Here is a 176,551-nt window from a genome sequence, read left to right as displayed (position 1 = left end):
CTCTGGTCGACCGTCGGGCTCATCCAGCCGCTGCCGGCGCTGATCCACTGGTGGTGCGACAGCGCGACGTCACCGTCCGGCGCCGCCGGAGCGACATCCACCGCCGTGAACGTCTCCTGACGCAGCCGGCTCTTGCCGATCACCGTGTACGACGTGGTGGCGGTCAGCGCGGTACCGCCGGGATCGGCAGTTGCCGGCAGGGTCACCGTGAAGGCGAAGGTCGCGGAGTGGTGGGAGCGCAGCAGATCGGGCGCCTTGCCGATCGGACTGGCCGTCCAGCCGGCGGGCACCGCCGGCTCCACCCGCGGTGCGAGGACCGGCTGCGCACTGTCGTTGCGGACGGTGACCTCGACCCGGGCCTGGTCTCCGGCGGCCATCAGCGGGGCGGTACCGGCGGGCACCGCGTCGCCGTCGACCTGCGTCACCTGCGGCGGGCCGGCGACGACCTGCGCCACTCCGGCCGTCCACGTGGCCGCCCCGTACTGATAGGCGCCGGCGCTGGGCGCCGGGTCCGTGTACCCGTCGGTGGCCGGCGGGCGGACCAGCGCGTAGTTGCGGGCGGGCGACGTCGGTTCGAGGGTGAAGTCGTGCTCCGCCGGGTTCGTGAACTCGGGGCCCGCCGCCTGGGGAAGATTGTGGGTGGAGGACACTCCGTCCATGGTGTCGGCGTCACCGATGTTGTTGGCCACCTCGGTGTCCGCGTACGTGCCCGGGAAGAGGCTGACCGACTTGCGGTCGGTGCCACTGGTGTTGTTGTAGACCCGGTTGCCGGAGGTGCTGCCCCCGTTGGGGTTGATCAGCACGACACCGTAGGTGGTGCGGTTCCACGCCACGTTGTCGTACACGGTCGCGTTGTGGGTGGAAAGGTCCAGGTACACGCCCGGCGCGGGTGCGCTGGCCGAGAAGGGTGCCGCGTCGTGCAGGTGGTTGTGGTGGATCTCCGTCCCCGCGAGGTCGACCTGGCAGCAGACGTAGATCGCGCCGACGTCGACGACGAGGTTCCCGTAGTCCGACAGGTCGTTGTAGGCGATCTCGTGGCCGGAGGCCGTCGTCCCGGCGACCTTGTTGTCGATGTTGATGTCGCTGCGGCCGCTGTTGGTGACGGTGTTGTGCGTGATGGTCTGGTCGCTGCCGAGCACATTGATCCCCGCGGCGTAGCTGCCGCGGTAGTCGACGCGCGTGATGAGGGTGTTGGTCACCGTGTTGCCGGAGCCGGAGACCAGGACCCCGTTGCCGGCGCTGTAGTCGATCCTGCTGTTGCGCAGGGTGTTCGCGGTGCCCCGCAGGAGGATGCCGCTGGTGGTCTCACCGGCCGTCAGTACGTCGCAGGCGTCGGTCGCCGTGACCTTGCCCGGGTCGGCCTCCAGGTCCATGTAGTGGGAGACGTACCTGGCGTCGATGTCGTCGAGCACGTCGTGGGCCGAGGAGGCGGAGGTCTGGGCCGTGGCCGCGCGGATGCCGATGCCGACGACCGAGATGTAGGAGCGTCCCGACAGATCGATGGCGACGTTGCGCTGCTTGGCCTCGATCACATGGGTGGCCGGGCTGCCGCTGTCGGCCATCCATAGGTACAGCCTGTGCGTGGCGTCGTCGTAGAACCACTGGCCGGAGTGGCTGAAGGCCTGCAGCTTTCCGGTGAGTGAGTAGAGGTTCTGCTGGTTGGGGCTGAGGCCGACACAGGCGGGCAGTCCGGACGCCGTCACGGAGCCGACGCCGGAACCGGTGACCGTGCCGGTCTCGCTGACGAACCAGTTGTGGGAGGTGAGTCTTGCCCCGTCCCAGTACCCGGCGGGCTGGGTCAGCGCGGAGTCGTAGAGGGTGTCCGTCGTGCCCGAGTCCGCCGAGTTGTAGTGCGGGCGGGTCGGCTCGGTGCCGGGGTAGGGCCACTGGGCCTCGCCGAGCATGCGGCCGTCGACGAAGAGTTGATTGCCGGGGAGCTCCGGGTTCAGCGTCACACCGGTCCGGTAGATCTTGCCCGCGGCGGCGGCCGTGGAGAAGTCCGAGCCGTCCAGCGTCGGGTCGGCCGCCTGGAGCTCGTTCAGGTCCGAGGCGGTCACCGCCGACCATCGGGTGACCTTGTCGCTCCCGTCGATGACGACGTCCGCTCCCGGCGCGGCCCGGTAGGTGATCCGGGCGGAGGCGGTGCCACTGCGGGCGGGAGTGACGGTCTCCCGGTAGGTACCGGACGCGATCACACACGTGTCGCCGGCGACCGCGGTCGCCGCGCACTTCTGCACCGTACGGAAGGGGGACTTCGCGGTGCCGCGGTTCGCGTCGGAACCCGTGGTGCTCACGTAGCGGGTGGTACCCGCAGGCTGGGCCGATGCCGGCGCGGTCATCAACGCGGCCAGTGCCGACGCTGCGGCACCGAGGACGAGCACGCGACGTTTCCAGTCCATCTTGCTCCCATCGCCTATCGATAATCGGGATTCGCTGCCTCACTATAGGGCGTTGTTCGATCGCCGCGTAGGTGTTGCCGATCAATCGCCCGTCGGGGCGGGCTCGTTCGGCCGGGTCCCCCGTAAAGCCCGCCGCACCGGGTGCGGGACCCCGGGCACCGGGAGGTGCTGCGAAGATGCCGGCACGGAGTTCGACGACCCGGCCGACGTGAGCCGCGTGTGCACCGAGCGGCTCGGCGAGACGTCCGGCCGTCGGTTCGCCGCCATGGCGCGCCGCGGCTTCCGGCTGGTCCGCGCGACGGGCGACGCCCGGGCCACCGGGCGGTGCCGGCTCGGCGGGACCGCCCTGCTCGAGCCCGGCACACCGTGGCCCGCACACCACGGGATTCCCCTGTCCCTGCACGCCGTGCGGGACACGGATGCCCTCGCCGGGTGGCTGGGGGACGAACTGCCCGTACGGCCGGGCCTGCTGAACTTCTTCCATCCCGATCCGGATCTGCCGTACGACGCGTTCCGCGCACGGGACCTCTCCGGACCCGGCGCCGGCCGCGTGCTCCCCGCCGACCCGGCACGGGCGGTCGCGACGACCGCACCCGAACCGGCGAGAAGCTACCCCGCCGTGCCCCTCCACGCGGCCGGGGTGAGCATGCTCCCCGACTGCTGGGACGTCGAGGACGGCGACGTGGAGTTCGACAGGGACCGGCATTGGGGCGCGGCATCGCTCGTCCTCGACGCGATGGGCGATCTCGACGGCAACACCGCCGGCAGTCACCGCGCCTTCGGATGGCCGGACACCTCGTACACCATGAGGGTCACCTCCCGGGACGCCGACGGCCCCGCGGTCCACCTCCTCCAGCTCGCGGAGGAGGCGGACCTCGGATGGGGCAGGGGGGACGCGGGCACTTTGTACTTCACGATCCCGGTCGAGGCATGGCGGGCAGGGGCCTTCGGAAAGGCCGTGGCGCAGGTCCAGTGCTGCTGAGTGCCGCTCAGCGCCAGTCCTGCCCGCGCCCGGGCATACGGCCCGCGGCCAGCCGAAGCAGGACCAGCGCGTACGCGCAGAGCACGGCGACCCCGGCCCAGCCGGGAAGCGGGAAGTAGCCCGCCGACGGCGCGTAGTGCATGACGACCTGCGGGTACGCGACGGCGGTCTGCTGGACGGCGAAACCGGCGGCAGGTGTGAGCCGAAGGAGCCACTGCGCGAGCGCGTCGGGCAGCAGCGGGAAGGCGGTCACGCCGTAGGGCACCGCGACCAGCAGCAGGGCCGCGAGGATCGCCGCCCAGCCCCGGCGCAGCAGTACGCCGAGTGCGAAGGCGAGGATCGCGCAGAGGGCCAGGACCACGGCGGTGCCGGCCACCAGGCGGACTCCCGTGAGCACCGGGACCGGCTGCACCTGGATGCCGTTGCCGTGCAGGATCGCGCCGCCGGCAGGGACCACCGTGCCGACCGCGATCAGCCCGGTGACGAACACCGCCGCGGCGACGACCGCGGCCCGGGCGGCGAGGACACCCCGGGGCACCGTGTCCCGGCCGGCGCGGGCACCGTGACGGGCCGCGACGATCAGGACGACGAGCAGCGCGATGAACAGGCCCGCGGGCAGCATCCGTTCGACGGTGACCGCGCCGTCGGTCGGGCTCGGTCCGATGTCGCCGGTGCCGCTCACCGTGATGACACCGTCCCGCTCCGTGGAGCCGGAGGCGTGGTGGTACTTCTCCCAGTCGGTGTGGTTCATCCCGCCCACCGCGTCGCTGCGCCACGCGCCCCCGGCGGCGCCGGTCAGGTCGACGTGGTCGAAGACGCCCGTCGCCTGCGTGAAGCGGACCTCCTCGATGGCGCCGCCGAGGCCGACTTCGCGCAGCGTGAGGTCACCGGGGGACGTGGCGAAGAGCCCCACCTGCACGGTGTCCGGCAGTCCGTCGAGCCTCGCCGTCCCGACCGTGTGCCACCGCTTGCCGTCGGTCGACTCCTGGCCGGTGATGGTGTCGCCCGCCCGGGTCAGGCGGAGCCAGCGCGGGGCCTCCGCGGAGACACCGCCCGGGCCGCCGGCGATGTCGTGCCGGTAGGCGTACTGCATGTGCACGCCGTGCGTGCCGGTCATCATGAGCGCCGCATAGGAGGAGCCCCGCCGGACGCCGTCCTTGACGATGATCCCGGCCTTCGCCCAGGGGACAAGTCCGGGGACGATCTCGTCGTGGTCGGGCGGTGGATAGGTGATCGTCCCGTGCATGGAGGTCATCCGGACCGTGAGGCTGCCCTGCGGCCCCAGGTCCCGGTGCCGGAACCAGAACTGGTCGCTGACGGCCGTGCCGTCCGCGGCGACCGGACCGGACGGGCACGGCCCGTCGCACGAGGCGCGGTTGCCCGCGGCGTAGAGCAGGCCGAGGGCGATCACGGCGAGGGCCGCGGTCGCGAGCGCGACCAGGCGTGCGGGGCGGCGGAACGCGGTCCACTCGCGTCGGAGGAGTGTGTGGGCTGACATGCCGTCGGTTGTACGGAGCGGGGCGTGACACGGCCCGAACCTCCCCTGTCATGCCGCTGTTAGGTGCCGGGCGGCATGCTGGGGGCATGACCCTGCTGCGCACCGGCACCGTCGGTCTCCGGTTCACGATCCTGTACGCCGCCGCTTTCCTGGCCTCGGGCACCGGGCTGCTCGCGCTGACCTTCCTGCTGTCCGGCGGCAGGGTCACCCGCGCCGCCCCCGGCAACGACCCGGCGGCCCCGGACAGCCTCGCCGTCGCGCAGCAGCACATCCGCGCGCTCCAGGGCCAGCTCGCCGAGGGCAACGCTCAGCACTCCCGTCAGCTGCTGGTCGGCTCGCTGCTCGCGCTGGTCGTGATGGCGCTGGTCTCGCTGCTGATCGGCCGCACACTGGCGAGACGGGTGCTGCGGCCGCTGCGGTTGATCACCGCCGCCACCCGGCGGATCTCGGCGGACAACCTGGACCGGCGGCTGGCCGTGACCGGCCCGGCGGACGAGGTCAGGGATCTCGCCGAGACCATCGACGACCTGCTGGAGCGGCTGGAGGCGTCGTTCGCCGCCCAGCGCCGCTTCGTCGCGAACGCCTCGCACGAGCTGCGCACGCCGCTGACGACGATGCGGGCGTCGCTGGATGTCGCCGTGGCCAAGCCGGAGCCCGCCGCGTCGACCGTGGCTCTCGCGGGGCGGCTGCGGGGGCAGTTGGACCGGGTGGACCACCTGCTCGACGGGTTCCTCGTGCTGGCCCGGGCGCAGCACGGGGCGCTCGCCGGCGGCGTCGCGGTCGAACTGTCCGGCCTCGTCGGGCAGGCCGTCGCGGAGAGGGCCGCCGAGGCGGAGGCGAAGCGGCTGCGCGTGACGGTCGAGGCGCGCCCGGAGACGTGGACGCGGGGCAACCCGGCGATGCTCGCGCGGCTCGTGGGCAATGTCGTGGACAACGCCGTCGTGCACAACGAGGACGGCGGCTGGATACGCGTCCTCGTGTCCGGTGGGGAGGACGAGGGCGGGGCCGTCCGGTTCGTGGTGGAGTCCGGTGGTCCCGTGCTCGACCAGCGGGAAGTGGACCGGCTGGACCGGCCGTTCGAGCGCCTGGGCGCCGAGCGGACAGGGTCGTCCGGGCTCGGGCTGTCCATCGTGGCCGCCGTCGCGGAGGCGCACGGCGGGCGGCTCGACCTGCGGGCCCGCACGGAGGGCGGCCTGCGGGTGGCCGTGGCGCTGCCGGGCGCGGGGGCGGAGGTCCGGGCATGAGAGTGCTGGTCGTGGAGGACGCCCCGGACCTCGCCGAGGTCGTCGCCGAGGGGCTGCGCGATCAGGGGATGGCCGTCGACGTCGCGCACGACGGCCTGGCCGCCACCGAGAAGCTCGACGTGACGGCGTACGACGTGGTGCTCCTGGACCGGGACCTGCCGCGCATCCATGGCGACGTGCTCTGCCGGATGATCACCGAGCGGGTGGATCGCCCGATGGTGCTCATGCTCACCGCGGCCGACGCCCCCGGCGACCGGGTCAGCGGGCTGACGCTCGGCGCTGACGACTATCTGGCCAAGCCCTTCCACTTCCCGGAGCTGGTCCTCCGGGTCCGGGCGCTGGCCCGCCGCAAGCCGGACGCACGGCCGCTGATCGTGCGGGCGGCCGGGATCGAGCTGGACCCGGTACGCCGCACCGCTGTCCGCGACGGGCGCCGACTCGTGCTCTCGGTGAAGGAGTTCGCGGTCCTGGAGGCTCTGCTGCGGGCGAGTCCCGGGTTCCTGAGCGCCGAGGCGCTGCTCGAACAGGTCTGGGACGAGAACGCGGATCCCGTCACCAACACGGTGACGGTGACCGTCGGACGGCTGCGCCGCAAGCTCGGCGGGCCGCCGGTGGTCGTCACGACTCCCGGCGTCGGCTACCGCATCGCGTGAGGCAGGCCGACGAGCAGGTGGCCGCAGGCCGAACCCGGCACCCGAGGTTCGCCGATCGGCATGCTGTGCTCCAGGTCGAGCCGCCGGCCCCGGGGCGGGGTCGACGGCCGCTGCGGAAGGGCCCCTCGAAGAACGCCCGGATGTGTGCTTCGACACCCTCCGCACCCGTCAGCGCCGCACCGCTCATCCCGTGATGATCTCAGACGCGAGAGCATTGACAGGTATGCGTCAGTAAGGTTTCCTTTCAATCCGGTGGCCACCCCTGTCCCACACGTTCGGACGTTCTCCAACGATCGGAAGAGGTGACCCATGACGCGTACTCGCTTTCGCCTGGGCCTCGCGGCCCTCGGCGTCGCCGCGGCCACGCTGACCGCGACGGTCGGCATCGGCGCGACCGCATCGAACGCCGCCGGAGCCACGCAGGCCGTGGCGGCCGCGGGGCCGACCGCGTCCCAGCTGCTGGCCAAGGCGCAGAGCTGTACACCGGCCTCGAACGGCAAATACGCGACCGACGACGGCGAAGCGGCGACCGTGCAGATCTGCAAGAACGGTTCCGCGTACACCTGGACGTCGGACATGGACATCGACTGCGACGGTGTGGGCACGACGCACTGCAATGCCGCCACTGACCCGTGGTACCAGCCGCAGACGTCCTTCGAGACCTCCACCGGACAGCCCTTCACCTCCGAGACGACGCACTACTACGTCATTCCGCTGCCGAGCAGCCGCTTCAACTACCAGTCCGCCGGCATCTCCCCGGGCAGCGTGGCGGCCGTGGTCTACAACGGCAAGGTGGTGTACGCCACCTTCGCCGACGAGGGCCCGGACAACATCATCGGTGAGGGCTCGTACGCGCTGGCCACCGCGCTCGGCATCGACCCCAACCCCGCCACCGGAGGCACCGAGGGCCCGGTCACGTTCATCGTCTTCCCGGGCAAGGTGGCCAGCCCGATCGAGAGCAACACCGCCATCGACAACGTCGGGGCGTCCGCGGCCACCACCTGGGTCGGCGGCACCACCACGCCCCCCGGCGGCACGGGGCCGATCCGCTCCGGGTACGCCGGCAAGTGCGTGGACATCGCCGGAGGGGCCACCACCAACGGCACCGCGGTCCAGCTCTACGACTGCAACGGCACCGACGCCCAGAAGTGGACCGTCGGCAGCGACGGCACCCTGCGGGCACTCGGCAAGTGCATGGACGTCGTCGCCGCCGGTACCGCCAACGGCACCAAGGTGGACCTGTACGACTGCAACGGCACCGGTTCGCAGGTCTGGCAGAAGTCCGGCAGCACGCTGGTCAACCCGCAGTCCGGCAAGTGCCTGGACGCCACCGGGCCGAGCTCGGCCAACGGCACCCGGCTGCAGATCTGGACCTGCGCCGGCTCCACCAACCAGCAGTGGACGCTGCCTTCCTGACATCCCGCCAGATTCCGTCGGGCACGCGTGACAGCGGGGCCTCCCGTACAGCTCGGGGTCGTCGGGACCGTCGAGCACCCGGGAGGCCCTGTCCGCGCGGGCGGCCGCCGGCGCGTGCGCGGTGGCCCACGTCACACGGCCCACGCCGTCCCGACCGGGAAAACGGACCCAGCGGGTAAACTCGCGGGGAGCAGCGCCGTCGCCCGGGCGCCGGCGCCCGGCGCCGGCACGCACGACGCACCTGGCCCCGCACCGAAGGTGCGGGGCCGCCCGCTGCTGATCACTGTCTTGTCTTCGGCTCGTTCTGGCGACTTTCCGGCCGCACCGCTCCACCGGGAATCCCTCGATGCGTGCCCCGTCGAGGAAGGTTCCGCATGAACCGTTCGCCCCGTAACGACCACCGCTCGGGCGGCAAGGGCCGCCCCACGGCACCACAGGGCGAATTCGCGGCACCCCGGACGGTCACCCCCGGCCTCCCGCCGGTCACGGCGTTCGCCGAGCTGGAGCTGCCGTCGCCCCTGCTCAGGACCCTGACCGAGCTCGGAGTGGACGAGCCGTTCCCCATCCAGGCGGCCACGCTGCCGAACGCGCTGGCCGGCCGGGACGTCCTGGGCCGGGGGCGCACCGGCTCGGGCAAGACCCTGGCCTTCGGCCTGGCGCTGCTGGCCCGTACCGCCGGGCAGCGTGCCGAGCCCAAGCGGCCCCGGGCCCTGGTCCTGGTGCCCACGCGGGAACTGGCCCAGCAGGTCACGGAGGCCCTCACCCCGTACGCCCGGTCGCTGGACCTCAGGCTCGCGACCGTGGTCGGCGGCCTGTCGATCGGCCGGCAGGTCGGGGCGATCCGCGCCGGGGCGGAGGTCGTCGTCGCCACGCCCGGGCGGCTGAGCGACCTCGTCGCGCGCCGCGACTGCCATCTGGACCACGTGCGGATCACGGTCCTCGACGAGGCCGACCAGATGGCCGACCTGGGCTTCATGCCGCAGGTGACCGAGCTCCTGGACCAGGTGCGCCACGGTGGCCAGCGGATGCTGTTCTCCGCGACCCTCGACCGCAACATCGACGCCCTGGTCGACCGCTACCTGACCGATCCGGTGGTGCACTCGGTCGATCCCGCGGCCGCGACCGTCGTCGCCATGGAACACCACGTGCTGTACGTCCACGCCGCGGACAAGTTCGCGACCGCCACGGAGATCGCCGCACGGGACGGCCGGGTGATCATGTTCCTGGACACCAAGCACGCGGTGGACCAGTTCACCCGGCACCTGGAGGGTTCGGGGGTACCGGCGGCGGGGCTGCACAGCGGGAAGTCCCAGCCGCAGCGCACCCGGACGCTGGCCCGGTTCAAGGCCGGCGAGCTGACGACCCTGGTGGCGACCGACGTCGCCGCCCGCGGCATCCACATCGACGACCTGGACCTCGTGGTCAACGTCGATCCCCCCGCCGACGCCAAGGACTACCTCCACCGGGGCGGCCGGACCGCCCGGGCCGGCCGGTCCGGCACGGTGGTGACCCTGGTCACCTCCCACCAGCGCGGCGCCATGACCCGGCTGATGTCCGACGCGGGCATCCGCCCCACGATCACGCAGGTGCGCTCCGGCGAGGCGGCGCTGAGCCGGATCACCGGGGCTCAGGCCCCGTCCGGTGTCCCCGTCGCCGGCGCGGCACCCGTGAGCACGCCGGCACGCGGCAATGCCCCGTTCCGCGGCCTGGGTTCGCGCTCCGGGCGGGAGTCCCGCAAGGCGGCCGAGGCCCGCCAGATGGCCGCGGCCCGCGAGGCCGCCCGGATCCGCCGGGGCAAGTGACCGCGGGCGCACGGTGACACGCGCGTCACGGCCGGCGCGCTGACGACGACTCCCTGAGGACGGTGCGGTCTTGGCCTCGGACGCACGGCGCGATACGGTTTGGCGGATACGACGACGGCATGGCGGAAGCCGGTGAGAACCCGGCACGGTCGCGCCACTGTGAACCAGGCAGCCCCCAGAGGCAGGACGCCCGGTGAGTCAGACCCGCAGCCGACGTCCTGTGCACCACCGAGATGGGACGCGAACTCCCGAGGAGGACCTGCCATGGCGCAGCCTGTCGCCCAGCCGCCTGTCACCACCCCCGTCATCCCGGCCAAGCTGCCGCTGAAGGACATCGCCCCCTGGGCCGTCTTCATCGGCGTCCTCATGCTGATCCTCCTGTACTTCGTCGGCGCCGAGCAGGGCGCCACCTCCGTGGTCAACGGCGCGGACGTCCACGAGTGGGTGCACGACGCCCGTCACCTGCTCGGCTTCCCCTGCCACTGACGAGGACTCAGCACTCCCATGAACTCCGCAACCGTGAGGAACCTCCTCGTCCGCGGCATGCTCGCCGGCCTCGCCGCCGGTGTGTTCGCCCTGCTCGTCGCCTACTTCCTCGGTGAGCCCAGCGTCGACAACGCCATCGGCTTCGAAGAGGCGCACGCCCCGGCGCACGAGCACGAGGTCGAACTCGTCAGCCGCCACCTCCAGTCCACCGCCGGCCTGGCCACCGGCGTCCTCCTCTACGGCGTCGCCTTCGGCGGGATCGCCGCGCTGGCCTACTGCTTCGCGCTCGGCCGGGTCGGCCGCTTCTCTGCCCGTGCGACCGCGCTGCTGCTGTCGGGCTGCGCGCTGCTGGCGGTGTACGTCGTGCCGTTCCTCAAGTACCCGGCGAACCCGCCCTCGGTGGGCGACCCCGACACCATCGGCAAGCGCACCACCTTGTACTTCCTGATGATGCTGCTCAGTGTCCTGCTGGCGATCGGCGCCGTGATCCTCGGCAAGCGGCTCGCGCCCCGCGTGGGCAACTGGTACGCCACCGTGGTCGCCGTGGCGGCATTCGTCGTCGCCATCGGGCTGGCCTACGCCTTTCTCCCCGTCATCAACGAGGTGCCCGCGGACTTCCCGGCCGCCCTGCTGTGGCGGTTCCGGCTGTCCGCCCTCGCCATCCAGGTGACGCTGTGGGGCGGCTTCGGACTCCTCTTCGGCGAACTGGCACACCGCCTGCTGTCGCCCCGTCCCGCTCCGTCCCCGTCGGGCCGGACGGTCCCGGCGGCGAACTGAGGCACGACCGGTGAAGAGGGCCCGCGGAACCGTCCGCGGGCCCTCCCGCGTTTCCGCGGCCCGGCCGGGGCGGCCGGGAGGGACGCGGTGCGCGCCCTCCCGGCCGTCCCCGCGTTCAGGACGAGGAGAGTTCCGAGCGCACCGTACGGGCCGCCGCGACCAGGTTCTCCAGGGAGGCGCGCGTCTCGGCCCAGCCGCGCGTCTTCAGGCCGCAGTCGGGGTTGACCCACAACCGCTCGGCGGGGATGGCCTCGAGCCCCCTCCTCAGCAGGGCGGCCGCCTCGTCCACGCCGGGCACGCGCGGCGAGTGGATGTCGTAGACACCGGGCCCGGCCTCGCGCGGGTAGCCGTGCGAGGCGAGCTCGCGGGCGACCTGCATGTGGGACCGGGCGGCCTCCAGGCTGATGACGTCGGCGTCGAGGTCGTCGATCGCCGACACGATGTCACCGAACTCGGCATAGCACATGTGGGTGTGGATCTGGGTGTCGGGACGTACGCCACCAGTGGTCAGCCGGAACGCCTCGGTGGCCCACGCCAGGTACGCGGCGCGGTCGGCGGACCGGAGCGGCAGCGTCTCTCGCAGAGCGGGCTCGTCGACCTGGATCACCGAGGTCCCGGCCGCCTCCAGGTCGTCGACCTCGTCGCGCAGCGCCAGGGCGACCTGGCGGGCCGTGTCACCGAGGGGCTGGTCGTCGCGGACGAAGGACCAGGCGAGCATGGTGACCGGGCCGGTGAGCATGCCCTTGACCGGGCGGTCGGTGAGCGACCGCGCGTAGGTCGTCCACCGCACGGCCATGGGCTCCGGACGGGAGACGTCCCCGGCGAGGATCGGCGGGCGGACGTAGCGGGTGCCGTAGGACTGCACCCAGCCGTGCTGGGTGGCGAGGTAGCCGGTGAGCTGCTCGGCGAAGTACTGGACCATGTCGTTGCGTTCGGACTCGCCGTGCACGAGGACGTCGAGCCCCGTCTTCTCCTGGAAGGCGATGACCTCGGCGATCTCGGTCTTGATGCGCTCCTCGTACGCCGCCTCGCCGATCCGGCCGGCCCTCAGATCGGCCCGTGCCGTGCGGAGTTCCGCGGTCTGCGGGAAGGACCCGATGGTGGTGGTCGGCAGCAGCGGCAGGCCGAGGTGGGCGCGCTGGGCGGCCGCCCGCTCGGTGTACGGCTGGGAGCGGCGGGCGTCGGCGACGCCGACCGCCGCGGCCCGGGCCCGTACGGCGGGGTCGTGGGTGATGGGCGACGAAGCGCGGGATGCCAGGGCGGCGCGGTTGGCGGCGAGTTCCCCGGCGATGGCGTCGGTGCCCTGCCCCAGCCCCTTGGCGAGGGCCACGACCTCGGCCGTCTTCTGCCGCGCGAAGGCCAGCCAGCGCAGGATCTGCGGCTCGATGTCGCGCTCGGCCGCGGCGTCCAGCGGGACGTGGAGCAGCGAGCACGACGCGGCCACGTCGACCCGGTCCGCCAGCCCCAGCAGCGTGCCGAGGGTGGCGAGGGACTTCTCCAGGTCGTCGACCCAGATGTTGCGTCCGTTCACGACACCGGCCACCAGGCGCTTGCCGGGCAGTCCGCCGACCGCGGCGAGCCCTTCCAGGTTGGCGGCGGCCGTCTCGGTGAAATCGAGCGCGAGTCCCTCCACGGGTGCCTTGGCGAGCACCGGCAGCGCCTCGCCGAGCCGGTCGAAGTACGAGGCCACGAGGAGCTTCGGCCGGTCCTCCAGGGCGCCGAGGCGCCCGTAGGCGCGCTCCGCGGCGCCGAGTTCGAAGGCGGTGCGGTCCTGCACGAGGGCCGGCTCGTCGAGCTGGACCCAGCCGGCGCCCGCCGCGCGCAGGTCGGCGAGGAGCTCCGCGTACACCGGCAGCAGCCGCTCGAGGAGGGAGATCGGCTCGAAGTCCGCGGGCGCGTCCGGCGCGGGCTTGGCGAGCAGGAGGTAGGTCACCGGGCCGACGAGGACCGGCCGGGGGGTGAGCCCGAGGGCGAGCGCCTCCTTGACCTCCGCGACCTGCTTCGACGAGTCGGCGGTGAACACGGTGTCCGGGCCGAGCTCGGGAACGAGGTAGTGGTAGTTGGTGTCGAACCACTTGGTCATCTCGAGCGGCGCGGTGTCCCGGGTGCCGCGCGCCATCGCGAAGTAGCCGTCGAGCGCGTCCGCCGACACGGCCTCACGGTGCCGTGCGGGGACGGCGCCGACCATCACCGTGGTGTCCAGGACGTGGTCGTAGTACGAGAAGTCGCCGGTGGGCACCTCGTGGACGCCGGCTTGGGCGAGCTGCTGCCAGTTCGCGCGGCGCAGTTCGGCCGCGGTGTCCCGGAGGGCGTCGGCGGTGATGCGGCCCTTCCAGTACCCCTCGACGGCCTTCTTCAGTTCCCGGCCACCGCCCTGGCGGGGGTAGCCGTACACGGTGGCCCGTGCTGCCGCGGCTGCGGACGTCGTTGTCACGGATATCTCCTTCGCGAGATGACTCCCTGAGGTCCCGGGGACGGGGTGGGGGCGCGAAGGGAATACACACCGGTGAAAGCAGCACGCGCGGCGAGGCGCGTTCGTCCACCGGATATGTACGCCGACCCGCCCTCGAGGTCACCGGGATGTCCGCGCGCGTTCGGACGTGCGCGGGCAACGGGCAGGTCTTCGGACTCGCGGGCACGCCTGCCGGGGCAGACACCTACTGGCCGTCGCTTCCCAGACCCGGACGGGCCCAGTGCGTATGACGGCGGTCGTTCCCACTCACCGCTGCGGGGCAGTCCCGGACTCCCACCGGGTTCCCTCTTACGACGCATCCCGCCTGGCGGACGGGGCGAACCAGCTGCGCGTGCCAGCCTACGGGTCCTCACGTCCTCATGGGCGGCGGCGCTCACATTCCGGAACGGTGCGTCGGGGCGTGCGCGCCGCGCCAGGAGGCACCGTCGCGCTCCACGGCGCGGAGCAGGCGGCCGCCCGGGCTCGCGCCCCCTCAAGAGGACTCTTCAGCAGGGTCACTGGTGAACCGGGTGACGCCTGCGCAACACCCGTTCTGCCAGCAGGACATTGACGACAGCGGCGCACATCAGCGCCACCACGTTCAGCGTCGCACTGCCCGTGCTCAGCCAGGCGGCCTCCTCGCCGTCCGGCGCGGCGACGGGGAACCAGATCCCACCGACCGCCGAGATCAGCGCGTAACCCCCGTACATCACCGGCAGCGCGACGGCACCCGAGGGCAGGGTCAGCGCCACCGCCACCAGGTAGTAGGCCGCTTGCTCGTGGGCCGCCCCCGCAATGGCGAGGCCACCGATCAGCACCACGTACGCCGCTGCCGCGAATCTCCCGACCATGCGCTTCATCGTCCGCCCCCACCGTCTGCGCCTCTGCCCCGCACCATGGTAGAGCGGGCACGGCGCTTCCGGTCGTGCCGTCGCATCGCATCACGCCTCGACCGCCGGGTCCCGCCGCCCTCTCGGCACGGCGCCGGAATCCGGGAGGGGACGGAAAGGATCCGTCCGCCTCCTCGCACACGGGCCAGGGCCGGCCGTCGCGCCATGGGCCCGCAGGGAAGGACGAACAGCCAGTGGGCAACCACGACCTCCCCCGGGGCAGCGCACGGTCCAGGGCTGGCCCGTCCCGCACTACGGCCCCGTCCCCAGGTTCCGGCCCGAGCGCTGGAACCTGAAGGTCTTCGGCGCCACCGCCGGCGGCGAGGTGCGCACTCTGGACTTCGAGGAGTTCACCACCCTCCCCCGCACCTCGGTCACGGCCGATCTGCACTGCGCGTCGGGAACCACCTCCACCGGCCACGAATGGTTCGGAGTGGCCGCCGGCACGCTGCTGGAGCTGGCGCCATCGGCGCGGGACGCCACGCATGTCATGGCGTGGGCGGAGTACGGCTACAGCGCCAACCTCCGGCTCGCGGACTTCACCTCCGCCCGGACCGTCCTGGCCACGCACCGCAACGGGTACCAGCTCACCGCCGAGCACGGGTTCCCGGTCCACCTGGTCGTACCGCACCTGTACAGCTGGAAGGGTCCCAAGTGGCTCCGCGGCATCGAGTACATGACCGCCGACCGCCGCGGCATCTGGGAGGAGCGGGGCTACCACAACCTCGCCGACCCCTGGAGGGAGCAGCGCCACTCCTACCAGGAGGAGGACGGCGACGGTCCGCCCCTGTGAGCCGCGCCGGCGACACGGCAGGGTGACGTCAACGTCCGCGCACCGGGCGACAGGGACGCGTCATCGGAGGCCTCCGGTGCACCCTGGGGAGCACCAACGGTGACATGATGGCTACGCGGTGCCCGGATGCGCTGGTCACCGCCCCTGGCGACCTCCCCGGGCAGGGGCCGGGGAGAACGGTCCTGCCCCGGGGACGGAAAGGCTCGTGGTGCGGGAAAGTCGTGGGATGCGGCAGGCGGCGGTCCTCGATGTCGGCTGCCACAGCGCTCTGTTGACGGTGGTGCGGCGGTCGGAGGACGGCGAGCTGGAGCCGGTGCTCTCCCGCAAGGTGCGGTTGGGACTGCACCAGAGCCTCGGCCCGGAGGGCCGGTTGCGGCGGTCGGGCGTCAGGACCGTGGAGGAGGCCGTGGCCGAGGTGGTCGCCGCCTACCCCCGGCTCAGGCTCCCGGAGGTCTTCGCGTTCGCCACCTCCGTCATCCGGGACGCGCCCAACTGCGAGGACGTCATCGACCGGGTGGCGGACAGCACCGGTGTACGGCTGCGGGTGCTGTCCGGTGAGGAGGAGGCGCGGCTCGCCTATGCGGCGGCCCGCCGCTGGGCGGGTCCCGGCGACGGCCCGCTGCTCGTGCTGGACGTCGGCGGCGGCACCGTGGAGATCGCCTCCGGCACCGGCACCCGTCCCCGCACGGTGCACTCGCTGCCGCTGGGCGCCCGCACCGTCACCCGGAAGCACCTGCCCGGCGGCACCGCGCCTTCCGAGGGGCATCTGGCCGAGGTGCGGAAGGAACTGCGCCGGTACCTGGGCACGGTGCCCGGGCTGCCCCGCGCCGAGCCGGGCGGCCGGGTCCTGGCCTGCTCCAAGACCTTCACCCAGCTCGCCCGGCTCGCCGCCGCCCGGAACGGGCCCGCGCGCACCGCGGGGCGCCTGACCCTGCCCGCGCTGCGGGACGCCATCACCCTGCTGGCCGCCGCGAGCCCTCAAGGCCGCGACAAACTCCCCGGCATCTCCGCGCACCGCGCCGAGCAGTCCCTGGCCGGGGCACTCGTGGCCGAGGCCCTGATGGAGGCCTGCGAGGCGGACAGCGTGACGATCTGCCCCTGGTCCACCCGCGAGGGGCTCCTGCTCGAACGCCTCGGCAACCCCTCCACCAGGCGTTCATGACCCCACCAGCTCGGCCGGCACCGCATCGGGATGGGCGAGTCCGAGGTGGTCGCGCAGCGTGCTGCCCTCGTAGTCGGCGCGGAAGACGCCCCGTTCCTGGAGCCGCGGGACGACGGTGCCGGCGAAGGCGTCCAGGCCCCCGGGGTGATGCGCGGGACGAGGATGAAGCCGTCGGCGGCGTCCGCCCGCACGAAGTCGTCGATGGTCGCGGCGACCGTCGCGGGCAGCCCACGAAGGACCACCGGTTGCCGGTCTCGACAACCAGGTCGGCGATCGACCTTTTGCCGGCGGCGCCGGCTCCCGCCATTCGTGCGCGGTGGTCAGGGGGTCCCGGTACATGGGCACTTGTGCCCGCCCGCGGGCGACAGTGAGCCCTCTGCGACCGGTGGACCGGACGTGTCGTCAGCAACCGCACTCCCGACATCTTCCGCGACCTCGCGGGCCGTCCCGGCGACGCCGCACGCGGTCCCGTGCCCGCGACGCGCGCCGCGGCGCAAGGCGCCGCCGCCCCGCCGCCGGCCGACCGCGCCAAGGCGCTGGAGGGGCTGCGGGCCGCGCCCCGTACGAGCGCCTCCTTGCCTAGGTGCGCCATCTCGCGCACCAGCACGCGGCCTTCAGGCCTCCTCGGCCGGAAGGGCGTACAGCCCTGGAAGGTTGACCACGATCGCCTCCTGGGTGCTGCGGGCGATGACGACCACGGCCTCGTCCGCGGGGTCGGGGTTCTCCTCCCGGTGCGGCACGTACGGCGGGACGAAGATGTAGTCGCCCGGTGAGGTGCGCAGCCGCACCTCACCGGGCTCCTCGCCGGAGTCGTCGAGGAAGACGAACTCGGGGTGCCCGCTCACCACGTAGATGGCGGTCTCGGACTCGCCGTGGTGGTGGTCGGAGGACGACGTCGCGGGGGCCACATGGGTCTGGCCCATCCACAGCTTCTCGGACCCCACCGTCCGCCCGCTGACGGCGGCGAATCTGCGCATCCCGCCGGTCTGCGCCGTCCCGTCGTCCAGGGAGTCCGCGCGGACGTGGTGGAGCCGGGTGCGCAGGGGTGTCGCCCCGTGCCCGGAGGTGTCGTGGAGATGGGGGTGGAAGCCCTCACCGGGGGTTGTCGACGGCTCGCTCATGGCCGGGACGGTAGGGCCGTCGCGAAAAGGCTGTCAAGAAGTGTCCATTGGCCTTCACCTGCGGCAATACTCCCGCAATGTGGTGAGGGAGCCGCCGGGGCCCCGGCGGGCGCCGACCGGTCGGGCATGATGGGGGCATGCATATCTCCGCGAAGGCGGACTACGCCGCGCGGGCCCTCCTGGAGCTCGCCCGTGAACCCGCCCGCCCCCTGACGTGCGAATCGATCGCCTCCTCGCAGCAGATCCCGTTCCGGTTCCTGAAGTCCGTCGTGGGCGAGTTGCGCAAGGCCGGGCTGGTACGCAGTCAGCGCGGTTGCGAGGGCGGCTACTGGCTCGGCCGTCCCGCCGGGGAGATCACCCTCCTGGACGTCGCGCTCGCCGTCGACGGCGAGTTGATCACCTTGCGGGGCGAGCCGCCGGCCGGGCTCGACTATCCCGGCGCCGCCTCGGGGCTGCCCGGAGTGTGGCGCCAGGTGGAGGCGAGCGCGGCGGCGATACTCGGCGGCGTGACCCTGCTGTCGCTGCTGCCGGCGGGCGCCGGGGACGTGCCGGCGCGAAGGGGAGCCGCGTGACGGCCGAACCGCCCCCGCCCGCGCTGGAGGTGGTCGAGTACACCGATCCGCTGTGCCCGTGGGCCTGGGGTTCCGAGCCCGTCTTCCGCAGGCTGCGGGCGGCGCTGGCCGGGCGGGTCCGGTGGCGCCGGGTGTACTGCCTGCTGTTCGACCTCGACGACGACCCGGCGCCCGACTCCGCCGCGGAGACCGCCTGGTACGCGGGCTACGTCGAGGGGATCGGCACGCACACCCGGGCGCCGCGGGCACTCCGGCTGAGCCGTGTGGCGGCGAGTTCCTGGCCGTCCTCGCTGACGGCCAAGGCCGCCGAACTCCAGGGACCCGAGGTGGCCGAACGAGTACTGCGCCGACTGCGGGAGACCGTCTTCGTCCTGGGGGAACCGGCGGACACGCCCGCTCTCGCGCTGTCCGCCGCAGGCGGCGTGCCGGGTCTGGACCTGGAGCGGCTGTCGGCCGACGCGGCGTCCGCCGGGGTGCTGGAGCGGTTGCGCGCCGACCGTGCCGAGGCGCGTCGCCCGCTGCCCGAGGTGCTGTCGCCGGCGGGCCGGTCGCCGCACCCCGGCGCCGCCAAGGAGACGGGCGACGGCGGGTACCGCTACGCGCTGCCGACGCTGCTGGTCCACGCCCCGGCCGGACATCGCGTGGTGCCGGGGTGGCGGTCCTACGAGGAGTACGCCGCGGCCGTCGACGCGTTGTGCCCCGGGGCGGCCGCCGGCCGGGCGCCGCTGTCGCCGTCGCGCGCGCTGCGGCACTACCGGAGCCTGACCGATCCGGAGCGGGAACTGCTGGCGGAAGGATCCTGGCCCCCGCGGGAGGCGGTCCGGGTGGACACCGGGAACGGCCCCTTGTGGCTGCATCCCGAGGAGGCCGCAGTGCACCCGGCGACCCGCGGCGGCGCACACGGCGCGTCCTGACCGTCCCTGACGGAGGCTCACGTTTTCGTCCCGCCCAATGAGACACCAATTGGTGTCTATTGACAGCCGTTCGCGGCGCTCGCCAGGATGTGCAGCATGCTCACGACGCACCCCGGTGTGGTGTGCCGCTACGTGGACCTGCGGCGCACCTCCAGCGCTCTCTGTCGCTGACCGACCGCCGCCCACGGGCCACAGGCGCCTGACCGTTCCCGTCAGCGCGGGCCCTCCCGCCGCACGGCCGTCACGGGCGCCCGCCGCCCGCGCCACCGCCTTCGCGCTCCGCCGCCTCCCCTCGTCCTCCTCCAGGTGAGCCCCCGCGTACCCGCCGACGCCCTGCCCTGAGCGCGGCGTGCCCGACGTGTGCATCCGAGCCCGCGTCGGCACGTCCGTACGGGCACGGGCCGGCGTCCGGCGCGGGTGCGAACCACGCCCGCCGCCGCGCTCCCGCCCGCCCTGAGACGGGCCGGGGCCCCTCGCAGAAAGCCGTGACATGACCGGACCACTCACGCCCCGCCGCCGCCCAGGACCCGCTCAGCGAACCCCCCGGGTACCGGGCCGGCTGCGTGCCGCCGCCCTCAGCACCGCCCTCGTCTGCGTGCTCGCCCCCGGCCTCAGCGCGTGCGGCGACGGCGCGGGCGCCGCGACCGGCGGCGCCACGCTGAAGTGGGCCTCCTCCTACTTCCCCGCGCACTGGGACCCGGTGGTCTCCGGCAGCGGTGCCCAGTTCCGCGAACTCGCCCTCGTCTACGCCTCGTTGACACGCACGGACGAGAACGGCGAGGCCGTCCCGGACCTCGCCAGGAGCTGGGAGTACAACGACAAGGGCGACGAGATCACCTTCCATCTGCGCCCCGGCCTGACGTTCAGCGACGGCGAGCCGGTCGACGCCGCCGCGGTCAAGGCGGCCGTCGAGCGGGCGCAGAAGCAGCAGAACTCGGCGCTCTTCGGCGACCTGACCTCGATCGGGTCGGTGGACGCCGAGGGACTGGACGCGGTCGTCCACCTCACCCAGGTCGACTACCAGATACCCCAGTTGCTCGGTCAGCGCGTCCTGCAGATCGCCAGCCCCAAGGCGGCCGCGCATCCGGAGAAGCTGGACCAGGATCCGGTCGGCGCGGGGCCGTTCGTCGTCGAGCGGCTGATCCCCGGCACCAAGGTCCTGCTCAGGAAGAACCCGGACTACTGGGACGCGAAGAACATCCACATCGACGACGTGGAGCTGGTCTCGGCCCCCGACGCGTCGACGGTCGTCTCCGGACTGCAGACCGGCGTCTACAACTTCGCCGACATCAAACCGAGTCAGGCGGACGCCGCCAAGAAGGCCGGCCTCGACGTCTTCGTCCAGCCCGGCTTCAACGCGTCCAACATCAGCCTCAACATCAACAAGCCGCCGTTCGACGACGACAAGGTCGTCGACGCCGTCCGCTACGCCATCGACCGCAAGGAGTTCGTGGACAAGCTGACCTTCGGCTACGGCGAGGCGACCGACCAGCCCTTCCCGAAGGGCTACGTGGCCTACGACCCGCGGTCGGAGAACACCTACCCGTACGACCCAGCGAAGGCGAAGCGGTTGCTCGCCGAGGCGGGTCACCGGCCAGGCGACATCAAGCTCGACCTGGTCATCCCGGCGGAGGACCCGCAGGCCGAGATCGTGCAGTCGCAGCTGGCCGCCGTCGGCATCACCGTCACCATCAGGATCGACAAGAACTGGGCCACCCCGTTCTTCGCCAAGGACCTGACGTTCTCGCTCTACGGCACCACCGGACGGGACTCCGCCGCGCAGACCCTCACCGCCCACTTCGGCCCCGACGGTCCGCTCAACCTCAGCTCGCCCTACGAGCCGGCCGGCTTCGAGGCGGCCGTCGCCAAGGTCCGCCGGACCCCGCTGGACGCGCCGGACTACGCGGAGACGCTCCAGGCGGCGACCCGGGCGGGCCTTCGGACCAAGGCGCTGGTCTTCACCTACTCGTCCCCGAACCTCTTCGCCAAGAGCAGGTCGATATCCGACCTGCCGAAGAACCCGGCCCACCTCGACTGGACCGGCGTGACCATCTCCGGCCGCGGCTGACCTCCGTCCACCACATGAAGGGGGCAACCTCATGACGACGACCGCGGTACCGGTCACCTCTGCCCGCCGTCGCGGCGTGGCCGCGATCAGGGTGCGGCAGGCCGTGAGCCGCAGCCTGACGGCCCTCGCCCGCTCGATCGCGATCTTCGTGCCCGTGTTCCTGGTCGCGACGTTCGTGACGTTCGCGCTGCGGTCGCTGAGCGGCCTCAGCCCGGCGCGGATCCAGCTGGGCGAGGAGGCGACGCCCGAGGCGATCGCCAGGGTCGAGGCCCACTGGGGGCTGAACCGGCCGTTCCTCGTGCAGTACTGGGACTGGTTCACCGGCATCCTGCACGGCCGGCTCGGCACCAGCTGGACCAATGGCGCCGACATCTCCACCCTCATCGGGCTCGGCCTCGGCGTCAGCCTCTCGGTCGCCACGTTCGCTCTGATCATCGGCGTGACCGTGGGCTTCACCCTCGGCACGGTCGCGGCGCTGCGCAGCACCACCTGGATCGACCGCGCCATCACGGGCTTCGTCACGGTGATCTCGGTGATGCCCGCCTTCGTGGTGGGCATCGTGCTGGTCTCCGTCCTCGCCGTCGGACTGCACCTGTTCCCCTCCGCCGGGTACGTCCCGGCGGAGCAGGGCATCGGCCCGTGGCTCGCCCACATCACCCTCCCCGCCGTCGCGTTGAGCTTCGACGTCGTCGCCGACGTCGCCCGCCAACTGCGCGCCGGCCTGATCGCCGCCTACCGCGAGAACTACGTCACCGGCGCGGTGGTGCGGGGCCTGGGCCCACGGCGGGTCTTCTTCGGCCACGTGCTGCGCAACGGCATCGGACCGGCGCTCGCCACCCTCGGCCTGAAGTTCCCGGCGCTGGTCGGTGCCTCCGTCGTCACGGAGTGGATCTTCGGCCTGCAGGGCTTCGGCAGGTTCGCCAACGACTCCGCCCAGGCGGGCGACGTGCCCGCCGTGCAGGGGGTCCTCGTGGTGTCGATCGTCCTGGTCGTCGCCTTCAACCTGATCGTCAACCTGGTGCTGGCCCGTGTGACGCCGGCCGCCCAGCGGGGGGTGTGATGTGACCATGGTGCGCCGCGTCCTCGCCCTCACCTCCGGCCGGATCGCCGTGACCGTCCTCGCCGTGATCGCGCTGCTGGCGGTCCTCGGTCCGGTCCTGGCTCCCGACGATCCCCTGGCCACCAGCGACAACACGCTCGCGGGCGCCTCGTTCGCCCACTGGCTGGGCACCGACTACCTCGGCCGTGACGTGCTGAGCCGGCTCCTCGCCGGCTCCCGCGTCAGCGTCCTCGGTTCGCTGGAGGTCGCGCTCACCGCCCTGGTGGCCGGTGCGATCCCCGGCATCCTGTCGGTGCACCTCGGCCGGGTCTTCGAGTGGACCACCCTCCGCCTGGCCGACACCCTGGTCGCCCTGCCGTTCCTGCTGTTCGCCGTCGCCGTGATCGCCCTCCTGGGCAACGGCATCACCCAGGCCATGCTGGTGACAGGCGCTCTGGTGTCGCCGCTGTTCTACCGGGTGGCCCGCGCCGCCACCCTCGCCGTGGCCCGCTCGCCCTACGTGGAGGCGGCGCTGATCTCCGGTGCCTCCGTCGGCTGGATCGTCCGCCGGCACGTCTGGGTCAAGGTCCTCCCGCCCCTCGCGGTCGCGCTCGCCCAGACCGTCGGCCTCGGATTCGTCATCGTGTCGAGCCTGACGTTCCTCGGCATCGGCGTCCAGCCACCCGCGCCGACCTGGGGCGGACTGCTCGCCTACGACCTGGGCTACCTCAGTCACCAGCCGTGGGCGCCCCTGGCACCCGCCCTGCTGATCATGGTCGCCGTCTGGGCCGGCAACCAGCTCGCCGACGCGATCCGCGACGTCTCCGGCGAGGCGGGGCGCGCACTGGTCAACGACCGCAAGGCCCGCGCCAATCGCCTGGGCGCCACCGGAGGTGCGCGATGACGACTGTGTCCGAGAACGTCGTTCCCGACCGGGCCAGGAGTGCCGCGCCCGGTGACACGGCAGAGGAAGCGGCCGCCCCGGCGTCGCCGGTGCTGTCCGTCCGCGACGTGCGCATCAGGGACCAGGCCGGCGACCGCGAGATCGTCCGCGGAGTGAGCTTCGAGCTCACCCCCGGCAGGGCGGTCGGCATCGTCGGCGAGTCCGGCAGCGGAAAGACCCTCACCTGCCGTGCCGCGCTGGGCATCCTGCCCCCGCACTTCGAGGTGACCGGCGGATCGATCGAGATCCTCGGCACCGACATCGCGACCCTGGCACCCCCGCAGTGGACGGCCCTGCGGGGTGCCACGATCAGCGCGGTCTTCCAGGACCCCGCCTCCTATCTCAACCCGTCGATCCGGGTCGGTCCGCAGATCGCCGAGGTGGTCCGGGCCAAGAAGGGGCTGAAGCGGCGCGAGGCGCGCCACCGTGCCGTCGAACTGCTGCGGGCGGTGCGACTGCGCGACCCGGAACTCGTGTACAGCCAGTACGCCCACGAGCTCTCCGGAGGCATGCTCCAGCGCGTCCTGATCGCGGCCGCGATCGCCGCGGACCCGCGGATCCTCATCGCCGACGAGGCGACGACCGCCCTCGACGTCACCGTCCAGGCCGAGATCCTCGACCTCCTCGCCGAACTGCGGGAACGGACCGGACTGGCCCTCGTCCTGGTCTCCCACGACCTGGCCGTCGTCGCCCAGCTGTGCGACGAGGTACTGGTCCTGCGCGACGGCCGGGTCGTCGAGCAGGGCCCGACGCACACGGTGCTCCACGACCCGCGGCACGACTACACCCGGCTGCTCGTCGCCGAGCACCGGCAGTACGGCCTCGACACGTTCCTCACGCCCGAGGAGGACGCATGACCACAGCAGCCGGCGACGGCGCGAACCCCGTCCTTGAGGTCACCGGACTCCAGGTCCACTACGGCCTGCGCCGCGGGCGCCGACGGGCCCTGCACGACATCTCGTTGAGTGTCGCGCCCGGCGAGACCGTCGGTGTCATCGGCGAGACCGGATCGGGCAAGACCACCCTCGCCCGGGCCGTGCTCGGCCTGGTGCACGCCTCGGCGGGCTCCGTCGTCGTCGACGGCGAGGACGTCAGGACCCACGGCCGGCGGCAATGGCGCGACCTGCGCCGCCGGGGCGTCGTCCAGTACGTCTTCCAGGACCCGCTGCGCAGCCTCGACCCGGACGTCACCATCGAGGACTCCCTGGCCGAACCACTGCTCCTGCAAGGGGTCCCCCGCTACGCCGCGGCCGAGCGGGTGCGCGCCTTCCTGCCCCGTGTGCGCCTGGACGAGGAGTTGCTGGACCGGCTGCCCGGCGAGCTCTCCGGCGGCCAGCGCCAGCGGGTGGCGATCGCCCGCGCCCTGGTCACCGGCCCGCGCCTGGTCATCCTGGACGAGCCGGTCAGCGCCCTGGACTCGGCCAACCGCGTGCAGATCCTGGAGATCCTGAAGGAACTGCGCGCCTCCGGCGTGGCCCTGGTCTTCATCTCCCACGACCTCGGCTCCGTGGCCGGCGTCTGCGACCGCGTCGCCGTGCTCCACCAGGGCGAACTGGTCGAGGTCGGCACGGCCCGCGACGTCATCGGCCGCCCTCGGCACCCCTACACGCGCCTGCTCGTCGGCTCCGCGCCCACACTGCGCTCCTCCCCGACGGACCGCGCCGAACGCGAAGCCCTGCGCGCCCTCCTCAACGCCTGAGCCCACGACAGACAGGAAGAAACCACCATGTCCCGCAGGATCCACCTCGCACTGCACCCCTACGGCGTCGGCGGCCCCGGCCAGCACGGCCTGTGGAGGGACGCGCGCGTCGCCAAGAACGCCAGCATCGACATCAACTACTACATCGCACAGGCCAAGGCGGCGGAACACGCCCTCTTCGACGCGCTGTTCATCGTCGACAGCCAGTTCATCAACGCCACCTACCCGGCCCACTACCTCAACCGGCTGGAACCGCTCACCCTGCTGTCGGCGGTCGCCACGCACACCCGCCGCATCGGCCTGGTCGGCACCGCGAGCTCGACGTACAACTCCCCGTTCAACCTCGCCCGCCGCTTCGCCTCCCTCGACCACATCAGCGGCGGCCGCGCCGGCTGGAACGTCGTGACCAGCTTCGACACCGGCACCTCCCGGAACTTCGGGTTCGACGAGCACCTCGACTACGCCACCCGGTACGGCCGCGCTCTGGAGTTCGTCCAGGTGGCCCGCGGTCTGTGGGACTCGTACGAGGACGACGCCTTCCCGGCGGACGTGGACCGCGACCTCTTCCTCGACCCGGCCAAGCTGCACGCGCTCGACCACGTCGGCGAGCACTTCAAGGTCGCCGGCCCCCTCAACCTGTCCCGGTCGCCCCAGGGCCAGCCCGTGATCTTCCAGGCCGGGGTCTCCGAGGAGGGGCGCGACCTGGCCGCGCAGGTGGCCGAGGGCATCTACGCGCCCGGCGGCTCACTGGAGCAGGCCCACGACTACTACACCGACATCAAGCGGCGCACGGCGTCGTACGGCCGCGACCCCGACCACATCAAGATCTTCATCCACGGCAGCCCGGTCGTCGCCGCCACCGACGGGGCCGCCCGGCGCCGCGAACGGGAGATCTTCGAGGAGGACAACGACTTCGACCGCAACCTCGCGCTGCTCGGCCGCTCCTTCGGCGCGTACGACTTCAGCGCGCACGACCTCGACGCGCCCTTCCCGGACGTGGCCCACCTCGCCGAGAAGGGCGGCAGGACCGGCGCCGCCCGGATCATCGAACGGGCCAGGACCGAGAACCTCACCCTGCGCCAAGTCGCCGACTCCGTGAACGAGTTCCGCGCCACGCCCTTCGTCGGCGACCCGCGGACCGTCGCCGACACCGTCGAGCGGTGGTTCCGGGCGGGCACCTTCGACGGCATCAACCTGGCCTTCCGCACCACCGACGAACTCGAGCTCTTCGTCGACGGCGTCGTCCCGGTCCTGCAGCAGCGCGGCCTGTTCCGCACCGAGTACGAGGCCGACACCCTGCGCGGCAACCTCGGCCTGCCGGTCCCGGCCAACCGCCACACCGCGGAAGGCCGGCTCGCGGGCGGCCTCCTCGACGACCTCGTCACCTCCTGAGGGCCGGCCCATGACCTCCGCGACACCGCGCTTCCGGCTCGGCTTCCTCACCCACGTCCAAAGCCGCGACGACAACCCCGCACGGACCTACCGCAACGCCCAGGAACTCTTCGTCGCCGCCGACGAACTCGGCTTCGACGTCGGCTGGGTGGCCCAGCACCACGTGCCCGCCGGCGGGGGCGGCCTGTCCTCGCCGTGGACCTTCCTCGCCCACGCCGCGGCCAGGACCACCCGGATCCGGCTCGGCACCGCCATCACCGTCCTCCCCCTGGAGGACCCGGTGCGCCTCGCCGAGGACGTCGCCACGGTCGACACGCTCAGCGGCGGCCGTGTCGAGATCGGCGTGGGCAGCGGGTACGACGCCCTGGAGTACGCAGCGTTCGGCAAGGACCTCGCCCGCAAGCGCGAACTGACCAGCGAACACCTCGACATCCTGCGCCGGGCCCTGGCCGGCGAGGAGGTACGGGCGCCCGGATTCCGGGTGCAGCCGGCCGCGGGCGACTTCACCGACCGCCTCTGGCAGGGCGTCTTCAGCACCCAGGGAGCCGGGTACGCCGCGGCCGCCGGATCGAACCTGCTGCTGAACCGGGCCGCATACGGTTTCGACGCCCCGACCGACACTGTGCAGCGCCCCTGGGCGGACGCCTACCTGGCCGCCTGGGACCGGCCGCGCCGCCCGCGGATCGGCCTGTCCCGGTTCGTGTTCCCGGCGAAGGACAAGCGCACCGCGCTCCGGCAGATCGGCGACGACGTCCATCGCGCGGCGTCGCGTATGGCGGACGGCGGCGCCTTTCCCAGGGGCCTGGACGTGGACGAGGCCCTGCGGCGCTTCCACGCGTTCCACGGCGCTCCCGAGGAGATCGTCGCCGCGCTGCGGCAGGAACGCGTCCTGCCGGTCGCGACCGATCTGATCACCCAGTTCAACCCCGCCGTCCCCGACCACGACGCGGCGCTGCGCGCCCTGGAACTCATCGCGACCGAGATCGCGCCCGCGCTGGGGTGGCGAAGCGCGCCCCGGACCGAGCCGCAACCCGCGGGAGTCTGACATGACCCAGTACACCGACCACCACGCCCCCGAAGGCCTGCGCACGCGCGGCACGGTCGTCGTGGTGCCCGGCCGCGGGGAGACACCGGCGACCTACGCCCGGTTCGCCGGGCGCCTGGCCACCGACGCCTATCGCGTCCGTGTGACCGGCACCCCGGCCGTCGACGCCGGCGACCCGACGGGCCCAGGCGCCGCGTTCGGCAGGCTCCTCACCGATGCCGTCGAGGGCACCGCCGCCGAGGACGGTGTCGTGCGGCCCCTCGTCCTGGTGGGGGCCGACTCGGGCGCCGTCGCGATCGCCGCGTTCCTCGGCCGGGCCGAACGGGCGGACGCCCCGCGGCCGGACGCCGTTGTCCTGGCGGGGCTACCGGGCCGGGCCGCCGGCGCGCCCGGCACCTGGGAGGACGAGCTGGACGTCCGTACCTCCTGCCCCGCACACCGGGTCACGCTCACGCGGGATCCGCAGGTGCGCCGGGGCTCGCTCGGCGACGCGCTACCGGAGGCCCTGCTCACGGCGGCGTACGAGAACGAGGCCGGCGTCCCGGCGCTGCTCCTCGTCGGCGACGCCGATCCGCTCGCGGACCGCGACGCCCTCGAACGGGCCGCCAAGTCCCTGCCGCTGGCCCGTCTTGCGGTGGTGCGCGGCGCCCACCACGACGTCCTCAACGACCTCCAGCACCGCTCGGTCGCGGCCGAGGTCGTCGTGTTCCTCGAAGCGCTCCGCGACGACCTGACCCCCGTGGTCACGGTGCGGTCGAGCGCCTGGTGAACACCGCCGGCGCAACTCCCCCCGCCCAAAGGCGTCGTGGAGGCCGGCCGCCCCAACCCGCCGGCGACGTGCCCGTCACCCGGTGCGTCACCACCCCGAACCCGGAAGGTCCGCATGGCCGTCATCCTGTCCGTCTCCGGAAGCCCCTCCCCCACCTCCCGCACCGCGCGCCTGCTCCGCCACCTGGACGACCGGTTGCGGCTCCAGGGCCACGACGTGGTCTCCCTGGAGGTGCGCTCCCTGCCGGCCGACGCGCTACTCGGCGCCGACTTCCGGCACCCCGCCATCACCGGTGCCGCGGCCCTGTTCCAGCAGGCCGACGGCGTGGTGATCGGCACCCCCGTCTACAAGGCCGCCTATTCGGGACTGCTCAAGTCGCTGCTCGACCTGCTCCCGCAGTACGCGCTCACCGACAAGACGGTGCTCCCGCTGGCCACGGGCGGCACCACGGCCCACGTCCTGGCCATCGACTACGCGCTGCGCCCGGTGCTGAGCTCCATGGGCGCCACGCACATCGTGCCGGGGTGGTTCACGCTCGACAAGGACATCACCGTCGGCGACGACGGCGCGCTCACCGTCGCACCGGCCGCCGCCGAGGCCCTGGTCCAGGTCACCGACCGGTTCTCCGCCGCGCTGGGGGGACGTACGACGGTCCTCGCGCCCACGGGGTGACCACCGGGCGGCGGGCGGGCCCCGCCCGCCGCCCGGTCCTGCCGCCGCGTCCTACCGCCGGGTGCGCAGCAGCAGCCGCAGGAACCACCGGTCCTTCGGGGTCGGGCCGGCCCCAGCGCCCCCGGTGGGGGTAGCGGCCGAACTCCACGAGATCTCGCGCGGTCAGACCGCCCGGCGTGGGGCGCCCCTGGGTCAGCAGCGCCACCCGGCGGTAGAACTCACGGACCGTCAGGGCGAGCCCGTCGGTGGCGTTCCCGTCCGCCGTTCCGATCGTCGACGTGACGCTGCGGGCCCGCTGGAGGCGTGCCACCGTGCGCAGAAGCGTCGACTTCCCGCTGCCGTTGGGACCCACGGGGGCGGTCACCTCACCCGGGCGGAGCCTGATCGCCGCGTTGAGGCCGTGGTCGTCTCTTCACCAGAACACACGAACAAAGGTCAGCCTAGCCTCACCAATACCCCGCACCACCTCCCGGCGACTCAGTAAACTTAGGCTAACCTTCCTTCATGGCGAAGATCCCACGGCAGATGCCCCAGAACCCCCGAATGTTCCGCGCCGAGGTGGTCCGCACCCAGCGGATCTCCCCGTCCATGCACCGGGTGACCGTGACGGGCGCGGATCTCGCCGAGTTCCCGTGGATGGGCTACGACCACTGGTTCCGCCTCTTCATGCAACTGCCCCACCAATCGGTCCTGCGGCTGCCGGAGTTCACCGGCGACCGGTGGTGGCACGCCTACCTCGCCATCCCCGAGGACGAGCGGCCGCACTGCGCGAACTACACCGTGGCCGGTTTCCGCCCGGAAGCCGCCGAGATGGACATCGACTTCGTCGTCCACCGCGGCCCCACCGGCGAGGTCGAGGGCCGCGCCGCGATCTGGGCATGCGCCGCCCGCCCCGGAGACGAACTGGCCATGCTGGACCAGGGCATCACCTTCGACTGCCCGCCCGACGCCTCCGAGGTCATCGTGGTGGCCGACGAGAGCGGTCTGCCCGCCACCACCGGCATCCTGCGCTCACTCCCCCGCGACACCGTCGGCCGGGTGATCCAGGAGATCCCCGCCGAGGGCGACCGGCGCGACCTGGACGCCCCGATCGCCATGAACATCACCTGGGTCGTCCGCGACAACGCCCACACCGTCCCGGGGCGTGCCGCACTCCACGAACTCCGCCGGCTCAGCACCGTCGACACCACCGCCTACGCCTTCGTCGTCGGCGAGTCCGGCCTCTCCACCAAGGGCCGCAGACACCTGCACCGCGCCGGCCTCCCCAAGGACCGCATCACCTTCTCGGGCTTCTGGAAGCACGAGGGGCACCAGCCCGCCTGACGCGCACCCGTTGAGGTGGTGTTTCAAGCGGAAGGCTGAGGGCAGGGGTCGGAACGAGGGGGGTTCCCGGAGTTGCAAGGGAGTCCGGCCCCATGTCGACAGGGACACTTCTGGCGATCATCATCCCCATCGTGGTGGTGCTGGCCATCATCGCGGTGGCGGCAGCACTGATCGTGCGGCGCCGACGTCTGCGCCGGCAGTTCGGCCCGGAGTACGAACGGACCGTCGAGGGCACCGGCAGCCGGCGGGAAGCCGAACGGGACCTCAACGCCCGTGCGAAGCGCCATGACTCGCTGGACATCAAGCCGCTGCAGAGCGGCGTCCGCGACCGCTACGCGCGGGACTGGACCAGCGTCCAGGAGGAGTTCGTGGACCGCCCGGAGGATGCCGTGCACGACGCGGACAGCCTGGTGACCTCGCTCATGCACGAGCGCGGCTACCCGACCGAGGACTTCGACCAGCAGATCAGGGACCTCTCGGTGGAGCACGGCCACACGCTGGAGCACTACCGGGAGGCCCACGAGGTCAACGCCCTCAGCTCCCGGCACCAGGCCACGACCGAGCAACTGCGCGGTGCCATGGTGCACTACCGCGCCCTGTTCGACGACCTCCTCACCGACGGCGGCGAATCCCGCCACGTCCGGGCCTGACCCGGGTTCCGGTCCACGACGCCGCCACCACGACAAGAGGCGGAGGAAATATGGAACGCGACCGCGCACGACCCTCCCGCGAGACCGCTTTGACCACCGAGGAACTCGCCCAGCCACGCGAGCGCTTCGACGCTCCCCCCGAGCGGCCGGACACGGCGAGCCGGGCCCCCGCCTACCCCGGCGAGGGCACCGAATCGGTCCGCAAGCCGTCCGAGCCCCCGGCGGAGATGCCCGGAGCACCCGCCGAGAACACCTCCGTGGACCAGGCTCCGCAGTTGCTGACCTCGCAGGACGAGGAGAGCTTCCGCGCCCGCTGGCAGGAGATCCAGAGCGAGTTCGTCGACGACCCCCGCGACGCCGTGCACACCGCCGACGCCCTGGTGGCCGACGTGATGCAGAAGCTCGCGGCGACGTTCGCCCACCACAAGCAGGAACTGGAGGGGCAGTGGGACCGCGGGGAGCAGGTGGACACCGAGGACCTGCGTACGGCCCTGCGCCAGTACCGGTCGTTCTTCAACCGCCTGCTGACCACCTGAACCTTCCGGGTCCCGCGCACGGAGTGCGCGGGACCCCTTGCCGCCCGGTGCCGGGCGGCCGGCGTCACGGCGGAGGATCTTCCGCGCGAACGGTGACCGTCCCGGACCCCTCGCCCTCCTCGTGTGGGCGACGCGCCCGGTTCTGCACACCGTTGATCAGCAGCCATGCGTAGCGAGTCCGTGTGTCGGGATTCAGCACGGCCTCGGCGGTCACGGCCAGCCGGAACCACATGAGGGCCGAGCGGCTCGTCAGCCCGATCGAGATCAACCGCAGCCATCGCATCAGGCCGGTGTTCTCCCCCACTTCGGAGGGGAGAACACCGAACAGCCCGACGGCATCGCCCTCCCGCAGCAGCCGCAGCCCCGTCGCGGCGGCCTCGGTGGGCGTCTGCTCCTCGCCCGCGCGATAGGCGCTGAACAGGGCGATGGCGACGACGGCTCGCACGCTTCGCAAAAAGGCCGCGAACTCCCAGCCCCATGCGGAGCTGCTCCGCATCAGTCGCCGGTGGTACGCCGCGTCCCGCAGGCACTCCCCGAGGATGTCCCCCGCCTCCTGCTCACACCTGGCAAACGTGACCACGCCCGGCCCCCCGCCTTCACTCGTCGGTGTCCACGATGCCCCCGATCGTCGCCGTCCGGTACGGGGAGCGGCTCACAAGCTTTGGTAACAGCTGTTACCATCCAGGCATGGCCAAGACACAGCTCGGAGCACGCGTCGACGACGAGGTCGCGGAGATCGCCCGGAAGCGGGCCGCCGACCGCGGTCTGTCCATCGGCGACTACCTCGCCCAGCTCGTCCTGGAGGACGCCAGCGGGCTGCGGGCCCGCGCCATGGGCGCCGCGGAGCGGTTCCTGGCCGAGCACCAGGCGGCCTTCGACGAGGCCGAGCAGGGCCAGGGCGGGGCAGGAGCACACGCCGCGTAATGGATCTGCACATCGATGTCCCCTGGATCCTGCAGGTGGCCGAACTGGCCGGGGCCGGTGATCCGGCTCCCGACGACTACGGCGTCCCCGTGGCGGCGTGCGCGCGGCACCAGGCCGAGCTGATGGAGCAGCCCGTCTACGACGGCCCGTACGCGCGGGCCGGTGCCCTGGTGCACACCCTGGGCCGGTGCCGCTGGCTGGAGCGCTCCAACCTCGCCGTCGCCGCCGCCACCGGCGTGATGTACCTGGAGGCCTCGGGCATCTCCGTCAAACCCTCGCACCAGGACGCCGTCGCCCTCCGCGACCTCCTCCTCGACCCCACCTGCACCGCGGGCAGGATCGCCGCCGTCCTGCGGACCTGGCCCGCCTCGTGAGCTCCGCCGGGCGGAGCGTGTGAGTCACCGAGCGCGGAAGGTTCCCACGGCTACCCGGTGACGCGGGCGACAAGGAGCGCGATGTCGTCGGTGCCGGGGGTGGTCCGCAGGGCGTGGTCCACGAGGTCGTCGGCGAGGTCGGCCAGGCTCTGGTCGCCGGCCGGCGCGAGGTGGTGCGCGAGTTCGGCGGTGCTGTGGCCGATGTCGACTCCCGGGACCTCGACCAGGCCGTCGGTGTACAGGACCAGCACCGTTCCCGCCGAGAGCGGGATCTGGACCATGGGGTAGTCGCCGCCCGGGGCGACCCCGAGCAGGAGGCCGGGGGCCATGTTCAGGACCTCGGTGTGTCCGTCGGGGTGGCGGACCAGCGGCGGGAGATGTCCCGCGGTGGCCAGGCGCGCGCGGTGGCGGCCGAGGTCGAGGTGCGCGTACAGGCAGCTGGTGAACAGTCCCGGGTTGAGGTCGATCAGCAGCCGGTTGGTGCGGGTGAGGGCCTTGCTGGGGGAGGCGTGGGCGGTGGCGTGGGCATGGACGGCCGTGCGGACCTGCCCCATGAGGGCGGCGGCCTGCACGTTGTGGCCCTGGACGTCGCCGATGGCCGCGGCGGCGCAGGTGGAGCCGCAGTGGATGAGGTCGTAGAAGTCCCCTCCGGTGTCCTGCCCGTGGCCGGCGGGGAGGTAGCGGGCGGCGACCTCGAGGCCGGGGACAGGGGGAAGTTCCTTGGGGAGCAGGCCGGTCTGCAGGGTGCGGGCGAGGTGGCGTGTGGCGTCGTAGAGGTGGGCGCGGTCCAGCGCCTGTGCGATCAGCCCGGCCAGTGAGGTGAGGATGGCGCGTTCCGCCAGGGGGAAGGGGCGCGGGCGGTCGTAGGACAGGGCGAGGAGTCCGACGGGCCGGCCGGAGGCGATCAGGGGCAGGAAGGCCCAGGCGTCCCGGTCGCCGTAGCGAGGGGCTTCGGGATAGGCGCGCCGGAACTCGCTGAAGCTGCCGAAGAACCTGGGGGTCCCCGTGGCCAGGGCCTGGGTGGGCGGGGTGGGGGCGCTCAGCGGGATGCCGTTGAACCGGGACATGAACTCGGCCGTGTACCCGCGGTGAGCGGCGACGCGCAGGCGCCCCTCCTCGGCCGTCAGCAGGGCCAGGCCCTGGGCCTCGAAGGCGGGGACGAGCTGGTCCGCGACCTGGTCGACGACGTCCTTGACGCCGACGGCCTCGCTCAACGTCGCGGCCAGGTGCATCAGTTGGTAGAGGGTCGACGCGCCCATCGGGCCCTGGCCGCGCGCCGGTTCCACCCGGCGCTCCCTGGTTCTCGCCTCGGTGACCGGTGCGATCCGGACGCTGATGCCGGTGCCGGCGGGCTGCAGTTGGAAGGACAGCTGCCGGTCCGGTGGCCGCGAGGCGATGAACGCGGTCGGCTGGCGGCTGATCACGGCGGCCCGGTAGCGGTCCTCGAAGGTGGGGTCGTCGAGCCACGGCAGCCGGTCCCAGGGCCGGGTTCCGAGCAGGTCGGCGGTCCCGGCCCCCAGGAGGTCGGCGGCAGCGCTGTTGAGGAAGGTGATCCTGCCGTCCAGGTCCAGCGACGCGCATCCGGTCGGCAGGCGCTCGGCGAAGTCGTACGCGGCCAGCGCCTCGGCCGGGTCGGGGGTGCGGGGGCGAACGGTCGGCAGCACCAGGGGCTCGGCGCCGGGCAGCAGCGGCTGACCGCGGCGGGCCGCCTGCTCCAGCAGCCGGCCGGCCCGCCGGCAGAAGGTGCCGATCGCCTCGCGCTCGCCGGGATCCAGCTGCGGTGGGTGCCAGACCGGCCACACCATGCAGAGGGCGCCCCATGTCGCCTGCTCGGTGGTGAGGGGCGCGGCGCCCAGGAGGATGTCGTACGGGGCCATGAGCCCCACCCGGGGGAAGCGGCGGGCCAGCTCGGTCGGATTGTTCACCCACACCAGGCGCCGCTCGCGTACCGCCTCGGCCACCGGCGCCTGGTCGTCCACCCCGACCCGCACCCAGGGGGCGGCGATCCGCCGGGACGTTCCCGACATGGCCAGCAGTTGCAGCACCCGCTCCCCCGGCGGCAGGACGTAGAGCATGCCCACCGACACGTCGGTGTCCCGCCCCAGGCGGCCGAAGAGCCCGACCAGGGGCCCCATGCCCGTGGCGATGCGTACGTCGTCGCGGTGCACCAGGGATCACCCACCGCACCGCGTCGGAGCGGCTGCCCGGGCGTGCCACGCCTGATCACGCCGCCTGTCACCCATAAACGGACCATACGTCCGACAGGACACAACGGCACCCACACCGGGAGCGCGGGCACGGCTGAGGGAACGAGTGGCCGGGGAGGAACAGGGCCGCAATAAAAAATGGACGACCATTCATTATGATGGGCGGCATGCAGAACACACCCAGCCGCACCGCGCGGCACGTCGCGCTCTTCCGGGCCCTGGAGTCCGTGCGCCGGGGACCGCGCCTGTTCGCCGACCCCTACGCGGCGTCCTCCCTCGGCCCCGGCTACCGCGCGGCCGTCGCGCTCGCCCGGTACTCCGGGCTGACGAACGTCCTGGAGCGCCGGATCGACCGCTCCTGGCCCGCCGGTCCCCGCGCGTCGGCCGTGGTCCGCACCCGGCTGATCGACGACCTGGTGCGGGACGCCCTCGACGGCGACGTCCGGCAGTTGGTGCTGCTGGGCGCGGGGTACGACAGCCGCGCGTTCCGGCTCGAGGCGGCGCGGACCGCCACCGTGTTCGAGGTCGACCACCCGGCGACCCAGGCGGCCAAACGCGCGCTGGTCGCCTCGTGGAACCGGAACGGGACCGGCCGCCCCCACGACGACATCCGCTTCGTGCCCGCCGACCTGATGCGCCAGGACCTCGGCGAGGCCCTGCGTGACGCCGGTCTGCGGGACGAGCCCGCGGTGGTGGTGTGGGAGGGCGTGACGAACTACCTCGACGCGTCCTCGGTCCACACCACGCTCACCGCACTCGCCACCACGACGGCCCCCGGCAGCAGGATCGTCTTCACCTACATGGACCGGCGCGCCCTGGACGGCACGGGCGGCTTCGCCGGAGTGGAGGCCTGGGCGGAAGGCGTGCGCGCCGCGGGCGAACCGTTCACCTTCGGATTCCTCCCGGACGAACTCCCCGGCTACCTCGGGGCGCGGGGCCTCGCGCTCACCCTGGACCTCTCGGCGCGGGACGCCGCCGTCCGCTACCTCGAGCCCCTGGGCCGCCATGAGCCGGCCGCCCCCTTCTACCGGATCGCCCAGGCGGAGGTGAAGTGATGCCCAAGGTCAGCGAGGAACACCTCCGCGCGCGGCGCGCCGACATCCTCGACGCCGCCGCCCGCTGTTTCGCCCGTGCGGGCTTCCACCGCACCACCATCCAGGACATCGCGAAGGAATCCGGTTTCAGCGCGGGCCTGATCTACCGCTACTTCGCCGACAAGGACGACATGGTCGTCGCCATCTCCGACCAGTGGCACGAACGCCAGACCCGGCAACTGCACTTGGACGACCCCGGCGACCGCACGCCCGACGCCTTCGGCCGTGTCGCCTCCGGATACCTGGACCTGCTGCGCTCGCTCGCCGCCCCGGCCGAACGGCAACGCGTGCAACTCGGCGTCCAGATCTGGGCGGAGGCGCTGCGCGCCCCGGAGGTCCACGCGGTGGCCCGCAGGGGCGTGGACCTGCCCCGCGCGGTCATCACCGGCCTCGTCCGGGCCGCGCAGGAACGCGGGGACCTGCCGCGGGTCCTGCCGGCCGACGGCCTCGCCCGCGTCTTCATCGCCGTCTACCAGGGCCTGGCCCTGCAGACCGCCTGGGACCCCGAACTCGACAACGCGGCCTGCGTCGAAGCCGTCCGGGCACTCCTGGACGCGCTCAGCTGATTCGCCACCGCGCCGGACGCCCGCCGCACGGCCCCGGGCGCGCGCTCCCGGCGATCCCGCAGTGCGCGCCCAGGAAGCCGATCACCGATCCCGTACGATCCGCCCATGCATGTTCTGAGACGATTTCGGATGCATTGGGGCCTCTACGGCCGGCGCGACCCGGTGCTCCTGTCTCCCGTGGCCCTGACCGTGGTGATCGGCCTCCTGGCCGTGTTCACCCCGCAGGACGTCCCCTTCAGCAGGCTCCTGCCGGCGGCGCCCGCGCTCGCCGCGTCGGTCTGGTCGGTCAGGGCGACCCTCACCCTCGGGGTCGTCTGTCTGCTCCCGGTCATCGGCTTCGCCCTCGCCTTCTCCGACGCTTCCGCCCTGTACACCGCGGGCGCGATCGGTGCCGTCACTCTCGCGGCCGCCTACGCCAGCCACCTGCGCCTCCAGCGCGAACACACCCTCGCCCAGGTCCGGGCCGTCGCCGACGCCACCCAGGAGGTCCTCCTGCGGCCCGTGCCCGGCCGCGTCCGGAACCTGGAGATCGCGACCCTCTACCTCGCGGCAGCGCCCCAGGCCCGCATCGGGGGCGACTTCTACGCCGCCGCGGACACCGCGCACGGCCTGCGCCTCATCCTCGGCGACGTCCGCGGGAAGGGCCTGCCCGCGGTCGGCGTCTCGGCCGCCGTCCTCGGCTCCTTCCACGAAGCCGCCTACGACGCCCCCGACCTGGGCCGGCTGGCGCGCCGGCTGGACACCTCGCTCGCGCGCTACAACGTCGACGTGCCCGCCCCCGACGGCTCCGAGCGCTTCGCCACGGCCGTCATCGTCGAGATCCCGCCCACCGGAGCCCAGGTCTCCGTGCTCAGCTGCGGGCACCCCCCGGCCGTGCTCGTCCACCGGAACACCACCCGGAGCATCGAGGCCGCCGCCGCGTCGCCGCCGATCAACCTCGCCGAGCTCATCGGCTCCGACTACCACGTCGAACGGATCCCCTTCGCCCCCGGCGACCTGCTGCTGCTCTACACCGACGGCGTCACCGAGACCCGCGACGACAAAGGCGACTTCTTCCCCCTCACCGCCTGGACCCGCGGGACCGACACCACCTCGCCCCCCGCGGTCCTCGAACTGCTCCACCAGGCCCTCCTCCGGCACAGCAACGGCCGGCTCACCGACGACATCGCCTGCGTCGCCATCCGCAACGCCCCGCAGTAGCAGCCTTGGTGACGCTTCCGTGCTCGTCAGTGGGGCCGTCGTGGGCCAGAATCAGCGATGTGACCGACGACATCGCCCCCGCGGCGGGCTCCGGCGTACCCCTTGGGCCACCCGCGCCCGGACGGCACGCACCGTCATCCGACTGGCCCAGACGGCTCATTGCCGCCGCCGTCGTCATCACCGGAATCTTCCGCATGTCGGCCAAGCAGCACATGACGTGGTTCGACACCGCCCTCGTCGTCGTCGGCTGCACCGCCCTGGGATTCGCCGGCCTCCAAGAAGCGCGGCGCGTCGTCAAGGAGCGGCGAACCCGGAGCCGTACGACCTGAGGGCCCCCGCTCCCCCACGGGCAGCCGCCCTTCGACCGATCGGAGGCAGCGCTTGGATGCCGAGCAGACCAACAGCGCCGCATGGACGGTGTACGGCGACCATCACCTCCGCAGGGACACCGGTGTACCCGATACCGACCGGCTGACATGGGGGTTCTGGCCGACCGGACCCGGCGCCGAGATCCTGGGCGATCTCGTCGGCCGCCGGGTCCTGGACCTCGGCTCGGGCATCGGCAGGCACGCGGCGTACCTCGCCCGCGGACGAGGCGCCCTGGTCGACGCCGTCGACGCCTCGCCCTCACAGCACCGGCGGGCCGTCGAGCGGTACGGCCACCAGCCGGGCCTGAACCTGATCCTCGCCGACGCCGTCGAGCACCTCCGGCGGGCCGAGCCGTACGACGTCATCTACTCGATCCACGGGTTCGCCTACATCGACCCCCTTCGTCTCGTGCCGGCCCTCGCCGCGGCGCTCGCGCCGGGCGGCCGCCTGGCCTTCTCCGTCCTGCACACCAACTCGCAGGGCCACGGGCCCTCCACGACCGTCACCCCGCGGCCCGAGATCCTGCCATTGACGGGCGGCGACCGGCTCACCGTCCGGATGTGGGTGCTCGACCCGGCTGTCTGGGCGGGCCTGTTCGCCCGGCACGGACTCGTCGTCGAGCAGACGGACATCCTCAGGGCCCCGGAGGAGGACAACCCGCTCGCCTGCTCCCTCTTCCGCGTCCGCCGCCGCGTCCGCGTCCGGGCCACCAGCCGGCCTCGCACCGGCCGGCCCCCCGAACCGAACGCGGCCGTCGGCGTGGGCGCCGTCCTCCACGGCCCGCGCGGCGTGCTCCTCGGCCTCCACCACAGGGGCACACGAGAGCTGCCCGGCGGCAAGCTCGATCCGGGCGAGTCGCTGCCGCGGGCCGTCGTGCGGGAACTCGCCGAGGAGACAGGCTGCATCGCCCGCGAGGAGGACGTGGTCCTCCTGGGCACCCTCGTCGACCGCGTCGGCGACGTGCCCCGGGTGACCATCGGCGCGGTCGTCACCGCCTGGGAGGGCGAGCCCGCGGACCAGCCGGGCGAGTCGGTGGGCGACTGGCAGTGGTTCCCGCTCGACCGGCTCCCCGACGGCCTCTTCCTCCCCAGCGCCCACGTACTGACAGCATGGCGTCCCGGCCTGCCGATCGAGCACCCGCCCGCCCACTGCACACCGTTCGCGCCACCCGGTCGGCACTGACACCGCAGGCCACTGGCAGCGCAGGCCACTGGCAGCGCAAAAGAGAAATACGGAATTCCGGTCCGCTTGCACGGAGAGTCATTACCGGACTCTCCGGTGGGGTGATTTCCACGTCCCGGTGAGCAGGAAAAGAAGTCCAGGACGGCAATTCCGGTGAATACCACCGCGCTTCCCGCCACAGACCGGCCTCATACCCGCCGTCAACCCCGTGGCGCCGGGCCGGGATTCAGGTGATGAGCGCCCCGACACCCGGCATGGTGCGACCTGTCACACCTGGTGCCGGTACCTCCACAGCGACTCTCCGGATTCCGGACACATTCGTGCCGCAGTCACCGCAGAGCGCAAATCCGCGGCCGCTTTGGGCGTTTACAGCGTTGACATGAACACAAGATCTCTCCACTAATGGACTCCCGGCGACCGCGGATGATCGCCCGTTGCACCTTCATGAGTCGACGTTTCATGTGATGACTGGGGAGTCGAACGTTGCGCGCACCACACATATCCGGTCCACCCCTGCGGAGACCGGTGTCCACCGTGCTGGCGGTTCTCAGCGCGGCCGCGATGGCCGTCCTGGGTGTGCAGACACCGTCCCAGGCCGCGGCGCCCACCGCCGCCGCCAGGACGACGCCGGCCGCCGCGGGCGGCCGTGTGCCCTACGAGGCCGCCTGCGACGCCGCGAAGAAGGGCGAGGCCACCTGCTACGCCCTGCGCCGCACCGATGTCTCCGCGGGCAAGGGTCTGCGGACCGCGGCGGCTCCGGGCGGGTTCGGGCCGGACGACCTGCGTTCGGCCTACAACCTCCCGGCGGGCGGCGGCGCGGGGCAGACCGTCGCCATCGTCGACGCCTTCGACGACCCGACCGCCGAAGAGGACCTGGCGGTCTACCGCGAGCAGTACGGCCTGCCGGCCTGCACCACGGACAACGGCTGCTTCACGAAGGTCGACCAGCGCGGCGGCACCGACTACCCGCAGCCCGATCCGGGTTGGGCCGGGGAGATCTCCCTCGACCTCGACATGGTCTCCGCGATCGCCCCCGACGCGCACATCCTCCTGGTCGAGGCCGACACCCCGAGCTTCGACGACCTCGGCGCCTCCGTCGACCAGGCGGTCGCGACGGGTGCCAAGTTCGTCTCCAACTCCTACGGCACCGACTACCGTTTCGGCAGTGGCGAGGACCCTTCCGGAACGGTGGGACTGGACGTCCACTACAACCACCCCGGCGTCGCGGTGGTCGCCTCGTCCGGTGACTACGGGTACGGCGTGTCCTACCCGGCCGCCTCACCGTACGTGACCGCGGTGGGCGGCACTTCCCTCACCGCCGACGGCGCCGGTGGCCGCGGCTGGTCCGAGACCGCCTGGGACGGCGCCGGGTCGGGCTGCTCGCTCTACGAGCCCAAGCCCGCGTTCCAGACGGACACCGGCTGCGCGAACCGGTCCGTCGCCGACGTCTCGGCCGTGGCCGACCCCGCCACGCCGGTCGCCGTGTACCAGACCTACGGCGGCGGCGGATGGGCGCAGTTCGGCGGCACCAGCGCCGGCTCCCCCATCATCGCCGCGGTCTACGCCAACGCCGGCGCCCCCGTCGCGGGCACCTACCCCAACGCGTACCCCTACGCCGCGGGCGGGGGCCTCTACGACGTGACCGGGGGCAGTAATGGCACCTGTGACCCGGCCTACCTGTGCACCGGCGCCGCCGGCTACGACGGCCCGACCGGTCTGGGCACGCCCAACGGCCTGCGGGCCTTCCGCACCGGCCCGCACGGGACGCTGTCCGGCACCGTCACCGACCGGGCCACCGGCAAGCCCCTCGCCGGCGCCACCGTCGGCGCGGGCACCGACAACGTCACACACAGCGGGGCGGACGGCCGCTACTCCCTCGGCCTCCCGGTGGACACCTACGACGTCACGGTCGACGCCTACGGATACGCCACCGGCACCGCCAAGGACGTGAACGTCACCGAGGACGGCGCCCTCACCCGGGACTTCGCGCTGGACCCCGTCCCCAGCCAGACCGTCGCCGGCAAGGTCACCGACGGCTCCGGCCACGGCTGGCCGCTGTACGCCAGGATCACCGCTGACGGGGTCCCCGGCGGACCGGTGTGGACCGATCCCGCCACCGGCGCCTTCACCCTCTCCCTCCCCCAGGGCCGCGACTACAGGCTGCACATCGACGCCGCGCTGCCCGGCTACACGTCCGCCACCAAGGCCGTCACCGTCGCGGATGCCCCGCAGACGCTGAAGGTGTCGCTGCCTGCCGACGCCTGGAAGGCGACCGCACCCGGCTACGCCGTGCACCCGACCGGCCCCACCGAGCACTTCGCGGCCACCGACTCGGCGCCCCAGGGCTGGCGCGTCGTCAGCGCCGAGGGCACCCAGGGCGGCTGGGCCTTCGACGACCCGGCCGGGCGCGGCAACCAGACCGGCGGCGACGGCGCCTTCGCCATCGCGGACAACCCCACGATCGGGGAGTCGCTCGACTCCCGGCTGATCAGCCCCGCCTTCGACCTCACCGACGCCACCGACCCCGAACTCGCCTTCGACGCCATGTACTTCGCGTTCGGCGACAACGCGGTCGAGGTCGACGCCAGTTCCGACGACGGCGCCACCTGGAAGTCGCTGTGGACGGCGACGGCGGGCTTCGCCGACCACGCGAAGGTCGAGATCCCGCTCACCGGCTTCGCCGGCAAGCGGGACGTCCGGGTGCGCTTCCACTTCGTCACCGAGTTCGCCTGGTGGTGGGGCGTCGACGACGTGTTCGTCGGCAACCGCGACTACACGCCCGTCCCCGGCGGCCTGGTCACCGGCACGGTGACCGACGCCAACACGGGCAAGGGCCTGGTCGGCGCCGACGTCACCGCCGAGGACGACCCGGCGGTGACCGCGACCACCGTGGCCACTCCCGAGGACCCCGCCCTCGGCGACGGCCTCTACCTGATGTTCTCGCCCCACCTCGGCAAGCACGACCTCACGGCGGCCAGGCCGCGCTACACGGAACTGGCCAAGACGGTCGACGTCGCGACCGACAGCGCCGTATCGGCCTCCTACAAGCTCAAGGCCGGGCAGCTGACCGTGACTCCGGACCCCGTGGCCGCCTCGGTCGGCTGGGGCGGCTCGGCCACCCGGAACCTGACGGTCAAGAACACCGGCGGCGCGCCCACCACCGTCGATCTGGGCGAGCGGGCCGGCGGCTTCCACATCGAGGCGCGGGGCAGCGGCGCACCGCTGCAGACCGTCAAGGGGCACTTCTCCCCCCACGCGAGCAAGACCGGCCGGCCCGCGCTCGCGCCGAAGCGCGCGGCCGCCGCGCCGTCGGGCGACGCCTGGCAGACCGCCCCCAGCCTCCCTGAGGCGGCCCTCGGAAACGCGGTGGGCACCTACCAGGGCAAGGTCTACTCCGGCTTCGGCTTCACCGGACTCGACGTCACCAACGCGATGTACGTCCTGGACCCGGTCGTCGGCGGCTGGACCCGCGCCGCCGACGCGGCCGACCGCCGCGAGGCCCCGTCGGCCCAGTTCGTCGACGGCCGCTTCTACGTCGTCGGCGGATGGACGCCCGACAACACCACGGACCCCAAGCTGGAGATCTACGACCCCGTCACCGACACCTGGACCACCGGCGCACCGGCCCCCGTGCCGTACGCGGGCCAGGGCAACGCGGCTCTCGACGGCACGTTCTACACGGTCGGCGGCTGCAACGACCGTTGCGGCACCGCCGAGGCGTACGCCTACGACCCCGACGCCGACAGCTGGTCGCGTATCGCGGACTACCCGGAGAAGACCTCCTGGGAGTCGTGCGCCGGCGTCAACGGCAAGCTGTACTGCGCCGGAGGCGACGCCGACTCCCTCGGGGAGAGCAAGCACGCGTACGTCTACGACCCCGTCACCAACGCCTGGGCGTCGCTTCCCGACCTGCCCGTCCCGCTGTGGGGCTCGTCCTACACCGCGGCCAACGACCAGCTCGTGATCTCGAGCGGTATCACCGGCAACGCCATCACCAACCGGGGCTTCGCCTACGACCCGGAGGCCGGCAGCTGGTCCGCGCTGCCCAACGCCGACGTCGCGACCTACCGCGGCGGCGCGGGCCTCGGTGTGTACAAGGTCGGTGGCGGCAGTGAGCCCTACACCCCCAGCACCACCGTGGAGCTCCTGCCCGGATACGACCAGGGCGGCTCGACCGACGTCACCTGGCTGCGGACGAGCACCCGGCACTTCACCCTGCAGCCCGGGGCGAGCACCACCGTCACGGTCACCCTGGACGCGTCGGTGCCCGAGATCGCGCAGCCGGGTGACTTCACCGCCCAGTTGGCGCTGGACAACGACAGCCCGTACGGGATGCGGAAGGTCGCGGTGTCCCTGCACGTCGACCCGCCGAAGACCTGGGGCAAGATCACCGGAACCATCCGGGGCGTCCAGAGCGACGGCACGACCAAGGTGCTGGCCGGCGCCACCGTCGAGATCGACAGCTGGGCGGCGAGCTACTCGCTGCGGACGGCCGCGGACGGCACGTACTCCCTGTGGCTCGACTCCCGCAACAACCCGCTCGGCGTCATCGTCGCCAAGGACGGCTACCGGCCGGTGGCCACCACGGTCAAGATCAGGAAGGGGGCCACCGTCACCGGCGACTTCACGCTCAAGAAGCAGTAGCCGCCGATCGGCGGAAGCGGGGCGGACGGGCCGGTCCTTCGGGACCGGCCCGTGCCGGTCAGACGAGCTCCAGGCCTCCGTCGACCGTGACGACCTGACCGGTGACGTGCGTGACGGCGGGATCGGCGACCCGCAGGATCCACTCCGCGATGTCCCGGGGATCGGCGAGGCGGCCCGCCGGAATGCGGTCGCGCTCGTACGCGAGCATCGAGTTGACCGCCTCCGGGGCGAGTCCCGCCGCGACCAGGACGTCCGTCGCGGTGGGCCCGGGGGCGACGGCGTTCACCCGCACCCCTTCCGCCGCGACTTCGAGGGCCCAGCTCCGCGTGAGCTGTTCCACGGCGCTCTTGGTCGCGGCATAGTGGGCTCCGCCCGCCAGGGGGCGGTGGCCGTAGGTGCTCGAGACGTTGACGACGGAGCCCGACGACTCGCGCAGGTACGGGAGTGCCGCGTGGGCGAGCATGCTCGGCGCCGTCACGTTGAGCTCGAACAGCTCGGTGATCACCGAACGGTCCGTCTCCGCCAGCGGCATGACGGCCGTGGCGCCCGCGTTGTTCACAAGGACGTCGAGCCGCCCCCACCGTTCCACGGCCGTGTCGACGATCGTCTCCGCGGCGCCGTCCTCACGGATGTCGAGCGGCAGGATCGCGATACGGGAGTGGGCGCGAGCGGTCTCCTCCAGCGCCTCCTTGCGACGCCCGACGCCGAGCACGTGCGCCCCCGATTCCGCCAGGGCGACGGCCGTGGCACGGCCGATGCCCGATCCCGCGCCCGTGACGATCGCGACGCGACCGGAGAAGGGCAGGCCGGTCGAGTCGGTAGCAGCGTTGGTCATGAGAGGTCCTTCGTTCGATGTTCGCCGTTCATCGAACATAACAGGAGAACGCCGGACCCTTCCTGTGGCTCTGCACACGTGCCCGCACGAGGTGGCGGATCGTCACCGCGGAAGCGCCGCTCAGGCCGCCACGGCAGCCAGCTTCGACGGGTTCATCATCCACATCAGCCGGTCGATGCCGTCCGGGGTGACGCGCACCGACAGGACGGCGAACACCACTCCGTCGCGGGACAGACGCACCCCGGCCCGGCCGTTGACCTCGACCGGCTCCACCGTGACGCCGACCCAGAAACGACTGGCGAAGGCGTGGTAGTACTTCGCCACACGCCGGCGGCCCACGACGGGGAACTTCGACGCCCGGACGACTCCTCCGCCGTCGGAGTACGAAATGACGTCGGCCGCGAACAACTCCTCCAGCACGGCCACGTTCCCGGACTGCGCGGCCGCGACGAACGCCGTCAGGAAGCGGCGGTGCTCGGACGTCTCGACACTCGCCCGCTTCTCCGCCGCGAGGTGCTTCCGCGCCCGGCTCACCAACTGCCGCACGTTGGCCTGCGTCTGGTCGATGATCTCCGCGATCTTCCCGTAGGGGTAGTCGAAGGCCTCGCGCAGCACGTACGCGGCGCGTTCCGTGGGCGTCAGCTTCTCCAGCAGCATCAGCGCCGCCACCTCCAGCGCCTCCCCGTTCACGGCGCCCAGTTCCGGATCATTGCTGGTGTCGACCGGCTCCGGCAGCCAGGGTCCCACGTACGTCTCGCGGCGAACCCTGGCGGACTGCAACACGTTGATCGCGAGCCTGGTGACGGTCGTCGCGAGAAATGCCTGCGGGTTCTCCACCTTCGACCGGTCGTAGGTCTGCCAGCGGATCCAGGCCTCCTGGACCACGTCCTCCGCGTCGCCGGCACTGCCGAGAATCCGGTACGCGATGCCGAACATACAGCCGCGGGCGGCACGGAACGCGTCCGCCGCCTCCTGAAGACTTCGGGAGTCGTCCGCTGGATTGCTCTTCGACGGCATTCCTTGCCTTGCCTTGCCTTGCCTATCCTCGTTGCTCAGCGAGACCGCCGCGCGGGGCGGCGGCATCTCGCCGATCCGTACAGACCGCCGCCGGACACGGCGGCCGGCTCAGGCCCGGGACAGCCAGTCGGTGTAATGGGTGGGGGCGATGCGGGCTCCGGCGGGGGCGATGAGGGCGTCGCCCTCGACGACGGCGAACATGCCGGCGGTGTCGTCGGTCACGACCGAGCGCCCGTCGCCCTTGGCGGTGACCGTCAGCCGGCCGATCTCGTCGAGCGTGTAGACGTCCGGACCCGCCACGTTGAGAACACCGCCGAGCGGGCTGCCGACGGCGACGTCGGCGACGGCACCCGCGACCTCCGCGGCGGCGATCGGCTGAATCGGCGTACTCGGCAGCCGGACGGTGTCCCCCTCGGCCGTCCACGACATGGTCGCGTCCATGAACTCCATGAACTGCGTGGCGCGGACGATGGAGTACGGGACCGGGCCGGCCTTGAGGATGTCCTCCTGGAGCACCTTCGCGCGGTAGTAGTCCAGGGCGGGCACCTGGTCCACGCCGACGATGGAGAGGATGACGAAGTGCCCGACACCGGCGCGCTCGCTCGCGGCGACGAGGTTGTCCATCGACGTACGGAAGAAGCCCGCCGAGGCCTCGTCGAAGGTCGGCGAGTTCGTCAGGTTGATCACGACGTCCGCGCCGGTCACGGCCTCGTCGACGCCCTTGCCGCTCAGCAGGTCCACACCGGTGGACAGCGAGTGCGGGACGGCTTCGTGACCGGCCTCGTTGAGCTTCCCGACGACCTGCGACCCGATCAGTCCGGTACCACCGACAACCGCGAGCTTCATGGCACGACCCATCTTTCGTTAGTGATGTCCGGCATGCCCTTATGGCACCGAAGTTACCCCCGGAGAAGTCGGCGCGCCTGGGCAGCATCCGTTGACTAACCTGGACGCTACATATCCTGGATGTTTAGTGTCAAGATTGCATCGCCGGGCCGGTCATGCCCCGGCGGGACGCGGGGCGCGCAGGTGGGTGCGCTGCGCCAGCTCCTCCGGGTCGACCAGCGTGAGCATCGGCCGGCCCGGCGCACAGAGCATGGTCACGACGAAGCGCGTCCGCGCGTCCGTGAGGGCATTGCCGTCCTGGTAGTGGATGACGTCACCGCCCGGCTCCCAGAAGGTCTCACCGGCCCTGACCACGCGTTCCGGCTCGCCCTCCAGCTCGAAACGCACCGCGCCCTCGATCACGTACCCGAAGGCCGGGCCCGTGTGGCGGTGCGGAGGAGTCCCCGGGTCCCCGGGCGGCCACTCGACGAGGATGGTCATCCCCGAGGCTTCCTCCGGGATGTGGGGCGGAGTGACGTCCTGAAGCATCGTGATCGCCGTCTGCCACGTCCCGGACTGCGCCTGCTCACCGGCGTTCCCCGCTGCGTCCTTGTCCGACATTGCGCTGCACCTCCGTAGATCGCTTCCGCCTCAGGCTTGCATGACTGCACCACAGGTACGACCGGGGACACACCGCCTTTGTGACAGCTGCCGGCGACGACCGCCCGCGCAGCCCGGTGTCACACACGGTGGTCGTACTCGGTCTGGCATGCGGGGGCGGGCCCGCACACGCCCCCTCCACGCATCGTTGCGCCGAGCACACGTAGGGGATGGTGTACATGTCGTATCCGCGGCAGGTGTATTTCGGAGAAGCCGGCGAGGTCAGCGCGCGGTTCCGGCCGGAGAGCAACGGACCGGACCTCGGCGAGGCAGGCAAGGACGCCTTCCACTACCTGGCGACCACGGCCACCACACGGGGCGAGTTCGGGCTCTACCGGGTCGAGATGAGTCCGAGGGCGGGCGGCCCCAAGACGCATTTCCACCGCTCCATCTCGGAGTCCTTCTTCATCCTCGACGGCACCGTTCGCCTGTTCAACGGCGAGGAGTGGGTCGACGCGCGGAAGGGCGACTTCCTGCACGTACCGCAGGGCGGGCTCCACGCCTACCGCAACGACTCCGACGCGCCGGCCCAGATGCTGCTGCTGTTCGCACCGGGCGCACCGCGCGAGAAGTACTTCGAGGGACTGTCCCATCTGGCCCACGCCACGGACGAGGAGCGCGCCAGGTTCCTCGACGAGCACGACTCGTACTTCGTGGAATAGCCGGCCGATCCCCCCGGAGCCGCCGGGTGCCGCCCCAACACGGCGGCGCCCGGCGGCTCCTCGCCGGCGCGCCGGTCGCCGTGCGTCCATGCGAGAAATCGCGACATCGAGAATCGAGGAACAACGTGTCCCCTGAGAACACCTTCGTGATCGTCGGAGGCGGCCTGGCCGCGGGCAGGGCGGCGGAGGCGCTGCGGGAGCACGGCCACACCGGCCGGCTCGTCGTCATCGGCGACGAACCGGAGCGGCCCTACACCCGCCCGCCGCTCTCCAAGGGCTACCTGCTCGGCACGGAGACCCGGGAATCGATACACGTGCATCCCAAGGACTGGTACGCCGAGCACGACGTCGAGCTCCTCCTGGACACCTCCGTCACGGCGCTCGACTGGCGGGCCCGTGCGGTGGAGCTCGACGGTGGGCACCGGATCTCCTACGCCAAGCTGCTCCTGGCCACCGGCTCGTCACCGCGCCGCCTGTCCGTTCCCGGTGCGGAACTGGACAACGTCCTGTACTTGCGCCGTGTGGGTGACAGCGACCGGCTCAAGGCCGCCTTCACCCCGGGCGCCAGGATCGTCGTGATCGGCGCCGGGTGGATCGGCCTGGAGACCGCGGCGGCCGCCCGGACCGCCGGGGCGGAGGTGACGGTGCTGGAGCACTCGGAGCTGCCGCTTCTGAAGGTGCTCGGGCGTGAGGCGGCCGAGGTGTTCGCCGGTCTCCACGTCGACCACGGCGTCGATCTGCGCCCGAACGCTCAGGTGGAGCGGATCACCGGGACACAGGGCCGGGTGGACGGGGTCCTGCTCGCCGACGGCACTCACATCGCCGCGGACGCGGTGGTCGTGGGCATCGGCATCACGCCCAATGTGCACCTCGCGCAGGACGCCGGCCTGGAGGTGCGCAACGGCGTCGTCACCGACGCGCACCTGCGGACCTCGGTGCCCGACGTGTACGCCGCGGGTGATGTCGCCAACGCCCACCACCCGTTCCTCGACCGCCACATCCGCGTCGAGCACTGGGCCAACGCGCTGCACCAGCCGTACACGGCCGCGCTGGGCATGCTCGGTGCCGACGCCGTCCACGACCGGCTGCCGTACTTCTACACCGATCAGTACGACCTCGGCATGGAGTACACGGGGTACACCGAGCCCGGCGGCTACGACCGCGTCGTCTTCCGGGGGGACGTGGCCGAGCGGCGGTTCATCGCCTTCTGGACGGCCGGGAACCGCGTGCTGGCCGGCATGAGCGTCAACGTGTGGGACGTCATGGATCCGATCCGGTCCCTGATCACTTCCCGGTCGGACGTGGACCCGGCGCTCCTGGCCGACCCCGACGTGCCCTTGGACCAGGCCGTTTCCTGACGGCCCGTCGCCACCGGGGGTGTCACAGATGACCCGATCCCCTGGTCCTAGCTGACAACAACCAAGGCAATCGGAGCAGACCGTGGCTATCACCGAACGACGTCTTTCCACCATGGTGCTGGTGATCGGTACCGGAGGAGCCGGACTGCGAGCGGCAATCGAACTGGCCGAGGCCGGTGTCGACGTCCTCGCCGTCGGCAAGCGGCCCAAGGAGGACGCCCACACGGCACTCGCCGCCGGAGGCATCAACGCGGCGCTGGCCACGATGGACCCCGAGGACAGCTGGCAGCAGCACGCCGCCGACACCCTCAAGGAGAGCTATCTGCTCGCCGATCCCCGCACCGTGCGGACCGTCACCCAGGGTGCCGCTCTGGGCATCGACGACCTCGAGCGGTACGGCATGGCGTTCGCCAGGGAGGAGGACGGGCGGATCTCCCAACGGTTCTTCGGCGCGCACAAGTTCCGGCGCACCGCCTTCGCCGGCGACTACACCGGTCTGGAGATCCAGCGCACCCTGATCAGGCGGGCGGAGCAGCTCGACGTCCCGCTGCTCGACGGTGTCTACATCACCCGGCTCCTGGTGCACGACGGCGCCGTCTTCGGTGCGTACGGCTTCGACGTCGCGAACGGGACGCGCTACCTCATCCATGCCGACGCCGTCATCCTCGCGGCGGGTGGACACACGCGTATCTGGCGGCGCACGTCCTCACGGCGCGACGAGAACACCGGTGACTCGTTCCGCCTGGCCGTGGACGCCGGCGCCCGCCTGCGGGACGCCGAACTGGTGCAGTTCCACCCGTCCGGCATCATCGAGCCGGAGAACGCGGCCGGCACGCTCGTCAGCGAGGCCGCGCGCGGTGAGGGCGGCGTCCTCCGCAACGCGCTCGGCGAGCGCTTCATGACCCGCTACGACCCCGAGCGCATGGAGCTGTCCACGCGCGACCGCGTGGCGCTGGCCTCGTACACCGAGATCAAGGAAGGCCGCGGCACCCCCAAGGGCGGTGTGTGGCTCGACGTCTCGCACCTGCCGCGGCAGACGATCATGACGCGGCTCCCCCGGGTCTACCAGACCCTCCTGGACCTGCAGATGCTCGACATCACCCGCGAACCGATCGAGATCGCGCCCACCGCGCACTACTCGATGGGCGGTGTCTGGGTGCGGCCCGAGGACCACAGCACGGACGTCCGCGGCCTGTACGCCATCGGCGAGGCCTCCAGCGGGCTGCACGGGGCCAACCGGCTCGGCGGCAACAGCCTCATCGAGTTGCTGGTCTTCGGCCGCCTCACGGGCCAGGCGGCGGCCGCCTACTCCCGGGAGCTGACCTCGCAGCCGCGCTCGGCCTCCGCCGTGGCGCAGGCCCGCGCCGAGATCGACGACCTCCTCGCGGCGGACGGCCCCGAGAACGTCCGCGCCCTCCAGCGGGCCATCCGCAACACCATGACCGAGCACGCCGGAGTCGTCCGCGACGACCAGGGACTGCGCACCGGGCTGGAGGAACTCTCGGCCGTCGAGAAGCGGATGGAGAACGTCGGTGTCCACCCCGACATCGCCGGCTTCCAGGACCTCGCCCACGCCTTCGACCTCAAGGGCGCGGCCCTGGCGGCGCGGGCCACGCTCGAATCGGCGCTCGAACGCCGTGAGACCCGTGGCTGCCACAACCGCAGCGACTACCCGGACCAGGATCCCGCGCTGCAGGTGAATCTCGTCTGGTCCCCGACGACGGGGATCACCCACGAGAGCATCCCGGCCATTCCCGAGGCGATCGCCTCCCTGATGGAGGACGTCCCGACCGAGGGAAAGCTCGCCGAGTGACGCCCCGGCCCGCGCGCGTTCCCGCGCGGGCCCGCCGGACCCCTGTCACACACGGGGTCACCGCCCGGTCTGTCCTTGTACGTACAGAATTCAGTGAAAGGATCCCTCATGAAGGTCGTAGTCATCGGCGGTACCGGGCTCATCGGCTCGAAGCTGGTCGGCAAGCTGCAGGAGCACGGCCACGAGGCGGTCGTGGCCGCGCCCAGCACCGGCGTGGACACCCTGACGGGCACGGGCCTGGCCGAGGTCCTGCAGGGTGCCTCGGTGGTGGTCGACGTGTCCAACTCGCCCTCGTTCGAGGACGAGCCCGTCATGCACTTCTTCCGCACCTCCACCTCCAACCTCCTCCAGGAGGAGGCGAAGGCCGGCGTCGGGCACCACGTGGCCCTCTCCGTGGTCGGCACCGACCGGCTCCAGGAGAGCGGGTACTTCCGCGCCAAGCAGGTCCAGGAAGAGCTGATCAGCGGATCCGGGATTCCGTACTCCATCGTCCACGCCACGCAGTTCTTCGAGTTCATGAAGGGCATCGCGGACGCGGCCACCGAGGGCGACACCGTACGTCTGGCACCCGTCAAGATCCGGCCCATCCACTCCGACGACGTGGCCGCGGCCGTCGGCCGCGCCGCGGTCGGCACGCCGGTCAACGGCGTGGTCGAGGTCGCCGGGCCCGACGAGTTCCAGCTCGACGAGGTCATCCGCAAGGGACTCGCCGCCCGGAACGACCCCCGCACGGTCGTCACGGACCCGCACGCCCGGTACTTCGGGGCCGAACTGAAGGAGACCACGCTCGTGCCGGGCCCCGACGCCCAGTTCGCCGGGACCCGGCTGGCCGACTGGCAGGCGCGGCAGCAGTGACGTCCGCGGGTGGCCCCTGCCCGTCGGGGGGCAGGGGCCACCGGCATGTTGGGGGACGTGGGTGCGTCCCGCCGCAACCGAACGCCGCTACCGGCCGCTGCGGGCGGTACGTCGACCGAGCGTCCTCGGCACGAAGGAGCCGGCTCGCGATGCCCAGGACTTTCATGGAGACCGCCCTGACGGGCGACGGCCCCCGTGACGCACTGACCGGCGTCTACCTCCTCGACCCCTTGAAGACCACGATCGGCTTCTCCGTCCGGCGCGCGATGGTCGCGCACGTGCGCGGGAGGTTCACCGACCTGGAGGGGCTCCTGCAGCTCGACGGACGCCGTCCCACCCGGTCCAGGGCGTTCCTGACCGTCCGGACCGGCAGCCTGCGCACGGGTCTGCCCGAGCGGGACGCCCGCCTGACCGGACCCGGCTACCTCGACACGGCGACGTTCCCCCTCATGGGCTTTCGTTCCACCGGCATCGTCCACATCGGTGAGGACCGGTTCCGCATGTCCGGCAGCCTGCGGATCAAGGACGTCGACCTGCCCCTGCACATCGACCTCGCGTCGGGCAGGGTCCGCCGGGACTCCTACGGCACGTACCGCGTGGGCTTCAAGGGCACGGCCGTCCTGCGGCGTTCCGACTGGGGACTCAATTGGAACACGCCACCCAGCGCGCGGGACGTCCTGGTCGGCGACACGGTGAAGCTGGTGTTCGACATCTCGGCGGTGCGGCCCGGGCAGCCGGACCTCCCCTGACGAGGAGCACCGCCGCCCGGCACGCCGCGGACATTCGACGGCATTTGACCGTGTTGCCCGCCGGCCCGGTTGCTGTCATGCCCTCCCGTCGACGCGCTGAGCAGAGCGATCGGGTTAGTCTGTCCGTCGTACCGGACACGGGGTGCCCCATCGAGGGCTGAGATCACACCCGTCGAACCTGAACCAGTTCGTACTGGCGGAGGGATGTCTTTCATGCCTTGGACGCATGTATCCGGCGGGCTGCCCGCCGACGGCCGGCAGACCGTCTTCGACGGGCGCATGCCGGCGGCCCCCGGCGATCTCCGCATCGAAGCGCACGGCATCCAACCGGTCCCCGAGAGCAACCGCTACGGCGGCCCGGGGCGGCTGTTCACCGTGTGGTTCGCCCCCAACCTCACCATGACCGGCGTCTTCACCGGCACCATCGGCATCGCGCTCGGCCTGGACTTCGCCACCGCGCTCGCGGCCGTCGTCCTCGGCACCGTCATCGGCGCGATACCGACCGCCTACCTGGGCACCTGGGGAAGCCGGACCGGCGCGGGGCAGCTGCCGCTGGCCCGGCTCGCCTTCGGCCGCGCGGTCGCGCTGCCGGGCGTCCTGCAATGGCTGTCGTCGGTCGCCTGGGACGCGCTGATCGGGCTGTTCGGCGGGGACGCGCTGGCCCGGCTGTGCGGCGTGCCCTTCTGGCTCGGTGTCCTGATCATGATGCTCGCCCAGGGCGCTCTCGGCGTCCTCGGCTACGAGGCCATCCACCGGCTCCAGATCGTCATGACCTTCGTGCTCGCCGCCGCGTTCGCGCTGATCGCCTGGAAGTTGCTCGACGGCGTCCACCCCGCGACCACCGGCTCCGCCCACGGCGCCGACCGGGGCGGGGCGTTCGTCCTGACCAGCACCATCGCGCTGAGCCTGTCCCTGTCCTGGGCCCCCTACGCCAGCGACTTCAGCCGCTACCTGCCACGGGCCACCTCGCGCTCGCGCATGTTCTGGTTCACCCTGACCGGCCTGGTGGTGTCCTTCGTGGCCGTCCAGGTGCTCGGACTGTGGGGCGCGTCCGTCCTCACCGACCAGACCGCCGCGGGTGTGGCGGACCTGCTCGGCGGCGGGCCGCTGGGGGCGTTCGGACTGCTCGCCGTGGCCCTGGCGGCGCTGTGCAGCAATGCCATGAACGACTACAGCGGATCCCTGGCCCTGCAGACCGCGGGAGTGCGCGTCCCGCGCCCGGTGGCGGCCGCGTTCGCCGCCGCCCTCGGCTTCCCCCTGGTGCTGTGGATGCACGCCGCCGACACCACGGCCCGCTTCCAGAACGTGCTGCTGTTCGTCGGTTACTGGATTCCCGGCTTCGTGGCGATCGTCGTCGTGGACTGGCTGGCGCGGGCACGGGCCCGCGGAGGTGCCGCGATCGACCTCGCCGCGGAGACCGGCCGGCCCCAGCCCGGCCTGCCCGCCGTGCTCGCGTTCGCCGCCGCCTTCGCCGCGGCCGTGCCGTTCATGGACACCAGCCTCTACGTGGGGCCGGTGGCGTCCACCCTGCACGGCGCGGACCTCTCGTACTACGTGGCGTTCCTCGTGGCACTCGCGGTGTACGCCCCGCTGCGGCTGCGCCGGCGGCCCTGAGCACCGCGCCCGGACACCGTCCACATCCGAAGGAGCGACACCGATGCCCCCGACATCCGCCGACCACACCGCCTTCGCCGCGCAGGCGCTCGCACGCGTACGGGCCGACTCCCCGCTGGTGCAGTGCCTGACCAACGCGGTGGTCACCGGGTTCACCGCCAACGTCCTGCTGGCGCTGGGCGCCGCACCCGCCATGGTCGACATCCCGGAGGAGGCCGGCCCGTTCGCCCGGATCGCCTCGGGCGTCCTGGTCAATCTCGGCACCCCGCACGCCGAGCAGCGCACCGCCATGGTCGAGGCCGCGCGGGCGGCCGCCTCCGCCGGCACGCCGTGGGTGCTCGACCCCGTGGCCGTCGGCGCACTGCCGGTGCGCACCGCGCTGGCGCACGAGCTCCTGGAACTGCGCCCGGCGATCGTCCGGGGCAACGCCTCGGAGATCATCGCGCTCGCGGGAGCCGGTGACGGCGGCCGCGGAGTGGACTCCTCCCACGGTGTCGAGGCCGCGCAGGAGACGGCGCACCGGCTGGCGCGGGAGACCGGCGGCGTGGTCGCCGTCTCCGGGCCCGTGGACTTCCTCACCGACGGGGAGCGCACGGCCCGCGTCGCCAACGGCGACATTCTGCTGACCCGGGTGACGGGCGGGGGCTGCGCGCTGGGCGCCGTGATGGCCGCCTTCGCGGCGGTGGACGAGGACCGGTTCGCCTCGACGGTGGCGGCCGTCACCGTCTACACGGTCGCCGCCGAGCTGGCCGCGAAGTCGTCCTCCGGGCCCGGCAGCTTCGCCGTGGCGTTCCTGGACGCGCTCGCCGCGGTGCGGGAGTCCGACCTCGCCGAGCGGGCGGCCGTGTCGTGACGCAGGCACCGGTCGATCTGTCGGTCTACCTGGTCACGGACGCGGCCCAGTGCCGGGCCCGGGGCCGCGGCGTGGCCGAGACCGTCGTCGCGGCGGTGGCGGGGGGCGTCACCGCGGTGCAGATCCGTGAGAAGCACACCGACGGCGGGGATTTCCTGCGCACGGTCGCGGCGGTGGCCGCCGTCCTCCCCGAACGCGTGGCGCTGATCGTCAACGACCGGGTGGACGTGTTCCTGGCCGCTCGCTCCGCCGGCGTGCGCGTGACGGGCGTCCACGTCGGCCAGTCGGACCTGCCTGCGGCCGCCGTCCGTGAACTGATCGGGCAGGACGCGGTGCTGGGCCTCAGCGCCGCCACCCCCGGCGAACTGCGTGCGGCCGCCGAGGACCCGGCGGGCGTCCACCACGTCGGCATCGGCGCGCTGCACGCGACCCGGACCAAGCAGGACGCCCCGCCCTCGCTCGGCCATGACGGCTTCGCCCGTCTCGTCCGGCTCAGCGCGCTGCCCGCCGTGGCCATCGGCGGCGTCACCCCGGCCGACCTGCCGCTGCTGCGGGAGGCCGGGGCGGCCGGGGCGGCCGTCGTGTCCGGCATCTGCGCCGCCGAGGACCCCCGCGCCTCGGCACGCGCGTACGCCCTCGCCTGGGGCCGGTCGCCCGTCTAGTCGGCGATCTCCTCGTGCTCGCGCACGACGGGCTTGGGGATCTGCGTGCCCTCGCCGTACAGGCCCTCGCTGAGCCTGGCCCGCAACCGCTGGGTGCGGTCCGTCCTGTCGACGCCGATCGGCAGGTACTGCTCGTGCTCCGTCAGGGCGCGGAGCCGTTCCGGGCTGAGGGCCTGGTGGACCTCGACGTACTCGCCGTTCGGCATGCGCTTGATGACACCGGTCTCGCGACCGTGCAGCACCTTGTCGCGGTCGCGGAGTTGGAGGCCGAGCGCCCAGCGCTTGGTGACCGCGAAGACGACGAGCGGCATGACGAACAGCCCGATGCGGACGGCCCAGGTCACCGCGTTGACCGAGACGTGGAAGCGGGTCGCGATCACGTCGTTGGCCGCGCCGAGCAGCGCCACGGCGTAGACGCTGATCCACGCCGCGCCCAGTGCCGTGCGCACCGGACGGTTCCGTGGCCGGTCCAGGAGGTGGTGGTCCCGGTCGTCGTCGGTGACCCAGGCCTCGATGAAGGGATAGGCGCCCATCACCAGGAAGAGGCCGACGCCCACCCCCAGCGGGATCAGGTTGTCGAGGGCGAGGGTGTGTCCCCACAGGACGACCTCCCAGCCCGGCATGACCCGCAGGAGCCCGTCGGCCACGCCCATGTACCAGTCGGGCTGCGATCCCGCCGTGACCTGGTCGGGGCGGTAGGGACCGTACAGCCACACGGGGTTGATCTGCGCGATCGAGGCGATGATCAGGATGACCCCGGTGACCAGGGAGAAGTACCCGGCCGCCCGCACGGCGTACGACCGCAGGGGGATGCCGACGACGTTCCTCTCCGTACGCCCGGGTCCCGGGTACTGCGCGCGATTGTGACGGAACGTCAGGTAGACGAGGCCGGCGAACAGCGCCGTCATCAGCGCGGGGAGGACCACGACGTGGATCGTGTTGAAGCGCGAGACCAGGTCGTTCCCGGGGAACTCGCCGCCGAAGAGGAACATCGACAGGTACGTGCCGACGATCGGTACCGACAGGATGGTGCCGTTGACGACCATGAGCCCGGTTCCGGAGAGCAGGTCGTCCGGGAGGTCGTATCCGGTCAGTCCCTCGAACATGCCGAGCACCAGCAGCAGGAATCCGAGCACCCAGCTGAGCTCCCGCGGTTTGCGGAACGCGCCGGTGAAGAACATCCGCATCATGTGGGCGAGCAGGCTGGCGACGAAGATCAGCGCCGCCCAGTGGTGGGCCTGCCGGATCAGCAGTCCGCCGCGGACGTCGAAGGAGATGTGCAGGGTCGAGTTGAACGCCTCCGACACCGTCTGCCCCCGCAACGGCGCGTAGCTCCCGTGGTATTGGACCTGCTCCATCGACGGGTGGAAGTAGAACGTCAGGTACACGCCCGTGAGGACGAGCACGAGGAAGCTGTAGAGGGATATCTCCCCCAGCATGAAGGACCAGTGGTCCGGGAACACCCTGCGTCTGCTGTCCCGGACCGGGCCGCTGATCCCCAGCCGCCCGCGGGCCCAGGCGGCGAAAATGTTCCCCCTGGGATCTCGTCCCGACTGTCCGTCCGGCCGACTGCCGCTGTCCATTGTCGCACCACCATCTTCCGAGACGCTGACTTCACCCCTAGGACCGAAAAAACGGTGCAGATGTGACATCAGCAGGTGGGAGCGGGCGGACGAGCGGCGTGTCACAAGATCCATGCCTGCCCGGTCTCATGTCCAGAGCCGAAGAGTGCGAGCAAGTGCGCCGTTGACTTGTGAGCAGACCTCCTGCACTTCGACGAGGTCGAGCCTGCGGCCGCACTGTGTGGTGCCGTTGCTCGAGGGAGGATGCGGTATGGACTACGCCGGTGACGCGGTGTCGATCGCGGAGCTGCTCGACGAGCGCCGGCAGCTGCTCGACGTCGCCTGCCGGATGGTGGGCAGCGGCGCCGAGGCGGAGGGCGTCGTCGACGAGACCTACCGCCGGTGGTACGCGCTGTCCGACACGGCGCGTGCGGACATCGTGGCCCCTCGTTCCTGGCTCGTGACGACCGCCACGGGCATCTGTCTGGCCCGGCCGGTACTCCCCGACCGGGGTGAGGACCCCGCCGAGCGGGCGCCCGTCACCCACAGCGAAGTCCTCGGGACGGCGCCCGCCGCGGTCCCGCGCGCCATGGGGCCGGCGGAGCCGGGGTACGGCGCACTCGCCTCCCGCGCGCGGCGGTGGCTTCGCGCGCGGCGTTCCCGTCCGGGGACGCTCGTACGGCACGACGCGCTCGCCCGTGCCGTGCGCGCGGCCTGCGCGGCGGAGGACCTCGGGCGGCTGATGTCCCTGCTGTCCCCCGATGCCACGGCGGTCTTCGACGGTGGCGGCAAGATCCGGGCGATGATGCGCCCGGTACACGGGAGTGAGCAGGTCGCGCGCCACTTGCTCGTACTCCTGGCGAGACGGCCGCGCACCACGCTGCGGGCCCAGTCCGTGAACGGCCGGACCGGTGTCGTGGTGCGCCACGACCACCAGGTCGTCGCGATCATCAGTCTCGGCGTCACGGGCGATCGGGTCGGACACGTCTGGGTCGTCCTCAATCCCGACAAGCTGCGTCTCTGGAACCGGCCGCCGACCTCTGGCTGGTGAACAGGACCGCCGGGTCAGGCCCGGCGGAGGCGTGAGTCGAGGAACGTGGCGATCTTGCCCGGGTTCCACACCCACATCAGTGTGTGGATGCCGTCGGACGAAGCGGCGATCGCCAGAAGCGTGGCCGGCGTGCCGTCCCGGTGGAGCATCACTCCGGTGCGGCCATTGGCCTCGACGCGCCGCGGGTCGGCGTCCCGCCAGAAATTCGGGCGCCCCATCGCGAGGTTCGCCACGCGCGTCCGGCCGAGGACGGGAACACGCGCGGCACCGCGGACACCGTTGCCGTCGGACAGGCTGATGGCATCCGGGGTCAGGAGGGCCTCGAGAGACGTGACGTCACCCGTCCGTGCCGCCGAGACGAAGGCCTCGACAAGGCGTCGGTGCTCAGCCCTGTCCACGGTGTCCCGCCGCTCGGCCAGGAGATGCCCGCGGGCGCGGCTCACGATCTTCCGCACGTTGACGACGCTGAGTTGCAGGATCCCGGCGATCTCCGGATAGCCGTAGTCGAATGCCTCGCGCAGGACATAGGCCGCGCGCTCGGTGGGCCCCAGCTTCTCCAGCACCAGCAGCAGCGCCAGCTCCACGGCTTCCGCGCGCTGCGCGCCCACCTCGGGGTCCACGCTGGTGTCGACGGGCTCGGGCAGCCACGGACCGATGTACGTCTCGCGGCGCACGCGGGCGGACTGCGCGACGTTGATGGCCAGCCGGGTCGTCGTGGTCGCGAGGAAGCCGGCCGGGCTGACCACCGCGGAGCGGTCGGTCCGCTGCCAGCGCAGCCACACCTCCTGGAGCACGTCCTCGGCCTCGACCGCGCTGCCCAGCACGCGGTACGCGATGCCGAAGAGGCGGGGCCGCAGCTCCACGAAGACGGAAACCGCCTGGTCGAGGTCGTTTGCCGCAGGACACGGCTCGAAATGCATGAGTGGGGGGTCTCCGATCCTCCGTCCGGATGTCCGTACCGGGCATGTGCCGTCCGCCGTGCCGGCCCGGGAGCGCCCCGGGCCGGGTCCGGACCGGACGGCTCAGACGCCGGTACGATCGCCCGCCGGGCGCCCCTCGGGGTGCCGGGTCCTGCCGCCCGCGACGAACGCGTCCCGCGGGTGCTGCACGGAGGCGAGGGAGACGAGATCCCGGCCGAACACGGCCGCGGTGAGCCAGACGGTGAGCACCCGGACCTTCCGCTCCCACGTCGGCACGGCCAGTACGTGGTAACCCCGGTGCATCAGCCAGGCGAGGAACCCCTTGATGACGATGCCCTTGTACTGGAAGATGCCCCGGCCCAGACCGAGCGTGGCCACCACTCCCAGGCTGCTGTGCCGGTAGTCCCGGACCGTGCCCCCGCGCAGGGCGGCGCGGATGTTCTTCGCCAGGCGCCTGCCCTGCCGCACCGCGTGCTGGGCGTTGGGGACCGTCCGGGCACCCGGCACGGGCGACGCCAGATCGGGTACGGCAGCGTCGTCGCCCGCCGCCCAGACGTCGGGCACCGGGTCGCCGTCCGTGCCCACCACCCGCAGGTCGGCGCGGACGACGAGCAGGCCGCGCTCGTCGACCGGCAGGTCCGTGTGGTTGTGCACGACGGGGTTGGAGGCGTTGCCGGCGGTCCAGACGATCAGTTCGGAGTCGAACTCCTCCCCGCTGGACAGCACGACGTGCCCGTCCTTGGCGGAGGTGAGCTGCGTGTTCAGGTGCACGTGCGCACCGCGGCGTTCCAGGGAACGCACGACCCATGCGCCGGGCTTGGCGGTCACCTCGGGCAGGATGCGGTCCCGGGCCTCGACCAGGTGGAAGGACAGCTCCTCGAAGCTCAGCTCCGGATAGGACCTGAGCATCGCGGTGGCCAGTGAGAGCAGTTCGCCGAAGCCCTCGACACCGGAGAACCCGCCGCCGACGAACGTGACGGTCAGCAGCTTCCGCCGCTCGGGACCGGGGGGCAGGGACGCGGCCTGGTCGAACGCGGTCAGCAGCCGGTCGCGGATGGCGACCGCCTCCTCCACGTGCTTCAGGCCGATCGCGTGCTCTGCCAGGCCCGGTATGGGGAAGGTGCGGGTCACGGCGCCTGCGGTGACCACCAGGACGTCGTAGCGCAGTTCGTGGTCGGCCCCGTTCACCGGCCGGACGGTCACGGTCCGGTCCGCACTGCGGATCTCGGTCACGCTCCCCGCGATCAGCCGGCTCTTGCGCAGGTGCCGGCGCAGCGACACGGCCGCGTGACGGGCCTCGACCGAGCCGGCCGTCACTTCCGGCAGGAACGGCTGGTAGGTCATGTACGGGCGCGGGTCGACAACCGTGATCCTCGCTTCCCCGGCGCGCAACGACTTCTCAAGGCCCCAGGCGGTGTAAAAGCCCGCATAGCCACCACCGACGATCAGGATCTCACGCATGGTTCCCTCTGTTTTTGGTCCGTCACCAGGAAGACCGGACAGAGTGGAACGGTGTGACAGGCGGACGCCTCTCAGTTGTCGTCGTGGCGGTCGGGGCGCACTTCGATGTGGTCGGGTTCGAGGTCGAGCAGGACCCGGTGCCGGATGTCGAGGGCGGTGGTGAAGTCCCGGGGCAGCTGGAGACGGCCGGCGCGGTCGACGGTGGCGTACTCGCGGGCGTGGGTGGTGGTGTTGCCCTGGTCGTCGACGGTGGTGTGGCGCAGGACCTCGGAGGCGGTGCGGCCGTCGCGGATGGCGACGGTGCGGTCGACGGCCTGCGCGACGGCCTGGTCGTGGGTGACGATCACGACGGTGGTGCCCAGTTCCTGGTTGACGGCGCGGAAGGCGCCGAAGACCTGGTCGGCGGTGGCGGAGTCGAGTTGCCCGGTGGGCTCGTCGGCCAGGACGAGCGCGGGGTGGTTGGCCAGCGCGACGGCGATGGCGGTGCGCTGCTGCTCGCCGCCGGACATCTGCTCGGGGCGGCGGTCGGAGCAGTGCGCGACACCGACCAGCTCCAGGAGTTCGCCGGCGCGGGTTGCGCGTTCCTTGCGTCCCTTGACGCCTCCGGCCAGACGCATGGGCAGGACGACGTTCTGCAGGGCGGTGAGGTAGGGCAGCAGGTTGCGGGAGGTCTGCTGCCAGACAAAGCCGACGACCTCGCGCTGGTAGCGCAGGCGGGTGCGGCCGTCCAGGTCGAGCAGGTCGAAGCCCGCGACGGTGGCCGCTCCGGCGGTGGGCGTGTCCAGGCCGGCCAGGATGTTCAGCAGCGTGGACTTGCCGGAGCCGGACGCGCCGACCAGGGCCATGAGTTCGCCGCGGGCGACCAGCAGGTCCAGTCCTTGCAGGGCCTGGACCTCGACGCCCTGGGCGGTGAAGATGCGCACCAGGCGGTCGCAGGCGATGAGTGCGTCCTGGCCGTAGGCGGGACGGTCGCGGTGCGCGGTGGCGCGCCGTTCGAGTTCCGCGAGGGACACGCCGCCCCCGGCGCCGCCGCCCGCCACCGCGCTCGTGCCGGCCTGGGTCGTGTTGTCGGTCATGCTCGGTCCCCGATCCGCAGTTCCGTTCCTTCGCCGCGTCGTCCGGTGGCCCATGCCTGTACTGCCAGGACCGCGCAGGCCAGCACGACGAGCGCGGCCGACGGCAGGAGCAGGGAGGCGGGGTCGGTGCGCAGCACCGCTGCCGAGACGTCGGTGGCGGGTGTGCTGGTGCTGAAGGCCAGTGCCGTCAGGTCGACGCCCGGCCGCAGCAGCGGCACGGTGGCGACGCTGACCAGGATGCCGCCGACCGCGCCGAGCAGGACCTGCGGCAGCATCTCCAGCACCGCGAGGGTCTGCTGCTGCCGGCCGGTCATGCCCATGGTGCGCAGCCGGGCGAGCAGGGCCCGCCGCTGCGGCGCGTTGTGCATCAAGGAGAGCAGCAACGCCAGCGCGCTGTACCCGGCACCGGCCGCCACCGCCGCCAGGTACACGCCGCGCGCACCGGACTGCAGCGCCGTCGTGCTGCCGTACGCGGCCCGCTCCTCCGAGCGGAGCAGGACCTGGACGTCGCGTGCCCCGCCATCGCGGACGGCCGCGCGCAGGGCCTTACCGTCGATGTGTTCGCCGCTGATCAGGAGGGTCAGTGGCCGTGTGGCCGAGGACACCGCCCCCGGGTGCGCGCGGTGCACGGACGCCTCGGAGACGATGACGAACTCACGGCCCGCGACGGCCGGTGTCTCCGGCACGGTGGCCGCCACACGCACGTCGAGGGCGCTCGCCGCGGTGTAGACGGTCGTCGTGCCGTGCCCGATCTGCCGGGCGAGTCGTGGTGAGGCGATGACCGGGGCCGGGCCGCGGCCCGGGTCGGCCAGTGCCGCGGCCGGGAACGAGGTTCCCACGCCGGTGTGCCGGATGAGGCGTGCGTAGCGTTCGGGATCGACGATCAGGACGTCGTACCGGGTATTCGTCGCCTGGAGTATCTGACCCGTCTCGACGCGGGCGCCCAAGGTGTCGCGCACGCCGGGGACTCGGCGGACGCGCGCGTCCAGCCCCTTCGGGAGAGCCAGGCCCACGGTGGACTGCACCCGCGCGTCCGCTCCCACCTTGACCACCGCCGCGTGGTCGCGTCCGCTGTCGACGCCGGCGAGGACCGAGCCCCCGAAGGACGTCACCGTCAGGGCGATCAGCACGGCCAGCAGCGGCAGTGCCGCGGTCGAGGGGGCACGGCCCGCGCGGGCCACACCGATCTGCAGCACCGCACCGTTCAGGCGGGCGGCGGGGCGGCCCAGGAGCCGAACGGGCAGCGGGTACACACGCAGCAGCACCAGCGCGGCGATCAGCGCCACCAGGACCGGTGCCGCGGCCGTGAGCACATCCGCACCGCCCTCGGCGGTGCCGTGCTGGCGCAGTGCGACCACCGCGCCTGTCACGATGACGGCGACCGTCAGCTCGGCCACGGTCCTGCGCCGCGACGGCCGGACCGCGATCAGGTCCTCGCGCTGTTCCAGCCGCGGCCTGCGGGCCGCGGCCAGGGCCCGCAGCGGCAGGGCGAAGGTGGCCACGAGCACGACGGTGGCGGCCGAGACGAGGGACACCGTGGAGCGCTCGACCGGGAACAGCAGCAGCGCGAGTCCCAGTCCGAGGGCCGCCGACGGGACCGCGATCAGGGCGCTCTCGCCGATCAGCCGAGCGGCCAGACCCGGCAGGGCAATGCCCCGGGCGCGCAGGAGCGTCAACTCCGCCCGGCGACGCGCCACCTGAAGGCCGGCGGCCATCAGAAGCACGACGGCGGCGACCGTACCGACGCCGACCGCGGCCACCAGGATCAGCGGCTGGGACGCGGCACGCTCGCGCAGGAAGGGCGTCAGCAGGTCGGCCAGGCCCTCCTCCTCGACGGTCAGACCACGCTGCTGGGTCAGCCCCTGCAACCGTGCGGCGTCGGGGCCCGCGTTGAGCGCGGAGATCCGGTCACGGGCCGCGGGGACGTCACTCGCGGTGAGCGCACCGATGTCGGCCGGATGGTGCCAGTACACCTGCGCGCCGTCGTGGAGACCGAGCAGGGCGGCCGTGGCGTCCGGGGAGATCAGCGCGGTGAAGTGCCAGTAGTACTTCGGGTCGGCGGCGGGGCTCGGGCGCACGGTGATCAACGTCGGCGCACGCAGGTCGGGTTCAGCGCTCCAGTAGGCGGTCTCCGGGGACCGGGGCGACACGATTCCGGTGACCCGGGCGGTCAGCTCGGAGCCGATCGAGTCCCGGAGGTGGATGGCCGAACCCGGGTGCAGCCGCATGACCTTGGCAGTGCGGTCGGTGACGGCCGCCTCGACGGCGCCAATGTCCTTGCCGGGCCGGGGCAGCCGTCCCGAGACGATCCGGGTACGGCCAGCGAGGTCCGCCTGGGCGAACAGCGTGGCCTGCGGGGCCAGGCTCTTGCTGGGACGGGGCAGACCGGGGTCGACGGCCGGGGTGGCGTCGGCGCTGCGCACACCGTAGACGGTCTGGCTCTTGTCCAGCGCGAGCGGCTTCCGCACGACCCGCTGGAACGCCCCCTCGGTCCTGGCGACCGACCGCGGGGTGAGCAGCGTCTCGGCGCCGTACGGAACGGACAGCCGCGACACACCCAGCGACATCGTCACGCTGCGGTCGGCCAGCGGCGCCTGCCGGAGCGTGTCACGCAGGGCGTCGTTCTCGTACCCGTCCACGGCCCGCGGCAGCACGGCCGCCAGGAACGCCGTCACCAGCACCAACGCGGCCAGGGCTGCGGTCCCGCCGGGGGCGGCCCGCAACCGGGCTCGGATCCAGGACACGTCGCCGTGACCGCGAGGACTCAGCGGTTCGGTCATGTCATTCCCCTCCTTGACGACGCAGTGCCTGGACCGGGTCGGTCGACCGCAGCGCCATCAACGCCACCACCAGCAGAGGCACCACGGCCACGATGGCCAGCAGTTGAAGGACCGACCCGGACGGCAACTCCACCCGCACCGCCGGCACCGGGCTGTCGGCGCCGGAGGTCAGGACGATCAGTGGCACCACCAGCCGGGTCAGTACCGCGCCCAGCACCGCTCCCACCGCGACGGCGACCACCACCAGCAGTCCCTGCTCGACGGCCACCACGCGGGCCAGCGATCGCCGCGACGCACCCAGCGCCACCAGGATCGCGGTTTCCTCGGCCCGTTCCCGCATCGCACCGGCCGCCGCCACCGCGAAGCCGACGGCCGCCAGGACCGCCGCCGTCACCACGGCGGCCGGCAGCGCCGACAGCGGACCGGCGCCGAGCGGGTCGCTCTGCAACTCCGCCCGCTCCTCGTCACGGGCCAGGACCGACGTGATGTCGCCACGGGCCCTCAGCTCGGACGCCACCCGCGTTCCGGCGCCGGGAACGGTCGTGATCCACCACTCCCCCGGCAGCCACTCGCCCTCGTCCAGCCCGGCCAGCGCGCGGTTCATCGTCCTCAGGTCGAACAGGAGCGCGCCGTCGTCGGTGTCGGCCGACTCCGCGCCGGTGGTGGGCAGCGCCCGTACCGCTCCAGCGATGCGGACGGTCAGCTTCGCACCGCGCACGTCGATGCTGACCGCGTCGCCCACGTGTGCGTCGACCGCCCACAGAAAGGCGTCGGTGACCACCGCGGGCACAGGGCCCGTGAACGCGTTACCGGCACGCAGAGCCACCGTGGCCCCGTTGGAGCCGTTCGGACTGTCTTCCGCGAAACGTATTTCCCCGGTGTTGTAGCGCACGGTCAAGGGAGTGCCGTGATCGGAACGCGGCGCCTTCGCCGATGCCACGGCGAGGCCCGCCTGCTTCTGCATCTCCGCGGATGCCTCGATCCGTGTGCGGGCACTCCAAGTGGCGCCGTCGGGCACGGGCACCGCCTTCGTGGTTCCGTCCGCGGTCACGGCGGTCAGTGCCGTCAAGGAGAGCCGGTGGTGCTCGTCCTGGCCAGGGACCAGGAAATCGGCCTTGAGCCCGTTGAGCCGGAGCGGTCCGGCCGGTCCGGCGCCGGGCGCCCGGCCCACCTCGCCGGCGAAATCCGCTTCCAGCACATGCCGCCGGCCGTCGGCGGGCAGGTCGCCCAGGAGGAAGGTGTACGGCACTCCGTAGCGGTCGGCAAAAGTCGCCGACATCCGGTCGGTGACGGTGCTGGTGACCGCCCGGTCCTGGGCGCCGATAGCTTCCAGGCTCATGGTCAGTCGCAGTCGGGCCACGTGGTCCGGCAGCACGAACCCGTCCTCCCTGGCAGGGACGCCGTTCCCGGGCCGCAGGTCCGTCAGCATCCTCGACAGGGGTTCGTCGGCCAGGTCCCCACGCAACCGCATCACACCGGCCGCGGTCCCGGCGTCCACAGCGAGCACGGTCGCCTCCCGGTCGCCGGGAAGCGGCACCGACGAACGGCCCACGGGCGTGACAGCGGTGACACCGCGTATACCGTCGTACACGCCGCCCTGTCCGAAGGACGGGGTGGACGTCCCGGTCACACGGACGTCCGCCCCCACGGCGAAGTCCGCCTGGTCGCTCTGTGAACGCGTCCAGCTCGCGCTCTCCCCGATAGCGAAGATGCTGATCGACATCGCGAAGACCAGCAGCAGCGCGGGCGTGGTCCCGCGCCCGGCCCGCCGTGAGAGCTGCCAGCCGGCCAGCGCCGCCGCCAGGCCACGGACCCGTGCCGCGCGCCGCTCGCCGACCCGGGCGGCCAGCGGGAGCAGGCGCAGGGTCAGCACCGCGCCCGCCAGCAGGCACAGCGCCGGTGCGACCACCAGCACCGGATCCACACCGGGGGCGCCACCGCTGTCCGCGGTGAGCACGCCCGATCCGCCGCCGCGGCGCGAGAGTTGCCAGAACGCCAGGACCGCCACGACCAACAGGCCGATGTCGGCCCCTGCCCGCACGGCACCGGGCAGAGCTCCCCGGCCGGCGCCCGCCCCCTGCTCGCTCACGTACGTCCCGGGGCGCCGCAGTGCGGGGGCCAGCACGATGAAGGCGCAGACCACCGCGGTCAGGGCCGCCACCCACCAAGCGGTGGAAGCGGGCGCCCCCAGCGGCACCCCGGCGCGGGCCAGTGCCCCGTGCGCGGCCAGTTGGCGCACCAGCGGTCCGGCCAGCAGAGGCGCCACCACAGCGGCGGGCAGCGCGAGGAGGAGTGCCTCGGTCGCCGCGAGCCCCGCCACACGCGTGCGGGAGCCTCCGCGGGCACGCAGCCACGCGGTCTCCCCGGAGCGTTCGGCCGCCAGCAGCCCGGAGACCAGGAACAGCGCAAGCGCGGCCAGCAGCCCCAGTTGCGACGCGACGACGAGCAACGTGGAACGGGTGACGAACAGCGTCCGGTCCAGTTCGTCCAGCAGATCCGGCAACTCGCTGGTCGCCACGACCACGCCGTCCGGCCCCAGACGGTCGATGCGCGTCACTGCCTGCCGGACACCCCGGCCGAGTCCGTCCATGCGGGCCGTGGTGATGGTCGCGCAATCCGCGCGTCCTTGCCAGACGGCCTCGGCCGCCGGGACACGGCCCGGTGCGAAGGCGGCCGGGTCGACGAGCATCGGCCCGTAGGTGGTGAACGACAGCGTCTGCGTCCCGCGACCGCCCAGCGGGTCCAGCCGCCAGTAGGAGGACGCCGGGTCGGTCGGCCGGTACGTACCGGTAAGGCGTACCTTCACGGTCCCGCCGCCGAACCGGTCGGCCAGTGCGACCTGGTCACCCGGGCGCAGCTTCAGCGCGGCGGCCGCCGACTCGGGTAGGGCCACCGGAACGGGCCCCTCCCCCGCCGGTGGTCCGGGCAGGGCACCGGAGACGACCGTCACCCGCGACGGATCGAGCGTGGCGAGCACGGTCAGGTCCGGGTTGTCCGAGTCGGGCGCGCCCGGTGGGCGCAGGCTCAGCGGCAGCCCGTAGGGGCCGGAACGGGTACTGGTGGCAACCGTCACCGGCAGCCCGCCGAACGCGCCGGTCACGGCCTTGCGTACCGCGTCGTCCACGCCCGGGCGGTCATCGCCCTTGACGTCCCTGGTCACCTCGACGAGCGTCCGGCCGGACGACGGGTCCTGCAGCGCGCGCCGCAGTCCCGCGTCCCCCACCGACGCGCCGAAGGCCGCGAGCGCCGCCACCGTGCACGTCGTCAGCACGATCGACAGCAAGGCGGCGCCCAGGAGCAGTCGGTGGGCGCGCAGCCGCAGCAGTACAAACCTCGGCAACTGTCCCCAACCCTTGTCTTCCGCAACCGCGGAAGCGACTTCGGCTCCGTTCACTGCGCCGGCAGTGTGGTTGCTGCGGAGATCCGGACGGTACAGCCACGAGTCGCAGTGCGGGTGACGAGCGACACCGCCGCAGTCCGTTCGAACGCGGGGTGATCATTTCATCGGAGTGCACTCTTGCCAATGATTGCCGCGAAATCCCACTGTGCCCATCATCACGTTGCCATATGCAGTCACGCCGTAGCTGCACTTGAGGGCTCTTATTAGGGTGGCCGCCATGAGTAGCGGACTGCTGGACCGACAGGGAGAGCCGGCCGGGGGTGACGCGGTTTCCGACGCGATGGTCGTCGTCGAGGACCTGGTGCGCACCTACGGCAGCGGGGACACGGCCGTACAGGCGGTGCGGGGTGTGTCCTTCAGCGTGGCACGTGGCGAACTCGTCGCCCTGAAGGGACGTTCGGGGTCCGGCAAGACGACGCTGCTCAACCTCATCGGCGGGCTGGACCGGCCCGACTCCGGCATCGTCCGTGTCGACGGCACCGAACTCGCCGGGCTCGGCGAGCGTGAACTGCTCGCCCTGCGCCGGGACCGCATCGGCTTCGTCTTCCAGTCCTTCGGCCTGCTCCCGATCCTCACCGCCGCCGAGAACGTCGGTGTCCCGCTGCGGCTGCGCAAGGCCGCCCGCGCCGAGCGCGAGGAACGCGTCGGCCTCCTGCTCACCCTCGTCGGCCTGGACGGGCACGCCGCCCAGCGCCCCGGGGAGCTCTCCGGCGGCCAGCAGCAGCGCGTGGCCATCGCCCGCGCCCTGGCCAACCGTCCGGCCCTGATCATCGCCGACGAACCGACGGGCCAGCTCGACGCCGACACCGGCCGCGCCGTCATGGAACTCCTGCGCGCCGTCGTGCACAGCGAGGGCGTCACCGCCCTCGTCGCCACCCACGACCCCCAACTCCTCGCCCTCGCCGACCGCGTCATCGAACTGCGCGACGGCTCCCTCCTGGACGGCGCACCGGCCGGTGAGGACACCTCGGCCTGATCCCGGGGCGTGACCGGTGCGGGCCGCCGCACCTCATCGGCCACCGGTGTCACGATCTCCCCGCCTGCCCTGTCAACGGTACGTGCCCCCGCTTTCCCTGCTCCGGGTCACGTCCGCGCCGAACCGTCAGGAAGGGCAACCATGTTCCGAAAGAGCGAAGACACCTCTCGCGTGCAGGTGGCCGTCATGTCCTTGACCGCGGAGGCCCAGTTCCTCGAGGTGCGCATCCGCCACCTGCGCGAGGAGATCGCCGAGGCCCACATGCAACTCGACGCGATCAGTGAGTCACTTCGCGGACTCCTGGCCTCCGCACGCTCGAACGCCGGACCCGACTCGGCGACCCGGGGCGGCCCCGGCGCCTGAGCCGAGAGCAGGCCCTTTCCCCGGCGTGCGCGCGCCGAGCCGTGACACACCTTGGGGAAAGTGTGAACGCCTCCGGGAACCGGCCCTTCCCGATGTCACGAACGGCAGTGCCACCCGGTCTACAGAACGAAAGAACAATTCGGACAATCTCGACACCTGGGGGGGGCTTCATCACCCCGGCGCGGTCGCCGGAATCCAGAAGGGAGATGAGAGGCCATGCTGCTCGAGATGACCAGATGCGACCCCCGGGAGATCTTCACGCTGAGCCCCGACGGCGAGGCGGGACCCCGTACCCCGCGCTCCGTCCCCGGTGAGGGCCGTTCCCCCCACGCGGACCGCATCAAGGCCCGCGCACCCGCCGTCGACCACGACATGTGGCTCGTGGGACTGCGGACCCGAGCCGCGGGCCAGCGCGACGTCTGGCTGTTCTACATCGTGGACCAGGCATACGACGCCGACCACGCCGTGCACCTGGCGCTGGCCCGCGCGAACAGCGCACCGGAGCGTGCCGCCCGGGCGGGGGCCTTGGTCAAAGGAGGCCACGTGGAGGTGCACCAGATCCACCGGGACGAGCTGGGGCGCCTTTCCCTGGTGCGGTACATCTGACCCCCACCCGCCGACCCCCCAACCCCCCGAACCCCCACAGCCCCCGGCACCCCGCGCCGGGGGCTGTGGCACGTCCAGAGCGCACGTCCCACCACCTCCGACAACTTCCTCATCCTTGACAATTATTTTTGTCGGTCGCATCCTGGAGCGGTGCCGGACGCCGGCACCCGCACCTGCCGCCGGACACGGAGGAAGACCTCTCATGCGCACGCTCATCAGCACGGCTTTCATCTCGCTCGACGGAGTCATGGAAGCGCCGGGCGGCGAACCGGGCTACCGGAACTCCGGATGGACCTTCAAGGAGGTCGAGTTCGTTCCCGAGGCGTTCGAGATCAAGGGACGGGAACAGCAGGAGTCCACCGCGATGCTGATGGGCCGGGTCAGCTACGAGGCGTTCAGCCCGGTGTGGCCGGACATGGCGGAGTTCGCGCACTACAAGACACTGCCGAAGTACGTCGTCTCCACGACCCTCACCGAGGGCCAACTGGTCTCCGGCTGGGGCCGGACCACCATCCTGCGCTCGCTCGACGAGGTCGCCGCCCTCAAGGAGACCGACGGCGGCCCGATCATCGTCCACGGCAGTGCCTCACTGAACCACGCCCTCTCGGACGCGGGCCTGATCGACCGCTACCACCTGCTCGTCTACCCGTTGCTGCTCGGCGCCGGCAAGCGCCTGTTCAGCACCACCGACAAGGACACGCAGAAGCTGCGGCCGGTCGAGCACGAGGTCTACGGCAACGGCGTGCAGAAGCAGGTCTTCGACGTCGTCCGCTGACCACGCCCCGCCGCGGGGGAATGGCGTCGGGGCGAGCGATGCGTGCGAACCCCCGTGGTGTGGCGGCCATCACGGGACAGGTCGTCCCTGGTTGCCGATCATGCGTCCCTGTTTCCTGAGGTGTATGAACGACTCGACCCCACACCCCATCCCCACTCCCGCCCACTGGATCAACGGACGTGCCGTGCCCACGGACGGACCGTTCCTCGACGTGCTGAACCCCGCCACCGGCGCCGTCGTCGCGGCCGTCCCGCAGGGCACGTCCGAGGACGTCGACCGCGCGGTGGAGGCCGCCACGGCGGCCTTCCCCGGATGGGCGGCCACCGCGCCCGGAGAACGCGCGGCGGTGCTCAAGCGCGTGGTGGACGGCATGCAGGCGCGCACCGAGGAGATCGCGACGACGATCACGGCCGAGATCGGCGTTCCGATCTCGTTCTCGCGCATGGCGCAGGCCGCCTTCCCGGTCCTCGCGACCACCGCGAGCATCACCGTCGCCGAGGACTTCCCCTGGACGGAGGAGATCGCCAACTCGCTGGTCGTGCGCGAGCCGATCGGTGTCGTGGGCGCGATCACTCCCTGGAACTTCCCGCTGCAGCAGCTGGTGACCAAGGTGGTCCCCGCGCTGCTGGCGGGCAACAGCGTGGTGCTGAAGCCCTCCGAGATCGCGCCGCTGACGGCCATGATCTTCGCGGAGATCGCCGCCGGGGCCGGCCTTCCCCCGGGCGTCCTGAACGTCGTGCACGGCACGGGCCCGGTCGTCGGTGAGGCCATCGCCTCGCACCCCGGTATCGACATGGTGTCCTTCACCGGCTCGACCGCCGCCGGCAAGCGCGTGTCGGCCCTCGCCTCGGGAACCGTCAAGCGCGTCGCCCTGGAGCTCGGCGGGAAGGCCGCCCACATCATCCTTCCGGACGCCGACGTCAAGGGCGCCGTCCTCCGCGGGCTGGGCTACGCCTGGAGCAACGCGGGCCAGGCGTGCGGCGCCTGGACGCGCATGCTCGTGCCGGCCGAACTGCACGACGAGGTGGTCGACATACTGCGCGAGGCCGCCCCGGCCTACACGGTCGGCGACCCCGCCGACGAGAGCACCCGGATCGGCCCGCTGGCCTCCGAACTCCAGCGGCAGCGCGTGGACGCCTACATCGAGCGCGGCATCGCCGACGGTGCCACGCTGGTCTACGGCGGGCCGGGCCGCCCCGAGGGCCTGGACACCGGCGCCTATGTCAGGCCGACCGTCTTCGGGAACGTCGACCCGGACGCCGTCATCGCGCAGGAGGAGATCTTCGGCCCGGTCCTTGTCGTCATCCCGTATACCGACGACGAGCACGCCGTGGCGATCGCCAACAGCACCGTCTACGGCCTCAGCGCCTCGGTCGCCGGGGAGCCCGCGCACGCGCTGGCCGTCGCCCACCGGATCCGTGCGGGCCAGGTGGACGTCAACGGCGCGCAGCACAACTTCCTGGCACCCTTCGGCGGCTACAAGCAGTCCGGCAACGGACGGGAGATGGGCCGCGCCGGACTCGAGGAGTTCCTGGAGACCAAGGCCATCACCCGCTGACGGCCGTGTGATCCCCGCCCCGTGTCGCGGTGTCACGACACCGCGACACGGGGCGGCTTTCGTTCAGCACGCGGGGGCAATGGGTTCCGCAATAAACTTAGGCTAGCCTTCCCTCATGGCGAAGATCCCCCGGCTCCCACCGAAGAACCCCCGCCTGTTCCGCGCCGAGGTGGTCCGCGCCGAACGGGTCTCCCCCTCCATCCGGCGCGTGACCGTGACCGGCGCGGATCTCGCCGAGTTCCCGTGGATGGGCTACGACCACTGGTTCCGCCTCTTCATGACGCTGCCCCACCAATCGGTCCTGCGGATGCCGGAGTTCACCGGCGCCCGGTGGTGGTACCCCTACCTCGCCATCCCCGAGATCGAACGGCCGCACTGCGCGAACTACACCGTGGCCGGTTTCCGCCCGGAAGCCGCCGAGATGGACATCGACTTCGTCGTCCACCGCCGCCAGACCGGCGAGGTCGAGGGCCGCGCCGCGATCTGGGCATGCGCCGCCCGCCCCGGAGACGAACTGGCCATGCTGGACCAGGGCATCACCTTCGACTGCCCGCCCGACGCCTCCGAGGTCATCGTGGTGGCCGACGAGAGCGGTCTGCCCGCCACCACCGGCATCCTGCGCTCACTCCCCCGCGACACCGTCGGCCGGGTGATCCAGGAGATCCCCGCCGAGGGCGACCGGCGCGACCTGGACGCCCCGATCGCCATGGACATCACCTGGGTCGTCCGCGACAACGCCCACACCGTCCCGGGGCGTGCCGCACTCCACGAACTCCGCCGGCTCAGCACCGTCGACACCACCGCCTACGCCTTCGTCGTCGGCGAGTCCGGCCTCTCCACCAAGGGCCGCAGACACCTGCACCGCGCCGGCCTCCCCAAGGACCGCATCACCTTCTCGGGCTTCTGGAAGCACGAGGGGGCCGTTCCGGGCCACTCGGATGAGCCGACCGGCGCACCGGACGCGGCGCCTGTCACTCGGGCCTGACGGAGCGTGGGGGCAGGGCGGGCGTGGCCCGCCGGCGCGCCGCGGCCTGCCCCGCGTCGGTCACGTAGGACGCGCGGAACCCAAAGTCGCCACCCTCACACCAGTTGGCCCACCGTTCACAAGGCACACGTCTGACGGACGGCACCTGTTCGGTCCCCGTCGGAAGCCTCACTCCGGCCTGTCAGAACGACCCCAGGACGGACTTCGTGATCGCATCACGTACGCCCCGGCGACGCCGCAACCTGCGCCGCCTTCTCGTCGGCCTCGCCGGCCCGGCGATGGTGGCCGGCACTCTGGTCGCCTCCCCGGCCCACGCGGCCCCGGCCGACGACATCCGGATCAACGAGGTCGTGACCACCGGAGACGTCAACGACTCGATCGAGCTGTACAACAAGGGCACCGGCCCCGTCGACATCTCGGGCTGGATCCTCAAGGACGACAACAAGAGCTCGAAGTACCAGATCGCCTCCGGGACGACGCTGGCCCCCGGCGGGTTCCGGGCCTTCGCCGTGCACAACGCGTTCGGCCTGGGCTCCGACGACCAGGCGCGCCTGTACCTCGCCGACGGCAGCACCCTGGTCGACAGCTTCAGCTGGGACGACCACTCCGACCCGTCGTGGTCGCGCTGCCCCGACGGCACCGGCGCGTTCGGTGAGGCCGAGCTGACCCTCGGTGCCGCGAACGACTGCGGCACGAGTGGTGGGGGCGGCACCTCGCCGGTCGCGTGGCCGGGCAGCGGCTCGGTGGCGACCGCCGACGCCTCGAACGTCTTCGGTTCCGACCTCAGCGGTCTGTACCAGGAAGGCGGCGTCCTGTGGGGTGCCCAGAACTCCGGGAAGCTGTGGCGACTGCTCCCGAACGGCTCCGGCGGCTGGAAGCCCGACACCGCGAACGGCTGGACCTCCGGCAAGAAGCTGCGCTTCCCGGGCGGCTCCGGCACCCCTGACAGCGAGGGCGTCACGGTCACCGGCGCCGGTTCCGCCGGCGGTGTGTTCGTGGCGAGCGAGCGCAACGGCGACGCGTCCGGCACGAGCCGCCTCTCCGTCCTCCGGTACGACGTGAGCGGGACGGCCACCACGCTGACCGCCACGAAGGAGTGGAATCTGACCTCCGCTCTGCCCTCCGTCGGCTCCAACCTCGGCTTCGAGGCGGTCACCTGGGTCCCGGACGCCACCTTGGCGGCGGCCGGCTTCAAGGACGAGTCGACCGGCGCGGCCTACGACCCGAACCGCTACGCCGCGCACTCGGGCGGAGTGTTCTTCGTCGGCGTCGAGGGCACCGGCATGATCTACGGCTACGTCCTCCAGGACGCGGGCACCTTCACCCGCGTGGCGTCCGTCAGCAGCGGCATGGCCGGCGTCATGGAGCTGCAGTGGGAGCCGCAGGCCTCGCGCCTGTGGGTCGTCTGCGACGACACCTGCGACGGCCAGCACCGGACCATGCGGGTCGACGCGTCCGGCGCCCTCGCCACCACGGCGGTCTACAACCGCCCCAGCGGCATGGCCGACATCAACAACGAAGGCTTCTCGGTGGCCCCCGCCGGTGAGTGCGTCTCCGGTTCCAAGCCCGTCTACTGGGCCGACGACAGCAACACCAGCGGGCACGCGCTCCGCAAGGGCACCGTCACCTGCTGACACCGCCGGACGCGCTGTACGACCGCGGGCCCTGTCCACCCGGGACAGGGCCCGCCCCTTCTCAGCCGAACACCACCGACCACGGGCGGGGCGGCCCGTCCGGCGGCTCCGCGGCGTCGTTCCGGCGAGCGCCCGAACGGTCCACCGCCAGCACACCGGCGGCGAGTTCGGCGAAGCGGGCGGCCGACGGGTGCGCCGAGGGGCCGACCGGCCAGGCGCCGCCGATCCGGCGGACGAGGGGGCGGCCGGCCAGGGGGCGCCAGGCCACACGGGGCTCCTTGCGTGCCGCGTGCCCCTGGTCGAAGGCGACGCCGTGACCGGCCGCCACCAGGGCCAGCAGGAACTCGGGGCTCGAGGCGTGCCGCACCTCGCCCGGGACGAAGCCCGCGGCGCGGCAGCTCTCCAGCAGCCGGTCGTACCAGCCGGGCGCGTCGGCCCGGGGGAACAGCAGCAGGTCCAGCCCGGACAGCTCGGCGAGCGTCACCTCCGCATGCCGGGCCCGCGGTGAGGTGCGGGGCAGTACGACGCCCAGGTCGAAGGCGGTCTCCGGTCCGAACCGCAGTCCCGCCCCGTCCACCGGCCGGTGCACGAGACCGACGTCGAGGCCGCCCGAGGCGAGAGATCGCAGCTGTTCCCCGGTGGTGGCCTCGCGCAGATCGACCCGCAGAGGCGGGGAGTCGGCCGCGCAGGCGGCGAGCAGCGCGGAGATCACCGCCGCGCTGGTGCCGGGCGGCAGGCCGGCCCGCAGGGTGCCGAGGCCGCCGTCGGCCGCACGGCGCGCGACTGCCCGCAGCCGGTCCTCCCGGGCCAGGAGTTCCCTCGCCTCGTCCAGCAGCACCGTGCCCGCCGCGGTGAGCGCGGTCCGGCGGCGCGAGCGGTCGAACAGCTCGGTGCCGAGCTCTTTCTCCAGCCCGCGCACCGCCTGACTGACCGGCGGCTGGGCCGTGCCCAGCCGTTCCGCGGCCCGGCCGAAGTGCAGTTCCTCCGCGACGGCGACGAAAATACGCAGGTGTCGCAAGAGATCCACGGGCAAGGACCCTACGCGAGGGAGCTGTTGATGGTCGAGCGGGAGATCCGGGAGGTCTTCGTGGCAGCGGGCGCCGAAGGTCTCCTGCATGCCGTCCCCGTCGGCGCGGGGCGGGGCCATGCGCCAGAGGCGGAGGTCGCGGTGGGCGCGGACGAGTCCGTGGTCATCGCTTCCGTCCTGAAGATCCTCGTGGTGCTGGAGTTCGCCCGGCAGGCCGCGGCCGGCCAGCTCGACCCCCGTGAGCGGGTTCGGGTGACCACGGCCGACCGGCTGGGCGGCTGGGGAACCGCAGGATGCGCGGACGACGTCGAGCTCTCGCTGCGCGATCTCGCGTACTTCGCCATGGCGGTCAGCGACAACACCGCCGCGGATCTGCTGCTGGCCCGGATCGGCCTGGACACCGTGCGGTTGCTGGCCGAGGAGCTCGGTCTCCCCGGGATCCGGGTCGTGGGCGGCCCCCGGGACGTGCTGGAGTCGATGCTCGCCGACGTCGGGGCACGCACCGAGGCGGAGTTCGCGGCCTGCTGGCCCACGCTGCCGGACGAGCGCAAGCGGCGACTGGCCGTACTGGACCCGGAGCGGTCCAACGCCGGTACTCCGCGGGACATCACGCGCCTGCTGCGCCTCATCTGGCGGGACGAGGCGGGACCGGCCCAAGCGTGCCACCAGGTACGGGAACTGATGGGCCGACAGGTCTTCCGGCACCGGTTGGTGTCCGGGTTCCCGGACGAGGTGGCGGTGGCGGCCAAGACCGGCACCCTGCCGGGTCTGCATGCGGAGGCGGGAGTGGTCCGCCACCCCGACGGAGCCTGCTACGCGGTGGCGGTCTTCGCCCGTACCCGGGAACTGACGGCCTCACGCCCTGCCGTGGACACGGCGATCGGCGCCGCCGCGCGGATCGCCGTCGACTTCCTCCGAACCAAGGGAGTCTGACCTGCCCTCATATCCGATCGCGGATGGCCTGTGCGGGATTTTGGTCTTGGACGCGGCTGATCTCGTCCTGGTCTTCTGAGCCCATGAGCGACGACAGTGACGCACGACGGCAGCAGCGGTTCAGGCGGCGCACGATGCTGCGCGGGGCCGCCGTCTCCGCGACCGCGCCGCTGGTGCCCGGTACGGTCCCCTCCACCCGGCACCAAGCGCCGCCGCATGCCACCGCGGCATCGTTCCGCTGGCTGGGCACCGCCGGATGGCGCATCGACGTGGGCGGCCGGACCGTGCTGTTCGACCCGTACCTCACCCGGTTCCCGACCGGTCTCTTCACCGGCGCCTTCGACCCGGGGACCCGGCTGCGGACTGATGAGGACGTGGTGCGGACGCACATCGGCCGCCCCGAACTCGTCCTGGTCAGCCACGCGCACTGGGACCATCTCGCCGACGTGCCCCACATCGCCAGGTCCACCGGGGCCCGCGTCGTCGGCACGGAGACGACGTACCACCTGCTGGTCGCGCTCGGCGTCGACGCGGCACAGATCTCCGTGGTCAAGGGCGGGGAGGTGCTGGATTTCGACGGCATCACGGTCGAGGTGGTCGCGAGCCTGCACAGCCGCAACCAGCAGCACGCGTACTTCGCCCCCGGCACCCTCGATGCCCCGCCCGCGGCGCCCCCGAGGACCATCGCCGACCTCCCGGAAGGGGACACCCTCGCCTTCCAGGTGACGGCCGGGAGCGGTGGGCCGTCCGCGTTCCTCATGGGCGCGAGCGACTTCAGCGAGCGCGCGGCCGACGGGCTCCGCCCGGATCTGGCGATGATCGCGGTACCGACCAGCGCCTCGACGTACCGCTACCTCCCCCGGCTGCTGGGGGCACTCGGCGCCCCGGGCGTCGTCGTACCCGTGCACTGGGACAACTTCGAGCGGCCGCTGAGCGGGTCCCCGCTCCGCGACCCGGCTGCGGACGTCGACGCCTTCGTCGCCCAGGTGCGCCACGAGTCCCCGGCGACGCGGGTCGTCGTCCCCGACTACCGGTCCGCGTACGGCGCCGGGCGGTGACGCACGCGGCCCCGGGCACGCCCGCCCGGCGATGGCAGGATGCTTGCGACAGAGGTCATCCACGTCATGGGGAAAGGAGGCCCGATGAGCCGCAGGAACCACCGCGTCGCCGTGCTCGTGCTCGACGGGGCGAAGCCGCTCGACGTCGGCATCCCCGCGCAGGTGTTCTCCAACCGGCCGAGCATGCCGTACGAGGTGCGGGTGTGCGGCGCGACGCCCGGGCCGGTGACCGGCGGCGACGGCCTGTCGTACCACGTGGCCGAGGGCCTCGAGGCCCTGGCGCACGCCGACACGGTGTTCATCCCCGGCTACCGGGAGCCGGCGACCACCCACCCGCCGGCCGCCGTCGTCGACGCGCTCATGGCCGCCCACGAGCACGGGACCCGGCTCGCGGCGATCTCGACCGGGGCGTTCGCGCTGGCGGCGACCGGCCTGCTCGACGGCAAGCGGGCGACGACCCACTGGCACTACACGAAGACCCTCGCCGAGCGGCACCCGCGCGTGCGGGTCGACGAGAACGTGCTCTTCGTGGACGAGGGCGATGTGCTCACGTCGGCGGGCGCGGCATCGGGCATCGACCTGTGCCTGCATCTGGTGCGGCGCGATCACGGGGTCGCCCTCTCCAACCACGTGGCCAGACGGCTGGTGGCGGCGCCGTACCGCAGCGGAGGGCAGGCCCAGTACGTCCCCCGCAGCGTGCCGGAACCGCTCGGCGACCTGTTCGCGAGCACCCGTGAGTGGGCGCTCGGGCACCTCGCCGAGCCGCTCACCATCGAGACGCTCGCCCGCAACGCGCGGGTGTCGGCGCGCACCTTCTCGCGCCGGTTCGTGGAGGACACCGGCTACACGCCCATGCAGTGGGTGCTCAGGGCGCGGGTGGACCTGGCACGCGAGCTGCTGGAACGCACCGATCTGGGAGTGGAGCAGATCGCCGGCCGCGTCGGGCTCGGCACCGGCGCGAACCTGCGGCTGCACTTCCAGCGCATCCTCGGTACCTCCCCGACCGAGTACCGGCACACCTTCTCGGCCTGACCCGCCCCGAGGTCGCGCGAACGTCCGGCACGGGTGGCGGGATCCTTGCGCACGGTGTCATTCGGGCCACTGTCGGTCCGGCTCCCGGATCCCGACGATGGAGGCGACAGGACGACACGAAAGGCACCTTCATGACCCGCATCGCCGTCAACGGATTCGGCCGCATCGGACGCAACACCCTCCGCGCCCTGCTGGAGCGCGAGACCGACCTCGAGGTCGTCGCCATCAACGACCTCACCGCCCCCGACACGCTCGCGCACCTGCTCGCGTTCGACAGCGCCCTCGGCCGTTTCGGCCGCTCGGTCGAGGTGGACGGGACCGACCTCCTGGTCGACGGCCGCCGCATCAAGGTGCTCGCCGAACGTGAGCCCGCCAAGCTGCCGTGGGCCGAACTCGGCGTCGACATCGTGCTCGAGTCCACGGGCCGCTTCACCAAGGCGGAGGCCGCCCGCGCCCACATCGACGCCGGCGCCCGGCGCGTGCTGGTCAGCGCCCCCTCCGACGGCGCCGACGTCACGCTCGCCTACGGCGTGAACACCGAGGTCTACGACCCCGCCGCGCACGTGGTCGTCTCCAACGCCTCGTGCACGACGAACGCCCTGGCCCCGCTGGCATCCGTGCTGGACGACCTGGCCGGTATCGAGCACGGCTTCATGACCACGGTGCACGCCTACACCCAGGAGCAGAACCTCCAGGACGGCCCCCACCGCGACCTGCGCCGCGCCCGTGCCGCCGGCGTGAACATCGTTCCCACCACCACGGGGGCCGCCAAGGCCATCGGCCTGGTGCTGCCGAACCTCGCGGGCAAGCTGTCGGGCGACTCCATCCGCGTGCCGGTCCCGGTGGGCTCGATCGTGGAGCTGAACACCACGGTCGCCCGAGAGGTCACCCGCGACGACGTGCTCGCGGCCTACCGCACGGCCGCCGAGGGCAAGCTCAAGGGCATCCTCGACTACACCGACCAGCCGCTGGTCTCCAGCGACATCACCGGCCAGCCGGCGTCGGCCATCTTCGACTCCGCCCTCACCCGCGTCGACGGCAAGCACGTCAAGGTGGTGGCCTGGTACGACAACGAGTGGGGCTTCTCCAACCGCGTCGTCGACACGCTCGAACTGCTCGCGCGGGGCTGAGCGCGAACCGCACGCCCGCCGACCGCGTCCGACCATCCGTCAGGGGCCGGAAACAGCCCGGCCCCTGACCATCCGCGGACGACACGAGGCCGGCGTGGCTATTGCCGCGGCACCGACACCGCGGGCGCCAGGGAGCCGGACCCCTGCGGGTTGACGATCAGCGTGGGTTCGCCCGGCGCGGGCGTAGGAGCCACGGTGTCCGCCGGGTTGACGGTCGGACTGGCGGTCGTCTGGTCCACGACCTGGGGGAAGTTCACCAGCCCGGTCTTCTCCATCACCGTGATGTGGTCCAGCACGGTGTCATTGGCCTGATCGGCCAGTTGCCGGACCAGGCTGTTCATGGTGGTCGAGCGGACCTTCGCGATCGTGTTGAAGATCTGGCCGTGGGTCAGTCGCAGCAGGTTGGCGAACGTCGCGTCGAAGCCCGTGCCGTTGGCGCCGGAGAGCGTGGCGAGGAACCCCTGCTGCTGCGGCGTCGGCTGATTGGGCAGCACGATCCCGAGCTGGGTGGCGACGGTGCGGTCGGCGCTGTCCAGCGCGGTGTGGCCGTCGATCAGGTGCTGGCCCGCCGTCTTGACCGCTTGCGTCGTGCCCTTCTGCAGTGCGATCTGCCCCGCCGGGAACTCCCAGAGCCCTGCCAGGCGCACCTTGACGACGAACTCCCGGTCGAGCGCGGTCATGGGTCCGTAGGGGGTGGACACCGCACCCACGTAGGACGACGACGCCGCCGCGTTCACCCCGGACATCGCCGGGTAGACGAGCGCGGCGGCGGTGCACACCAGCGCGCCGACGACCAGTGCGGTGCCGGCCGTGAACCGGTTGGGAACCATGACGCCTCCAGTTCGGAATTCGTACGCGGATCCGGACGCTAGCGCGCATCCTCCTGGGGATCGCGTGATTCCAGGGGCGCTTGCGGTTCCCGGGACGCCAGGGGAGCGGTGTTGGTAGTGTGCAAACCTTCCCCTGTGCAAGGACCGCTCGCGAAGTCAACGCCCCTCGCCTCAAGGACTGTTGAGGACGTCCGGCACAATCCGGCGGCATCTCCTCGCGGCCGGGCGGTAGAAATGAGCCATGGCCGCCAGCACCCCCGCTTCCGACGCCGACGCCGAGGCTGTGGTGAGCGCGCTGCTGACCGCGTCACGCCTCCTGTTCGCGGTCTCCGCCCGCTCGCTCGCCGCGGTCGAGGAAGCCCTGACCCTGCCCCAGTTCCGGATGCTGGTCGTCCTCGACACCCGGGGAACGCTGAGCCTGACCCAGCTCGCCACGGAACTCGGCGTCCAGCCGTCGACTGCCATGCGCATGCTCGACCGGCTGGAGTCCGCCGACATGGTGACCCGCGGCGCCTCTCCCACCGACCGCCGCCTGAGCGTCGTCTCGCTCACCACGACAGGGGAACGGACCGTGCACGAGGCCACCGAGCGGCGCCGGGCCGAGATCGCGCGCATCGTCGAGGTCATGCCCGCGGGCCGGCGCCGCCACCTCGTCCACGCGCTGCAGGCCTTCACCGAGGCCGGGGGCGAGCCCGCCGTCGCCCTGGGCACGCCGCTGCACGTCGGCTGGTAGGCGATAGGCCAACCGGGTGCGGTCGTGTGCGGTGTTCGCGGTACATACCGACATTCCGCGGTGGTGGTGAGGCCTTCCGCCGGTCGCATTGGTCTATGTGTAGCCAAGCGTGATCGAGGCCGCTCGCTCCCCCGCCCAGGGCACGGCCCTCAGGCGGAGGAGACGGTCGATGAGCGGTGACGGACAGCCCCCGGCCCCCGGCCAGGCCAGGGGACCCGGGCCTTCGAAGCGCGGCAGGAAGCACCCGGCGCAGGACCTGCGGCGGGCCGCCGCCGACGCGCGCGACCGGGCTCGCGCCCGTGCCCGGACTCTGGCACGGCGCGCCCAGGACGCGCCCCCGCCGCCGGGGCCCTTCCGGCCCGGGTTCTGGCGCAGCCCGATCCGCGGGCCGTGGCTGACGTCGGTGTTCGGTCTGGTGCTGCTCTTCGGCATCCCGGTCCTGTTCGTGACCGGCGCGCTGTCCTACGCCGCGTACAACCCGGACCTGGGCCCGCTCAACGACCAGACCCCCGGCAAGGGCCTGCTCGGCTTCTACCTGTTCGACTGGCCCACCCACCCGTACTGGCTCTACCGGCTGACCCAGGGCGTCCACGTGACCCTCGGCGTGGTCCTGCTGCCCGTCCTGCTGGCCAAACTGTGGTCGGTCATCCCGAAACTGTTCTCGTGGCCGCCCCTGCGGTCGCTCGCGCACGGACTCGAGCGGCTGTCCCTGCTCCTTCTGGTGGGCGGAGCCGTCTTCGAGTTCGTCACCGGGCTCTTCAACATCCAGCTCTTCTACATTTTTCCCGGCTCCTTCTACACCCTGCACTTCTACGGCGCGTGGGTGTTCATCGCCGCCTTCGTCGTCCATGTGTGCCTGAAGTTCGGCCGCATGAGACACGCGCTGCGCTCCCGCGGGATCCTGGCCGAACTGCGCACCGACCGCTCGGGCACACGTCCCGAGCCGCCCGACCCGGACGGACTGGTGCCGGTCGCACCGGCGGCCGCCACGATGTCGCGGCGCGGGGCCGTGGGCATGGTCGGAGCCGGGTCACTGGTCCTGCTGGTCGTCACCGCCGGGCAGAGCATCGGCGGCGCGCTGCGCGGCACCGCCCTGCTCGCCCCGCACAACCGAAGTCCGGGGAGCGGCCCCAACGGCTTCCAGATCAACAAGACGGCCGCCTCCGTCGGCGTCACCCCGGCCCTCGTCGGCCCCGCCTGGCGGCTGGAGATCCACGGCCGGGGGCCGGCCCTGGTCCTCACCCGTGAGCAGCTGCTCTCGATGCGCCAACGCGCGGCGGCGCTGCCGATCGCGTGCGTCGAGGGCTGGTCCACCGAGGACCAGCACTGGAGCGGTCTGCGGCTCGCCGAGCTCGCCGCCATGGCGGGACTTCCCGGCGCCGGGAGCGTGCTGGTGGAATCGGTCCAACCGCCGGGCCCCTACAGCTCGGTGGTGCTGCGCGGCAACCAGATCCACGACCCGCGTGCCCTGCTCGCCCTGCGCGTCAACGGGGCGGACCTCTCGCTCGACCACGGCTACCCGGCGCGCATCATCGTCCCGGCCAACCCCGGTGTGAACAACACCAAGTGGGTGCACCGGCTCACCTTCAGGACGTGACCATGGCACGCGCCCTGCGCTGGTACGGCGCCAACCCCCTGCACCTGCTGGTGCTGCTCTGCTCCTTCGCGCTCACCGCGTACGCCTGCGTGCGGCTGTTCGCGGTGCGACCGGTCGAAGTGGCGATCTGGCTGGTGGGTGCGGCGATCCTCCACGACCTGATCCTGCTGCCCCTGTACTCCCTCGCCGACCTGTCGGCCCTCTCCGTACTGCGGCACCGCCGGAACACCGTGCCGACGGCGCCGTGGATCAACCACCTGCGCGTACCGGCCTTCCTGTCCGGCCTGCTCCTGCTGGTGTGGTTCCCCCTCGTCCTCGGCATCTCCCGCCCCTACCCGGACGCGACGGCGCTCACCCTGGACGTCTACCTCCCCCGCTGGCTGATCATCACCGCGGTCCTGTTCGGCGTCTCCGCAGCGGCCTTCGCTCTCAAGCTGCGCCGCCTCCGCAAAGCGGCCCGCGCCGAGGAGGAGCGGCGACCGCCGCCCCGACGGGGTGCCAGGGGGTGATCACCGGCGGGCGGGGACCACTACGGTGTGAGGCCGCACAGGTCCGCACATGCGGATGACGGCTCTTGCGGAGGTGCCATGACGCTGCCGATGAGGCTCACGGCGGTCACACTCGACTGCGCCGATCCCGAGGCGCTCGCCGCGTTCTACCAGCGGGCCACCGGGTTCGAGCTCCACCCCGCGTCCGACCGCGACTTCGCCGGCCTCACCCGGGAGGACGGGTTCTTCATCGGCTTCCAGCGGGTCGACGACTACCGGGCGCCCGGCTGGCCCGGCCGGTCCGTGCCCCAGCAGGCGCACTTCGACTTCGCGGTCGACGACATCGCGGAAGCCGAGGCCGTGCTCCTGGAGCTGGGCGCGACCGCGCCGGAACACCAGCCGGGCGGCGCCCGGTGGCGGGTGCTCCTCGATCCGGCCGGGCATCCCTTCTGCCTGGCCAGGAAGTGACGTACCGCGCGCCTGCGCGGGGACGGACGCGTCCCCGCGCAGGCGGGTGGGATCAGGCGTCGGCGATCGGGCCGGTGCCCAGGCGGACGTTGTCGACGGCCCAGAACCAGTTGTTGCCGGCGTTGAAGATACGGAAGTTCACCTTGACCGAGGTCGCCCCGGACGGGACGGCGACGGGCAGGTCGACCAGGCGGTTCTGCTGGTCCTGCCCGCGGTTGGTGTTCCCCGACGTGGCGCTGGAGTAGTACAGCACGCGGGACTTCTGGCCGGTGTCGAACTCGACGGTGACCTCGGCCTCCTGCGGGCTCTCCTGGCGGTAGTGGGAGTCGAAGCCGAGGTGCAGCGTCGAGGTACCCGCCGGGATGGCGACCGCGGGGGTGGTCAGCGTCGAGTCGAACCGTCCCTTGCCGGACGGGGCGCCGGTGTCGTCCCAGTCGTCGGGGTCGACGACGGCGACGATGCCCAGCCCGCGGGTGAAGTTGGTGCGGTCCTGCGCGGCCGGGAACCAGAACTGCTTGGAGAGGAACGACCAGCCCTGGAGCTCCCGGGTGCCCTGGGGCATGCCCGGGGCGTTGGTGATCGTCCACCCCTCGGGCGTGGTCCGGGTCCAGCCCACCAGGCCCGGCCGGCTGAGGTCGGCGGCCGGAGCCAGGGCCGGGGCGACGGATTCGAAGTCCTCGGCCAGCAGCAGACCGGTCATGACGGGCCCGACCTTCGCGGCCAGCGACGCGGTCTGCTCCTTGGTCCGGCCGGCCAGGACGGCCGTGACGGTCGCCTGGAGCGTGGCGGAGGCCCGCGCCGCCGCGGCCGGGGCCACGACGTCCCAGGTGAGCGCGACCGACGAACGCGCCGGGACCGAGGTCGGCGCACCGGCCGCCGGGGTGGCCTTCCAGCCGTTCGGCAGGGCGAGCGAGGACGCCAGGCCGGTCAGCGGGGTGCCCCCGGCGTTGGTGACGGTCGCGGTGACGGTGAGCGGCTTGTCCGGGGACAGCACGCTGCCGTCGGTCTTCGGCGAGGTGGCGGGAGCGGTCAGAGCCACGCTCATCGCGGGCGCGACCTTGGTCCTGACGCGCGCGTCGGCGACCTTCAGCAGTCCGCTGCCGTCGGCGTGGGCGGCGACGACCAGACTGCCCGCCGTGGCGTCGGCGGCCGGGGTGACGGTGAAGCGGACCTCGGCGGAGGCTCCGGCGGCGAGCGACGTCGGCGCCGATCCCGACTGCTGGAGGGTCCAGTCGGCGGGGGCGAGCAGCGAGACCCCGAGGCCGGTCAGCGTGACCGCGCCCTGGTTGGTCACGCTGACGACGACCTCGGCCGGACTGCCCTGCGCGAGCGGGGTGTCCAGGGAGGGCAGCGGCGCGGGGAGGGTGATCGCCGCGCTCAGCGCCGGGACCGTTCCGGTGGCCGGGTCGGTGACACCGTCCTTGCCGTCGGCCTGGTGGCCGGTCATGCGGCGCAGGAAGCGCGGGTCGTCCAGGTCGACGACCACGATGTCGAACCAGCCGTGGTGGGACGGGTGGACCGACACGGTCCGCGTCCGCCCGGGGGCGAGGGTCACGCTCTCGATCTCGTCATTGGCGTTGCGCGGGTAGACCGACTCGCCCACGAGCAGCGTGCGGGTCGTCGAGGAGGGGTTGCTGCACTCGACCAGGACCGGGCCGCCGCCGGTTCCGTCCACCACGCACGCCTCGGCGCCCACGCCCGCGCCGCGCAGCTCCCACAGGGCCCAGCCGGGACCGCGCACCTGCAGGTCGTAGCCGTCGGTGCCGTAGGCCACCGTGCCGGCGGCGGTCGCGCCGTCGGCCACCGTCCAGGTCTGCGGCGCCGCACCGTCGCCGGGGTAGGCGGTGATGGTGGCGGGCCTGCTGCCGGTGTTCCCGAGGCTGAGCCGCACCTGGTCACCGGCGACGTCGGCGCGCAGCGACAGGCGGTACGGCGAGGGGCGGGTGGGCCGGGTGCCCTCCTCCTGCTCGGGGAGCGCCTGCTCCTTCGGCGGGACGGGGTTCCAGCGGCCGATCGGCGCCGGCACCGCGCCGGGCTGCTCCACATCGGGCTGGTTGCGTCCGTGGCTGAAGTCGAAGGCGGAGGTGAGGTCGCCGAAGACGCTGCGGCGCCAGGCGCTGATGTTGGGCTCCTGCACTCCGGTCCAGCGCTCGAGGAAGCGGATCACGGAGGTGTGGTCGAACGCCTCGGAGCAGACGAAGCCGCCCGTCGTCCACGGCGAGACCACGGTCATCGGCACACGCGGGCCGGGGCCGACCGGGCGGCCGCCGAACCAGTCGTCGCTGTTGCCGGACTCCGGCTTGGGCGCGACGGGGGCGGGCACGTGGTCGAAGTAGCCGTCGTTCTCGTCGAAGTTGATGAACACCGCCGTCTTCGACCAGGTCTCGCGGTCGCTCGCGATGGCGTCGAGCAGGTCGTAGATGAGGTTGGCGCTGCCGACCGGGGTGGAGGAGCCGGGGTGCTCGGAGAGCGCCGCCGTGGGCACGATCCAACTCACCTTGGGTAGCGTGCCGTTGCGGATGTCGTCCTTCATCCGGGTGATCAGGGTGTCCGGCTCGGAGCGGTAGGCGCCGCGCAGGAAGAGTCGGCGCTCGGCCTCGTTGAGCGCGTCGACGCCCTGCTGGAACTGGGCGAGGGCCGCCTGGCGGTCCGCGGGGGTCCGGTTCCAGAGGCTGTCGTAGAACTGCTCGGTGGTGGCGAACTGTCCGCCGACCTTGGTGAGGATCTTGTGACCGATCTCCTTCCACGGCCGGAAGTACTCGACAGCGTTGTCGGTGAAGTTGTCCCACTCCTGGTAGATCTGCCAGGAGATCCCGGCCGCCTCCAGGCGCTCGGGGTAGGTCGTCCAGTCGTAGCCGCCGTGGTTGTAGTCGTAAGCGGCGTTGGTGACGGCTCTGTTGACGCCGTCGGGCTCGTAGCCCGTGGTGCCGGTCCACAGGTAGTTGCGGTTGGGGTTGGTCGAGCCGTACACGGAGCAGAAGTAGGAGTCGCAAATAGTGAAGCGGTCGGCCAGCTCGTACTGGAGGGGGATGTCCCGCCGATCGTAGTGGGCCATGGTGCTCTGCCCCTTGGCGGCGACCCAGTCGTTCCACCAGCCGTTCGCCCGGGCCTGGTTGGCGTCGGAGAAGCCGTGCGGGAGCGAGCCGAGGTACTGGATGTCGCTCTCGGGACGGCCCGCGTCGCGCGCGGCCTGCCGGGCGGAGAACGGCAGGACGGCGCCACCCGCGGCCCGGGGCTGCTCGAAGACGGTGGCACCGCCGGGCAGACGCAGCGGCGTACGGTCGCCGAAGCCGCGAACACCCTTGAGGGCACCGTAGTAGTTGTCGAAGGAACGGTTCTCCTGCATCAGCACGATGACGTGCTCGATCGCGTCCATGCCGCCCGGCGCCATCGGCGCGGCCATGGCCTGGAGAAGTGACGGGGGCAGGAAGGAGAGCGCGGTACCACCGGCGAGAGCGCCGAGGAGCTTGCGGCGGGAGATGTCGGACATAGTGGGGAGGCTAAATTGCAGGCAGTGCGGCCGGTAAGCCTCCGCGACAGAGCTTCGTCCGCCGTTCACGAGGGAACGCCGGGCGTTCAACTGTTCGCATCACGTGATCATTCGGGACATGGCGGCGGCAGCGGGCGCCGCGTCAGGTGACGATCCGTCAAAGTGTTGCCGGGTCACGGCGTCCGCCCGCTCAGACGGGGACCGACGCGGGCGTCTCGCTCTCGGAGGATTCACCGGCGCCCTTCACCCGCGGGCCGCGGCCCAGGAAGGCGTAGGCCGCCCCGACCAGCAGGCCGCCGCCGACGAGGTTGCCCAGGCCCACCAGGAGCAGATTGCGGGCGAAGGCGGCCGCGTTCGCGCCGGGCACGTGCTCGAAGAGGCCGAGCGCGTAGTATGTCATGTTCGCCACGACGTGCTCGAAGCCCGAGCCGACGAACGCCAGCAGGCACCAGAAGATCACGGTCAGTTTGGCGCCCTCGGACCGGGTCCGCGCCGCCATCCACACGGCCAGGCAGACCAGGAAGTTGCAGAGCACTCCGCGGAAGAACAGCGTCGCTCCCGACTCGGCCGCCTTCGCCTTGACCAGGCTCGCCAGCAGGGCGAAGGCCGGGGCGGTGTGCCCTGGGGCGCCACCGGAGGTGATCACACCGCTGCCGTGGACGAGCCAGGCGAACAGCACCGACCCGACGAGGTTTCCGACGAACGCTCCGAGGATCAGCGCCGCCGCGTCGGCCGCGGTGATGCGCCGGACGATCGCCCCTTGAACCGCGGTCATCATGTTGCCGGTGGTCAGTTCGGCACCGGCGAAGACCACCAGGGTCAGCCCTATGCCGAAGACCAGGCCCTCGACGAGTTTCGTGTACGGCGACGAAGCGGCCAGCATGGGCCCTGCGACCGCGAGCAGCAGTACCGCCGCGACCCCGATGAATGCCCCGGCCAGCATCGAGCCGACCAGGAAGCGGCCCGGCCTGCGGAGACCCGCGGCCTTGTCGGCAGCCGCCTGCCCCTGCTCTTCGAGGGCCTGGGACACGGAAACGGGCATGCTGTCACCTCGAACTGGCTATAACGGGAATAACGCCTCACTTTTCTCGATGCTATGCCGCTCGGAACACTTCCCGGAAAAGGGTGTCAGACATCACATAGCCGGACCTGTCGCCCGATAAAAGGCGCGGTCATGGTGAATTTCGGAATCGGCAAAATCACGGCATGGGGGAGGACGCGAAGAAGGTGTCCCCCACCCCATCACCCAGCGTTGCCTGCGCCGCCTGCTCCCGGCCCGTCCCGGACAGCGTGACCAGGTGGTCGAGGCGCCGCACCTCCCAGTGCTCCAGTGCGACGGCGGGCAGCGGCTGCGCCGGGGTCCACCCGAGCAGGGCGGTGGCCAGGGCCGCGGCGTCACCGAACGCCTTGGACGTCCCGCCGGGGACTGGGGCCTGACCGTACCCGCCGCATCGCCGATGAGTGCCGCGTGGTCGGCCACCATGCGCCACGGGGGGAGGTCGAGGACCGGCTGCATGAAGAGATCCGACAGCCTCGCCAATTCCGCGAAGGCCGGCGGGAGCGAGGCCTCCGCCTGCCGGAGCACCCGCTCGACGGTCTCCGGCAGCGCTTCGCCCGGCGGCAGGAAGTGCGCGAAACGTTTTCCGGAGCGGCCCGTCAGGAGTCCGGGCAGGTCCTGCTCGGCGACGTTGACGTACCAGACCCAGTTGACGCGCCGGGAGCCCTTCTCCAGCTCACCGCCGGGTCCCGGGACCAGGGAGCAGAGCATCTGCATCCCACTGGACGTGAAGAGCGTGAGACGGCCCGCGAAAAGGTCCAGGAGTTCACCGGAAAGCCGGGACTCGGGTTCCAGCCCGCGCCAGGCGACGTAGCCGGCGTAGGCGGGGCGGGAAGAGGGGTCGAGCAGCCTGCGGGTCGCCGACCCGATGCCGTCCGCGCCCACCAGGAAGTTGCCGTGCGCGGTGTGTCCGTCGGAGAACTCGGCGGTGACCTCGTGGCCCTCCACCTGCACCCGCCTGAGTGAGCCGTCCAGGCGGTGGCACACGTCGGCGAGGGGTTCGCGCAGCGCGCGGTAGAGGGCGTCCCACGCCGTCATCAGCTGCGGCGCCTCATGACGCGTGGCCGTGCCCCGCACATCGAGTTCCTGGCGCTCGTGCAGTTCGACGCCGATCGCCTCCGCGGGCACGGCCAGCCGGTTGAGCAACGCCTCGATCTCCGGCTGTACGACGACGCCGGCGCCGCGTGCCGGCGTCCGGCCCACCGACCGCTCGTAGACAGCGACGTCCGCCCCGACGGCCCGCAGTTCGTGTGCGGCCGCCAAGCCGCCGAGCGATCCACCGACGACCAGTGCCGCGAAGTCGTTCGTCTCCGGAATGGCGCACCTCCACAGGGTCCGTTCCGGCCGAAATGCGCTCCGGGACGAAGGAGCGTAAACACACGCTCCGGACGTCCGCAACTCGCGCGTGTCCACGGGGATTCACGTCATCAGCCGTCTGCGGGAGCCGGGTTGCGGCCGCACGGGCGCACACATAACGTGACACAAGGTCACATGACGCACCTCAAGAATTCGGCCCTCTTGGTCGCCGCAGGAAATGCACGGATCGGCCCAAGGAGATCTGTCGTGCCTGAAATTCCCCACTGGCATTCCCGGCGGAAGGTGCTCCTCGCCTCGGCCGCCGCGATGACCGCGGCGACCACAGGGGCCTTCGGCCTGCTCTCCGGGAAGCCGGTCGCCAAGAAGACCGGCGCGAGCGGGAGCACGAGCGTCCGCCCCTTCCACATCGACATTCCGGAACGGGACCTCGACGAACTCCGCCGGCGCATCGTCGCCACCCGGTGGCCCGATCGCGAGACCGTCCACGACCAGTCCCAGGGTGTCCAGCTCGCGACGATGCAGGAACTCACCCGCTACTGGGGAAGCTCCTACAACTGGCGGAAGATCGAGGCGAAGCTCAATTCCCTGCCGCAGTTCCTCACGGAGATCGACGGGCTCGACATCCACTTCCTGCACATCCGCTCGCGCCACGCGAACGCGCTGCCGATGATCCTGACCCACGGCTGGCCGGGATCCGTCCTGGAATTCCTCAAGGTGATCGCCCCGCTCAGCGACCCGACGGCCCACGGGGGACGCGCGGAGGACGCCTTTCATCTCGTCATCCCGTCCATGCCCGGTTACGGATTCTCCGAGAGGCCGACGACCACGGGCTGGGGCCCCGACCGCATCGCCCGCGCCTGGGCCGTACTGATGGAGCGCCTGGGATACCGGCACTACGTTTCGCAAGGCGGCGACTGGGGCGCGGTGATCTCGGACCGGATGGCGGTGCAGCGACCCGCGGGACTACTCGGCATTCACGTCAACTTCCCGGCCACGGTCCCGCCGGACATCGCGAAGACACTCGCCTGCGGCGACCCGGCCCCGGCCGGTCTGTCGGTGGACGAGAGGACCGCGTTCGACGAACTCGCCGCCTTCTACAAAACGGGCTCGGGCTACTCCGCCATGATGGTCACCCGCCCTCAGACCGAGGGATACGGGCTGACGGACTCGCCGGCCGGACTGGCAGCCTGGATGTACGACAAGTTCGCCGCGTGGACGGACAGCGGCGGCCACCCCGAACGTGAGCTGACCAGGGACGAGATGCTGGACGACATCACGCTCTATTGGGTCACCAACACCGCGGTCTCCTCCGCCCGCCTCTACTGGGAGAACAACGCCAACAACTTCAACGCGGTGTCGGTCTCACTGCCGGCCGCCATCACGGTGTTCCCGGGCGAGATCTACCGGGCGCCACTGAGCTGGGCAAAGCAGGCCTACCACGATCTCATGTATTTCAACAAGGCTCCCAAAGGCGGTCACTTCGCCGCATGGGAAGTACCGGACATCTTCAGCAGGGAGCTGCGCGCCGCGTTCGAGTCGCTGCGTCACCCGGGAGCCGCCGGAAAGTGAGGCCGCGCCGCGGCCCACACCCCGGCAGGGGGCACCCGTCCGGATTCGCGCAACGCGCCGATGTTGCGCTTCTTGGGTAGCGTGGACGAGCCGACGTGCTCAATGCGATCGCTTCCGGATGTCCCCGGCACGTCCGCTGCCGGTCGCGCGATCGGAAGGAGCCGTGCCGTGCCTTTCATCACGACAGAAGACGGAACCGAGATCTTCTACAAGGACTGGGGAACGGGGCAGCCGGTCGTGTTCAGCCACGGCTGGCCGCTGACCGCCGACGCATGGGATCCCCAGCTGAATTTCATGGCGGACAACGGCTTCCGCGCCATCGCCCATGACCGTCGCGGGGGCGGGCGCTCCGGGCAGCCCTGGGCGGGGAACGACCTGGACACCTACGCGGACGACCTGGCGTCGCTGGTCGAATCGCTGGACCTGCGGGACGCGATTCTCGTCGGCCATTCCACCGGCGGCGGTGAGGTGGCGCGCTACATCGGCCGCCACGGCACCGGACGGGTCGCGAAGGCCGTCCTGCTCAGCGCGATCCCGCCGCTGATGCTCAAGACCGAGGCGAACCCCGAGGGCCTGCCCATCGAGGTCTTCGACGAGATCCGGGCCGGCGTGGCGAAGGACCGCTCGCAGTTCTACGAGGACCTCAGCGCGGCCTTCTACGGCGCCAACCGCGAGGGCTCGACGGTCTCCCAGGGCACACGCGACGAGTTCTGGCTGTGGTCGATGCAGGTCGGCATCAAGAGCGCGTACGACTGCGTCAAGGCGTTCTCCGAGACCGACCTGACCGAGGACCTCAAGAAGTTCGACGTCCCGACCCTGATCGTGCACGGCGACGACGACCAGATCGTGCCGATCGTCGCAGCGGGCAACAAATCCTCGAAACTGGTCAAGAATTCGACGTTCAAGGTCTACCCGGGCGCTCCGCACGGACTGGCGATGGTCCCCGAGTACGCCGACCGGTTCAACGCCGACCTCCTGGAATTCGCCCGCGGCTGATCCGCCGCCGCGACCGTTCCACCACGGCCGCCCGACCATCCCCCGGGATGTCGGGCGGCCGTCGCGTGAACTCCCCTATTGAGAAGCTTTGTTGGCGCAATCGGCGGAATGGGTTCCGGTACGGACCCGAAGGACCGGGGATCGCGATTTTTCCGATGCAAAGCCGGATCACTATGCAACCTTGATCGAGTGTGGTTCCCTCATCCCTCGTGACCAAGGACTAGGTCCGGAGTTCGAACTGAGCGGGGCGTCCGACGTCCCCGTCGCAGGGCTGCCCCGGCCCTGTTCCCGGGTGCCCGGAAACCGCCGGGTGCCCCACTGTCCGCCGCCCGTGTTACAGGTCTCCCGGGCGGCCAAGGGTAGTCGTAGATGCGAATACAAGCCCGATGGGCCTTGATCCCCGCGCTGGCCGGCCTCCTCGCGGGCGCCGTACCCGGCGCCGCACAGGCATCACAGAGCCCCGCCGCGGCCGCACCCGCCGTCGGCACGGCGTCGGCCGGGGTCAAGACGATCCGGACCGTCACGCTGATCACCGGTGACAAGGTGACCGTCGTCCAAGGCGCCAGCGGCGTACCCGCGGTGAGCGTGCAGCGTGGCCCCGGCCGCACCGGCATCGGTTTCCAGGTGTCGCACGAGTGGCACGGAACCGAGCACCACATCTCGGTCGTTCCGTCGGACGCGCAGGCCCTGCTGGCCGGCGGAAGGCTCGACGCCCGCCTGTTCGACGTCACCGAGCAGTTGAACGCCGGCTACGACGACGCCCGGACGAGCACCTTCCCGCTGATCTACTCGAGCCGCAGCGGCGCGTACGCCACCGCCCGTGCCGCGGTCCAGCAGCACGGCGCCCGGATCACCCGCACCCTGGACGTGCTGGGCGGCGGCAGCTTCGCCCCGGCCAAGCGGGACGCCGCCGCGTTCTGGAAGTTCGTCACCGGTACGCAGGGGCTGCGCGGCCCGCTGCACGAACTGTGGCTCAACGGCCGCAGCCGGGTCGCCCTCGCCGAGAGCACGGGCATCATCGGCGCTCCCAAGGTCTGGGACAGCGTCGACTCCCACGGTGTGCACATCACCGGCAAGGGTGTCACCGTCGCCGACCTCGACACCGGCTGGGACCCCACCCACCCGGACCTCAAGGACAAGGCCGGCGCGGACCAGACCATGGACTTCACGGGTTCCGGGTCCGCGGTGGACGGGCACGGCCACGGCACCCACACCGCGTCCATCATCTCGGGCACCGGTGCCGCCTCCAACGGCACGTACAAGGGCGTCGCCCCCGACGCCAAGCTCCTGGTGGGCAAGGTCTGCGACAACGACGGCTCCTGCCCCGACGACGCCGTCATCAACGGCATGACCTGGGCGTCGGAGGCCGGCGCGAAGGCCGTCAACCTCAGCCTGGGCTCGCCCCCGTACGCGCAGACGGACCCGCTCACCGAGGCGGTCGAGAAGCTGACCGCCGAGAACGGCACGCTGTTCGTCATCGCGGCGGGCAACGAGGGCGCCCCCGCGGCCGACTACTTCGGCGGCACGGTGGGCAGCCCCGGCATCGCCGACTCCGCGCTCACCGTGGGCAGCACCACCAAGCAGGACGCCCTCAGCGACTTCTCCAGCCGCGGCCCGCGCATCGGCGACTTCGCCGTGAAGCCCGACATCGTCGCCCCCGGCTCGGACATCACCGCGGCCCGCGCCGCGGGCACCACGCTGGGCGACCCGGTCGGCACCATGTACGTCACCGCGTCCGGCACCTCGATGGCGACCCCGCACGTCACCGGCGCGGTGGCGCTGCTCGCCCAGGAGCACCCGGACTGGAAGGCGGCCGACTTCAAGTCCGCACTGACCAGCGCCGCCAAGGGCCTGCCCGGACTGACCGCGTACGACCAGGGCACCGGCCGGCTGGACGTCGCCCGCGCCGCCACCCAGACCGTGCGCGCCACCTCCGGCAGCATCAGTCTCGGCAAGGCCGACTGGCCGCACCAGGGCGTCACGCGGACCGGCACCGTCACCTGGACCAACGACGGCGCCACCGACGTGCGACTGCACCTGTCCGTCGACGCGAACGGGCCCAGGGGCCGGGCCGTGCCCGCCGGGGCCTTCGCCCTGTCGGCCGACACCGTGACCGTCCCGGCGCACGGAACCGCGTCCGCCACGCTCACCGCCACCGTCGACGCCACGATGGCGGGCGCCTACGGCGGTTCGATCGTCGCCACCTCGGACGACGGCGCCACCACGGTCCGCGACGCCTTCGGCGTCTACGCCGAACCGCTCACCCACGCGCTGTCGTTCACCGTCCTCGGCCTCGACGGCAAGCCGGTCGGCGAGGGCACGTACGTCAACGCCTTCGACGTCCGGACCGGCCTGCAGTACAGCGTCATCACCGACGCCGACGGCAAGGCGTCGATGCAGCTGCCGGCGAGCGAGTACGACATCTCCGCGAACAAGTTCGACCCCGTGGGTCACACCTCGGTGCTGTTCTCCAGGCCGGGTGTCCACCTCGACGGCGACACCTCGCTGAACCTCGACGGCCGCACCGCCCGGCAGGTCGACCTCACCGTCGACAAGAGCCAGGCCGAGAACGAGGGCATCTTCGCCAGCGTCACGTCCGTCAGCGCGGACGGGCGCTACGGCACGCAGAAGTTCGTGATGGGCTTCCCCGGCGACCGCATCTACGCCACGCCGACCACCAAGGTCACCAGCCACGCGTTCTGGTTCCTCACCAGCCAGCGGTGGACCGGCACGATCCCGGCGACCCGCACCGGCCCGGCGTCGAGCTACGCCTACAACCTCGCCGTCAACACCAAGGGGGCCATCCCCTCCACCCTGACCCGCAGGCTCTCGGACCACTCGCTCGGCCGGGTCGAGGAGACCTACGCCGGCCAGGGCGGCACGCCGCTCGGCGTCCGGATCGACACCCCGGTCCCGACCTACGGCGCGGTCGCCTTCGTGGACGGCAACCAGATCCCGGTCCCCGGCAAGCAGACCCGCTACTACAGCGACGACGACGCGATCGTCTGGGACCGCACGCTCGGCATGCGCGCCCAGGGCACCGCCGGCTTCGACGAGATCCAGTTCGCGGACACCACCCGGTTCCGGCCGGACGCGACCTACACCCGGCTGTGGAACCAGGCCCCGCTGCGCGCGAGGTCGCTGGACGCCCTGCGCCTCGAGGACCGGCTCTACCTCACCCCCGGCCTGTTCTCCTCGGCCGCCGCGGACACGGCGACCTACTCCGGCGAGGCACGGGGCACCACGGGCTCCTCGACCCTGTACCGCAACGGGGTGGAGGTCGCGTCGCTGGACTCCCTGGGCCAGCTGCAGACCTCCGTTCCGTACGAGAAGTCCACCTACACCCTGAAGTCCTCCGGCAGCCGCTCGGTGGGCTGGTCGACCCTGGGCAGCAGGGCCTCGGCCACCTGGACCTTCACCTCCCAGCGGCCGACCACCACGACGATGACCCAGCAGCAGCTGATCAACGCCCGGCTCAACGGCCCGTTGAACACCTCCGGCGGCGTCGTCGGCGGCCGCACCTACGTCTACGTCGTCACCGCCGAACGCGGCGGCAAGGCGGCCACCACGTCCCTGGGCGTGCGGGTCTCCTTCGACGACGGCAAGACCTGGAAGACCCTCCCGGTCACGCGGCTGGGCGACTTCGGCCTGGTCACCCTGACCACCCCCAAGGCCGGTGGCTACGCGTCCGTCCGCCTCACCGCCAAGGACACGGCGGGCAACGCGGTCGACGAGACCGTCATCCGCTCCTTCCCGGTGACCCGCAAGAAGTAGCGGGACCCCGCGGCGGTTCAGCGGCCCCCGCCGACGGCTTCCCAGCCGTCGGCGGGGGCCGCCGGGCGTTCAGGGCAGGACCGTGGCCGCGGTGCCGGTACGGCCGTGCAGGTGGGCGGCGTCCTGGCTGGGCGGTACGCCGAACCGGCGGCGGTACTCACGGCTGAACTGCGAGGGGCTGTCGTAGCCGACGCGGTGGCCCACCCCGGTGATGTCGTGGGGGTGGGCGGCCAGCAGCAGACGGGCCTCCTGGAGCCTGATCTGCTTCTGGAACTGAATGGGGCTCATCGCGGCCACCGACTGGAAGTTGCGGTAGAAGGCCGAGGTGCTCATACCGGTCCGCCGGGCCAGGTCCTCGACGCGGAACGGCTCCGCGTAGTGCTCGCGGATCCACCGCACGGCGCGCGCGATGTGGCTGAGACTGCTGTCGGCCAGGCCGAGTTGGCGCACGACGCCCCCCTGGTCCGCGGTGATCAGCCGCCACAGGATCTCGCGGGTGACGAGCGGGGCCAGTACCCCCCGGTCCCGCGGCCGGTCGAGCAGCCGCACCAGCCGGATCAGGGCGTCGAGCAGCTCCGGGGACATCTCCCCCACGGCGATGCCGGGCGGGGCGGCCGGGGCCGGGCGCGGGAGGTCGCCGGGGCCGGCGCGCAGGAGGAGTTCGGCGATGGCGGTCGGTTCGAGGGCGAGGGCGAGTCCCAGAGCCGGGTGGTCGGGGCCGATCTCGGTGAAGTGGCCGGTGACGGGGAGGTCGACCGAGGCGACGAAGTACGTGCCGGGACGGTACTCGTACAGCCGGTCCCCCAGCGCCAGGCGTTTGGCGCCCTGCGCCAGGACCGCGAGCACCGTGCCGGACATCGACGTCGTCGGCGGCCCGACGCGGTCGGCCCTCGCGATGTGCAGACCGGCGATGTCGGTGGTGGCGTCCTCGCGCACATGCCGGGCCAGCAGGGCACGGAGCTCATCGAATCCCATGGCCCCCATTGCAGCACAGTCACCCGTCAAGAATTCCTGTGAACGGGAGGATCAGGCAAGCACGGGGGAACTTCTTTCTACCGTTACCGCACGTCGTCGCGGTGAAATGGGATCAGTGACTCCCCGGCGGAAGAGTGCGGAATCTCCCGTCAGGAGAGGAACAGACATGCACGCACCCTGTCGAAAGAGGAGCACCGCCATGACCGTCGGCTACGGATTCAACGCCACGCTGACCGCCCGGCCCGCGATGGGTGACCGGCTGGTCGACCTGCTGCTGACCGCGCTGGAGGAGGGCAACCCCGCCGCGAGCGAACACTGCCTGGTGTACCTCGTCTGCCGTTCGGCCTCCGACCGCGACGTCGTCCACGTCACCGAGGGCTGGACGAGCGAGGACGACCACCACCGGGTCTTCGCCGGCGTGGCCGCGCGGGCCATCGTGGCGCAGGTCCAGGAACTGGTGGCGGAGGGATCGCCGTACACCGACTACGTCCCGGTCGGCGGCAAGGCCGCCTTCTGAGCCCGCGAGTCCCGCAGACCGTCCCGCCGTCACTCGCCCCCCGCTCACCGAAAGGACCCGACCATGTCCCCCGCACGCCCCGGCCTCGACCCCGAGCTGCGCACCCTCCTCGCCCCGCTGCCGCTCGTCACGGAGCTGACGCCGGAACTCCTCGCGCAACTGCGCGAGATGCCGTCGCCTCCGGTCGAATCCCTGCTCGCCGGCCATGCGCTCACCCGGCGTGACGTGGCCGTCCCCGGCCCCGACGGCGCGCGGATCCCGCTGTCCGTGCTCACCCCCGCGGCCACCGACCGCACCACTCCGGCGCCGTGCGTGTTCTGGATGCACGGCGGAGGAATGATCATGGGCGACCGGTTCGCGCAGATCGACATCCCGCTGGAGTGGCTCGACCGGTTCGGGGCCGTCGTGGTCTCCGTCGACTACCGGCTCGCACCGGAGTCCACCGGCACCACCGCGGTCGACGACTGCTACCACGGGCTGCTGTGGGTGGCCGAACACGCCGACGAACTGGGCATCGCCCCCGACCGCATCGTCATCGCGGGCGCCAGTGCCGGCGGCGGGCTCACCGCCGCGCTCGCCCTCCTGGCACGCGACCGCGGCACCCCCGCCGTCGCCGCCCAGATCCTGATCTGCCCCATGCTCGACCACCGCAACACCACCGTCTCGAGCCACCAGTACTCCGGCGAACCGGGCGTGTGGACGCGCGAGACCAATGCGTTCGCCTGGCAGTCCGTCCTCGGTGACCTCGCCGGCGACGACGTCCCCGCGTACGTCTCCCCCGCCCTGGCCGACGACCTGTCCGGCCTGCCGGCCGCCTACATCGACGCCGGCTCCGCCGAGGTCTTCCGCGACGAGGCCGTCGGTCACGCCTCCCGCATCTGGGCGGCGGGCGGCCAGGCCGAACTGCACGTCTGGGCCGGTGGCTTCCACGGATTCGACGCGCTGTTCCCCGACGCGCGGCTCTCGGCCGGCGCGCGCCGCACCCGTACCGACTGGCTGGGCCGCGTCCTCACACCCGCGCCGGACCCGGCGCCGTAGTCCCCGGGCCCGCGGGCGTCACATGCGGTCGACGTCCCGCACCGCCCGCGCGAAGGCCGCGGGGGCTTCCTGCGGGACGTTGTGACCGATGCCGTCCAGGGTGCGGTGCGCGTACGGGCCGGTGAACTTCGCGCGGTAGGAGGAGCCGTTGCCCGGCGGTGTGAAGGGATCCACGGCGCCGTCGAGGGTGACGGTGGGGACGGTGATCAGGGGTGCGCGCGCCAGCCGCGCCTCGAGTGCGTCGTACCGTGGATCGCCCTCGACCAGGCCGAGCCGCCAGCGGTAGTTGCCGATCACCATGGCGACGTAGTCCGGATTGTCGAAGGCCGCCGCGGTGCGCTCGAAGGTGGCGTCGTCGAAGGCCCAGGTCGGGGAGTTGAACGTCCACACCAGCCGGGCGAGGTCCCGCCGGTCGCGTTCCAGTCCGAGCCGGCCGCGCTCCGTGGCGAAGTAGTACTGGTACCACCACGCCCATTCGCTTTTCGGCGGCAGCGGCTGCTGATTGGCCTTCCGGTTGGTGATCAGGTACCCGGTCACGGAGACCAGTCCCTTGACCCGTTCCGGCCACAGCGCCGCGATGATGTCGGCGGTCCTCGACCCCCAGTCGTAGCCGCCGAGGATCGCCCTCTTGATCCCCAGGGCGTCCATCAGCGCGACGATGTCCAGGGCGAACGCCGACTGCTGCGGCGCGCGCGGGGTGGAAGGGTCGAGGAACCGCGTCGTCCCGTGCCCCCGCAGGTAGGGCACGACGACCCGGTAGCCCTTCGCCGCCAGCAGGGGGGCGACGCCCACGTAGCTGTGGATGTCGTACGGCCAGCCGTGCAGAAGGATGACGGCAGGGCCATCGGCCGGCCCGTCCTCGGCGTAGCCGATACTCAGCACACCCGCGGTGATCTGCTTCAACGGGCCGAACGAGGCCGCGGTGCCGGGGGATTCCTTGCCGCCCGCGGGGGCGGGCGGCGGGGCCTTGCTCGCGGCGGACCGGGGGGTCGAGCACGCGGTCGACAGACCGGCCAGGACCACGCCTGCCGTTCCCGAACCGGCGATTCTGCCGAAGCTGCGCCTGTCGATCATCCTCGGCCTTCCCGGGGTGCCGGCGGTGGAACCACGCGGGGGTTCATGCCCGGTGGAGCACGGTCCGTGGCGCCGAACGCGGGAAGGTCAGCCCCTCGGCCCAACCCGCGGCCGGTGCGGCGGCCTCGGGGGGAGGTCGCGCCTCACTCGGCCCAGGGCTGGAAACCGGTGTCGAGGACGGCTTCGAGGGACGCACGCAATCGGGCGGCCTCCTCGACCCCGAACGTCGCCTCGAACCGGTCCTGCACGGCCCGCCAGAGGGGCAGCGCCGCCTTCAGGCGGGACACACCGTCCGCCGTGATCGTGACGACGCGGACGCGTCGGTCGGCCTGCGAGGTCTCGACGGTCACCAGTCCCTCCCGCGCGAGCGGCTTGAGGTTGGAGGCCATGGTCGTGCGGTCCATGGCGATCATGTCGGCGAGACGGGTGATCGTCGTCTCCCCGTGCGCGCTGAGCTTCTGCAGGATGGTGAGCTGCGTCCCGCGAAGACCGACCGGGGCCAGGGCCTTGTCGTACGTCGCACCCAGGTACCGGGACGCCTTGCGCAGTGCCAGGTTGTTGCACGGGTCACCGAGGTTCTTCCACGCAGGGATCATGACGTCCTCCAATGCCGCCCCACCATGATACGCGCATGTGCTCGCACATGCGCGGGAGGGGGCGCCACGGGCGGCCGGTGAGACGCGCGTCACATTCGGGCCGCTGTCACATTCCGCCCCGCTGTGCGGTCAGAGCTGCGTATCCCGTTCGCACGGCACAGGAGAGCAGTATGGAAGCGCGCCTCAATTTCTTCGGTAACCCGACCGCGGGCAAGTTCCTCAAGCACATCAACTCGGCCGGCATGGTGGCGGCGGACTCCGCGCTGCCGCACGCGACGCAGGAACTGGTGAAGATCCGCGCCAGCCAGATCAACGGCTGCGGTTTCTGCACCGACATGCACACCAAGGAGGCCACCGCCGCGGGCGAGACCTCCGTGCGCCTCAACCTGGTCGCCGCCTGGCGCGAGGCCACCGTCTTCACCGACGCCGAGCGCGCCGCGCTCGAGGTCACCGAGCAGGCCACCCGCATCGCCGACGCGGCCGGCGGCGTCAGCGACGAGGCGTGGGCCAACGCCACCAAGTACTACGACGAGGACCAGCTCGTCGCCCTGATCGGGCTGATCGCGGTCATCAACGCCTACAACCGCATCAACGTCATCAACCAGCAGCCCGCCGGCGACTACAAGCCGGGCATGTTCGGCTGATCACCCAGCTCCGCCCCACGGGGCGGAACGTCCGTCTTCGGGCCATTCCCCCGGCCATGGCCCGGAGACGGACAGGCGGATCCTCCCTGAGCGCGCCCGTGTTCACTCCGGGCGCCGCGGCGCGGGAAGCTCGCCGGAGCCCCGGGCCACGAGACGCGTCTCGACCATGATCGTACGGGCGCGGGAGCGGTCGCCCTCCAGACGTTCAACGGCGGTGGCACCCGCCACCTCCCCCATCGCCACGGGGTTCTGCGCCACGACGGTGAGCGCGGGTTCGAGGATCGCGGCCATGGGAACGTCGTCGAAGGCGACGACGGCGACGTCCTTGCGGCGGCTGCGCGAGAGTTCGACCATGACCCCGATGGTCATGACGTTGTTGCCGGACAGCACCGCCGTGGGCGGGTCGGGCAGCGAGAGCAGCCGGGCCGTCGCCTCGGCCGCGCCCGACGGGTCGTGGGCGTCGGCGACCAGGGCGCGGTCGTACGGCAGGCCCGCTTCCGTGAGCGCCGCGCGGTAGCCGGCGAGCCGTTCGCGGCGCGTGTAGAGCCGGGCCGGCAGGTCGCCGATGAAGCCGATCCTGCGGTGGCCTCGGGCGATCAGATGCGCCACACCCTCCTGCGTGCCCGAGCGGTTGGAGCTGACGACCGTGTCGGCGGTGAGGCCGTTCCCGGGCCGGTCGAGGAAGACGATGGGCATGCCGCCGGACCGCTGCGCCTTGAGGTAGCTGTGGTCGGCCCCGACGGCGGGAGCCACCATGAGCACGCTCACCCGGCGGGCCAGGAACGTCTGGATCAGGGCGAGTTCGCGCTCCGGGTCGTCGTCGGAGGACCCCATGAGCAGGGTCAGCCCGCGGGTGTGCACGGCGTCCTCGATGCCGCCCGCCACGGCCCCGAAGAAGGGGTTGCCCACGTCCGGCACCACCAGGCCCACGGTGGTGTCCGGTCCGCCGACCCGGATGCTCCTGGCCATCAGGTTGGGCTGGAAACCGAGTTTGGCGACGGCCTCCAGTACCCGCTTCCTGGTCTCCGCGGAACTGGGGCCGTCCTCGTTGAGGACCCGGGAGACCGTCTTGGCGCTCACGCCCACCTCGCGGGCCACATCGGCGAGGGTCGGTCTGCGGGTCGCTGCCATAAACCACCTTCTTCGTGGATGTCGGTCCCGTGGATGCCGGAACCGCGGTCAGCTCCCCCGCACCCCGGCTGCCGAGGCCGCGTCGCTGTCCGTCACGACCGTACCCCCGTCCGCCCGCACGCTGAGCGCGCCGGTCATGATGGCCACCACCTCGGCCATGGAGTAGTCCGACGGCTTGATCACCGCCTCCCTCCTGCCGAGCCGGTGCACGTGGATCCGGTCGGCGATCTCGAAGACGTGCGGCATGTTGTGGCTGATGAGGATCACCGGGATGCCCTTGTCCCGGACCCGCCGGATCAGGTCGAGGACCTGGCCCGACTCCTTGACGCCCAGGGCGGCGGTCGGCTCGTCCATCACCACGACGCTGCGGGCCCAGGCCGCCGCGCGCGCCACCGCCACGGCTTGCCGCTGACCGCCGGAGAGGGTCTCCACCGACTGCGAGAGCGAGCCGACGCCCACCTTGAGGGCGGCCATGTGCGCCGCGGCCTCGCGGCGCATGGCCTTCTTGTCGAGCATGCGGAACACCGAGCCGAGCACGCCCGGGCGGCGGATCTCGCGGCCGAGGAACATGTTCGACGCGATGTCCAGGGACGCCGCGACGGCGAGGTCCTGGTAGACGGTCTCGATTCCGTGGGCCCGGGCGTCCTGGGGCCCGCCGAACCTGATCGGCCTGCCGTGCAGCCGGATCTCGCCGGCGTCCGGCACCAGGGCGCCGGTGAGCGCCTTGATCAGGCTGGTCTTTCCGGCGCCGTTGTCGCCGATGACGGCCAGGACCTCGCCGGGCATGAGGTCGAAGTCGGCCTCGTCGATCGCCGTGACGTGCCCGTAGCGCTTGACCAGTCCGCGTGCGCTGAGGACGGGCTCCGGAGCGTCGCCGGGCGCGGGCTCGGCCAAAGGGGACGCCGCGGAGTCCGGTGCCGTCCGCGCCGGCTCGTGGGAGGGGGCCGGGCCGGTCATCGGGTGCCCTTTCGTGAGAGCTGGTCGACGGTCACCGCGAGGATGACGAGGACGCCGGTGACCAGCGTCTGGTAGACGGAGGAGACGCCCATCAGCTGGAGGCCGTTGCGGAAGACACCGACGATCAGGACGCCCACGAAGGTGCCGAGCACCGTGCCGCGCCCGCCGAACAGACTCGTCCCGCCGAGCACGACCGCGGTGATGCTGTCGAGGTTGTCGGTCTGGCCGGCCTGGGGATCACCGACGCCGGTCCGCGACACCAGCAGCAGGGCCGCGATGCCGTAGACCAGGCCGGCCACCGCGTAGACGCCGACGGTGAGCCGGGAGACCCGGATGCCGCTGAGGCGGGCGCTTTCCGCGCTGTTGCCGAGGGCGTAGACGTGACGGCCCCAGGCGGTACTGCTGAGCGCGTAGGCGAAGCCGAGGAACAGGGCGACCGTGACCAGGGACCCGTAGGTGACGTCGGTCCGGCCGAGGGGGAAGGTCTTGCCGAGCACGGTCAGCGGTCCGGGCAGGCCCGTGACCGTCTGCTCGGCGGAGTAGATGTGGGTCAGGGCGAAGGCGACGTTCAGCATGCCGAGCGTCACGATGAACGGCGGCAGCGGCACGGCGCGGACCAGCAGTCCGTTGACGAGTCCGAAGGCACCGCAGACCAGGATGCCGATCGCGATGGCGAGCACCGGCGGCAGCGGCCCCTGGACGGCGAGCTTGGCGATCAGAATGCCCCCGAAGGCCATCACCGCGCCGCAGGACAGGTCGATGCCGGCGGTGAGGATGATGAGCGTCTGCCCGATGGCGAGCGTGCCCACCACCATGACCTGCTGGAGGATCAGCGAGAAGTTGCCGCCGGACAGGAACTGGTCGGTCGACACCGAGAAGAACACCGAGGCGATGACGAGGGCCGCGAAGGGGCCCGCCGCGGGCGCGGTCAGCAACCGACGCAGTGCGGTCGACTCGCCCGCGCCCACGGGCAGTGAGGTGGAGGTGGTCACCGTGCTCAGCCCCAGCAGTTCTCGAGGCCGAAGGCGGTGTCCTTGGCGTCCGCGCCGGCCTGCGGCTTGTCGGTGATCAGGGTGACTCCGGTGTCGGTGTAACCGCTGGTCTTCGTGCCGTCCTTGGCGAACGCGGCGACCGCCTTGACGCCGTCGGCGGCCATCTTGAGCGGGTACTGCTGCGACGTGGCGGCGATCTTGCCGTCCTTGACGGCCTGGACGCCGGTGCAGCCGCCGTCGATCGCGACGATCATGACGTCCTTCTCGCGGCCCTTGGCCTTGATGGCCGTGTACGCGCCGAGGGCGGCGGGCTCGTTGATCGCGTAGACGAGGTTGATGTCCGGCGCCTTCTGCAGGCAGTTCTCCATGGCGGTCTGGCCCTTGGCCTGGTCACCGCCGGTGTCCTGGGAGCAGACGATCGAAGGGTCGGAGGCGTCGATGCCGAAGCCCTTCACGAACCCCTCGTGGCGCTGCACGCCGACGGACACACCGGGGGCGAGGTCCAGGGTGGCGATCTTCACCGGCTTGCCGGACATCGCGGCCTTGGCGTACGCGCCGATCAGCTCGCCCGCCTTCACGTTGTCGGTGGCGAACAGCGCGTCGGCGGCGTCCTGCGGCTCGGGCGGGGTGTCGAGGGCGATGACCAGGACGCCCTTGGCGCGCGCCTTCGCGATGGCGGGGACGATGGCCTTGGAGTCGTTGGGGGTGATGAGCACGCCCTTGACGCCGGCGGCGACCATGTTCTCCAGCGCGGTGACCTGGCTCGCGTTGTCACCGTCGAACTTGCCCGCCGCGGTGGTCAGTTCGATGTTCTCGCTCTTGGCGGCCGCTTCGGCGCCCTGCTTCATCTTGACGAAGTACGGATTGGTGTCGGTCTTGGTGATGAGGCCGACCTTCACCTTGCCCCCGGACTGGGAGCTGCCGCCGGAACCGGACCCGCACGCCGCGAGGGACAGGGCGAGGCCGGCGGCGCCGATGACGAGAACCGGACGGGCTCTACGGGACATGTGCGACTCCTGTGGGAAGCGGTGAGCGGGGACGTCCGAACGGTGCCGGGCGTCGGCGAAACGCGACGCCGGGGCAGTGCCATCGTTGACATATGTCATCGTTGACACTGCCTGCGGAGGATGATGGACTCCCGCTCCGGCAACGTCAATGCCCTCTGCAGAACACGAGTTGGCAACAGTCGGACCGCCGCGCACGGACGCCGCCCGGCACTCGGAGCGGCTCCCTCCGCCGGTTCCGCGCCCCCACCTGGAGGAATTCCGCATGCAGCCGCGTCAGGTCACCGTCCTGGGAGAGTGCGTCGCCGACGTCTTCGCGGACGCCCGGTCCGGACCGCCCGTCACCGGCGGGCGCCACCCGTCGGGCGACCCCGCCGGCACCCCCGCCCAGGGGCTGCGTCTGCACGCCCTGCCCGGCGGCGGGCCGGCCAACACCGCCGTCGGGCTGGCCCGGCTCGGCACACCCACCCGGCTGCTGGCGCGGCTGTCCGGCGACGCCTTCGGGCGGCTGTTCCGGGCCCATCTCCTGCACTCGGGCGTGGATCTGACGGATGCCCCGGCCGCGGCGGAACCCAGCACGCTCGCCGTCGCCGACATCGACGCGGGAGGTCAGGCCGCGTACACCTTCCACGCCGAGGGCACCGCGGACTGGCAGTGGACGCAGGGCGAGCTGGACCGGGCCGGTCCGGCGGACTCGGCCTGCGTGCACTCCGGCTCGCTCGCGCTGGTCCGCGAACCCGGGGGCTCGCTGCTGGAGGGATTCCTGGACAGGTCACGACCGCGGGCCACGGTGAGCATCGACCCCAACGTCCGCCCCGCGCTGGTCGATCCGGCGGTCTACCGGCGCCGGTTGCCGCGCTGGTGCGCGGTGGCGGACATCCTGCGGCTGAGCGAGGACGACCTGCGCGTGCTGGCCCCGGGCACCGGGGTGGAGCAGGCGTGCGACGGCCTCCACGCGGCGGGGGCGCGGCTGGTGGTGATCACGCGGGGTGCGCACGGCGCCTTCGCCTCGCTCGACGGCCGGACCGTCTCCGTGCCCGGCGTGCCCACGCGGGTCGTCGACACCGTCGGGGCGGGAGACTCGTTCACCGCCGGGCTGTTGCACCACCTCGGCGAGCGGGACCTCCTGGGCGGCCGGCTGGAGAACGTCCGGCTGTCAGACGTCGCGGCGGCCTGCGGGTTCGCGGTCCATGTGGCGGCGCTGACCTGCGCCGTAGCGGGTCCCAACCCTCCGTGGGCCCATCAAGTCGCCCTGCATCAGGGGGATACGGCCACGCCCGCCGCTGTCCCCGGGGACAGGGACCCATCTCGTCCGGGGCGTTGACGCGCCCTCACCCGGGGCCCATCATCTGTCATCGATCGGATGTCAGCGATGACATGTGTCAACGATGACACTCACAAGCGACGTCGAGAGAGCTGATTGCCATGCGTCGAAGAGTCGGGGCCCTGCTGGTCGCCCTGATCGCAAGCCTGGTCGCACTCCTGCCGAACACGCCCGCAGTCGCCGGGACCGTCTCGGACTACCCCGAGTTCCCCTACCCGCCGACCACGTACAGCGAGCCCTTCCGCGGCCAGTTCCACTTCAGCTCGCAGTCGGGCTGGATGAACGACCCCAACGGCCTGGTGTACGCGAACGGCCTCTACCACTTCTTCTACCAGCACAATCCGCACGGTCTGGCCTGGGACACCATGCACTGGGGCCACGCCACCAGCCCCGACCTGGTCCACTGGACGCAGAAGCCGATCGCCCTGGAGCCCGGTGTGCACCCCGGAACGCTCTTCTCCGGGGGCGGTGTCGTCGACAAGGACAACACCTCGGGGCTGAGGACCGGCGCGCTCGACCCGATCGTGGTGTTCTCCAACACCGACGGCGTGAGCATCTTCTACAGCAACGACAACGGCCAGACCTTCCAGGCCTACGACAAGGGCCGCAAGCAGATCGAGATCCCCGACGAGAGCCGCGACCCCAAGGTGATCTGGGACGCGGCGCGCCACCGCTGGACCATGGTCGTCTGGTCCGACCAGGGCGGCAACGGCGTGAACATCTACACCTCGCCGAACCTTCTGGACTGGACCCTCGCCAGCCGCTACCAGGCGCCCTGGCTCTTCGAGTGCCCGGACTTCTACCCGCTGCCGCTGGACGGCAAGAGCGGTCAGCAGCGGTGGGTGATGACCTCCGCGTCCAGCCAGTACGTCGTCGGCACCTTCGACGGCACGACGTTCCGCACCGACTGGACCCAGCCGCAGCAGATGGACCTGGGCACCACGTACGCGGGCGGCACCTTCTACGCCGCCGAGACGTTCACCAACACCCCCGACGGCCGCACGGTGCAGATGGCCTGGCAGGGCGGCAACCGCGGCAGCACCTGGACCGGGAACGCGACCTTCCCGGTGACCCTGGGCCTGGTCAGCACCCCGGACGGACCGCGGATCACCCGCACGCCGGTGGCCGAGCTCTCCTCGCTCGCCTCGCAGACCGAGACCTGGAAGAACGACACCGTCAAGGCGCCCAAGGAGCCCAAGCCGGGCAAGGAACCCAAGGCCGCCGACAACCCGTTCGAGGACATCAGGGCCGACATCTACGAGATCACCGCCCAGTTCGACGTGCAGGGCTCCACTGCGACGCGGTTCGGCTTCGACCTGCACAGCCGCAGTGACGGAACCGCCGACCGCAGCGTGGTCTACGACACCGCGAAGCAGACCCTCCAGGGCAAGCCGCTCAAGCCGCGGGACGGCAAGATCACCATGCGGCTCCTGGTGGACCGCGGCCAGTTGGAGATCTTCGCCGACGGCGGGCTGTACTCGCTGTCGGACAACGTCGACTTCGACTCCGCGGCCGACAGCCAGGGCATCCGGCTGTTCGCCGTCGGCGGCAAGGTGAAGCTGGACAACGCGACCTTCACCCGTCTCAACAGCAGCTGGGGGACGGCGCAGTCCACGCTGCTGAGCAACCTGAAGGGCCCCTGGCACGCCGCGGGCGGAGCCTGGACCGACGTCAGCGGCGGCAAGCGCGTCTCCGCCGCGGGCGACGGGTTCTACCTGAGCGCGAGCAGCGGCGGCGACGCCGTCTACCAGGGCGACATCACCCTGGACACCGCACGCGCCGGCGGCCTGACCTTCCGCGCCGACGCCGCGGGCGCCGGGTACACGGCGACGCTCGACACCAGCGGCGTGGTCAAGTTGTGGCGCCCGGGCAAGGACATCGCCGTCCGCGCGCTGCCGGTCAGCACGGGCCGCACCTACCACCTGAAGGTGCAGACCGACGGCGCCCGCATCCGCGTCTGGGTCGACAACGGCACGGACCCCGTCATCGACGCCACCGACGACACCTACGCCAGTGGCCTGTTCGGCGTGAACGCCTTCAACGGGACCGCGACGGCGCAGAACCTCAACACCGGCCCGGGCGGCTTCACCGGCTTCCCGACCGGACGGTGGACACCGCGCGGCGGCACCTGGACGGTCACCCCGGCGGGGCTGCACGGCAGTGCGGCGCAGAACGGCTTCTACCTCAGCGACCGTACGGGCGGCGACTTCACCTACGAGGGCGACCTGTCCGTCGCCAACGGCACGGCGACCGGCCTGACCTTCCGGGCCGGGACCGACGGCGCCGGCTACACGGCGAACATCGACACCAGCGCCGGCGTGGTCAAACTGTGGCGTCCGGGCCGGGACATCGCGACGTACGCCACGACGATCACCGAGGGCCGCACCTACCACCTGAAGGTGCGTACCGACGGCTCGCGGATCCGTGTGTGGTTCGGCAACGGCGCCGATCCCGTCATCGACGCCACCGACGACGCCTACACGAGCGGCCTGTTCGGGGTGAACTCCTTCGCGGCGAACACCGTCGCGCAGAACCTCACCGTGAGCTGACGGATCGTCGCACACCCAGGGAACCCGGAGTCGGCCCGCCGGCCGGCCCCGGGTTCCTCCGTGCCCGGCCCGGCGCGTGCGCGGATTTCCCACGTTGGAAAACGCTCCGCGCAAAACCGGCGGCCGCCCCGGGGCCGATCCGGTCCCCGGCCCTCCGATCTGCGAATTCGCTGGCACAGAGCGGGTGTTGGTCGCATCATCCGCCTCAGGCGATTCTCTGACACCACCTCGACGCGAGGTCTGGACACGGCGCCACGGCACTGCTTTCATTCTCACCGCGTCCAGAATTTCCAACGTTGTACAAGCGCGCAGCCGACGTACATCCCTTCTTCGCACCAGGCGCCACACCCCCTTTGACCAGCACTTCCCTCCAGGCGTGGACGACGCCCCCCACGGAAGGTGCACGCGTGAGTCCTGGCAGACGACGTACCACTTGGCTCGGGCGCTTTGCCGCCCTGCTTTCCCTCCTCCTCGGGGCGGCGCTGATGGCGCCGTCCCCCGCGACGGCCCGGCCCACCGAAACGGCCGCCGCGCCCGCCGCTGCCGCCGACAACGGCCTTCGCGGCGACTACTACCGCATGTCCAGCGGCACGGCGCTGGACTTCGCGCAGTACACGGGCACGCGGATCGACACCTCGCTCCACGTCGACGACCTGCTCCCCACCCTGCGCGCCTACGCGGGGACCACCACAAACGTCGCGGTGCGCTGGACCGGACGGCTGGAAGTGCCCGCCGACGGCAGCTACACCTTCTACATCAAGGGGGACAACGGCTTCCGCCTCTCCCTCGACGGCGCGAGCGTGATCGACCACTGGACGACCGACTGGGACGTGCAGACCACCTCGGAGCCGATCACCCTCACCGCCGGCCTGCACGAGATCGCGGTGGACTACAACCAGGGCAACGGCGGCGCCTACCTGCACACCGAGTGGTCGGGCCCGGGCTTCGACCGCCGGCCCGTGCCGGACACGGCCCTCCACCTGCCCGCGGACTTCGCGCCGGCCGACGCCGAGGCGTCCGTCGACAAGACCGGCCGCATCGCCTCCATCGACCTGGGTTCCCGCGTGACCGGCCTCCCCGCCGACGCTGCCTCGCACCTGGCGCTGCTGTCCGGCGGCACCCGCTGGTCGGCCACGGTGTCCAAGGACCCCAAGCACGCCTCGCGGCTGCTGCTGCGCCCGGGGAAGTCCGACTCCCCGGTCGCCCTGAAGGCCGACGTACGCGTCAGCTACGACGGCGAGGGCGGCATCACCACCGCGGCCGGCGCCCTCGGTCCGTTCTCGGTCGTCGCGAGCAACGACTCCACCTGGTACTTCGCCACGAAGTGGGCCAAGGACGTCTCGCGGTCCCACCCCCTGCCGGACTACCCGCGGCCGCAGTTGACCCGCAAGCAGTGGAAGAACCTCAACGGGACCTGGCAGTTCCAGTCGACCGAGCAGGACGCGGCACTCCCCGACGGCTCGCTCAGCGACAGCATCCTGGTCCCCTACCCGATGGAGTCGGGCCTGTCCGGCGTCGCCCGGCACCATGACTGGTCGCTGTACCAGCGCACCTTCACCGTGCCGGACACCTGGAAGGTCGGTTCGGGCAACCGGCTGAACCTCAACTTCGGCGCGGTGGACTACGAGGCCTGGGTGTACGTCAACGGCCACGAGGTGGCCCACCACACCGGCGGCTACCAGGCGTTCACCGCCGATGTCACCGACGCCCTCGCCGGGCACGGGACGCAGACCCTGACGGTCAAGGTCCGCGACACCACCGACGACCGCTACGCCCTCGGCAAGCAGTCCCGCGACCCCAGCGGCATCTGGTATACGCCGAGTTCGGGCATCTGGCAGACCGTCTGGATGGAACCCGTCCCCGAGGCGGCCGTCGACTCGCTGGTGCTGACCCCGAACCTCGCGGACTCCTCGCTGGCCGTCACCGTACGGCCGGGCGCGGGCACCTCGCCGGACGCGACGGTCACCGCCACCGCCTACACCCGCGACGGCCGCAAGGCCGGTTCGGTCACCGGCGCGGCGGGCACCGCGCTGCGGCTGCCGATCACGCGCGCCCATCTGTGGAGCCCGGACGACCCGTACCTCTACGACCTCGACGTCACGCTCACCGACGGCCGCGGCACGGACCGCGTCGGTTCCTACTTCGGGATGCGGTCGATCGAGGTGGCTCCGGCGGGCGGCACCAACCGGATCAAGCTCAACGGCAAGCCGGTCTTCGTGCTCGCCACCCTCGACCAGGGATTCTGGCCGGACGGCCTCTACACCGCGCCGACCGACGACGCCCTCAAGTTCGACCTCGTGCAGCACAAGAAGCTCGGCTTCAACGCGGTACGCAAGCACATCAAGGTCGAGCCCGCGCGCTGGTACTACTGGGCGGACCAGTTGGGCCTGATGGTCTGGCAGGACATGCCCAGCCGGGGCACGGCCGCGGCCGGCACCCCGGAGACCGCGGCCTTCGTCGACCAGGTGCACCAGATCGTCGACCAGCACATCAGCACCCCGTCCGTCGTGATGTGGACGCTGATGAACGAGGGCTGGGGCGAGTGGAGCAAGGAGGCCACCGGCGACCTCGCCGACTCGGTGAAGCGGCAGGACCCGTCACGCCTGGTCGACGCCCACTCCGGTGTCAACTGCTGTGCCTCCAAGGGCGATTCCGGTCGCGGTGATCTGATCGACTTCCACGACTACCACGGCCCCGCCACCCCGGCCCCGGACGCCGGCCGCGCCGCGGTCGACGGCGAGCACGGCGGCTACTCGTACCTCGTCCCCGGGCACATCCTGGGCGTCGCGGGCGGCCAGGACTACGGCGACGCCGCGCACAGCAAGGAGGAGCTGACCGCGACCTACGTCGAGAACACCCGCAAACTGCTGCGACCGGCCGCCTGCGGACTGTCCGGATCGGTCTACACGGAGATCACGGACGTGGAGGGCGAGCTCAACGGCCTGGTCACCTACGACCGGGCGGTGGTGAAGGTGGACCCGCAGCAGGTGCGGGACGTCAACCGCCAGGTCATCGCGGCCGGGGCCGCCGCCGGCGGGGTCGACGTCCCGCCGGGCACGCCCGGGCTGCGGGGCGTCGCCTGGTGGCCGCTGCACGAGGGGACCGGCACGGTGGCGAAGGACGTCGCCGGATCCCACGACGGGACGCTGAACGGCGGGACGAGCTGGACCACCGGCCCCAACGGTGGCGCCCTGCAACTGGACGGGCGCACCGGCTTCGTCGACACCGGCGCCCCGGTGCTGGACACCGACGGGGCCGACTACTCGGTCGCCGCCTGGGTCCGGCTGGACGACAAGGGGCACTTCAGCACCGCGGTCTCTCTCGACGGGACCTCCAACAGCGCCTTCTACCTGCAGTACTCGCAGGCCGACAAGCGGTTCGCGTTCAGTTTCGCGGGCAGCCGGGCGCTGGCGAACACCATCGGCGAGCCGGTGGCCGGCCGCTGGTACCACCTGGTCGGCAGCTACAGCCACGGTGACGGCCAGTTGCGGGTGTACGTCGACGGCAGCCAGGCCGGTTCCGCCCGGGCCTGCAACGCCGAGGGGCCCTCGGGCCATCTGGTGATCGGCCGCGGCAAGTTCGGCGGCAACCTCGTCGACTACTGGGGCGGCGCGATCGCCGACGTGCACGCCTACGACCGTGCGCTGAGCGCGGCCGAGGTCGCGTCGCTGGCGGCCGGCGAACCCGCGGCACCGACGGCGAGCCGCTGACCACCGGTGGCCCGCCCCGTTGCAACGGGGGCGGGGCGGGCCGCCTCCCGGGCTCCCACGGAGCCCCCGCACTCCCCTGATCAGGTCGCACACCGCTCTACGAGGAGTTGAACGTACATGAGCACCTCCCGTACCACCCGCATGCTGGCCGTCGCGTGCCTCACCGCCGCCGCCGCCCTGACCGCCACCTCGTGTGCCAAGCAGGAGGACTCCGGCGCCGCCGCCCCCAGCTCCTCCGAAGGCGCCCAGGTGGTGCAGTCCCCGACCGCGAGCGCCGCCGCCGGTGACGGCTGCACGCTCCAGGCCTACGGCGCCACCAAGCTCGACCTGAAGAACACGATCGTCGGCTTCTCCCAGTCCGAGAAGGAGGCGAACCCGTTCCGCATCGCCGAGACGCAGTCCATCAAGGACGAGGCGGCCAAGCTCGGTGTGAAGAAGCTCCTCACCACCAACGCCCAGTCGCAGCTGCCCAAGCAGATCAGCGACATCCAGGACATGCTCGCCCAGGGTGCGCAGTTGCTGATCGTCGCCCCGCTGAACTCCGACGGCCTGGAGCCCGCGCTGCAGGCGGCGGCCGCCAAGCACGTCCCCGTCATCACGATCGACCGCAAGATCAACGCGACCTCCTGCAAGGACTACGTGGCCTTCCTCGGCTCGGACTTCGTCGAGCAGGGCAAGCGCGCCGCGGACCAGATGGTCGACGTCACCGGCGGCAAGGGCAAGGTCGCCATCCTGCTCGGCGCCTCCGGCAACAACGTCACCACGGACCGCACCAAGGGCTTCGTCGACGAGCTGGCGGCCAAGGCTCCCGGGCTGAAGATCGTGGCGCAGCAGACCGGCGAGTTCGCCCGCGACAAGGGGCAGCAGGTGATGGAGCAGCTCATCCAGTCCAACCCCGACATCACCGCGGTGTACGCGGAGAACGACGAGATGGGCCTCGGCGCGGTCACCGCGCTCAAGGCGGCCGGGAAGAAGCCCGGCAAGGACGTCAAGATCGTGTCCATCGACGGCACCCGCAACGCGGTGCAGGCCCTGGCCAACGGGCAGTACAACGGCGTCATCGAGTCCAACCCGCGCTTCGGGCCGCTGGCCTTCGCCACCGCGCAGAAGTTCTTCGACGGTGAGGCCATCCCGGAGGACGTGATCATCTCCGACCGGTCCTACGACGCCTCCAACGCGAAGGACTCGCTGGCCGGGGCGTACTGAGTCCGCATGCGGGCCGCCCGGCCGGACACGGCAGGGCGGCCGCTCCTCTCCGACCCACCGCATCGCGAATCCTGGAAGGCCCCCTATGGCACCCCCCGAAGCGGCAGCCGCCGCACCGCCCCCGCGGCCGGGCAGTCCCACCGCCCCCGCGGTGCTGGAGGCGCTCGGTGTCGGCAAGCGCTTCCCCGGCGTGGTGGCGCTGGACGACGTGTCCCTCACCCTGCGCCGCGGCGAGATCCACGCGCTGGTCGGCGAGAACGGCGCCGGCAAGTCCACCCTGATCAAGGTGCTCACCGGAGTGCACCGCCCGGACAGCGGCGAACTGCGGCTGGACGGGGAGCCCGTCGCGTTCGCCCGGCCCGTCGACGCCCAGCAGGCCGGCGTCACCACGATCTACCAGGAGGTCAACCTCGTCCCGCTGATGAGCGTGGCGCGCAACATCTTCCTGGGCCGTGAGCCGAAGAACCGCTTCGGCCTGATCGACTTCCCGCGCATGCACCGGGAGGCGGCCGCCCTGATGGCGGGCTTCGGTGTCACCGCCGACGTCCGCCGGCCGCTGGACAGCCTCGGTGTCGGCACCCAGCAGATGGTGGCGCTGGCGCGCGCGGTGTCGGTGCGGGCCAAGGTCGTGGTCATGGACGAACCGACCTCCGCGCTGGAACCGCGCGAGGTGGAGACGCTCTTCCGGGTCGTCGAGGACCTCCACAGCCGCGACATCGCCATCCTCTACGTCAGCCACCGGATCGAGGAGCTGTACCGGATCTGCGACCGGGTCACCGTCCTGCGCGACGGGCGCCTGGTGCACACCGGTGACCTCGCGGGCCTGGAGCGGATGCAGTTGGTCGCGATGATGCTCGGCCGTGAGGTCGCCGAGGTGCGCCGGCACGGCCGGACCAGCTTCGGCGACGCCCACCGCCCGGACCGCGAACCGGTGCTCACCGCCGAGGGGCTGACCCGCCGTCATGTACTGGAGGACGTGTCCCTGGAGCTGCACCCCGGCGAGGTGCTGGGCCTGGGCGGGCTGCTCGGCTCCGGGCGCAGCGAGACCGCCAAGGCACTGGCCGGGGCGCTGCCGCTGGACTCCGGCTCGGTGACGGTGGCCGGCCGGCGGCTGGGCCGCCCCTCGCCCGCCGCCGCGATCCGTGCGGGGGTCAGCCTGCTGCCGGAGGACCGCAAGGCGGAGGGCGTGATCCCCGGCCTGTCGGTGCGGGAGAACATCGTGCTCGCGGCCATGCCGCGGCTGTCCCGGGCGGGAGTGGTGTCCCGCGCCCGGCAGGACCGTGTCGTCGACGTCTTCATGAAGCGGCTGCGGATCAAGGCGTCGAGCCCCGAGCAGAAGGTGGGCGAGCTCTCCGGCGGCAATCAGCAGAAGGTGCTGCTGGCCCGGTGGCTGTGCCTGGAGCCGAAGGTACTGCTGCTGGACGAGCCCACCCGGGGGATCGACGTCGGCGCCAAGGCCGAGGTGCAGGCGCTGGTGGACGAACTGGCGCAGGAGGGGATCGCGGTGCTGCTCATCTCCTCCGACATCGAGGAGCTGGTGGAGGGCGCCGACCGTCTGGTGGTGCTGCGCAGCGGCGCGGTGGCCGGGGAGCTGACGGGCGAGCAGGTGGGCGAGGGAGAACTGCTGGAGGTGCTGGCGGCGCACGGCCCGGCCGCGCAGGACAGCTCCGGCACCGGTGAAGAGGAGGAGCGCGATGACTGAGCTCTCCCCGGCCGTGCGGCGGGGCGCGCTCCGGCTCCCCACCCCGGCCTGGTTCCAGACCTACGGGGTGTACGCGGCGGTGGCGGTGCTCGTGCTGTTCAACGCCGTCTTCACCGACCACTTCCTGACCGCGGGCAATCTGCGGACCCAACTGGTCCAGGTGGCCCCGGTGGTGATCGTGGCGCTGGGCATGGCGCTGGTGATCGGCACCGAGGGCGTCGACCTGTCGGTGGGCTCGGTGATGGCTCTGGCCACGGCGCTGCTGCCGCTGTACCTGGGGTACGGACTGCTGCCGGCACTGCTGGTGGCGCTGGCCGCCGGAGCCGTGGTGGGCACGGTCAACGGCACGCTGGTGGCGGTGGTGGGGTTGCAGCCCATCGTCGCCACCCTCGCGCTCTTCGTGGGCGGCCGCGGACTCGCCCTGGTCCTCGCCGACGGACAGCTCAAGCAGATCGCCAATCCCGCCCTGCTGGGCCTGGGCACCGACGACGTGCTCGGTGTTCCCGTGGTCGTGCTGATCGCCGGTCTGCTGGCGGTGGTCGTCGCCGGACTCGTGCACCGCACCACCTTCGGCCGCCAGTTGGTCGCCGTCGGCGGCAACCGGGCCGCCGCCGGGCTGGCCGGTCTGCCGGTCAAGCGGGTACTGATCGGCGTCTACGTGCTGTGCGGCACGCTGGCGGCGCTCGCCGGGGTGCTCGCCACCGCGCGTCTGACGGCCAGTGACCCGTCCACGCTGGGCACCTTGATGGAGCTGTCCGCGATCACCGCGGTGGTGGTCGGCGGCACGCCGCTGACCGGCGGCTCGGTGCGGGTCCTGGGCACCGTCTTCGGCGCGCTGCTGATGCAGCTGCTGCGCGCGACGCTCGTCAAGCACGATCTGCCCGACTCCACCGCGCAGATGGCCCAGGCGGTCATCATCCTCGTCGCCGTCTACATCGCCCGGGAGCGCCGATCCCGATGAAATCACTCACCACGCCCCGCTCCGCGGAGGCGTTCCCCGAACCCCCCGCGCCCGCGGCGGCCCGTTCCCTCGACCGGCGGCGGCTCGCCCTGCTCGTGCAGCGGCAGGGCGTCCTCGCCGTGCTGCTGGCCGTCGTCATCGTCTCCTCCTTCGTCTTCCCGTCGTTCGGCACGCTCGCCAACGCGCAGAACATCACCATGCAGGCGTCGTTCCTCGCGGTGGTGGCCCTGGGCATGACGCTGGTCATCATCACCGGCGGCATCGACCTGTCGGTCGGCTCGGTCTTCGCGCTCGGCGGCGTCCTGGCCGCCTGGGCGTCGCAGTACGGGCTGCTGCCGGCGCTGCTGGTGCCGCTCGCCGTGTGCGGACTGCTCGGCACGGTGCACGGTCTGCTGATCGCCCGGGCCGGCATGGCGCCGTTCATCGTCACGCTGGCCGGGCTGCTGGCCGCGCGCGGACTGCTGCTGGCCCTGACCGACGAGGGCGCAACCACCTATCTGGTGCCGCGCGACTCGGTGTTCGCGAAACTGGGACAGGGCACCGTAGGGGGCTTCGGCTACCCGGTGCTGATCGCGCTGGTGCTCTTCGCCGTCGGCGGACTGGTCCTCCAGCGCACCTCGTTCGGCCAGTCGCTGTTCGCCGTGGGCGGCAGCCCGGACGCGGCCACGCTGATGGGCCTGCCGGTGGCCAGGACCCGGGTGCTGGTCTACGCCGTCAGCGGGCTGCTGGCGGGCTTCGCCGGGGCGCTGAACGCCGCCCGCCTGTCCTCGGGGGTGACCATCATCGGCGTCGGCATGGAACTGGACGCCATCGCGGCGGTGGTCATCGGCGGCACACTGCTGATCGGCGGCTCGGGTTCGGTCAGTGGCACCCTGTGGGGTGTGCTCATGCTGGCGGTGATCCAGAACCTCATCAACCAGATCGGTTCCCTCAACTCGTCGTACCAGTCGGTGGTCAGCGGCGGGTTCCTCATCGTGGTCGTCGTGGCCCAGCGCTACCTCGCGCGGGGACCGCGCACCACATGATCGCGCCGGTGCCGCGGGACCGGACGCGGTCCCGCGGCGCCGGCCCCAACCGGAGGGAACGCCGTGGGCGTCAGCCTCAAGGACGTCGCGCTGCGCGCGGGAGTGTCCATCAAGACCGTGTCCAACGTCGTGAACGGCTACGCCCACGTCACCCCCGCGATGCGGGCGCGGGTGCAGCAGGCGATCGACGAACTGGGATACCGGCCCAACCTCACCGCGCGGCATCTCCGCAAGGGCCGCACGGGCATCATCGCCCTGGCCCTTCCGGAACTCGGCAATCCGTACTTCGCCGAGCTGGCCGGCGCCGTCATCGATGCCGCGGCGCGCCACGACTACACCGTGCTGCTGGACCACACCTCCGGCGAGCGCAGGAAGGAGATCCTGGTCAGCCAGGGGTTCCGGGCCCATGTCATCGACGGCCTGATCCTCTCGCCGATCGAGCTGGAGGCCGCGGACCTGCTCGCCCGCACCGACAGCGCGCCCCTGGTGCTCCTCGGAGAGCGGGAGTACGACGCCCCGCACGACCACATCGTCATCGACAACGTGGCCGCGGCCCGCAGCGCGGTACGCCATCTGACCGGTATGGGCCGGCAGCGGATCGCCTTCCTCGGCGCCCGCCGCGAGAGCGCCAGACAACCGGCCCACCTGCGGCTGCGCGGCTGGCGCGAGGAACTGGCCGACTCCGGGCTCCCGCACGGCGACGACCTGGTGGCCACCGCCTCCGGCTACGGCCGGGCGGACGGCGCGCAGGCCATGGCCGACCTGCTGGACCGCGGTTCGCGCCCGGACGCGGTCTTCGCCTACAACGACCTGCAGGCCATCGGCGCCCTGCGGGTGCTGACCACGCGGGGGTTGCGGGTGCCGGAGGACATCGCCCTCGTCGGCTTCGACGACATCGAGGAGGGCCGCTACAGCGGCGTCACCCTGACCACGATCTCCCCCGACAAGAAGGCGATCGCGCGCCAGGCCGTGGAATGCCTCGTCCAGCGCCTCACCGGGTCTCCGGACACCCCGCCGCGCCGCGTGCGGGCCGGGTTCGACCTCGTGGTCCGCGAGTCCACCCTCGGCCACCGCCGCTGACGCCGGCGCTGACGCCGGCGACACGTCCGACGCGGTCCGCACGCACCGGCCGGGTCACTGCCCGGACGGGAAGTCCGCGCCGCGGGAGGCGGCTTCATGGGCGCGCAACTCGCCGAGCATGCCCTCCAGGTGTGAGGCCACGGCCTCGTAGCCGTCGGCCCCCAGGACCAGCCGGTGCGGAGGGTTGTCCCCGTCGAGCGCGGCAACGACGGCGCGCACCCCCCGGTAGGGGTCGCCGGCCTGCCTGCCGTCCTGGTCGATCATGAACGTGCGCACCGACTCGATCACGGGGAGGTAGGCGTCGACCGTCTCCTCGACGGTCTCCTCGGCGAATCCCGCGTAGGCGCGGGTACGGAACGCGCCGGGTTCGACCGCGAGCACCTTGATGCCGAACGGGGCCACTTCCTCGCGCAGTACCTCGGTGAGTCCCTCGACGGCGAACTTGACGGCACTGTAGTAGCCGAACCCGGTCACGCCCCGCAGGCCCGCGACCGAGGACATGTTGACGACCGCTCCGCGGCGGCGGGCGCGCATGCCGGGCAGCACGGCGCGCAGCACCTCGGCGACGGCGAAGAAGTTCAGCTCGAAGGTCTTCCTGACCTCCGCGTCCGCCATCCCCTCCACCGAGCCGTACCAGCCCCGGCCCGCGTTGTTGACCAGGACGTCGATTCCCCCGAAGCGCGCCTCGGCGGCCGCGACGGCGGCGCGGACCTGCCGGCCGTCGGTGACGTCGAGCGGCAGGACGAGCACTCTGTCACCGTGCTTGCGGGACCACTCCTCCAGCAGCTCGGGGCGGCGTGCGGTGAGCACGACGTTGTCGCCGTCCTCCAGGGCGACGTCCGCGTAGGTCATGCCGAAGCCGCCGGGGGTGCCGCCGGTGATGAACCAGGTCCTCAAGGTCGTTCCTCTCGCACGGGGCGCGGCCTGTCCCGGGCAGGGCACAGCCCGCCCCCAGTCACTGCTAAAATGGAAGCACGTAACTTTCACTTTAGCAGTGACTCGGGAGAGTGTGTCGCCATGGCAAGCCGGATCCGGCTGGAGGACCGCGAGTGTCCGCTGTCGACGACGGTGCAGCACGTCGGGGAGTGGTGGACGCTGCTGATCCTCCACGACGCCTTCGACGGCTTCACCCGCTTCGACCAGTTCCAGAAGAGCATGAACATCTCCACCAGCATGCTCACCACCCGCCTGAAGACGCTGGTGGCCGACGGACTGCTGGAGCGTCGCCCCTACCAGACCAATCCCGTGCGCCACGAGTACGTGCTGACCGAGCGCGGCCGGACCCTGCGGCCCGTCGTCGTCGCCCTGGCCGCGTGGGGCAACCAGCACCTCGCGCCGGAGGAGCGCAGCATGATCCTGGTCGACGCGGAGACGGGCGAGGAGGCCGACCCCGTGGTCGTGGACGCCCGCACCGGCCGCAGGCTCGACGACAGCGAGGCCTTCGTGTTCACCGCGGGCCCGGCCGCGGGCGACCTGATGCGCGCCCGGTACACCGAACTCGACCGGCGGCGCCAGGCGGACGCCTGAGCGCCGGCAGGCACGACGCCCCTCGCGCTACCGGGGCGCAGTCTCCTCCACGGGACGTCCGAGCAGGAGGTAGTCACCGTCCCGGCCCCTGTGCCGGTAGCCACGGCCCTCGTAGAGGTGGAGGGCGGGATTGCCGTCGAAGACGCCGAGTATCTGGGTCCGGCCGAGGCAGGACCGCCACAGTTCCAACTGGCGGTCGATCGCCTCCGTCCACCTCTCCTCGTTCGCCGGCTCGATGCATCGCATGCAGTGCCGTTCCCACCGGAAGATGCGCGGCAGATCCGACAGGAGCGCGCGACGGGTACGGATGTTGCCCGACGCGTCGGCAAGGGGGGATGCGAAACCGTCGGACATGAACGCCGCCAACGCAGGAGTGGTCGAGTCGCGTCGGCATACGGGGACGCCGCGCACGCCTGTGAGCGGCAGGTCAGCAGGCGCGCCAGCCCGTCCAGCGCCGCACCGAGACGGTGACGACCGGCCCGCAGGGCGTGCGGTCGGCGTACTGGCCGTACCGGGCCGTCAACAGCGCGACCCGGTGGGCCGCCTCGGGCGAGGCGTCGGGCGGTGCCAGGACGCGGGCCTCGCCGTCGGCGCGCACCCACCACAGCAGGTCCCAGTCCTCGTCGTAGTGGTCGACGAGCAGGCAGACCGCCGGGTTGACCGCGATGTTGGCGAGGCGCTTCAACCGCGTCGTCCGCTTGGGTTTGTGGTCCACCGCCAGGGTCACCGAGTCGCCCTGGACGGCGAACACGACCGGCACCAGGTGCGGACGGCCCGCGGCGTCGGCCGTGGCCAGGCGGGCCACGCGCGCCGCGGCGAACCGCTCCCGCGCCTGAACATCCGTCAGGTCGGGCACCACGTCCCCTTTCCGTCACTCCCCGTCGGACGTGACGGCGAGCATCGCCATGTCGTCGTCGCGCGGTCCGCCGGTGTGCCGGTGCACATCGGAGACCAGCACGCCCAGCAGTTCGGCCGGCCCGCTGAAGCCGACCCCGGACAGGCGGGTCACCGGGTCGTAGAAGCCGCCGCGGGTGTCGCGGGCATCGGTGACGCCGTCCGTACACAGCAGGAGCGTCGAACCGGCCGGGAACGGCACCCGGTCGACCACCACGGCACCCCTCTCCAGTCCCACGCCCAAGGGCATCGCGTACCGCGAGGGATCGGTGGTCCGCACCGCGCCGGCGGTCAGCAGGAGGGGAGCGGGATGCCCCAGGTTGACCAGCAGGACCTCCCCCGCGTCGCGGGGGAACTCGGCCAGCACGGCGGTGGCGAACCACTCGAGCACGTCCGGCTGCCCCCGCCGACCGACCTCCCGGCACAGCGCGCGGTGCATCCGGACGGCCACCGCCTCCAGGGTCGCCTCCTCACCGGCGGCCATCCGGAACATGCCCAGCACCATCGTCGCCGCCTCGACCGCGTCCAGGCCCTTGCCGCGGACGTCACCGACGACGCAGCGCAGCCCGCGCGGGCCGTCCTGCACCGCGTAGAGGTCTCCCCCGATCCCGGCCTCCCGCTCCGCCGCCTCGTAGCGCGCGGCGATCCGCAGGGCGCCGGCGCGGGCGGGCGGTGCCGGCAGGACCGCCCGCTGCACGGTCGCGGCGATGGAGCGGGCGGAACGCAGCCGCACTTCCCGCGCGTACAGCACCCGGTTGATCCACACGGCGACCACCGTGACCACCGCGACGGACAGCAACTCGCTCATCGCGGCGAGACTGGCCAGGTAGCGGTAGCGGGCGACGATCGCCAGGTCGGCGGCGATCGCGCCGAGTCCCACCAGCATCGTCCCGTTCATCGACAACACCAGTGCGGCGAGCATCGGGGCGACGGAGTAGAACGCCGTACCGGTGTACTGGGCGGGGGTGGAGTAGTCCATCGCAATGCCGAGGGCCAGGAGCAGCACCGGGAGCGCGCGGATGTACCAGGGCACGTCCCCCTGGCTGTCGGGGCCCCACAGGTCCGCCCTCCCCACCCGTCCTCCCAGGGTCCGTCCCGCGACTGTCACCCCAGATTCCCCGGCCTCCGCCCGGTCAGCCACCCCTGGCCGCCCCCGGGGTGAACCGCGCGCCCCGGGGAGCGGGGGGTCAGCCGGGGGCTCAGCGCCGGCGGAGGTACTCCAGCCCCTTCTCGCGCAGGGCGCGGTGCAGGCCGTCATAGGCGGGGGTACCGCCCAGGACCGTCTTGGGGAGCTTGGCGACCACGGTGTAGTTGGTGTCCACCACGTTGCCGATCGGCGCCAGCCCGGCCTGGCTGACCAACTGGTACGCGTCGAGGCGGTGCAGGCCGGTGAGGGAGGCAGTCCAGCCGATCAGGTCGTGCTGGCTGATCCGGTAGGCGTCCTCCAGCGGGCGCACCGAGCCGGTCGACATCAGGAAACGGTCGTCCTCCAGCCGCGGCCAGGCGGGCGCGCCGCCCTTGATCAGGTCGATCACGACGACGGTGTGCATGGCGGCCTCCACGGCGGTGCCGCAGACCTCGCCCTCCCCTTGCCGGGCATGGCCGTCGCCGATCGCCAGCAGCGCTCCGGGCACGTTGACGCCCAGGTAGAGGGTGGTGCCGGCGCGCATCTCGGGGGTGTCCATGTTCCCGCCGTGCGCGCCCGGGGTGATGCTCATGATGACCTCGCCGGCCGCCGGTGCGACCCCGACGGTGCCGTGCATCGGGTCCAGCGGCAGGTCGACGGTGTGCTCGGAGAAACGTGCCTGGAACCGGCAGCTGTTGCGGTCGCGGTCGATGCCGTACCGCCAGACCACCTCGTCGAGCGGGTCGTGCAGCATCGCCGTGGAGTGGGTCGTGGTCAGCGCGCCGAAGTGCGGGAAGGTGGTGGACACCGCCCAGTCCCGGGCGGGTGCGATGTCGACGAAATGCACGGCCAGCGTGTCACCGGGCTCGGCGCCCTCGACGTGGATGGGCCCGGTCACGGGGTTGAGGTACGGGAACTCGCACACCTCGCTCGGCAGGTCCTCCGTCCCCCGGACCCGGCCGCCGAAGCAGTCCTCGGTGAAGAGCTCCACGATGGTCCCCGGGCGGACCCGCAGCAGCGGCTCGCGGCCTCCGAAGGTGTAGGCGTACTGCTCGGGGGACGGGTGGAGCGTCACGACGTCGATGTCACTCATGCGTGTCCGGCCTCCTCGGCCGTGGGGTTCTCGTTGGGCAGTTCGGGACGGCGGCCCGCGGCGAGCAGGCCGATGAGCAGCACCACGCCGATCGCCAGCCAGAGGAAGCCGAGCCGCTGCGCGGCGACCTTGGCGTTGATCACGACGTAGGTGAGGATCGCGAAGCCGATCAGCGGTGCGATCAGGTGGCGCCACCAGTCGCGGCTGCCGCCGCGGACGACGTAGTGGACGACGACGGAGACATGGAGGACCAGGAAGGCCGTCATCGCCCCGAAGTTGACCAGTGAGCCGAGCAGAGTGATGCCGTCCGTGCGGGAGTTCATGTACAGGCCCAGCCCCAGCGAGACCACCGCGACGAGGAAGGTGGCGTTGGCCGGGACCTTGCTGCGGGGGTCGACCCTGGCCAGGAAACCGGGCAGTTGCCGGTCGCGGGCCATCGCGAACAGCAGGCGGGAGGTGGCCGCCTGGGCCACCAGGGAGTTGGCGAATCCCCAGGCGATGGCGGTGGCCAGCGCGCTCAGCGTCCCGAGCCACGCGCCGCCGGCGACGCGCGCGGCGTCGTAGAACGCGGTGCCGTCCGGGTCGCCGTCGCTGATCAGCGTCTGCGGATGGGGAACGAGCATCGCCGCGAGCCAGGTCTGCACGATGAACAGCACACCGGCGACCAGCAGCGCGGCGACCATCGACCGGCCGATCGCCCTGGCGGAGTCGCGGTTCTCCTCGGCCAGGGTGGAGATCCCGTCGAAGCCCAGGAAGCTGAGCACCGCGATCGACACCGCCCCGAAGACCAGGGACCACGAGAAGGTGTGGGCGTCGTAGAAGGCGTGGAAGCTGAATCCGTTGCCCTTGCCCTGGGCGACCGCGACGACGCCCACGACCAGGAAGATCGCGAGCACGACCAGTTCGGCGGCGAGCATGATCTTGTTGATCCTGGCCGTCATCTCGATGCCGAGGTAGTTCACGACGGTGTTCAGCACCACGAAGCCGATCAGCCAGAGCCACACCGGCACCGAGGCGACCAGCGAGTTCATCGCCACGGCGGCGACCAGGTAGAGCAGCGCCGGCACCAGGATGTAGTCGAGCAGGATCATCCAGCCGGACAGGAAGCCGAAGGGCGCGCCGATGCCCCGCCCCGCGTAGGAGTACACCGACCCGGCCATCGGGAAGGCCCGCGACATCTGGGCGTAGGAGTGCGCGGTGAACATCATGGCCAGCATGCCGACGGCGTAGGCGAGGGCGACCATGCCGCCCGCGCCCTGGAAGACGCCGCCGAAGATGCCGAACGGCGCGATCGGCACCATGAAGACCAGGCCGTAGACCACCAGGTCCCGAAAGCCCAGCGACCTCGCCAACTGCTGGGTGTAGCCGTATGTCTCGAGTCTTTCCCCACGCGGTGCGCTGTCGCTCACGTCGCCTCCCAGGCGGCCGCGGTCCCGTGACTGGCGGGGTGATCTTAGGGGGCGCGGCGGGGACAGGGGAACGCTTGTGACAGAGGATTCCCGGCGTCGTGGTGAGGTCCGGAAACGGAGTGCGGCGTGCCGCCGCCGGATCAGCCGGCCCGGTCGGCGAGCACGGCGTACGACAACTGCCCCGAGAGCCACTCCTCGGTGTCGTCCCAGGACCAGCCGCGGTCGGCCACGAACAGCCGCCAGGACTGGTGGCCGAGGAAGAACCACAGGACGTCGGTCGCGCGGTCGCGCGTCATCCCCGGTCGCAGGGCGTCCAGCCGGTCCAGTCGTCCGGCCACGGTGTGCAGGGCCTCGCGGTAGGCGCGGTCGGCCCTGCTGAGCGTGTCCCTCGCGGTGTCCTCCAGTGCGGCAGCCGTGACCAGCACCTGGACGAGGGCGAAGTGCCGTTCGTTGTCCAGCCGCACGCCGTGCGTGAGGAGGGAGACCACCTCCCGGGGGTCGGAGGAGGCGGCGACTGCCGTGAGCGTCCGCTCGACGACCGGGTCGCCGATGCCCCCGGTGATGAGGCAGGCCAGGATCGCGGCCTTGCCCCCGGTGCTCGCGTACACCGTGGGGACGGCCGTCCCGGCCTCCCGGGCGATGTCGGCGACGGTGACCTTTCCGTAGCCCTGGTCGACGAATAGGCGCAGGGCGGCGTCGAGGACGGACGCGCGGGTGTCGGCGGCCCCCTGGGCGCGCCGCGGGGCGCGGTAGGCACGCCGCTGACCTGGCGGCTGGGGATTCATGCCCTCCATCTTCGACCACCGTCGTGCTACTTTCGACATAGGGACCCTATATCGAATACAGGAACCCTTCCCCACGTGATCGTCTGGGCCCGGCGTGCCGGTAGGCCGCGCCCGGGCAACCGCCATCGCCACCAGGAGCCACGCACCATGAGTCTGTTCACGCCCGCCGGCGGGTCTTCCGCGCGCCAGTACGTACTGGGGCAGGAGCTCCGCGTCACCATCCTCACGTCCGGTGCGGAGACCGAGGGGCGCCACGACGTCACCGACTCCGTCATGGCGACCGGCTCGGCGACCCCGCTGCACATGCACACCCGGTACGAGGAGCGCCTCTGGGTGGTGTCGGGCTCGCTGACCGTGTGGTCCGGGCCGGACACCGTGACCCTGCGCTCCGGCGACTTCTTCACCATCCCGCGGGACGTGCCGCACGCCATCCAGTCCGGCCCCGACGGCGCACGCGCCCTCAACATCACGTCGCCCGCGGGATTCGCCGAACTGATCGCGCGGTCCGGCACCCCGCTGCACCTCGCCACCCCCGAGACGGAACTGGACGCGGAGCTCTTCATGGCCGTGACGGAGGAACTCGGGGACATCGTCCTCGGCCCGCCCGGCACCACCCCCGCCGACCTGGAGAACCTTCCGCCGCGAGCCTGATCGCGCGGCCCCCGGGGCGGGGTGGCAGCAGGCGGACGAGGTGTTCGCCGGTACGGCCCGCGGCCGGGTCCACCGGCTCGCCAAGGGCGACGGCGCGGAGCGCTCCCGGTACCGCTGCGACGCCGCCGTCCTGTCCTGCGCCACCTCGCCCGACGGCCGCTACGTCCTCGCCGGCGACAACTTCTCGTCGGCGCGGCGGTGGACCCCGCTCTCACCTGCCAGGTTTCCGCCACAAATGTACATTTGCATGGTGGATGACCGATTGGCACTGCTCTCCGCCGTGGAGAAGGGCATTACGGAAGGCGAGGTGCTCCGGCTCGCGATCCAGCAGGCGGTGGCCGGGCTGGACGGGCTGGGCGGAACGGTCCACCTGTGCGGACCCATGTCCGCGCTGCGCCTGGTCTCGACCGTCGGGCTGTCCCCGGCCCTCGTACGGAACTGGGAGATCATCGATCAGGACAGCGCGGCCGTGCCGGCCCGTGTCCTGGACCGGGACGGCGGTCTGTGGGCCCCGCACGGGACCGCCGGGAGCGCGCGGCCGCCGGGAACGAAGCCGTGGCCCGGCACGGGGCTGGCGGCCGTGCCTCTGTCGGACGGGGAGATCCCGGTCGGATCGCTCACCGTCGTCACCGGTGCCGAGGGGGAGCCCACCCGGGAGCAGTGGGATTTCCTGGCGGCGGTGGCCGTGTGGGCGCAGGAGCGGATGGGCCAGGCCCCGCCACCTGCCCGCCCCACCCTGGAGGACCCCAACGGCACCGGGCTGCGCCAGGCCCTCAAGGCGGTCGAGGTGGGCACCTGGGACTGGAACATCCGCACCGGCGAACTGGGCTGGGACGACGCGGCCATGGCCGTCTACGGCACCGACCCCGCCGACTTCGTGCCCCGGGTCGAGAGCTGGATGAAGGTCGTCCACCCCGACGACCTGCCGTGGACGCTCGCGGCCGCCGAGACGGCCATCCGCAACCGGGCGGTGTTCGAGGCGGAGTATCGCGTCCGGCGTCCCGACGGGGGTTACGCATGGACCGAGACCCGGGCCAAGGTGGTCCTCGACGACGCCGGCGAGCCCTACCGGATGATCGGCACGGCGTGGGAGAGCAGCGACTCCCGCTCGGCCCGTGCCGCGCTCAGCCGGGCCCTGCGGCACATGAGCGACGGTTTCCTCTCGGTGGACGGCGACTGGCGCATCACCTTCGTCAACCTCAAGGCGGAGGAGATGCTGGGGTCCCCGGAGGAGGAGCTCTTCGACCGCGTGCTGTGGACACTGCCGTCCTTGCGTCAGATACCCGGCCTGGAGGCCCGCTGCCGGGAGGCCGCCGCCAAGGCGGTGCCCACGAGCTTCGACGTGGGCATCCCGGACACGGGGTCCTGCCTCCACCTGCGGCTCGTGCCGGTGCCGGACGGCGTCACCCTCTACTTCACCGACGTCACCGACAACCGGCGGCGCGAAGCCGAGCGGGTCGCCTCCGAACAGGCCTCCGCCGAGCGCTCGGCCCGGATCGGCGAACTGACCGCGGCGCTCGCCGCCGCCACCACGTCACGCGACGTGGTGGACGCCGTGGCCCAGCGCGTGCTGCCACCCTTCGGCGCCACCGGTCTGCTGGTGCAGGCGCTGGAGGGCGACCGCGTCTACACCGTGGGATCCGTCGGCTACCCGCGGGCCTTCCTGGACAGCGTCGAAGGACGTCCGCGGGCCGTGCAGGACCCGGGATGGCAGTCGATCTCGCACAACGAACCGCTCTTCATCTCCTCGGTCGAGGAGTACGTGGAGCGGTACCCCGGCATGGCCGACCGTCCCCGCATGATCGGGAAGCAGTCGTGGGCGTTCCTGCCGCTGATCGCCTCCGGGCTCACGTTCGGCATCTGCGTGGTCGCCTTCGACGGTCCGCGCCGCCTCACGGACGAGGAACGCACCCTGCTGAGCACCATCAGCGCCCTGGTCGCCCACGCCCTGGAACGCGCGCGGCTGTACGACGCCGAGCACACCCGGTCCCGCGAGCTGCAGAGCGCCCTGCTGCCCCAGAAGCTGCCCGCCCTGCCGTCGTGCTCGCTCGCCGCCCGCTACCTGCCGACGGAACAGGGCGTGGACGTCGGGGGCGACTGGTACGACGTCATCCCGCTCTCCGCCGGCCGGGTCGCGCTGGTGATCGGCGACGTGATGGGCCACGGCCTGTCCGAGGCCGTGACCATGGGCCGGCTGCGCACGGCCGTCCACACGCTCGCCGGCCTCGAACTGCCCCCCGACGAGATCATGAACCACCTCAACGACATCGTCAGCGGGCTCGGCGAGGACTCCTACGCCACCTGCCTGTACGTCCTCTACGACTCCACCACCGGGACCTGCAGCGTCACCCGCGCCGGGCATCCGCCGCCGGCCATCGTCCATCCCGACGGCACGGTCCGCTTCCCCAAGGGGGCCCCGAACCCACCCCTGGGAGCGGCGGAGCCTCCGTTCGAGACCGTCGAGGTGGAGGTCCCGCGCGAGAGTCTCCTGGTGCTGTTCACCGACGGTCTGGTGGAGTCGTCCGAGCGGGAGATCGACCAGGGCCTGTCCGACCTCGCCCACCTGCTGCGCAGCTCGGACGGAGAGGACCTGGACCGGCTCTGCGACACCGTCATCACCAATCTGCTCCCGGCCGGGCGGACCACCACCGACGACATCGCCCTCCTGATCGCGCGCATGCACGCCCTCCCGCCGGACCGGATGGCCTCCTGGCCGCTCCCCCAGGACCCGCAGGCGGCCGCGCTCGCCCGCGGACTGGTGCGCGAGCAGCTGGCGGACTGGGACCTGGACGAACTCACGGCGACAACGGAACTGCTCGCCAGCGAGCTGATCGGCAACGTCGTCCGGCACGCGAAGGGGCCGATGAGGCTGCGCCTGCTGCGGGACACCGAGCTGATCTGCGAGGTCGCCGACGGCAGTCTGACCATGCCCCGGATCCGGCATCCGTCCGACACGGACGAGGGCGGCCGGGGGCTCCAGCTCGTCGCGTCCCTCTCCCAGCGGTGGGGCACCCGCTACACCGCGAACGGCAAGTGCATCTGGACGGCACAGCAGATGCCGGGCCCCGGCACCCCCGCGGCGTCGCCCCGGTCGCCCCTGGACGAGTTCGACATGGATGCCGTGCCGCCCCTCGCCTGAGCACCCGGGACGCCACGGAATAGACTTTGTACGCATATGTCTGTTACGGCAGAGGCGCGAGAGGTGGTGCCATGGAAGGGATCGCCGACATGGGCGGCACAGACGGCTGGGGCCACGTGCCTCCGCCGCGAGGCGACGAACCGGTCTTCGCCGAGCCCTGGGAGGGCCGGGCGTTCGCGCTGGGGATGCTCTCGATCCTGGTCGCCTGCGGCGGCCTCAACACGGACGCGTTCCGCCACACGGTCGAGCGGCTGGAGCGGTCGGCCTACCTGGACGACGGCTACTACGGGCGCTGGCTCAACGGCGCGGAGCTGATGCTCACCGAGACGGCCTTCCTCGCGCCGGGCGCGATCGATGCCCGGGCCCGCAACCTGCGCGGCGAGCACACGACGGAGCCGCCCGTCCCGGAGCAGCCCAGACCCGGCCGCGCGCCGACCGCCCCCGGCTGGATGCGCACCGTGGAGGCCGCACCCGCCTTCGCCGCCGGCGAGCACGTACGCGCCAAGGACATCTCGCCGCCCGGGCACACGAGGATGCCGGGCTATGTGCGGGGGCATGCCGGCATCGTCGAGGCGGTCCAGCCCGCCGCCGTACTGCCGGACACCAATGCGCACTTCAAGGGCGAGCATCCGGAGCACGTCTACTCGGTGCGCTTCGACTCCCGTGAGTTGTGGGGCTCCGGGTCCGAACCCTTCATGGTCACTGCCGAGTTGTTCGAGAGCTACCTGGAGACACCTTCATGACCACCGGCGGAACGGGCGTGCGCCCACCCGTGGCGCTGCGCGCCGAGGCCCTGGAGCAGTTGCTCACCGAGCGCGGCCTGATCGACCCGAAGGTGATGGACGGACTCATCACCGAGTACGAGACCGACATCGGCCCGCTGAACGGCGCCAAGGTCGTCGCCAAGGCGTGGACCGACCCGGAGTACCGGCGCCGGCTGCTCGACGACGGGACCAGCGCCATCGGGGAGCTGGGCTTCACGGGGCCGCAGGGCGAGCACATCGTCGTCGTCGAGAACACCCCGACCACGCACAACGTCATCGTGTGCACGCTGTGTTCGTGCTACCCGTGGCCGGTGCTCGGTCTCCCCCCGAGCTGGTACAAGGACCCGGCGTACCGCGCGCGCGTGGTCAAGGAGCCGCGCGTGGTGCTGTCCGAGATGGGCCTCGACCTCGACGACGACGTGCGGATCACCGTGCGCGACTCCACCAGCGAGGTGCGCTGGCTGGTACTGCCCGAACGCCCCGCCGGCACCGAGCACCTGTCCGAGGAGCAGCTCGTGCCGCTGGTGACCCGGGACGCCATGGTCGGCGTGGCCAAGGCGAGGACACCGTGACCTCCCCCCTCGACGCCGAGGGCCCGGCGGCCCCGCCCCGCTCCAACGGGGAGCTGACGTTCGCCGAGCCGTGGGAGAGCCGCGCCTTCGGCATGGCCGTCGCCCTCTACGAGGCGGGCGCCTTCACCTGGCCGCGGTTCCAGGCGGCGCTGATCACCCGGATCGCGGTCTGGGAGGCCGAGCACGACCCGGACGACGCGTCGTGGAACTACTACCAGCACTGGCTGGGCGCCCTGGAGGACGTGCTCGCGGGGCAGGGCACGGTGTCCGCCGACGAGGTCACCGCCCGCGCGCGGACCCTGGACCGACGCCCGCCGGGCCACGACCATCGCGATGGACACGACCATCCGCACCCGCACTGAGCCCCGTCCTCGGGCCGGCGGTCGCGCAGCCGGCCCGAGGAAATGACACACCGTCAGGACCGGTACGTGTTGCGGGTGTAGGCCAGGCTCAGCGGTGCCGTATTGCCGAAGTACACCGAGACCAGGTACGCCGGGTCCGGGGCGATGGAGCCGCGCTGGAGGTCGCTGCCGTCATTGGTGTCGTCCCAGCCCCAGGGCGTGTGCGCCGCGTTGTCCTTGCCGTTGTCACCGGCGAAGGTGCCCCACGAGGCGTACGGCGGATTGGTGTTGCGGCGCTCCCACAGGCCGCCCGCGCCGAAGATGTCGACGAGCTGGTACGACGCGGCACGGTCGTTGCCGCTCCTGGGGACCGTGCCGCCCGCGCGGCTGGGACGGTAGACGATGCCGTCGCCGCCCGCGAAGTCGCCGCCGTCCCAGTTGTACATGCCGTGGCCGCGGGCCTCCTGGAAGACCAGCGGGTGCTGCGCACCGTCGTAGGCCTGCGTGACCAGGGTGCCGTCGACCGACTCGCGGTTGGCGGTGAAGGGGCTGCCCGCCGGGACGTAGGAGTAGTAGTTGTCGTGCGCCTGGGTGACGGCCGCCTGCAGGCTGCCGTAGGTGCTGCCGTCCTTGCTGACGACCTCCAGCACGCCCTCCATGTCGTTCTCGTGGCCCGTCACATTGAGCGGGTAGTCCTTCCAGTCGCGCGGGTGGAAGAACGCGTACGTGATGAACCAGTGCGTGGAGGTCTCCACCACCGAGTAGTACCCGGTGCCGGTCAGCCGCTGGGTGTTGGCGTCGAGGTTCTCCCAGTTGTTGCGGGTGTTCCAGTCGCCGTCGTAGTCGACGGGCGAGAGGTAGTCGGCGGTGTAGTACACCGACGACGTGTCCTGGTAGTGGATGGGGGCCCAGCGGTAGGCGAGGTCCGCGTCGGTCGGCGCGGCCGCCTGGGCCGGGCCGGCGGCCACGAGGGGGGCGACGGAGAGGAAGAGGGTCATCACAGCGGCGCCGACGGCTCGCCAGGGCTTCATGGGGGGCTCCGAGTCAGGAGGAGGAAACGCGCAACGAGGCGGCGGTTACTCTCCTGGCGCCCAATGACGCCTTGTGCGTTGCCTGTTGGCCCGGGAGTTAACGTCCGTGGGCCGGTTGGGCGACGGCGTGTCCCCATAAGGGACGCGCCGTCGGATGTCGCCACACGACCGGTCAGTCTGCCGCCAGCAGATGGGCGGGGGCGATGCGGGAGTGGGCACGGATGGGGAAGGCGAGGGCGGCGCTGACGAGGGCGACGGCGGCGAGGGTGGCGAGGAGGGCGGCGCCGCCGACGGTGAGCAGGTGTCCTTGCAGGACGCCACGGCTGATGGTCATGACGGCGGTGAGTCCCGCGATCGCGCCGGTGAGGCCGCCGAGGAGGGCCAGGAGGATGCCTTCGTGGATGGTGAGGCGGGCGAGTTCGCGGGTGGTCCATCCGGTGGCGCGCAGGACGGCGAGGTCGGAGGCGCGTTCGCGTTGCGAGAGGACGAGGACGTCGACGGCTCCGGCCGCGCCGAGCAGGAGGGACAGGGCGACGCTGAGGTAGTCGGCGGTGCGGGCCTGGGCGACGACGGCGTTGCCGAGGAGGGAGCCGGCGACTTCGCCGCGGAAGGCGAGGGTCAGGGCGAGCAGGACGGTGAAGGCGGCGACGCCGAGGGCGAGTCCGGCCGCGCCGAGGACGGTGCGGCCCGGGACGCGGAGCAGGTTGCGTGCGGCGAGGCCGAGGATGGAGCGGACGGGCCTGGCGCGGCCGCCGGTGGTCACGGGGGGCCGGATGGCGTCGATGGGTCGCAGGCGGGTGGCCCGCCAGGCGGGGAACGCTCCGGCGGTGAGGGCGAGCAGCAGGGCGACGGGCAGAACGAGCGCTGCCTTGACCCCCGCGTCGGACAGCCCGAGCAGGGAGCCCAGGAGGTAGGCGAGCAGGGAGCCCGCCGCGCCCGCGGCGAGGCCGATGACCACCAGTTCGCCGAGGACGAGGCGGAGGATGTCCACCGATGTCCAGCCCACGCAGCGCAGGGTGCCGATCTCGGTGCGTCGGGAGCGCACCGAGGCGAGTGCGGCCTGTGCGAGGAAGAGTCCGCAGACGACGAGCACGAGGACGAAGAGCACCGCGCTCTTGGCGTCGACGGCCTTGAGGATGCGCAGGGCGACGCCCTTGGCGGTCCAGTACTCGCGGACGTTGACGCCGGACAGGGCGATGGTCTGGGGTGCCGGCGAACTGCCGATGGTGATGTCGACCTGCAGCCCGCGATACGCGGTGCGGATGTGTCCGGCGACCGCGTTGACGCGCGCCTGGGACGCGGGGTCGACGCCGGTGACGCCGGCCACGCGGATGCGGATGGCGCTGACGGGTGCCTTGTCCTGCAGGGAGGCGAGTCGGCGGCTCTTGGTCAGCACGGAGATCGAGTCGAGGGTGGTGAGCATGGTGGGTGGTGCGGTGAGGTAGCCGCCGAGGTTGCGGTCGGGGGCGAGCGGCCGGTCGTGCAGGGCGTCCCGCGCGGTCCGGTCGGCGCCGGTGACCTGCGGGGAGCGGTAGGTCTCCAGCGGCACCTGCGACAGCGAGGAGAAGCCGGGCAACGTGGTTGCGTCGTAACGCCCGACAGGGGTCAGATAGGGGATCGGGGTCCGCCCGTAGTCCTGTTGGTCGCAGACCTTCGTACCCCAGCAGAAGGTGCCCGGGTGGCTGGTGACCTCGCGGAACTGGGTCCCGGTGTTCTCCTCGGGCACGAGATCGACGAACTGCTGGTTCTCGTTCGTCCGCCAGAGTTCCGGCGACTGGTCGGGGCGGGCCCGGGGAGCGAGACCGTCCGCCGTGCGGCGGTAGTCGACCGGGCCGACCGTCCAGTAGCTGTTCGCCAAGGGCGGGAAGACGAATTTCTCGGGGTACCCCTTGTCGATCTCGGCGGTGACATGTCCGACGGGTGTTCCGTGCAGGCTGTTGACGAAGTCGTGGGCTGCGGTGCTGCCGAGCTTCGCGGGCAGGGCGGCCGGGTCGCCGACCTGGAGGCGCTCCACGCGGGCGTCGAGGGTGCCGGCGGTCAGGGTCCGGTCATTGAGCACGACCGGGACCTTCCAGTACGGCTTGTCCGACCAGTTCTCCTTGCGGTTCCAGACAGGCTTGTCCCGGTCGGTGAGCATCCGGCCGTCCGTGATGGCGTCGCCCAGGCCGACGAGTCGGTCCTCGGCGGTGGGATCCACCGCCGACAGCAGCACCGGGTAGGTGACGGGGAACTCGGCGGTCGCCTTGCCGTGGCCCGACTGGCAGGTCAGCCACGCGTTCATGTCGGGGTCGAAGGGCGACTCCTCGCGGCGGTCCTCCCGGATGAAATTGGGCTGCAGCGGCTCGTAGCCCCCGTCGTCCGCATGCTGAATGTGCAGGTCGGTCTTGTTGTAGTTGTAGTACCAGCAGACGGAGTAGGTCCCGTGTCCTGTGTCCTCCTGCAACAGGTCGCCGGGTGACCAGTCGTGGGGAAGTTTCTTGGGCCGCGCGATCGGGTTGTGGCTGAGGTAGAGATACTGGTCGGCGGTTCGGTAGTGGTTGAGTCCGGCGGTCAGGGTCGGCCGGATCCGCAGGATCTGGGCTGGGGCCTTGCTGTCCAGGAAGTCGGAGACGTCGATTCTCATGGTGCCCTGGACCATGAGGTAGCCGAGGTTGGCGACGGGGGCGGCGATCTGGACGCCGGGCATGTCCTTGATGGCGTGGTACTGGTCGAGGGTGATGCCGCCGAAGATCCCGGACAGGAAGTTGGCCTCGACCAGGCCGTCGGCGCGTTCGATGCCGGTCTGGCTGCCACGGGGGCGGACCAGGACGTCGTAGGCGGAACGGGCGTTCTTGCGCACGGTGTCGGTGGTACGGGCCTGGCTGGTGGTCACCGTCGAGGTCAGCAGGGTGAAGCTGGTGGCGGCCACCAGGATGCCGGCGGCCAGTGCCAGGGCCCGGCCGCGGTGCCGCCGCAACTGGGACAGGATCATGGCTATCACGGACGCAGACCCCCCAGCCGGTCCAGGACGTCGGCGGCCGGCGTGATCTGCTGATCGGAGGTGATCCGGCCGTCCTGCAGCCGCACGATCCGGTCGCAGTTCGCGGCGACCTCGGCGTCATGGGTGGCGATCAGCATCGTCGTGCCGTACTGCTCGCTCAGCGACAGCAACAGGTCGATGATCTCCCGCCCGGTGGCACTGTCGAGGTTGCCGGTCGGCTCGTCCGCCAGCAGCAGCCCGGGACGGTTGATCAACGCCCTTGCCACCGCGACGCGTTGCTGCTGCCCCCCGGACAGCTGCGAGGGCAGTGCGTCGGCCCGCTGTGCCAGGCCGACCGCGTCCAGGAGTTCCATCGCGCGGGCGCGCCGGTCGAAGTCCACCCGGCGGGGCAGGACCGGCACCATCACGTTGTCCACTGCCGTCAGAGCGGGCAGCAGGTGGAAACGCTGGAAGACGAAGCCGATCCGGCGGCGGTGCGCGTCCAGCCGGGCCGCGGTCAGTTCCACCCCGTCGACCTCCACCGTGCCGGAGTCCGGCCGGTCCATCCCGCCGATCACGTGCAGCACCGTGGACTTGCCCGCCCCGGACGGGCCGGTCAAGGCCACCGAGACGCCCTCGTCGATGTCCAGGTCGACGCCGTCCAGTGCGGTGATCCCCGGATACCGGCGGGTCACCCCCCGCAAGGTCACACCCATGAACCTCTCCCACCCTCCCGCACCTGCATTGCCGCAATGCAGCGGTACATTGTCACAATACATAGGGGGTGTGCCATGCCACTGCACCACGCGGTGCTCGCACTGCTGACCGACGGCCCGAGCCACGGCTACGAACTCAAGGGTCGCTTCGAACAGGCCATCGGCCCCCAATGGGGCGGCCTGAACATCGGCCACCTCTACCAGATCCTGGACCGCCTGGTCCGCGACGGCTACGTCACGCGGTCCCAAGTCGCCCAGAGCGACCGCCCCGACAAGACCCGCTACCACCTCACCGCGGCCGGCCACCGCGAACTCGACACCTGGGCCACCACCGCCTGGACACGCACCGGCGGCTTCCGCGACGAACTCTTCCTCAAACTCCTCGGCGCCGCCTCCCTCGGCCCCGACACCCTCGACACCCTCGTCGCAGCCCAGCGCCAGACCTACCTGTCCGAACTCGCCGGCCTCACACGGCAACGCCGCACCCACACCGACGACCCCCTCGTCGCCCTCCTCATCGACGCCGCCATCGCCCACACCAAAGCCGACCTCGAACTCATCGACAACGCCGCACACCGACTCGCATCCCTCGCGGCGTCCGGCGAACGCGCCGAGCCGCGCGCCGAGGAGGACGGCCAGGAGGCGGTCCGGCGGCTACGGGAGGCATGACGCGGACGACGCAGTACGCGTGCCCTCCCGCGGTGCGCGTCAGCCGGCCGCGTCGACCGTCAGCGTGGGCGTGCGAGATCGCCGGACAGCGCCGCACCGTGGCGTCGTGCGCGGCGCGGCCGCCCGCCGCCGACGTGGCGTCGTTGAACGTGGTCACGTGGCAGCCCCGCTCCGTGCAACTGCGGGCGGCCGACTCCCCGCACATCGTGCCGACCACGTCGATGTTCTTGTGCGGGGTGGGGACGACCTCACCGTGGCCGGGTGGGAGCTCGGGGTGGAAATCCGCGTTCCAGCCCCCCGCTTCGAAGAGGCGGTTGTCGATCAGCAGCCTCCCGGAGGGTCGTTCCCCTCCGTTCGAGGCCAAGACCCGCGTCAGGGGCGCGCCCTTCGGCCGGCCGTCACCCGGCGCCGCCCGGCGACACGCCGCGGCGCCGGACCGGGGCCTCGTCCACCCGGCCGAGGCGCCGGGCGCTCCACATGGCCAGGGGTTGCAGCGCCTCCACGAGGGTCCGGCCGTCCGGGGCGAGGGTGTAGCGGATCTGCACGGGCGTGGTCGGCACCACCGTGCGCTCGATCAGCCCCTCGGCTTCCAACTCCTTCAGGCGCTGCGCGAGCAGGCGGTCGGAGATGCCGCTGACCATGGCCCGGTACTCGCCGAAGCGCCGGGCCCCGTGCGACGCGGCCTCCAGGATCCCGCCCGTCCAACGCCGCCCGACGAGTTCCAGGGCGCCCTGAAGGTTCGGGCAACTGCTGTCGTCGATGCCGCCGACCTCGCGCGGCCGGGCTGACGGGGTACTCGCTTCCACTTACCCAAGATTAGCACCTAATCCTTTCTTTGTTCCGGGACGAACCCCTGGCGGACCGTGGACCCACGACCGGTCGCGGACACCCCGTCCCGGAGCGAGCACCGCCCGGGAGCGGGATCCGCCGGTCGAAAGAACCGCCCCCCAACCCCCGGAAGACACCATGGCAACCCTGCTCCACCTCGACTCCTCCCTCCACCCCGGTTCGGACTCCGCTTCCCGCACCGTGGCCCGGACCTTCCGCGCCGCCTGGCGGGAGCAGCATCCCGACGGCACCGTGATCCACCGCGACCTCGCCGCTGACCCGCTCCCCCACCTCGACGTCCACGCGTTCGCCGCGGCTCTGGTGGACGCCGGCTCCCGCACCCCGGACCAGGCGGCGGCCTTCGCCCGGCGCCTGGAGCTGATCGAGGAACTGGAGCGCGCCGACGCCGTCCTCATCGGCGCCCCGATGTACAATTTCACGATCCCCTCGACGCTCAAGAGCTGGATCGACCATGTGCTCGTGGTCGGCCGCACCACGGGGGACGCCTCCAGCGTCAAGGAGCTGCCGGTCACCGTCGTCGCCAGTCGCGGCGGCTCCTACGCACCGGGCACCCCCCGGGCCTCGTCCGAGTACGTGCAGAACTACCTGCGGGCCATCCTCGGCGAGTACATGGGCCTGGACGTCGACTTCATCGTCCCCGAGCTGACTGCGGCGGCGTCCAACCCGGCCATGAGCGAACTCGTGCCCCTGGCCGAGGCCTCCTGGACCAGGGCCCTGGAGGACGCCGCGGCAAAGGGCAAGGACATCGCACTGCGCGTCGCCGCGCGCTGATCCGCCGCGGCCGCGCCCGGCACCGCCACGGCGCCGGGCGCGGCCGGCCACGCAGGGGGGCCCGAACGAAGGAGCACCATGACCGTCCACCCCACGATCCGCGACAGCGCCGGCCCGGCAAGCGTCCAGGAGGCCGCCACCGAGGACCTGGCACGCCTCGTGGAGACCATCGCACGCTCCACGCGCACCGCACCGGACAGGGTCCTTGCCGGGATGTCGGACGACGTCCTGGCCGGCCTCTTCCTCCTGCGCGCGCGCCACATCCGCGACGTCCGGCTGCGGACGGGCACGGCCGCCCCGCAGGCGGACCCGGGACGGCCGTCGTCGTCGCGGTCAGAGCGCACGCGGGCGCAGGACACCCGCGGGGTCGTAGCGCCGCCGCAGTTCGGCGACGCGCGCACCGGTCTCTCCGGGGTAGGTGCGGGCGAAGGTCTCCTCGTCGGGGCGGCTCTCGAAATTGACGTAGGCCCCGTCGGTGTGCGGCAACAGCGGCTTCCACGCGGCCGACAGCGTCTCCCGGCCCCTGGGAGGGAAGGCCGTGGCAGTGACGAGGGTCCGCTGGTGCCGGTGCGGATAGGCGGTCGCGGCAGGGTCCATGTCGTTGACCGCGCCGCCCAGCGACCGCATCTGGACCAGGACGGGCTCGGGGGCGGTGACCGCCGCGACGAGTCCCCTGGCCACCTCGGAACTCATCCGGGTGAGCAGCCCGTTGGTCGTCGCGACCGGCATCTGCCCGTTGTGCCCGTGCAGTTGGGCGGTGGAGAGCAACTGCGGGTACGGGAGGAGGTACGCCTGGTGGAGGACGGTGTCCCCCAGGCCCGCGAGCGGTTCCAGGGCGCCCCGGATCACGGACTCGCTGTCGGAGGCGACGATCGCGGTGACGGAGGCGACCGCCGAGGACCCATGGCCGGAGAGGTTCACCGCGGTCGACAGTTCCCTGGGCGCGGCGGCCATCATGGCGGCCCAGCGGCGCAGGGCCGTACCGGCGGAGTCCACCACGACGGTGGCCTCCGCATACCCGATCCTGCCGAGCTCGACCGCCTCGATCTCGAAGGCGGTCGCGATCGCGGTGCCCGATCCGGCTCCGCGCATGGCCCACAGCAGGTCGGGCTCGTGCTGGGCGTCGGCGCGGACCGACGAGCCGTCGGCCAGCACCACTTCGACGGCGCGCACATGGTCGATGGTCAGCCCGTAGGAGCGCACCAGCCAGCCGATGCCTCCGCCGGTGGCCAGCCCGCCCACGCCGACGTTGCCGTGGTCGCCGGAGCTGATGGCGAGCCCGTGCGGAGCCAGCGCCCGGGCGACCTCCGCCCACCGGGCACCGGCCTCCACCCGCACCAGGCGCGCGCCGCGGTCCAGGACCCGTACGCCGCGCATCGCGCCCAGGTCGATGACCAGCCCCCCGTCGTTGGTGGCGGCGCCCGACAGGCCGTGACCGCCGCTGCGGACCGAGACGTGCAGCCGCTGCTCCGCGGCGAGGGCCAGGGCGCTCGCCGCCTCGCGCGGGGACTCCGGCAGCGCGACCAGGGCCGGGCTGCCCACGCGGGTGTAGGTCGAGCGGAGCGCTTCATAGCGGCGGTCCCCGGGTGTGACGAGCCTGCCCGCGAGCCCCGGGGGAACCGGGCGCGCTGCGGCGCTCATCGGGCGCTCCGCAGACGTGCGACGCGCTCGCGCACCGCCGGGACCACCTCTTCCGCGAACACCGCGAGCTGGCTCTCCGGCTCGGTGGCGGGCCAGAACACGAAGGTGTCGAAGCCGAGGCCGACCGCCCACTCGCTGAGGGTGTCCACCCAGCGCCCGGCGTCGCCGGCGAGCCCCGGGCCGGGCTGCCGGCCGATCACCCCGATGACGTTGTAGACGCGGCGGATCGACGCCGGGGAGCGCCCCGCGGCCTCGGCGGCCTCGTCGATGACGCGCTGGGCACCGGGCACCCGCTCGGGCGGTACGTAGATGTTCAGCGGGGAGATCCAGCCGTCGGCGGCCCGGCCGGTCAGCGCGAGCATCCTGGGCTTCTGCGCCCCCAGCCACACGCCGACCGGAGCGGGCGGTACCGGTCCCGCCCGGTAGCCCTCGACGGTGTGATGCGCGCTGTGCAATCGCACCGGCCCGCCGGCGAGTGCGCCGCGCAGCAGGCTCAGCGACCCCTCGGTGAAGTCGACCATCGCCGCGCCGCTGCGGGGCACGCCGCCCATCGAGGCGATCGCCTCCGGGAAGGCTCCGCCGCCGACGCCGAGTTGCACCCGCCCGCCGGTGAGCACGCTCAGCGAGGCGGCCGCCTTGGCCAGCATGGTCGGCGGTCGCAGTTGGAGGTCCGCGACATCGGTGAGGAAGGAGATCCGTTGTGTCACCCCGGAGAGGTGGCCGATCAGGGTCCAGGCGTCGAGGTGGCCGGGCTGGTAGGGGTGGTCCTGGACGGCGAGGTAGTCGAGGCCCCGCGCCTCGGCCTGCTGCGCGAGTGCCCTGGTCCGGGTCGGCGTCCCGGCGTCGGGGTCCAGGCTCAGCCCGAACGAGAGGGGGTGTCCGTAGTCATTCATGCCTCCACGGTGCGGACCGTGCCTTCCCGCACAAAGTGGAAGGTGAGCTACTAATCCTGAGTAAGTGGTGACGGGCGCGGGTGCCGGGGACTTCCTCGCTTTGTGGGCGGCGCACGGTCCTGGGAAGATCGACGGCAAGGCCCGTACCGGGCGGGAGTCCGGACCGGCACCATCCCCGCCCGGACGACCCCGCCGGGGTCGGCTGGGACCGGCGAACGGACACCGTGCTGTGGACCAGTTACTGGCGCATATCCTCCAGGCGCACGGCGGCAGCGACCGCTACGCGCAGTTCTCCCGGCTCCGCGCGACGATCGTCACCGGGGGCGGCCTGTGGGCGATCAAGGGCGTGCCACAGGACCCGGACCCCCGGGAGATGACCGTGCGGCTCCACGAGGAGTGGGCGTCGGTGCGGCCCTACGGCGCGCCCGATCAGCGGACCGCGTTCTCCCCCGGTCGGGTCGCGATCGAGCGGAGCGACGGGACCGTGGTCGCGGAACGCCTGGACCCACGGGGGTCCTTCGCGGGACACGAGTTCACCACGCCCTGGGACGCCCTGCACAGGGCCTACTTCAACGGCTACGCGCTGTGGACCTACCTGACCACCCCGTTCCTGCTCGCCATGCCGGGGGTGACGGTCACCGCCCTCCCCGACGTGCACGAGAACGGCGAACGGTGGCGCGGTCTGCGGGCCACCTTCCCCGACGGCATCGCCGGCCACAGCCGGGAGCAGGAGTTCTACTTCGGGGACGACCTGCTGCTGCGCCGGCACGACTACCGCGTCGACGTGGCGGGCGGGTTCCCGGCGGCCCAGTACCTCCACGACTACATCGAGGCCCAGGGTCTGCGCATGCCGTCCAAGCGCCGCGCCTACCGCTGCGGGGACGACGGCCGCGCCCTGCCGGACGAACTGATGGTCGCGATCGACATCAGCGACCTGAGGTACAGCTGAGCCGGGGCTCCTCGCACCGCCTCAGTCGAGCACGGACAGGGCGGCCTCCGCGGCCGCCATCAGCGAGGCCCGGTCGGGATTGACGGCACCCATCACCTTCAGGCCCTGCATCGTCACCAGGAGGAACCTGGCCAGGTCGCGGGCGTCGCGGGTCGAGGACAGCTGTCCGTCCTCCTGCGCCTCGGCGATGACGTCACGGAGCGCGTCCTCCAGTGAGGTGGTCGTCGAGCGCACGTGCGCGGCCACCTTGGTGTCGTGGGCGACCCGCTCAGTGGTGGCGCCGACGATCAGACAGGCCTGCCGGCCGCCGTCGCGCACGACCCCGTCCACGGTCGCCACCAGGGCCTCACGCAACAGCTCACGCGCCGGAGCGCCACCGCGCAGCAGCTCGACCAGCGGCAGGGCGTACCGCTCCCGGTAGCGGTCCATGGCCGCCAGGTAGAGGCCCTCCTTGCTGCCGAATGCCGCGTACAGCGAGCCCCGGCCCACGCCGGTCGCGTCGACCAGGTCCTGGACGGACGTGCCTTCGTAGCCCTTGCGGCGGAAGGCGTTCATCGCGGCATCCACGGCCGTCTCGGTGTCGAACTCCCTCACGCGTGCCATGGCCGCAGCATACACCGGAACGGAACGATCGATACAGATTTCCCGCGCGATACCGCATGGTGGAGGGGAGAGCATTTCGACCTCCCGTTCCACATAGGGTTCACCGGCGGGCCGGGGGCGCTACGTCCCGGGGTAGTGCTCGTCGGCCCAGCGGGCCAGCGCGGACAGGGCGGGACGCAGGGCGGCGCCCGCTTCGGTCACCTCGTAGCGGACCCGCAGCGGCGGCCCGGGGTCCACGTCCCGGACGACGAGTCCTGCGTCCGCCAGCTCGGTCAGACGCTCGGAGAGCATGCGCTCGCTGATCCCGGGGACGGCTCGGCGCAACTGGGCGTAGTACGTCGGCGACTCGGTCAGCACGGCCAGGACGAGACCGGTCCACCGCTTGCCGAACAGCCCGAAGACCCGTGCCAGGGTGGCGTCCACCTCCCGACACGGCCCGTCGGGACCGGCCGGTTCCGGCACACCGCTCATCGCGGCACCGGGAATGCCCTGGTCAGGGGTTCGCGAACGGCGGCGGGCACGGCGGTGTCGTGCCTCACGTGCGCGCCCCGGGAGCGGCGCCGGCGTCCGGGTCGGTCGCCGACGGGGAGGCCGGCGACCACGAACCGAAGACCGCCGCCTGCCCGTGCCGCTTGCCGTCGGCGTCCAGCAGGTTCCACATGCAGACGTCCTCGATCCAGAAGTTCCGGCCGTCCTTGTGCAGGCGCAGTCCCCGGTAGCCGTCGGCGTAGCCGCGGTCGTCGACCGCGGCCAGGAGTGCGTCCCGGTCCTCCTGGTCGCCGGGGCCGGCCGACAGGCGCGAGGGCAGGCCGACGAATTCCTCCCAGGAGTAGCCGAAGCAGCGCTGCGCCGTGCGATTGGCGTAGACGAACCGGGGGTCGTCGGAGGTGTCGTGCACGAGCAGCCCGAACGGCGCGTCCTCGTAGAGCCATGCGGCGGCCTCGTCCTCCGAGGACCAGACCGGCGGGCAGAGCCCGACTCCCACCAGCCGGCGGTGGCTGTCCAGCAGCAGGGACGCGAACCTGGGGCTCCGCACGGGGTCGGTGGACACCGGTCCGGCCGCGGGCGCGGGTACCGGGGAACGCTCCGACACTCCGGTCCCTGCCCCGCTGTTCGGCTCCGTCACGGACATCCTCCACTGGGGTTGGCGGCACGGCACGGGCGCGCGGTCGTGACAGGGCCCTCGGTGATTCTAGGTTGCGGGAGCTCGGGCCGAGCAGGCGCGCCGGGGTGGAGGGCCGCCCCCGCCCCCCTGCCCGGTGCCCGCCGCCCCGCGTTCACGCCGCCGTTCCCGGCACGCCATCCGCGGGGCGGCGCGGGGACCGGCGGCAGGTGACGGAACGCCAAGACGTGGCACGGACCCCCCATCCCGTTAACCGGGGATTCCCGCGAAAAGCGGTGGTGATAGATGTACTGAGCCGGTATTCGCATGAACGGCTGCTTTTTCCAGAAGCTCTGTACGGAGATGAAGACGCAATGTTCCAGCGCATCATGGTCGCCATCGACCCCACCGCCGCCCGCCACGCCGCCCTGCGCACGGCCCACGGCCTCGCCCGGCTCTCCGGCGCCCGGGTCCACGTCCTGCACGTCGCCACCTCCGCTGTCACGTACGACGCGGTCATGCCCCTCGAGGACGACGCCGAGGCCAAGGCGATCCTGGCCGAGGCCCTCGCCGAGGTCCGCAAGGACGGGGTCGAGGCCGACGGCGCGCTCGCGACCGGCCTGGTCCAGCAGGTCCCCGAGACCATCACCGAGGAGGCCGAGAAGTTCGGGGCCGACCTCCTCGTCCTCAGCCCGCACCACCGCGGTTCCCTCGCGGCGCTGTTCAACCCCCGTATCAGCGACGCGATCGCGCACCGCGTCGGCATAGCCGTGCTCCTCGCCCCCGAGGACCCCGAGCACGTCGAGGGCACCGTGAGCGCCGAGACCGCCGAGAGCGCCGGGGCCCCCGCCGGCGACGCCAACTGACCGTACGCACAGGCCGGTCGGCGAACCGGCCGTGAGGGCAGCAGGCCCGGTCCCGCGAACGGGACCGGGCCGCTCGCGTTCCCGGCGCGCATCCCGTCGGGCGGCCGGGGCGCGCCGTGCCCTGCGCCTCGGGTGTGATAGCGTCTCGCGCCGAGTGGCGACAACGATGTCATCCCCTCTCGTGAGAATGCGGCCGGAAGGGCCGCGAGGAGCACACCCCTCACCGAGTACGGGCGGCGTCCCAGGCCTGCAACCCCGCGTGTGACGCCCCTCCTGTGCCCTTCCGCGACGTCCTCGACGACACTGCGCCCGACCCCTGGGCAGTGGGCATCCGCAGGCATCTTCCCCCGGGTCGGCGGCCCTTGTGCGCGCCGGGCAGAACGCCGGTGCCGCCGCGCCCCCGCCGACGGGTGCGGGGGCACCGGCGTCGCGGGCTGTGCCCGCGGAGGGGCCGTCAGCAGTCCTTCTCGCGCAGCGAGTGCAGGTAAGCGCTGGACCGGCGGGCGAACGACAGGGAGTCGGCCGGGGCGTCGTGCTCGGTCTGCCAGTGGTGGGACAGACGGCCCCCGTGGGTGCGCGTCACCGCCGAGATGAACCGCTCGTAGTCGATGTCGCCGTCACCGACGTCGACCATGCGGTAGCCGTCGCCGGCGGTGTCGTCGCGCTCGCCGTCCTTGACGTGGAAGAGCGGGTAGCGGTCGGGCTGCTTCAGGACGTAGCGCAGCGGGTCGAAGGGGGCGGGGGTGCCGTCGGCGCGCCGGGAGAAGCGGTACTGCCCGACGAACGCCCAGTAGATGTCCATCTCCAGGTACACCAGGCGCGGATCTGTCTCGGCGAGGAGCACGTCGTACAGCCGGACGTTCGGGCGGTCGGTGGCGAAGGAGAACTCGTCGGCGTGGTTGTGCTGGTAGAACTTCATGCCGCGGGCCCTGGCGGCGGCGCCGAACACGTTGAACTCCTCGGCGCAGCGCTTCCAGCCGTCGACGGTGCCGCCGTAGCGCCAGGGGCCGGACGCGGTGCCGATGTGCTTCAGGCCCAGGGCCTCGGCGTCGTCGAGGACCTTGGTGAGGTTCTGGGCGAAGGTGTAGGCACCGGGGTTGTTGTCGTCGTAGTAGCCGACGTGGCTGCCGATGGCCTTCAGTCCGTGGTCGCGGGCGAGCCCGCGCAGCTGGGCGAGGGTGATCGCGCCGGCCGAACCCTGGGTGTAGCCGGCGTACTCGATCTCGTCGTATCCGTACTTCCCGAGCTCGGCGAAGACGGGCGCGAAGCCGAGGGTGGAGACCTTGTCGCGCAGCGAGTAGAGCTGGATGCCGAGGCGGCCGGGAGGCAGCACGGGGCGTCCGTGACCGCCCTTGCCGTGGCCCCTGTGGTGGTCCTTGCCGCGGCCCCTGTCGTGCGCGGCGGCGGAGGGGGCGGTGGCGCCGAGCAGGGCGGCCGCGGAGGCGCCGGCCGCGACACCGAGCATGCCGCGGCGGCTGAGCTTGCGGCTGAGCTCGGGGTCAGGGGTGCCGTTTGTACGACTGTTGCCGCTCATTGTGGATAACTCCCTGTTGTCGGTGGCGTGTGGTTCAGTGAGGTCAGTGCAGTCCTGCCAGGCGCAGGAGCAGGGACTTCACATCGGTGGCCTCGAGGCGGTCGCTGACGGCACGGGGGACGGAGCAGAGAATGAGGGGACCTTCGTCGTCGCTCGTCGGCAGGCGGCCGTGGCTGCCGCGAATAGGCGAGGGATCGAGCGGTACGACCGCCATGCGGTAGCGCATGCCGAGCTTCTTGCGGGCGAGGGCCGTCGCCGCCTTCACGCGCACGTAAGGGTCGGCGGGGTCCATGAACAGCTCGACGGGGTCGTACCCGGGTTTGCGGTGGATCTCGACGAGCTGCGCGAAGTCCGGCGCCCGCTCGTCGTCGAGCCAGTAGTAGTACGTGAACCACGCGTCGGGGTCGGCGACGGCGACGAGTTCGCCGGAGCGGTGGTGGTCGAGGCCGTGCCGCTTCTTGCCCTCGTCGTCGAGGAGTTCGGCGATCCCGGGCAGCGCCGTCAGGGTCGCACGGGTGACCTCGAGGTCCTCGGGGCGGCGCACGTACACATGGGCGATCTGGTGGTCGGCGACCGCGAACGCGCGGGAGGCCATCGGGTCCAGGTACTCCATGCCGTCCTGGGTGTGGACCTCGAGCAGGCCCGCGCGACGCAGCGCCCGGTTGATGTCGACGTGACGGCTGACCGGGGTGATGGCGTACTCGGACAGGACGATCACGGTGCGGCCCTCGCGCCGCGCGTCGTCGAGGAGCGGAGCCATCGCCGCATCCAGATCAGTGGCCGCCCGGCGGGAGCGGGGGTCGTCCGGGCCGTGGCGCTGCAGGTCGTAGTCGAGGTGCGGAAGGTAGCAGAGAGCGAGATCGGGGGTGCGGGTGCGCAGGATGTGCCGGGTGGCGTCGATGATCCAGCGGCTGGAGACGATGTCGGCGCCCGGGCCCCAGAAGTGGAAGAGGGGGAAGGTGCCGTACGCATCGGTGAGTTCGTCGTGGAGCTCCGGCGGGCGGGTGTAGCAGTCGGGTTCCTTGCGGCCGTCGGCGTAGTAGACGGGGCGCGGGGTGACCGTGATGTCGGTGTCGGCGCCCATCGCGTACCACCAGCAGATGTTGGCGACGGTGTAGCCGGGGTGGGCGCGGCGGGCGGCGTCCCAGAGCTTGTCGCCGGCCACCAGTCCGTTGTGCTGGCGCCACAGCAGGACGTCGCCGAGCTCGCGGAAGTACCAGCCGTTGCCGACGATGCCGTGTTCGGAGGGAAGGGAGCCGGTGAGGAAGGTGGACTGTGCGGCGCAGGTGACGGCCGGGAGGACGGTGCCGAGCGGGGCCCGGGAGCCGGCGTCGGCGAATCGCCGCAGGTGCGGCATGTGCTCCAGCAGGCGCGGCGTGAGACCGACGACGTCCAGGACGAGCAGCGGGGTCGGCCCGGCGGTGGCGTTCATGGGAGTTCCTTGAGGCCGAGGTCGTGCAGGAGGTCGCGGGCGAGGCCGAGTTCGGCGGCGATCCCGTCGGCGAGCTGGGCGCGGGTGCGCGGGCGCAGCTCGGCGGGGAGCGCCTGCCAGGTGTAGGTCTCGACCTCCAGGTGGTGGGTGAGCGGTACGGGACCGCCGACGAGGTGGCCGAGGGCGGCCTTCAGGACGCCGAGGGTGGAGGTGAGGGGCGGTGCCGGTGGCGCGTGCAGGGGCACGTGGAAGTGCGAGCGCCAAGGGGCGCCGGTGGGGAGTGCGTCGGGGGTGAGGGCCTCGTGGAGGTCGTCGGTGCTGTGGAGGCCGTCGGCGGTGCGGGTCCGGGTCTGGTGCAGGAAACGGGGTTCGGCGAAGGCGGCCAGCGCGTCGCGCACGCCGGCGAGATGGGGGTGTTCGGCGTGGAGTGCGGCGGAGAGCTGGACCTTGGGGATGGCGATGCCGGCGGCGGTGAGCGCGTTCAGCGCCGCGACGGGTTCTTCGAAGGAGGTGGCGAGATGGCAGGTGTCGACACAGATGCCGATGCGGGGGTGCGCGACGGCCGTGAGGGGCGCGATCGCGTCGGCGGTGGTCTCGATGGTGCAGCCCGGCTCGGGTTCCAGGGCGATCCTGATGGATTTCCCGGTGAGCTCGGCGAGCGCGTCGAGACGTTCGGCCAGGGTGGTGAGGGCGGTGCGGGCGGTCGCGGCGGCGCGTTCGTCGAAGACGGTGCGCCAGGCGAGCGGGAGGGTGGAGACGGATCCTTCGGTGACGTCGTCGGGGAGCAGCGCGGCAAGCAGGTCGGCGAGGACACTGGTGTAGGCGAGGCGTTCGGGTTCCGTCCAGTCCGGCCGGTAGACGCGGTACTTGACCTCGTTCGCGCCGAAACCCTCGTACGGGAAGCCGTTGAGGGTGACGACCTCCAGACCGCGCCGGTCGAGGTCGGCGCGCAGTCCGCGCAGGGACGCCGGATCGGTGTGCAGGGCGCGCGCGGCGTCCTTGGCGAGCCACAGGCCGACGCCGAGGCGGTCGCGGCCGAGGCGCCTGCGAACCGGTTCGCAGTGGTCGCGGAGCTGGGCCAGGACACCGTCGAGCGTCTCGGCGGGGTGCACGTTGGTGCAGTACGACAGGTGGACGACGGAGCCGTCGGGGTGGCGGAAGCGCATGCTGGCCGTCCCCTCATTCCCCGCCGCGGAGCACGGAGTTGCCCTCGTGCAGGGCCCCGGTGGCGGGGGCCTCCACATGGAGCCTGCCGCTGCGGCCGTAGAACGCCACGGGATTGCGCCACAGGACCTGGTCGACGTCGTCGTCGCCGAAGCCGGCGGCGAGCATGGCGTCGGCGGTGCGGCGGGTCTTGAGGGGGTCGCTCTTGCCCCAGTCGGCGGCGGAGTTGACGAGGATCTTCTCCGTGCCGTGCGCCTTCAGCACGGCGACCATGCGGTCCTCGTCCATCTTGGTGTCGGGGTAGACGGAGAACCCGAGCCAGCAGCCGCTGTCGGCGGCCTCCTTGACGGTGGTCTCGTTGAGGTGGTCCAGGAGGACGTGGTCGGGGTCGAGTGACGACTCGCGGACGACGTCGATGGTGCGGCGCATCCCGGCGAGCTTGTCGCGGTGCGGAGTGTGCACGAGGGCGGGCAGTCCGTGGTCCGCGGCGAGCTGGAGCTGGGCGGCCAGCGCCGTGTCCTCGGCCGGGGTCATGGAGTCGTAGCCGATCTCCCCCACGGCGACGACGTTGTCCTTGACGAGGTAGCGGGGCAGGGCGTCCAGGACGGGGGTGCAGCGGGGGTCGTTGGCCTCCTTGGGGTTCAGGGCGATGGTGCAGTGGTGCGCGATGCCGTACTGCGCCGCCCGGAAGGGTTCCCAGCCGAGGAGGGAGTCGAAGTAGTCGAAGAAGGACTCGGGCGAGGTACGGGGCTGTCCGAGCCAGAAGGAGGGTTCGACCAGGGCGCGCACACCGGCGTCGTACATGGCCTGGTAGTCGTCGGTGGTGCGGGAGGTCATGTGGATGTGGGGGTCGAAGATGCGCATCAGGGCTGCTCCGTGGGGGAGGTCAGGGCGAGGAGGCGGTGCAGGTCGACGGGGACGGCCCGGCCCGCGGCGGTGCGCTCGGCGGCGTAGTCGCCGAGCATGCGGGCCAGTTCCGCGTCGCCTCGGGCGCGGTCTTCGAGCCGGTCGGCCGCGCCCACGGGGACTCCCGTGAACAGGCACTTCAGGAGGGCCTGACGCCAGCTGTGCGGGTCGAGGTGCTCGGCGGCGTAGGGGCCGACGGCGGCGGCGACCAGGCGGGTGTCGTTGGTGCGCAGGGCGTCCTCGACGAGGGGCAGACCGTCTGCCGGATCGGGTGCGAGGTCCGGCAGGACGAGCAGGACCGCGCGGCGTTCCGCGGCGGTGCCCTGCTGGTACAGCCGGGTCAGGGTCCGGGCGTCGGGACGTGCCTCGCGGAGCAGGAGGACGCGGACGGCATCGGCCTGCTCCTGGCCGCAGTGGCGGCCCGTGGAGGCGAAGCTCAGTTCCCAAGGGGCCACGGTGCGTCTCGGGCCGGGGATCTCCCGGGACGCGGCGGCAGAGCGGGCGGCGTCGGCGAGGGCCGTGTCGAGCCAGGTGCGGGCTTCGTCGCCGAGACGGTCGCGGAGGTCCTCACGGGTGGGTGCGGTCATGCCGTTGCTCCGATCGTGGCGGCGTGGGAGCGCAGGAAGTCGAGGGAGGTGCGCGCGAGTTCGGGTCCCGCGTGGGAGTGGCGGGGCAGTTCGACGACGGTCAGGCCCTGGTAGCCGGTGGCCGCGAGGGCCTGGAGCACGGGCGGGAAGTCGATCTCGCCGTCACCGAAGGGGAGGTGTTCATGGACGCCGCGGCGCATGTCCTCGATCTGGACGTGCCGCAGCCAGGGCGCGGCCTGCGTGACGCAGTCGGCCGGGGCGTCGGGTTCGAGGCATTGGCAGTGGCCGATGTCGAGCGTGAGGCCGAGCGGTCCGGGGTCGCCGAGGAGTGCGCGGAGGTGGTGGAAGTCCTCCAGGCGCGCGAGGAGGTGGCCCGGTTCGGGTTCGACGGCGATCGGGACGTCGGCGGTGGCGGCGGCGTCCAGGACGGGGGTGAGGGCGGATTCCAGGCGCTCCCAGGCGACGGCGGCCGACGTGCCGTCGGGAGTGATGCCGCTGAAGCAGTGCACGGCGTGTGCGCCGAGGTCCGCGGCGACCCGCACGGCCCGTACCAGCAGCCGGGTGCGGGCGGCACGGGCGTCGGGGTCCGGGTCGAGGAGGGAGGGGCCGTGCTTGCGCCGCGGGTCGAGGACATAGCGGGCCCCGGTCTCGACCGTGACCTGGAGGCCGAGCCGGTCCAGGCGCCCCGCGAGGCGGCGGGTGCGGCCGGCGAGATCGGGCGCGAGGGGGTCCAGGTGCATGTGGTCGAGGGTGAGTCCGACGCCGTCGTAGCCGAGGTCGGCGAGGAGGGCGAGCGCGTCGTCGAGACGGAGGTCGGTGAGGCCGTTGGTTCCGTAGCCGAGGCGCAGGGTCATGTGGGGCTCACCTTCCGGGCCAGCCGTCGGGCCAGGGGGCCGAGCGCGAGGACGGCCAGCGCGGTGGTGCCGGCGCCGGCGCGGGCCGCCAGGGCCGATTGCAGCGGGATCATGGCGCGGATTCCGGCGCCGACTCCCCGTTGGGTCAGCGGCGGGGAGGGATTCAGAGCGGCGTGCAGGAAGGGGGTGAGGGCGGTGCGGGCGTAGGAGGCCGCCGCCAGGGCGGCAACCGCCCGGGGCGGGTTCAGCGGTCGCCCGCCGGCGAGTGCGCGGGCCCCGGAGCGGTGGCCGGCGGACGCCGGGAGAGCCTCGTCGCGTGGGGACCGGCGGGACGCGCGGAGCGAACGGAGCGCATCGGCGCCGCCGGCGGTGATGGTGGCGATGCCCGCGGTCACGGCCATCGCCGCCAGTGGAGCCGCGGTGGAACCGCCTTGCGTCTCGTGCCGGGACACCGAAGTGACGGCGTAGGTGTGCGCGCCGAGCAGTCCCGCGTGGGGCAGGGCGGCGGCGAACGCGCCGGGGCGGGTGGCCGTCGCGCCGAGCAGGAGGCCCAGGGCACGGGCCGAGGCCATGGCCGCCGGACCGGCCGGAGTGTGTTTCAGAGCCAGGTCGTACGACCAGACCGTCGCCGCCAGGACCGTGGCAGCGGCCAGCGGGGCGCGCCCCGCGCGGCGGGCGAGTGCCAGCCCGGCCAGGGTGAGCGCCCCGGCCGCCGTCAGGGCCGCCACGGGGGTGATCCGGCCCGACGGGATGGGGCGGTGGGGGCGGTCGACGGCGTCCTCGTCGCGGTCGGCGTAGTCATTGAGGGCCATACCCGCGTGGTAGAGGCACAACGACGTGCCGACGGCGAGGAACGTGCCGCGGTGCGGGCGCCTCCCGACGGCGGCCGCGCCGGCGAGGGCGTCGCCGGGCACCGTGAACAGGGCGGAGATGCGCAGCAATTCGGCCCAGGCCCACAGCCGCGCGGCCCGGACCGGCGCATCGGGCGCCGGGGTGCCGTCGGTCAGCCGGGCGCCGTCGGTCAGCCGGGCGCCGTCGCACGTCTTCCCGTGCCGGCCCGGAGCGCACCGGCACGGATGTCCCGCCGTCGGGACCCGGCCGTCCGCGGCGACAGCGGAGGTCTGCGGGCCCGGTGGGGGCGTCACCGTGACTCCCCCAGCCTGGCGGCGAGGGTGAGCAAGGCGGCGTACTGGTCGGCGAGCGCGGCGGGGGCACCCGGGTCGGGGTCCTTGAAGTAGAAGGCGAGCTCGGGCAGCGGGCCGGTCAGTCCGGCTTCGTGGGCGCGCGCGACCAGTCGGGCGAGGTCGATGACGAGCGGCGCGGCGAGAGCGGAGTCGCACCCCTGCCATGTGGTCTGCAGCACCATGCGGGTGCCGAGGAAGCCGTCGAAGGCGATGTGGTCCCAGGCGGTCTTCCAGTCGCCGAGAGCCGGCACGTCGTCGATGTGCACCTCGCCCTCGGGGACGCCGTCGAGGATGTCGGCGAGGACGCGTTCCTTCCCGGCGTTCTTGGCCGCGGCCGCCGCGGGGTCCGCGAGGGCCGCCCCGTCGCCGCCGCCGAGCAGGTTGGTGCCGGACCACGCCCGCACCGACAGCGCGCGCTGCACGAACATCGGGGCGAGGACGGAGCGGAGCAGGGTCTGCCCCGTCTTCCCGTCCCGGCCGGCGTACGGAAGGCCTCGTGCGGCGGCCGCGTCGGCGAGGGCCCCGGTCCGTATCCCGGTGGAGGGGGTGAAGTTCACGTAGGAGCAGCCCGCTTCGACCGCCGCGGCGGCGTAGAGGGAGCTCGCCGGCAGGCGCGTGCTGCCGGGTTCCGGCACGGGTTCGGTGGAGGCGACGTTGACGACCACCGTCCGGCTCAGGGCGTGGCGCCGGGTGAAGGAGGTGATGTCCGCCGCGAACGCCGCGATCAGTTCGTCGTCGCCGCGGGTGTCGCCCGGAAGGGGGCCGCCGGTGCGGATCTCCTGGTCGGCGGCGGCGAGTTCGGTGTGGAGGGCGGACGGCAGGCCGTGCGGGAGGACGCCGCCCTCCGCGAGGAGTTCGGCCCGCTTGCCCAGGGGGCAGGCAGCCGTGTCGTGTCCGCCGAAGACCAAGGACGACAGCGCCGGAAGACCGGCCTCGGCGAAGGGCGGGGTCTCGGTCACCATGCCCGTCGCCGGGTGGAGCCCGGCGGTGACCGCCGCGCATCCGGCGACCGCCGTGGTGGCGACAGAGCCGCGGGCTCCGATGAGCCACACTCCGGTGCGGTCGGGCGACGGGCGGTCCGGTGCCTGGGCGTGCGGATTGGTCACGGCTGCCTCTCCCTGCTGCGTGGGGGTGGGGGCGGCGGGCGGGGGCACGGCGTCTCCCCGCCCGCCGCCGGCTCGTGGGTGCCGGCAGGGACTGCCCTATGAGGAGGGCAGCTCCTTGATCTGGACATTGCGGAAGGACACCTGGTCGTCGGCCCCGTGGTTCTGCAGGCCGATGTAGCCGTCCTTCAGGCTGCGGGCGGGGTCGGTGTTGGTGAAGTCGTTGATCTTCACTCCGTTGAGGAAGACCTGGAGCCGCTCACCCTGGACCTTGATCTCGTAGCTGTTCCACTGGCCCGGAGGCCGCAGCACCTGGTCGCGGGCCTTGAGGTTGGCCGACTTGAAGCTGTAGACGGAGCCGGTGGTGCGGTCCGGGGCGTCGGTGGCGTCGATCTGGACCTCGTAGCCCTTGTCCACCGCGGACCAGGGATCGTCCGAGGCCGGGAAGCCCACGAAGACACCGGAGTTGTCGTCGCCGTCCATCTTCCAGTCGAGCTTCAGCGAGTACGAGCCGAACTGCTTGGCCTGGTACCACAGCAGGCCCAGGCCGCCCTCGGTGCGCAGTTCACCGTCGACGACGTTGAACGTGCCGGGGCCTGCGTGCTTCCAGCCCTCGAGGGTGTGCCCGTTGAACAGGTCCCGGTAGCCGGTCTGCGGCTTGCAGTCGGCCTTGACCTGTCCGACGGCGTAGCGCAGTCCGCCCAGGAGGTGCTGGCGGAAGGCCGGCTCGGCGTAGGACTCTTTGGTGTGCCCGAGACCGGTGTAGAAGGAGCGGCCGGACTGGTAGGTCTGGCACCAGGCGATCGGGTGGTCGCCGCTCATCGTGCCGCCCTGGTAGGTGGTCTCGTCCAGGGTGGCGAGGACGCGGACCTGGCCGCGCGGGTTGGTGCGGTAGTTGTACAGCTCGTCGGTGTGCTCCCAGCCGGCCTCGTCGAGGTGCGCGGTGGCCGGGTGGTCGTGGTCCTCGACGCGGACGGTGGCCTTCTGGATCTGCGGGTGCCCCTGGAAGTAGGCGCCGACGAGGCCGCCGTAGAAGGGCCAGTCGTACTCGGTGTCGGCCGCGGCGTGGACGCCCATGTAGCCGCCCCCGCCCTTGACGTAGTTCTCGAACGCCTGCTGCTGCTCGGCGTTGAGCACGTCACCGGTGGTCGACAGGAAGACCACGGCGTCGTAGCGGGCCAGGTTGTTGGTGGTGAACTGCTTCGGCTCCTCCGTGGCGTCGACGGTGATGTTGGCGGAGGCGCCGAGTTCCTTCAGCGCGGCCACGCCGGTGGGGATGGCGTCGTGGCGGAAGCCAGCGGTCCTGGAGAAGACCAGGACGCGCTTGGCGGCGCGGTCGGCCGGGGTGTCGGAGAGCTCGAAGTCGTCCATGTCGTACAGCGCCCCGGATCCGCCCTTGAAGACCAGGAAGAGCTCGGTGGTCTTCTTCGGCACGGCGCGCAGCGGCACGTCGATCTCCTGGAACGTCTCCCAGCTGCCGGTGACCGGGACGGGCGCCGAGCCGAGGATCGGGCCGGTGGCCGAGCCGGTGCGCACCTCGAGGAAGCCGCCGGAGCCGCCGGAGGAGACCCGGGCGGTCAGCCGGACGGAGCCGGTGAGGTTGTACGGCTTGAAGGAGATCCAGTCGCCGTTGTCGATGTTGCCGACGGTGCGGCCGCCGTGGGCCTCGGCCTTGTCGAAGAGGTCGACGCCGGACGAGGCGGTGAAGTGCTCGGCCTGCCGGTGGCGGGGCTGGAGCTGCGCCTGGTCGTGGCCGGTGAGCGCCTCCTGGCCGCCGCCTCCGCCGTCGGTGTACTCGGCGTCGATGACGCCGAAGATGTTGGCGTTGGGGTCGTGGCCGCCGTCGGCGGAGGTCTTGATGGTGCCGGAGCAGCCGTTGACGGAGGTCACGGGGTGGCCGTGGCTGTCGTGGCCGAGGATGTAGGTGACCTTGACCTTGGAGCAGTCGACCGTCCCGTCCTCGGGGTCGGTGACGGTCACCTTGAACGGGATCTCGTCGCCGAAGTCGAACAGCGCGCCCTCGGCGGGCAGGTCGAGGGTCACCTTGGGCGCGGTGTTGCCGACGACGACCTGGACGCTCGCGGACGCGGTGCGCCCGGTCGGGTCCTTCACGGTGAGGTTGGCGGTGTAGGTGCCGTTCGTGCGGTAGGTGTGCGCGGGGTCGGCCGTGGTGGAGGTGCCGCCGTCACCGAAGTCCCAGGCGTAGGTGAGGGCGTCGCCGTCGGGGTCGGTGGTGCCGGCCGAGGAGAAGGCCACCTTCAGCGGAGCGGTGCCGGAGGTCTTGTTCGCGGAGGCCTCGGCGCTCGGGGAGCGGCCGTCGGTGGCGTTCTCGATCCGGTACAGGGCCGAGTGCTCGTCGCCGCCGAACCAGGCGGTGCCGTAGTCGAGGACGTACAGCGCGCCGTCCGGGCCGAAGGCCATGTCCATGATCTGCGTGCCCGTCCAGGGAACGTCGTTGATGGACTGGACGGTGCCGTTGTCGTCCTGCTCGATGCGCTTGATCCAGCGGCGGCCGAACTCACCTGCGAAGAAGTCGCCGTCGTACGCCTCGGGGAACTTCACCGGGGAGTCCAGAGCGGGGTCGTAGTGGTAGACCGGGCCGCCCATCGGGGACTCCGAGCCGCTGCCGAACTCGGGCACGGAACCGCCGTCGTAGGGGATCCACGCCGCCTGGGCGGGCGGCAGGTCGGTCAGGCCGGTGTTGTACGGCGAGTCGTTCTTCGGCGCGGCGCAGTCGAAGGCCGCTCCGGACTGCCCGGTCGCGAAGTCGTAGTCGACGTACGGGTCGTTGTTCCCGGTGCAGAAGGGCCAGCCGAAGTTGCCGGCCTCGGTCACCCGGGCGAACTCGACCTGGCCGCCGGGGCCGCGCTGGGGGTCGGCCGCGCCGGCGTCCGGCCCGTAGTCGCCGACGTAGGCGATGCCGGTCTTCTTGTCGACGCTGAAGCGGAACGGGTTGCGGAAGCCCATGGCGTAGATCTCGGGCCGGGTCCTGTCCGTGCCCGGGGCGAAGAGGTTGCCCTCGGGGATCGTGTACGACCCGTCCTCGGCGACCTTGATGCGCAGCAGCTTGCCGCGCAGGTCGTTGGTGTTGCCCGAGGTCCGCCGGGCGTCGTACGCGGGGTTGCGGCCCGGCCGGTCGTCGATCGGCGCGAAGCCGTCGGAGGCGAACGGGTTGGAGTCGTCACCGGTCGACAGGTACAGGTTGCCCTGGGCGTCGAAGTCGATGTCGCCGCCGACGTGGCAGCAGATGCCGCGGGTCGTCGCGACGTCGAGGACCTTCTTCTCGCTGGCGTTGTCGAGGCTCCAGTCCGCCTTGAGGGTGAAGCGCGAGAGCCGGTTGACGCCGTCGAACTTCGCGAAGTCGGCGGCCGTGCCCTGGTCGGGGGCATCGCCCGCGGGGGTGTCGAGCGGGGGCGCGTAGTAGAGGTAGATCGCCCGGTTCTGGCTGAAGGCCGGGTCGATGCCGACGCCCTGGAGTCCCTCCTCGTCGTGGGTGTAGACGGGGACGGTGCCGATCACCGTGGTGGTGCCGGCGGCGTCGGTCCTGCGCAGCTCGCCGTCGCGCGAGGTGTGCAGCACGCTGCGGTCGGGCAGGACGGCGAGCGACATGGGCTCGCCGGTCTCGGTCTCCCCCTTGGCGAGGGTGACCTGCTGGAACGCCTCGGCCGCCGCGGCGGCGGGCTCGGTGTCGAGCGGGCTGGCCGATGCCCCCGAGGGGGCTGCGACGACGAGGGAGGTCGCCGCTAAGAGGCTGCCGGTGAGGAGCGCGAGTCCTTGTCGGATCCGTGAACGGTGTGTTCCGGGCCGTTGTCTGTGCACGTGTGTCCTCCGGAGGAACGGTCGTACGGACGGATGGTGCTGCCGTGCGGTATTTCCCGGGGACCGGCGTGCGCCGTCACGCTGGTCGGGTCACTCGAGCAGGACCGGCCTCATGTTTCGGGCCCGTGTCCTGTACACCTCAGGGACGGTAGCCGGGTTCGTCCGAGACCGAAAGCCCTTGAGTGGCAGATAAGTTGAACTTTCTCCCGCGTCAGGACAAAGCGGCGCCCGGGCAGCCCGACGGGCCCGGCGGCGCTGCCGCCGGGCTGCGGGCTGCTGACTGTCCGACCTGGGGGAAGGCGCTAGTCGTTGCCTCCGAAGGCGGCGTCGAAGGATGCCGCCGGCGGGTCGAAGTCGTACCGCTTCAGCAGGGAAAGCGCCTCGGGGGCGCCGGCGAGACGGTCCATCCCGGCGTCCTCCCACTCCACCGAGACCGGGCCGTCGTATCCGATCGAGCGGAGCATCCGGAACACGTCCTCCCACGGCACGTCGCCGTGCCCGGCCGACACGAAGTCCCAGCCGCGCCGCGGGTCGCCCCACGGCAGATGGGAGCCGAGCCGTCCGTTGCGGCCGTCGAGCCGCTTGCGGGCCTCCTTGCAGTCGACGTGGTAGATGCGGTCCTTGAAGTCCCACAGGAACCCGACCGGGTCGAGGTCCTGCCACACGAAGTGGCTCGGGTCGAAGTTCAGCCCGAACGCCGGCCGGTGGCCGACCGCCTCCATCGCGCGGTGCGTGGTCCAGTAGTCGTAGGCGATCTCGGCGGGGTGGACCTCGTGGGCGAAGCGGACCCCCTCGGCGTCGAAGACGTCCAGGATCGGGTTCCACCGCTGGGCGAAGTCCTCGTAACCGCGCTCGATCATCCGCTCGGGAACCGGCGGGAACATGGCGACCAGGTGCCAGATCGACGAGCCGGTGAAACCGATGACGGTCCGCACGCCGAAGGCCGCCGCGGCGCGCGCGGTGTCGGCCAGTTCGCGGGCCGCCCGCTGCCGGACGCCCTCGGGCTCGCCGTCGCCCCAGATCCTGGCGGGCAGGATCGCCTGGTGGCGCTCGTCGATCGGGTTGTCGCAGACGGCCTGCCCGACCAGATGGTTGGAGACCGCCCAGCACTTGAGTCCGTACTTGTCGAGCAGCGCCCGCCTCCCGTCCAGGTACCCGGGGTCGGCGAGGGCCTTGTCGACCTCGAAATGGTCGCCCCAGCAGGCGAGTTCGAGCCCGTCGTAACCGAAATCGCGGGCGAGCCGGCAGACCTCCTCCAGGGGCAGGTCGGCCCATTGGCCGGTGAAGAGGGTGAAGGGACGTGGCACGGCGAGGACCTCCTCGAAACGGTGGTGCGGTCAGGCGGGGACGGGGGTGTAGACGGAGTTCTTCTCGGCGCTCTCCTCCACGGCCGCCAGCACCCGCTGCACCTGCAGCCCGTCGGCGAAGGTCGGCTCGGGTGTCGTGCCCTCCGCCACGGCCAGCACCAGGTCGCGCGCCTGGTGCGTGAAGGTGTGCTCGTAGCCGAGGGCGTGGCCCGGCGGCCACCACGCCTCCAGGTACGGATGGTCCGGCTCGGTCACCAGGATCCGGCGGAAGCCGGCCGTGGACGCGGGCTCGGTGTGGTCGTGGAAGAACAGCTCGTTCAGTCGCTCCAGGTCGAAGGCGAGCGACCCTCGTTCGCCGTTGATCTCCAGCCGCAGGGCGTTCTTGCGGCCCGAGGCCATCCGCGTGGCCTCGAAGTTGGCGAGCGCCCCGGAGGCGAGGCGCCCGGTGAACAGCGCGGCGTCGTCGACGGTGACCGGCCCCCGCTCGGAGCCGCCGCCGGAGCCCGACAGGCCCGACGACACCCCGGCGAGCAGCGGCCGTTCCCGCACGAAGGTCTCGGTGAGCGCCGAGACTCCGACCAGGGGCTCCCCCGCAAGGTACTGCGCGAGGTCCACGGCGTGCGCGCCGAGGTCGCCGAGGGCGCCGGAGCCGGCGTATTCGCGCTTGAGCCGCCACGTCAGCGGGAAGTCCGGGTCGACGAGCCAGTCCTGCAGGTAGGTGACCCGCACATGGCGGATCGTGCCGAGCCGGCCCTCGGCGACCAGCCGGCGGGCGTACGCCGCCGCCGGCAGGCGCCGGTAGTTGAAGCCGACCATGGCCACCTGGCCGCGCCCGGCGGCCCGTTCGGCCGCCGCGACCATGGCCTCGGCCTCGGCGACCGAATTGGCGAGCGGCTTCTCGCACAGGACGTGCTTGCCCGCCTCCAGCGCCGCGATGGCGATCTCGGCGTGACTGTCCCCGGGGGTGCACACGTCCACGAGCTGGACGTCGTCCCGGGCGATCAGGTCCCGCCAGTCCGTCTCCGCGGCGGCCCAGCCGTGCTGGGCCGCCGCGTCCCGTACCGCCGCCGCGTCCCGGCCGCCGATGGCGGCCAGGACCGGCCGCACCGGCAGGTCGAAGACGCGGCCCACGGTGCGCCACGCCTGGGAGTGGGCAGCGCCCATGAACGCGTAGCCGACCATCCCGATGCCGAGGGCCGGCACAGCGCCCTCCGCTCCACGGGTCTCGTTATCGGCCGTACCAGCCATGCCTTGCTCCTCGTCGGTTGCTCGGTTCGGACGGGCGGGCGCTGCCTGTCAGTTGAAGCCCGTCGGCAGGTACTGGTCGACGTTCGCCTTGGTGACGACGGCCGAGTAGAGGGTGATCGAGGCGGGGATCTCCAGCTCGGCGAGCCCGCCGATCCCCTTCTTCTGGCCGAGGGTCCGGGCCAGGTCGATGGCGGAGGCGGCCATGGTCGGCGGGTAGAGCACGGTGGCCTTCAGTACGCCGTTGTCGGCCTTGATGGCGTCCATCGCCGACTTTGCGCCGGCGCCGCCGACCATGAGGAAGTCGTCGCGGCCCGCCTGCGCGATGGCGCGCAGGGCGCCGACGCCCTGGTCGTCGTCGTGGTTCCAGACCGCGTCGAACTGCTTCTGCGCCTGGAGCAGCTGGGCCATCTTGGCCTGGCCGGACTCCACGGTGAACTCGGCCGCCTGCCGGGCGACCTTCTGGATGTTGGGGAAGTTCTTCAGGGCGTCGTCGAAGCCCTGGGTGCGCTGCCGGGTCAGTTCCAGGTTGTCCAGTCCGGCGAGCTCGATCACCTTCGCGTCGGACTTGTCCTTGAGCTGCTCGCCGATGTAGTTGCCGGCGTTCAGGCCCATGCCGTAGTTGTCGCCGCCGATCCAGCAGCGGTACGCCTGCGGGGAGGCGAAGATCCGGTCCAGGTTGATCACCGGGATGCCGGCCTTCATGGCCTGCAGCCCCACCTGGGTCAGCGCCTTGCCGTCGGCCGGCAGGATCACCAGCACGTCGACCTTCTTGTTGATCAGGGTCTGGACCTGGCCGATCTGGGCGGCGGTGTCGTTGGAGCCCTCGGTGATCTCCAGCGTCACGTCGGAGTACGTCGCCGCGCGGTCCTTGGCGTTCTGGTTGATGGCGTTGAGCCAGCCGTGGTCGGCCTGGGGACCGGCGAAGCCGATGGTCACGGGCGTGCCGGGCTGGTCGTCGGCGGACGGGACGTTGGTCGCGGCCGTCTCCTGCTTCTTCGGCTCGTTGCTGGTGCAGGCGGTGAGGGCGGCGCCGACGGAGACGGCGGCGGCACCGAAGAGCAGGCCTCGGCGGCTGGTGAGCGGGTTTTCTGGCATGGCGGTGAAACCCTCCTGGGTTCGTGCGCACGGGGCGGGGTGCGGTGAGGTGAGGTGGGGTGGGTCCGGACGGGATGGGAGAGGGAACGTCTGCGGGAGCCGGCGCGACGATCGGTGCCGGCTGGGTGGCGGGAACGGTGCGGTGCGGAGGGGGCGGTTTCGCCCGCGTCAGCTGTCGCCGCCGCGTACGGTGCCGCGCTGGACCAGGACGGCGGCCACGATGATCGCCCCCTTGGCGATCTGCTGGACGGCGCTCTCCAGGTTGTTCAGGGCGAAGATGTTGGTGATGGTGGTGAAGACCAGGACGCCCAGGACGGATCCGACGATGGTGCCGCGGCCGCCGCTGAGGAGCGTGCCGCCGATGATCGCGGCGGCGATGGCGTCGAGTTCGTAGAGATTGCCGTTGGTGTTCTGACCCGACCCGGCCAGGATGATCAGCAGGAAGGCGGCGATCCCGCAGCACAGCCCGGACAGCAGGTAGAGGTACAGCCGCTGCCGGCGTACGTCGATGCCGGCGAGCCGGGCGGCCTCGGCGTTGCCGCCGACCGCGACGGTGCGGCGACCGAAGGTGGTGCGGTTCAGCACCAGCCAGCCGATGACGGTGACCGCCGCGAAGACCAGGACCAGCGGCGGGATACCGAGGATGTAGGAGTCGGGCACCCCGAGGTCGAGTACCGACTTCTCGGTGACGATCTGCGTCTTGCCGTCCGTGAGTTGGAGGGCCAGTCCGCGGGCCGACGCCAGCATCGCGAGGGTCGCGATGAACGGGACCATGCCGCCGTACGCGATGAGCACGCCGTTGACCAGTCCGCAGCCGAGGCCCACGAGCACCGCGGTGAAGAGGATGCCCGCGAAGCCGTACTCCTGGGTGGCGACGGTCGTCGCCCACACCGAGGACAGCGCGACGATGGCGCCGACGGACAGGTCGATGCCGCCGCTGGTGATGACGAAGGTCATGCCGACGGTGACGACGCCGATGACGGACGCCTGGGTCAGCACCAGTTGGAGGTTGGAGACGTCGAGGAACGAGTCGGACTGCGTGATGCCGCCGACGGCGACGAGCACGGCGAGGACGCCGAGCAGGGAGAGGTTGCGCACGTCGGCACGGAGTCCGAGCGCCGGACGCCGGCCGCCCTTGACGGCGGAGGGCGCCTCCGCGGGCGGCAGCGGTGCCTGCGGGGCCTGGGAAGCGGGCTGCGTCATCAGCTCGGGCTCCCTTCCATGACGAGGTCGAGTACACGGTGTTCGTCCAGCTCCTGCGCGGCCGCCGTATGCACGACACGGCCCTCGCGGAGCACCAGGACGCGGTCGGCGAGGCCCAGCACCTCGGGCACCTCGCTGGAGACGAGGAGGACGGCGAGCCCTTCGTCGGCGAGCCGGCGGATGACCGCGTACAGCTCGGCGCGGGCACCCACGTCCACGCCGCGGGTCGGCTCGTCGAGCAGCAGCACGCGGCAACCGCGCAGCAGCCAGCGCGCGAGCACCGCCTTCTGCTGGTTCCCGCCGGACAGGGTGCGGACCCGGGCGTCCGGGTTGTCGGGGCGCAACGACAGCGAGCGGGTGGACCTCTGGGCGGCCAGGCGTTCCTCGCGGCGGTCGAGCCAGCCGCCGCGGGAGAAGCGGGAGAGCGAGGACACCGACACGTTGCGGGTGACCGACTCCAGCATGAGCAGGGCCTGGGCCTTGCGCTCCTCGGGTGCCATGCCCAGTCCCGCGCGGACCGCCGAGCGGACGCTGCCGGGCTTGAGCGGGCGGCCGTCGACGGTGACGCGGCCCGCGGTGGGCCTGCGCGCGCCGTAGACGGTCTCCAGGATCTCCGAGCGCCCGGAGCCGACGAGGCCGGCGAGCCCGACGATCTCGCCGGGCCGGATGTCGAGGTCGACGGGAGCGAACTCCCCCTCGCGGGCGAGCCCTTCGACCCGCAGGACGGGTGCGCCCTCGCGCGGTCCCGCCGGGCGTTCGGGGAAGACGTACTCCACGTCGCGGCCCGTCATGAGGGCGACGATGTCCCTCGTCGGCATCGACTTGGCGGGCAGGCCGCCCGCGACGGCCCGGCCGTCCTTGAGGACGGTGACGCGGTCGCCGATGCGGCGGATCTCCTCCAGCCGGTGGGAGATGTAGACGACGGCCACGCCCTCGGCGGTGAGCTGGGCGACGATGCGGAGCAGGTTGTCGGTCTCCTCCGGGTCCAGCGCGGCGGACGGCTCGTCCATCACGATGAGCCGTACGTCGTGGGAGAGTGCCCGGGCCATCGAGACGATCTGCTGCTGGGCGGCGGACAGTTCGCCGACCTGCCGGGCCGGATCGATCTCGGGGTGGCCGAGGCGCCGGAGCAGGACCTCGGCCTCGCGACGGGCCTGGCGGCCGCGCACCACGAACCCGGCGGTGGTGGGTTCGTGGCCGAGGAAGACGTTCTCGGCGACGGACAGGCCCTCCACCAGGTCGAGTTCCTGGTAGATGGTGGCGATGCCGAGGCGCATGGCGGCGATGGGCGACCTCAGAGAGACGGGTTCGCCGCGCCAGATGATCTCCCCGTCGTCGGGCTGGTGGGCCCCGGCGAGCACCTTGATGAGCGTGGACTTCCCGGCGCCGTTCTGGCCCAGGAGGCAGTGCACCTCGCCGGCCTGGACGTCCAGGTCGACGCCGTCGAGGGCGCGGACGCCGGGGAAGGACTTGGTGATGCCGGACATGGTGAGCAGCGGGCCGCCTGCGGACGGCGGTGGCGGTGGCGGGGCCGGTGGTACTGGTGCCATGACGGATCCCCTCGGCGGGTGCGGGTACACGTGCGCGTGCGGAGCGTGCAAGTGGAGCCTGTGGTGCCGTGGTGCCGTGGTGCCGTGGTGCCGTGGTGCCGATGATCAGTGGTGCCGGTGGTGCGGTTCGTCGTACGGGGCGGCCGGTGGGGGTCGGTCAGGCCGGGGAGAAGACGTGGTCGCTGATGAGCCGGGCCGCGCCGATCACACCGGCGGTGGGGCCCAGTTCGCCCAGGACGATGGGCAGGTTGCCGGTCGCCAGGGGCAGCGACTGGCGGTAGACCTGGCTGCGGATGCTGGCCAGCAGGGTGTGGCCGAGCCCGGTGACGCCGCCGCCGATCACGACGAGTCCGGGGTTGAAGAAGCTGACGAGTCCCGCGATGACCTGCCCGACGCGGTTGCCGCCCTCGCGGATGAGTTCCAGCGCGGTCGCGTCACCGCCCGAGGCAGCGACGGCGACGTCGACCGCGGACAGCTGACCAGCCGCCTCCAGCCGGGCCGCGAGCGCCGGTGAACGTCCCGAGGTGGCGGCCTCCTTGGCGTCGAGGACGAGTGCGGCCCCGCTGAAGTGGGCTTCCAGGCAGCCGGTGTTGCCGCAGGCGCAGGGTCGCCCGCCGTCCACGACCTGGATGTGGCCGATGTCGCCGGCGCTGCCCGTCGCGCCGCGGTAGACCTCACCACCCACGACGATGCCGCAGCCGATGCCCGTACCGATCTTGACGCAGAGGAAGTCCGCGGCGGACCGGGCGACTCCCGCGTGCTGCTCCCCCATGGCCATCAGGTTCACGTCGTTGTCGACCATGACGGGGCAGCCCAGTTCCTGGCTGAGCGCCTCCCGGACCGGGAAGCCGTCCCAGCCGGGCATGATGGGCGGCGCGACCGGGACGCCCTCGGGGTAGCGGACCGGTCCCGGCACTCCGATCCCCGCGCCGTCGAACCCCTCGGCGAGACCGGCGGCCTGGAGTTTGGCGGCCATGGCGAGGATCCGCTCGAAGACGGCGACCGGGCCCTCGCGGACGTCCATCGGGTGGTTGAGGTGGCCGAGCACCTCCAGTTCGGCGTTGGTCACCGCGACGTCGACGGAGGTGGCGCCGATGTCGACGCCCAGGAAGCGCAGGCTCGGGGCGAGCCGTACGTTGTGCGAGCGCCGTCCGCCGCGCGAGGCCGCGAGACCGTCGGAGACCACCAGGCCCGTCTCCAGCAGGCGGTCGACCTCGACCGCCAGCTTGGAGCGCGAGAGCCCGATCAGGTCCCCCATCTGGGCGCGGGAGCTGGGCCCGCCGTCACGGAGCAGCCGCAGCAGCCGCACCTGGTGCGCATTGGCGGGTCGAGCCGTCATACGTCTCACGCGCCCCTCCCCTCCCCTGCCCCGTGGCGCGGGGATGTGCGGCCGGCGACCGGCCGGCCCTGTCCTTGTGGCTTTCGAGGGGAACGTAGCAGCGGCTGCCCGAAGGGGGAAGAAGTTGCGCAGGAATCAGCTCGCTCTTTTTCCGATCCCGGGACAAAGTCCGGTCGCGGTACCGGCGGTGGTGATGTCGCGCCGGGCACGGAATGGTTGCGGCATGGGTTCCCCGCGCCCGATCCACCGACGGCGGGGGCAACATGACGGGGCATGAGCAGAGACCGCTACGTCGACTTCCTCCGTGCGTGGGCGATCGTTCTCGTGGTGCTCGGCCACTGGCTGATCACCGGACTGGTCCGGGGACCCGACGGGGGGATCACCGCACCGGAACTGCTGGCGGTCGTTCCCTGGACCCAATGGCTGACGCTCGGCTTCCAGATCATGCCCCTGTTCTTCCTGGTCGGGGGCCGGTCGGCGGGCGACTCGTGGTCGCGCGCCCGGGCCGCGGGAGGTACGGCCGCCGGGTGGACGGGACGACGGACCCTGCGGCTGCTGCTCCCGACCGCCGTCTACAGCGGTCCGGTGCTCCTCGCCGTCGGGATCTGCGCGGCGGCCGGCGTGGACCCCGACACGCTCGCCCTGGTGGGCTGGGCGATGGGCATGCAGTTCTGGTTCCTCCCCGTGTACCTGGTCCTCGGCGCCCTGACCCCCGCGCTGTACGCGGCCCATCGGCGCTGGGGACTGCGCGCCCCGCTGGCCATGGCGGCGGCCGCCGCCGTGGCCGACGCCCTGGTGGTGACCGCGCACACGCCGTACCTAGGTCTGCTCGACTACGTCCTGGTGTGGGGCGTCGCCTACCAACTCGGCTTCTGCTGGCGGGACGGACTGCTGACGCGGCACCGGGCGACTCCTGTCGCGCTGGCCGCGGGCGGCGGGCTGGCCTTCGCGGCACTGGTGGGGCCAGGGCCGTTCCCGGTCAGCCTGATCCTGGTGACCGGGCAGAGCCCCAGCAACACCGACCCGCCCTCGGCGGCCATGCTGGCCTGGGCCGTGGCCCAGGTGGGTCTGTGCGTGCTCGTCGCCCCCGTCGTGCGGCGGTGGCTGGAGCACGAGCGGGTCTGGCGGCTGGTGCGTCAGACGGGCGGCGCCAGCATGACCCTCTACCTGTGGCACATGGTGCCGGTGCTGATCGTCGCCGCCGCGTTCTACCTCACGGGGCTGGCCCCCGAACCCGCCTTCGGCTCCGCGTCGTGGTGGGCACTGCGCGTGCCCTGGCTGCTGGTACTCGGCCTCGTACTGGCCGTCGTCGTCCGGCTGTTGCGGCCCGTGGACCACGGGCTGGCGGCCGTGTTCGAGCGGACCCGCCCCGACGCCGCCCCGCGCCGGGCGTGGCTCCTGTGGCTCGGGCTGGCCGCCGTCGTTCCCGCGCTCGCCCGCTTCGCGGTGGCGGGGTTCGCGCCCGACGGCCGCTTCCCCGTCCTGCCCGCGGTCGGCCTGGCCCTGGGCACAGCCCTCGCCGTGCTCCCGCAGGCCGTGAACCGTCGCGGTGCGCCGGAACCGAAGGACGTCCTCGAACGAGCGGCCTGACGGCCCCTCACCGACTCGCTGCCCCCGTTCGGCCCCCATACCGCCCTTCCCCGACCTGCCCGACCCGGCGCGTCACGGCAGGCTGGGGAGCGGAGTCCGCCCGGTTGTCCTCGCGCGCCGACCGGGCGGGCCGTCAGCACCGCGGCCGCGGCTACGAGGTGGCCGTCGCCGCCTGGCTGTGGACGTCGTCCGCCGGCACGGCGGGGTCCGGCCAGTCGACCGCGGTCTCGACGGGGCGACCGTAGTCGACACCGTCCACGTCGAAGCCGTACAGGCGACGCACTTCGGCGCCGAACCAGTCGAGGTCCGCGAGACCGGCGATGCCCGCGGTGGTGGCCCTGTCCCAGCGGTCGGCGACGGCGGCCTGGACGTCGTCGCCGAGTTCCCAGGTGTCCAGGCGTACGCGGCCCTCGTCGTCGAGGCGCAGTCCGGCCGCTCCGGTGAGCCCGTCCCACAACTCGGTGAGCTGCGCGGCCGGGGGGACCATGCGGTCGCCCAGGACGCCGCGCAGCAGGCCCACGTACAAGGCGATGCCCGGGATGGCGGTCGAGGACTGCGTGACGGCGGCGCCGTTGACGGAGGTGAGGGCCCGGCCGCCGACCGACGCGCCCAGGCGTTCGTCGAGGCGTCGGGCGGTGGCCTCCAAGTGGGCCTTCGCCGCGCCGATGGTGCCCTGCCGGTAGATCGCGGCGGTGAGCGGGGATCCGATGTACGACAGCGCGACGGTGCTGAAGCCGTCGGCCAGCAGGCCGCGGCCCGCGAGCCGTTCGATCCATCGCTCCCAGTCGGCGCCGCCCATGACGGCCACGGTCTGCTCGATGTCGTCGCCCTCGGCGGGCGCGGTCTCGACCTCGCGGATCTCGGGTGCGCCGTCCGCGCCGAAGACCAGGGTCTTGGTGCGGTGGGCCACGCCGATCGGCTTGAGCACCGACGCGAAGGTGGTTCCGGTGTCGGGGTCGGTACGCCGTGGCGCGGCCACCGAGTAGACCAGGTGGTCGAGGCGTCCGCCGAAGCGCTGCGCGAGCAGGTCGGCGACCTGGTCCTTCATCGCGTCACCGAAGGCGTCGCCGTTGAGGAAGACCATGTCGCTGCCGGCTTCACGGGCGAGGCGTGCGGTGGCGGCGGTGCGGTACCAGCCGGCCGTCGCGGTGCGCCGCTCGGTGGGGCCCTTCTCGAAGCAGACACCGATGCCCCGGATGCCGGCCCGCTTGAGTCCGGCGACGGTGGCGGCGAGTCCGTATCCGGCGGACGAGCCGATCACGAGCGCCACCGGACGGTCCCCGGCCGGTGCGTCCGGGGCGCCGGCGACGGACGACCACATCTCCTCGACGGCCCGTTCGCATCCGGCGGGGTGCGCGTCGAGGAAGAGGAAGCCGCGGTTGCGAGGGGTGATGGTGCGCTGGGTCACCTGTGTTCTCCCTGGAGCTCCAGGCCTTCGGGCCCGGGAGGAATGGGTCCTTGCGTCCGAGCCGCGAAGCGGCGGAGTTGTCTGCGCATCTGTTCTGACCTGCACTCTCTTTCGTTGTCGGTGGGGGCTGTCAGGTTCCGGGGCATGACGACGACAGCGGTGTCCGAGGAGGGCTCCGGGCATGCCCGGTACACCTTCCGCCCGCGTGTGTCGTCCACCGCGCGGGCCGGTCTGGAGGCGGAGTGGGCGCGTTGCCGGTGGGTGTGGAACGAGTGCGTGGCCGTGTCCCGCAAGATCCACGCCCTGAACCGGACCGCCGAGCAGAAGACCACCTGCGGCCCGGCGCAGCTCGACAGGATGCTGACCGAGGCGAGGCGGTCGATGGCGTGGCTGCGGGAAGGCAGCTCGGTGCCGCAGCAGCAGATCATCCGGGACTTCGGCAAGGCCCGGGCCAAGGCGTTGAAGGACATCATGGCGCGGCTGCCGATGCGGCAGCGGGCCGGGATGCCTCGCATCAAGCGCAAGCGCGATGTGGCTTTGTCGCTGAAGCACACCACCCGGGGTTTCAGGGTCAAGGACGGGCGCCTGCATCTGGCGGGAGGCATCGTGCTGACGGTGGTGTGGTCCCGCGACCTGCCCGCCGCCCCCACGTCGGTACGCGTGTATCGCGACAGCTGCGGCCACTGGTACGCCAGTTTCGTCGTGGCCACTGCCCTTGAGCCGCTGCCCGCCACTGGCGCGGTGATCGGTATTGACTGAGGCGTGCGTGAGACCGAGACCACGACCAGCGACGTCGACGACCTGCCCCACGCACAGTACGGCAGGACCGCCGCGGCGAAGCTGGCCCGGTACCTGAGGATGATGGCGCGGCGCCGCACCCCGAGGAACACGCCCGACACCGGCGGTTACCGCAAGGCCCGCCGGGCCGCCGCGAAGGTGTCCCAGAAGATCGCCCGCCAGAGGCGGGACACCGCCCGCAAGTGGGCCAAGCGCGTCGTCACCGACCACGACGCCATCGCGGTCGAGGACTTCCGGCCGAAGTTCCTGGCGAAGTCCAGCATGGCCCGCAAGGCGGCGGACGCGGCGATCGGCGCCACGAAGGCGGCTCTGGTCCGGATGGGCCGTAAGCACGGGCGGGACGTCCGCCTGGTGCATCCCGCGCACACCACCATGGACTGCGCGTCGTGCGGAGCGAGAACCAAGCACGCACTTCCTCTTTCGGAACGTACCTGCACCCGCACCCCGTGCGGAGCCGTGTCCCCCAGGGACAAGAACTCCGCCCGCGTGATGCGGACCGCTGGTCCCCGGCCCACGTGGGCCAGGAATCCCCGCCCATCAGGGCGCGGAGGATGTCAAGTGAGGTCCCTTTCGAAGACGCTCCGGGGATCAGCGGACCCGAACCGGCCGCCACGTGGTGTCAGTCTCCGGTGTCGCGGCCCCGGATCCGGCTCTCGCAGCGCACAACAATCGCCGGACGATCTTGGAGCCTTCCCACGGGATCCCGTGGCGCAAGACCCGATGGGGTGGCCTCGGCGGCCGCGCAGCCCGGCGGCGTCGCCGGGCCCGCGGCCGCGCAGCCCGCGCTACGCCAGGAACCCGGCGACGGCCGTCACGAACCGCTCGGCGTCGTCGAGCCACGGGTGGTGCCCGGCCCCGGGCTGGACGACGAGCCCGGCCCCGGGGAACAGCCCGGCGAACTCGGCGACCGCTCGGGGCGGGGCCCCCGGGTCGACCTCTCCGGCCAGCAGGAGCACCGACGGCGCGAAGCGGGCGAGCGCGGCGCGCGTGGCGTCGGGGTCGAAAGCGCCGTCGGCGCCGAACGCGGCCATGACCTCCGGGTCCGCCCGCTCCTCCGCGGCGGCGTGATGGGCGCGGGCGGGTTCGTCCCAGCGTCCGTAGGAGAACGGTGCGACGGCCCGCCAGTGGTCGTCGCCGCCCCGGCCCGCCGCGATGGCCTCCAACGCCGCGAACGCGGCGGGGAACCAGGGCTCGTCACGCCGGAGCCGCGCGGTGTCGAGCCGCAGGTCCCCGGGGATCGGGATGCCGACCGCCCTGACGCTGGGGGTGACCAGCACCAGCCTGCGGACGCGTTCGGGGTGGCGGGCGGCGTACTGGACGGCCACGTTCGCACCGGCACAGTGGGCGAGCAGGTCCAGGCGGTCGAGCCCGAGGTGCTCGCGCAGGGCCTCCACGTCCTCGACCTGCCGGTCGCACCGGCGGGAGGCGAGGTCCTCCGGGACCTGCGACCGGCCGGTGCCGCGCAGGTCGAGCCTGATCACTCGGCGGTGTGCGGACAGGCCTCCGAGGTCGCCCAGGTACGCGGAGTCCGTCGGTCCCCCGGGAAGGCAGATCACGGGATCGCCGTCGCCGGCGGCGTGGTGGGCGAGCCGGGTTCCGTCGTACGCGGGGAAGAAGTACTCCGAAAATGCCGAGAACGCTGAGGATGCTGGGGATGCTGGGGACACAGGCATGGCAGAGATCCTTTCGGCGGATGCTCAGAACAAGTGCCGCCCTCGCGGGGCGGCTTGGGGACGTATGGATCAGCCGCGCGGGTGCGGTGCGCCGGGACCGGGGGCGAGTCGCCGCACCTCGTGCCGCCCGCTCCGGGGGCGGTGCGCCGCTCCGGGCGCTTCAGGGTGCCGGCCGTCGTCGCGGCCGAAGAGTTGTTCCGTGACGCCGTTCAAGGTCGTCCTGGCGGTGGAGCGCATGAAGGTATGGCCTTTCGGGATGCCTACGGGCACTCCCAGGCCGCCTGTGTCAGGCGAACCGCACAGCCACGCGGGAGGGGAGCACCCAGCCTGCAACAGCGTTGATGGGTCTCACCTCCTCGGTCCGTGGCGAACGCCGCGACGTTATCAGGTGGGGCCGCCGGCGGGGCGCGGATCCTCGGAGAACGGCCGGAAGCCGCCACGGTTTCCTTGACGTCCAAGATGCTCCGCATCATCCTGGAGCGAACGGCGAACGTCATCAATTCATGACAGACACCTCCACAGCGGCCACCCGGCGCGACATCACTTCAGCGCGGGAACGTGGGCCGGCCCACAGCCAGCATCACCACCTTGACTGGTGATGCAGCCTGTGCGAGCGTCGACACCGAGCACGACCGGCCCACCGCGTCCCACGGTGGCCGGGGCAGGGTCGCCCTCGCATGCAGCTGCTTTGCCGCAGGTCATCGGAGGCGGCCCCACGCCCGAATTCCTGGCCCGAAACGAAAGGCGCGCGAAGAATGCCGAACACGCGCAGCACCCCCAAGGCACGGTTCCTGAGCGCGGCGGCCGGCGTCGCCGCCCTCCTGGCCGGCGGCTTGGCCGTAGCGCCCCTCGCGTCGGCCGCCCCGGCGGCCTCGGGCAGCTCACACGCCGCGCACGCCCGTACGGAGGTCCTCTCGCTGGTCGCCCGGCAGACCCAGTCCGCCTCCGTCGATCTGGGCAAGAAGGGCCTGAGCCTGGGTGACGAGCTCGTCATCGCCGAGGACATCTACCGCGACGGCAAGAAGATCGGCGACCACAGCGTGGTCTGCACGTACTTCCACCTCGAACCGAGCGCGCTGCAATGCGTGGGAACGTTCTCCCTGCCCAAGGGGCAGATCAGCGGACAGGCGCTCCTGCACCTGCCGCCCGCCGCGTCCGTCGACATCCCCATCACCGGGGGTTCCGGCGCCTATGACACAGCGCGCGGCTACGTCCACACCGTGCCCGCCGGCAAGACCGAGCGGCACCTCACCTTCCACATCGTCCACTGACCGTCGATCGCCGATCGCCCATCGCAGATAGCCGAATCGACACGGAGGAAGAGGATGCGGCTCATGTCGAAGACCGCCCGGAAACCCGCCGAGACGCCTGACGTCACGGCTGCCACCGCCACCGCCATCCCCGCGGTCACCGTCGTCACCACGGCCGTCACGGTCGCGGATGCCGACGCGGCGGCCCGCCGTGCCAGGTTCGGGGCGCTCCCCGAGCGCGTGCGGCCCGAGGAAACGACCGAGGTGATCCCCCTCATAGCGAAGTACCCCTCGCAGGACCACTACGACCACGAGAAGTGGCTCACCTGCCGATGGGTGTAGGCAGCGGGTAGGCAGCGGTCCCGACCTGGGGGGGCGCATATTCGATCGACCTCCGCGCCCGGCACGGCTACGTTGGCGCGATGGCCGAGCTGCGCACCGAACGTCTCCTGCTCCGCGGATGGCGGGACTCCGACCGCGTCCCCTGGGCCGCGCTGAATGCCGATCCGCGGGTCCGTGAGCACTTCCCCGGCGTGCTCACGCGGGAGCAGAGCGACGCGTCCGCGGCCCGTTTCCAGGCCGACCTCGAACGGCGCGGCTGGGGATGGTGGGCGGTGGAGGTCGCAGCCACCGGCGACTTCATCGGATTCACCGGGCTCGATCCCGTGGACGAGGGAATGCCGTTCACCGGGGTGGAGGCCGGCTGGCGCCTGGCCCGCTCGGCGTGGGGCCATGGTTACGCCACCGAAGCGGCCCTGGCCGTGGTGGCCTTCGGCTTCGAGGACGTCGGCCTCGACGAGATCCTCGCGGTCACGACCGCGACCAATCTCCCCTCGCAGGCCGTGATGCGCCGCGTCGGCATGACCCGTGACCCGGCCGACGACTTCGACGACCCCGACGTGCCGGACGGCCCCCTGCGCCGCAGCGTCGTGTACCGCCTCCGAGCCCAGGACTTCGCCGGGGCGGCGCGCCCCCTGACGTAGTCGTGCGACCGCACGACGGTTCGGGGCCGGTCGGGAAGCGCCTGGTCAGACCTTGTCCAGCCAGAGCACGATGCCGGTCATGTCACTCAGCACGGCCGCGACACCCGCCCTGATCGCGCCCTCGCAGCGCGCGGTGGTGAACGAGGCGGGGTCGTAGGTGGAGGACATACCGAGCCCCTCCCCCCGGAACGAGGCGCCTGGCCAGTCGACTGCCGTCACGTTCTGCGTGGGCTCCGCCAGTTCGGCACCCACGACGAGGAACTGCTGCGACAGATGGTTCGGGGTGATCATCGCCAGCGGGTCGATCAGGTCGTTGCCCGCGCTGACGATGAGGTCGGCGCCCATCTTCATGGCCCTGCCGGCCGCCGCAACGTAGTCCGACGGGCTGTCGGCGGTCACCGTCCTGAGGTCGACGTGCTCCGCCGCGGCCCACTCGTCGACCGCCTTGACCAGCGCCTTGGTCGGGCCGTCGTCGCCCGCGGTGAGCAGGACGACACGGTAGCCCTGCGGCGGGTGGACGCCGCTCCAGGAGCCGGGCCGCGGAGTGGCGGTGGCCTCCGGGCCGGGCGGCGCGGCGGGGTCGACGAAGCCGGGACCGAGCGTGCCGACGGCGGTCGGCTGCGGGTGCGGCCGTGACCAGTCGTCTCCGGAGCCGCATCCGGTGACCAGCGCGGCGGCCACGGCCAGCGTGGCGAGGGCGCGAAGCGGGGCGCGCAAGGTGATCGTCCTCCGAGTGGTGAAGGGTGGTGCGCCCCCCATCCTGCTATCCCGTCGCGCGCCGCGATCCGTCGAGGGTGTCGTTCTCGATGTTGTTGTTCGACGGTTCGCCAACAGGGCGGATGGTGTTCACCCGTGACATGCACCGTGCACTGGCAACCTGAAGGAGCCACATGTCACAACGTGTCCGCCGCGCCGTCATCGGGATCACCGCGGCGGTGATCGCTTTCCTGGGCCTCGGGCAACCGGCGTACGCCCACGGGTTCTCGTCGACCGTGTACGTCAACGTCGCCTCGGGCGGCGAGGGTCGGATACGGACGACGCTGCAGCTCGAGTACGACCTGTTCATCGTCTCCACCGCCGACTACGAGAAGGACGATTCACTCTTCACGGCAGGAACCGCCGCATTCGACGCGGGCGACAAGGACGCGCAGGGGGCGGCGCTCAACGCCCACAAGGCGTCGGCGGTCGCCTACGCCACCCAGCGCTTCTCGGTGTCCTCCGGGGACACGGCCTGTACCGCGGCGCAGGTCGGCGACTTCACGATGGGGCAGCGGGAGGGCGTGCCGTACGCCGGTCTGACGCTCGACTGGACCTGCGCCGGAGGGGGCGACGACCACGCGGTGCGCAGCGGGCTCTTCCCCGACGCGGAGGGGTACGTCAAGGGCACCAAGACAATCGTCACTTACGACGTCGACGGCCGCTCGGGCAGTGCGGCGCTCGACGCGGCGCACCCGTCCTTCTCCATCAGCCAGACGTGGTACGAGCGGTTCTGGGAGTTCTTCCGCCTGGGCGCCGAGCACCTGCTGACCGGGATCGACCACATCCTGTTCCTGCTCGCGCTGATCGCCGGCTCCCGCCGGCCGCGCGAGATCGTGCTCGCGGCCACCAGCTTCACCCTCGCGCACTCGGTGACGTTCATGCTCGCCGCGCTCGGTGTGGTCGACGTGCCGTCGGGGATCGTGGAACCGGTCATCGCGCTGTCGATCGCCGTGGTCGCGGGCTGGCACCTGTGGCGGATCTGGCGGCGCCGCGGCCTCGCGACCGACATGGAGACGCTGGGCGAGGGGCACTTCAGCCTGGACCGCGCCGGATGGACGCGCCTCGGCGTCGTCTTCTGCTTCGGCCTGGTCCACGGCCTGGGCTTCGCGGGCGCGTTGGGGATCGACGAGGCGTGGTCGTGGACCCTGCTGTGGTCGCTGCTGGTGTTCAACGTGGGCATCGAGACGGTGCAACTGGCCATCATCGCCGTGGTCTTCCCGGTGCTCATCCTGCTCCGGCGCCGTTCCCGGGTTGCCGGTCTGTGGACGACAGGTGTCATCTCGGCGGGAGTGGCCGCGATGGGGCTGGTGTGGTTCGTGCAGCGGACGTTCGGCCTGTAGGACATGCCCAGGTCTCCGTGTGTTGTTCAGACAAGTCGAAGATCAGATTTATCTTCCCTTTACCAACACCCGAGAGTTTGTTGATCTCCATTCCATGCACACACATCGTGCACAAGAGGAACGAATACTCATGAGATCGAGCAACTCCTCGCAGGCCTCCGGGTCTGCGCGGCGCCGTGTCGCCACTGGCGCCACCGCGGCATTTCTCGGCCTGAGCGTGGCCCTCGGCAGCGGCCTGGCGACTCCCGCCAACGCCGCCGACACCTCCACGATCACCGGCATCGTCCTCGGCGTGGGCTCCAACGAGTCCCAGCGCACCGTCACGTGGTACTCCTCCGCGGACACGGCCCAGAAGGTCCAGGTCGTCCCGACCGCGCAGCTCGTGAACGGCGAGTTCCCGGCCGACGCGGCCACCTTCGACGCCATCGGCGCGGCGAACATCGCGACCAGCGGCGGCTTCAACCGCCACGCGACGATCACCGGCCTGAAGGAGAACACGGCGTACTCCTACCGTGTCGGCACCGAGGGCAGCTGGTCCACCGCGTACGCCTTCAAGACGCAGGACTTCGAGGGCGACTACGACTTCCTGTTCTACGGCGACCCGCAGATCGGCTCGTCGGGCAACCTGGCGAGCGACCAGGCCGGCTGGCAGGACACGGTCGACGTCTCGCTGCGGGCCAACCCGAACGCCGAGATCCTGGTGTCGGGCGGTGACCAGGTCGAGACGGCGAACACCGAGTCCCAGTGGGACTCCTTCCTCGCCCCGAACCAGCTGCGCCAGTACCCCTGGGCCGCCACCATCGGCAACCACGACGTCGGTGGCAAGGCCTACGAGCAGCACTTCACCACCCCGAACACCGACCGTTCGGCCCCGTACTACGACAACGGGAACCCGGCGGGCACCAAGTCGGGCGGTGACTACTGGTACATCTACAAGGATGTGCTGTTCATCGACCTGAACAGCAACAGCTACAACTCCGCCACCGGCGGCGGCGACGCGGCGCACGTCAGCTACGTCACCGACGTCATCAACAAGCACGGCAACGAGGCCAAGTGGAAGGTCCTCGTCTACCACCACGCGATCTACTCGCCGGCCGCGCACGCCAAGGACAGCGACAACAAGCAGCGTCGTACGGACTTCCCGACGACGTTCTCCAAGCTCGGTGTCGACCTGGTCCTCCAGGGCCACGACCACAGCTACTCCCGCAGCTACCTGATCAAGAACGGCGAGAAGGAGAACCCGGCCGAGAAGCCGGGTGCTGCCGACGTGTACCCGGGTCCCGGCGGCGTCCTCTACGTGACGGCCAACTCCGCCTCGGGCTCGAAGTACTACGACATCACCACGCCGGACAACAGCGGCACGAGTGGTGCGGGCAACGGCGCCGACCCGCTGAACCCGAACAACTACTGGTACAACTCGGTTCAGAACCAGGAGCACGTCCGCACCTACGTCAAGGTGCAGGTGCGCAACGACAAGCTCGTGGTCGAGAACATCCGCAGCGCCGCCAACGGCGCCGACCAGCCGGTCGGTTCGCACGTCGACGACGTCACGGTGCACCCGTACCACGGTGACAGCCAGGACCTCCAGGTCAACGTCCCGAACCCGGCTCCGGGCGAGTTCGGCTGGACGATCGACGGCTACAACGGCCTGGTGGACCTCGGCACCGCCGAGGAGAAGAACGGCGACCACTTCGAGGCCGACGGTCGGCTCAACCCGATCGTCGTCTCCGACAGCCGCCGCTCGCTCGCCCCGTGGTCGATCTCGGCCAGCGTCAGCGCGTTCAAGGACGCCGACAAGACGTTCGCCAGCTCCTTCCTCGGCTGGACGCCGCGCGTCCTGGTCGCCGGCGCGGGCGCCACGGCCAACGCGTCGGTGGCCTCGGGCTACGACGACCAGGGCCAGGGCCTCGCGATCTCGCGCGGTCTCGCCTCCGCCGAGCAGGGCCACGCGCGTGGTGAGGCCAAGGTGGGCGCCGACCTGGATCTGAAGATCCCGGACAGCGTCCAGAAGGGTGACTACCGCGCCACCCTGACGATCACCGCGCTCAGCAGCTGATCGGACCCGTTCCACAGGCGGGGGGGGGGGCCCCCCGCCCCCCCCCCCCCCCCCCCCCCCCCCCCAAAAAAAAAGTGACACCCCCCCCCCCCCCCCAGAAGAACAACAACCCCCCCCCACGGCCCCCC

At 71.9% G+C, this 176,551-nt stretch carries 147 protein-coding genes, 4 pseudogenes and 3 riboswitches; of the genes and pseudogenes, 86 read left to right on the top strand and 65 right to left on the bottom strand.

Annotated elements, in window-relative coordinates:
* Nucleotides 1-2,294: right-handed parallel beta-helix repeat-containing protein (locus ACFYXS_RS34150; RefSeq protein ID WP_389255360.1), on the bottom strand; the 2,294-nt coding region annotated here is incomplete at its 3' end.
* Nucleotides 2,295-2,607: 313 nt separating this feature from the next.
* Between ACFYXS_RS34150 and ACFYXS_RS34145 the strand changes: the two genes are divergently transcribed.
* Nucleotides 2,608-3,381, top strand: coding sequence for a DUF1963 domain-containing protein (locus ACFYXS_RS34145; protein ID WP_389255358.1), 774 nt, complete (start codon nucleotides 2,608-2,610; stop codon nucleotides 3,379-3,381).
* 7 nt (nucleotides 3,382-3,388) lie between these two features.
* Here ACFYXS_RS34145 and ACFYXS_RS34140 read toward each other — a convergent pair whose 3' ends face one another.
* On the bottom strand, nucleotides 3,389-4,879 hold the full coding sequence (locus tag ACFYXS_RS34140) for a hypothetical protein (protein ID WP_389255356.1): 1,491 nt from the start codon (nucleotides 4,877-4,879) through the stop codon (nucleotides 3,389-3,391).
* An 86-nt stretch (nucleotides 4,880-4,965) separates the two neighbouring features.
* Here ACFYXS_RS34140 and ACFYXS_RS34135 point away from each other — a divergent pair, with 86 nt between their 5' ends.
* The 6 genes from ACFYXS_RS34135 (at nucleotide 4,966) to ACFYXS_RS34110 (ending at nucleotide 11,257) form a co-directional block, all read left to right on the top strand.
* Nucleotides 4,966-6,123, top strand: a complete 1,158-nt coding sequence (locus ACFYXS_RS34135) for a sensor histidine kinase (protein ID WP_389255354.1) — start codon at nucleotides 4,966-4,968, stop codon at nucleotides 6,121-6,123.
* Nucleotides 6,120-6,776, top strand: coding sequence for a response regulator transcription factor (locus ACFYXS_RS34130; protein ID WP_389255352.1), 657 nt, complete (start codon nucleotides 6,120-6,122; stop codon nucleotides 6,774-6,776). Before ACFYXS_RS34135 ends, ACFYXS_RS34130 begins: the two co-directional genes overlap by 4 nt.
* A gap of 309 nt (nucleotides 6,777-7,085) precedes the next feature.
* The gene (locus ACFYXS_RS34125) at nucleotides 7,086-8,192 is read left to right on the top strand and encodes a ricin-type beta-trefoil lectin domain protein (protein WP_389255350.1); all 1,107 of its coding nucleotides are present in this window, start codon (nucleotides 7,086-7,088) and stop codon (nucleotides 8,190-8,192) included.
* Nucleotides 8,193-8,566: 374 nt separating this feature from the next.
* Complete coding sequence (locus ACFYXS_RS34120; protein ID WP_389255348.1) at nucleotides 8,567-9,994, top strand: DEAD/DEAH box helicase; 1,428 nt, start codon at nucleotides 8,567-8,569, stop codon at nucleotides 9,992-9,994.
* 124 nt (nucleotides 9,995-10,118) lie between these two features.
* Nucleotides 10,119-10,198: riboswitch (cobalamin riboswitch) on the top strand.
* 60 nt (nucleotides 10,199-10,258) lie between these two features.
* Complete coding sequence (locus ACFYXS_RS34115) at nucleotides 10,259-10,480, top strand: CbtB domain-containing protein (protein WP_389255346.1); 222 nt, start codon at nucleotides 10,259-10,261, stop codon at nucleotides 10,478-10,480.
* Nucleotides 10,481-10,498: 18 nt separating this feature from the next.
* Complete coding sequence (locus tag ACFYXS_RS34110) at nucleotides 10,499-11,257, top strand: CbtA family protein (protein WP_389255344.1); 759 nt, start codon at nucleotides 10,499-10,501, stop codon at nucleotides 11,255-11,257.
* Between the two features lie 115 nt (nucleotides 11,258-11,372).
* Here ACFYXS_RS34110 and metE read toward each other — a convergent pair whose 3' ends face one another.
* Together metE and ACFYXS_RS34100 are read right to left on the bottom strand one after the other, a co-directional pair.
* The gene (metE, locus tag ACFYXS_RS34105) at nucleotides 11,373-13,691 is read right to left on the bottom strand and encodes a 5-methyltetrahydropteroyltriglutamate--homocysteine S-methyltransferase (protein WP_389255342.1); all 2,319 of its coding nucleotides are present in this window, start codon (nucleotides 13,689-13,691) and stop codon (nucleotides 11,373-11,375) included.
* 183 nt (nucleotides 13,692-13,874) lie between these two features.
* Nucleotides 13,875-14,021, bottom strand: a riboswitch (cobalamin riboswitch).
* Between the two features lie 203 nt (nucleotides 14,022-14,224).
* On the bottom strand, nucleotides 14,225-14,560 hold the full coding sequence (locus tag ACFYXS_RS34100) for a hypothetical protein (protein WP_389255340.1): 336 nt from the start codon (nucleotides 14,558-14,560) through the stop codon (nucleotides 14,225-14,227).
* A gap of 202 nt (nucleotides 14,561-14,762) precedes the next feature.
* Between ACFYXS_RS34100 and ACFYXS_RS34095 the strand changes: the two are divergent.
* Together ACFYXS_RS34095 and ACFYXS_RS34090 are read left to right on the top strand one after the other, a co-directional pair.
* Nucleotides 14,763-15,392 (top strand): annotated as a pseudogene (locus ACFYXS_RS34095) (molybdopterin-dependent oxidoreductase); the annotation flags it as partial.
* 226 nt (nucleotides 15,393-15,618) lie between these two features.
* The gene (locus tag ACFYXS_RS34090; RefSeq protein ID WP_389255338.1) at nucleotides 15,619-16,554 is read left to right on the top strand and encodes a Ppx/GppA phosphatase family protein; all 936 of its coding nucleotides are present in this window, start codon (nucleotides 15,619-15,621) and stop codon (nucleotides 16,552-16,554) included.
* Here ACFYXS_RS34090 and ACFYXS_RS34085 read toward each other — a convergent pair.
* Nucleotides 16,549-16,920 (bottom strand): annotated as a pseudogene (locus ACFYXS_RS34085) (F420-dependent methylene-tetrahydromethanopterin reductase); the annotation flags it as partial. The gene ACFYXS_RS34090 and the pseudogene ACFYXS_RS34085 overlap by 6 nt on opposite strands.
* Before the next feature lie 248 nt (nucleotides 16,921-17,168).
* Nucleotides 17,169-17,675, bottom strand: coding sequence for a cupin domain-containing protein (locus tag ACFYXS_RS34080; protein ID WP_389255336.1), 507 nt, complete (start codon nucleotides 17,673-17,675; stop codon nucleotides 17,169-17,171).
* Nucleotides 17,676-17,812: 137 nt separating this feature from the next.
* Between ACFYXS_RS34080 and ACFYXS_RS34075 the strand changes: the two genes are divergently transcribed.
* The 11 genes from ACFYXS_RS34075 (at nucleotide 17,813) to ssuE (ending at nucleotide 28,788) form a co-directional block, all read left to right on the top strand.
* The gene (locus ACFYXS_RS34075; protein ID WP_389255334.1) at nucleotides 17,813-18,247 is read left to right on the top strand and encodes an RrF2 family transcriptional regulator; all 435 of its coding nucleotides are present in this window, start codon (nucleotides 17,813-17,815) and stop codon (nucleotides 18,245-18,247) included.
* Nucleotides 18,244-19,161: a DsbA family protein gene (locus tag ACFYXS_RS34070; RefSeq protein ID WP_389255332.1), complete on the top strand. Its 918-nt coding sequence runs from the start codon at nucleotides 18,244-18,246 to the stop codon at nucleotides 19,159-19,161. The genes ACFYXS_RS34075 and ACFYXS_RS34070 overlap by 4 nt, the downstream gene beginning before the upstream one ends.
* Before the next feature lie 490 nt (nucleotides 19,162-19,651).
* Complete coding sequence (locus ACFYXS_RS34065; RefSeq protein ID WP_389255330.1) at nucleotides 19,652-21,229, top strand: ABC transporter substrate-binding protein; 1,578 nt, start codon at nucleotides 19,652-19,654, stop codon at nucleotides 21,227-21,229.
* Nucleotides 21,230-21,260: 31 nt separating this feature from the next.
* Nucleotides 21,261-22,289: an ABC transporter permease gene (locus ACFYXS_RS34060; protein ID WP_389255328.1), complete on the top strand. Its 1,029-nt coding sequence runs from the start codon at nucleotides 21,261-21,263 to the stop codon at nucleotides 22,287-22,289.
* Between the two features lie 7 nt (nucleotides 22,290-22,296).
* On the top strand, nucleotides 22,297-23,172 hold the full coding sequence (locus tag ACFYXS_RS34055) for an ABC transporter permease (protein ID WP_389255326.1): 876 nt from the start codon (nucleotides 22,297-22,299) through the stop codon (nucleotides 23,170-23,172).
* Nucleotides 23,169-24,068, top strand: coding sequence for an ABC transporter ATP-binding protein (locus tag ACFYXS_RS34050; RefSeq protein ID WP_389255324.1), 900 nt, complete (start codon nucleotides 23,169-23,171; stop codon nucleotides 24,066-24,068). Before ACFYXS_RS34055 ends, ACFYXS_RS34050 begins: the two co-directional genes overlap by 4 nt.
* The gene (locus ACFYXS_RS34045) at nucleotides 24,065-24,910 is read left to right on the top strand and encodes an ABC transporter ATP-binding protein (protein WP_389255322.1); all 846 of its coding nucleotides are present in this window, start codon (nucleotides 24,065-24,067) and stop codon (nucleotides 24,908-24,910) included. The genes ACFYXS_RS34050 and ACFYXS_RS34045 overlap by 4 nt, the downstream gene beginning before the upstream one ends.
* A gap of 27 nt (nucleotides 24,911-24,937) precedes the next feature.
* Complete coding sequence (locus ACFYXS_RS34040; protein ID WP_389255320.1) at nucleotides 24,938-26,302, top strand: NtaA/DmoA family FMN-dependent monooxygenase; 1,365 nt, start codon at nucleotides 24,938-24,940, stop codon at nucleotides 26,300-26,302.
* Between the two features lie 10 nt (nucleotides 26,303-26,312).
* Nucleotides 26,313-27,347 (top strand): LLM class flavin-dependent oxidoreductase, encoded by a 1,035-nt coding sequence (locus tag ACFYXS_RS34035; protein ID WP_389255318.1) that lies wholly within the window; start codon nucleotides 26,313-26,315, stop codon nucleotides 27,345-27,347.
* A gap of 1 nt (nucleotide 27,348) precedes the next feature.
* Nucleotides 27,349-28,116, top strand: a complete 768-nt coding sequence (locus tag ACFYXS_RS34030; RefSeq protein WP_389255316.1) for a serine aminopeptidase domain-containing protein — start codon at nucleotides 27,349-27,351, stop codon at nucleotides 28,114-28,116.
* A gap of 114 nt (nucleotides 28,117-28,230) precedes the next feature.
* Nucleotides 28,231-28,788: an NADPH-dependent FMN reductase gene (gene ssuE, locus ACFYXS_RS34025; protein WP_389255314.1), complete on the top strand. Its 558-nt coding sequence runs from the start codon at nucleotides 28,231-28,233 to the stop codon at nucleotides 28,786-28,788.
* A gap of 64 nt (nucleotides 28,789-28,852) precedes the next feature.
* Here ssuE and ACFYXS_RS34020 read toward each other — a convergent pair.
* Nucleotides 28,853-29,173: pseudogene (locus ACFYXS_RS34020) on the bottom strand (ATP-binding cassette domain-containing protein); the annotation flags it as partial.
* Nucleotides 29,174-29,292: 119 nt separating this feature from the next.
* Here ACFYXS_RS34020 and ACFYXS_RS34015 point away from each other — a divergent pair.
* The 3 genes from ACFYXS_RS34015 (at nucleotide 29,293) to ACFYXS_RS34005 (ending at nucleotide 31,297) form a co-directional block, all read left to right on the top strand.
* On the top strand, nucleotides 29,293-30,111 hold the full coding sequence (locus tag ACFYXS_RS34015) for a siderophore-interacting protein (protein ID WP_389255312.1): 819 nt from the start codon (nucleotides 29,293-29,295) through the stop codon (nucleotides 30,109-30,111).
* A gap of 92 nt (nucleotides 30,112-30,203) precedes the next feature.
* Entirely contained in the window at nucleotides 30,204-30,761 is a 558-nt protein-coding gene (locus ACFYXS_RS34010; RefSeq protein WP_389255310.1) for a hypothetical protein, read from the top strand.
* A gap of 50 nt (nucleotides 30,762-30,811) precedes the next feature.
* A complete protein-coding gene (locus tag ACFYXS_RS34005; protein WP_389255308.1) occupies nucleotides 30,812-31,297 on the top strand; it encodes a hypothetical protein in 486 nt (161 codons plus the stop codon).
* 64 nt (nucleotides 31,298-31,361) lie between these two features.
* Here the strand turns inward: ACFYXS_RS34005 and ACFYXS_RS34000 are convergent, their stop codons facing one another.
* A complete protein-coding gene (locus ACFYXS_RS34000) occupies nucleotides 31,362-31,793 on the bottom strand; it encodes a hypothetical protein (protein WP_389255306.1) in 432 nt (143 codons plus the stop codon).
* Between the two features lie 191 nt (nucleotides 31,794-31,984).
* Between ACFYXS_RS34000 and ACFYXS_RS33995 the strand changes: the two genes are divergently transcribed.
* Nucleotides 31,985-32,221, top strand: a complete 237-nt coding sequence (locus ACFYXS_RS33995) for a hypothetical protein (RefSeq protein ID WP_389255304.1) — start codon at nucleotides 31,985-31,987, stop codon at nucleotides 32,219-32,221.
* Nucleotides 32,221-32,595 (top strand): fic family toxin-antitoxin system, toxin component, encoded by a 375-nt coding sequence (locus ACFYXS_RS33990; RefSeq protein WP_389255302.1) that lies wholly within the window; start codon nucleotides 32,221-32,223, stop codon nucleotides 32,593-32,595. The genes ACFYXS_RS33995 and ACFYXS_RS33990 overlap by 1 nt, the downstream gene beginning before the upstream one ends.
* Nucleotides 32,596-32,645: 50 nt before the next feature.
* Here ACFYXS_RS33990 and ACFYXS_RS33985 read toward each other — a convergent pair whose 3' ends face one another.
* Nucleotides 32,646-34,763 (bottom strand): SpoIIE family protein phosphatase, encoded by a 2,118-nt coding sequence (locus ACFYXS_RS33985; RefSeq protein ID WP_389255300.1) that lies wholly within the window; start codon nucleotides 34,761-34,763, stop codon nucleotides 32,646-32,648.
* A gap of 206 nt (nucleotides 34,764-34,969) precedes the next feature.
* Between ACFYXS_RS33985 and ACFYXS_RS33980 the strand changes: the two genes are divergently transcribed.
* From ACFYXS_RS33980 to ACFYXS_RS33955, 6 genes are all read left to right on the top strand, one after another.
* On the top strand, nucleotides 34,970-35,857 hold the full coding sequence (locus ACFYXS_RS33980; RefSeq protein ID WP_389255298.1) for a class I SAM-dependent methyltransferase: 888 nt from the start codon (nucleotides 34,970-34,972) through the stop codon (nucleotides 35,855-35,857).
* On the top strand, nucleotides 35,857-36,462 hold the full coding sequence (locus tag ACFYXS_RS33975; protein ID WP_389255296.1) for a TetR/AcrR family transcriptional regulator: 606 nt from the start codon (nucleotides 35,857-35,859) through the stop codon (nucleotides 36,460-36,462). Before ACFYXS_RS33980 ends, ACFYXS_RS33975 begins: the two co-directional genes overlap by 1 nt.
* A 105-nt stretch (nucleotides 36,463-36,567) precedes the next feature.
* Nucleotides 36,568-37,662: a PP2C family protein-serine/threonine phosphatase gene (locus ACFYXS_RS33970; protein WP_389255294.1), complete on the top strand. Its 1,095-nt coding sequence runs from the start codon at nucleotides 36,568-36,570 to the stop codon at nucleotides 37,660-37,662.
* A gap of 59 nt (nucleotides 37,663-37,721) precedes the next feature.
* Nucleotides 37,722-37,991, top strand: coding sequence for a hypothetical protein (locus ACFYXS_RS33965; protein ID WP_389255292.1), 270 nt, complete (start codon nucleotides 37,722-37,724; stop codon nucleotides 37,989-37,991).
* Nucleotides 37,992-38,043: 52 nt separating this feature from the next.
* Nucleotides 38,044-39,213 carry an NUDIX domain-containing protein gene (locus ACFYXS_RS33960; protein WP_389255290.1) on the top strand — a complete coding sequence of 390 codons (1,170 nt, stop codon included), beginning with the start codon at nucleotides 38,044-38,046 and terminating at the stop codon, nucleotides 39,211-39,213.
* A gap of 525 nt (nucleotides 39,214-39,738) precedes the next feature.
* Nucleotides 39,739-43,857 carry a carboxypeptidase regulatory-like domain-containing protein gene (locus ACFYXS_RS33955; protein ID WP_389255288.1) on the top strand — a complete coding sequence of 1,373 codons (4,119 nt, stop codon included), beginning with the start codon at nucleotides 39,739-39,741 and terminating at the stop codon, nucleotides 43,855-43,857.
* Between the two features lie 58 nt (nucleotides 43,858-43,915).
* On the opposite strand, the gene ACFYXS_RS33950 is transcribed toward ACFYXS_RS33955, so the two are convergent.
* From ACFYXS_RS33950 to ACFYXS_RS33935, 4 genes are all read right to left on the bottom strand, one after another.
* Entirely contained in the window at nucleotides 43,916-44,692 is a 777-nt protein-coding gene (locus tag ACFYXS_RS33950; RefSeq protein WP_389255286.1) for an SDR family NAD(P)-dependent oxidoreductase, read from the bottom strand.
* A gap of 120 nt (nucleotides 44,693-44,812) precedes the next feature.
* The gene (locus ACFYXS_RS33945; RefSeq protein WP_389255284.1) at nucleotides 44,813-45,628 is read right to left on the bottom strand and encodes an RNA polymerase sigma-70 factor; all 816 of its coding nucleotides are present in this window, start codon (nucleotides 45,626-45,628) and stop codon (nucleotides 44,813-44,815) included.
* Nucleotides 45,629-45,817: 189 nt separating this feature from the next.
* Nucleotides 45,818-46,555, bottom strand: coding sequence for an SDR family oxidoreductase (locus ACFYXS_RS33940; RefSeq protein ID WP_389255282.1), 738 nt, complete (start codon nucleotides 46,553-46,555; stop codon nucleotides 45,818-45,820).
* A 153-nt stretch (nucleotides 46,556-46,708) separates the two neighbouring features.
* On the bottom strand, nucleotides 46,709-47,083 hold the full coding sequence (locus ACFYXS_RS33935; RefSeq protein ID WP_389255376.1) for a cupin domain-containing protein: 375 nt from the start codon (nucleotides 47,081-47,083) through the stop codon (nucleotides 46,709-46,711).
* A 290-nt stretch (nucleotides 47,084-47,373) separates the two neighbouring features.
* On the opposite strand from ACFYXS_RS33935, the gene ACFYXS_RS33930 reads away from it, so the two are divergent.
* The 8 genes from ACFYXS_RS33930 (at nucleotide 47,374) to thiE (ending at nucleotide 55,760) form a co-directional block, all read left to right on the top strand.
* Entirely contained in the window at nucleotides 47,374-47,856 is a 483-nt protein-coding gene (locus ACFYXS_RS33930; protein ID WP_389255280.1) for a cupin domain-containing protein, read from the top strand.
* 125 nt (nucleotides 47,857-47,981) lie between these two features.
* Nucleotides 47,982-49,214: an NAD(P)/FAD-dependent oxidoreductase gene (locus ACFYXS_RS33925; protein ID WP_389255278.1), complete on the top strand. Its 1,233-nt coding sequence runs from the start codon at nucleotides 47,982-47,984 to the stop codon at nucleotides 49,212-49,214.
* Between the two features lie 112 nt (nucleotides 49,215-49,326).
* Complete coding sequence (locus tag ACFYXS_RS33920; RefSeq protein WP_389255374.1) at nucleotides 49,327-51,027, top strand: L-aspartate oxidase; 1,701 nt, start codon at nucleotides 49,327-49,329, stop codon at nucleotides 51,025-51,027.
* 108 nt (nucleotides 51,028-51,135) lie between these two features.
* Nucleotides 51,136-51,882, top strand: a complete 747-nt coding sequence (locus ACFYXS_RS33915) for an SDR family oxidoreductase (RefSeq protein ID WP_389255276.1) — start codon at nucleotides 51,136-51,138, stop codon at nucleotides 51,880-51,882.
* Nucleotides 51,883-52,031: 149 nt separating this feature from the next.
* On the top strand, nucleotides 52,032-52,631 hold the full coding sequence (locus tag ACFYXS_RS33910; protein ID WP_389255274.1) for a YceI family protein: 600 nt from the start codon (nucleotides 52,032-52,034) through the stop codon (nucleotides 52,629-52,631).
* 128 nt (nucleotides 52,632-52,759) lie between these two features.
* A riboswitch (TPP riboswitch) is annotated at nucleotides 52,760-52,853 on the top strand.
* The gene (locus ACFYXS_RS33905; protein WP_389255272.1) at nucleotides 52,845-54,245 is read left to right on the top strand and encodes a purine-cytosine permease family protein; all 1,401 of its coding nucleotides are present in this window, start codon (nucleotides 52,845-52,847) and stop codon (nucleotides 54,243-54,245) included. (Overlaps the previous riboswitch by 9 nt.)
* A 43-nt stretch (nucleotides 54,246-54,288) precedes the next feature.
* Nucleotides 54,289-55,098 (top strand): hydroxyethylthiazole kinase, encoded by an 810-nt coding sequence (thiM, locus tag ACFYXS_RS33900; protein ID WP_389255270.1) that lies wholly within the window; start codon nucleotides 54,289-54,291, stop codon nucleotides 55,096-55,098.
* Nucleotides 55,095-55,760, top strand: a complete 666-nt coding sequence (gene thiE / locus ACFYXS_RS33895) for a thiamine phosphate synthase (RefSeq protein WP_389255268.1) — start codon at nucleotides 55,095-55,097, stop codon at nucleotides 55,758-55,760. The genes thiM and thiE overlap by 4 nt, the downstream gene beginning before the upstream one ends.
* Here the strand turns inward: thiE and ACFYXS_RS33890 are convergent.
* Entirely contained in the window at nucleotides 55,757-57,343 is a 1,587-nt protein-coding gene (locus tag ACFYXS_RS33890; RefSeq protein WP_389255266.1) for a cytochrome bc complex cytochrome b subunit, read from the bottom strand. The genes thiE and ACFYXS_RS33890 overlap by 4 nt on opposite strands.
* 250 nt (nucleotides 57,344-57,593) lie before the next feature.
* Between ACFYXS_RS33890 and ACFYXS_RS33885 the strand changes: the two genes are divergently transcribed.
* On the top strand, nucleotides 57,594-58,373 hold the full coding sequence (locus ACFYXS_RS33885) for a sigma factor (RefSeq protein ID WP_389255264.1): 780 nt from the start codon (nucleotides 57,594-57,596) through the stop codon (nucleotides 58,371-58,373).
* 14 nt (nucleotides 58,374-58,387) lie between these two features.
* Here the strand turns inward: ACFYXS_RS33885 and ACFYXS_RS33880 are convergent, their stop codons facing one another.
* The 5 genes from ACFYXS_RS33880 to ACFYXS_RS33860 all read right to left on the bottom strand — a co-directional run bounded on the left by ACFYXS_RS33880 (nucleotide 58,388) and on the right by ACFYXS_RS33860 (nucleotide 67,950).
* The gene (locus ACFYXS_RS33880) at nucleotides 58,388-59,293 is read right to left on the bottom strand and encodes a sigma-70 family RNA polymerase sigma factor (protein WP_389255262.1); all 906 of its coding nucleotides are present in this window, start codon (nucleotides 59,291-59,293) and stop codon (nucleotides 58,388-58,390) included.
* A 102-nt stretch (nucleotides 59,294-59,395) separates the two neighbouring features.
* On the bottom strand, nucleotides 59,396-60,754 hold the full coding sequence (locus tag ACFYXS_RS33875) for an NAD(P)/FAD-dependent oxidoreductase (RefSeq protein WP_389255260.1): 1,359 nt from the start codon (nucleotides 60,752-60,754) through the stop codon (nucleotides 59,396-59,398).
* Between the two features lie 71 nt (nucleotides 60,755-60,825).
* Nucleotides 60,826-61,830, bottom strand: a complete 1,005-nt coding sequence (locus ACFYXS_RS33870; protein WP_389255258.1) for an ABC transporter ATP-binding protein — start codon at nucleotides 61,828-61,830, stop codon at nucleotides 60,826-60,828.
* Nucleotides 61,827-64,610, bottom strand: a complete 2,784-nt coding sequence (locus ACFYXS_RS33865) for an FtsX-like permease family protein (protein ID WP_389255256.1) — start codon at nucleotides 64,608-64,610, stop codon at nucleotides 61,827-61,829. The genes ACFYXS_RS33870 and ACFYXS_RS33865 overlap by 4 nt, the downstream gene beginning before the upstream one ends.
* A gap of 1 nt (nucleotide 64,611) precedes the next feature.
* Complete coding sequence (locus ACFYXS_RS33860) at nucleotides 64,612-67,950, bottom strand: FtsX-like permease family protein (protein ID WP_389255254.1); 3,339 nt, start codon at nucleotides 67,948-67,950, stop codon at nucleotides 64,612-64,614.
* Between the two features lie 340 nt (nucleotides 67,951-68,290).
* Between ACFYXS_RS33860 and ACFYXS_RS33855 the strand changes: the two genes are divergently transcribed.
* From ACFYXS_RS33855 to ACFYXS_RS33825, 7 genes are all read left to right on the top strand, one after another.
* Complete coding sequence (locus ACFYXS_RS33855; protein ID WP_389255372.1) at nucleotides 68,291-68,986, top strand: ABC transporter ATP-binding protein; 696 nt, start codon at nucleotides 68,291-68,293, stop codon at nucleotides 68,984-68,986.
* A gap of 186 nt (nucleotides 68,987-69,172) precedes the next feature.
* Nucleotides 69,173-69,349 carry a hypothetical protein gene (locus ACFYXS_RS33850; RefSeq protein WP_389255252.1) on the top strand — a complete coding sequence of 59 codons (177 nt, stop codon included), beginning with the start codon at nucleotides 69,173-69,175 and terminating at the stop codon, nucleotides 69,347-69,349.
* A 216-nt stretch (nucleotides 69,350-69,565) separates the two neighbouring features.
* Nucleotides 69,566-69,955 carry a hypothetical protein gene (locus ACFYXS_RS33845; protein ID WP_389255250.1) on the top strand — a complete coding sequence of 130 codons (390 nt, stop codon included), beginning with the start codon at nucleotides 69,566-69,568 and terminating at the stop codon, nucleotides 69,953-69,955.
* A 202-nt stretch (nucleotides 69,956-70,157) separates the two neighbouring features.
* Nucleotides 70,158-70,730: a dihydrofolate reductase family protein gene (locus ACFYXS_RS33840; protein WP_389255248.1), complete on the top strand. Its 573-nt coding sequence runs from the start codon at nucleotides 70,158-70,160 to the stop codon at nucleotides 70,728-70,730.
* A gap of 124 nt (nucleotides 70,731-70,854) precedes the next feature.
* Nucleotides 70,855-72,288, top strand: a complete 1,434-nt coding sequence (locus tag ACFYXS_RS33835) for an aldehyde dehydrogenase family protein (RefSeq protein ID WP_389255246.1) — start codon at nucleotides 70,855-70,857, stop codon at nucleotides 72,286-72,288.
* Between the two features lie 115 nt (nucleotides 72,289-72,403).
* Nucleotides 72,404-73,273: a siderophore-interacting protein gene (locus ACFYXS_RS33830; RefSeq protein WP_389255244.1), complete on the top strand. Its 870-nt coding sequence runs from the start codon at nucleotides 72,404-72,406 to the stop codon at nucleotides 73,271-73,273.
* Between the two features lie 278 nt (nucleotides 73,274-73,551).
* On the top strand, nucleotides 73,552-74,907 hold the full coding sequence (locus ACFYXS_RS33825) for a lamin tail domain-containing protein (RefSeq protein WP_389255370.1): 1,356 nt from the start codon (nucleotides 73,552-73,554) through the stop codon (nucleotides 74,905-74,907).
* A gap of 61 nt (nucleotides 74,908-74,968) precedes the next feature.
* On the opposite strand, the gene ACFYXS_RS33820 is transcribed toward ACFYXS_RS33825, so the two are convergent.
* A complete protein-coding gene (locus tag ACFYXS_RS33820; protein ID WP_389255242.1) occupies nucleotides 74,969-75,934 on the bottom strand; it encodes a LysR family transcriptional regulator in 966 nt (321 codons plus the stop codon).
* Nucleotides 75,935-75,964: 30 nt separating this feature from the next.
* On the opposite strand from ACFYXS_RS33820, the gene ACFYXS_RS33815 reads away from it, so the two are divergent.
* The 4 genes from ACFYXS_RS33815 (at nucleotide 75,965) to gap (ending at nucleotide 80,087) form a co-directional block, all read left to right on the top strand.
* A complete protein-coding gene (locus tag ACFYXS_RS33815) occupies nucleotides 75,965-76,867 on the top strand; it encodes a serine hydrolase (RefSeq protein ID WP_389255240.1) in 903 nt (300 codons plus the stop codon).
* 83 nt (nucleotides 76,868-76,950) lie between these two features.
* Complete coding sequence (locus tag ACFYXS_RS33810) at nucleotides 76,951-77,925, top strand: MBL fold metallo-hydrolase (RefSeq protein ID WP_389255238.1); 975 nt, start codon at nucleotides 76,951-76,953, stop codon at nucleotides 77,923-77,925.
* A gap of 84 nt (nucleotides 77,926-78,009) precedes the next feature.
* The gene (locus tag ACFYXS_RS33805; protein ID WP_389255236.1) at nucleotides 78,010-78,957 is read left to right on the top strand and encodes a GlxA family transcriptional regulator; all 948 of its coding nucleotides are present in this window, start codon (nucleotides 78,010-78,012) and stop codon (nucleotides 78,955-78,957) included.
* Nucleotides 78,958-79,088: 131 nt separating this feature from the next.
* Entirely contained in the window at nucleotides 79,089-80,087 is a 999-nt protein-coding gene (gene gap / locus ACFYXS_RS33800; protein ID WP_389255234.1) for a type I glyceraldehyde-3-phosphate dehydrogenase, read from the top strand.
* A gap of 98 nt (nucleotides 80,088-80,185) precedes the next feature.
* Here gap and ACFYXS_RS33795 read toward each other — a convergent pair whose 3' ends face one another.
* Complete coding sequence (locus ACFYXS_RS33795; RefSeq protein WP_389255232.1) at nucleotides 80,186-80,917, bottom strand: DUF4142 domain-containing protein; 732 nt, start codon at nucleotides 80,915-80,917, stop codon at nucleotides 80,186-80,188.
* A 241-nt stretch (nucleotides 80,918-81,158) separates the two neighbouring features.
* Between ACFYXS_RS33795 and ACFYXS_RS33790 the strand changes: the two genes are divergently transcribed.
* The 4 genes from ACFYXS_RS33790 (at nucleotide 81,159) to ACFYXS_RS33775 (ending at nucleotide 84,203) form a co-directional block, all read left to right on the top strand.
* On the top strand, nucleotides 81,159-81,650 hold the full coding sequence (locus ACFYXS_RS33790) for a MarR family winged helix-turn-helix transcriptional regulator (protein WP_389255230.1): 492 nt from the start codon (nucleotides 81,159-81,161) through the stop codon (nucleotides 81,648-81,650).
* A gap of 169 nt (nucleotides 81,651-81,819) precedes the next feature.
* Entirely contained in the window at nucleotides 81,820-83,247 is a 1,428-nt protein-coding gene (locus tag ACFYXS_RS33785) for a molybdopterin-dependent oxidoreductase (RefSeq protein WP_389255228.1), read from the top strand.
* A gap of 2 nt (nucleotides 83,248-83,249) precedes the next feature.
* The gene (locus tag ACFYXS_RS33780; protein ID WP_389255368.1) at nucleotides 83,250-83,756 is read left to right on the top strand and encodes a hypothetical protein; all 507 of its coding nucleotides are present in this window, start codon (nucleotides 83,250-83,252) and stop codon (nucleotides 83,754-83,756) included.
* 78 nt (nucleotides 83,757-83,834) lie between these two features.
* Nucleotides 83,835-84,203: a VOC family protein gene (locus ACFYXS_RS33775; RefSeq protein ID WP_389255226.1), complete on the top strand. Its 369-nt coding sequence runs from the start codon at nucleotides 83,835-83,837 to the stop codon at nucleotides 84,201-84,203.
* Between the two features lie 52 nt (nucleotides 84,204-84,255).
* Here the strand turns inward: ACFYXS_RS33775 and ACFYXS_RS33770 are convergent, their stop codons facing one another.
* The 3 genes from ACFYXS_RS33770 to ACFYXS_RS33760 all read right to left on the bottom strand — a co-directional run bounded on the left by ACFYXS_RS33770 (nucleotide 84,256) and on the right by ACFYXS_RS33760 (nucleotide 90,013).
* A complete protein-coding gene (locus tag ACFYXS_RS33770; protein ID WP_389255224.1) occupies nucleotides 84,256-87,693 on the bottom strand; it encodes a phosphocholine-specific phospholipase C in 3,438 nt (1,145 codons plus the stop codon).
* A 190-nt stretch (nucleotides 87,694-87,883) separates the two neighbouring features.
* Nucleotides 87,884-88,735 (bottom strand): formate/nitrite transporter family protein, encoded by an 852-nt coding sequence (locus tag ACFYXS_RS33765; protein WP_389255222.1) that lies wholly within the window; start codon nucleotides 88,733-88,735, stop codon nucleotides 87,884-87,886.
* Between the two features lie 93 nt (nucleotides 88,736-88,828).
* Entirely contained in the window at nucleotides 88,829-90,013 is a 1,185-nt protein-coding gene (locus ACFYXS_RS33760) for a monooxygenase (RefSeq protein ID WP_389255220.1), read from the bottom strand.
* Between the two features lie 300 nt (nucleotides 90,014-90,313).
* Here ACFYXS_RS33760 and ACFYXS_RS33755 point away from each other — a divergent pair, with 300 nt between their 5' ends.
* The 3 genes from ACFYXS_RS33755 to ACFYXS_RS33745 all read left to right on the top strand — a co-directional run bounded on the left by ACFYXS_RS33755 (nucleotide 90,314) and on the right by ACFYXS_RS33745 (nucleotide 96,406).
* Nucleotides 90,314-91,636, top strand: coding sequence for an epoxide hydrolase family protein (locus ACFYXS_RS33755; RefSeq protein ID WP_389255218.1), 1,323 nt, complete (start codon nucleotides 90,314-90,316; stop codon nucleotides 91,634-91,636).
* A gap of 168 nt (nucleotides 91,637-91,804) precedes the next feature.
* Nucleotides 91,805-92,632: an alpha/beta fold hydrolase gene (locus ACFYXS_RS33750; RefSeq protein WP_389255216.1), complete on the top strand. Its 828-nt coding sequence runs from the start codon at nucleotides 91,805-91,807 to the stop codon at nucleotides 92,630-92,632.
* A 369-nt stretch (nucleotides 92,633-93,001) separates the two neighbouring features.
* Nucleotides 93,002-96,406 (top strand): S8 family serine peptidase, encoded by a 3,405-nt coding sequence (locus ACFYXS_RS33745; protein WP_389255214.1) that lies wholly within the window; start codon nucleotides 93,002-93,004, stop codon nucleotides 96,404-96,406.
* A gap of 69 nt (nucleotides 96,407-96,475) precedes the next feature.
* Here ACFYXS_RS33745 and ACFYXS_RS33740 read toward each other — a convergent pair whose 3' ends face one another.
* Entirely contained in the window at nucleotides 96,476-97,381 is a 906-nt protein-coding gene (locus ACFYXS_RS33740; protein WP_389255212.1) for an AraC family transcriptional regulator N-terminal domain-containing protein, read from the bottom strand.
* Nucleotides 97,382-97,580: 199 nt separating this feature from the next.
* On the opposite strand from ACFYXS_RS33740, the gene ACFYXS_RS33735 reads away from it, so the two are divergent.
* Both ACFYXS_RS33735 and ACFYXS_RS33730 read left to right on the top strand, forming a co-directional pair.
* Nucleotides 97,581-97,898, top strand: coding sequence for a putative quinol monooxygenase (locus ACFYXS_RS33735; RefSeq protein ID WP_389255210.1), 318 nt, complete (start codon nucleotides 97,581-97,583; stop codon nucleotides 97,896-97,898).
* Between the two features lie 63 nt (nucleotides 97,899-97,961).
* Complete coding sequence (locus ACFYXS_RS33730) at nucleotides 97,962-98,936, top strand: alpha/beta hydrolase (protein ID WP_389255208.1); 975 nt, start codon at nucleotides 97,962-97,964, stop codon at nucleotides 98,934-98,936.
* An 18-nt stretch (nucleotides 98,937-98,954) separates the two neighbouring features.
* On the opposite strand, the gene ACFYXS_RS33725 is transcribed toward ACFYXS_RS33730, so the two are convergent.
* Both ACFYXS_RS33725 and ACFYXS_RS33720 read right to left on the bottom strand, forming a co-directional pair.
* A complete protein-coding gene (locus ACFYXS_RS33725; RefSeq protein WP_389255206.1) occupies nucleotides 98,955-100,010 on the bottom strand; it encodes an alpha/beta fold hydrolase in 1,056 nt (351 codons plus the stop codon).
* Nucleotides 100,011-100,153: 143 nt separating this feature from the next.
* Nucleotides 100,154-100,606 (bottom strand): MarR family winged helix-turn-helix transcriptional regulator, encoded by a 453-nt coding sequence (locus ACFYXS_RS33720; RefSeq protein WP_389255204.1) that lies wholly within the window; start codon nucleotides 100,604-100,606, stop codon nucleotides 100,154-100,156.
* Nucleotides 100,607-100,776: 170 nt separating this feature from the next.
* On the opposite strand from ACFYXS_RS33720, the gene ACFYXS_RS33715 reads away from it, so the two are divergent.
* Nucleotides 100,777-101,250 (top strand): carboxymuconolactone decarboxylase family protein, encoded by a 474-nt coding sequence (locus ACFYXS_RS33715; protein ID WP_389255202.1) that lies wholly within the window; start codon nucleotides 100,777-100,779, stop codon nucleotides 101,248-101,250.
* A gap of 102 nt (nucleotides 101,251-101,352) precedes the next feature.
* Here ACFYXS_RS33715 and ACFYXS_RS33710 read toward each other — a convergent pair whose 3' ends face one another.
* The 4 genes from ACFYXS_RS33710 to ACFYXS_RS33695 are packed head-to-tail and all read right to left on the bottom strand — an operon-like array spanning nucleotide 101,353 to nucleotide 105,337.
* Nucleotides 101,353-102,381, bottom strand: coding sequence for a LacI family DNA-binding transcriptional regulator (locus tag ACFYXS_RS33710; RefSeq protein ID WP_389255200.1), 1,029 nt, complete (start codon nucleotides 102,379-102,381; stop codon nucleotides 101,353-101,355).
* A 48-nt stretch (nucleotides 102,382-102,429) separates the two neighbouring features.
* A complete protein-coding gene (locus ACFYXS_RS33705; RefSeq protein ID WP_389255198.1) occupies nucleotides 102,430-103,338 on the bottom strand; it encodes an ATP-binding cassette domain-containing protein in 909 nt (302 codons plus the stop codon).
* Nucleotides 103,335-104,330, bottom strand: coding sequence for an ABC transporter permease (locus ACFYXS_RS33700; RefSeq protein WP_389255196.1), 996 nt, complete (start codon nucleotides 104,328-104,330; stop codon nucleotides 103,335-103,337). The genes ACFYXS_RS33705 and ACFYXS_RS33700 overlap by 4 nt, the downstream gene beginning before the upstream one ends.
* A 5-nt stretch (nucleotides 104,331-104,335) precedes the next feature.
* Complete coding sequence (locus ACFYXS_RS33695; protein WP_389255194.1) at nucleotides 104,336-105,337, bottom strand: sugar ABC transporter substrate-binding protein; 1,002 nt, start codon at nucleotides 105,335-105,337, stop codon at nucleotides 104,336-104,338.
* Between the two features lie 262 nt (nucleotides 105,338-105,599).
* On the opposite strand from ACFYXS_RS33695, the gene ACFYXS_RS33690 reads away from it, so the two are divergent.
* From ACFYXS_RS33690 to ACFYXS_RS33655, 8 genes are all read left to right on the top strand, one after another.
* Nucleotides 105,600-106,658 (top strand): carbohydrate kinase, encoded by a 1,059-nt coding sequence (locus ACFYXS_RS33690; protein WP_389255192.1) that lies wholly within the window; start codon nucleotides 105,600-105,602, stop codon nucleotides 106,656-106,658.
* Between the two features lie 101 nt (nucleotides 106,659-106,759).
* Entirely contained in the window at nucleotides 106,760-109,207 is a 2,448-nt protein-coding gene (locus tag ACFYXS_RS33685) for a glycoside hydrolase family 32 protein (RefSeq protein ID WP_389255190.1), read from the top strand.
* A 407-nt stretch (nucleotides 109,208-109,614) separates the two neighbouring features.
* On the top strand, nucleotides 109,615-112,917 hold the full coding sequence (locus ACFYXS_RS33680) for a LamG-like jellyroll fold domain-containing protein (RefSeq protein ID WP_389255188.1): 3,303 nt from the start codon (nucleotides 109,615-109,617) through the stop codon (nucleotides 112,915-112,917).
* A gap of 117 nt (nucleotides 112,918-113,034) precedes the next feature.
* Nucleotides 113,035-114,123 (top strand): ABC transporter substrate-binding protein, encoded by a 1,089-nt coding sequence (locus ACFYXS_RS33675; RefSeq protein ID WP_389255186.1) that lies wholly within the window; start codon nucleotides 113,035-113,037, stop codon nucleotides 114,121-114,123.
* A gap of 85 nt (nucleotides 114,124-114,208) precedes the next feature.
* Nucleotides 114,209-115,825 (top strand): sugar ABC transporter ATP-binding protein, encoded by a 1,617-nt coding sequence (locus tag ACFYXS_RS33670; protein ID WP_389255184.1) that lies wholly within the window; start codon nucleotides 114,209-114,211, stop codon nucleotides 115,823-115,825.
* Nucleotides 115,818-116,786: an ABC transporter permease gene (locus ACFYXS_RS33665; protein ID WP_389255182.1), complete on the top strand. Its 969-nt coding sequence runs from the start codon at nucleotides 115,818-115,820 to the stop codon at nucleotides 116,784-116,786. The genes ACFYXS_RS33670 and ACFYXS_RS33665 overlap by 8 nt, the downstream gene beginning before the upstream one ends.
* Nucleotides 116,783-117,811 (top strand): ABC transporter permease, encoded by a 1,029-nt coding sequence (locus ACFYXS_RS33660; RefSeq protein ID WP_389255180.1) that lies wholly within the window; start codon nucleotides 116,783-116,785, stop codon nucleotides 117,809-117,811. The genes ACFYXS_RS33665 and ACFYXS_RS33660 overlap by 4 nt, the downstream gene beginning before the upstream one ends.
* A 63-nt stretch (nucleotides 117,812-117,874) precedes the next feature.
* A complete protein-coding gene (locus tag ACFYXS_RS33655) occupies nucleotides 117,875-118,891 on the top strand; it encodes a LacI family DNA-binding transcriptional regulator (RefSeq protein WP_389255178.1) in 1,017 nt (338 codons plus the stop codon).
* 54 nt (nucleotides 118,892-118,945) lie between these two features.
* Here ACFYXS_RS33655 and ACFYXS_RS33650 read toward each other — a convergent pair whose 3' ends face one another.
* Complete coding sequence (locus tag ACFYXS_RS33650; RefSeq protein ID WP_389255176.1) at nucleotides 118,946-119,788, bottom strand: SDR family NAD(P)-dependent oxidoreductase; 843 nt, start codon at nucleotides 119,786-119,788, stop codon at nucleotides 118,946-118,948.
* Between the two features lie 120 nt (nucleotides 119,789-119,908).
* Between ACFYXS_RS33650 and ACFYXS_RS33645 the strand changes: the two genes are divergently transcribed.
* Nucleotides 119,909-120,418, top strand: a complete 510-nt coding sequence (locus ACFYXS_RS33645) for a winged helix-turn-helix transcriptional regulator (protein ID WP_389255175.1) — start codon at nucleotides 119,909-119,911, stop codon at nucleotides 120,416-120,418.
* A 27-nt stretch (nucleotides 120,419-120,445) separates the two neighbouring features.
* Here the strand turns inward: ACFYXS_RS33645 and ACFYXS_RS33640 are convergent, their stop codons facing one another.
* From ACFYXS_RS33640 to ACFYXS_RS33615, 6 genes are all read right to left on the bottom strand, one after another.
* Complete coding sequence (locus ACFYXS_RS33640) at nucleotides 120,446-120,664, bottom strand: hypothetical protein (protein WP_389255173.1); 219 nt, start codon at nucleotides 120,662-120,664, stop codon at nucleotides 120,446-120,448.
* Between the two features lie 181 nt (nucleotides 120,665-120,845).
* Nucleotides 120,846-121,274, bottom strand: a complete 429-nt coding sequence (locus ACFYXS_RS33635; RefSeq protein WP_389255171.1) for a TIGR03668 family PPOX class F420-dependent oxidoreductase — start codon at nucleotides 121,272-121,274, stop codon at nucleotides 120,846-120,848.
* Between the two features lie 15 nt (nucleotides 121,275-121,289).
* Nucleotides 121,290-122,387: a PP2C family protein-serine/threonine phosphatase gene (locus ACFYXS_RS33630; RefSeq protein WP_389255169.1), complete on the bottom strand. Its 1,098-nt coding sequence runs from the start codon at nucleotides 122,385-122,387 to the stop codon at nucleotides 121,290-121,292.
* 124 nt (nucleotides 122,388-122,511) lie between these two features.
* The gene (locus ACFYXS_RS33625; protein WP_389255167.1) at nucleotides 122,512-123,531 is read right to left on the bottom strand and encodes an acetamidase/formamidase family protein; all 1,020 of its coding nucleotides are present in this window, start codon (nucleotides 123,529-123,531) and stop codon (nucleotides 122,512-122,514) included.
* Nucleotides 123,528-124,940 (bottom strand): APC family permease, encoded by a 1,413-nt coding sequence (locus tag ACFYXS_RS33620; protein ID WP_389255165.1) that lies wholly within the window; start codon nucleotides 124,938-124,940, stop codon nucleotides 123,528-123,530. The genes ACFYXS_RS33625 and ACFYXS_RS33620 overlap by 4 nt, the downstream gene beginning before the upstream one ends.
* A gap of 140 nt (nucleotides 124,941-125,080) precedes the next feature.
* Nucleotides 125,081-125,725 carry a TetR/AcrR family transcriptional regulator gene (locus tag ACFYXS_RS33615; protein ID WP_389255163.1) on the bottom strand — a complete coding sequence of 215 codons (645 nt, stop codon included), beginning with the start codon at nucleotides 125,723-125,725 and terminating at the stop codon, nucleotides 125,081-125,083.
* 147 nt (nucleotides 125,726-125,872) lie between these two features.
* Between ACFYXS_RS33615 and ACFYXS_RS33610 the strand changes: the two genes are divergently transcribed.
* From ACFYXS_RS33610 to ACFYXS_RS33590, 5 genes are all read left to right on the top strand, one after another.
* Nucleotides 125,873-126,376 carry a cupin domain-containing protein gene (locus ACFYXS_RS33610; RefSeq protein WP_389255161.1) on the top strand — a complete coding sequence of 168 codons (504 nt, stop codon included), beginning with the start codon at nucleotides 125,873-125,875 and terminating at the stop codon, nucleotides 126,374-126,376.
* A gap of 250 nt (nucleotides 126,377-126,626) precedes the next feature.
* Complete coding sequence (locus ACFYXS_RS33605) at nucleotides 126,627-129,515, top strand: SpoIIE family protein phosphatase (protein ID WP_389255366.1); 2,889 nt, start codon at nucleotides 126,627-126,629, stop codon at nucleotides 129,513-129,515.
* Nucleotides 129,516-129,586: 71 nt separating this feature from the next.
* On the top strand, nucleotides 129,587-130,258 hold the full coding sequence (gene nthB, locus ACFYXS_RS33600; RefSeq protein WP_389255159.1) for a nitrile hydratase subunit beta: 672 nt from the start codon (nucleotides 129,587-129,589) through the stop codon (nucleotides 130,256-130,258).
* Nucleotides 130,255-130,851, top strand: a complete 597-nt coding sequence (gene nthA / locus ACFYXS_RS33595) for a nitrile hydratase subunit alpha (protein ID WP_389255157.1) — start codon at nucleotides 130,255-130,257, stop codon at nucleotides 130,849-130,851. Before nthB ends, nthA begins: the two co-directional genes overlap by 4 nt.
* Nucleotides 130,848-131,213: a nitrile hydratase accessory protein gene (locus ACFYXS_RS33590; protein ID WP_389255155.1), complete on the top strand. Its 366-nt coding sequence runs from the start codon at nucleotides 130,848-130,850 to the stop codon at nucleotides 131,211-131,213. The genes nthA and ACFYXS_RS33590 overlap by 4 nt, the downstream gene beginning before the upstream one ends.
* A 53-nt stretch (nucleotides 131,214-131,266) precedes the next feature.
* Here ACFYXS_RS33590 and ACFYXS_RS33585 read toward each other — a convergent pair whose 3' ends face one another.
* From ACFYXS_RS33585 to ACFYXS_RS33575, 3 genes are all read right to left on the bottom strand, one after another.
* Nucleotides 131,267-132,223, bottom strand: coding sequence for a hypothetical protein (locus tag ACFYXS_RS33585; protein WP_389255153.1), 957 nt, complete (start codon nucleotides 132,221-132,223; stop codon nucleotides 131,267-131,269).
* Between the two features lie 172 nt (nucleotides 132,224-132,395).
* On the bottom strand, nucleotides 132,396-135,194 hold the full coding sequence (locus ACFYXS_RS33580; protein ID WP_389255364.1) for an FtsX-like permease family protein: 2,799 nt from the start codon (nucleotides 135,192-135,194) through the stop codon (nucleotides 132,396-132,398).
* A gap of 5 nt (nucleotides 135,195-135,199) precedes the next feature.
* Nucleotides 135,200-135,898: an ABC transporter ATP-binding protein gene (locus ACFYXS_RS33575; protein ID WP_389255151.1), complete on the bottom strand. Its 699-nt coding sequence runs from the start codon at nucleotides 135,896-135,898 to the stop codon at nucleotides 135,200-135,202.
* Between the two features lie 75 nt (nucleotides 135,899-135,973).
* On the opposite strand from ACFYXS_RS33575, the gene ACFYXS_RS33570 reads away from it, so the two are divergent.
* Entirely contained in the window at nucleotides 135,974-136,567 is a 594-nt protein-coding gene (locus ACFYXS_RS33570; protein ID WP_389255149.1) for a helix-turn-helix transcriptional regulator, read from the top strand.
* Between the two features lie 398 nt (nucleotides 136,568-136,965).
* On the opposite strand, the gene ACFYXS_RS33565 is transcribed toward ACFYXS_RS33570, so the two are convergent.
* A complete protein-coding gene (locus ACFYXS_RS33565) occupies nucleotides 136,966-137,373 on the bottom strand; it encodes a winged helix-turn-helix transcriptional regulator (RefSeq protein WP_389255147.1) in 408 nt (135 codons plus the stop codon).
* A gap of 160 nt (nucleotides 137,374-137,533) precedes the next feature.
* Between ACFYXS_RS33565 and ACFYXS_RS33560 the strand changes: the two genes are divergently transcribed.
* Nucleotides 137,534-138,187: an FMN-dependent NADH-azoreductase gene (locus ACFYXS_RS33560; RefSeq protein ID WP_389255145.1), complete on the top strand. Its 654-nt coding sequence runs from the start codon at nucleotides 137,534-137,536 to the stop codon at nucleotides 138,185-138,187.
* Between the two features lie 333 nt (nucleotides 138,188-138,520).
* On the opposite strand, the gene ACFYXS_RS33555 is transcribed toward ACFYXS_RS33560, so the two are convergent.
* On the bottom strand, nucleotides 138,521-139,828 hold the full coding sequence (locus tag ACFYXS_RS33555) for an FAD-binding oxidoreductase (RefSeq protein ID WP_389255143.1): 1,308 nt from the start codon (nucleotides 139,826-139,828) through the stop codon (nucleotides 138,521-138,523).
* Nucleotides 139,825-140,721 (bottom strand): LLM class flavin-dependent oxidoreductase, encoded by an 897-nt coding sequence (locus ACFYXS_RS33550; RefSeq protein WP_389255141.1) that lies wholly within the window; start codon nucleotides 140,719-140,721, stop codon nucleotides 139,825-139,827. The genes ACFYXS_RS33555 and ACFYXS_RS33550 overlap by 4 nt, the downstream gene beginning before the upstream one ends.
* Nucleotides 140,722-140,950: 229 nt before the next feature.
* Between ACFYXS_RS33550 and ACFYXS_RS33545 the strand changes: the two genes are divergently transcribed.
* Nucleotides 140,951-141,670, top strand: a complete 720-nt coding sequence (locus ACFYXS_RS33545; protein WP_389255139.1) for a hypothetical protein — start codon at nucleotides 140,951-140,953, stop codon at nucleotides 141,668-141,670.
* Nucleotides 141,671-141,691: 21 nt separating this feature from the next.
* Here the strand turns inward: ACFYXS_RS33545 and ACFYXS_RS33540 are convergent, their stop codons facing one another.
* The 3 genes from ACFYXS_RS33540 to ACFYXS_RS33530 form a co-directional block, all read right to left on the bottom strand.
* Nucleotides 141,692-142,273 carry a TetR/AcrR family transcriptional regulator gene (locus tag ACFYXS_RS33540; protein ID WP_389255137.1) on the bottom strand — a complete coding sequence of 194 codons (582 nt, stop codon included), beginning with the start codon at nucleotides 142,271-142,273 and terminating at the stop codon, nucleotides 141,692-141,694.
* A gap of 120 nt (nucleotides 142,274-142,393) precedes the next feature.
* Nucleotides 142,394-142,744 carry a winged helix-turn-helix transcriptional regulator gene (locus ACFYXS_RS33535; RefSeq protein WP_389255135.1) on the bottom strand — a complete coding sequence of 117 codons (351 nt, stop codon included), beginning with the start codon at nucleotides 142,742-142,744 and terminating at the stop codon, nucleotides 142,394-142,396.
* A gap of 64 nt (nucleotides 142,745-142,808) precedes the next feature.
* The gene (locus ACFYXS_RS33530) at nucleotides 142,809-143,399 is read right to left on the bottom strand and encodes an MEKHLA domain-containing protein (protein WP_389255133.1); all 591 of its coding nucleotides are present in this window, start codon (nucleotides 143,397-143,399) and stop codon (nucleotides 142,809-142,811) included.
* Between the two features lie 350 nt (nucleotides 143,400-143,749).
* On the opposite strand from ACFYXS_RS33530, the gene ACFYXS_RS33525 reads away from it, so the two are divergent.
* Nucleotides 143,750-144,241 (top strand): universal stress protein, encoded by a 492-nt coding sequence (locus ACFYXS_RS33525; protein WP_389255131.1) that lies wholly within the window; start codon nucleotides 143,750-143,752, stop codon nucleotides 144,239-144,241.
* Between the two features lie 454 nt (nucleotides 144,242-144,695).
* On the opposite strand, the gene ACFYXS_RS33520 is transcribed toward ACFYXS_RS33525, so the two are convergent.
* The 15 genes from ACFYXS_RS33520 to ACFYXS_RS33450 all read right to left on the bottom strand — a co-directional run bounded on the left by ACFYXS_RS33520 (nucleotide 144,696) and on the right by ACFYXS_RS33450 (nucleotide 164,566).
* Nucleotides 144,696-145,775, bottom strand: a complete 1,080-nt coding sequence (locus ACFYXS_RS33520; protein ID WP_389255129.1) for a sugar phosphate isomerase/epimerase family protein — start codon at nucleotides 145,773-145,775, stop codon at nucleotides 144,696-144,698.
* A gap of 43 nt (nucleotides 145,776-145,818) precedes the next feature.
* On the bottom strand, nucleotides 145,819-147,207 hold the full coding sequence (locus ACFYXS_RS33515) for an alkaline phosphatase family protein (RefSeq protein ID WP_389255127.1): 1,389 nt from the start codon (nucleotides 147,205-147,207) through the stop codon (nucleotides 145,819-145,821).
* Nucleotides 147,204-148,373, bottom strand: a complete 1,170-nt coding sequence (eboE, locus tag ACFYXS_RS33510; protein WP_389255125.1) for a metabolite traffic protein EboE — start codon at nucleotides 148,371-148,373, stop codon at nucleotides 147,204-147,206. Before eboE ends, ACFYXS_RS33515 begins: the two co-directional genes overlap by 4 nt.
* Nucleotides 148,374-148,386: 13 nt before the next feature.
* Nucleotides 148,387-149,235 carry a TatD family hydrolase gene (locus tag ACFYXS_RS33505; RefSeq protein WP_389255123.1) on the bottom strand — a complete coding sequence of 283 codons (849 nt, stop codon included), beginning with the start codon at nucleotides 149,233-149,235 and terminating at the stop codon, nucleotides 148,387-148,389.
* A complete protein-coding gene (locus tag ACFYXS_RS33500) occupies nucleotides 149,235-149,864 on the bottom strand; it encodes an EboA domain-containing protein (RefSeq protein ID WP_389255121.1) in 630 nt (209 codons plus the stop codon). Before ACFYXS_RS33500 ends, ACFYXS_RS33505 begins: the two co-directional genes overlap by 1 nt.
* A complete protein-coding gene (locus ACFYXS_RS33495; protein WP_389255119.1) occupies nucleotides 149,861-150,718 on the bottom strand; it encodes a sugar phosphate isomerase/epimerase family protein in 858 nt (285 codons plus the stop codon). Before ACFYXS_RS33495 ends, ACFYXS_RS33500 begins: the two co-directional genes overlap by 4 nt.
* Nucleotides 150,715-151,725: an SCO3242 family prenyltransferase gene (locus tag ACFYXS_RS33490; RefSeq protein WP_389255362.1), complete on the bottom strand. Its 1,011-nt coding sequence runs from the start codon at nucleotides 151,723-151,725 to the stop codon at nucleotides 150,715-150,717. Before ACFYXS_RS33490 ends, ACFYXS_RS33495 begins: the two co-directional genes overlap by 4 nt.
* 134 nt (nucleotides 151,726-151,859) lie before the next feature.
* A complete protein-coding gene (locus ACFYXS_RS33485; protein WP_389255117.1) occupies nucleotides 151,860-153,008 on the bottom strand; it encodes an inositol-3-phosphate synthase in 1,149 nt (382 codons plus the stop codon).
* 96 nt (nucleotides 153,009-153,104) lie between these two features.
* Nucleotides 153,105-156,824 carry a ThuA domain-containing protein gene (locus ACFYXS_RS33480; RefSeq protein WP_389255115.1) on the bottom strand — a complete coding sequence of 1,240 codons (3,720 nt, stop codon included), beginning with the start codon at nucleotides 156,822-156,824 and terminating at the stop codon, nucleotides 153,105-153,107.
* A gap of 302 nt (nucleotides 156,825-157,126) precedes the next feature.
* Nucleotides 157,127-158,131: a sugar phosphate isomerase/epimerase family protein gene (locus tag ACFYXS_RS33475; protein WP_389255113.1), complete on the bottom strand. Its 1,005-nt coding sequence runs from the start codon at nucleotides 158,129-158,131 to the stop codon at nucleotides 157,127-157,129.
* Between the two features lie 30 nt (nucleotides 158,132-158,161).
* A complete protein-coding gene (locus ACFYXS_RS33470) occupies nucleotides 158,162-159,379 on the bottom strand; it encodes a Gfo/Idh/MocA family protein (protein WP_389255111.1) in 1,218 nt (405 codons plus the stop codon).
* A 48-nt stretch (nucleotides 159,380-159,427) separates the two neighbouring features.
* Entirely contained in the window at nucleotides 159,428-160,474 is a 1,047-nt protein-coding gene (locus ACFYXS_RS33465) for a substrate-binding domain-containing protein (protein ID WP_389255109.1), read from the bottom strand.
* A 168-nt stretch (nucleotides 160,475-160,642) separates the two neighbouring features.
* On the bottom strand, nucleotides 160,643-161,677 hold the full coding sequence (locus tag ACFYXS_RS33460) for an ABC transporter permease (RefSeq protein WP_389255107.1): 1,035 nt from the start codon (nucleotides 161,675-161,677) through the stop codon (nucleotides 160,643-160,645).
* Nucleotides 161,677-163,227, bottom strand: coding sequence for a sugar ABC transporter ATP-binding protein (locus ACFYXS_RS33455; protein ID WP_389255105.1), 1,551 nt, complete (start codon nucleotides 163,225-163,227; stop codon nucleotides 161,677-161,679). The genes ACFYXS_RS33460 and ACFYXS_RS33455 overlap by 1 nt, the downstream gene beginning before the upstream one ends.
* Before the next feature lie 157 nt (nucleotides 163,228-163,384).
* On the bottom strand, nucleotides 163,385-164,566 hold the full coding sequence (locus ACFYXS_RS33450; protein ID WP_389255103.1) for an ROK family protein: 1,182 nt from the start codon (nucleotides 164,564-164,566) through the stop codon (nucleotides 163,385-163,387).
* Between the two features lie 273 nt (nucleotides 164,567-164,839).
* On the opposite strand from ACFYXS_RS33450, the gene ACFYXS_RS33445 reads away from it, so the two are divergent.
* Nucleotides 164,840-166,156: an acyltransferase gene (locus tag ACFYXS_RS33445; RefSeq protein WP_389255102.1), complete on the top strand. Its 1,317-nt coding sequence runs from the start codon at nucleotides 164,840-164,842 to the stop codon at nucleotides 166,154-166,156.
* Nucleotides 166,157-166,307: 151 nt separating this feature from the next.
* On the opposite strand, the gene fabV is transcribed toward ACFYXS_RS33445, so the two are convergent.
* Nucleotides 166,308-167,564, bottom strand: a complete 1,257-nt coding sequence (gene fabV, locus ACFYXS_RS33440) for an enoyl-[acyl-carrier-protein] reductase FabV (protein ID WP_389255100.1) — start codon at nucleotides 167,562-167,564, stop codon at nucleotides 166,308-166,310.
* A gap of 144 nt (nucleotides 167,565-167,708) precedes the next feature.
* On the opposite strand from fabV, the pseudogene ACFYXS_RS33435 reads away from it, so the two are divergent.
* A pseudogene (locus ACFYXS_RS33435) lies at nucleotides 167,709-168,905 on the top strand (RNA-guided endonuclease InsQ/TnpB family protein); the annotation flags it as partial.
* Between the two features lie 242 nt (nucleotides 168,906-169,147).
* Here the strand turns inward: ACFYXS_RS33435 and ACFYXS_RS33430 are convergent.
* Entirely contained in the window at nucleotides 169,148-170,035 is an 888-nt protein-coding gene (locus tag ACFYXS_RS33430) for an alpha/beta fold hydrolase (protein ID WP_389255098.1), read from the bottom strand.
* A 755-nt stretch (nucleotides 170,036-170,790) separates the two neighbouring features.
* Here ACFYXS_RS33430 and ACFYXS_RS33425 point away from each other — a divergent pair.
* The 3 genes from ACFYXS_RS33425 to ACFYXS_RS33415 all read left to right on the top strand — a co-directional run bounded on the left by ACFYXS_RS33425 (nucleotide 170,791) and on the right by ACFYXS_RS33415 (nucleotide 172,268).
* Nucleotides 170,791-171,306, top strand: coding sequence for a hypothetical protein (locus ACFYXS_RS33425; protein ID WP_389255096.1), 516 nt, complete (start codon nucleotides 170,791-170,793; stop codon nucleotides 171,304-171,306).
* 63 nt (nucleotides 171,307-171,369) lie between these two features.
* Complete coding sequence (locus ACFYXS_RS33420) at nucleotides 171,370-171,627, top strand: hypothetical protein (protein WP_389255094.1); 258 nt, start codon at nucleotides 171,370-171,372, stop codon at nucleotides 171,625-171,627.
* 80 nt (nucleotides 171,628-171,707) lie between these two features.
* On the top strand, nucleotides 171,708-172,268 hold the full coding sequence (locus ACFYXS_RS33415) for a GNAT family N-acetyltransferase (RefSeq protein ID WP_389255092.1): 561 nt from the start codon (nucleotides 171,708-171,710) through the stop codon (nucleotides 172,266-172,268).
* Between the two features lie 45 nt (nucleotides 172,269-172,313).
* Here ACFYXS_RS33415 and ACFYXS_RS33410 read toward each other — a convergent pair whose 3' ends face one another.
* Complete coding sequence (locus ACFYXS_RS33410) at nucleotides 172,314-172,985, bottom strand: hypothetical protein (protein ID WP_389255090.1); 672 nt, start codon at nucleotides 172,983-172,985, stop codon at nucleotides 172,314-172,316.
* 173 nt (nucleotides 172,986-173,158) lie between these two features.
* On the opposite strand from ACFYXS_RS33410, the gene ACFYXS_RS33405 reads away from it, so the two are divergent.
* Both ACFYXS_RS33405 and ACFYXS_RS33400 read left to right on the top strand, forming a co-directional pair.
* A complete protein-coding gene (locus tag ACFYXS_RS33405) occupies nucleotides 173,159-174,367 on the top strand; it encodes a HupE/UreJ family protein (RefSeq protein WP_389255088.1) in 1,209 nt (402 codons plus the stop codon).
* A 130-nt stretch (nucleotides 174,368-174,497) separates the two neighbouring features.
* A complete protein-coding gene (locus tag ACFYXS_RS33400) occupies nucleotides 174,498-176,423 on the top strand; it encodes a fibronectin type III domain-containing protein (protein WP_389255086.1) in 1,926 nt (641 codons plus the stop codon).
* Nucleotides 176,424-176,551: the final 128 nt, after the last annotated feature.

It is taken from the genome of Streptomyces sp. NPDC002574, from assembly GCF_042889545.1.
Taxonomy (GTDB): domain Bacteria; phylum Actinomycetota; class Actinomycetes; order Streptomycetales; family Streptomycetaceae; genus Actinacidiphila.
This window is presented reverse-complemented; position numbering and strand designations above follow the sequence as displayed.

Coding starts and splice junctions, on each gene's coding strand:
- ACFYXS_RS34140 (WP_389255356.1), bottom strand. CDS start 4,879: ATGTCAGCCCACACACTCCTCCGACGCGAGTGGACCGCGTTCCGCCGC.
- ACFYXS_RS34135 (WP_389255354.1), top strand. CDS start 4,966: ATGACCCTGCTGCGCACCGGCACCGTCGGTCTCCGGTTCACGATCCTG.
- ACFYXS_RS34130 (WP_389255352.1), top strand. CDS start 6,120: ATGAGAGTGCTGGTCGTGGAGGACGCCCCGGACCTCGCCGAGGTCGTC.
- ACFYXS_RS34125 (WP_389255350.1), top strand. CDS start 7,086: ATGACGCGTACTCGCTTTCGCCTGGGCCTCGCGGCCCTCGGCGTCGCC.
- ACFYXS_RS34120 (WP_389255348.1), top strand. CDS start 8,567: ATGAACCGTTCGCCCCGTAACGACCACCGCTCGGGCGGCAAGGGCCGC.
- ACFYXS_RS34115 (WP_389255346.1), top strand. CDS start 10,259: ATGGCGCAGCCTGTCGCCCAGCCGCCTGTCACCACCCCCGTCATCCCG.
- ACFYXS_RS34110 (WP_389255344.1), top strand. CDS start 10,499: ATGAACTCCGCAACCGTGAGGAACCTCCTCGTCCGCGGCATGCTCGCC.
- ACFYXS_RS34100 (WP_389255340.1), bottom strand. CDS start 14,560: ATGGTCGGGAGATTCGCGGCAGCGGCGTACGTGGTGCTGATCGGTGGC.
- ACFYXS_RS34090 (WP_389255338.1), top strand. CDS start 15,619: ATGCGGCAGGCGGCGGTCCTCGATGTCGGCTGCCACAGCGCTCTGTTG.
- ACFYXS_RS34080 (WP_389255336.1), bottom strand. CDS start 17,675: ATGAGCGAGCCGTCGACAACCCCCGGTGAGGGCTTCCACCCCCATCTC.
- ACFYXS_RS34075 (WP_389255334.1), top strand. CDS start 17,813: ATGCATATCTCCGCGAAGGCGGACTACGCCGCGCGGGCCCTCCTGGAG.
- ACFYXS_RS34065 (WP_389255330.1), top strand. CDS start 19,652: ATGACCGGACCACTCACGCCCCGCCGCCGCCCAGGACCCGCTCAGCGA.
- ACFYXS_RS34060 (WP_389255328.1), top strand. CDS start 21,261: ATGACGACGACCGCGGTACCGGTCACCTCTGCCCGCCGTCGCGGCGTG.
- ACFYXS_RS34055 (WP_389255326.1), top strand. CDS start 22,297: ATGGTGCGCCGCGTCCTCGCCCTCACCTCCGGCCGGATCGCCGTGACC.
- ACFYXS_RS34050 (WP_389255324.1), top strand. CDS start 23,169: ATGACGACTGTGTCCGAGAACGTCGTTCCCGACCGGGCCAGGAGTGCC.
- ACFYXS_RS34045 (WP_389255322.1), top strand. CDS start 24,065: ATGACCACAGCAGCCGGCGACGGCGCGAACCCCGTCCTTGAGGTCACC.
- ACFYXS_RS34040 (WP_389255320.1), top strand. CDS start 24,938: ATGTCCCGCAGGATCCACCTCGCACTGCACCCCTACGGCGTCGGCGGC.
- ACFYXS_RS34035 (WP_389255318.1), top strand. CDS start 26,313: ATGACCTCCGCGACACCGCGCTTCCGGCTCGGCTTCCTCACCCACGTC.
- ACFYXS_RS34030 (WP_389255316.1), top strand. CDS start 27,349: ATGACCCAGTACACCGACCACCACGCCCCCGAAGGCCTGCGCACGCGC.
- ssuE (WP_389255314.1), top strand. CDS start 28,231: ATGGCCGTCATCCTGTCCGTCTCCGGAAGCCCCTCCCCCACCTCCCGC.
- ACFYXS_RS34015 (WP_389255312.1), top strand. CDS start 29,293: ATGGCGAAGATCCCACGGCAGATGCCCCAGAACCCCCGAATGTTCCGC.
- ACFYXS_RS34010 (WP_389255310.1), top strand. CDS start 30,204: ATGTCGACAGGGACACTTCTGGCGATCATCATCCCCATCGTGGTGGTG.
- ACFYXS_RS34005 (WP_389255308.1), top strand. CDS start 30,812: ATGGAACGCGACCGCGCACGACCCTCCCGCGAGACCGCTTTGACCACC.
- ACFYXS_RS34000 (WP_389255306.1), bottom strand. CDS start 31,793: ATGCGGAGCAGCTCCGCATGGGGCTGGGAGTTCGCGGCCTTTTTGCGA.
- ACFYXS_RS33995 (WP_389255304.1), top strand. CDS start 31,985: ATGGCCAAGACACAGCTCGGAGCACGCGTCGACGACGAGGTCGCGGAG.
- ACFYXS_RS33990 (WP_389255302.1), top strand. CDS start 32,221: ATGGATCTGCACATCGATGTCCCCTGGATCCTGCAGGTGGCCGAACTG.
- ACFYXS_RS33980 (WP_389255298.1), top strand. CDS start 34,970: ATGCAGAACACACCCAGCCGCACCGCGCGGCACGTCGCGCTCTTCCGG.
- ACFYXS_RS33975 (WP_389255296.1), top strand. CDS start 35,857: ATGCCCAAGGTCAGCGAGGAACACCTCCGCGCGCGGCGCGCCGACATC.
- ACFYXS_RS33970 (WP_389255294.1), top strand. CDS start 36,568: ATGCATGTTCTGAGACGATTTCGGATGCATTGGGGCCTCTACGGCCGG.
- ACFYXS_RS33950 (WP_389255286.1), bottom strand. CDS start 44,692: ATGACCAACGCTGCTACCGACTCGACCGGCCTGCCCTTCTCCGGTCGC.
- ACFYXS_RS33945 (WP_389255284.1), bottom strand. CDS start 45,628: ATGTTCGGCATCGCGTACCGGATTCTCGGCAGTGCCGGCGACGCGGAG.
- ACFYXS_RS33940 (WP_389255282.1), bottom strand. CDS start 46,555: ATGAAGCTCGCGGTTGTCGGTGGTACCGGACTGATCGGGTCGCAGGTC.
- ACFYXS_RS33935 (WP_389255376.1), bottom strand. CDS start 47,083: ATGCTTCAGGACGTCACTCCGCCCCACATCCCGGAGGAAGCCTCGGGG.
- ACFYXS_RS33930 (WP_389255280.1), top strand. CDS start 47,374: ATGTCGTATCCGCGGCAGGTGTATTTCGGAGAAGCCGGCGAGGTCAGC.
- ACFYXS_RS33920 (WP_389255374.1), top strand. CDS start 49,327: ATGGTGCTGGTGATCGGTACCGGAGGAGCCGGACTGCGAGCGGCAATC.
- ACFYXS_RS33915 (WP_389255276.1), top strand. CDS start 51,136: ATGAAGGTCGTAGTCATCGGCGGTACCGGGCTCATCGGCTCGAAGCTG.
- ACFYXS_RS33910 (WP_389255274.1), top strand. CDS start 52,032: ATGCCCAGGACTTTCATGGAGACCGCCCTGACGGGCGACGGCCCCCGT.
- ACFYXS_RS33905 (WP_389255272.1), top strand. CDS start 52,845: ATGCCTTGGACGCATGTATCCGGCGGGCTGCCCGCCGACGGCCGGCAG.
- thiM (WP_389255270.1), top strand. CDS start 54,289: ATGCCCCCGACATCCGCCGACCACACCGCCTTCGCCGCGCAGGCGCTC.
- ACFYXS_RS33890 (WP_389255266.1), bottom strand. CDS start 57,343: ATGGACAGCGGCAGTCGGCCGGACGGACAGTCGGGACGAGATCCCAGG.
- ACFYXS_RS33885 (WP_389255264.1), top strand. CDS start 57,594: ATGGACTACGCCGGTGACGCGGTGTCGATCGCGGAGCTGCTCGACGAG.
- ACFYXS_RS33880 (WP_389255262.1), bottom strand. CDS start 59,293: ATGCATTTCGAGCCGTGTCCTGCGGCAAACGACCTCGACCAGGCGGTT.
- ACFYXS_RS33875 (WP_389255260.1), bottom strand. CDS start 60,754: ATGCGTGAGATCCTGATCGTCGGTGGTGGCTATGCGGGCTTTTACACC.
- ACFYXS_RS33870 (WP_389255258.1), bottom strand. CDS start 61,830: ATGACCGACAACACGACCCAGGCCGGCACGAGCGCGGTGGCGGGCGGC.
- ACFYXS_RS33865 (WP_389255256.1), bottom strand. CDS start 64,610: ATGACCGAACCGCTGAGTCCTCGCGGTCACGGCGACGTGTCCTGGATC.
- ACFYXS_RS33855 (WP_389255372.1), top strand. CDS start 68,291: ATGGTCGTCGTCGAGGACCTGGTGCGCACCTACGGCAGCGGGGACACG.
- ACFYXS_RS33850 (WP_389255252.1), top strand. CDS start 69,173: ATGTCCTTGACCGCGGAGGCCCAGTTCCTCGAGGTGCGCATCCGCCAC.
- ACFYXS_RS33845 (WP_389255250.1), top strand. CDS start 69,566: ATGCTGCTCGAGATGACCAGATGCGACCCCCGGGAGATCTTCACGCTG.
- ACFYXS_RS33840 (WP_389255248.1), top strand. CDS start 70,158: ATGCGCACGCTCATCAGCACGGCTTTCATCTCGCTCGACGGAGTCATG.
- ACFYXS_RS33835 (WP_389255246.1), top strand. CDS start 70,855: ATGAACGACTCGACCCCACACCCCATCCCCACTCCCGCCCACTGGATC.
- ACFYXS_RS33830 (WP_389255244.1), top strand. CDS start 72,404: ATGGCGAAGATCCCCCGGCTCCCACCGAAGAACCCCCGCCTGTTCCGC.
- ACFYXS_RS33825 (WP_389255370.1), top strand. CDS start 73,552: ATGGTGGCCGGCACTCTGGTCGCCTCCCCGGCCCACGCGGCCCCGGCC.
- ACFYXS_RS33815 (WP_389255240.1), top strand. CDS start 75,965: ATGGTCGAGCGGGAGATCCGGGAGGTCTTCGTGGCAGCGGGCGCCGAA.
- ACFYXS_RS33810 (WP_389255238.1), top strand. CDS start 76,951: ATGAGCGACGACAGTGACGCACGACGGCAGCAGCGGTTCAGGCGGCGC.
- ACFYXS_RS33805 (WP_389255236.1), top strand. CDS start 78,010: ATGAGCCGCAGGAACCACCGCGTCGCCGTGCTCGTGCTCGACGGGGCG.
- gap (WP_389255234.1), top strand. CDS start 79,089: ATGACCCGCATCGCCGTCAACGGATTCGGCCGCATCGGACGCAACACC.
- ACFYXS_RS33795 (WP_389255232.1), bottom strand. CDS start 80,917: ATGGTTCCCAACCGGTTCACGGCCGGCACCGCACTGGTCGTCGGCGCG.
- ACFYXS_RS33790 (WP_389255230.1), top strand. CDS start 81,159: ATGGCCGCCAGCACCCCCGCTTCCGACGCCGACGCCGAGGCTGTGGTG.
- ACFYXS_RS33785 (WP_389255228.1), top strand. CDS start 81,820: ATGAGCGGTGACGGACAGCCCCCGGCCCCCGGCCAGGCCAGGGGACCC.
- ACFYXS_RS33780 (WP_389255368.1), top strand. CDS start 83,250: ATGGCACGCGCCCTGCGCTGGTACGGCGCCAACCCCCTGCACCTGCTG.
- ACFYXS_RS33775 (WP_389255226.1), top strand. CDS start 83,835: ATGACGCTGCCGATGAGGCTCACGGCGGTCACACTCGACTGCGCCGAT.
- ACFYXS_RS33770 (WP_389255224.1), bottom strand. CDS start 87,693: ATGTCCGACATCTCCCGCCGCAAGCTCCTCGGCGCTCTCGCCGGTGGT.
- ACFYXS_RS33765 (WP_389255222.1), bottom strand. CDS start 88,735: ATGCCCGTTTCCGTGTCCCAGGCCCTCGAAGAGCAGGGGCAGGCGGCT.
- ACFYXS_RS33745 (WP_389255214.1), top strand. CDS start 93,002: ATGCGAATACAAGCCCGATGGGCCTTGATCCCCGCGCTGGCCGGCCTC.
- ACFYXS_RS33740 (WP_389255212.1), bottom strand. CDS start 97,381: ATGGGATTCGATGAGCTCCGTGCCCTGCTGGCCCGGCATGTGCGCGAG.
- ACFYXS_RS33735 (WP_389255210.1), top strand. CDS start 97,581: ATGACCGTCGGCTACGGATTCAACGCCACGCTGACCGCCCGGCCCGCG.
- ACFYXS_RS33730 (WP_389255208.1), top strand. CDS start 97,962: ATGTCCCCCGCACGCCCCGGCCTCGACCCCGAGCTGCGCACCCTCCTC.
- ACFYXS_RS33725 (WP_389255206.1), bottom strand. CDS start 100,010: ATGATCGACAGGCGCAGCTTCGGCAGAATCGCCGGTTCGGGAACGGCA.
- ACFYXS_RS33720 (WP_389255204.1), bottom strand. CDS start 100,606: ATGATCCCTGCGTGGAAGAACCTCGGTGACCCGTGCAACAACCTGGCA.
- ACFYXS_RS33715 (WP_389255202.1), top strand. CDS start 100,777: ATGGAAGCGCGCCTCAATTTCTTCGGTAACCCGACCGCGGGCAAGTTC.
- ACFYXS_RS33710 (WP_389255200.1), bottom strand. CDS start 102,381: ATGGCAGCGACCCGCAGACCGACCCTCGCCGATGTGGCCCGCGAGGTG.
- ACFYXS_RS33705 (WP_389255198.1), bottom strand. CDS start 103,338: ATGACCGGCCCGGCCCCCTCCCACGAGCCGGCGCGGACGGCACCGGAC.
- ACFYXS_RS33695 (WP_389255194.1), bottom strand. CDS start 105,337: ATGTCCCGTAGAGCCCGTCCGGTTCTCGTCATCGGCGCCGCCGGCCTC.
- ACFYXS_RS33690 (WP_389255192.1), top strand. CDS start 105,600: ATGCAGCCGCGTCAGGTCACCGTCCTGGGAGAGTGCGTCGCCGACGTC.
- ACFYXS_RS33685 (WP_389255190.1), top strand. CDS start 106,760: ATGCGTCGAAGAGTCGGGGCCCTGCTGGTCGCCCTGATCGCAAGCCTG.
- ACFYXS_RS33675 (WP_389255186.1), top strand. CDS start 113,035: ATGAGCACCTCCCGTACCACCCGCATGCTGGCCGTCGCGTGCCTCACC.
- ACFYXS_RS33670 (WP_389255184.1), top strand. CDS start 114,209: ATGGCACCCCCCGAAGCGGCAGCCGCCGCACCGCCCCCGCGGCCGGGC.
- ACFYXS_RS33665 (WP_389255182.1), top strand. CDS start 115,818: ATGACTGAGCTCTCCCCGGCCGTGCGGCGGGGCGCGCTCCGGCTCCCC.
- ACFYXS_RS33660 (WP_389255180.1), top strand. CDS start 116,783: ATGAAATCACTCACCACGCCCCGCTCCGCGGAGGCGTTCCCCGAACCC.
- ACFYXS_RS33645 (WP_389255175.1), top strand. CDS start 119,909: ATGGCAAGCCGGATCCGGCTGGAGGACCGCGAGTGTCCGCTGTCGACG.
- ACFYXS_RS33640 (WP_389255173.1), bottom strand. CDS start 120,664: ATGCGATGCATCGAGCCGGCGAACGAGGAGAGGTGGACGGAGGCGATC.
- ACFYXS_RS33625 (WP_389255167.1), bottom strand. CDS start 123,531: ATGAGTGACATCGACGTCGTGACGCTCCACCCGTCCCCCGAGCAGTAC.
- ACFYXS_RS33615 (WP_389255163.1), bottom strand. CDS start 125,725: ATGAATCCCCAGCCGCCAGGTCAGCGGCGTGCCTACCGCGCCCCGCGG.
- ACFYXS_RS33610 (WP_389255161.1), top strand. CDS start 125,873: ATGAGTCTGTTCACGCCCGCCGGCGGGTCTTCCGCGCGCCAGTACGTA.
- nthB (WP_389255159.1), top strand. CDS start 129,587: ATGGAAGGGATCGCCGACATGGGCGGCACAGACGGCTGGGGCCACGTG.
- nthA (WP_389255157.1), top strand. CDS start 130,255: ATGACCACCGGCGGAACGGGCGTGCGCCCACCCGTGGCGCTGCGCGCC.
- ACFYXS_RS33585 (WP_389255153.1), bottom strand. CDS start 132,223: ATGAAGCCCTGGCGAGCCGTCGGCGCCGCTGTGATGACCCTCTTCCTC.
- ACFYXS_RS33580 (WP_389255364.1), bottom strand. CDS start 135,194: ATGATCCTGTCCCAGTTGCGGCGGCACCGCGGCCGGGCCCTGGCACTG.
- ACFYXS_RS33575 (WP_389255151.1), bottom strand. CDS start 135,898: ATGGGTGTGACCTTGCGGGGGGTGACCCGCCGGTATCCGGGGATCACC.
- ACFYXS_RS33570 (WP_389255149.1), top strand. CDS start 135,974: ATGCCACTGCACCACGCGGTGCTCGCACTGCTGACCGACGGCCCGAGC.
- ACFYXS_RS33560 (WP_389255145.1), top strand. CDS start 137,534: ATGGCAACCCTGCTCCACCTCGACTCCTCCCTCCACCCCGGTTCGGAC.
- ACFYXS_RS33555 (WP_389255143.1), bottom strand. CDS start 139,828: ATGAGCGCCGCAGCGCGCCCGGTTCCCCCGGGGCTCGCGGGCAGGCTC.
- ACFYXS_RS33550 (WP_389255141.1), bottom strand. CDS start 140,721: ATGAATGACTACGGACACCCCCTCTCGTTCGGGCTGAGCCTGGACCCC.
- ACFYXS_RS33540 (WP_389255137.1), bottom strand. CDS start 142,273: ATGGCACGCGTGAGGGAGTTCGACACCGAGACGGCCGTGGATGCCGCG.
- ACFYXS_RS33535 (WP_389255135.1), bottom strand. CDS start 142,744: ATGAGCGGTGTGCCGGAACCGGCCGGTCCCGACGGGCCGTGTCGGGAG.
- ACFYXS_RS33525 (WP_389255131.1), top strand. CDS start 143,750: ATGTTCCAGCGCATCATGGTCGCCATCGACCCCACCGCCGCCCGCCAC.
- ACFYXS_RS33520 (WP_389255129.1), bottom strand. CDS start 145,775: ATGAGCGGCAACAGTCGTACAAACGGCACCCCTGACCCCGAGCTCAGC.
- ACFYXS_RS33515 (WP_389255127.1), bottom strand. CDS start 147,207: ATGAACGCCACCGCCGGGCCGACCCCGCTGCTCGTCCTGGACGTCGTC.
- eboE (WP_389255125.1), bottom strand. CDS start 148,373: ATGCGCTTCCGCCACCCCGACGGCTCCGTCGTCCACCTGTCGTACTGC.
- ACFYXS_RS33505 (WP_389255123.1), bottom strand. CDS start 149,235: ATGCGCATCTTCGACCCCCACATCCACATGACCTCCCGCACCACCGAC.
- ACFYXS_RS33500 (WP_389255121.1), bottom strand. CDS start 149,864: ATGACCGCACCCACCCGTGAGGACCTCCGCGACCGTCTCGGCGACGAA.
- ACFYXS_RS33495 (WP_389255119.1), bottom strand. CDS start 150,718: ATGACCCTGCGCCTCGGCTACGGAACCAACGGCCTCACCGACCTCCGT.
- ACFYXS_RS33470 (WP_389255111.1), bottom strand. CDS start 159,379: ATGGCTGGTACGGCCGATAACGAGACCCGTGGAGCGGAGGGCGCTGTG.
- ACFYXS_RS33465 (WP_389255109.1), bottom strand. CDS start 160,474: ATGCCAGAAAACCCGCTCACCAGCCGCCGAGGCCTGCTCTTCGGTGCC.
- ACFYXS_RS33460 (WP_389255107.1), bottom strand. CDS start 161,677: ATGACGCAGCCCGCTTCCCAGGCCCCGCAGGCACCGCTGCCGCCCGCG.
- ACFYXS_RS33455 (WP_389255105.1), bottom strand. CDS start 163,227: ATGGCACCAGTACCACCGGCCCCGCCACCGCCACCGCCGTCCGCAGGC.
- ACFYXS_RS33450 (WP_389255103.1), bottom strand. CDS start 164,566: ATGACGGCTCGACCCGCCAATGCGCACCAGGTGCGGCTGCTGCGGCTG.
- ACFYXS_RS33445 (WP_389255102.1), top strand. CDS start 164,840: ATGAGCAGAGACCGCTACGTCGACTTCCTCCGTGCGTGGGCGATCGTT.
- ACFYXS_RS33430 (WP_389255098.1), bottom strand. CDS start 170,035: ATGCCTGTGTCCCCAGCATCCCCAGCATCCTCAGCGTTCTCGGCATTT.
- ACFYXS_RS33425 (WP_389255096.1), top strand. CDS start 170,791: ATGCCGAACACGCGCAGCACCCCCAAGGCACGGTTCCTGAGCGCGGCG.
- ACFYXS_RS33420 (WP_389255094.1), top strand. CDS start 171,370: ATGTCGAAGACCGCCCGGAAACCCGCCGAGACGCCTGACGTCACGGCT.
- ACFYXS_RS33415 (WP_389255092.1), top strand. CDS start 171,708: ATGGCCGAGCTGCGCACCGAACGTCTCCTGCTCCGCGGATGGCGGGAC.
- ACFYXS_RS33405 (WP_389255088.1), top strand. CDS start 173,159: ATGTCACAACGTGTCCGCCGCGCCGTCATCGGGATCACCGCGGCGGTG.
- ACFYXS_RS33400 (WP_389255086.1), top strand. CDS start 174,498: ATGAGATCGAGCAACTCCTCGCAGGCCTCCGGGTCTGCGCGGCGCCGT.